Source organism: Prevotella sp. MGM1 (genome assembly GCF_002933775.1).
Classification (GTDB): domain Bacteria; phylum Bacteroidota; class Bacteroidia; order Bacteroidales; family Bacteroidaceae; genus Prevotella.
The window spans coordinates 1-183,593 of sequence record NZ_BEWV01000221.1 but is presented as its reverse complement, the minus strand read 5'-3'; the positions used below and the strand labels follow the sequence as shown (position 1 = coordinate 183,593).

The 183,593-nt window shown below is 48.6% G+C and carries 117 protein-coding genes, 2 pseudogenes and 1 riboswitch; of the genes and pseudogenes, 53 read left to right on the top strand and 66 right to left on the bottom strand.

What is annotated here, in order from left to right; all coding sequences use genetic code 11:
• Both MoGM_RS12610 and MoGM_RS12605 read left to right on the top strand, forming a co-directional pair.
• Positions 1–302 (top strand): helix-turn-helix domain-containing protein (locus tag MoGM_RS12610; RefSeq protein WP_275936845.1); only part of this gene is annotated, 302 nt, incomplete at its 5' end.
• Between the two features lie 284 nt (positions 303–586).
• Complete coding sequence (locus MoGM_RS12605; protein WP_104370407.1) at positions 587–3,523, top strand: TrlF family AAA-like ATPase; 2,937 nt, start codon at positions 587–589, stop codon at positions 3,521–3,523.
• Between the two features lie 336 nt (positions 3,524–3,859).
• Here MoGM_RS12605 and MoGM_RS12600 read toward each other — a convergent pair.
• From MoGM_RS12600 to pnuC, 5 genes and pseudogenes are all read right to left on the bottom strand, one after another.
• Positions 3,860–4,954, bottom strand: a pseudogene (locus MoGM_RS12600) (site-specific integrase); the annotation flags it as partial.
• Positions 4,951–5,511, bottom strand: a complete 561-nt coding sequence (locus tag MoGM_RS12595; protein WP_009038133.1) for an AlpA family transcriptional regulator — start codon at positions 5,509–5,511, stop codon at positions 4,951–4,953. The gene MoGM_RS12595 and the pseudogene MoGM_RS12600, both read right to left, overlap by 4 nt.
• Before the next feature lie 216 nt (positions 5,512–5,727).
• Positions 5,728–7,650, bottom strand: coding sequence for a molecular chaperone DnaK (dnaK, locus tag MoGM_RS12590; protein WP_104370393.1), 1,923 nt, complete (start codon positions 7,648–7,650; stop codon positions 5,728–5,730).
• Positions 7,651–7,946: 296 nt separating this feature from the next.
• A complete protein-coding gene (locus MoGM_RS12585) occupies positions 7,947–8,603 on the bottom strand; it encodes a thiamine diphosphokinase (RefSeq protein ID WP_104370392.1) in 657 nt (218 codons plus the stop codon).
• Positions 8,600–9,193, bottom strand: coding sequence for a nicotinamide riboside transporter PnuC (pnuC, locus tag MoGM_RS12580; protein WP_104370391.1), 594 nt, complete (start codon positions 9,191–9,193; stop codon positions 8,600–8,602). Before pnuC ends, MoGM_RS12585 begins: the two co-directional genes overlap by 4 nt.
• Positions 9,194–10,321: 1,128 nt before the next feature.
• Here pnuC and MoGM_RS13110 point away from each other — a divergent pair.
• The 4 genes from MoGM_RS13110 to MoGM_RS12565 all read left to right on the top strand — a co-directional run bounded on the left by MoGM_RS13110 (position 10,322) and on the right by MoGM_RS12565 (position 12,102).
• Positions 10,322–10,465: a hypothetical protein gene (locus MoGM_RS13110; protein WP_158249618.1), complete on the top strand. Its 144-nt coding sequence runs from the start codon at positions 10,322–10,324 to the stop codon at positions 10,463–10,465.
• A 55-nt stretch (positions 10,466–10,520) separates the two neighbouring features.
• Entirely contained in the window at positions 10,521–11,468 is a 948-nt protein-coding gene (locus tag MoGM_RS12575) for a manganese catalase family protein (protein WP_104370390.1), read from the top strand.
• Positions 11,469–11,503: 35 nt separating this feature from the next.
• Positions 11,504–11,839, top strand: coding sequence for a hypothetical protein (locus MoGM_RS12570; protein ID WP_146078744.1), 336 nt, complete (start codon positions 11,504–11,506; stop codon positions 11,837–11,839).
• A 74-nt stretch (positions 11,840–11,913) separates the two neighbouring features.
• Positions 11,914–12,102, top strand: a complete 189-nt coding sequence (locus tag MoGM_RS12565; protein ID WP_104370388.1) for a hypothetical protein — start codon at positions 11,914–11,916, stop codon at positions 12,100–12,102.
• A gap of 131 nt (positions 12,103–12,233) precedes the next feature.
• Here the strand turns inward: MoGM_RS12565 and queC are convergent, their stop codons facing one another.
• On the bottom strand, positions 12,234–12,890 hold the full coding sequence (queC, locus tag MoGM_RS12560; protein WP_104370387.1) for a 7-cyano-7-deazaguanine synthase QueC: 657 nt from the start codon (positions 12,888–12,890) through the stop codon (positions 12,234–12,236).
• A 231-nt stretch (positions 12,891–13,121) separates the two neighbouring features.
• Between queC and pgk the strand changes: the two genes are divergently transcribed.
• The 3 genes from pgk to MoGM_RS12545 all read left to right on the top strand — a co-directional run bounded on the left by pgk (position 13,122) and on the right by MoGM_RS12545 (position 17,296).
• Entirely contained in the window at positions 13,122–14,372 is a 1,251-nt protein-coding gene (gene pgk / locus MoGM_RS12555; RefSeq protein WP_104370406.1) for a phosphoglycerate kinase, read from the top strand.
• Positions 14,373–14,458: 86 nt separating this feature from the next.
• Positions 14,459–15,265 carry a DUF3298 and DUF4163 domain-containing protein gene (locus tag MoGM_RS12550; RefSeq protein ID WP_104370386.1) on the top strand — a complete coding sequence of 269 codons (807 nt, stop codon included), beginning with the start codon at positions 14,459–14,461 and terminating at the stop codon, positions 15,263–15,265.
• Between the two features lie 198 nt (positions 15,266–15,463).
• Complete coding sequence (locus tag MoGM_RS12545; protein WP_104370385.1) at positions 15,464–17,296, top strand: SLC13 family permease; 1,833 nt, start codon at positions 15,464–15,466, stop codon at positions 17,294–17,296.
• Positions 17,297–17,401: 105 nt separating this feature from the next.
• Here MoGM_RS12545 and MoGM_RS12540 read toward each other — a convergent pair whose 3' ends face one another.
• Positions 17,402–18,289, bottom strand: a complete 888-nt coding sequence (locus MoGM_RS12540) for a radical SAM protein (protein ID WP_104370384.1) — start codon at positions 18,287–18,289, stop codon at positions 17,402–17,404.
• Positions 18,290–19,131: 842 nt separating this feature from the next.
• Here MoGM_RS12540 and MoGM_RS12535 point away from each other — a divergent pair.
• Positions 19,132–19,509 carry a helix-turn-helix domain-containing protein gene (locus MoGM_RS12535; protein ID WP_104370383.1) on the top strand — a complete coding sequence of 126 codons (378 nt, stop codon included), beginning with the start codon at positions 19,132–19,134 and terminating at the stop codon, positions 19,507–19,509.
• Positions 19,510–19,608: 99 nt separating this feature from the next.
• The gene (locus tag MoGM_RS12530) at positions 19,609–20,844 is read left to right on the top strand and encodes an aminoacetone oxidase family FAD-binding enzyme (RefSeq protein WP_104370382.1); all 1,236 of its coding nucleotides are present in this window, start codon (positions 19,609–19,611) and stop codon (positions 20,842–20,844) included.
• Positions 20,845–21,012: 168 nt separating this feature from the next.
• Here the strand turns inward: MoGM_RS12530 and MoGM_RS12525 are convergent, their stop codons facing one another.
• From MoGM_RS12525 to hflX, 6 genes are all read right to left on the bottom strand, one after another.
• Complete coding sequence (locus MoGM_RS12525) at positions 21,013–21,597, bottom strand: HD domain-containing protein (protein ID WP_104370381.1); 585 nt, start codon at positions 21,595–21,597, stop codon at positions 21,013–21,015.
• A 115-nt stretch (positions 21,598–21,712) separates the two neighbouring features.
• Complete coding sequence (gene nagB / locus MoGM_RS12520) at positions 21,713–22,507, bottom strand: glucosamine-6-phosphate deaminase (RefSeq protein ID WP_104370380.1); 795 nt, start codon at positions 22,505–22,507, stop codon at positions 21,713–21,715.
• 222 nt (positions 22,508–22,729) lie between these two features.
• Positions 22,730–24,373 (bottom strand): fumarate hydratase, encoded by a 1,644-nt coding sequence (locus MoGM_RS12515; RefSeq protein ID WP_104370379.1) that lies wholly within the window; start codon positions 24,371–24,373, stop codon positions 22,730–22,732.
• Between the two features lie 136 nt (positions 24,374–24,509).
• Complete coding sequence (locus MoGM_RS12510; RefSeq protein WP_104370378.1) at positions 24,510–27,416, bottom strand: pitrilysin family protein; 2,907 nt, start codon at positions 27,414–27,416, stop codon at positions 24,510–24,512.
• Positions 27,417–27,558: 142 nt separating this feature from the next.
• A complete protein-coding gene (locus tag MoGM_RS12505) occupies positions 27,559–29,382 on the bottom strand; it encodes a DUF4954 family protein (RefSeq protein WP_104370377.1) in 1,824 nt (607 codons plus the stop codon).
• Positions 29,375–30,622 carry a GTPase HflX gene (hflX, locus tag MoGM_RS12500; RefSeq protein WP_104370376.1) on the bottom strand — a complete coding sequence of 416 codons (1,248 nt, stop codon included), beginning with the start codon at positions 30,620–30,622 and terminating at the stop codon, positions 29,375–29,377. Before hflX ends, MoGM_RS12505 begins: the two co-directional genes overlap by 8 nt.
• 1,293 nt (positions 30,623–31,915) lie before the next feature.
• On the opposite strand from hflX, the gene MoGM_RS13105 reads away from it, so the two are divergent.
• The 3 genes from MoGM_RS13105 (at position 31,916) to MoGM_RS12480 (ending at position 39,884) form a co-directional block, all read left to right on the top strand.
• Positions 31,916–34,021 carry a rhamnogalacturonan lyase gene (locus MoGM_RS13105; protein ID WP_158249617.1) on the top strand — a complete coding sequence of 702 codons (2,106 nt, stop codon included), beginning with the start codon at positions 31,916–31,918 and terminating at the stop codon, positions 34,019–34,021.
• 134 nt (positions 34,022–34,155) lie between these two features.
• Entirely contained in the window at positions 34,156–38,745 is a 4,590-nt protein-coding gene (locus MoGM_RS12485; protein WP_146078743.1) for a cellulosome protein, read from the top strand.
• 248 nt (positions 38,746–38,993) lie between these two features.
• A complete protein-coding gene (locus MoGM_RS12480; RefSeq protein WP_104370373.1) occupies positions 38,994–39,884 on the top strand; it encodes a sialate O-acetylesterase in 891 nt (296 codons plus the stop codon).
• Here the strand turns inward: MoGM_RS12480 and MoGM_RS12475 are convergent.
• On the bottom strand, positions 39,865–44,142 hold the full coding sequence (locus tag MoGM_RS12475) for a hybrid sensor histidine kinase/response regulator transcription factor (protein ID WP_158249616.1): 4,278 nt from the start codon (positions 44,140–44,142) through the stop codon (positions 39,865–39,867). The two genes, MoGM_RS12480 and MoGM_RS12475, sit on opposite strands and share 20 nt — an antisense overlap.
• A 149-nt stretch (positions 44,143–44,291) precedes the next feature.
• Between MoGM_RS12475 and MoGM_RS12470 the strand changes: the two genes are divergently transcribed.
• Entirely contained in the window at positions 44,292–45,761 is a 1,470-nt protein-coding gene (locus MoGM_RS12470) for a glycoside hydrolase family 28 protein (protein ID WP_104370371.1), read from the top strand.
• Positions 45,762–46,290: 529 nt separating this feature from the next.
• Here the strand turns inward: MoGM_RS12470 and axeA1 are convergent.
• Entirely contained in the window at positions 46,291–47,709 is a 1,419-nt protein-coding gene (gene axeA1, locus MoGM_RS12465) for an acetylxylan esterase AxeA1 (protein ID WP_104370370.1), read from the bottom strand.
• Between the two features lie 352 nt (positions 47,710–48,061).
• Between axeA1 and MoGM_RS12460 the strand changes: the two genes are divergently transcribed.
• Complete coding sequence (locus MoGM_RS12460) at positions 48,062–49,615, top strand: right-handed parallel beta-helix repeat-containing protein (RefSeq protein ID WP_146078742.1); 1,554 nt, start codon at positions 48,062–48,064, stop codon at positions 49,613–49,615.
• 58 nt (positions 49,616–49,673) lie between these two features.
• On the opposite strand, the gene MoGM_RS13455 is transcribed toward MoGM_RS12460, so the two are convergent.
• The 3 genes from MoGM_RS13455 to MoGM_RS12450 form a co-directional block, all read right to left on the bottom strand.
• Positions 49,674–49,799, bottom strand: coding sequence for a hypothetical protein (locus MoGM_RS13455; protein WP_255401985.1), 126 nt, complete (start codon positions 49,797–49,799; stop codon positions 49,674–49,676).
• The gene (locus MoGM_RS12455) at positions 49,796–52,309 is read right to left on the bottom strand and encodes a glycosyl hydrolase 115 family protein (RefSeq protein WP_104370368.1); all 2,514 of its coding nucleotides are present in this window, start codon (positions 52,307–52,309) and stop codon (positions 49,796–49,798) included. Before MoGM_RS12455 ends, MoGM_RS13455 begins: the two co-directional genes overlap by 4 nt.
• A gap of 132 nt (positions 52,310–52,441) precedes the next feature.
• Positions 52,442–53,131, bottom strand: a complete 690-nt coding sequence (locus MoGM_RS12450) for a SprT-like domain-containing protein (protein ID WP_158249615.1) — start codon at positions 53,129–53,131, stop codon at positions 52,442–52,444.
• Positions 53,132–53,761: 630 nt separating this feature from the next.
• On the opposite strand from MoGM_RS12450, the gene MoGM_RS12445 reads away from it, so the two are divergent.
• Positions 53,762–54,307, top strand: a complete 546-nt coding sequence (locus MoGM_RS12445) for a methylated-DNA--[protein]-cysteine S-methyltransferase (protein ID WP_371410534.1) — start codon at positions 53,762–53,764, stop codon at positions 54,305–54,307.
• 1 nt (position 54,308) lies between these two features.
• Here the strand turns inward: MoGM_RS12445 and MoGM_RS12440 are convergent, their stop codons facing one another.
• Complete coding sequence (locus MoGM_RS12440) at positions 54,309–54,797, bottom strand: DUF2269 family protein (RefSeq protein ID WP_104370366.1); 489 nt, start codon at positions 54,795–54,797, stop codon at positions 54,309–54,311.
• 287 nt (positions 54,798–55,084) lie between these two features.
• Here MoGM_RS12440 and MoGM_RS12435 point away from each other — a divergent pair, with 287 nt between their 5' ends.
• Complete coding sequence (locus MoGM_RS12435) at positions 55,085–56,839, top strand: 1-deoxy-D-xylulose-5-phosphate synthase (protein ID WP_104370365.1); 1,755 nt, start codon at positions 55,085–55,087, stop codon at positions 56,837–56,839.
• Positions 56,840–56,872: 33 nt separating this feature from the next.
• A complete protein-coding gene (locus MoGM_RS12430) occupies positions 56,873–57,676 on the top strand; it encodes an RNA methyltransferase (RefSeq protein ID WP_104370364.1) in 804 nt (267 codons plus the stop codon).
• An 84-nt stretch (positions 57,677–57,760) separates the two neighbouring features.
• Here MoGM_RS12430 and MoGM_RS12425 read toward each other — a convergent pair whose 3' ends face one another.
• Positions 57,761–58,135, bottom strand: a complete 375-nt coding sequence (locus MoGM_RS12425; RefSeq protein WP_104370363.1) for a RidA family protein — start codon at positions 58,133–58,135, stop codon at positions 57,761–57,763.
• Positions 58,136–58,505: 370 nt separating this feature from the next.
• On the bottom strand, positions 58,506–59,291 hold the full coding sequence (locus MoGM_RS12420) for an inositol monophosphatase family protein (protein ID WP_104370362.1): 786 nt from the start codon (positions 59,289–59,291) through the stop codon (positions 58,506–58,508).
• A gap of 350 nt (positions 59,292–59,641) precedes the next feature.
• Here MoGM_RS12420 and MoGM_RS12415 point away from each other — a divergent pair, with 350 nt between their 5' ends.
• Positions 59,642–60,601 carry a hypothetical protein gene (locus tag MoGM_RS12415; RefSeq protein WP_146078741.1) on the top strand — a complete coding sequence of 320 codons (960 nt, stop codon included), beginning with the start codon at positions 59,642–59,644 and terminating at the stop codon, positions 60,599–60,601.
• 212 nt (positions 60,602–60,813) lie between these two features.
• On the opposite strand, the gene MoGM_RS12410 is transcribed toward MoGM_RS12415, so the two are convergent.
• The 3 genes from MoGM_RS12410 to mutA form a co-directional block, all read right to left on the bottom strand.
• A complete protein-coding gene (locus MoGM_RS12410; RefSeq protein WP_158249614.1) occupies positions 60,814–64,083 on the bottom strand; it encodes a glycosyl hydrolase in 3,270 nt (1,089 codons plus the stop codon).
• A 174-nt stretch (positions 64,084–64,257) separates the two neighbouring features.
• The gene (scpA, locus tag MoGM_RS12405) at positions 64,258–66,405 is read right to left on the bottom strand and encodes a methylmalonyl-CoA mutase (RefSeq protein WP_104370359.1); all 2,148 of its coding nucleotides are present in this window, start codon (positions 66,403–66,405) and stop codon (positions 64,258–64,260) included.
• Between the two features lie 162 nt (positions 66,406–66,567).
• A complete protein-coding gene (gene mutA, locus MoGM_RS12400) occupies positions 66,568–68,421 on the bottom strand; it encodes a methylmalonyl-CoA mutase small subunit (protein WP_104370358.1) in 1,854 nt (617 codons plus the stop codon).
• A 701-nt stretch (positions 68,422–69,122) separates the two neighbouring features.
• Between mutA and MoGM_RS12395 the strand changes: the two genes are divergently transcribed.
• The 5 genes from MoGM_RS12395 (at position 69,123) to MoGM_RS12375 (ending at position 74,344) form a co-directional block, all read left to right on the top strand.
• Positions 69,123–70,811: a putative transporter gene (locus MoGM_RS12395; protein ID WP_104370357.1), complete on the top strand. Its 1,689-nt coding sequence runs from the start codon at positions 69,123–69,125 to the stop codon at positions 70,809–70,811.
• A gap of 103 nt (positions 70,812–70,914) precedes the next feature.
• Positions 70,915–71,889, top strand: a complete 975-nt coding sequence (locus MoGM_RS12390; protein WP_104370356.1) for an OadG family protein — start codon at positions 70,915–70,917, stop codon at positions 71,887–71,889.
• 26 nt (positions 71,890–71,915) lie between these two features.
• Positions 71,916–72,380, top strand: coding sequence for a biotin/lipoyl-containing protein (locus tag MoGM_RS12385; protein WP_104370355.1), 465 nt, complete (start codon positions 71,916–71,918; stop codon positions 72,378–72,380).
• A 7-nt stretch (positions 72,381–72,387) separates the two neighbouring features.
• Entirely contained in the window at positions 72,388–73,545 is a 1,158-nt protein-coding gene (locus tag MoGM_RS12380) for a sodium ion-translocating decarboxylase subunit beta (protein WP_104370354.1), read from the top strand.
• Positions 73,546–73,747: 202 nt separating this feature from the next.
• Positions 73,748–74,344 (top strand): response regulator transcription factor, encoded by a 597-nt coding sequence (locus MoGM_RS12375; protein ID WP_104370353.1) that lies wholly within the window; start codon positions 73,748–73,750, stop codon positions 74,342–74,344.
• Between the two features lie 858 nt (positions 74,345–75,202).
• Here the strand turns inward: MoGM_RS12375 and nrdG are convergent.
• The 9 genes from nrdG to MoGM_RS12330 form a co-directional block, all read right to left on the bottom strand.
• Positions 75,203–75,667, bottom strand: a complete 465-nt coding sequence (nrdG, locus tag MoGM_RS12370) for an anaerobic ribonucleoside-triphosphate reductase activating protein (RefSeq protein WP_104370352.1) — start codon at positions 75,665–75,667, stop codon at positions 75,203–75,205.
• Positions 75,668–75,774: 107 nt separating this feature from the next.
• Entirely contained in the window at positions 75,775–77,871 is a 2,097-nt protein-coding gene (nrdD, locus tag MoGM_RS12365; protein ID WP_104370351.1) for an anaerobic ribonucleoside-triphosphate reductase, read from the bottom strand.
• 195 nt (positions 77,872–78,066) lie between these two features.
• A complete protein-coding gene (locus tag MoGM_RS12360; RefSeq protein ID WP_172204551.1) occupies positions 78,067–79,026 on the bottom strand; it encodes a LuxR C-terminal-related transcriptional regulator in 960 nt (319 codons plus the stop codon).
• Between the two features lie 259 nt (positions 79,027–79,285).
• The gene (locus MoGM_RS12355) at positions 79,286–79,954 is read right to left on the bottom strand and encodes a B3/4 domain-containing protein (RefSeq protein ID WP_104370403.1); all 669 of its coding nucleotides are present in this window, start codon (positions 79,952–79,954) and stop codon (positions 79,286–79,288) included.
• A 100-nt stretch (positions 79,955–80,054) separates the two neighbouring features.
• Entirely contained in the window at positions 80,055–82,076 is a 2,022-nt protein-coding gene (gene ligA, locus MoGM_RS12350; protein ID WP_104370402.1) for an NAD-dependent DNA ligase LigA, read from the bottom strand.
• 1,013 nt (positions 82,077–83,089) lie between these two features.
• Positions 83,090–84,625 (bottom strand): ribonuclease Y, encoded by a 1,536-nt coding sequence (gene rny / locus MoGM_RS12345; protein WP_104370350.1) that lies wholly within the window; start codon positions 84,623–84,625, stop codon positions 83,090–83,092.
• A gap of 29 nt (positions 84,626–84,654) precedes the next feature.
• The gene (locus tag MoGM_RS12340; RefSeq protein WP_104370349.1) at positions 84,655–84,966 is read right to left on the bottom strand and encodes a cell division protein ZapA; all 312 of its coding nucleotides are present in this window, start codon (positions 84,964–84,966) and stop codon (positions 84,655–84,657) included.
• Positions 84,967–84,974: 8 nt separating this feature from the next.
• The gene (locus tag MoGM_RS12335; RefSeq protein ID WP_104370348.1) at positions 84,975–85,271 is read right to left on the bottom strand and encodes a hypothetical protein; all 297 of its coding nucleotides are present in this window, start codon (positions 85,269–85,271) and stop codon (positions 84,975–84,977) included.
• A 110-nt stretch (positions 85,272–85,381) separates the two neighbouring features.
• Positions 85,382–86,014 carry a hypothetical protein gene (locus tag MoGM_RS12330; RefSeq protein ID WP_104370347.1) on the bottom strand — a complete coding sequence of 211 codons (633 nt, stop codon included), beginning with the start codon at positions 86,012–86,014 and terminating at the stop codon, positions 85,382–85,384.
• A gap of 201 nt (positions 86,015–86,215) precedes the next feature.
• Between MoGM_RS12330 and rfbA the strand changes: the two genes are divergently transcribed.
• The 3 genes from rfbA to MoGM_RS12315 are packed head-to-tail and all read left to right on the top strand — an operon-like array spanning position 86,216 to position 90,084.
• Positions 86,216–87,082 (top strand): glucose-1-phosphate thymidylyltransferase RfbA, encoded by an 867-nt coding sequence (gene rfbA, locus MoGM_RS12325; RefSeq protein WP_104370401.1) that lies wholly within the window; start codon positions 86,216–86,218, stop codon positions 87,080–87,082.
• 15 nt (positions 87,083–87,097) lie between these two features.
• On the top strand, positions 87,098–89,644 hold the full coding sequence (locus MoGM_RS12320; RefSeq protein ID WP_104370346.1) for a tyrosine-protein kinase family protein: 2,547 nt from the start codon (positions 87,098–87,100) through the stop codon (positions 89,642–89,644).
• On the top strand, positions 89,641–90,084 hold the full coding sequence (locus MoGM_RS12315) for a BT0820 family HAD-type phosphatase (RefSeq protein ID WP_104370345.1): 444 nt from the start codon (positions 89,641–89,643) through the stop codon (positions 90,082–90,084). Before MoGM_RS12320 ends, MoGM_RS12315 begins: the two co-directional genes overlap by 4 nt.
• 241 nt (positions 90,085–90,325) lie before the next feature.
• On the opposite strand, the gene MoGM_RS12310 is transcribed toward MoGM_RS12315, so the two are convergent.
• On the bottom strand, positions 90,326–92,260 hold the full coding sequence (locus MoGM_RS12310) for a sugar phosphate nucleotidyltransferase (RefSeq protein ID WP_104370344.1): 1,935 nt from the start codon (positions 92,258–92,260) through the stop codon (positions 90,326–90,328).
• Positions 92,261–92,519: 259 nt separating this feature from the next.
• On the opposite strand from MoGM_RS12310, the gene MoGM_RS12305 reads away from it, so the two are divergent.
• The 4 genes from MoGM_RS12305 (at position 92,520) to MoGM_RS12285 (ending at position 98,929) form a co-directional block, all read left to right on the top strand.
• On the top strand, positions 92,520–93,119 hold the full coding sequence (locus MoGM_RS12305) for an RNA polymerase sigma factor (RefSeq protein WP_104370343.1): 600 nt from the start codon (positions 92,520–92,522) through the stop codon (positions 93,117–93,119).
• Between the two features lie 690 nt (positions 93,120–93,809).
• Positions 93,810–96,272 (top strand): TonB-dependent receptor, encoded by a 2,463-nt coding sequence (locus tag MoGM_RS12295; protein ID WP_104370341.1) that lies wholly within the window; start codon positions 93,810–93,812, stop codon positions 96,270–96,272.
• 29 nt (positions 96,273–96,301) lie between these two features.
• The gene (locus tag MoGM_RS12290) at positions 96,302–97,693 is read left to right on the top strand and encodes a DUF4374 domain-containing protein (protein ID WP_104370340.1); all 1,392 of its coding nucleotides are present in this window, start codon (positions 96,302–96,304) and stop codon (positions 97,691–97,693) included.
• Positions 97,694–97,765: 72 nt separating this feature from the next.
• Positions 97,766–98,929, top strand: a complete 1,164-nt coding sequence (locus MoGM_RS12285; RefSeq protein ID WP_104370339.1) for a PepSY domain-containing protein — start codon at positions 97,766–97,768, stop codon at positions 98,927–98,929.
• A 535-nt stretch (positions 98,930–99,464) separates the two neighbouring features.
• Here the strand turns inward: MoGM_RS12285 and rpe are convergent.
• The 9 genes from rpe to MoGM_RS12245 form a co-directional block, all read right to left on the bottom strand.
• The gene (gene rpe, locus MoGM_RS12280; RefSeq protein ID WP_104370338.1) at positions 99,465–100,112 is read right to left on the bottom strand and encodes a ribulose-phosphate 3-epimerase; all 648 of its coding nucleotides are present in this window, start codon (positions 100,110–100,112) and stop codon (positions 99,465–99,467) included.
• A gap of 10 nt (positions 100,113–100,122) precedes the next feature.
• Positions 100,123–100,251 (bottom strand): hypothetical protein, encoded by a 129-nt coding sequence (locus tag MoGM_RS13450; RefSeq protein ID WP_255401984.1) that lies wholly within the window; start codon positions 100,249–100,251, stop codon positions 100,123–100,125.
• A 100-nt stretch (positions 100,252–100,351) separates the two neighbouring features.
• A complete protein-coding gene (gene fmt, locus MoGM_RS12275; protein ID WP_104370337.1) occupies positions 100,352–101,329 on the bottom strand; it encodes a methionyl-tRNA formyltransferase in 978 nt (325 codons plus the stop codon).
• A gap of 42 nt (positions 101,330–101,371) precedes the next feature.
• Complete coding sequence (locus MoGM_RS12270; protein ID WP_104370336.1) at positions 101,372–103,180, bottom strand: chloride channel protein; 1,809 nt, start codon at positions 103,178–103,180, stop codon at positions 101,372–101,374.
• Positions 103,181–103,377: 197 nt separating this feature from the next.
• Positions 103,378–103,947, bottom strand: coding sequence for an L-threonylcarbamoyladenylate synthase (locus tag MoGM_RS12265; RefSeq protein WP_104370335.1), 570 nt, complete (start codon positions 103,945–103,947; stop codon positions 103,378–103,380).
• Positions 103,948–104,043: 96 nt separating this feature from the next.
• Positions 104,044–105,612 carry a peptide chain release factor 3 gene (locus tag MoGM_RS12260; protein ID WP_104370334.1) on the bottom strand — a complete coding sequence of 523 codons (1,569 nt, stop codon included), beginning with the start codon at positions 105,610–105,612 and terminating at the stop codon, positions 104,044–104,046.
• Entirely contained in the window at positions 105,609–106,472 is an 864-nt protein-coding gene (gene rfbD, locus MoGM_RS12255) for a dTDP-4-dehydrorhamnose reductase (RefSeq protein ID WP_104370333.1), read from the bottom strand. The genes MoGM_RS12260 and rfbD overlap by 4 nt, the downstream gene beginning before the upstream one ends.
• A 54-nt stretch (positions 106,473–106,526) precedes the next feature.
• Complete coding sequence (locus tag MoGM_RS12250) at positions 106,527–107,087, bottom strand: DUF4924 family protein (protein WP_104370332.1); 561 nt, start codon at positions 107,085–107,087, stop codon at positions 106,527–106,529.
• Between the two features lie 7 nt (positions 107,088–107,094).
• The gene (locus MoGM_RS12245; protein ID WP_199181793.1) at positions 107,095–107,760 is read right to left on the bottom strand and encodes a LysE family translocator; all 666 of its coding nucleotides are present in this window, start codon (positions 107,758–107,760) and stop codon (positions 107,095–107,097) included.
• Between the two features lie 137 nt (positions 107,761–107,897).
• Between MoGM_RS12245 and MoGM_RS12240 the strand changes: the two genes are divergently transcribed.
• Positions 107,898–108,881, top strand: a complete 984-nt coding sequence (locus MoGM_RS12240; protein ID WP_104370331.1) for an ROK family protein — start codon at positions 107,898–107,900, stop codon at positions 108,879–108,881.
• Positions 108,882–109,083: 202 nt separating this feature from the next.
• Positions 109,084–109,273: riboswitch (cobalamin riboswitch) on the top strand.
• Between the two features lie 249 nt (positions 109,274–109,522).
• On the opposite strand, the gene MoGM_RS12235 is transcribed toward MoGM_RS12240, so the two are convergent.
• Positions 109,523–109,933 (bottom strand): energy transducer TonB, encoded by a 411-nt coding sequence (locus tag MoGM_RS12235; RefSeq protein ID WP_104370330.1) that lies wholly within the window; start codon positions 109,931–109,933, stop codon positions 109,523–109,525.
• 1,101 nt (positions 109,934–111,034) lie between these two features.
• Here MoGM_RS12235 and MoGM_RS12230 point away from each other — a divergent pair.
• The 10 genes and pseudogenes from MoGM_RS12230 (at position 111,035) to xyl3A (ending at position 135,588) form a co-directional block, all read left to right on the top strand.
• Positions 111,035–111,541, top strand: a complete 507-nt coding sequence (locus MoGM_RS12230) for a DUF6359 domain-containing protein (protein WP_146078740.1) — start codon at positions 111,035–111,037, stop codon at positions 111,539–111,541.
• Positions 111,542–111,655: 114 nt separating this feature from the next.
• Positions 111,656–112,774 carry a pectate lyase gene (gene pelA, locus MoGM_RS12225; protein WP_104370328.1) on the top strand — a complete coding sequence of 373 codons (1,119 nt, stop codon included), beginning with the start codon at positions 111,656–111,658 and terminating at the stop codon, positions 112,772–112,774.
• A gap of 173 nt (positions 112,775–112,947) precedes the next feature.
• The gene (locus MoGM_RS13525) at positions 112,948–117,705 is read left to right on the top strand and encodes a glycoside hydrolase family 88 protein (RefSeq protein ID WP_104370327.1); all 4,758 of its coding nucleotides are present in this window, start codon (positions 112,948–112,950) and stop codon (positions 117,703–117,705) included.
• A gap of 149 nt (positions 117,706–117,854) precedes the next feature.
• Positions 117,855–119,642 carry a pectate lyase gene (locus MoGM_RS12215; RefSeq protein ID WP_104370399.1) on the top strand — a complete coding sequence of 596 codons (1,788 nt, stop codon included), beginning with the start codon at positions 117,855–117,857 and terminating at the stop codon, positions 119,640–119,642.
• Between the two features lie 540 nt (positions 119,643–120,182).
• A complete protein-coding gene (locus MoGM_RS12210; protein WP_233210297.1) occupies positions 120,183–123,344 on the top strand; it encodes a pectinesterase family protein in 3,162 nt (1,053 codons plus the stop codon).
• 365 nt (positions 123,345–123,709) lie between these two features.
• Positions 123,710–126,974 (top strand): annotated as a pseudogene (locus MoGM_RS12205) (SusC/RagA family TonB-linked outer membrane protein).
• 16 nt (positions 126,975–126,990) lie between these two features.
• Positions 126,991–128,937 carry a RagB/SusD family nutrient uptake outer membrane protein gene (locus MoGM_RS12200; RefSeq protein WP_104370326.1) on the top strand — a complete coding sequence of 649 codons (1,947 nt, stop codon included), beginning with the start codon at positions 126,991–126,993 and terminating at the stop codon, positions 128,935–128,937.
• 27 nt (positions 128,938–128,964) lie between these two features.
• On the top strand, positions 128,965–130,608 hold the full coding sequence (locus MoGM_RS12195) for a DUF5123 domain-containing protein (RefSeq protein ID WP_104370325.1): 1,644 nt from the start codon (positions 128,965–128,967) through the stop codon (positions 130,606–130,608).
• Positions 130,609–131,250: 642 nt separating this feature from the next.
• Positions 131,251–132,930 (top strand): pectate lyase, encoded by a 1,680-nt coding sequence (locus MoGM_RS12190; protein WP_371410533.1) that lies wholly within the window; start codon positions 131,251–131,253, stop codon positions 132,928–132,930.
• A gap of 15 nt (positions 132,931–132,945) precedes the next feature.
• Positions 132,946–135,588: a xylan 1,4-beta-xylosidase gene (xyl3A, locus tag MoGM_RS12185; protein WP_104370324.1), complete on the top strand. Its 2,643-nt coding sequence runs from the start codon at positions 132,946–132,948 to the stop codon at positions 135,586–135,588.
• Positions 135,589–135,957: 369 nt separating this feature from the next.
• Here xyl3A and MoGM_RS12180 read toward each other — a convergent pair whose 3' ends face one another.
• Genes MoGM_RS12180 through MoGM_RS12170 form a run of 3 tightly spaced genes read right to left on the bottom strand, consistent with a single transcriptional unit; the run spans position 135,958 to position 140,599 of the window.
• Positions 135,958–137,334, bottom strand: a complete 1,377-nt coding sequence (locus MoGM_RS12180) for a glycoside hydrolase family 57 protein (protein WP_104370396.1) — start codon at positions 137,332–137,334, stop codon at positions 135,958–135,960.
• Positions 137,335–137,365: 31 nt separating this feature from the next.
• The gene (locus tag MoGM_RS12175) at positions 137,366–138,637 is read right to left on the bottom strand and encodes a glycosyltransferase family 4 protein (protein ID WP_104370323.1); all 1,272 of its coding nucleotides are present in this window, start codon (positions 138,635–138,637) and stop codon (positions 137,366–137,368) included.
• Positions 138,638–138,652: 15 nt separating this feature from the next.
• Complete coding sequence (locus MoGM_RS12170) at positions 138,653–140,599, bottom strand: glycogen debranching enzyme N-terminal domain-containing protein (protein WP_199181792.1); 1,947 nt, start codon at positions 140,597–140,599, stop codon at positions 138,653–138,655.
• Positions 140,600–140,854: 255 nt separating this feature from the next.
• Between MoGM_RS12170 and MoGM_RS12165 the strand changes: the two genes are divergently transcribed.
• A complete protein-coding gene (locus MoGM_RS12165) occupies positions 140,855–141,556 on the top strand; it encodes a Crp/Fnr family transcriptional regulator (protein ID WP_104370321.1) in 702 nt (233 codons plus the stop codon).
• Between the two features lie 159 nt (positions 141,557–141,715).
• Here the strand turns inward: MoGM_RS12165 and MoGM_RS12160 are convergent, their stop codons facing one another.
• The 4 genes from MoGM_RS12160 to gap form a co-directional block, all read right to left on the bottom strand.
• A complete protein-coding gene (locus MoGM_RS12160) occupies positions 141,716–142,651 on the bottom strand; it encodes a diacylglycerol kinase family protein (protein ID WP_104370320.1) in 936 nt (311 codons plus the stop codon).
• 44 nt (positions 142,652–142,695) lie between these two features.
• A complete protein-coding gene (gene miaA, locus MoGM_RS12155; RefSeq protein WP_104370319.1) occupies positions 142,696–143,625 on the bottom strand; it encodes a tRNA (adenosine(37)-N6)-dimethylallyltransferase MiaA in 930 nt (309 codons plus the stop codon).
• 20 nt (positions 143,626–143,645) lie between these two features.
• Positions 143,646–144,521: an Rpn family recombination-promoting nuclease/putative transposase gene (locus MoGM_RS12150; RefSeq protein ID WP_104370318.1), complete on the bottom strand. Its 876-nt coding sequence runs from the start codon at positions 144,519–144,521 to the stop codon at positions 143,646–143,648.
• 214 nt (positions 144,522–144,735) lie between these two features.
• Entirely contained in the window at positions 144,736–145,746 is a 1,011-nt protein-coding gene (gene gap / locus MoGM_RS12145; protein WP_104370317.1) for a type I glyceraldehyde-3-phosphate dehydrogenase, read from the bottom strand.
• 202 nt (positions 145,747–145,948) lie between these two features.
• On the opposite strand from gap, the gene mscL reads away from it, so the two are divergent.
• The 5 genes from mscL (at position 145,949) to MoGM_RS12120 (ending at position 151,660) form a co-directional block, all read left to right on the top strand.
• On the top strand, positions 145,949–146,377 hold the full coding sequence (gene mscL / locus MoGM_RS12140) for a large-conductance mechanosensitive channel protein MscL (RefSeq protein WP_104370316.1): 429 nt from the start codon (positions 145,949–145,951) through the stop codon (positions 146,375–146,377).
• On the top strand, positions 146,377–147,216 hold the full coding sequence (locus tag MoGM_RS12135; RefSeq protein ID WP_104370315.1) for an alpha/beta hydrolase-fold protein: 840 nt from the start codon (positions 146,377–146,379) through the stop codon (positions 147,214–147,216). The genes mscL and MoGM_RS12135 overlap by 1 nt, the downstream gene beginning before the upstream one ends.
• A gap of 512 nt (positions 147,217–147,728) precedes the next feature.
• Positions 147,729–149,393: a sigma-70 family RNA polymerase sigma factor gene (locus MoGM_RS12130; protein WP_158249613.1), complete on the top strand. Its 1,665-nt coding sequence runs from the start codon at positions 147,729–147,731 to the stop codon at positions 149,391–149,393.
• 81 nt (positions 149,394–149,474) lie between these two features.
• The gene (locus tag MoGM_RS12125) at positions 149,475–150,551 is read left to right on the top strand and encodes a radical SAM/SPASM domain-containing protein (RefSeq protein WP_104370313.1); all 1,077 of its coding nucleotides are present in this window, start codon (positions 149,475–149,477) and stop codon (positions 150,549–150,551) included.
• A gap of 23 nt (positions 150,552–150,574) precedes the next feature.
• Positions 150,575–151,660: a Gfo/Idh/MocA family protein gene (locus tag MoGM_RS12120; RefSeq protein WP_104370312.1), complete on the top strand. Its 1,086-nt coding sequence runs from the start codon at positions 150,575–150,577 to the stop codon at positions 151,658–151,660.
• A gap of 149 nt (positions 151,661–151,809) precedes the next feature.
• Here the strand turns inward: MoGM_RS12120 and guaA are convergent, their stop codons facing one another.
• From guaA to MoGM_RS12845, 15 genes are all read right to left on the bottom strand, one after another.
• A complete protein-coding gene (gene guaA, locus MoGM_RS12115) occupies positions 151,810–153,354 on the bottom strand; it encodes a glutamine-hydrolyzing GMP synthase (protein ID WP_104370395.1) in 1,545 nt (514 codons plus the stop codon).
• 44 nt (positions 153,355–153,398) lie between these two features.
• The gene (locus MoGM_RS12110; protein WP_233210296.1) at positions 153,399–154,163 is read right to left on the bottom strand and encodes a nucleotidyltransferase family protein; all 765 of its coding nucleotides are present in this window, start codon (positions 154,161–154,163) and stop codon (positions 153,399–153,401) included.
• Between the two features lie 48 nt (positions 154,164–154,211).
• Entirely contained in the window at positions 154,212–155,741 is a 1,530-nt protein-coding gene (locus MoGM_RS12105) for a phosphotransferase (RefSeq protein WP_104370311.1), read from the bottom strand.
• A 256-nt stretch (positions 155,742–155,997) separates the two neighbouring features.
• Positions 155,998–160,284, bottom strand: a complete 4,287-nt coding sequence (locus tag MoGM_RS12100) for a CARDB domain-containing protein (RefSeq protein ID WP_104370310.1) — start codon at positions 160,282–160,284, stop codon at positions 155,998–156,000.
• A gap of 143 nt (positions 160,285–160,427) precedes the next feature.
• Positions 160,428–163,235 carry a M6 family metalloprotease domain-containing protein gene (locus tag MoGM_RS12095; RefSeq protein WP_104370309.1) on the bottom strand — a complete coding sequence of 936 codons (2,808 nt, stop codon included), beginning with the start codon at positions 163,233–163,235 and terminating at the stop codon, positions 160,428–160,430.
• Positions 163,236–164,038: 803 nt separating this feature from the next.
• Positions 164,039–167,020 carry a DUF4450 domain-containing protein gene (locus tag MoGM_RS12090; protein WP_104370308.1) on the bottom strand — a complete coding sequence of 994 codons (2,982 nt, stop codon included), beginning with the start codon at positions 167,018–167,020 and terminating at the stop codon, positions 164,039–164,041.
• Between the two features lie 769 nt (positions 167,021–167,789).
• A complete protein-coding gene (gene groL, locus MoGM_RS12085) occupies positions 167,790–169,421 on the bottom strand; it encodes a chaperonin GroEL (RefSeq protein WP_104370307.1) in 1,632 nt (543 codons plus the stop codon).
• A 187-nt stretch (positions 169,422–169,608) separates the two neighbouring features.
• Positions 169,609–169,878, bottom strand: coding sequence for a co-chaperone GroES (locus MoGM_RS12080; protein ID WP_104370306.1), 270 nt, complete (start codon positions 169,876–169,878; stop codon positions 169,609–169,611).
• Positions 169,879–169,972: 94 nt separating this feature from the next.
• Positions 169,973–170,977, bottom strand: a complete 1,005-nt coding sequence (locus MoGM_RS12075) for a glycosyltransferase (protein ID WP_158249612.1) — start codon at positions 170,975–170,977, stop codon at positions 169,973–169,975.
• 47 nt (positions 170,978–171,024) lie between these two features.
• Positions 171,025–172,878 (bottom strand): cobalamin-binding protein, encoded by a 1,854-nt coding sequence (locus tag MoGM_RS12070; protein WP_104370304.1) that lies wholly within the window; start codon positions 172,876–172,878, stop codon positions 171,025–171,027.
• Between the two features lie 4 nt (positions 172,879–172,882).
• Positions 172,883–173,941, bottom strand: a complete 1,059-nt coding sequence (locus MoGM_RS12065) for an NAD/NADP-dependent octopine/nopaline dehydrogenase family protein (protein ID WP_146078739.1) — start codon at positions 173,939–173,941, stop codon at positions 172,883–172,885.
• Positions 173,942–173,956: 15 nt separating this feature from the next.
• Complete coding sequence (locus tag MoGM_RS12060) at positions 173,957–175,165, bottom strand: ATP-grasp domain-containing protein (protein WP_104370302.1); 1,209 nt, start codon at positions 175,163–175,165, stop codon at positions 173,957–173,959.
• The gene (locus tag MoGM_RS12055; RefSeq protein WP_104370301.1) at positions 175,162–176,271 is read right to left on the bottom strand and encodes a DegT/DnrJ/EryC1/StrS aminotransferase family protein; all 1,110 of its coding nucleotides are present in this window, start codon (positions 176,269–176,271) and stop codon (positions 175,162–175,164) included. The genes MoGM_RS12060 and MoGM_RS12055 overlap by 4 nt, the downstream gene beginning before the upstream one ends.
• 19 nt (positions 176,272–176,290) lie before the next feature.
• On the bottom strand, positions 176,291–177,640 hold the full coding sequence (locus MoGM_RS12050) for a glycoside hydrolase family 28 protein (RefSeq protein WP_104370300.1): 1,350 nt from the start codon (positions 177,638–177,640) through the stop codon (positions 176,291–176,293).
• A 400-nt stretch (positions 177,641–178,040) separates the two neighbouring features.
• On the bottom strand, positions 178,041–178,256 hold the full coding sequence (locus MoGM_RS12845; RefSeq protein ID WP_146078738.1) for a hypothetical protein: 216 nt from the start codon (positions 178,254–178,256) through the stop codon (positions 178,041–178,043).
• Positions 178,257–178,523: 267 nt separating this feature from the next.
• Between MoGM_RS12845 and sppA the strand changes: the two genes are divergently transcribed.
• The 4 genes from sppA to thiL all read left to right on the top strand — a co-directional run bounded on the left by sppA (position 178,524) and on the right by thiL (position 183,505).
• Positions 178,524–180,296, top strand: a complete 1,773-nt coding sequence (sppA, locus tag MoGM_RS12045) for a signal peptide peptidase SppA (protein WP_104370299.1) — start codon at positions 178,524–178,526, stop codon at positions 180,294–180,296.
• 22 nt (positions 180,297–180,318) lie between these two features.
• Positions 180,319–181,488 carry a tetraacyldisaccharide 4'-kinase gene (gene lpxK / locus MoGM_RS12040; protein WP_104370298.1) on the top strand — a complete coding sequence of 390 codons (1,170 nt, stop codon included), beginning with the start codon at positions 180,319–180,321 and terminating at the stop codon, positions 181,486–181,488.
• Positions 181,373–182,182, top strand: a complete 810-nt coding sequence (locus tag MoGM_RS12035; protein WP_104370297.1) for a purine-nucleoside phosphorylase — start codon at positions 181,373–181,375, stop codon at positions 182,180–182,182. Before lpxK ends, MoGM_RS12035 begins: the two co-directional genes overlap by 116 nt.
• Before the next feature lie 252 nt (positions 182,183–182,434).
• Positions 182,435–183,505: a thiamine-phosphate kinase gene (gene thiL / locus MoGM_RS12030; protein ID WP_104370296.1), complete on the top strand. Its 1,071-nt coding sequence runs from the start codon at positions 182,435–182,437 to the stop codon at positions 183,503–183,505.
• The last annotated feature ends 88 nt before the right edge of the window (positions 183,506–183,593 follow it).

Here is a 183,593-nt window from a genome sequence, read left to right as displayed (position 1 = left end):
TGCTGACCCATGCGTGGCCGGGCAATGTCCGCGAGCTTCGTCAGAAAATCATGGGAGCGGTGTTGCAGGCACAGACGGGTCTTGTCACGAAAAAACATCTGGAACTTGCCGTGACGAGGGCGGCCTCACCCGTCAGCTTCGCCCTGCGCAATGATGCTGAAGACAAGGAGCGAGTCTTACGCGCATTGAAGCAGGCGAACGGGAACCGCAAGGTTGCCGCCGAACTGCTCGGAATAGGACGTACGACACTGTACAACAAACTGGAAGAATATGGATTGAAGTATAAATTCAGGCAATCATAGCCAGTAATTCATTTAATTTGGATTATTACGAATATCAATGTTGCAATTACATTCGCAATAAAGACAACGGTTTCAAAAATAATGTTACCTTTGCATACAGAAGAGTTGTTTGACAGTAATGAGCCGCAAAATATTGAAATTAGAACCGTCGTCAAGTCATTACCCTAAAAAACAGATAAGTTTATAACTCTCTCATCTTAAATTACCTGCAAACGATTATCGGATTTTCGGGAAAAAGTAGTACTTTTACAAATCCAAAGATAATGTAATAGAAAAATATGAATATGATGTACGAGGCTGGTGCTTTATGGAATAAATGGGATTTGCATATCCATACTGACGCATCAGATGGGAAAGGCTCTTGCCAAGACATATTAAAAGAAGCTGCTGCAAAGGAGCTCAAATGTATAGCAATTACAGATCATCACACAGTTGCTAATGTTGATCTTATGAAAGAATTAGCTGTGCCGATGAACATATCTGTTATTGCTGGCGTTGAATTTCGCACGGAATATGGAAAGGCTTCCGTTCATATGATTGGGCTTTTTCCTGATGAACATAACGGAGTAAAACTTGATGCTGAGTTTTTAAAAGAGAATGTGTTGAATCCGTTAGGTATAACTCGTACTAAGATGATACAAAAAGGTAAGGAATGCCTTAAGAAAGAGGGGTTGCCTGACGATTTATATTTTAAGGAAGGAATGTTTCAAGTTCAAGCAGATTTCAAACATGCCGCAAATCTTATTCATCAATATGGTGGTCTAGTGACTGTACATGCTGGTTCTAAATCTAATAGCATAGATGTGGAAATGAAACATGAGGGTAAGGCGGATAAGAATGTATCAATTGAAGATTCTCTAGGACCAGTAAAAGAAGAATTATTCAAAGGAGGATATATTGATATTTGTGATTTGACCAAACCGAAAGAGGCGACTTTTTATCAGAAAGTATTTAGAAAACCTTCTATTACGACATCAGATGCCCATGAAGTAAATGAAGTTGGTTCAAATGCTTGTTGGATAAAAGCAGACTTGACTTTTGAAGGATTAAGACAGATATTGGTAGAACCTGAACGCATATCATTCGATGAACCTAATATTTTAAATCGAATTAGAAAGAATCCTGATAAATTTATACAAAGTTTAGAGGTGCGTCGTACATCCAATGCTACGATGTCAGAAATTTGGTTTAATAATGTGCAAATACCACTTAATCCTGGTTTAGTAGCAATTATTGGTAATAAGGGAAGTGGTAAGAGTGCGCTTACTGATATTATTGCATTATGTGCTGATACCTCTAATCAAAACTGGGCATTTCTTACCCCTACAAAGTTCAGAATGACAAAACCTTATAATCGTTCTAAACAGACGGAAGCAGTAATTCAATGGATAGATGGTTCACATTCTGCTATCAAGACATTGGATATGTCTTCAGATGCGACACAACCAGAACGGGTAAAGTATATACCTCAAAATTTTCTTGAAACACTTTGTACCACAGAAGACGACCACGAATTCGAAAGTGAACTAAAGAAGATAATATTTCAATATTTAGACCCTGCGCAAAGGTTCGGCTTTAATGACTTAGATAGTATAATAAATTATTTGACAAGAGAGAATAGTGCTTCATGTCATGAAATACAATCTCGTATTAAAGCTATCAATGCTGACATTATCGAAAAAGAAGCTATGCTTATTCCTGCATATAAGAGTAAACTTGCGAATGAGCTAAAATATAAACAGGAGCAGTTGAGTAATGCACAGTCTGCAAAACCAAAAGAAGTGGCAAAACCTTCGTTAGAAGATAATCCTGATGCAAAAAAGGCAAAAGAAGACATTGAGCAGATTCAGGAAAATTGCAAACAAATTGCAGTTTCATTGCATAAGTTGTACGAAGAGCGAGAGATTATTGTCAAGGCAATACAAGATATTAATGCTAGTAAAGAACGTTTAGACCGCCTCAATTCTCAGATAGAGTCTGTAAAACTGGAACTACAAAGCCTATATGAGAGAAATAATTTGAAAATAGAATCCGTAATAAGCATTTTGTATCATCCTGAAATAATAGAATCAAAAGTTGAAGAATTATCAAAACGTTTGGCTTTCTTAGATGAACAATTAGACGAAGCTAATACTGAAAGTTTAAATTGTCAGTATAAAAATGCGTTACAACAATTAGAAGATGCTAAGAAGCTGTTAAGTGCCCCAGAGCTAGAATATCAAAAGTATCTAAAAGAGAAATTGGATTGGGAGAAAATGTTAGAAGATATAATTGGCACTTCAGAGAAGGATGGAACAATAAAAAATCTTCAAGCACGGATAGATTATATTGAACATCAGTTAGCAGGAGAGCTTTCTACAAGATTAGACCTCCGCAGACAGTATGTTAATGAATTGATGCAAAAGAAGCGTCAAGTTCTTGATACTTATAATAGTCTTTTCGCTCCCATAGTGAAATTCATTCAAGATTATCATGAGGAATTAAAAGACTACCCTATAGAATTTGATTCAACTTTTGCTATTAAGAATTTTGAAGAAAAATTGTTTGATTATGTCAGCCAGCAAGCTGCAGGCTCTTATTATGGGAAAGAACAAGGATTATCTAGAATAAAAGATAACATTGATAGTGTTGATGTATCTAGTGTTCAATCTATAGTGGATTTCGCTTGTCTTATTAATGATGATTTACTATTTGACAAGCGTGATGGTCAGAATATGGAGCGAATTGTTGAGGCTCAATTAAAAAAAGGTCATACCAAACAAGAACTATACGATTTTATATATGGAATGGATTATGTGATTCCTTTCTTCCAATTAAAGATGAATAGTAAACCCCTATCTTCGCTATCACCAGGTGAGAGAGGGGCTTTACTTCTCTTATTGTATCTCTTCATTGACATGGATGATAAACCATTAATTATAGATCAGCCAGAAGAGAACCTTGATAATGAAAGTGTTTTCAAGTATTTAGTACACTTCATTAAGACTGCTAAGAAAAAACGTCAAATTATTATGGTTACACATAACCCTAATCTTGCCGTAGTGTGCGATGCTGATCAAATTATTCAAATGAAGATAGATAAACTAAAGGGTAATGAGGTTACTTATGTATCCGGAGCAATAGAGAATCCAAAGATGAATAAAATAATTGTTGATATTCTTGAAGGTACATATCCTGCATTTCATAATAGGGATTGTAAATATTTTGATAAGACTGTGTGAATAAATCTATAAATTTGAATGTGCCTATACACAGACACATTCAAATTTATGTCCCTCCCTTAGGAATAATTTGTATTAGACTATTATTTCCGCTTTGTCCTTACGATTTCTTTGATGTGATATGTATCAGTGGTAATTGCTGAATATTAATATTCATGGAATTTCTTTTACGAAGGTGTGTTTCTCAAAAAATAATATTATCTTTGCAGCTAAAAAGGCGTTCTTTTGAATTATAGCAAAACGAAGTGAGATACAGAATTTCGCTGGTTTCTAAATCATTACCTATCAAGTTGAAATATTTTGTAAGCTATTGAATTTTAGCGAAAAAGGTAAACTGTTATGTCTTAAACAATGGAAGGTAATGTGTTTGGTGATTCCGGCAGCTTCAACCCACTTTTTGACAGGACGGTTTATCCAAGAAGGGTCAGGAAGTCCGGCAAAAACCAAAAGTTCACCCTCTTTTGGCTCTCCACAGAGATTATATGCTTGCTCTGATATAGGCATATATTCAACTCCTTTTGTCTTTTGCTGAGTAAAATTCAACCGATAGCCTCCATTGAACATTTCCACTTCCGACCACTTCAACTTCTGAATGTCGCAATGACGGATTCCTGTTAAAGCAGAGAACAAGGCAGCACGTTTCAGTAATGGGTCACAAGGTGTTTGAGCCAGTCGGTTCAATTCCTCTACCGTGAGATATTCTCTCCGGCTTTCCCTTTCTTGAATGCCTTTGACTTTTGCAGAAATATCAATAGTCAGATATCCGTCTATAAAAGCCTGTTTCAATCCGGCTTTGAAGATAGAGAAATAGGTTGCTGCTGTATTTTGAGAAATCGTACCTCGTTTAGTGCCTCCTTGTGGGGCATTCATTATGAATTGCCGGAACGATTCAACCATCTTTAAGTCTATTTGCGAAAAGAGAATGGTGTCACCTTTTGCGAAAATCTTCAATAATTCATGCACTCTCCTCCAGTTGACAATGATAGAATCAGAGCTATGGGCATGCCTTGTTCGCTGCACATGGTCGAAGTACTCAATGAAATTACTTCGGGAGCGTTCCAACTGCTCCGCCTGTTCTGCATCGGTATCGGCATATAAAGCTGCATTGTCGTATTCCTTTTGTCGTAGGCTTCTGACCTTGTCGGCATAGATACATGATTCCTGGTCTAATTGCGACTTACATTGAATGACACCGTTCAAATCTCGCTTCGGATTATAAGTGGTTTTGCCTTCGGCATTAGTCCTTGCATTGCGTGACTTATCCCAAATAGGTGTTGTAATGGTACGATTGAGATATTCACGCACTCTTTGTGGCGTATCTTTTCCGGATTGGAATACAGGATAAGATTCCACATAAAGATACCATTCATCACGATATTCAGATTTGCGGAGCTTTACCGACACTCGTGTATTGACTAATGCTTTCTTCATCGCTTCACACCTTTATATAAGTTATCAATTTCTTTCTTGGGTACATACACAAAGTTCCCAATCTGCCGGGTAGGGATAGAGTATTTGCGTATGTGGAGATAAACTGTACTTTCATTCACAAGAAACTTCTCTGTGATTTCTCCAATGGTATAACAATCTTTCGGCTCCAGACTATATAGTTTGGCAACAGGTTTCGGCTTTGTGAGAGCTTTCTTGCGTGGAGGATAGAGTTTCATCAGTTCTGCTTTTGATAGTAATGTCTGTCTTTCTCCTGCATTTACACTGGGGATTGTACCCTTACGAATCAAACGATAAAGAGTTTCCTTGCTTATGCCAAACAATGCGTATGCTTCAGGAACCGTGATGTACTCTTTGGACTTGGGTATCTTCTTAACCACTTCGTCCAACCTTTGCAATCTTTGTTCTTCATCCTTGCGTCGCTTCCATGCAATTTTGGAACATTTGGGAGAGCAATACCAAGATTCTATTGTTTTGGCTAAAAACTCTTCTCCACAAATCTGGCACTTCCGTTTTATTTCAAATTTTGCTGCTGGCATAATCTACTTTTTACTTATATTCCTCATTCTCAATACCGGCATTCTTGTAAGTGTCACATTATCTACTTTTAAGTGTCGGTACAATTATGGTACAAATATACGATAAAAATCCGAGAAATAAGCAAAGCCAAAGAAAAGTCTACAAAAAGAAATAGGGCGTAACTTATTGAGTTACACCCTATATTCCTATTTATTGTTATCGTTATTTATCGATACTTACTTCACTTCCTCAAAGTCGGCATCCTGAATATTTTCATCTGCCTTTGAGCCGTTATTCTGCGCCTGCTGGCCGGATGCCTGCTGAGCATTGAAGCCTTGATCGGCACCCGGTTGGCCTGCTCCCTGATACATCTGCTGGCTGGCCGCCTGCATGATGTTGTTTAGGTTGGCTGTCGCAGTGTCTATTGCGGCTATATCGGCTGCCTTGTGGGCATCTTTGAGCTGTTGCAGAGCAGTCTCGATAGGAGCCTTCTGGTCGGCCGGAATCTTGTCTCCGTTGTCTTTCAAGAAGTTCTCTGTGGTGAATATGAGCGAGTCTGCCTGATTCAACTTGTCGATGCGCTCACGCTCCTTCTTGTCATTCTCAGCGTTCTGCTCTGCTTCTGCCTTCATGCGGTCGATTTCCTCCTGACTCAGACCAGATGAAGCTTCGATACGTATTGCCTGCTCCTTGCCTGTCGCCTTGTCTTTGGCCGACACTTTGAGAATACCGTTGGCGTCGATGTCGAACGCAACCTCAATCTGCGGAACACCGCGGCGAGCCGGAGCAATGCCTTCGAGATTGAACTGACCGATGCTCTTGTTCTGAGCGGCCATCGGACGCTCACCCTGCAATACGTGGATTGTCACGGCCGTCTGGTTGTCCACCGCGGTAGAGAATGTCTCCTTCTTGTTGCAGGGTATGGTCGTATTAGCCTCGATGAGTTTAGTCATCACACCGCCCATAGTCTCGATACCGAGAGTAAGCGGAGTCACGTCGAGCAGCACGATGTCGCCCACGCCGCCTTCCTTGTTGAGGATCGCGCCTTGAATGGAAGCACCCACGGCCACAACCTCGTCGGGGTTCACACCCTTTGAAGGCTCTTTGCCAAAGTAGTTCTTCACCAGTGTCTGCACTGCCGGTATACGGCTTGAGCCGCCCACGAGAATAACCTCGTCTATATCCGATGTGGATAGTTTTGCGTCGCGCATTGCGTTCTGGCACGGTATGAGACAGTTCTGGATCAGTTCGTGAGCCAATTGCTCGAACTTAGCGCGTGTCAGGGTTTTCACCAAGTGCTTCGGCACACCGCCCACTGGCATGATATAAGGCAGGTTGATCTCTGTCGACGTAGAGCTTGACAACTCTATCTTCGCCTTTTCAGCAGCCTCTTTCAGTCGCTGCATAGCCATCGGGTCTTGCGTAAGGTCCGCTCCCTCCTCGTTCTTGAATTCCTGCACGAGCCAGTCGATGATAACCTGGTCGAAGTCGTCGCCGCCGAGGTGTGTGTCACCGTTTGTCGAGAGCACCTCGAACACGCCGCCGCCAAATTCAAGTATCGAGATATCGAACGTACCGCCACCAAGGTCGAACACAGCAATCTTCATATCCTTGTTTGCCTTGTCCACACCATAGGCCAGTGCGGCCGCAGTAGGCTCGTTGACGATGCGTCGAACGTTAAGACCAGCGATCTGTCCGGCTTCTTTCGTTGCCTGGCGCTGAGAGTCTGAGAAGTATGCCGGCACGGTTATCACAGCGTCTGTCACTTCCTGTCCGAGATAATCTTCGGCCGTCTTCTTCATCTTCTGAAGCACCATTGCCGATATTTCCTGCGGAGTGTATTTGCGGCCGTCGATGTCTACGCGCGGATATCCGCCCTCGTTTACCACAGTGAACGGCACGCGGCCGATTTCCTTGCTTGTCTGGTCCCAAGTCTCACCCATGAAACGCTTGATGCTGTACACGGTGTTCTTGGGGTTGGTGATGGCCTGACGCTTTGCCGGGTCGCCCACCTTGCGCTCGCCGCCCTCTACGAAGCCGACAACCGACGGTGTGGTGCGCTTGCCCTCGCTGTTTGCTATCACTACCGGCTCGTTGCCTTCAAACACGGCAACGCATGAGTTTGTAGTACCTAAGTCTATTCCAATAATCTTTCCCATAATCTTTATTTTTTATTTATTATTTCCGTTATTAATTTGTGTACTTGCTTTCGCTTTCCGCAGATATTATAGCAAAGCGCGTGCCAAACATAATCCAGGTATGACTTAATGTCTGTTTCTTGCGCCATTTTGTCACAAGCATTATCAGACATGCCTCAACCGTAATCATTTCCTACCCGTTCATCTATGACATAAAACGTTTTTGGGCCGCTTTTCCCGGAACAAACAATTATATTAATGGCAAAAGAACAGAACTTCACGCCCATTAATCCGTCGGCCATACATAGCCAACCGAATTACCGCACAGTTTCCTTATCCGGAACACTCAATGTGCGGTATACGAGCACACGTGCTTCCGGTGAGAGCGTCACGGTGAAGCTGTCGCCTGCGGCCTCGTTCAGAGTGCCTTGCCACCAAGCCGTCAACATCCTGTCGCTGATCGGCCAACGCAGACCCGACGCGGACAGCGTGCCGGAAGGAGAAAGGGAGAACAGGGACACCTGTATGCCGGGCCGGCTCATGAGTGTCGCCGTTTTCATAAGCGGAGTGAAAAGTCCGTAGTCTGAAAGCATCTCTATGCGCCTGAACAGATACGCATGCTCCATAAGCAGAGAAATATTCCCCAACGTATGGTCTTCACGCATTCCGGTGGCTCCCAATATCAAAACATCCCGGTAGCCCGACCGGTGGGCGAACAGTATCGATTTGGTAAGGTCGTTCACTTCCTGGTCTTCCACAAGATGGATGCGGTCGGCATACCGCTCCCGGAAACCGGGCGAAAGACTGTCGAGATCGCCGACGATGGCGGTCGGTACTATGCCGGCCTTGTCTAATGACGCAATGGCTCCGTCGCAGGCAATGACGACGGAAGCCCTACGCAGAAAGCCCAAAGGAAGGTCGGCTTGCGGAAAACTGCCGTTTGCCATTATTACGCAGTCATAAGGTTCAATCATCTTTGTCTTATTCCTTTCTTTTTCCATGTATACAATCCGATTGCCGCCAGTATGGCATAGCAAAAATAGAGAAACATCGTGGGGTAAAGCCCGCGCCCGCAATAAAGCCATACGGATACACAGTTGACAACAATCCAAAACACCCAATGCTCAATGAAGCGCCGGGCCAACATCCATGTGGCAACTATCCCGACGGCCGTGGTAAAAGCGTCGCCAACCGGTATCGGTGAGTCGGTAAACCGATGCAACAGGTTGTATAGCGATGCGAACAGCGCGGCAATGGCAAGCATGACTACACCGAGAAGACGGGGAGTCAGATTGCGGTAGATAATCTCATCCCGGGTGGCCGTTGCCGCGGCATCCTCTTTGCCCTCCTTGCCTTGCGTCCACTGCCAGAAACCATAGACACTGATGACCACATAATATATATTCAGACCCATGTCAGCATATATCTTTGAAAAGAAAAACACAAAGACATATACAAAAGAGGTCAGAAAACCGACTATCCACATGGCACGGTGTTGCCTGATTTCCAAAAACAGGTAAAGCAGACCGCTCAGCACTCCGAAATATTCCAATAGCCGTTCCATCTCTCAGACTTTATAATTTGACAACCTCAATAATGTGATAATCGAGAAAAACCGTTTACCTTTAAATATACCTTACGCTCACGATGGCATCATACGTACCGGCTCTGCAGGTTTGATATCCACCGGTAGCCCACGCTCCGACGTATCATTACGGATGTCTCTCCTCATATTCGACTGCAAAGGAACGAAAAATAGACGTAACAGCCAAAATATATGGGAATTGTTTCAAAGATTGAAATGTCTTTGGATGAATATCCTTTATCATCCAAAGCGTAAAAAAATACCAAGCCATAAGGCATCCGCACGTTTCTCTGCAACGGCCGGACTTTCGGCCAGCATCATCCACGGCATACCGCGACAGGAATTTCCACGTAAACGATTTCGTAATAATAAAATCAAGGATTTAACACTTTATTTTTCACCGAAATAGAAAAACAAATGCGATACTGATTGCGATACACAATACGATAGGGCCTTGATCTTACCACCGAAATTCGCCTGATTTCCTGCTACGGGTGTCTAAATGGAATCCGTTCGGCTGCCGATTGCTCTCCGCTTAGCGGCTAAACGAAGAGCAACGGGACGCTAAACGCAAACCAGAACTTTCAAAAAGCGGAATGCAAGGAGTGCGAGCAACAAACATTTCTCGTATAACATTGATATACAACATATTGCATAAAACGCTGAAATACGGCGATATTTGCGGCCTCCGCATCTTAATTTTCAAATAACCTAAATATGAATGACCTTTTGTAAATATTATTCTTTATTGTCATCCGGACATACTAAGTTTCCGCACCCATTTATAAATAAGATACAACAGCATTAAATCATCCTTACTGAGAGTGGAAAACGGAATCAAGAATGTATAAGGCAAAAATATGTCAAAAAAACTTTCATATTCACGTTAATTATAAATATACTCCCCGTATAAAACTTTTTTAATTTAATGGGGTTTAATAGTACTGAATAAATGGTATATTATTTTTTTCTTTGCGTACTGTCTTCATATATTTGCAAACAAATCAGGACAACGACCGGATTTATCAAACCTCAGGATAACGCGCCTCTTCCCCTGCGCATGAGAGAAAAAGGGGAGTTTTGTTTTACTTTTAAAAGACATGTATTATGGAAACAAAGAAAAAAAGTTGTACCAAGACCGCCAAGTGTGCGGAAGACAACAAAAAGAAAGAGTGTAAGACCGATAAGCAGAAAGAAACCTGCAAGTCTGAAAAGCCAAAGTGCCAAGCCAAAGCCAAAAAGGCTAAGTGACAGGCACAGAAAGAGACAGATTAACTTATTATCAACAACTTAAATTCATTAGCTTATGTTTTATCATGTAAAAGACTTGCAGTTCAACGCAAGAGTATCAAAACCAGATCCGCGGTTTGCAAGAGTGATGCTCGAAGCTTTCGGCGGAGCAAACGGAGAGTTAAAGTCAGCACTGCAATACTTCGTGCAGGCTTTCAGTTGTCACAATCCTTATCCCGACAAGTATGACATGCTCATGGATATAGCCACCGAAGAGTTCGGACATCTCGAAATCGTAGGCGCTACCATACAGATGCTACTCGGCCCGGTAAACGGAAAGATGAAGGACGCGGTGGAGACCATGCCGCTCAACTGCATGATGCGCGGAAAGGAGGGAAAAGAGGAACTCATACACCAGGCTTTCACCAATCCTCAGTTTCTGGTGGGTGCGCCGGGCAGTCCCGCCCTGACAGACTGTAACGGAAACCCGTGGAATGCCACATACGTATCGGCAAACGCCGATCTGTCGGTAGACCTGCGCTCAAACATGGCAGGAGAGGCACGTGCAAAAATAGGCTACGAAAATCTCATGCAACTGACAGACGACCCGATGGTAAGAGAGACGCTTATGTTCCTCATGACACGCGAGGTGACACACTACCAGCAGTTTGAGGCCGCATTGGAGACAATACAGCCTAACTTCCCGCCGGGAGCATTGCAAACATCTCCGAAATACAGCAACCTTCACTTCAAACTGTCGAAAGGCGACGAAGCCGTAGGGCCGTGGAACGAAGGCAAGAGCACCCAATTCGGCGAAGAATGGCTGTGGATAGACGACCCCATCGACGAGGTGAGAAAGACAAACGGTCTTGTAGACCGTAAGCCGGAAGGAACGTCGCGCACAGAGAAAGAGATGCGCAAGAAAGACGAGCAGCTCTCGGCAGAACACCGTGACGAAGTGTTGTCGGCCACTCCCGACAAGGATATGCAATGGTGTAAATATTGCAATGAGGAAGAGAAATAAAAACAGTAATGAACAATTAAAAACATAAAAAAACCATGAAAAAGATATTTTCAGCAGTCATGGCACTCGCCGCAACGGCGGCCATGACATCATGCGGCAACGACAATAAATGTTACGGAAACGATAACTGCCGTGAAAACTGTACCATAGAGAGAATGGAGAATTCTGCCGACAAGGCTTCCAACAAGATGAAGAAAGACTGGGAGAAAACAAAGCAGAATGCCAAAGAAGACTGGAAAGACACCAAAGAAAACGTCAAGGATGGTTGGGAAGACACGAAAGACAACGTGAAGAAAGGCTACGACAAGACGAAAGAAACCATAAAGAAAGGTTACAACGAAACCAAGAAAGAGGTCAAGGATGCCTTATAATAACGGAAGCCTTACGATTCAAAGTCTTCAAGAGTTTAATAACACAAATGTCAAACAATTAAAAAAACTGTATTATGATAGGATTTATTATTTGGGTCATCGGTATGATACTCACCATCAGAGCCGCTTTTGAGATTGCAAGATATGACGTTTCGCTATGGAAAAGAATCGTCGCCATCATCATTCTGGTCTCCACAAGCTGGGTAGGACTTCTGTTCTATTACCTGTTCGCAAGAGACCGCATGGAGTCATGGCTTGAATGAAAAGCAAGACCCCGGCCGTGAACAAGGCCGAAAATAAATAGAAAAGCGAAGCACCGGAAGTAAAATGTTTATCAGCTTACTTTAAACAATATCCGGCGGCTTCGCTTTTTCATGCCGTACCGCTACTACTTTCAGTCCTGCATGTATGGCGTGGTATCCTCAATACCGGCCTCGGCCAATGCCTCGCGCCGCTCAACACACGTGCCGCAACGCCCGCAATGCACATCACCGCCTTTATAGCACGACCATGTCTCAGAGTAGTCCAGCCCCATTTCTTTACCCCTACGCGCTATATCAGCCTTGGTTATGCCGGTATACGGAGCGAGAATGCCGGCTCCGACGTAAGTTCCGGCCTTTGCCGCGGCATCGAAAGCGCATACGAATTCCCGGCGGCAATCGGGATATATGGAATGGTCTCCACCATGATTTGCCATCATCACGTACCGCAGACCATTACTTTCGGCAATTCCGACGGCAATGGACAGCATTATTCCGTTTCTGAAAGGCACCACGGTAGACTTCATGTTCTCGTCTGCATAGTGCCCGTCAGGAACAGCATCGGCTCCTTCGAGCAGCGAGCTCTTGAAGTATCTGTTCATAAAATCAAGACTTATCACGATATGCTTTATCCCCAGCCTCTCACAGTGCATACGTGCAAAAGGTATCTCACGGGCGTTATGGTTGCTCCCGTAATCAAACGATATGCCTACCGCTATGCGGTCACGGTACTCATGCAGCATGGTGACACTGTCCATTCCGCCACTCACTATTATCACTGAATCTTTCATATATGGTTTATTGACTGTTTAAAGACGCAAAAATAGGAAAATAAAAACAACGCTCCAAACAAACAAAGTGTTTTTTATACAATATTGCAAAGTCCATATTACATTTCAATGACAAAGCCGCAAAAAATATATAAAATCGCAATCATCGGATATTCATTATTGATATAATTTACTAACTTTGTAGTTCGAAGTTAAATGTGGAAAATATTTAATTATTATAAACAAGCAATTATGAATATCGATCAATTCAACTTTGCCGGCAAAAAGGCAATCGTACGCGTGGATTTCAATGTGCCATTGGACGAGAATGGCAATGTAACTGACGACACCCGCATCCGCGGCGCACTCCCCACACTGAAAAAAGTAATATCAGACGGCGGGGCGCTAATTATGATGAGCCACATGGGCAAGCCCAAAGGCAAGGTAAAGAAAGAGCTTTCACTCTCCCAGATTGTAAAGAACGTATCCGAAGCGCTTGGTGTTGAGGTTAAGTTCGCAGACGATTGCGCAAAAGCTGCTGACGCTGCCGCAGCCCTGAAACCGGGCGAGGCGCTGCTGCTCGAAAACCTGCGCTACTATGCCGAGGAAGAAGGCAAGCCTGTAGGCGTGGAAAAAGGGACACCCGAATACGACGAGGCAAAGAAAGAAATGAAGACCCGCCAGAAGGATTTTGCGAAGACACTCGCAAGCTACGCCGACTGTTACGTGATGGACGCTTTCGGAACAGCTCACCGCAAGCACGCTTCCACAGCCGTAATCGCCGACTATTTCGACGCAGACCACAAGATGCTCGGCTACCTGATGGAAAAAGAGGTGAACGCCGTTGACAACGTGCTAAGCAATATCAAGCGTCCGTTCACAGCCATAATGGGCGGCTCTAAGGTATCCACGAAAATCGGAATCATAGAGAACCTGCTCGGAAAGGTAGACAACCTCATTCTCTGCGGCGGCATGACATATACTTTCGCAAAGGCTCAGGGCGGCAAGATAGGTAACTCGATATGCGAGAACGACAAGTTGGAACTGGCTCTCGACATCATGAAGAAAGCCAAGGAAAACGGCGTTAACCTCGTACTTGGTACAGACTGCATCGCCGGCGACAACTTCTCCAACGACGCCAACACCCAGATATGCCCTGTAGACGACATTCCCGAAGGATGGGAAGGCATGGACGCCGGTCCCGATACACGCAAGAAATTCGCCGAGGCCATAGAGGGCGCAAAGACAATACTATGGAACGGTCCGGCAGGAGTATTCGAGTTTGACAACTTCGCTGGCGGTTCAAAGGCCATCGCGGAAGCCATTGCAAAGGCTACGGCCGACGGAGCTTTCTCGCTCATCGGCGGCGGCGACTCGGTTGCATGCATCAACAAGTTCGGCATGGCCGATAAAGTAAGCTATATATCAACCGGTGGCGGTGCGTTGCTCGAAGCAATAGAGGGTAAAGTATTACCGGGTGTAGCAGCCATCAAAGGTGAATAATAACCCCACACAGAAAGAATAACCTGAAAAGAAGGCTGCCTGAAAGGTTTTTCAGGCAGCCTTCTTTCATTAAAACAATAACGCTTATGAAATCAAAATTCATTACTCTCACACTGGCAACAGCATTCCTGAGTGCGTGCGGAAGCAATAGCACAGGTAAAAACGAACTTACCACCGACTCCGTAGCATTCAGCGAAAAAAGCAAAACGGCGGAAGTTACCATAAAGGCAGACTTTCCTAAAGACGGAAACAAGACGTTGACAAACATCATTACCGAGTATATCAGCGAGGAAATGGGCGGCACGTATGACGGAAAGACAGACAATCCGGACTCCATGGTGGCATTCTACTGTAAACGGGAAATGGCCGAATTAGAGAAGTTGGCATCCGAATTCGAGACAGACAGCGAAGCTCCTTTATACTATTCAAAGTCGGTATCAAAGATATACGAGACTGATAAGTTTGTCACCTATGCAAGCAGTTTCGAGTCTTTCACCGGAGGTGCGCACGGGATGCACGGCTCGGCAAACACCACGTTCCGCAAGAGCGACGGTCGTCGCTTCGGCAGTGAAATGCTGACAAGAACCGGTACGGAAGAGTTCAGGACGCTTATAAAAGACGGTTTAAAACAATATTTCGCGGAGAACGAGGGCAAAGATATCAGCGATGAAGAACTTAAAGAGCAACTGATCACCGATTACAGCGTAGACTTCCTTCCGTTACCGCAATTCCCTCCATACCTGACAGAGAAAGGTGTAGGGTTCACATACCAGCCATACGAAATAGCACCATACGCCGCCGGCATGCCTTCCTTCACGATACCATACGAGAAGGTCAAGCCATACATGACCGTTACGGCCGTAAAACTCATAGAGAACAAAGACGGTAAATAACCGCACGCAATACTCCCGGCAAAGCATATAAAAAATAAAACAAGCCATATAGAGGGGTATTACAAACAGAACAGAAATGCCTACCGTATAAAAACAGAAACCAGAATATACAGTGAGGCATTTCTGTTTTTCAACAATCGAAAGCCCTACCGGATAAAAAACAAATAACAATATATTATATAAAAAACAGAGACACCAATGACAATAACACTCATCATCCTTATAACAACGATAATACTCTTCGTGACAGGCAGGATAAGGGCCGACATAGTAGCGCTATGTGCTCTCACCACGCTGATTATTGCCGGAATACTAACACCCGGAGAGGCTCTTTCGGGCTTTTCATCTACCGTGGTTATAATGATGGTCGGGCTTTTCGTGGTCGGAGGAGCAATATTACAGACCGGTCTGGCAAAGGCCGCGAGCCAACGGATAATGAAACTCGCCGCCGGCAGCGACACAAAACTGTTCATTCTCGTGGTCGTGGTGACTGCCGTGATAGGCGCCTTCATCAGCAACACAGGCACCGTGGCCCTTATGATGCCCATAGTGGTGAGCATGGCGGTGCAAGCCGGCATGAGACCGGGACGCCTTCTCATGCCTCTGGCATTCGCAAGCAGCCTCGGCGGTATGCTTACGCTTATCGGTACGCCGCCCAACCTCGTGATACAAGACGCTCTGACGGGTGCCGGATATGCTCCGCTGAAATTCTTTTCATTCCTGCCGGTAGGCCTTATATGCCTTGCTGTGGGCATAATGGTAATGCTGCCGCTCAGCAAACTGTTCCTATACAAAAAGAAAGGAGAGGCAGACAAGGCCGCAAACAACCACAAATCGCTTGAAGAACTCGTTAAGGAATACAGGCTGGAAAGCACTCTTCGCAGATACAAGATTAAATCCTCATCGGCCGTAAAGGGTAAAACGGTAGCCGAACTGAACCTCAGAAGAGTGTACGGACTGTCCATTCTTGAAATACGCAGCGAGAGCACGGACCGAAGCGGACTCATACGCAACGTGAGGCAGAGCCTTGCCGGCCCTGACAGCATACTCAACGAGGGAGATATCATATACCTCACGGGCGACACGGCTGTTATGGACAGGTTCGCGAAAGACAACAACCTGAAACGCCTCGACCGCAACAACATGGACTTCTACGACATCGGAATAGCCGAGATTGTGCTCATGCCGATGGCCAAACTGATTGGCAGCCGGTTGAAAAACTCTGGATTCCGCGAGAGATACGACATCAACGTGCTGGGAATAAAACGTGGAGACAGTTATATACAGTCGGAGCTTCCTGATGAAAAACTGCAATCGGGCGATGTGCTGCTTGTGCAAGGCAAGTGGAGCAACATATCGAAGCTCGATGACCAGGAGACAGACTGGGTGGTGCTCGGTCAGCCCGAGGAGCAGGCTTCGAAAGTAACACTGAACTACAAAGCGCCGCTCGCCGCTATAATAATGCTCGCGATGGTGGCCACGATGGTATTCGACTTCATCCCGATAGCTCCCGTGACGGCAGTGATGGCAGCCGGCCTGCTGATGGTTCTCACCGAATGTTTCCGCAATGTGGAGGCTGCTTACAAGACGATAAACTGGGAGAGCATCGTGCTCATCGCCGCTATGATGCCCATGTCGGTGGCACTCGAAAAGACAGGCACGTCGGCTCTCATCTCGCACTCGCTCGTGTCTTCCCTCGGCTCCATGAGCCCCACTGTTCTTCTGGCCGGGATTTACTTCACCACATCGCTGCTAACGATGTTCATAAGCAACACGGCCACCGCCGTACTCATGTCGCCCATAGCCATGACGGCGGCACAGGAAATAGGCATCAGCCCCTATCCCATGCTATTCGCCGTGACCCTCGGAGCAAGCATGTGTTTCGCCTCACCGTTCTCGACACCGCCTAACGCACTCGTGATGCACGCCGGCGAATACACGTTTACCGACTACGTAAAAGTGGGTCTGCCCCTGCAGCTCGTCATCGGAATAGCAATGACGTTCCTGCTGCCATTGCTTTTCCCGTTCTGAAACATTCCGTAACGGCATTACCCGACGGTAATACTCATTTGAGCCGGCTTCCATGAAGCCGGTCTTATTATGCCGTAGCACACAGGCCACACAGCCATACAAGCATCATAGCGACACTATCCCCTCCCTATACCTACGCATATCATCCTCGTCCCATTTCCCGATGGCCTCGTCTATCTCTCCCAGTAATCTTGCCTTATCGGCAGGAAGAAACCCGACGACCGGCAGAATGTTCGACACTGTGTTGCCGAGAACGGTGGCACTAACGGTGAGACGCTCTATCAGCGTGCGCAACTCTATGAGACGCTCACGCTCAGACGCTTCATGAAAAAGTCCGGCACGCAATTCGGCATAAAGCTCCGACTGCTCAAAAACTGTGAGCGACACAATGTTTATGATATACGGATGCAGACGGTTGAACACCTCGGCAGTGCGCATGGCACCTGCTACACAGCCGCCCATGCCCGCCAGCCCCGTCATGTAGACGAGGTTATACTTGATACCAGCCTCTTCGAGCTTGAGGCATTGCTCCACGATGTCGGACGACGTATAGCCTTTGTTCATCCTCGCCAAAACACTGTCATCACCCGTCTCCGTGCCGATACTGACATTGTCTATCCGCAGATGGCGCAGGTTTCTCAGTTCATCCACCGTCTTCGGACGTATATCGGTGATGCGGGCGAACATACCCACAGATTCGCACCACGGCAACCTGCGACGTATCAGTTCGGCAATTCTGAACAGTCGGCCATAGCTAAGCGCAAAAGGATTGGCACCGGTGAGAAACACCCGCCGCGCCTCGGGCTGATAGCGGCATATAACATCTAAGTCGGCCTCAATCTCGCTCATCGGAGACATACGGAAATCCGTGCCGTGATAAAGGCTGCAAAACTTACACTTACGCCACGTGCAGCCCGACGTGACCTGCAATAACTGACTGTTTGCCTCGTATGGCGGCCGCCATATCTGACCGTCGAAATGTAATAGTTCCATATTCTTGATAATAAAAAAACGATGGCAAAGTTAGCTGCTTTACCTCATTGCCACAAGAACGCACCAAGGCGTAAGCCGCTTACCGGGAAGTAAGCAATGCTGAGCGCCACACGATTATGAATGATGATACGGCCGATTATTAATTATTTTTATGATTGTCGGTATCGTGACACATGTACAAACGGATCGCGTCAAACTGCTATCGCTTACTCAAACACACGCCGCCAACGTAATATACTGTAATGATTATATCATAAAAAAACGTTCCTCTTTTTAATCGAAACAGCTTGCCGAAAGCGATACGAAACCATGATTGAATACGATACACGGCAAAAAATACCGCAATGAAAACAGGATTTTTCCGCAACGAGTATCCCGTTGGAACGCATTCGGCAACTAATTGCAATGCGTTTAGCGGCTAAACGGAAAGCAACGGGATACTAAACGCAATGCAATCAGTATACTAAACGCGACCTCACACTCGTCCGAGAGTGAATATTTATAATCCCATCAAGACATACCGCCTGTATCACACTGACACACAAATAGTTGTATAAAACACAAAATACGGTGACATTTTCGCCCACAGGATTTTCAATTTGAAAATAACCGGAATATAAACGGCCGTTTGTAATATAATTTCTTAATCACAAAACCGCATTCCACCGAAATATAATACTCATCCGATTATTTTTGCGGCAGACAATGTCCGTAACCAAAAAATCTTGCTATTTTTGCAATGTAAGGACATGTATTGTCGCGACATGACGAGCTGGGTAAACAATTGACGAAAAACGGTTTCAGTCACGGTTCGCATCATATAAATCGAAAAAAGGCAAAATATGAACAAACGAAACAAGCTCGACTACGGATTCTGTCCGGCATCACCGGTGCTCGAATGGTTTTCCGACAAGTGGAATTTTGCGGTTCTGATAAAAATAAGCCAAGGCGCTCCGATACGCTTCGGCGAACTATTCAGGCAGATACCGGATATTTCCGAAAAAATGCTCTCCTCCACACTACATACCCTCGAAACCGACGGCCTGATCGACAGGCACGTATTTCCGGAAGTTCCGCCACGTGTGGAATACTCGCTCACCGAGCTGGGGAAGGGATTTATCCCGCACATGGAAAACCTGATGGCATGGGGGCATGACAATATCGGAAAAATATTGAGAAACAGGGAAAAGAACACGCAACATCAGAAAAACAATCCGTAATATAAAAAACCTACACGATACCATAATATTACAGCCATGACCTTGCCAAATAGACCGAAGCGTTGTATCTTTGCACGCATATAAAAGAAAACATAAAGAATGCGCATAGCAATAATAGGAGCGGGAGCGGCGGGATGCTTCGCCGCAATAAACATAAAACGGAAAATGGCGGACGCCGAGATAACGGTGTACGAAAGCGGACGTAAACCGCTGGCGAAAGTGGCCGTAACAGGCGGCGGACGGTGCAACCTGACAAACTCGTTCGAACATGTGAAGAGCATGCCGGCCGTATATCCGAGAGGACACAGGCTGATGGAGAGGCTCTTCCATACATTCGACTACAAAGACGCTTACCGGTGGTTTGAAGATGAGGGAGTGAAGCTCGTCACACAAGACGATTGCTGCGTATTCCCGCAGTCGCAGGACGCCATGGAGATTGTCGGTACGCTTACACGGCTCATGAGAAGCCACGGTATAGAACTGAAAACAGGTTGCCGGGTAAGACGTATAGAACGGACTGAAAACCTTGACGCAAACAAGATACGGATATATGCAGGAAACGACGATACAATCCATGAGGCGGATACGGTTGTGGTGACGACCGGCGGCAGTCCGAAGGCCTGCGGACTTGACATGCTGGCTCCGATACGCCTGAAAACAGAGAGTCCGGTACCGTCATTGTTCAGTTTCTGCCTGCCGGGAGACGATATAACCGCACTGACAGGCACGGTGGTGGAAGACGTTTCCGTGGCAATCACCGGCACAAAGCACAGAGCCGGCGGCCCGCTGCTGATAACGCACTGGGGCATGAGCGGACCGGCGATACTCCGATTGTCATCGTACGCCGCACGGACACTGAACGCCACTGGATATAAAGCACGACTGACAATAAACTGGATGGGCGACATGAGCGAAGCCGAAGTGCACGAAGAGCTGTATGCCATGGCAGCCCAAAACTCTCAGAAACACCTCTCAAACGCATACCCCACCCGATTAAACGCCCGACTATGGACACATCTGCTGCTCCGCAGCGGCATAAAACCCGACCAACGGTGGGGCGAACTGGCACGCAAGAGCTATAATAAGCTGACGGACACCTTGATAAACAGCATATACGACATGGACGGAGAAAACAAGTTCAAGGAAGAGTTTGTCACATGCGGTGGCGTGGCTCTGAGCAATATCAACCCAAAAACACTTGAATGCAAGACATGCCCCGGACTATATTTTGCAGGAGAGGTGCTCGATATAGATGCCGTTACCGGCGGTTTCAACCTTCAAGCGGCATGGACAACGGGGTATGCGGTGGCCGAGGCTATAACAAACAAACATTGATTTTCGGTATCTTACAATAAAACACGGAAGCAACATGATTGAGAGCCTTCGACATTGATGGCGCCGCATCGCGCTGCTTTCGTGTTTAATGAAAAGTTTTGAAGCATTGAGCAAAAGATTCTGCCGTATTCAACAAATCAAACTGGTATTCGGCAAAAAAAGGAAGCGCTACCTCTCCAAGATATGGGAAGCCAACAGATCGGCCGACTGCAATATGACAGTGAGCGGATGTTCGTTGGCCTCGGAGATATTACACTTGTCCTCATAGCTCTGGAAAGGCAGGTTCCACGCTCCCATATGCCACCGGATGGCGAGAATTTCGTCGTTTGAAAGATCGAGACCGAGACGAAGCAACATTATCACCGACTTCTCTCCATGGCCTGCCGGGAAGCGGGAGTAATCGGCCTCATAGGTGTCATACTGCTCCCAACGGTTCTGCGCATCCTTGCGCCACTTCAGGGCTTTCTTGTATATATTCGACTTGCACACATCATGAAGCAAGGCTGCGATAACCACACTGTCCTCCTTCAGCGAGTCGGCAACCTCGGGACGCATTGCCACCGTCTGCTCACGGAGCATCATCGCCATACGGTATACGTTGAGAGAGTGTTCGGCCAGTCCGCCATCGCGACAGAGATGCCTGTTGATCGATGCCGGCGCCTCAAAGAAACCGCCTTTGTCAAGATAGTCGATGACTGTATCCATCCCCCTGCGCCCGGTCGCTTTCAATAGCGATATGAACTGCTGCTTCATATATTCAAATGCTCTTCGTTATATCTTCCAATTTCCATTTTTTGCCGTCCGGCCCATCATGCCATGCCAAACAGCGCCGTGTCCTGCCTCTTTACCTTTCCGCAACTCAGCCCTTTCACAATATATTGTTGCGCTCTTTCTCCTTGAAATAACGATAGGTGGCAACTTTCAACTCGTCACATGACGCATCGTCGCACACAATTATACCATGGCGGTGCATCTGCAAGGCACTTACTGTCCACATGTGGGTCACCGGCCCTTCAATGGCAGCCTGCAACGCGTGTGTCTTCGCATGACCGTTGCACAGTATCATAACCTCACGGGCATCCATCACCGTGCCCACCCCGACTGTAAGGGCATACTGCGGCACGTTTGCCGGGTCGCCGCCGAAGAAACGGCTGTTGGCGATGCGTGTATCGCTGGTAAGTGTTTTCATGCGCGTGCGGCTCGAAAGAGAAGACCCCGGCTCGTTAAACGCTATATGGCCATCGGGACCTATTCCGCCTACAAAGAGGTCTATGCCTCCGTATTTCAAAATGGTATCCTCATACATGCGGCACTCTTCTTCAAGATCCTCGGCGTTGCCGTTGAGTATATGAATGTTTTCTTCCGGACAGTCGACATGATCAAAAAAATTCTTCCGCATAAAAGAATGGTAGCTTTCCGGATGCGACTCGGGCAGGGCCACATACTCATCCATATTGAATGTGACCACGTTGCGGAACGATACTATTCCGTCCTGATAGGCACGGACAAGTGCCTGGTACATGCCAAGCGGTGAGGAGCCCGTGGGCAGGCCGAGCACGAAAGGCTTGTCCTCCGTCGGATTGGCGGCGTTTATAAGTCCTATGACATGGTTTGCCGCCCATTGCGACAGCAGTTGGTAGTTTGGTTCTATGATAACTCTCATGGCCTTGTTTGTTTTTTCAGATTATGTTACGCATTATAAAATAGGCAATAGGTACAGGATGACAAGCAAAAAGGGAGACTGAAAAAGTCTTGAAACAATATCATAGGCACATGAAAACATGCGACCGGAATTGTTATCCGACTTTTTCAGGCTCCCTCCGCTGCTTATATAATATCCACGAAAAACTGTATTCCGAAGATTATATCACCCAATTTCATATCATCAGCACTTCGGAGCCCAGGGCTTCAATTGCTTGAAGAAATCGTTACCCTTGTCGTCTACGAGTATGAATGCGGGGAAATCCTCTACATCTATCTTCCATACAGCCTCCATGCCAAGCTCGGGATACTCCACGCACTCTATGCTCTTAATGGAGTTCATAGACAGAACGGCCGCCGGACCACCGATGCTTCCAAGATAGAAACCGCCGTGCTTATGACATGCGTCGGTCACTTCCTGGGTGCGGTTGCCCTTTGCTATCATCACCATCGAACCGCCATTGGCCTGAAACTCATCCACATAAGGATCCATACGGTTGGCCGTTGTCGGACCCATCGAACCGCAAGGCATTCCATCCGGGGTCTTTGCCGGACCGGCATAGAGCACGGGATGGTCCTTAAAGTACTGCGGTAAACCTTCGCCTGCATCAAGACGGGCTTTAAGTTTGGCATGAGCGATGTCGCGGGCAACGATAATAGTACCGTTGAGGCTCACACGGGTAGATACCGGATATCGGCTGAGCAACTCGCAAATCTCACTCATAGGCTTGTTCAAATCAACCTTCACGGCATTGCCTTCCCCTGCATTGCGCAACTCCTCGGGAATCAGCTCGCCCGGATTATCGTCAAGTTTCTCTATCCATATACCGTCTTTATTTATCTTTGCCTTGATGTTCCGGTCGGCGGAGCAGCTTACTCCGAGGCCTATAGGACAGCTTGCTCCGTGGCGCGGCAGACGGATCACACGTATGTCATGGGCGAAATACTTACCTCCGAACTGCGCTCCGAGACCGATTTTATGAGCCTCTTCGAGCAATTGGTTTTCCAATTCGACATCACGGAACGCACGTCCGGTCTCATCGCCCGTAGTAGGCAGATTGTCGTAGTAGTGCGTCGAGGCAAGTTTTACTGTGAGAAGGTTTTTCTCTGCCGATGTGCCGCCTATGACAAAAGCGATGTGGTAAGGAGGACATGCGGCCGTGCCGAGCGTCTTCATCTTCTCGACGAGGAACGGAACAAGAGTGCCCGGATTTTGTATTCGTGCCTTGGTTTCCTGATAAAAATATGTCTTATTGGCCGAACCGCCGCCTTTCACCACACAAAGGAACTTGTACTCGTCACCCTCCGTGGCCTCAATATCTATCTGGGCCGGCAGGTTGCAGCGTGTGTTAACCTCGTCATACATATTCAACGGAGCATTCTGCGAATAGCGCAGATTCTCTTCAGTGTATGTCTTGTAAACGCCTTTCGACAGTGCCTCCTCATCACAGAAGCCCGTCCATACATGCTGTCCTTTCTCGCCGTGTATAATGGCAGTACCGGTATCCTGGCAGAAAGGCAACTTACCCTTGCATGCCACCTCGGCATTGCGCAGGAATGTGAGTGCCACATATTTGTCGTTATCACTCGCCTCGGGATCTGTCAGAATCTTGGCTACCTGCTCATTATGCGAGCGGCGCAGCAAGAAATTGACATCACGGAACGCAGCATTGGACATCATCGTCAACGCCTCGGGAGCTATTTTAAGAATTGTCTTGCCCTCAAACTCGCCAAGCGATATGCCTTCTTTCGATAACAGATAATACTCCGTGGTGTCTTTACCGGTCTGAAACATCGGAGCGTACTTAAATTCAGGTGTTGTTGCCATATTTAATTATATTGTTTAAGAATGCGGAGACGGTAAGACTTGGTGCCAAGCACATGTCAGTCCGCATTTGTTAATATTCTATTTCCTTAATCCTATTGTTTTTGAAACAATGCGCCAATATCAGATAGAAAGTCTGTCAATATCCGAAAATCTCGTCTGTGGTCACGCGACGGATAGGCGCTATCTTCTCCAAAGACTTGATATCAAGCTCTTTCTCATCGCCGAGTATCATGTAAAGATACGGCTTTGACGCCATGCGCTCACGCTCAAACTCAACCACATCGCTGAGTTTTACCGACGGAAGGGCATTGTATATCTTTTCATTTATATCATAGTCGATACCTAAGTTTTTCGCTTTTATATAAGCGTTGAGTATTCCGAACTTGGTGGTCCGTGCGGCGGCAAGACGCTTTGTCAGAGCCTGCTTTGCCAATTCAAACGCCTTTTCAGACTGAGGGATAGTATCAATGATGCCATTAAATGCGTTGATGCAATCAAGCAACTTGTCGTTTTGTGATATAATATGCGTCACCGTGAACTCCGGATGCCCCTTACGAGACGGGGTGAAATAATTTGCCCATGCGTTGTAAGCAAGCGCACGGCTCTCACGCAGTTCCTGAAAAACAACCGAATTCATGCCTCCACCGTAATACTCGTTGAACAACGACACCAGAACCTCCTTATCGGGAGACCACATCCGACCTTCATTATGACACTGGCGCATGTATATGTTCTTTGCCTCATACGGCGCGATGAGTATCTCGTTCCTGGGTGTCTGTTGCTCGGTATACTCTTTTCCTGTGGGCACAGGCATGAGTTTCTTCGTCGTTTTGTGATATTTGTCCACTGCCGAGATAACTTCTTCCATCTCTGCCGGACCACAATAATAAACTTCGTGCTCATAGTTCCGAATATCCTTGACCATATCTATAAGCTCCCGGGGATTTCTTTCAAGCAGCGCTTTGTTGCCCGGCACGTTGCGAAGCGCGTTATACGGACCGTAAAGGCCATACATATAAAGAGCAGAGAAATTTGCCTTCTGATCGAGTTTCTTATCCTTTCGTGTCTTTATCTCCACATCGACATACTTACGGTAAGCAGCCGTGTCAACCTTGGCATTTGCCAGAAAGTCTTCGGTGAGGGCGAGTGCCTCGGCCATATTGTCGGCAAGTCCCGACACTATGATATTCATAGAGCCTGCGCCTACGCTCACATTATACTTACAAGCAAGACTGTAAAACTTCTTTTTAAGCTGTTCTGCCGTCATCTTAGACGTGCCGAGATAATCAAGATAATCGGCCGCAAAAGGCAACCACATATCGCTTTCCTCTCCAAAACCATAGCGGAAACAGAGCGTGAAAGTACCGTTTGTCGTATTCTTGACATACATCACCGGCATGCCCTTCTTCGTTTTTCCATACGACAAGTCAGTCTTGAAATCAAGGAAACGCGGTTGTATCGGTTCAGGGATGCTGTTGAGCATGTCTCCTACAAACTTACTCTGCATATCCCTGTTCGCCGGAATGGCCGTAATCTGCGGCTTATCAATCTTTCGCAATGTGCCGTCCTCACCTGTACGTTTGTACACTGCCACGTAATTATCACCGAAATGGCGGTTGGCGAAGTCTATTATATCTTTCTTTGTAAACTTAGACATGCGGTCAAACTTGGTCACCACACGTTCCCATTCAATGTTATTTATGAATGCGTCGACATACATGTCAGCCCTTTTGCCATTGTCTTCGATATTACGATAGTAGTTCAATTTGAGATTGTTTATCACCGACCGTATCAAATCGTCATCAAAATCGCCTTTCCTCAACTTGCCAATCTCATTGAGCATCACGGTCTTTACTTCGTCAAGTGTCTGCCCCTCTTTAGGCCGTCCGTAAAGAACAAGCATCGAATACTCATTCAGAAACGAGTGGAAAGCGCCAGCCTCGGCACACAACATATTCTGGTTTATGTCAAGGTCGAACATTCCGGCTGTACCGTTTTGAAGCAGATAAGACAACACTTCTACCGTATCCGCTTGGGCGGAAGCGGCTTTGTCGAGTTGCCATGCAAGCATTAAAAGCTCTGCTTCATTGCCTATTACGGTCGTATCCACCGGCGCTGTCAGTTTCTTTACCGGCTCATATTCAGGAAACGAGAGATTGGGATCTGCCTTCCAACCGCCGAAATAACGGTCTATTACCTCTACCGTACGCTCCGGATCAAGATCACCCGAAAGACAGATGGCCACATTATTCGGAACATAATACTTCTTGAAATAGTTCTTTATGTTTACAATCGAAGGATTTTTAAGATGTTCCTGCGTTCCTATCGTAGTCTGGGTGCCGTAAGGATGATTGGGAAACAACTTGGCAAACATAGCCTTCCACACCTTCGACATGTCATTGGCTATACCTATATTATACTCCTCATATACCGCCTCAAGCTCAGTGTGGAAACCTCTTACAACCATGTTTTGAAACCTGTCGCTCTGTACTTTCGCCCAGTTCTCAACCTCGTTAGACGGTATATCCTCTATATAACAAGTCACGTCGTTGCCCGTATAGGCATTGGTGCCCTGCGCTCCGATTGCCGACATCAGTTTGTCATACTCATTGGGGATATTGTATTGTGCCGCGACCTGTGACAAACTGTCGATCGCACGATAGCAGCGGCGACGGTCTTCGGGATCGGTAAGAGTGCGATATACCTCATAACGGTTTTGAATGGAGTCGAGCAGAGGCGCCTCTTTGGCAGCGTCCGATGTACCGAAACTTGTCGTTCCCTTGAACATTATATGCTCGAGATAATGCGCCAAGCCTGTCGTTTCCGCCGGATCATTGCGGCTTCCGGTACGCACGGCGATATACGTCTGTATGCGCGGCTTCTCCTTGTTGACCGAAAGATATACTTTCAGTCCGTTATCGAGAGTATATATGCGGGTGTTCATCATGTCACCTCTCACGCTCTCATACTTGTAATCCTTTGCCTGAGCCGCCATCGACACTATAGCCATAAGACAGGCGGCCGCCATTGATTTCATGTTCATCTTAATATGTCATTTTATTGATTGTCAACACAATGCCAACTTAGAGTTGCAAAGTTAGTGTTTTTTGTCCATACCACAAAAAAACTTGACACGTAATATATTCTTTATCACCTCGACAACATGCCAAACGACACGCATCCGCCTACTTAATCTTAGACAGAAAGTCGTTCAGCACGTCTTCGTCCACATCTCCAAGGGCAGCTTCCTTCTCCGCATCGCGGGCTATGGCGGCAAGCCATGCGTCGCGGGCGCCCCCCCCGTCGGCGGCAATACGCTCCATATCATCGGCCGACAAAATATCAATACCGTAATAATCGAGCAACATCCCGTAAGTCATGTTCCACCTATAATCGGCATACCGCTCGTGCATCGCCTTGAAGCGGCTTTCGATTTTCTCTACGCTATCCGTCTCTCCTGTCTTTATATCGTCTGCCAGCCTATCCGTTTCCGACTTTGGCACCAACAGTCCGGCAAGGTCTGTCCATTCTCCCGTGCCCGTCATACCGCGCGGAAGATCACCCGGACAGTTCCTCACGACATCTGCGAAATACATTTTCAATGCCATGTCATACCATAAAATACCTTTCACCAACGAGCCGTGCCGTATCGTGCAACCGCCGTATCGGTACTCGGCCATGACATCCCCCTGCTCGGAACGCAGTTTTTCGAGCAGTTTCTTTCCAGCCATCACCTTGCGTATGGTATATGGACTGAGCCAGTCGAAATTCACTATGCTTTTTCTGTCGGCATGCGGCCGCATGTCACGCTTCGGCCATTTGGACGTGTCACGGTACGTGCCAACAGTGGCGAGATTGCACCCCGGCACAATGAATGTCTTGTCGCCTGACGCTATGATATATGAGAAAGGCAGGTCTGAAGTGTCAGGATGATTGGAGATCTTCCCCATGCACATGGTAAACGCCCCGATGGCAGCCGGCATAAGTATATGAGCCCCGCTCGCCGTCTTCGAGCCACGCTCCAACGTTCCATAATGTATTGGACCTATCTTATAGGCATGATTGCTGTAATTCGTTCCCGAACCGGCATTATAGAACGACAGTCGGCCGCCGATAAGAAGCGTAGATTTGTGATGGCTCACGGTGAAAGGCCCGCAGAACGCCGCGCAGGCCTCACCGTTATCCATATATGAGTTTGCAAAGAACACACTGTTTTCCGCCGAAAAACCTTTTCCTATATGACAGGCCTCACCCACGAAACAGTTGTCTGTTTTCGCACCATTGAGCACCGAAGCTCCGGCTGCCACTATCGTGTTCTCGCATATCACGTCATTTCCTATATATACTCCCGAGTCTCCACTGCCGGTCAGGGTGCAGTCAACAAGACGCGAAGCGCAGTTTATCTCGCAGTCATCGCTTGCGCACACGTTGACAATCTCACGCGAGTTCACTATCTTTACCCTGTATCCCACGGTGCTTTGCTCCGGCCGGCATCTTTCCGCTTGTCGCTTTATGATGTCCCTCAACGCAGCCCACAGTTGTTTGTCGCCGGCCGCTTCCACCATGAAAGCAGCCATCTGGCTCGTCAACCCGTCATACAGTATGACGTTTCCGTCACCTGCCTCGTTCATCACCGATATTGTGTTGCCGCACCCATAGGTAGCACCCTCCACGGTAGTCATCACTCCGACATTGGATATATAGCACTCCTCGCCTATCACATAGCTGCTGATGTGGTTGCCAATATTCTCTATAAGGCAGTTATCGCCTATGGTAACGTTGCGCAACGTGGCATTACTTATACCCGAATGACGCATGAAGCCCTCTTCAACCTCTATATGCTTGTCGAACACTCCCAGGTTGATCTCCCCGTAAAAAGCCACTCTCCTGACATAATCGGGAGTGAAATCATCGGCCACAAACACCGTGTTCCAGTCTTCGGCCGTACACCCGTTACTTTCGAGAACCGTTATCTCATCGAGAGTAAGGCTTCTGTAATTGTCATTCATAGTCTTGATACAGGAAATCATTGTACGGATATTTCTGTACGTGCAACTCGCGCACACGCTTGTAAAGCACATCACGCAACTCGTCTATATTCTGTTTCTCGCGAGCCGATATGAAAAGGCAACTGTCGTCCATCTTAGCCATCCACGTCTTGCGCAGCTCATCAAGCGTTACGTTCTCTTTCGTCGGTGGCGTGAGGTCGTCAGGTTCTTTCTCAACCCATGTATAGGCATCGATCTTGTTGAACACTATCATCGACGGTTTGTCGGCACACCCGAGTTCACCCAGTGTCTTTTCCACCACGCTTATCTGTTCCTCGAAGTCGGGATGCGATATGTCCACCACGTGAACGAGCAGGTCGGCCTCGCGCACCTCGTCGAGCGTCGACTTGAACGAGTCCACCAAGTCTGTCGGCAACTTACGGATAAATCCAACGGTGTCGGCCAAAAGGAAAGGCAGATTGTCTATCACCATCTTGCGCACCGTGGTGTCGAGAGTGGCGAACAACTTGTTCTCCGCAAACACCTCGCTCTTCGCCAGCAGGTTCATTATCGTCGACTTGCCGACGTTGGTATATCCCACGAGCGCCACACGGATCATGCGCCCTCGGTTTTTCCGCTGAGTGGTCTTCTGCCTGTCAATCTCCGTGAGACGTTGCTTCAGCAGCGTTATGCGTTGCAAGATTATGCGGCGGTCCATTTCGAGCTGTGTCTCTCCCGGACCGCGAAGCCCCACACTACCCTTTCCGCCACCGCCGCCGGAGCCGCCACCCTGTCTTTCGAGGTGTGTCCAGAGCCGTTGCAGTCGCGGCAGCATGTATCGGTGCTGTGCCAGTTCGACCTGTGTCTTGGCTTCAGCGGTCTGTGCCCGCATGGCAAATATATCGAGAATTAGCGATGTACGGTCGAGTATTTTCACTTTCAGTTCTTTCTCGATGTTGCGCATCTGCTTGGCGGTCAACTCATCATCAAATATAACCATACCAACCTCTCGCTCAGCTTCCTCCTCGTCTTCTATGTATTTCTTTATCTCTTCCAGTTTTCCCGAGCCCACGTATGTCACCGAACTCGGGCCGGCCACCTTCTGCGTGAACCGCTTTACAGTGACGGCGCCTGCCGTATCGGCGAGAAATTCAAGCTCGTCGAGATACTCTTTTGTCTTGGTTTCGTCCTGGTCTTTGGTCACAAGGCCAACAAGTACGGCTGTCTCAGCCTTTGCTTCCGATATAACAAATTCTTTCATTAATCTTCCTTTCTGTTTTTAATACAATCCGGACACATTGTCTTTTCCGTCCGGCATCACTTTCGTCTATCATCACATACACGTCTTATAGTACGGCTATCATACGGAAATGGACATTGTTCACATCATGAATCGCACCCGTCGAACAATCTATCCCTTGGGGGTGTCCGCTTCATGGCTTCATCGCCGTACTGTCAGGTTTCAGTTAAATCACATAAGCCTATAATCTTTATTTTATACAATAATGTCCATTGTCTCACCGCTTTGAATATCCCAACACGGCAAGCCTGCCAGATACACATCGGGCCTGCCATCGAAAAAACGCTCCATCACGACAAGAAAGAGACACTTGCCGAAACGTCGCCTTTACCTTTTGCAAAGATAACGCAAGTTGAGTGAAGCACAAAATTATTTATCGGCTTTTAAAGCATAAATTAACGAGAAACGGCAATCACAACGGCAAAAAACAGATGATAAAGACTAAAAGAACGGAAACGAAATCGCTTACGGCATGATGAAAAACCACCCATCCGACCGGGCACATGTAAAATAGTTTCACAATCGAACCTGTGATTTTTTATACAGTTCAAAAGTTAAAAACGACAAGTATTTACTTTGTTTTTTGACAAAACACTATTTACCGACAGTAAATTTCCGGAAATTTCAGCCAAAACGGAAGTTATTTTGCATTCAGATACCGGTTGGCATGCAACGGGATACCCGTTGCGATGCGTTTAGACACCCGTTGCATTGCGTTCAGATACCCGTTGCACGGCAACGGGTATCTGAACGCAGAGCGAATAACAGCCGGAAACAACAAAAAAAGGCTTCCGGCACAAAGTACCGGAAGCCTGACAAACAGGCGGCAAGGCAAACGATATGTGCCGACGGCCTGCAAAACCATGAGCAATCACGGTCTATGGGGACAAAAAGAGAATTGTGCCATCTTTCTGTTTTATCAAAAAACACGGTATGCCCGAATGTATCTCCATGCAAACCGATAACGCGTCAGCACTGCCACAAGAACCTGTTTTGTAATTTTTTATCATAAGATTATCTTTTAACACCATTTCTGTCGCTACAAATTTACAATAAAACATCATCAGATAAAAGCAATATCACGATACACTTCACTATACATCACATGAAATAAAGATATATGCCAACTCCATATCTCCGACGCATTACGGCATACGTAGGAGATTTGACCGCAAGACGTTAAACCTTTCGCCACGCCGGACATCACAATAAAATATAAAAGAATAAATACTAACCATACATTAAACAAATCGAATGAAACGAATTCTTATTTTCGCGCTTCTCGCCTTAGGTGGTCTTTATGCGTGGAGCCAACCGCGGTATGACATGAAGAATATCGTGAGGGAACAACTCAACAGAGGTGTTGTGGCAATAAAACAGGACAACGGTAACGTGATAGTAAGCTGGCGCACACTTACAAGCGACGGCAAAGGAGAGCCATTCGACATCTACCGTAACGGGGTTAAACTGAACGACCTGCCCATGACGGACGGCGGTACTTTCTTCACAGACAAAAAACCGTTGTCGGGCGATGTGACATACGAGGTGAGAGGCGGTGGAAAAGACGGTTCATATATATTGAAGGCCGACGCTCCGGCAGGCTACCTGCCCATAGCGCTGAAAAAGCCGGCAGACGGCATCACACCGGACGGACGCACATACACCTACTCGGCAAATGACGCGAGTGTTGGCGATGTGGACGGAGACGGACAGTATGAGATAATACTGAAATGGGATCCGTCCAACTCGCACGACAACGCGCATGACGGATTTACCGGCAACACGATCTTTGACTGCTACCGCCTGAACGGCGAACGCCTGTGGCGAATAGACATGGGCAAAAACATACGCAGCGGAGCACACTATACGCAGTTTATAGTATACGATCTCGACGGCGACGGACGGGCGGAAGTGATGATGAAGACTGCCGACGGCACTATAGACGGAAAAGGAAAAGTGATAGGCAATGCCGACGCCGATTGGCGTCACGGCGTCAATGAAGCTATGGCCCACTTCGACAAGAACCGTGAAAGAGCGGTGAAAGAGTCACGGGAAAGAGAGAGGATGCGCCGCGAACGGGAGGAGATGCGCAAACAGGATAAACGTCACGACACGGGCACTAAAGATAAGAAAGGAAAGAAGAACAGCAACCGCCAATGGCAGCGCACTCCGTGGCCGGGAGTTGGTTTCAGGTCGGGAAAGATACTCGAAGGTCCCGAGTATCTCACGGTGTTCAACGGACTGACCGGAGAAGCGATGGCCACAGTCGACTATATCCCGGAACGTGGCGACATGAGCGGTTGGGGCGATGAGAAAGCCAACCGCTCGGACAGATACCTCGCCGCCGTGGGCTATTTCGACGGACACAAGGCAAGCGCCGTTTTCTGCCGCGGATATTACACACGCACCGTAGTCGCGGCATGGGACTGGGACGGCAAGACACTGACAAACAGGTGGACATTCGACACCAACGACGAGCGTTGGCGTTCGTATGCAGGCCAGGGCAACCACAACATCCGTGTGGCTGACGTGGACGGAGACGGACGCGACGAGATAACATACGGCTCTATGGCCATAGACCATGACGGGACGGGACTGTACAACACGGGCATGGGACACGGCGACGCAATGCACCTTACGGTCTTCGACCCGACAAGCGACAAGCTGCAACTGTGGGACTGCCATGAGAACAGGCGAGACGGAAGCGAACTTCGAGATGCCGCCACTGGCAAGATCATATTTCAAATAAAAAGCGGATTCGACGTGGGGCGGTGCATGGCTGCCGACATCGATCCGACAAACCCGGGACTGGAAATGTGGAGTTCGGACAGCCACGGTATCAGAAACATAAAGGGCGAACAAGTGTTGCCGGCCAAGGCAAAAAAACAGATGAAAGCGAAACAGGCCGACAGCGACGCGGCAGCGGCCGCCAATGACAACACAGCCCTATACTACCGCGGCGCACGGGTATCGACAAACTTCGGAATATGGTGGGACGGAGACCTGTTGCGCGAATTGCTCGACCACGAGACCGTGACGAAATACGACTGGCAGACCGGACGCACGTATCCGCTTATAAAGTTCGAGGGTTGCAGGTTCAACAACGGCACGAAGTCAAACCCGTGCCTGAGCGGCGACATTATCGGTGACTGGCGGGAAGAGGTCATAACCCGCACGGAAGACAGCAACGAACTGCGCATATATGTATCTACCGTTCCCACAGGACACCGCATCAACTGCCTGATGGAAGACATGCCCTACCGCCTGAGCATGGCAACGCAAAACGTGGGATACAACCAACCGCCACACACGGGCTTCTACCTGGGCCCAGACAAATCGGCTGTAGAATTTCTGAAATAAAAGCATTAAAATGCATTCATAACGAACAAAATCACCGATATATGTACGATTGTCATATATCGGTGATTTTGTTTATTCCTATATTTGCCACCGTAAACAATAATTGATAACCCAAAACAAACTTAACCGATCGTATGAGAAAAACTATCATTGCCTTGATCATGGCAACAGTATTGCCATGTGCCACGCAAGCACAACGCATACAGCAGAAACTCGGACGCGCAGTAGTGGCTGTGACCGACAAGGGGCAGAATGTGCTCGTATCATGGCGAAAGCTGGCGCAAGAGCCGGAAAACATAACTTACAACATCTACAAAAGAAGCGGAGGAACGGGAGAATACACAAAAGTGAACGCTGAGCCTGTGAAGAAAACAAACTTCAAGACCACACGCAGCGCAATCCCATACGGTAGCGAACTGGCCGTGACTACGGTGAGCGGCGGTGTGGAGAGCGCCAAGAGCGCACCATTCATGTTCAAGGAACAGGCATATAAAGATGTATTTCTGGACATAGATTTCGAGACAACCATACTGAATCCTGACGACTATAAGGTAAAATACGCATGGCCGATGGATCTCGACGGTGACGGAGAGTTTGACGCTGTGTTGGTAGACCGCCTGTTCACCGGCGACATACTCACAGGAAGCCATAAGATACAAGCCTATACATTCGACGGCAGGTGCCTATGGACGATAGACATGGGACCGAACGTCGACATCTGCGCAGGACAGAACGACATGGTTGTGGCTTACGACATCAACTGCGACGGCAAGTGCGAGGTGATAATAAAAAGCTCGGACGGAACCCGTTTCTGGGACAGCCAAGCGAATACATGGGGAAAATACGCCAATGGCAGCGAAACGGCCGACACGGACGGTGACGGAATAACCGACTATCGGAAGCAGGGCAAGCGCAATCCGCCGTTCTACGTATCCGTGGTAGACGGGCGAACGGGAGCGGAAATCGCCTGCAACGAACTGAAATATGAGGAAGTAAAAGACGGTGCCGACAGCTACGGACGAGACAACAGAACCGACTATATGGACGACAACCACGGCACTGAGTATGCTTTCCTGTGCGGACATTTCGCCATCTGCTACTTCGACGGTGTACATCCGTCGCTCGTGATGGAATGCCTCAACAGGACAAAGAGCGACAAGAAACACCATAACTACGTATTCGCATGGGGATATGACTGGACTGGCGGCAAGCCGTCTGACTGGCACCACTACTATACATGGAGCCGAAACGACAAGACCCCGTGGCCGGCAGAGTTCCACCAACTGCGCGTGGCCGATACCGACGGTGACGGAATAGACGAGATGCTGCAGGGCGGTTTCGGAGTAAATCCGAGAAAAGGGATGGTGTTCAGTGCCGGAATAGGACATGGAGACCGCTTCGACGTGAGCGACATAGATCCCGACAGGCCAGGCATGGAGGTATTCGCCATACAGCAGTCGGAACTGATGGGACAGGTGCTCTACGATGCCGCGACGGGCGAACACATCAAGGAATGGTACCTGCCGAGCGTATTCGATGTGGGACGCGGGCGCTGCATGGACGTTGACGGCGGGCACAAAGGCTATGAAATATTCTCGCTGCTGCCCAATCTGTACGACTGCAAAGGCAACGTGATAAAAGAAGGTACGACCACATACCCCATGGAAGGCTCATGGTGGGACGGCGATCTGCAACGCGAACTGATAGGAACCCCTGGCGGAAGCGGCTACGGATCTAACGTAATGATAACGAAATACAACGGAACAAGACTCATAGAGTTCTCGAAAGAAAGTTCATGGGTGGTACATTCGGGCTGGGCAAACCGTCCGGCGTTTATGGGAGACATCATCGGCGACTGGCGCGAGGAAATAATACTGATGAAACAGAACGAAGAAACAAGTACAGGTATAATAGGATACTCTACCGACATAGAGTCAGATTACAGTTTCTACACTCTGCAAGAAGACCCGCACTACCGTCTTGACTGCACTACGAGAGGATACTACCAGATGCCGTGCACAGGCTTCTATCTCGGCGGAGACATGCCATATCCGCCACTGCCGCCGACAATGGTGACCGACCTGAGATGGGCATCTGGAAACGCCTGGGGCACGACTGCGTCAAGCGGAACTTTCAAATCTTTCGACATGACCGCCACGAAAGGATATGCCGACGGCAACAGCATAATATTCGATATCAGCGGAGACAACTCGTCGGCAATATCCATAAACGGCAATCTGAAACCCCAATCAGTGTATCTGATAAATCCAAAGGGCCATGACTATACGTTCAACGGCAACGGAACACTGTCCGGCGACATGAACCTATACAAATCACTGCTTGGAACAGTCACGTTCGACAACAACCTTGAATACACAGGTACGACAGTGATAAGCGAGGGTACACTATTCGTGAACGGAAAAATAACCGGCAACGTATCTCTCAGAGCAAAAGGAACACTGGGCGGAAACGCCATCATAGACGGTGATGTAAGTTTTGAAAAAGCACTCAACTACGAGGGATGCCGGCTCATGCCATCAGGTAAAGACGGCACAATGACATTCAACAGGAGTCTCACACTTCCGGGAGATGTATATATAGAGGTACAGGCGGGAGAAGGAAAAGCAGGCCGGCTGATAATAAACGGAGATCTTACACTTGACGGACAGAACACATTTACAGTCAATCATGACGGCATTGCCGAGGGCGAATATATCTTGGCCGAATGCACCGGCAGACTGACGGCAGACGCAACGAAAATCAAAACCCGCGGACTCGTGGGACAAAACTATGACATACGTGTTGAAGACAACCGCATAACACTCACCATCAACGGCACACGCACTCCGGCAGAAAATGTCACATGGACCGGAAACGAAAACAATATATGGGACTACAAGAGCGAGAATTTCAGTGTCGGAGGCTCAGCCACACCGTTTGTCAAGGACGACAAAGTGGTATTCGACGACCAATCTGGCAACAGAAACATCACTATAAATGAAATGATGGTGACAGACGGCGTGACATTCGACATAAACAACGGCACTTATTCGCTAAGCGGCAACGGAGGAATCAGCGGTAACGGAGGCGTGACAAAGAACGGAAAAGGCGAGGTACGCATGGATTTGAAAAACAGCGACTACACCGGACAAACCGTTGTGAACGACGGAACACTGACTATAACCAATATCTTTGACGGGGGACAAAAGAGCGCTCTCGGAGCTGCCACGGCAGAAGAAGGATACATCAGACTGAATGGCGGAACACTGAAAATGGATGCCGATAACATGGCAACCGACCGAATAATCACCGTAACGGATACGGCGACCATAAACGTAGCCAACAGCAAAGGCTCACTTTCGCTCAAAGGAACAGTAAAAGGCAGCGGCTATCTCGTAAAAGACGGTCCAGGGCAACTAAACTTCACATATCCAGGAGAAAACAGTTTCGCAGGAATGATATTGAAGCAGGGTATCATAGCACAGGGAGCATGGAACTCAACATTCGGAAAGACCGGTTCGCCAATGAGACTTGAAGGCGGAGAAGTGCAACTGATAAACATGAACAATTCAAGCACAAGGCCTGTATTCAACTATTCCGCGACTGTCGTAGAGGGGAAGAGCTGCACCATAAAAGGCACGACAAGAGGCGCCATCAACGGAAATTTCAAGGGCAAAGGCCGTCTCACGATAGTGTCAACAGGTGTACGCAATGACATAGGAGCTAATTTCTCCGCATTCGAAGGCACACTGACAGCACAGGGGGAGAACTTCCGTCTGATGGATAATGTGACAGACATGAGCAAAACAAGCGTTATAATGGATGCCGGTTGTAAAATCGGCCACTATGCCTCTAATGGCTCAGCGGCAAAGGCCATAACGACCAAAATTGGCTCACTGGCATCTGAAAGCGCAGACTGTACGATAGGAAACGGTTCCGACTCTTATGAAATAGGTTTCAAAGAAGAGGATGTCACCTACCACGGTACACTTAAAGCCAAGTCAATAGCAAAGAAAGGAAACGGCACATGGACGCTTACCGCCAACGGAAGCACGTCTAACGTTGATGTATACGCTGGCACACTGCAATTATACAACAGCCCGTATTCCGTCAATCCGGAAGGATTTACATCGGGAACCGTGACGGTAAGAGACGGCGGAACGATCACAGGTACCGGCTCGGCAAAGAATATTACCGTAAACAAAGGCGGCACTGTTACAGCCGGATACAACAACGGGTATGGCACTTTGAAAGCCGCCGGTAATGTAACGATGAACGCAGGAAGCACTATTGCGGTCAAAGCAGGTCTCAGTAGCTCCGGAAGCGCGGTCAACGACGCTTTCAAACTGATGGGAACCACAACCCACAACGGTGATACAATCATTGTGATATTATCTCCTCAAAGAACACTTACGGCCGGTGAAGAACTAAAAATATTTACCGGCAACGGCATTCAAACAGGTTCTTACATTCTGAAAACCGTATCGGAAAACCAAGTCATCGAATGGGATGACTCGCAACTGCTGACCGACGGCATCCTGAAAGTGGCTTCGGCAATCACAGACATAAAGGGCATCACCGGTTCTTTCGGCAATGAGACGGAAGTGGATGTATACTCAACGGACGGTGTGCTGCTGAGAAGTAAAGTCAAACAGTCTGCCGCTCTTGACGGACTCTGCCGCGGGGTGTATGTCATCAACGGACATAAGATAATGAAAAAATAATGTTGTAATAATAGTATCAAAGCAAAGCCGATGAATGTCGGGCTATCCGATGCCTGATATTTATCGGCTTTAAATAAATGTAACGGAGAGCACTCACAAATGGAAATAGCTTATACACAATGTCAAACAAGTCATAGTTACATGTAAAACGAGTCGCATAATTTCATAATGACATATATAAAGCAATTCGCAAACACCGGCAAAAACAATCGAATAACAAACATTCGAATAACAAATGAAAACATATTATGAACAAACTGAAACTATTCGCCATCGCTATTATCTTTTGTGACATAGGAGCATCAGCCAAAAAACAGGCAAGCGTGTTTATCACTGCCGGCCAATCAAACGCCGACGGACGGGTATACAACACCGAGGTACCGGACTATCTGAAAGCAGGATACGGATATTTGCATTTCAAAAACGTGACAAACGCAAGCAACGGGATATTTGAGAAAAGAACATTCGACAATCCGAAAGCACGCTGGGCATTCTGCGATGTTACAAACTACCATATCGAAAAAGCTCTCAAAAAAGATTTCTATGCTATAAAATGCACGTATGGAGGTACATCGATAGATACTTCAGCCACTGTGGCGAGCAAGCCTGTGTGGTGTGCCGACAAGGAATGGATAAACCGAACAGGTGCCTATCGCGGTGATATAAACACAGGAAAATCACTTACCAAATCACTTACCGACGGTTTTGCCGACTGTGCCGACATTACGTTGACCGAACTAAAAGACGGATTCGACGTTAAAGCCATCATGTGGCATCAAGGCGAAAGCGACAGAAAACAAGCCGCAAACTACTACAAGAACTTCAAGGACATGATAAACTACATGCGCAACGCCATATACATGAAGACAGGAAAAGAAAAGGACAAGACACTGCCTTTCATCTTCGGAACCGTTCCGCACAAGAGCAGACAATACAGCCGTGAGGTAGAAGAGGCTCAGAAGAGAGTGGCATCAGAACTCCCCAACGTTTATTGTATAGACCTGAGCGATGCCGGACTGCAAGCCGACGGACTGCATTTCGATGCCGCCTGGACCGAATACGTAGGCAAAATGATGTACAATAAACTTGTCGAGCTGAAACTCGTGAAAGGCAAAAAAGTCAAGATAGAGAAGCCGTAGTCTTCCCATACTTGCTCGGCACCACCCCATAGCGGGCCTTAAAGCACTTGTTGAAGTACGAAGCATCCTGTATTCCCACCTTGTAACTGACCTCAGACACCGTCATACGCCCCTCTGCAAGCAATTCGGCCGCAATACGCATGCGTTCGTTTTGCAGATATTTATTCGGAGACACTCCGGTGAGCTCCTTTATCTTGGTAAACATTTTGGTACGTCCCATGCCAAGTATTGCCGCCAGCTTATCTACGGTAAATTCCGGATTGCCGATGTGCTGAACCACAATGTGATCTATACGTTCCTTCAATGTCTTGTCGGCATGAGACATGAGCAACGGTGAATTTTCCTGTACTTCGGAATACTTGCCGCTCTTAACGGCAGGATCCACACCTTGACGCACTGCGGCCGGCTTTTTACGGGCATTGTTTATCAACTGCATGGCACGCCCCACGAGCAGTTTGAAATTGCAAGGCTTCACCATATAGTCATCTGCCCCGGCCACATAACTGCGCAAGCGGTGATTCTCGTCGTCGATAGCGGTAAGCATTATCACCGGTATGCGTGACGTGACATCATCGCCTTTCAACTTTTTCACAATGTCATAGCCGGTAGTATCCGGCAACATCACATCACAAACAATAAGCGCCGGAGATGTTGCGGAAATACCGTCGAGCGCAGCCTGCCCCGTCATATAACCCACAGCATTGAAATATACGCCTATCTCGGCACAAATCTGGGCCATCATGTCCGGGTCGTCCTCTACCACAGCCACCGTAATATCATTTATGGCATCAGGTCTCAACTCGCGTATTATCTCATTATCGGCCGATGTATTCTCCTCATTCTCCGTCTTCTTCACGGCAGATGATTTTTTATAGTCTTCTTTCGAGTACGCGCTTGCCACAGAGGGCAGCATGAACGTAAATACCGAACCTGTCCCATTATCCACAGGCCGATATTCGAGTGTACCTTTATGCAGCTCCGCCATCCGGTGAGATGTATACAAACCGATTCCCATTCCACCGCTCGAAGCATACCCGCGCATGAATGGTTGAAACAACTGTGCCATCTGCTCGCAGCTCATTCCCGGTCCGTCATCCTCTACCGAGAATGACAGCCACTCATCATTTTTACGCAAAGAGACTCTCACCTGCCCACGCTCAGGAGTATATTTGATAGCGTTGCTTATGATATTATACACTATTGTCTCCACCATCTGATGATCGAACGGCACACCATATTCCCTGGCAAACGGAGTGAATGTGAAGCTTATGTCTTTCTGCTTTGCCATAGGCCAAAAGTCATTGTATATATCCTTTACAAAAGCTATGATGTCTCCTTCTTCCACGTTGAGCCTCATGTTTCCGGTATTAACCTTCCTGAACTCCATCAGCATGTTCACAAGACGCAACAGCCGTTTAACTCCACGACGAGCTGTCTGCACGGCGGCTTTCGAAGTACCGGCCTCGCCCGCCTGCAGTTTATCCACAGCTCCTTGGATAATGGCAAGAGGAGTACGGAACTCATGTGTTATATTAGTGAAAAATCCGATACGGAACTCGGTCATTTCTTTCTCGATCCTCATTTGCTGATTCAGTCGCAGACGCTCACGGGCATTATGGTAAAGATATATCCCGAAAGCCGCGGCAATAACAATATAGACCATCCAAGCCCAGACCGTGCCATACCAAGGCCGGCGAATAACTATCGTCAGGGTGCTCTCCCCACTCCATTTGTTGTTACTCAGCGAGCGGATGTGAAATATATATGTGCCGGGGGCGAGGTTGCCATACTCCACATGATTGACGCTTGTCGCCTGACGCCACGTCTCGTCAAGACCTTCAAGATAATACTGATATAACGATGAGTTGATTTCCGCATACTCGAAATTAGAGAATGAAAGCGAGATCGTGTTCTCATTGTGACCCAATGTTATCTTGTCCGAGCGATGTACAGACACAGCCATATCCTCATTGTCACCGAGCGGTATGCCGTTCACTCTCATATCAGTTATCACCGCCTGTGCCGCGGCATTACCGTCACTATCGTAATTACGGCGCGGAGTAACAACGGTAAGTCCCTGACGTGTGCCGAATAGCAGCCTGCCGTCATCAAGCCTCAGCGCACAGCCCTCTGAATAGATATTCCGCTCGAGTCTGCTGTCAAACCGATAGGTTTTAACTTTCATGTCATCACCGTATATTCTCGACATCCCACTCTCCGTCGCGACCCACACACTGCCATAGTCATCGCGAATTATTGAGTTTATAGTGTTATCGGCCAGCCCCTCTTTGGTTGTCACCGTGCGGCACTCAATCATCCTCATGTCTTTCGAGAATCGGCATTTTACAAGTCCGCCGCCTTTTCCTCCCGCCCACAGACAACCGTCTATATACCTGATACAACGCATCTCGTCTATCGGGAAATCGCTGTTCATGGTATTGAAACACTTGAAATCGGCGTTCTTTATATTCTTTTTCTTGGTATCAACGGCATACAATCCGTTGCTCGTGGCTATCCACAACCAACCGTCCGGCGAAAGTTCAAGCTGATGTTGCCGTCCCTCGTTGATGTTACGGTACAGTAATCTGTCGAACAACAGACGCCCGTCAGCTGTCAACGCTTTGGTGACAATCAGTCCTTCCTCATAAGAAGCAAGCCATACACGCCCCATGCTGTCCTGCTTTATGTCGTAAAAATCGTTCGACGGCACATGGTACGTCTTCTCATATTTACTGTAATAATCCCCGTCCACATAAAGACCGTCGCCTCTTGTAGCCATCCATTTCCTCCCGTCTCTATCCACAAGATAAGCGAATACACATGCTTTTGTCTCTCCCTGAGGCTCTATGGATCGGACTTTCGAGTCCAACCGATACAGCTTATTGTCCTTTGTGCTTACCAATATGCTTCCATCCTCGTCACGTGCGGTCATACGCACATAATTGGACCAGTCGCCCACACGCCCCGGAACTGGCATCAGAAACGACGCCATGGCATTGTGAGACACCGATATGCACGACACTCCGGCCTGATCTTGAGTAACCCACAGATTTCCTCTGCGGTCTATCATTATGTTCATCAGATAGTTATTATCTATCACCGGATGAGGGTCATCGGCCGAGAAACGCCTCAACGCACCACTCTCATGATGATAAACAAAAAGGCCATTACCATAAGAAGCGATGTAAAAAAGACCGTCATCTCCACGCCTTACCTTGTATTTGCGCTTCCGTTCAGCCGTAAACCTCACATCGGGAAGAAGCGACAGTTCTTTCATACTGCCGTCGGGAGCGAATATCCACAGCCGTCCCGTACTGTTTGACTCAAAGAAATATCCGTCTACGGAGTCGAGCAGCAATCCGTTCGGCACTTGATATTCCTCCGGTTTATCTACCTCAAACGTGTTAAGATCAATACTATAAGTACCTATTCCGAATATCATCCACTTGTCGCCCCACACGAAATTACTCCTAACTGTCTTCACCGTGCCGAGCACTTTGGGTATAACCATACGGCGAAGGAGTCTACCCTTGGGTGAAAACATCTCCACGGTATTGTTCTCCGACAGACATAATATATTGCCCCGCCACGTATTGCCGATGATGTATTCCCTTCCGCCTACAACTGTATGCCATCTACCACCGGTCCCGTACTTCATAAGTCCGCGGGCTGTCAAAGCCCATATACCACGCTTTCCGTCTTCGAGCATTCTCGGCACGTTATCGCTCGGCAACGCACCTGATTTACTTGTATAGTCCGCGCATGTAAATGTTCCATTATCAAATGTAACCTTGCGTATTCCCGAACGTGTGTCATACATCCACATATCGTTGCCCGAACGCAGGAAACGACGGTACGGCCGTGTCTCGTCACCACGCCCTGTATAGTCGACAAAGCGTCCCGAATGCAAATCATAGCATGCAAAGGCAAATGTAGAGGAATGAATCCACAACATATTGTTCGGCTCGTCCATATACAGATTGCCCGTAGTGGCATCCATCTTCCTCTTTCTGTCGCTACTAAGCGAATAATAATTCACAAACGAATATCCGTCATATCGGCACAGGCCGTATACGGCTCCCATCCAGACAAACCCGTCTTTATCTTGCAACAAGTCGTAAACAGTGTTACCTGACAATCCGTCCACAGACGATATGCGTCTGCCCGAAAGTGCCATGCCATCTATATTATCGTCTATTTCCGCCGCAGGCATCACCACAGGCAGAAACGACAATACCATAATCAGTATCGTTTTCAAGTACATTTGTTATTAGTCTTATTTTGCAAAAATACCTTATTTATATGAGTGAAACAAAATAATAGCGTACTATTTTACCGGTTTACGAACAATTCTACCATTTAAATGTACGTAATTATTATTTAATTTGCAGTCAAAACATCATAGCAATGAGAAATATTCTTTTACTTATCGTTCTTTGGACCGGTATCCACGCAAATGCCGCAGGCGAATATGACGTAAGAGACTTCGGTGCGGCAGGCGACGGAAAGACGCTCGACCACGAGGCAATAAACCGGGCGATAGACTCGTGCGAGGCCCGTGGCGGAGGCCGTGTGGTATTGCCGGCCGGCACATATTTGTGCGGAAGCATACGGTTGAAAAACAACGTGGAACTGCACATCATGTCAGGAGCGACCATTCTGGCAGCGCCACCATCAATGAAAGCATACGACGAGGCCGAACATTTCGGCGGACCGGAGTACCAGGACGGCGGACACACATATTTTCACAACAGTCTTATATATGCGGTAGGCAAGCAGAACATATCTATTACCGGCCGGGGAATGATAGACGGCAAAGGACTAACAAGAAAAGATACCGAGCGGGCGGGTAACGTGCAGGGCGGAAGCATAGGCACGGGCGACAAGGCAATAGCACTGAAAAACTGTCGCAACACGCTCATCAGAGACGTGACAATATACCGTGGCGGACACTTCGGAATAATAATGACCGGCTGCGATGTCGGCACTGTGGATAACGTGACGATAGACACAAACCGTGATGGTTTCGACATCGACTGCTGCAAATATCTCACGGTTAGCAACTGCAAAATAAACACACCGAGCGACGACGCACTGGTACTTAAAAGCTCATACGCCCTGAAACGACCCGTGCTCTGCGAACACATCACTATCAGCAACTGTGTAATAACAGGATACAAGGTTGGCACACTACTCGACGGCACATATTTACCCGAAAAAGTAAACTGGGTGTGCGGCCGACTGAAATTAGGCACGGAGTCGAACGGAGGCTACCGCAACATAGCCGTGACCAACTGCACATTCATGTACAGCAGCGGTCTGGCTTTCGAAGAGGTTGACCAGGGCTTGATGGAAAACATCGTAGTGAGCAACATATCGATGAGCCATGTGCACCACTACCCCATATACATAACCACAGGATGCCGAAATCGAGGCCCGAAAGAGCGGACAGACGTATCGAGCGCAGCCGACATAATGATAAGCAATGTCATGGCAGACGATGTAGACTCGCTGGCCGGCATAATCATCACCGGAATGCCGGGGCATCCCGTGCGCAACATAGCGCTGAGCGACATAAGCATACGATACAGAGGAGGTGGCACCAAAGAACTTGCATACAAAAACTACCGTGAGCAAGGCACAAACTATCCCGAGCCGAAATTTGCGAAGGAAACACCTGCCTACGGACTATTTGCCCGCCATGTAGACGGTCTCGACATCAGTAACGTAACTTTCCATACGGCAAAGCCCGACTACCGTCCGGCAATTATGCTTGACAACGTGAACAGTGCCACTATCAGCAACCTGAAAGCTCCGGTGGAGAAAGGCGTTAAGAAGATTGTGACTGTACGCAGCAAGAACGTGACTGTGAAATAAACCAAACACAACTTCTTTGGTACGCCCTATAAACTCTTATACCACAACAAAACATACAGACGCTTTACGGCAATATTCATATAAAGGTAAAATCATAGTACAAAAACAATAATAAATACTAACTTCTAAACTATTCTGCCGTCCAAAGCCAGTTTTTTAGGTTTTTGGGCGGCTTTATTTATATATCTCATTTGGCAATTGTATATGCGACCTTAATTAAACGGGAAATAGGTACAAAACGCTTTTATCCCTAAAACAAAATCCATACTCAGACTAAAATCACACCAAAAGATACTCCTTACGACATGCTTAACAGCATTTCATTCCACAATGGGATTATTATACAAGACAGCGGAAAACAAAAATCGGCGCAACGGGATTTTCGTTGCACCGATTTCACAGCGTAATAGTTTTATGATAACCCAGTTTCAATCATCATGATAAATCCGTTTCAATTAAGAACAAAATACTATACATGACCGCAAGTTTGCTTCTTTAATGAGGCATTTACGGTTTTCAATCTTTTCGTTCACTTATGCTCTTTACGTATGCTCTCCGCTATGACTTCTGCCATACGCTTCGCTCCCTTTTCCGTAGGATGAACGCCATCACGTTGCATCATGTCGGAAGCGGGGTCGACGACCGGATTTAGGTCGATAATACGCAAGTTGTTTTTCTTTGCCACTTTGTTGATAACAGGAATGATATCCGTCGTGATTATGGAATCACGTATCTCGTTATCGTCTTTTTTCCTTTTTGTTCCATCCACCCGCACAGGAGTACAAAGATATATCACCGGCTTTGTGGGCAGAGCCTTCAACTCGTCTATCATCTGTTGCATGTCGCCACGAAACTCCTTGGCGTGCCTGTCCCAGTTTTTAGGTTTACTATCGTTCGTGCCAAGTTTTATCACCACAATATCAGGACTGAAAGCCTTGGCTTCGGTCCATGCCTTCTCTTTCATATAGGGTCGGTCACCGTTGTTAAGCATAGTGCGGCCGCTCACCCCGAAATTTTTCACGAAATAATCTTTGCCCAAAAAGCGTTGAAGCTGTGCCGGATAGCCTTGTACATCAGACATGTCGATACCATGACCGTCTGTAATGCTGTTTCCTATACAGGCCACACGCTTGGCATCTGTCTTCGGTGCGACAAGCGTTTTGAGCCACATGCCCAGTTCGTCGAGCATCTGGTTGTGGTAAGTAAAAGTGGAACGGAAGCCGAAACCATGACCTCCTGAGGGATAGATGTGCAATGATGCTGGCACACCGGCACGGCGCAGAGCTGTGTAGTAAGGCAGTCCGTTTGTCAACGGAGGTACGGCCCTGTCGTCACCGGCCATGATAAGTATCGCCGGCGGAGTGACATGACGGCGCACCTGCTTGTCATTAGAAAACTGGCGCACCAGTTTCTCATCACCGCGCCTGTCGCCGAGAAAGCCCACCACCGAGCCTTTATGCGTCTGTTTCTCATCCATCGAAATCACCGGATAGAACAATATCTGAAAATCCGGACGGCTCTCTATCGGGGCATGAGTGGCCGTTGTAGAAGCAAGATGCCCTCCGGCAGAAAATCCCATTATGCCCACATCATTGCGGTTGATACCCCACACTGCCGCGCTGTCTCGCATCATGCGCACCGCATCCTGTGCGTCGCTCATAGGAATTGTGCGGTCACCTTTAGGCATACGGTATGTCAGCACACCGTAAGCAATACCCTGCCCGTTAAAATATCCTACCCAGTCGGTACCCTCATTCTGCATCGACAGATGAGAATATCCGCCCCCCGGACAGCCCACAATAGCACGCCCCGTAGGGTTCTCGGGCAGGAATACCCGCATGTTTGCCTTGCCGTCGGGAGTGATATTGACGGTAAACGTTCTCGCAGTCTGCGCTTGCAACGACATGCTCAATGCCGCAAAAGCGAAAAGAATAAATGATTTCTTCATTATTTTCGATAATTAATAGGTATATACAAAGGTAGTAATAATTATTGAAAGGGAAAAGCGTTTTCAATGTATATTTAAGTTCATGAAAGACAATATATGCCATTGCCGAGACGCAGTATGAATAAACGGTCTCACAATCGGATGCAATATATTTTCATATCATCCGGCATTTTAAAGACCACGAATTGCCACTCATAGCCATCGCACGTTCCGTTATTAAGAAAAACATTCGGAAAAACTTCCAACTTCATATTCTTTTATGCGCTCATATCGGATAGTTTTCCTTATCTTTGTAGTTCATTACGAAAAAACAAACCGATAGGGAACAAACTGCAAAAAACATCAAAAGACAATGAACGGAAAAAGATTTTTAGGCATTATCTGCATCTTATGCTCCGTATTGAAGGCCGTAGCGACAGACTATTACATATCGCCCGAAGGCAACGACAATGCAAACGGGCTGACTGCCGAAAACGCAATGGCGACAATCGGAGCTGCCGGAAAGAAAGTAAAAGCCGGCGATGTGGTCTACATCATGCCAGGAACATATATCGTACGGGAGAGCGACATATCGAAAGAAGAAAGTTCCGGACCCTACAAGATTATCTTCGACATGAACCAAAAGGGTACGGCAGACAAGCCCATCCGCTTCATCGGACTTACAGATGCCGACGGCAAACGCCCAGTTTTTGACCTGTCGGCCGTAAAACCGGCCGGCTACCGTGTCACGGCCTTCCTCGTAAGCGGTCAGTATCTGGTGTTCAGGAACTTTGAAGTGACAGGCATACAAGTGACAATCACAGGTCATACCCAGTCCGAAAACTTCCGGATCACCAACGGGTCGCACAACACTTTTGACAACATTGCCTGCCATGACGGCATGGGCATAGGTTTCTATCTGACAAGAAACTCGTCGTACAACCTGTTCGTCAACTGTGACGGATACAACAACTACGACCCTATATCCGATGTAAGCAGCAAGACCGGAATGGGAAGCGGCGGCAATAACGACGCCTTCGGATGCCACGTGAACAAGAACAATCCGGGAAACATATTCATAGGATGCAGGGCCTGGAACAACTCGGACGATGGTTACGACCTGATAAATTGCCACTCGGCCACCGTTTTCGCATATAGTTTCGCATACAAGAACGGATACGATGCCGAAAACGTGAGCCGTGGCGACGGAAACGGATTTAAGGCGGGCGGCTACGGGATGTCAGGCGACAAGACACTGACGGAAGACGGCGCTCCGATGCATGTCGTACATAACTGCATAGCCGTAAGCAACAAGTCGAACGGCATATATTCTAACCATCATATAGGCGGCATTGACTTCCACGACAACACATCGTACAAAAACAACCGTTACAATTATTCATTCGTAAACCGCAGGGGAACGGCGGCGGAAGACGCCGTTGACGTGGACGGATACGGGCATATCATAGAGCGAAACCTATCCGTTGGCACAAAACATGTAACCTCACTAAACGGAGCCGACGGGCAGAACACGATAGAAGACAACTCGTTTACATGGGCAAACAACCTATGGATGAACAATAATATGACGGATACGGCATTTGAAAGCACAAACATCACTGACCTGAAAGCACCGCGCGAGCCAGACGGGACTCTGTCGGAAAAGACATTAATGTTTCTGAGGCCGAAAGAGTTTTCTGTCTACGGATGTGATATGGACGGATATAAGGAAGCTGTGGAAAAAGCAAAAAGGACATCGGGAGCCGAGATCAATACCATAACCGGAATAGAGAACATCGCAAACAGTAATACTGTCAGGACACGCCAAGGACAGAAATACTACCTAAACGGACTGAAAACCAACCGGAACACCGGGCACAGGGTTTTCAAAAACGGATATAACGGGCATGTTATCATCATCCGGTAAGGACTCTTGCCGATACCGGTATTTGGCATATAAATAAATCAGCGGAAACCATAAGTTTTCAAATTATGATAAACGGAGACACAGAGCCTATGTGATCCAAAGGATTTGTGATGTCGTAAGGCATCATGGGCAATGCCACTGCAAAGGCAGCCAACACCGACAGGCCTGTTTTCATTATCTTCATAAAGCCGGCCTCACAGGTAAAACATAGAACGGACGATTCGGTTTACTGTCTATCATCCACTGGTCTATCACCACATGGTTATCAAGAGCTTTGACAGTCAGAGTATGGCGGCCTTTGGTTAGTTTCACTTTTGTGGTGTTGAGAGCCTGTCCACGCATCACGTTCTTCTTCCATTTTTCAGACCTGAACGGTTCTTTGAGTGATATTACTACCGGTGTCCCTCCGTCGATGCTCACACTGTACCGCAGGTCTCCACGGTCATTTGGCTGCGTGGGGATAAGAGCCGTATATAAAGTGGCCTCGCTTTCGAACGGCCATTCAAACTCATACGTGAGCGAAGCCTCCTTCGGCAACTGCACGGCGTTCATGCTATGGCCGAGCATCTGCGTTGGAACGACACCCGATGACGCCGACCGATAGTCGCAAGCGTTGCGTACCACTACGCCATCCATATCGGAATAAGGCATCGAAACGTAAGAGGTGTAGTCGGGAGCGACGGCCGCTTCCGGCATAAACGGCAACAACGGAGGGAAGAACACGTACAAATCGCGCGGCGCACTGTTCATGCTTCCTTTCCACTTGCCGCCGGACATAGTGGCATTGTAATGCTCTGTCAGTCTCTGTATCTCTTGATAAGCGCCCATGCTTCTCGCCGCATGCACAGACGCCTTGGTCTCACGGTCGAGCATCGTGCGGTCTGTCTGCCCCAGATAAGGCGCGCGGGCACGCTGGGCCTCAATCATTTTCACTGCCATTGCCGATGCCGACAGTACCGGATACTTGACAGCGGCAAAATAAGCGTCGAGCAGTTCGGGACGTATTGTCTTCTCCACTTCATTGACCGTGCGGCATACAGCGGCATAATCGGCCAGGTAACGTTCCTGCTCGTCGCCGAAAGCCGTCGCGCCAAACTCTGTATCGGTCACCTGAGAGCGGCCGCGCGGATATGTCTTCTTGTCCAGTTCGACCTGCGTCCACCCCATGTGCTCGGGCTTTCGTATGCCGCACAGGCGGTAGAACTCTGTCATTGCCGGCAACAAAGCGGTGGCGGCATTGGCTCCGAACTGCTCGGCAAGCCAGTTTTTCAGATGTTCTTGCAGTGTAGACGGAGACACGCAATCAATGTCCCATGCCATGTCGAGAAAGAGGGAAAGGTCGTATGCCGCCACCTTCGGGTCATGGACGTTCACTATCCACAATTTGCGCGCATTGTGATCATACGCCTGCCGCATCTCGCAGTACACCAGTCCGGGCTGCGTGGTGGTGAGCCATAAATAATCGTGCGGACGCCCCCAATAGCTCAGATGATAGTAAACACCGGCTCCTCCTTTGCGCTTCTGTTGCTCCTCATCGCTCAGACGTGTAAGATATCCGTAGTTGTCGTCACACCACATAAGCGTCACATCGTCGGGAACGCGTAGTCCGTTCTCCATTATTTGGAGCACCTCTTTATACGGGACAAACACCTGAGGTATGCTCTCCACATCCTTATCGATATGTTTTCCGAGCATTTCGCGCTGGTCGTCTATCACCTGTTGAAGTGCCTCGGTCTTCTCTTTCATCGTCTTGACACCCTCCATGGAACCATCGTGGATGCCTCGCATACCGATGGTATACAGTTTCTCTGACCCTTTCACCTCGCGAAGACGTTCTATCCAATAATCCTGCACGGCCTTGCGGTTGGTGATATAGTTGTAGCGGCCGCGCTCGGCTGTGTTCCACTCAGCCACATTGTTACGCAACAGCGGTTCGCAGTGCGATGTGCCGACGGCAATATCGAAACTGTCGGCCATCTCCCTGTTACCGGGAATGGTGAAAAATCCCGGCGTACCGGTATGCATTGCCGGCCAAACGGCGTTGGCACGAAGGCGGAGCAACAGTTGGAACACACGCTTGTTGGTCTTCGGCCCTATATTCCATAAACGCCCGCCCGGTTCGTAATTATACGTGCTCCACGGCCTGAGGGTCCAGTCCTCATCATTGAGGAACACGCCGCGGTATTCCACCGAAGGGCTTTGAAGCGTATTGAAGCCGTCGGCTATGACAAGCCTGGATTTCTTTTCCGGCACCACATCGCCCCACCATATCCACGGCGACACTCCCGCCTTGCGTGAAAGTTCGAGCAACCCGTATGCCGTGCCTCGGCCGTTGTTTCCAACCACATAGACCTTACCGCCTGAAACGGAAAGCGAAAAACCGTCTTTACGACCCGCAAGCTCGTCAACGGGCACACCGGCAGACATAAGTGCCTTCTTCACCGATACCGTGGCCTTGTCAAGCTGTACGATGCTTATCGTAGCCTTGTCTGCCCGCACAGCCTCCGGCAGGCAACCGACAACCTGCCTTATATCGTCACGAAACATAGATATGGCCTGTTCCACCACCGGAGACACCTTACCTGACACTGAATAGCGGACACCACTGTCACTATCGCCCCACACAAAATCGGCGGCAAACGACGCAGCGGCATTCAAAAACAGGATAGCCGCAACATATAATTTTTTCTTCATTAAAATCAATAGATTGTTTGTTATTTAAGCAACGGTTATTTATTATAAGTGGTTATACACCGCAAAATTAAGGATTTAAGGCATCACGCTCTTGTATTTTAGTACAATAATCGGTAAAATCGTACAGATATTTCATCTCATTTTCCACATTATCTCTTCTCCCCTACACTCTATCTTCTTCGCGTCAGCCAGATGACCGGTTATATCGGCAGCATCAAGATAGTGCACACGCAAGGCCGACGAGCGAGGGAAACGACAGAAAAAAACATCGTCGCTCATGTACAGGTCTACCGACCGGACCTCTCTCACACCCGACACCCCTTTACAATACTTCAATATGCCGCGAGAGATATGAGGCAAGACCTTTATACCCGTCCTGCCGTCATGAAACGAAAGCACGGCGACGACATGCCAACAAATACGCCCCGAGGCGGCTCCATCATGCCGGACGGCTGTCGAACGGTGGGAAATCGAGATGTTCCGGCCGTATTTCTTGTTTATGTCGCCCATCATTTGCCTGAACAACCGACCGTGAACCGATGTGTCTTCAAGCCTGTTTATACATATATGATAATGTATCATCTCATGAATGATGATGTCTTCGAGTTCTCTTTCGGTAAGGTCGAAACAAGTACTTATGCGAAGCACAAAATCATAGCAAACGATTTTACCGAACATGGTCCTGCGCTTCTTGAACGTGCAGGCACCAAGAAAAGTCCTTGCCTTGCTCAAGCGGATAGGAAGCCTTGGCAGCCGATCATCAAAAATAAGCCTGTTGAACTCATCGAACTTACTCTCTATATACGGTATTGTCGCTATCATGTGGATTTTGCTATTGAACCATGCCGATAAGTATACCATACTTTCGACAACCACAAAATTACATCTTTATTTCTTTTCGCCAAACCGTTTTCCAGTATTATTTGACCTGACGGGTATTATTTGTTACACTATAAATCAATAATGACACTGCAACGCCATGATTTAACATTATGATAAATATATTTACAAAACACATTTCATATCTCGACTGTTTGAAATTTTAAAATCACAAGGCCGCAAATATCGTCGTATTTCGAAGATTACGCAACACCCTGTATATCAATACAATACAAAAAGTCGTCATTATTCCAGCCGCGGTCAGTGATCCGGCGTGTGCATTTAGTATACTGATTGCGCTGCGTTTAGCGTCCCGTTGCTCTCCAATCAGCGGATAAACGCATCGCAATTACCTGCCAACCGCATTACAACGGGATGCCCGTTGCAAAAAAAGAGGTGCAAAACTCTCCGTTCACTACTTCCGGAACATAATAATATAGCGTGCTGTATATCGTATAGCCGTTCTGGTTCATGATTTTAGAAAGTGTTAAATTCGTGACTTTTTCACTACAAATAGTTATCTTTGCATACGTTATCCGCAATTTAGCGGATATGCCAAAACCGGAAAATATGATAACAGAGAAAAAGAACATAACGGTCAAGCAACATAATACGCCGTGCGGCAGATTGATACTTGGAGACTTCGATGGACTGTTGTGTCTCTGCGACTGGCTGACGGGAAAACATCGCGAACGCACCGACATACAACTGAAAAAGACACTGAAAGCCGATTTTAAGGAAGGTACCACGCCCGTCATAGAGGAAGCAGCGAGGCAGATTGACGAATATTTCGCAGGAAAACGCACCGTGTTCGACATTCCGATGCTTCACATTGGCACCGATTTTCGGAAAAGAGTATGGGCAGAACTACTGAACATTCCATACGGCACCACCATCTCCTACGGACAACTGGCACAGCGCATAGACATGCCGGCGGCCGTGAGAGCGGTGGCAAACGCCAACGGCGCAAATCCTATTTCCATTATCGTGCCATGCCACCGTGTCATCGGCAGCGACGGGACGTTAACCGGATACGGCGGAGGACTGACGATAAAACAGGCTCTTCTTGCGCTTGAAAAAGGGAAAACGGCGGCAACACTGCCTTTCGACGATATTTAACCTATCGCTTCTTATTCTTCCACGGCTTGAAAACGGAGATGAAAACAACAATCAGCAGCAAGCATATCTGTATTAAGCCCCACAATGATGATACGGCGGCATTATCGTAATACTGCTGCGGATTGTCAACATATCCCGACAGTTCATGTACATTTCCTTTTACAGCCGGCCCAATGACGAACGTCCCAATCAGTATCATGACAAGCGCAAGCATCCACTTTGCGGCTATCCACTTATGCTTGAAGAACCCCCATTTCGTCCAAAGACCATATATCAGGCCCGTGAGTAAACAACCGAACACGCCGACATAAATCAATAAGTTGTCTGTCACGAGAATGGCAAGGGCAAGCATATACATCTGGTCGGCGCCATCGGGAGCGATAAACCACTTCATCACATTCATGCAAAAAGCGCACCCGATCCATACAACAGCGCACAAAACATGCAGCGTTTTCAGCCATTTAAGGCCTGTGGCATTGATTGTTTTCATATCCGTAGATTGTTTTTTATTTAATACTTACTGTATGTACATTCCATGATAGCGGTATGACTCCCGCCTTACAAATATACGGAAAATAATCGATCCGCACACTTTTACACCCAGTTTCTTCCAATCACGATAAATTTTATGCGATAAACGGACATCAGAAGTGGCACCATAAAGCCGAAAACGTAATATTGTTGTCTCTTTCCGTAAACGATATACACATCTAACGGAGGTTTATTATTACCTTTGCAACCGATAAAAAGACAATAACAGCATTCAATTTGACAAATATGTATTTAGAGAAAATCAACTCTCCGAAAGACATTAAATCGTTTTCGTTGGAACAACTGGAAATACTGGCCGACGAAATACGCGGCGGAATACTTAACAGAGTGAGCAACCGAGGCGGACACGTGGGTCCCAATCTCGGGATAACCGAGGCCACAATTGCGCTCAACTATGTGTTCGACGCACCGGAAGACAAGTTTGTTTTCGATGTATCGCACCAGATATATCCGCACAAGATGCTCACCGGACGCGCGTTCGGATATACCGACAAAGCACGGTTCGGTGAGGTCTCGGGATACAGCAGCCCGCTCGAATCGTCGGTATACGACTGTTTCGAGATCGGGCACACGTCAACTTCGGTGTCGCTCGCGACTGGTCTGCAGAAAGCACGGGACATACAAGGCGGCAAAGAGAACATCATCGCCATAATCGGCGATGGCAGCCTGAGCGGAGGAGAGGCGTTCGAGGGTCTTGACACGGCATCCGAACTGAACACCAACATCATCATCGTGGTGAACGACAACGAGATGAGCATAGCCGAGAACCACGGCGGTCTTTACTCCAATTTACGTCTGCTGCGAGAGACAAAAGGACTGGCAGAGCTTAATTTCTTCAAGACTTTCGGCTTTGAATACATGTATGTTGAAGAGGGAAACGATATCGGACATCTCATAGCGGCGTTCAAAAGCGTGAAAGACACACCACACCCGACAGTGGTACACATACATACCGAAAAAGGACACGGATACTTGCCGGCAACGGAGAATAAGGAGGCGTGGCACTGGCACATGCCGTTCGACATATCGACAGGAGAACTGAAAAACACAGGCGGCGGCGAGTACATGCCCGCCCTGCTGGGCGAATGGCTGCGGGAGGAAATCAAACGCGACCCGAAACTCGTGTGCATAGCGGCTGGCGTACCGGCATCCATAGGATTCGGGCCTAAAGAGCGCGAAGCGGCCGGACGGCAGTTCATAGACGTTGGAATTGCCGAAGAGCAGGCGGTGGCAATGGCTTCTGGAATGGCGAAAGGCGGAGTACGCCCCGTTTTCAGCACACACGCCACATTCATACAGCGTACTTACGACCAGCTGGCACAGGACCTGTGCGTAAACGGCAACCCTGCCGTGATCAATGTGATAGGCGCGTCTATCTTCGGCATGAGCGATTTTACACACATCTGTTTCTTCGACATACCGATGCTGAGCCACATTCCTAACCTGGTATACCTCGCACCAACCACATACGAGGAACTTATAGCGATGGAGAGCTGGGCCATCAGGCAGGAGAAATACTCCGTTGCGATACGTGTCCCGGAATGCGACGTGGCACACAGCGACGAGGATTACGACACTGATTACAGCGAACTGGACCGCTTCAAGATGACAAGACGCGGCAAAGACGTGGCTATAATAGCTGTAGGAGACTTCTACCAAAAAGGAGAGAACGTGGTAAACATGCTGGAAGAATACGGCATAGACGCCACGTTGATAAATCCACGCTATCTGACGGGAGTCGATTCGGAGATGCTCGACAGCCTGAAAGCCGACCACAGGCTTGTAGTCACGATAGAAGACGGATGCACAGACGGCGGATTTGGCGAGCGGATAGCCGGATTCTACGGCGCGACAGACATGAAGACGCTTCACTTCGGAGTAAAAAAGGCTCTCTACGACCGCTATGACGTGAACGAATTGATGAGAGACAACCACCTGACCGATGAGCAGATCGTGGCCGACATCAAGGAGATAATCTGACAACGGCCGGACAAAAAGCACATAACGGTACCAATGGAAATAATCGAAATAAAATCACTGGAACATCCGGGAGTTGAGGTTTTCAGCACACTAACCGAAGCACAACTGCGCAACCGCATCGAGTCGGACAAGGGTATATTCATCGCCGAGAGCCCTAAAGTGATAAAAGTGGCACTCGACGCCGGTTACGAACCGCTCGCCTTGCTATGCGAACGCAGGCATATCACAGGCGATGCGGCGGAGATAATAAAACGGTGCGGAGACATCCCGGTATATACCGGCGACCGGGAAATCCTGGCCGGTCTCACGGGGTACACCCTCACCCGAGGCGTACTGTGCGCCATGCGGCGGCCGAAAGACCGCAAGGTGGAGGACATCTGCCGCAAGGCAAGGCGCATAGTGGTGATAGACGGCGTGGTGGACACAACCAACATCGGAGCTATATTCCGCTCGGCGGCCGCATTGGGAATAGACGCCGTGCTGCTCACTCCAGACTCGTGCGACCCGCTCAACCGCCGTGCCGTGCGTGTTTCTATGGGCAGCGTATTTCTCGTTCCGTGGACATGGCTCGACGGTGGAATAGCATCGCTCGGCAGTCTTGGCTTCAGCACAGCCGCCATGGCACTGACTGACGACTCTATTCCGATAGACTCGCCAATACTGGCATCTGTCCAGAGGCTTGCCATAGTCATGGGAACTGAAGGCGACGGACTGCCGGAAGAGACAATCTCGCAAGCTGACTACGTGGTACGCATACCGATGTCGCACGGTGTCGACTCACTGAACGTAGCCGCCGCGGCGGCAGTGGCTTTCTGGGAGCTTAGAGCAAAAGGGTAATTCCCGGGGAGTTTAGAGGTTAAAAAAAGTTCAGGAGGCTGTCAGAGGATTTTAAGCTCCTCCAAAAATCCTCCTTAGCTCCTATTATTTAACGGCGATACACTCCACCTCCACGAGTACACCTTTTGGCAAGGCTTTCACCGCCACGGCAGAACGGGCAGGGAACGGCTCGCTGAAAAACGTGGAATAAACCTCGTTCATAGCGGCAAAATCATTCATGTCGGCCATGAATACTGTTGTCTTCACTACATTTGCAAGTGTCAGTCCGGCGGCTTCCATCACACCGGCAGCGTTTGTGAGCGCCTGTCGGGTCTGCTCTTTAATTCCGCCTTCAACAACTTCTCCGGTGGCCGGGTCGAGAGGTATCTGCCCAGAAGCGAATACCATGCCGTTGGCCTCTATCGCCTGACTGTAAGGGCCTATCGCCGCAGGCGCTTTTTCTGTGTGCAATACTTTCATTGTTCTTTCGTTTTGATTGTTCGTTTATTACTGTTCCGAATGCAAATATAATAAGAATATCATAAAAAGGCTTCGAATGAAGCCTTTTTTATTTTCTATATGTAAGCGATGAAACATCCTATGAAATACAGCCGGATACCGGTTGAAATGCAATCAGGCGCAAAATGCAAGCCAACGGAATACTAATAAAAATGCTATCGGATTGCCGTCGAGCTTCATTATACATACCATTTACGACCATACTTCCAGATAGAAACAGGACGTTTTATTTCATCAGGGGGAACAAGGGCATGCCACACCTTCGCCATTGGACTGCGACACATATCTGACGCTCGGTTTACAGCGATGAAGAAAAGTATGATACAATACGTTAACCAATATTACGCTTCACTATATCGGTCAGAGTGGCGTGGTTGGAAAGACTGTTACCTGCCACAACACCGCTTGGGCACGTAAAAGTAAGCGGTTCACCATACAGATTTGTGATAACGCCACCGGCCTCGGTGACTATCAGCGAGGCTGCGGCAAAATCCCACGGACTAAGCAGATACTCGAAATATAGCTCGCAACGGCCCATGGCTAAATAGCACAACTCCGGCGCACAGGCACCGAAACGGCGTATATCATTGCATTTGGAAAATGTCTCACGGATGATATCCGAACACAAACCGGCATATTCTTTATGGTATACGGGCAGGGCTGTACACATCACAGAGTCGGCAAACGGCCTTCCGGAAACAGAGATGCGACGTCCGTTGAGATAAGCCCCTCTACCCCGCTCTGCCGAGAAAAGCTCGCCTGTCATAGGAAGACAGACAACTCCAAGCTCTATGTCGGCATCATGTTTGAGTGCCACACAAACGGCACACTGGGCTATTCCGCGGCTATAATTGGCCGTACCGTCTATCGGGTCGATAATCCATGTATACTCATGCGACGTGTCCCACATGTCTTCCTCCTCGCATAGGAAGCCGCTGCCGGGAAGCAACGCGGCCAGTCTGGCACACAGAAAATTTTGTACTGCGACATCGGACGATGTCACAATGTTTGAGTATCCTTCCTTGCACGAGACCTCAAAAGTATCTGTCCGCATCAATCCGGCTGCCTCTCTGACCACATCAATAAGGATATCCAATGACGGTATGTTTCTTTCCATATCATTTATAGTTGCTGATAAAATATGACAGCTGCACTGCCACCGTTTAAGGAAATAACGTTCTGCCGCGCAAAATATTATCACGTCTGCCTCTTTTCATATCCAATATCATGCCAACAGGCCCACAATGCCATGCAATGAAGCCACGGATTGAAATATTTTGCTTAACTTTGCTACTGGAAAAGATAAAACCATTTGCTATCTTTTATGGAATTTCCACTTGAAAGTATTTTTTTAACTCAGATATCGTATACAGCATGCAACCAAATAAAAAGTATTTCTTTTTAATTACACTCATATTGCTATCCCGACTTAACTCATTCGGGGAGATATTTAATACATCCAAATGTTTGGACTTATTATGCGCTCCTCAATATATCGATCAAATCAAGGAAGACACTCGTTTTGAAAAACTATGTTCCGATTCTGTTTTTGCCTCCAATGTCGCATACGTTAATTCAAATTGCAACGCATCGAAACTCTGCAATCTATATACTGAACTTAATGGAGATAAAAATGATGTTTCACAATGTCTGTCCGTTATTCAGCACTTAGACAGTCTTGCCCACAATATTGAATGGGCTAACAGTATTTTATCCGTTCAGCCCCAACTATCCTATGTCTTACAACAATTAGTCGACAACGGATATTCGGAGTATTGGGATAACACTATCTATCCAAGACTGAAATCACATATTGACAATTATGATTTGAACCTGGACTTGCTAAATGCCGCAAACAATAGCCTGAATGATTTTTTTCTTCCAGATTCCCTACCTGACATCCAATCCAAAATATTCATTTTAGATATAAAAAATGCTTTCAACCTTTCAGATGAATCATTTTGCTGCACTCCTTTGATTCTTGACCATGAAATAGAAAAGCAGTTGAGATTAAGTTTTATGAATATCTATATTCATGAAAATTTGCATAACCTTTACCTTTCACCCGAACTAATGGCAAAATTACGCGAGCTTGACAACGATGCTTTTTATAGAGATAAAGAAGATATTGCCCAAAGACATGGTGAGGGCAGAAACGAAGCTTTTATTGTTGCGGCGGAAGTATATATTTCCAATAAATTAGGACTACGCGACAATCAAAGTGTATACGATGAATTTTCACAATACGTTGATGGCAGCCTTGTATTAGCACCTATCATTTATGTCTATCTATCAGACAGGAACCACAATGAATCTTATAATGATTTCCTTTTACGGTTATTTGATAAAGGAATTTTGAAAACAGGGATTATTGAAGCAAATTATAATAATGCCATGAACACAATCCTATCTCAAAGCAACAAATAAGCGTATTTTCGCTCTGCATAACCACACAAATCTCATCTGTTTTTTCTGTGATTTTGAATATTGAATCCATATAGTTCAAAAAGAACAGTAGGTTCTATCGTCAGGCATTCCGGACAGTTTCAACCATGGCATAAATAAAAACGGTTTGCACTTGAAATAAAAAACTATCTCCGTGCAAACCGTCATTACGCATGAAACTCAGACAAGCATATTTACCTGCCGCCATATTTCCTAATCACCACTTTCCCAACAATACCGCTCGGTTGAAGCCGGTCTGTCCGTTTCAGAAACTCAGGAAAAGAGAACGTCACCCGCTCGCTCTCGGGCAGCGACGCATCACCTATGACACGATTGACTATCGAATTGGCGCACACTATTTTTATATCATTCGTTCCCGGGCGCAACAATCCGGTTATATCCGTCTGCCACGGAGAGCACCACACCGTACCGGCATCCGTTCCATTCACAACCACACGAGCCACGGCATTCACCGATGGCAGGCATAGCACTGTACGTGAAAAAACGACCGCACGGGATGCAGGTCCGGTAGCCTGAGGCTCCACAAGAAAAGTACTGTCCATGTCAACTTCTGTCGAATATACAGCCTCGCCAGAGTAATAACGTATACTGTTGTCGGCACTCTCTGTCCAGTCGGTAAGTTCGTGGAACACGACTGGCTTTTCCGGCCCGCCGAGTTTGGGGTCGAACGTCACTGTCCAAGGCTTTGTCAGAACCTTTGTCATCGGCTGCTCATTATGAGCCGCCACGGTGTTAACCGTCTGTTGTGCATCGCCTGACGAAGCGACGATAAAGACTGTCTCTTCCGGTTGCAACTCCAACAGGACACGGTTTGATGCCTGCGATTTTCTATCGGCAACAAGCCACGTGCGAGTAAGGTCGACAGGATGCCACAGTTCGATGTTACGATGCGCCGTGCCGAGCGACACACTGTCACGGAACACGCCCGTGCCACGATTATATACGAAGTAAATATCGGCCTCCGGCGTGTTTCGCTGAGAGAAATAGACTTTCTCCGTCGGCGTGTTGGCACTACGTAAAGAAATCTGAGGAGAGATTTTTTCTGCGGCAAGAGCATTCCTTATGTCGGCTTCCTGCGATGCCGCCATCGTAGAAAGGGGGTACACGTTAGGCAGTGAGAAAAGGCGGTTCAGCACGTGCTCATAATCATCATCACATGCACCGAACATCTTTGCAACACGCACGAGGCTCTCCCTGTTCGCGCATACTGGCACTCCTTGCACAGCCATATCGGCTATCTTGGAAAGTGCCGCAGGCGAGACAAAAGTCTCATTCTCTATTATAATCATCCGGTATGCCGTGCCACTCTGCGTGAGCACCTTTTTATCATCGGCGCGCATGGCTGTCAAGAGGGCGTCGGTGGTGAACACGTCCCAGTCATATCCCTCGGGCATGGCAGGCAACTTATGAGACAACAGTTTTACGGGAGCATCGTCGCCGACATACAGACAGAAAGTGACTGCGGCATCGCCCTGCCTCAACATATCGGCACACCGTGCCTGATAGTCCCAGAACGGGCGGCTCATCGGCCACAGTGTATTGTTGCGGTTGAGGCTGTACTGACGGCCATTGGCTGTAGAGCCTGGAAAACGGTCGAGCCAGGGCTGATATGCCGATGCGCAAACGACAAACTCGTTGTTACCCATGGAATAAGCAAAATCTGCCAAAGATTTGAGCTGTGCGAAACTATGGCGATAGGTGGCGTCGGTGAATGCCTCGGCCGATGCGATACGACGGCCATACAGATGCGCGGCCGACGAGGCTTCCTTGATGTCGTATCCGCCTGTCGTCTGGTATGCCCAGAACTCTCCCTGCGGCTTGACGACACGCCCTTTCGACTGTATGTTATCTCCGGCAATGGTCAGCGCGGCTCCGATGGCCTGTGCGGTAAATGTCACTCCCGCAGAGGCGCAGAGGCTGTCTATCACAGAATAGAAATTATCCGAAATCAGATCTGCAATCGTGCGGCGGAAATCATACAGCACCTTATCACTCTTGGAACGCGAACCGACAAGGCGTCCGCTGACGACAGGAAGCCAAGGGATGATGTCATACCCCCTGCGACGACGGAACTCGGCGGCAAATCCGGCCGTCCAGTTCTGCGCTCCCGCCTCATGGCTGTCCATGACAAGACCGTCGGGCTTCACTCCGGCAAGACCCAACGTATCGCATACGCGCTTGAAAAAACTCTCCCATTGCAAGCGGGCGGCAGCGGCAGACATGCGGTCGCACTCCAATCCCGACATTCCCTTCCGGCCATGCTTTGTCTTCGCTCCCGTAGGTACATGACCGAAACGCATTATCCGCCAGCGACCGGACGGCACTTGCCAACGCAACGTGCCGTCGGCAGATGCATACGATGATATGTCTCTTATCTTTTTGAAAGAGATCCCTTTATCGCCCGAGATTTTTGACACTTGCCGGTAATCGGCAAACTCGGGTCTGAAAGCGGCTTTTACCTCCCAATTATCTACCGTTGGAGACGGTGAAAGACAGGCGTTTCCGAACATAAGCGATGACGGTGCGGTACCCGGAACATTCCAATCATGCAGGCTTATCCTGAAAAAACGGCCTCTCGCAGCGGGAAACGCCACTGTTATTTGGTCGAGCTTATACCCCATCGAACGGTAAAGGGGTGGTATTGCACAAACCTTTTCATAATGTATTCCGTCGTCGGAAACTTCCAAATCGCCTATCGGCGGCAACTCCACATATCCCGCTCCGGTGAAAGACGAACCGGGAATACACGGTGTGGGAATGGCACATGTGGCTGCCTTCCCGCGTCCTTTGGTGCGGTAAGAGAATGTACGGGCTGTGAAGACACGGCCGAAATCGAGAGTTATCACAGTCCCGTTCTCCGTTATCTTCTGCAACCCTCCTGTCTTGTCAAATAGCGAAATGGCATCTACCCCGGATTTATTTACACGTATTTCAGGCTTCAACAGGCGGGTGTCGGCAATCTCATCATCGGGAAAAGCAAGCACGGCTATACCCTCATAATGCGGCATCGCTACTGCCGGCAACACGATATCACGCTTCCCGTCAGATGTAATCAGCGTGTCGTCATACGTAATCCGACGCATGGCGTTCTCAGGGGTAATCCACGGACCGCCCGCCACATATCCGTTGCTGATGTTCAATTCGAAACCAAGCCCGAGACGACGGGCTTCCGAAGCCGCGAATTTAAGGTCGTCCCACCATTCGGGCGAGAACACGGCCGATGCCAAATCGCCCTTGCCATGCACCTGATCGTAGTATACCACACCGCCGACGCCTTTGTCACTGAACGCTTCGAGGTCGGCCGTTATTCCCTCACGGGTGGTTGCCGTCTCGCCATGGAACCACCAAACTTTCGTGCGTGCCTCATCGCCCGGCCGCACAAACCTGCTCCACAGTGAGTCAACGGAAAAGGCATCGGCATGCAACGGCATAATAAATGCCATACAAAAGAGAATCTGGCTTACAACAACAGTTTTATTCTTCATTATACTCTTATATATCAACAAGTGGCAAAACGGATCCTGCCACACACATCACAGAAACAGAAAAGGCGGAAAAGAAACGAACATGTTTCGTATCGTTTCATTCCCGCCTTACGGTTGTATAACACTAAATGATTATTCTTTGTCGAGCAATATCTTCATCATCTCTACCGCGGCCTTGGCAACCGAAGTGCCCGGGCCGAAGATTGCCGCTACTCCCGCCTTGTACAGGAAATCATAATCCTGAGCAGGTATTACACCGCCCGCAATCACCATGATATCCTCTCGGCCGGCTTTCTTCAACTCTTCAATGAGCTGCGGCACAAGCGTCTTATGGCCGGCGGCAAGTGACGACACGCCTACAACGTGCACGTCGTTCTCTACAGCCTCACGGGCTGCCTCCGCCGGGGTCTGGAACAGCGGACCCATGTCTACGTCAAAGCCGCAGTCGGCATAGCCTGTAGCCACCACTTTCGCACCGCGGTCGTGTCCGTCCTGACCCATCTTAGCCACGAAGATACGAGGACGGCGACCCTCTTGCTTGGCAAACTCCTCCGTGAGCCGGCATGCCAGCTCAAAGTCACTGTCGTTTTTACTTTCCGATGAATACACTCCTGATATTGTTCTGATTACTGCTTTATAACGACCCACGATCTCCTCGCAGGCATCACTTATCTCCCCGAGAGTACAACGCAACTTGGCACACTCGATGGCATGCGCCAACAGGTTGCCGTTTCCAGTACGGACACACTCGGTAAGGTCGGCAAGCGCCTTGCGGCATGCCTCCTCGTCGCGTGAAGAACGTACCTTTGCAAGGCTCTCTTCCTGCTGCTTGCGCACCGCCGTGTTGTCGACTTCAAGAATGTCGATGGGATCCTCATGCTCAAGACGGTACTTGTTTGTACCAACAATGGTCTGCACTCCGCTATCGATACGGGCCTGGGTGCGGGCTGCCGCCTCCTCGATACGCATCTTCGGCACTCCTGTCTCGATGGCTTTGGCCATACCTCCGAGTTTCTCTATCTCCTGAATATGCTCCCATGCCTTGTGGACAAGCTCGTTCGTGAGGCTCTCCACATAGTAAGAACCGGCCCACGGGTCTATCTGCTTGCACACCTTGGTCTCATTCTGGATATAAATCTGAGTGTTGCGGGCTATACGTGCCGAGAAGTCTGTAGGCAGGGCGATGGCCTCATCGAGCGCGTTCGTATGCAGAGACTGCGTATGTCCGAGCACGGCGGCCATGGCCTCTATACACGTACGGCCTACGTTGTTGAACGGGTCCTGCTCCGTAAGCGACCAACCCGAAGTCTGGGAGTGTGTGCGCAATGCGAGCGATTTCGGGTTCTTGGCTCCGAAACTTTTGACAATCTTTGCCCACAGCAGACGTCCGGCACGCATCTTGGCAATCTCCATGAAGTGATTTACACCGATGGCCCAGAAGAAAGAGAGACGCGGCGCAAACGCGTCGATATCGATACCTGCGTTCACTCCTGCACGGATATAGTCCATACCGTCCGCAAGAGTATATGCCAACTCGATATCCGCGGTGGCTCCCGCCTCCTGCATGTGGTATCCGGAGATTGATATTGAGTTGAACTTCGGCATGTTCTGTGACGTGTACTCGAATATATCGGCGATGATTTTCATTGAGAACGCAGGCGGATATATATATGTGTTGCGCACCATGAACTCTTTGAGTATGTCGTTCTGTATTGTTCCGGCCATCTCTTCGAGCTTTGCCCCCTGCTCCAATCCTGCCACGATATAGAACGCAAGGATAGGAAGCACCGCTCCGTTCATGGTCATCGACACTGACATCTTGTTGAGCGGAATACCGTCGAAAAGCACTTTCATGTTCTCCTCGTTGCAGATAGACACGCCGGCCTTACCCACATCGCCCACCACACGTTCGTTATCCGGGTCGTAACCACGGTGTGTCGGCAGGTCGAACGCCACGGAAAGCCCTTTCTGTCCCGACGCAAGGTTACGGCGATAGAAAGCGTTGCTCTCCTCTGCTGTCGAGAATCCGGCATACTGACGGATCGTCCACGGACGGAAAGGATACATCATTGAATACGGACCGCGCAAGAAAGGCGGTATTCCGGCCGTGTAGTCAAGGTGCTCCATGCCTTCCAAATCCTCTTTTGTATAAACAGGCTTAACCTCGATATGCTCCGGTGTTTTCCAGTTGGAGGCGATACCGTTGGCTTTCTGCCAATCGGCGCCGTCGGTCGCCTTTATTCCGGCGTAAATATCTATATCTTTAAAATTCTTTCTCATGATCTTTTATTTTTTAAACGCAAATACGACAATCGCAACTCAAATATGGGTCTGCCGACATGGCAACATCCGCCAATCCGGTGACAGGTACGTAGCTTCGGATAATAAATCCTTGCGTCATGAGTGGCTGTCCATCTCCGTTTTTTCTGCGTTTAATTAAAATTAAATTCCCAGTTTACCGTTATATTCTTTCAGCGTTTCGAGCACATTGCACTTAACATGAACAAAATTCTCTATGCCGGCAGCTTTCAGTTCGTCCATGCAGGCGGGAGCACCGGCCACAATGAACATGGCACGATTGGCGAGATAGTTGAATGCGGGAACGGAATATGTCGCGTATTCATCATCGCTCGAACAGAGAACGACTATGTCGGCACCTGCCTTCAACGCAGCGTCTACACCCTCCTCGACCGTATCGAAACCGAGATTGTCTATTATCTTATAGCCCGCACAAGCCAGGAAATTGGATGAGAACTGCGCGCGAGCCTGGCGCCAAGCCAGATTTCCGATGGTGAGCATGAATGCGACAGGAGTCTTTCCGCTCTTCTCGGTGGCGAGACGAAGCTGCTCGAAATCGGCTGCCATACGTGTCGAGTTTATCGACTTGAACGGAGCCTCCTCCTTATGGCCGCAGCAGCAAGAGCATGCCAGCGGCTCCTTGCCTTCGGCCGTCTCGGTGAAGTTGGGGAACTGGTTTGTGCCGAGAATGAACTCCTTGCGCTTTGCCGCGTCGGCATGGCGCTTGTCATTTGTGGCATTGATGTCGTCCTGTACCGTACCGGCTTTCACAGCGGCGAGGAATCCTCCCTCTTCCTCTATTTTGAGGAACTGTCTCCATGCCACATCGGCCAGTGAGTGCGTCAGCTCCTCTATGTAGTAAGAACCCGCCGACGGGTCTACGACCTTGTCGAAGTGGCTCTCTTCTTTCAAAAGCAACTGCTGGTTACGGGCTATACGCTCTGAGAACTCGGTCGGTTTCTCGTATACGGCGTTGAACGGAGTAACCACGATGGAGTGAACACCTCCCAAAGCGGCGCTCATCGCCTCCGTCTGTGTACGCAACAGGTTGACATAGCTGTCGAACATTGTCTTGTTATAGGATGTTGTGGCGGCATTGACAATCATCTTGCAAGAGCAGTCGCACTTAGGCTCATACTGCTTCACGATTTCGGCCCACAGCAGACGTGCCGCACGGAACTTGGCAATCTCCATGAAATAGTTTTCCGATATACCCATGTAGAATTTGATGCTCCTTGCCGCCAAATCCACGTCTACTCCCGCCTCTACGAGCTGATGCATGTATTCATTACCCCAGGCCAGTGCATATCCCAACTCCTGCACGATGTATGCACCAGAGTTGTTCAGAGCCTCCGAGTGCACCATGATACAACGCATGTGGGGATAATCTTTCAACTTCTCCACGAGTCTGGGAGCCGTGGCAAGCAGAGGTGTGGTGTCTTTGCCTCCGACCACCATCTTCTCGATCGGGTCGAAGCCTATGCCACCGACGATCTTCTCCTTGTCGTAGCCTTTTTTCTCGAAATATGCAGTGAGAATGTCGGCCAGTTCGAGTACATGACGCTGACAAGTGCGGAAGCTGACTTCCACGATGTCGCAACGGATTCCGTCGAGAAGGGTCTCTACAAACTCCGCGTTTACCTTGTCGCCGTGAAACCTGAAACCGAGCGAGTCGACACCTTTATCAAGGATGTCGAGAGCCTTGGCATTGGCTTCTGCCGCATTGTCGGCGATGATGTTCTGGCGCACATACCATGAATTGTCGTTTTTCTTGTTGCCGCGTACAAACGGGAACTCACCAGGCAGAGCATCGGGAGTCTTCAACTTCAATACATCTTCCCTGCGATAGAACGGTTGTACGTTAAAACCTTCGTTTGTTCTCCATACCAGTTTCTTATTGAAGTCGGCACCTTTCAAATCCACCTGGATTTTATCCAACCACTCTTGGGTGGTGGGAGCCGCAAACTCGGTAAAGAGTTTCTCTCTATTGTTTGACATAGTTCGTATTAATATATGTTTATTATATAAGTTACACAATATTTATTTAAAACGTGATACGACATGCAAAGATATATTAAAAATCCGACAACGTGACAAAATACAACAGTTTTTTTATTATTTACAAGGTGGATATAATGATAAAAATTTACAAACAGCCGCTTATATCCGGCTTATTTTGAAAAATACTTTTTCCCTCCGCCAAATACCCGAATTTCGAATTGTTTTTCTCAATACATTGAGTATCAATACATTAAATACAAACACAAGAATAAAAGCGACAAAACATAATATTCCAAGGATGACGCTTTTTGCAACGAGCGTCTAATCGCATCGCATTTAGACGCTCGTTGCGATCCAACGGGATACTAAACGCAAGCCGAAAGCATGCTCAATGGCTTCCAACGAGCGTCCCGTCGCAGACCGAAAGGCTCAAAAACGACTGCCGACGACCATTCATATGCCGTATCATAGCGTGACATATATCGTGTCGCCGTTCTATTTCGACATAAAAAGCATACAAAAAAACCGGAACTTTTTCTTTACAACGGCTAAACAACACGAAATTATCAATTTGACCTTTTATAACATTTTATCCGTAACGTTAACATGTATTTCGAAAAAATACTGCACAAAAATTATCTTTTGAGCAATATTTTAGCTAATTTTGCAGGCATAATAAAGATTATAAATATTAATCAATGGACTGGCTTATAAAATTATTCACCGCCACTGATTCGGTAGCGCACATAGCGATGCTCTACGCTCTTGTAATCGCAGTCGGCGTTCTTTTGGGTAAAATTAAGTTCGGAGGCATCGCCCTCGGAGTCACCTTTGTGCTTTTCGCCGGCATTATTGCTGGTCATTTCGGCCTTACAGCCCCCGCAAATATCCTTACGTTTGTTCAGGATTTCGGTCTGATATTGTTTGTGTTCATGATCGGCCTGCAAGTAGGTCCCGGCTTTTTCGAAAGTTTCCGAAAAGGCGGAATCACACTCAACATGCTCGCCATGAGCACCGTATTGCTCAACGTGGCGGTAATGTTCGCATGCTACTTTTTCTTTTTTGACACGAGCAACCCGATGAACCTGCCAATGATGGTGGGCACACTATACGGAGCGGTCACCAACACACCCGGTCTCGGAGCGGCCAACGAGGCGCTCGGCAGCGTATTCGAAGACGGCACAGCACCGCAAATAGCCGCCGGATATGCTTGCGCATACCCGTTGGGCGTGCTCGGAATAATAGGCGCCACGATAGCCATAAGATATATTTGCAGAATAAAACTTGAAAACGAGGAGAGACGGCTGAGAAACGACAATGCCGAGAATGCGCACGTAAAACCGCACATGATGCACCTCACGGTGACAAACTCATACCTCGCCGGCCGGACCCTGAAACAGATACACGACTTCCTCAACCGTGATTTCGTATGCTCACGCATATTGCACAACGGGCACGTAAGCATTCCCAACCGCGACACGGTATTTCATCTTGGCGACCAAGTCTTCATAGTATGCGCCAAGGCCGATGCCGAAGCCATAGTGGCTTTCATTGGCCCGGAAACCAATGTGGAATGGGAGAAACAAGACCGGCCGCTCGTATCGAAACGAATACTCGTCACAAGACCATCCATCAACGGCAAGACTCTCGGACAAATGCACTTCTCATCAGCCCACGGCGTGAACGTCACACGTGTCACCCGTCAGGGGATGGAGCTCTTTGCCAGTCCCGACCTTGCCCTTCAAGTGGGAGACCGTGTAATGGTGGTAGGCCCGGAAGATGCCGTCGACCACTCGGCCGAAGTGCTCGGCAACTCCATCAAACGACTTGAAGCGCCGAACATAGCCACGATTTTCCTCGGGATAATGACCGGTATAGTCTTCGGCAGCCTGCCGCTGGCAATCCCGGGAATGCCGGTACCCATGAAACTCGGTATCGCCGGAGGCCCGCTAATCATCGCCATACTCATCGGCCGATACGGATATAAGATGCACCTCGTGACATACACCACGACAAGCGCAAACATGATGCTGCGCGAAATCGGCCTCGTTCTGTTTCTCGCAAGCGTCGGAATAAAGGCGGGTGCCGGATTTTGGGACACGGTAGTAGCCGGCGACGGACTGAAATACGTCGGCACGGGCGTACTTATCACGGTCATCCCCATCCTCATTATCGGCACGATTGCGAGAAAGCGGTATAAATTCAACTATTTCACAATCATGGGTATGATAGCCGGAACATACACAGACCCGCCGGCACTGGCATACGCCAACCAGTCATGCTCGAAAGACGCTCCGGCAGTGGGATACTCCACGGTATATCCGCTGAGCATGTTCCTACGCATACTTGTCGCCCAACTCATCATCCTGCTGTGCTGCGGGGCATGACTTCGCCGTGCATATACATGGCGGCAAAATCAAAGACGGCATGAATACACACCTGGAAAGAAAATCTTACCAATAACTTATATAATAACAATTTAAAACAAACATGAATAAATTCGGATTACTGTTAGGTTTGTTGCTGACTGCCGGTCCGTCTGTGATGCTCGGACAAATAGAGAAGAGCATCAGACTGAACGAGGTCGTGACCGACAACACAGCCGGTTTGCAGGACGAATACGGACATTGCAGTCCATGGATAGAGATTGCCAACGTGTCGCACACTACGTATAACATACGCGGCATGTATCTCACCACAGACCGCTCCGTGCTCGACAAGAACATGAGCGTGCCTGAAAGGGTAAAGCGCATGTGCATAATCCCCAACGGGGAACCGCGCACAAACATCGGCGGGCAACAGCACCTGCTGTTCTTCTGCAACAGCAACCCGGCGCAAGGCTCATTCTACTTGCCGCTGCAAATAGAACCGGGAAAGCCAGTATGGATAGCCCTCTACAACGGAAACGCCACCGAACTGCTCGACTCGGTGACCGTGCCGGCTCTTGCCGAGAACAAGTCGTACGCACGACAGGATAAAGGCGTGAGGATGTGGCAGGTCAAACCTGAAGACGCGGTCACTCCGGGCATATCCAACTATATCAAGGTCAGTGAGTCGAAAATAGCCAAACTGAAAAGGGAGGATCCGCACGGATTCGGCATTTCGGTGCTCGCCATGAGCATTGTTTTTTCTTGTCTGGCATTGCTATTTATTGTATTCACTCTTTTCGGACTCTTCATGCGCCACAGGAACACGGCCAAGAAAGTGGCCAATATGCAACCGCTGAAAGTCGGGGTGAAAACGGTGGAGAAGACGACCGAGATAGGACACAAGACAAGCGTAATCCTTCAAGACGGCCTCAAGACAAAGGGTATAGACAAGGAGATATACATCGCCGTGATATCAATGGCTCTGCATGAGTATCAGAACAACATACATGATATGGAAAGCGGTGTGATCACCATCAAGCCCAAACACACAGACTGGAATGTCGAGTACATACAAATGACACAATTTCACGAATAAAAAACAAACATAACAGCATTATCATCATGAACCAGAATAAATATCAATATAAGGTACAAGGCGTAGACTACGACGTTGAGATAGAAGAATTGGTGGGAAACGTTGCCACCGTCAAAGTTAACGGGGTATCATTTGAGGTGGAACTGAAACACCCCATAAATCCGGCCCACGCCATTTCACACGCAAAGGTGGAAGCGCCCAAACCGGCTCCAGCCCAGTCCAAGACAACGACAACGGCTTCCGTAAGACCCACACAACCCGCGGCACAAGCCGGTGAAGGAACCCCCACGACGGCACCACTGCCAGGAACGATTGTGTCCGTATGCGTAAAAGTGGGAGACAAGGTCAATGCGGGAGACACTGTGGTAATCCTCGAAGCGATGAAGATGCAGAACAACATCGAAAGCGAGAACTCAGGTACCGTGACTTCAATATCCGTTAATCAGGGCGACTCGGTCATGGAAGGTGCCGTGCTGCTCACAATAGCATGATGACGATATGGGATTTACTGATTTTTTGATTGAGAACTTCAACGAGTTCCTTACCTACACAGGCTTCGTAAACGCCACTGCGGGTAATCTGATCATGATCGCTGTGGGTGCGGCACTCATCTATCTTGCCATCAAGAAAGACTTTGAGCCGCTGCTTCTCATACCCATCGGATTGGGAATAATACTCGGAAACATACCTTTCCGCACCGACGCCGGTCTCGAAATAGGCCTGTATGAAGACAATTCGGTGCTCAACATCTTCTACCAAGGTGTCCGCATGGGCTGGTATCCGCCTCTGGTATTCCTCGGGATAGGTGCCATGACAGACTTCTCGGCACTCATTGCCAACCCGAAACTGGTGCTTATAGGTGCGGCCGCACAGTTCGGTATATTCGGAGCATACATGGTTGCGCTCGCGCTCGGCTTCGAACCAAACCAAGCCGCGGGCATCGCAATCATCGGAGGTGCGGACGGACCTACGGCCATCTTCCTGTCGTCAAAACTTAGCCCGAACCTAATGGGAGCCATTGCGGTGTGCGCATATTCATACATGGCACTCGTTCCACTGATCCAACCGCCGCTCATGCGCCTGCTCACGACAAAGAAAGAGCGCGTGATACGCATGAAACCGGCTCGACAGGTGAGCCAGACAGAGCGTATCCTCTTCCCTATCATCGGACTCCTGCTCACCACATTCATCGTACCTTCGGGTCTGCCGTTGCTCGGCATGCTCTTCTTCGGCAATCTGCTGAAAGAATCCGGCAAGACGACACGCCTCGCAAAAACTGCCGGTTCGGCTCTGAACGACATCGTGGTGATGCTGCTCGGTCTGACAGTGGGATGCTCGACACAGGCCAGCGAGTTCCTTACCGTGAACACATTGTTCATCTTCCTCATCGGAGCATGCGCATTCATGGTTGCGACGGCAAGCGGAGTGCTGTTCGTCAAGTTCATGAACTTGTTCCTGCCGCAAGATAAAAAACTCAACCCGCTTATCGGAAACGCCGGTGTCTCGGCCGTACCTATGAGCGCACGAATAAGCAACAACCTCGGACTTGAATATGACCGGCACAACTTCCTGCTCATGCACGCCATGGGTCCGAATGTAGCCGGTGTAATCGGTTCGGCTGTGGCGGCAGGTACCCTGCTCGGTTTCTTATCATAATCCACCCGGTTTTACGTCAAAAAAAATAACGCCGGAATGTTCATGACTTATGATAATGTCACATTCATTTATATACAAACGGCCATTTCTCTGACATTGGATGACAGAATGTTAGTGTTGAATGGAAGCTCATTTTAACGATCGATAATGATTCGTCTAATGCAGGATGAGAATTGTTTAACAAGCAGCACATATACATTCCATGAACGGTAACAGACCGAAAATAGCTATAATTGACCCTAATACCCTTGCGGTATTAGGGTTAAAAAATATATTACAGGATGTGATACCCATTGCGGCTATCGACAATTACGGCTCGTTCACAGAACTTCAAGCCAATAACGCGGACAAGTATTTCCACTATTTCGTGTCAATGGATATTCTGTTGCGCAACCGCAGTTTCTTTGCCGAGCGACGAAACAAGACAATAGTGCTAACAATCGGCACGGATCCCGAGTCGCAGCCGAGCGGATTTCACAGCATTTGCGTAAACGTTCCGGAACAACAACTGATAAAATCCATACTGGCACTCGAACAGCGAGCACATGCCAACGGCCGCAACCTTCCTCCACTACCCCAACCCGCACAAACAAAAATACTATCCGACCGTGAAATAGAAGTCATGGCTCTTATCACGCAAGGGTTTATCAACAAAGAGATAGCCGACCGGCTGAACATCAGTATCACCACCGTCATGACCCATCGTAAGAATATAATGGAAAAGCTGAATATCAAAAGTGTCTCTGCCCTGACTGTTTTTGCAGTCACTCACGGTTATGTCGACATAAGCAAAATATGATATTTCACGCCGAAAAGCCTCAAAAACAGCCAAAAACGAATACGAAAATATCAAGCATAAAAGCCGGTTGCCTAACAAAAGAAATACAAATGCAACCAAAAACAGCACCGGTTGATCTATAAGAAAACTAACCTTACGGCAAACAACGGGAACGCCAGGATATCAAAAGAACCGATATTGCAACCGAAAAGAAAAACGTCCTGAACCATAAAAGAACCGATTACGGTCTAAAGCGGAAGTCTATAAAATTATAAAAACAACCTATATCACACCGTCGGAAGCGGAATTTATCCACTTATAAAAAACACTTGCCGACGCAGAAACTCTGTCAATCTTTATAACTTATTGATACTTACTTTCTTGTGGTGATGCTCGGGAGATTTTAGCAACAGAATAGCAACAAATGTCTGACAACTCCTGAAAAGTCGGATCTTGAGGCTTATTTTCCACGCAAAAAATAAGAGATTACGATAAGAAAAAATCCAATCATAATCTCGTATGTGCTTCTACCGCAAACACATCGAGCAAACATAATGCCCATTTATCACATGGCTAACAACCAATCCAATATCCGGCTCCTTCATAAACATGACTTATCAATGACCATTTCAGATATTACGTTATCCATAACGGACAAACAGCGCCATGATAGTTATAATCCGGAAGGATTAATTAAGACACCCGTTCCATAACAGACAAAAAAACATGTTAACGACAAATGAATATTCATCCCGCGGCATATATATATGTCATTCATTGCAAACATACTCCTAAACAGACCATAAATCAATGACATGTCAACAACAAACGCAAAGCGGTAATGCTCTCTATGCCATACTTTTATGAATATGAACCGCCCTATTTCCAGAACCGTGAGGTTATATCCGTGAAGTCATCGCCTGACGCACGTTTGTAAAGCCTCTGGTTCGTGGTGCGCTCTTTCAGGCACCCGAGATGCTTGATATATGGTCCGAGCTTTATATAATCAAAGTCAGTCTTGCGCACTGCGGACGGTACACGACTGCGACCGCTATACCACGCCACCTTCAACCCCGGATGCTCACGGTGCAGATAGCGGGCAAGTGTGTTCACATACGTCGGTTCTGCGTCTCCACCCATAAAACAGACACAGGTTATATCGCTTCCATATTCCTTTATAAACCCCTCCAAAACCATTGGCGTCAGCGGCTCACCGATATTCTGCCACAGGTATTGGCTGTGACAACCCGGACACCGGCACGGACAGTTAGACAGATTTATAGAGAGTGTGACCTCGTCGGGGATCTCCTGAAATACCACTCCCGTATTCACAAAGTTAAGCATACGCTCATCTGATTGACAATTGAATATTGATTATCCTTTATTAACCCAGACCGCAGACGGCATAAAATCAATCACTCCGCCCGCCAACCACACACAGCAGACCGTCATTATAAATCGGCATGCGCATAGTGTCTGCGGCTTGCCTCCCTCTGACGGGCCTCCGAGAAATTGCTCACACGCTTCAGATAACCGATGATACGCGTCATGTAGTCTATATTATTCGAGTGGCACTTAGGACACTCGTGCAAATAGCGCTTATCTATCGTACCGCAATCATTGCATATTGTATTCGGTATATTGAAAGTGAAATAATTGCATCCCTCTCTCGCCGCCACGTTGAGCAACTGACGATACTGTGCTTTCGAGAGGTGTTCTTCAAGATTCATGTGCAGTGCCGAACCACCTGTGAGGTGCTGAATGTAAGGAGCTCCATGCAACTTGAACTTGTCGATGATATTCAATGAGTCGTCTTCCACTATATAGAAATAACTGTTGTAGCAGTCGCGCGGCACGAAATAGCCGTCTTCCCTATCCCACTTGGAATGCTTCACACCAACATTCTCCGCAGGAATCATCTCGCAGTTGAACAGTACATCCTTCGTGCGATACTCCTTGTTCTTCCGCTCTACCAGTCCGAGCACTGTCTGCACAAAATTCAGATAATCGGGATTATCGGTGATAGCAAGCCCCATAAACTCGGCTGCCTCAACGAGTCCATTCACTCCTATTGTCAGATACTGCCGGCCAATATTGATATATCCCGCATCGAACAGAGGAAGCATGCCATGCTGCCACAACTCTTTCAGGTTTTCATTATAAGCGAGTTGCACTTTGTGGCAAAGATCTATCACATCTGTGAGATACTCCTTATAGTCCATGTTGTTGTTCACGGCATACTGTATGCAGCGGTTCAGGTTTATCGTCAGCACACTCTTGGAACCTGTCGACACACCGCCCGCACCGAGAGTATAGCTAAATCCGTTGTCCTGTATCTCGTTGCGCAACCTACAACAACTCGAAAGAGAATCGGCATTGTCACTCATATAAGTAAAGAACGAGTGACCTTCTGAATACATCTCGGAAGTGAAATCGGCCATGTCGGCGTCTATCATTTCACCGTCTTTGCTCAGCAGGGCCATTGTTTCCACCGGGAAAGTGAGCACTGCCTTTGTGCGTTCCCTGTTAAACCATTTCATGAAACGCTTTTGAAGCCAGCAAAGTCCGTTCCAATCGGGCTGACTGCCGTCGGGAAAATAAAACTCTCCGAAAAGGCTTTCGAAATACGGTTTGTCGTAGTATGCTATATTCCAGAATACCGCCTGATAATTACGGGCTCCTGTAGGCTGGTTTATCGAGTACACAATCTGCTCGAAACAGTCGGTTATCACTTTGTCGATCGTACGCCGCTTTGCCGACAGGTCTACCACATCACCCGCTTTCTTATAGTAATCACGGCCATATTCCAAACCGATAAAATAATTGAGATACATAAGAAATTCCGGTGTGGCACATGCCCCGCTGAGCATGCTTGACACCATGAACACCATGTTGACAAAACCGCCGCAGAACGATTTAAGATTTGTCGGAGCCGTCGAATTGCCACCGATAGACATTGTCCCACCGATAAGCCACGGGTACATCGTTATAGATGCGCAATAGTTTGCCAGGCTCGTCTCATCATTCTTATATATAAAATGATGCGTGAGCAGGTCGATGTATTTGTCTGACAGGTCCTTACCATACATTTTCTTTATACGGTCTGTCATCAGACGACGGTTAAGCCGGATAAAACTCGATTTGGGCAACTCTCCTATGAGTGTCGCTATGTTCTTATGCTCCACGTTAGCATTTGCGTCATATTTAGAGCCGGTGGCGGCATTGGCAGCCTCACAATAGTCGGCGAGAAATTTCAGTTTGTCCATCGTCTCCCGGTCCTCAGTGTGCCGCTGCCGATAAAGCATGAACGATTTGGCAACCCTATAGTAGCCTTCTTTCATCAACGACTCCTCCACTTGGTTCTGTATCTCCTCTACCGTGATACCCTCATGAATATCGAGATGGCTCAATATACTTGATATATGCCCCAGGTCGGCAGGCTCTTTTACAGACTCGAACGCCTTGATGATGGCATTCATTATTTTATCGAGTGAGAAACGATCTGTCGAACCGTCTCTTTTCGTAATGGTAAAGCTCTTTATTTCCATCGCAAGTTACTCTTTTTGGAAAACTTTTTTGAATTTAATTTTCAAAAAGTTTTCCGTTTTTGAAAATTTATTGTTAGATTTCTCTCTTTCCGGTTGAACACTTTGGATTACCAAAGCCGGATGCAAAGATACAATAAAATCCGATACCACGTACCGGATTTGCCATAATTTATATGTATAATCACAAACTTTTCTTCACAGCTTAACTGCCGAAATATCCACCAGCCCGTTCACTATCGCATATATCGTCAGGCCTGCCGGACTGTGTATCTGCAACTTACGGGCTATGTTCCGGCGGTGTGTAATAACCGTGTTCACACTGATGCACAGATGATCGGCAATCTCCTTGTTCGCCATCCCCTGTACGAGAGCCACGATTACGTCACGCTCACGCTCCGAGAGCATGTCACCGTTCTCCTGCCCTCCCTTGAATACCATCGACGATATGTTTTTCGTCACGTCGCTGCGACGCGACAACCGTTCAAGCCGCCTGATAGCAGGCACAAACACCTTGTCTTCCACCTGGGCGTGCAGGCTCAGCCACTCCTCATTGTTATATATGTCGTGCAGGGTTGCCATAAGCTGGTTATTCCTACGCACATCCGACGGCATATATTTGATAATCAGTATTTTCAGCTCTTTAAGTTTCTCAGATGCTTCCTCGTGTGTCTTTGAGAACGTCTCTATCGTGTAGTCGCCCGCGGCACGCCCTTCCAGAAGCGCATTCACGTATGGGAACAGTGTCTGCTCCTCATACATCATGTGCCTGCGTATCTCTCTGGAATACTCGTCGTAAAGTTTCATTATCAATATGCCGAGACTGTCGCTCTCGTCTATCGACTCGGCCAGCTCGCGCCGGATGAACGGCAGTTGGAAGTCGAGATAGTACACATGGCTCGCTTCGAGATAGTGCAGCAACGTGGGCACGGACAGCTGTTCATCGTTGTCGAAATCGGAATAGCCGTTGATCACGAGGTTCACCACAGCGAGAAACGTGTATGTGTCGACGCCATTGTCCTCGCAAATCTCCTTCACCGTCTTGTCTCCGAAACCGAGATTGATGCCGAAACTGCCGAGCGACTGCAACAGGTCGTAGTTGTCTTTGATGAGCGATATCATCTTGTCGCCCGCCTCATATATCTTCTGATGTTTCATTGTTTTTAGCCATTTACCTTTATTCCATGCAAAAATAAACAAATTAAAGCATTCCGACAATAATCATTTGTAAGTATTTAAGCCATCCGAATTATTCACGTCATGGCATTTTTTAGGTAATCATTAATACGCAAAAACACTGCCGGAGGGCATTATACACCGCTATTATTTCAATAACTACTTTCACAAATACATCAGAACAAAAGGAAAACAATGGCGGATTTAAGACATACTATGTATGGAAAGCGGCGCAAAGGTATCACGGCCTGTACGCCGTGATACCTATATCTCTGCCCGAGGCGTATCCGGCCAGCAGACCGCCGACATACCGGGCGTTAGCCATTACCTGCCCTTCATCACCGTCATAACCGTTTATCAGCACGAGCACATGGCGTGTTTCCATCGTCATCTTGGTACGCTCGTTGTCGCTTGTAGGCGTACCCACACCACCGGCGGCATCCCTGTATACAGGCAGACCGGCTATATTGAGCATCCCACGGCCTATCCCCTCATAAGGCTCGCCTTCACGGCCGATGCCGAGCGTGAGAGTGTCACCCTCAAACCGGCCGGCGTCGAAACCGCCGATACTGTATCCGTAAGCAATGCTCGCAAGGTTGACAAGGTCTACGAGCGTATCTATCCTGTACAAAGGCTTACCCTGTATGATGCGCCTCATGAGCGCCTCGGCCGCCGGACGGTAGCGGCTCGGATCCTTTCCGCACGCCTTGTACACACGTCTCGTGGCATCGATGCCCGATATTTGCTTTATCGTCTCCGTGGTATGTTCAGCCCTAAACCGCTCGGCAAGAGTGTCTATCTCGCTCCACAGAGCGGCGTTATGCTCCGTATTGACCACCCGTGCCTCCACCGCCGCACCCACAAAACCCGGACACACGGTCTCTATCTCGCTTGAAACAATTATCCTCATCTCGTCAAATAGCATTAAAACGTTCTTTCATCACAACCGATCCGCAAGCAAAAAGCAATGGCGACGCCCATCATCACCAAGCGGAATACCTGCCTATCGGCTACTCACCCAACATAGTAAGGAACTCATCCTCGTCCACTATGCGTACCCCGAGTTTTTCAGCCTTTTGCAACTTGGCCGGCCCCATGTTGTCGCCGGCGAGTATGAAAGAGGTTTTTGAACTTATCGAACCAACGCTCTTACCTCCGTTCCGCTCTATCATCTCTTTATACTCGTCGCGTCCGTGATGCCTGAACACACCGCTGATGACCACCGACTGCCCCGCCAGCTTGTCGCTGCCGCCCGCCATCTGCTCTTCCGAGAGTCGCATACAGACCCCATGCCCACGCAGACGTGATATTATTTCGAGATTTTTCCCGTCGCGGAAATATGTCATCACGCTGCGGGCTATCACCTCACCGATGCCTTCCACCTGAGTAAGTTCATCCATACCGGCCGCCGCCAATGCTTCCATTGTCTTGAAATGGCGTGCCAGCAACTTGGCGGACGTCTCACCGACAAAGCGTATGCCGAGGGCAAACACCACCCGCTCAAACGGCACTCCGACCGAGGCCGCTATACCCTGGACAATCTTTTGCGCCGATTTGGCGCGGCTGCCGTCACCGTTTATCTGCTGAATGTCGATATCGTATAAATCGGCTATATCATGTATCAGTCCCCTACGGAAATAATCGTCTATCGTCTCCGGACCGAGGCTCTCGATGTCCATTGCCTTACGGGATATGAAATGCTCTATACGCCCCTTTATCTGCGGAGGACATCCGGTATCGTTCGGGCAGTAATATGCCGCCTCTCCATCATAGCGCACAAGCTCGGCATCGCATTCGGGACATCGTTTTACAAACTCCACGGCCTTTGTTCCGGCCTCACGGCTGTCTGTGTCCACACCGACAATCTTAGGTATTATCTCCCCTCCCTTTTCCACATACACGTAGTCACCATCGTGCAGATCGAGACTGCGTATGAAATCGGCGTTGTTCAGCGTGGCGCGCCTGACAGTGGTACCGGCAAGCCGCACCGGTTCCATATTGGCAACTGGAGTCACCGCACCCGTGCGTCCCACCTGAAAAGTAACATCGACAAGCCGTGTACGCTCCCTCTCGGCCTTGAATTTATATGCTATGGCCCACCTCGGGCTTTTTGCCGTATACCCAAGAGCACGTTGCTGGCGATGCGAATTGACTTTCAGTACAATGCCGTCTGTAGCCACAGGCAGATTTTTACGCTCCTCGTCCCAGTACCTTATGAACTCGTATATCTCGTCGAGGTTCTTCACCTTGCGCATGCCGTCGCTTATCTTGAAACCCCACGAGCGGGCAGCTTCCAGGTTCTCATAATGCCCGTCGGCCGGAAGTCCATCGCCAAGCATGTAATAAAGATAGGCATCGAGACGCCGGCCTGCCACAAGAGCCGAGTTCTGACTCTTCAAAGTGCCGCTCGCCGCATTGCGCGGATTGGCAAACAGCGGCTCTCCGGCCGCCTCACGCTCTTTGTTTAGCCGCTCGAAAACGCTCCAAGGCATGAGGATCTCGCCACGTATTTCAAACTCTCCCGGAGGAATGACCTGTCCGGAAGAGTGTGGCGCGGTAAACAACTCCAACGGTATTGTCCTTATCGTCTTAACATTGGCCGTCACATCATCGCCACGCACACCGTCTCCTCTGGTGACGGCACGCACAAGTTTTCCGTCGATGTATGTGAGACTTATCGACAGACCGTCGTATTTCATCTCGCAGCAAATATCAAACTCCTCACCGCCAAGCCCTTTCTTCACCGAGTTGTAGAAGTCGGCCACTTCCTGTTCGCTGTACGTATTGGACAGTGACAGCATCGGATAGCGGTGCTCCACCTGCACAAACTCACGGTTTATATCGCTGCCTACACGTTGCGTCGGCGAATTTTCATCGGCCATGTCCGGATGGCGGCCTTCAAGGTTTTGAAGCTCACGCATCATCATGTCAAACTCAATGTCGCCGATTGTCGGCGCGTTCAAAACATAGTATCTGTAATTATGCTCGTGCAACTCCCTGCGCAGTTGCAATATTCTGTCTTTCTCGCTCATCGCTGTCATCATTTTAATATGCTTAGGATTATCCGAAATCGTACGATGCCACTTTTACCATACACGTCGGTCTTACGCATACCCCCGTGTCGAGGCACATCATTATATAGTGCAAACTTACAAAAAATATACCGAAAGACGAAACAGACAATTGTTTTATTTGGCCGTGACAGGATAAAACATAAATAAAGCAGGTATGAAATCCAAATGACATGCGGCATAAAAAGCGTAGGGCATATCGCGCTGTATATCGTGATAAAGCTTGCACCAACGCTTGTTTTTAATTACTTTTGCATACGACAAAAACATAATGAAACGACACGACCATGATAAATATTTACAAATACATGTATACCCCAACCACACTACCACAACCGTCTGTGAATATTTATTCGCTTTCTGGAACTGTAATATTTGACAAACGGAAGAAATAACCGCTCCCGCATACTCATATATTCCGCTTCAAACGGAACGCACGGCAATCCCACAGCCCGAACGGCAACGGATAAAGAAGTGCGAACAACGGCTAAAACAGACTGCGACGAGGTGCCCGATGCTCTGCATCGGGCACCTCGTCGCATTATAACGGGATACCCGTTGCATTGCATTTAGACGCTAAACGCGATCCAACGGGATACCGAATGCAATGCAACGGGTATCCGAATGAAAAAAAAACTGTTTCCGGACGATATATACCGAACAGAGCACCTTGACACAACAAATAATTTATCAATTTTCAAAGGAAAGCCCAAATCCACCACCCGGCATTGCATATATATGCACGAAACAGGCCATAGGAAAGCGTTAAAGAACCGACGCCCTTCAGATGACGTTTTATTTACATCCTCACCGGAGACGACATCTTCATGGCATTGCATGCCGCCACCGTCTTACAGTAAATCAGCATCATAGGATACCAATCCATACATCCGGCAAAAACGGTATAAAAAACAAATATGGGGCAAGACTTCGTTATGTCTTGCCCCATACTCATAATTCCGGACTATGCGTCCTTATTTCGCGTATGCCACGCTGCGAGTCTCCCGGATGACGGTTATTTTCACCTGTCCGGGATATGTCATCTCGTTCTGTATCTTGTTGGCAATCTCGCTCGAAAGAGCCTCTGTCTGCACATCGTCCATCTTGTCGGCGCCAACGATGACACGAAGCTCGCGTCCTGCCTGTATGGCATAGGTCTTGGTGACACCGGGATAGCTCATCGCAATGGCTTCGAGGTCGTTAAGGCGCTTGATATATGCCTCCACTATCTCACGGCGCGCGCCAGGACGGGCACCGCTGATTGCGTCGCACACCTGAACAATGGGAGCAAGCAGAGTGTTCATCTCGCACTCGTCGTGGTGTGCGGCAATCGCATTGCAGATATCGGGTTTCTCCCTGTATTTCTCAGCCAGCTTGGCACCATAGAGTGCGTGCGGCAGTTCGCTCTCCTCATCAGGCACCTTACCTATATCGTGAAGCAATCCGGCACGCTTGGCCTTCTTCGGATTGAGACCGAGCTCAGAAGCCATTACGGCACAGAGGTTGGCCGTCTCACGGGCATGTTGCAGAAGGTTCTGACCGTAAGAACTGCGGTACTTCATCTTACCGACGATACGTGTAAGCTCGGGGTGAAGCCCGTGTATACCAAGATCGATCGCAGTACGCTTACCGGTCTCTATCACCTCGTTCTCTATCTGCTTTCTCACTTTCTGCACAACCTCCTCTATGCGGGCGGGGTGTATGCGGCCGTCGGCAACAAGCTGATGCAACGCAAGGCGGCAAATCTCACGACGAATAGGGTCGAAAGCGCTGATAACAATCGCCTCGGGGGTGTCGTCGACCACGATTTCCACACCTGTAGCCGCTTCAAGCGCACGGATGTTACGGCCTTCACGACCGATGATACGACCCTTCACCTCGTCATTGTCGATGTGGAACACGCTCACGCTGTTCTCTATCGCCGTCTCGGTGGCCACACGCTGTATTGTCTGTATGACGATCTTGCGTGCCTGTGCGTTGGCGTTGAGTTTCGCCTCGTCCATAATCTCGTTGATATAGCTCTGCGCATCGGTCTTGGCCTCGTCTTTCATGGCCTCTACCAGACGGTATTTCGCCTCTTCCGCGCTAAGCCCTGACAACTCTTCGAGCTTGGCACGCTCTTGAAGCTGCATCTTTTCAAGCTCCTCGTTCTTTATCTGCAACAGTTTCTTCTCGTTGTCGATACGTACCTGCTGGTTGTCGAGATCGTTCTTCCGGCGGCCAAGCTCTTCCTGGCGCTGGTTGAGCGATATTTCACGCTGCTTCAACTTGTTCTCACTTTGCTGGATATGCTGATTGCGCACCTGCACTTCTTTTTCAAGCTCGCTCTTCTTGTTGAGGAACTTCTCCTTCACTTCGAGTAGCTTTTTCTCTTTCATCACCTCGGCGTCTTTCTCGGCCAAGGCTATCATCTCGTTATATTTCCCTTTTATTATATATCGGAAAACAAGATATCCGCAAAGCCCCCCTATGATGAGAGTGGCCGCGGCGATAATTATTGTTAGAACCATAAATTAATAATATGTTGTTGTTAATATTCTCATTTCTTTTTCTCTCCGAGCGCATCCTCTATCTCGGCAGTCAGTGTATTGAGAATATCGTTATATGGAGCGACATCGTTCTTCGCACGTTCTTTCTGGTGCTGAAGCGCGATGTCTATAAGCGTCATCAACGCTATGGTATGGTCACTCTTGCGTCCCTTAAATATCTGTGAGTAGACATTGTACCGGTCCGTGATATGCTTGGCGGCCGCACGGTAATATTCCTCTTCCGCACGGTCTATGACCACCTCTATCTCTTCATCATATACATGTAGGCGTATATGCAACTTATCTCTGTTCTGTTCTGCCATCTTCCTCACTACTTTTGTTCCGTAAGGACCGCGATGCACTTGTTTACATCTCTGATGAGCTTGGCCAGCCTGTTCTTGGCCGTCTCCAAGTCTCCATCCGTGATCTCCATCATCTTCGCCATCTTCAAAGAGTCATAGTCGCTGCTCCTGTTTTCCAAGTCTGCGCGAAGACGTCTTATGTCTTTCTCGTTCTGATCGACCATTGCATAAAGCTCTTCGTTTTCCTTTTTCAATTCCTGAAAGCGAAGTATCATCTGCCTGACACGGGTCTGAAAGGTTGTCAACGTCTGTTCGTTCGGAGCCATTGCTTTTCTCTTTATCTTACAAAGATATTATTTTTCTTCCAATTTTAAGTGCCGCTTGTATATCGTTTAATGTTTTTTAATTCTTTACATTATTGCCGATAACCCGAAATTCATTTCTTTATGTCCTCGTCTTTCGGCTTCGGCTCTTTCTTGGCAAGTGTCACCACCTTGTAAACAAAATCGGTGACCCACTTCTGACTGAATCCCAACCTGCGGTCATACTCGCGTATCGACACCACTGCCTTGAGCACACCGGGATCTTTATAGTCGTTCTTTGTGAAAATGTCATTCACGGTCTTCTCCGTCATCATATAAAGAGCCTTGTTGAAGAAACCTGGTATGCGCAACTTGAACTTCATCAAATTGCCCATGAGCATCATCAAATCCTGTGTAAAACCCTGAAACTGAAACATGTAAGCCTGTATATCCTGCATCTTACGGCAGTTACGGCGAAGGCTCTGGTCTATCTCCTTAAAGAAACTGTCGTCCATCGAGTAGATGTCTTTCAGCATCTTGCGGCAACGCGACTTCTCACCCACACCGAGCTTGTTATTTACCGTAGGCACATGAAGCGTTGTCTTGAAAACCCTCAAGTCGGGAAGCATCGCAAGATTGGTAATGCCAAGATCGGCCGCCATGGCAGCCTGAAAATAAACACGTATCAGGGTCATGAAATCTTCCATACCGCCTGTCTTATGTGTCTCTTCTTCCTTCCGTCCGAATAATTTAGATATTATATTCATAAAATTTATTTTCAATAAAAGCGGGAATATACGAAATCGAAGTCCAAACGATACGCAATAAGCCGCTGATCATACGTCTTTCAGCATGCAAAGTTAATTATTTTTCCTCATATTATAATTAAATTCCATGTAAAATATATGGTAATGCAGGAAAAAAGACTTACCTTTGCCGAAAATTTCAAACTATTACTCAGCTATAACGTGAAAGGAATTGTTTTGGCAGGTGGTAGCGGCACACGGCTCTACCCTATAACCAAGGGGGTCAGTAAACAACTGATACCTATTTTCGACAAGCCGATGATATACTATCCTATATCAGTACTGATGCTTGCCGGAATAAAAGACATATTGATTATCAGCACACCGGCAGACCTGCCCGGGTTCATACGGTTGCTGGGTGATGGAAGTTACTATGGCGTAAAATTCGAATATGCCGAGCAACCGTCGCCTGACGGACTTGCACAGGCATTCATCATCGGCGACAAGTTTATAGGCGATGACTCGGTATGCCTCGTATTGGGCGATAACATATTCTACGGAAGCGGCTTTTCGGGACTGCTCGAACAAAGCGTGAGAAACGCCGAAAAAGATAATCTCGCCACTGTATTCGGCTATTATGTAAACGACCCGGAACGATACGGGGTGGCGGAATTTGACGAAAAAGGCAACTGCTTGAGCATCGAGGAGAAACCGGAAAATCCGAAATCAAACTATGCCGTGGTAGGGTTATATTTCTATCCGAACAGCGTTGTAGAAATTGCGAGGCACATAAAGCCGAGCAAACGGGGAGAGCTTGAAATAACCACGGTGAACCAGGAGTATCTGGCACAAAAGAAGCTGAAAGTGCAGACTCTCCAACGGGGATTTGCATGGCTCGACACCGGAACACACGACAGTCTCAGCGAAGCCAGCACGTTCATTGAGGTAATCGAGAAACGGCAAGGCCTCAAGGTGGCGTGCCTCGAAGAGATCGCTTTCAGAAAAGGATGGATTACGAGGGAAAAGCTCCATGAACTGGCTCAGCCCATGATAAAAAACGACTACGGACAATATCTCATGAATATTTAAGAACCAAACACTATGATGGAAGAAAAGAATAAATTGGAAACGACAGAAACAATAGATGCCCTTGCGCAGAACGAGCAAGAGAGTTCGTTTGATTTCAGAACCATTTTCACCATTTTCATATTAAACTGGCAGTGGTTCGCCTTGTCTATATTTATATGTCTGTGCGGTGCTCTGATATACCTCAGATACAAGAGTCCCGTTTATCAGCTATCGGCAAAAATTCTAATCAAGGACGAAAACAAACAGAAAGGCGGTAGCAGCAACCAGATGCTTGCCAACATGCAGGAACTGGGTTTCATATCCAACAGTGCGGGTATAGACAATGAGGTCGAGATACTGAAAAGTCATATCCTTTCACGTGAAGCCATCAAGGATTTGAAACTGTATGTAGAGTATAAACTTGAAGGAAGGGTCAAAAACCGTCTCATATACAAGAACCAGCCTATCATCGTAGACATCGATCCCGCCAGTCTTGAACAAATGGACGAGACGCTTCAACCCGTCAAATTGAAGATAATAAAAAAAGGAGACACGTATAAAGTCACCGGTATGGCATACACAAAGGAAGGTACTGAAAGACCGTTCAAGACCTCATTCAGTTCTTTCCCTGCCACATTAAAGACGTATGCGGGCGTGCTCACGTTCAGAAAGAACCCGATAAAACCAGTGTTTGAAACTCAGGAGGACTATCAGAAATTCATAAACAAAGACCTCTACGTCACCATTTATCCGTTATCATACGTCGCAGCCTCATACGTTAAGGCCATGTCGGTAGAGCCTACATCAAAAACCACGTCCATCGCTCTAATGACATTGAAAGACAAAAACGTGGAAAGAGCGGAGGATTTCCTCAACCAGTTGGCTATATGCTACAACAGACAGGCCAATGCCGACAAGAACGAGATTGCGGTGAAGACGGAGGAGTTCATCAACGAGCGTCTTGAAAAGATCAATGCCGAGCTTGACGTGACGGAAAGTTCGTTGGAGAGCTACAAGAAGCGTAACAACCTTACGCAGATAAAACTTGACGCAACAGAGAACCTCGCACAGTCGAGCCAGTACTCAATAAAGCTCTCAGAAGCCAAGGCACAGATACAACTGCTCGATTATCTGCGCGAATACATAGACAATCAGGACAACAAATACCAGATAATCCCTTCCAATGTAGGGTTGGAAGACAACGCTTCCACAACTCTTATCAACAAGTACAACCAGAGTGTGATAGACCGTAACAGACTGTTACGCTCCGCATCAGAGATAGCTCCGCAGGTGCTCACGCTTACAGAGACACTCGACCAGCTTCAAAGCAGTATCAGGACAGCCCTGTCACAGGCTCGTCACAGTGCCGATATAAAGCGCATGAACATTGAGAACCAATACTCACAGTATCAAAGCAAGATATCAAGCACCCCCGAACAGGAACGTGTGCTTACTCAAATCGGTCGCCAGCAGGAAGTAAAATCAGGTCTTTATCTGATGCTTTTGCAGAAGCGTGAAGAGAACTCAATATCGTTGGCTGCCACTGCCGACAAGGGTAAACTCATCGATGAGCCTATATTTGAGGGCAAAGTAAGCCCTAAAGGCAGCATAATCATGCTTGTGGCATTAGTGGCGGGCTTCGGTATGCCGCTGCTCATCATATACTTACTGCAATTGCTCCGGTATAAGATCGAGGGCCATGCAGATGTAGCAAGACTCACCAACCTGCCTATAATAGCGGACGTGGCTGTGGCAAACGGAAGTGAAGACAGCCCAGGCGGTATTGTGGTGCACGAGAACCAGAACGATCAGATAGACGAGATATTCCGAGCCATGCGTACCAATATCCAGTTCATGCTGAAAGGAGACCAGCGTGTCATCATGTTCACATCGTCCACATCGGGTGAAGGTAAGACATTCAATGCAGCCAACCTTTCGGTTTCTTTCGCATTGCTTGGCAAGAAAGTCATCCTTATCGGTCTCGACATCCGCAAGCCCGCGCTTGGCAAACTGTTCAGAATGTCTGACCGCAACATGGGTGTTACCACGCTGTTGTCAAAAGACGAAGTCACAATGGAAAGCATAAAGAGCCAAATACGCCCGTCGGGAGTAAACAAGAACCTCGACCTCATGTTTGCCGGCCCTGTACCTCCAAACCCGACCGAGCTTCTTGCACGAGAAAATCTCAGCCAGATCATCGAGATGCTGAAAGCCGAGTACGACTATATCATACTCGACACGGCACCTGTCGGACTCGTTACCGACACTCTGCAAATCGGCAAGCTCACAGACGTCACCGTCATTGTGTGCCGTGCAGACTATACCCCGAAAGCGGCATTCGGCCTTTTCAACGGTCTTGCGGCCGAGAAAAAACTGCCTAACATGTGCATAGTACTTAACGGTGTAGACCTGTCAAAGAAGAAATACGGCTACTACTACGGCTATGGCAAGTATGGCAAATACGGACGCTACGGCGGTTACAGCTCATACGGAAGCTATGGTAACTATGGCTCATACGGAAGTTATGGCAATTATGCGAACAGCCACTACGGAAACGCAAACGATAATTCAGTAAAGAAATGACAATAGCAGTAGATTTCGACGGAACAATAGTCGAGCATAAATACCCGAAAATCGGTGAGGAGATTCCTTTTGCAATCGATACCCTCAAAATGCTTATCAAAGATCATCACAAGCTCATCCTATGGAGCGTGCGTGAGGGAGATTTGCTCGAAGAGGCGGTAGAATGGTGCAGAAGCAGGGGCGTTGAGTTTTACGCCGTGAACCGGGACTATCCGGAAGAGACATCCAGCAACAACCAGCACTTCAGCCGCAAGCTGAAAGTGGATATGTTCATAGACGACCGCAATGTGGGCGGATTGCCAGATTGGGGCACGATATACCGAATGATCAGCCACCGCAGAACATGGAATGACCTCATGATGGAAGCTGAAGGGAACAACACCGGCAACCCGTATGGTCCGCAAAACAAACAGATGAAAAAGAAATGGTGGCAATTCTGAACACCACATGATACGTAATGAAAAACCGGCTGCATGACTTCACGCAGCCGGTTTTTCATTGAATATACACAAGGATTGGCATGCCTTCACACTTGACGCACCGCTCATAACAATTAATAGCCATCGAATAACACCTAAAACACAATATCATTGCCAGGCACAAAGCCCATTACATGTCTCCACATGCAGCAACACACTCACCATATATAATGTGACACACAATATACCGGTTAATAACTCATTAACTACGAGCAAACTCCAAGACGGTATTTCTGAAAGCGGAAGGATTACCAATATCAAACATACGGCCGTCAACTCTCACTCCCAATATGCCCTTCTGCCGCCTCACTGCATCGAGAGCTGCCGTCAGCTCAATCTCCCGGCCGTCTCCGTCAGCATCGGCCGCCATAATATCCGCCGCCAGACGGTCAAACACATCTGGAGTGAGAATGTATTGCCCGAAAACCGACCAGTATTCTTTCCCTCCATCGGCACCTTCCACGTACATACAATCTTCCGCAAACGCGGCATCCGGTTTCTCGGTCATCATCGACACATTGAGAATACGCCTCTGAACATCATCCCACCGACCGCTCAATATCCCGTATTTGTCCACATCAGTCAAACAGATCCGATGAATGGCAACCACAGGCTTGGCATACTTCTCATACTCTTCTATCAGTTGCAGAGCGCATGTCTTGTTACCATCGCTCCTATACAACGTATCACCAAGCAACAGCAGTACCGGCTCATTGCCCGCGAATTCCGTTGCCTGAAAGACAGCATGCCCGAAACCACGCTTCTCATTCTGGTAAACATAATGCAGGTGCTTGCCTATATCAAGGATATGATTGGCATAGCCACGGTTTTGAGGAGACAACTTTCTCAAATACTCTTCAGGCAACGGTGTCTCAAAAAAATCTATATACTGGCGCCGTTCTTCCTCCGAGCCGAGTATTATACAAACCTCCTCTATGCCGCTGGCCATCAACTCTTCGAGCAATATAAGTATGACAGGACGCACCATGCCATCCGGACACGGCACAGGGAAGAAGTCTTTTTTCATGGCACATGTGGCCGGATAGAGCCGGGTGCCGAACCCTGCGACGGGAATAATAGCTTTCCTGACTGTATGCACCGGCTGCAACGTGAACGAATAAGCACGCAATCCGCAATCATTAAGGTACTCTTCAAGCCGATGCTGGCACTCAGAGTCGCGAGCGAGAAACTGCACCGAGCCGTCACCGTGCGACCCAACGCCTTTTCCTCCATATACGAGCGGCTTTATATTCTCATCATTCAGATAGCGGTGCAGTATCGGGGAATTGAGCGCAGGAGACATCGGAGTGACAAACCTGTCGAAAAGATCCTCCGTCTCGGTCATCAGTTTGCCGAGCCGCTCGGCATCGCCCGACGCAATATACCCCACCGCACGTTCGACAATATCCCTGTTTTTGCTTCCGAAAAAATCATGCAGCCGCCGGCTGTCATCGTCCATGGCAAAAGGATACGACTTGTTGAGATCTGCCAGTATCTGCACTGTATCCTTACACGAGCACAAGTCTGCTATCACCCAGTGCAACGGCCGTTTGACTGTCATAGCCCTTACCTCCACCTCGTCGCCGTCGAAAAGCATCAGGCTCGGCTTCACACCGAAAGCGCACGCCTGGTCGAGACGGCCGCAACGAGACGCGGTGCGAAGCTCGCCGAGATAGGCGATGTTCATCTCGCCGAGCGTATTAAGATTGAGGTGATACAGTTTGTTGAATGCCCTTGCCACAAGCACACAGATAGCAGCGCTGCTCGACAATCCGCTCTTCATCGGAAGCGTCATCGAAGTAATGTTTATACGCACGCCACCCACCTTATACCATTCGAGCATATATGACGCCACACCCGCACAATAGCAGAAGAACGAGCCCGACTTGGCTACCTTTTTCAGTTCAGCGTCGTTCATACGGCATGAGAAATTGCTCCAAAGCCCCTCTATCTCCGGGGCGCAACTCGTCACCTCAAAGACCGGCGACCGCTCAATCTCGGCATATATCCCCTGCTCTATTCCCGTCACGACAGCAGCTCCGGGCAATATATCTGCATTCATGGTACGGTAATGCCCCGCCCAATCGGTATGCTCGCCAAAGAGGCAAAGCCTTCCCGGCACAAAAAGCTTTATCATTTCAGATTATGTTATTTCTTTTTTCACAGTCTTTCCGCACTGCTCAATGCACTGCGACGCATCATCCGAAAGCCGGATGTGTCTTACCATGCAAAGATAACGAAAATATCTTTGAAAAAACAATTTAGTACCCGATTATTTGGTCATACAGATTATTTTATATACTTTTGCATCATAAACAACAGATGTTAATAACGAACCGACAAACCATTTGCCTATCGACAAAAACTTTACTTAATAATAAAAACAAAGATTAAGTATGACGAAATTTGACAGTATGACCGACGAAGAGTTGGCCTTACGATATGTTGGAGGAGACAACAAGGCATTTGACGAGTTATTGGCACGCAATCAATCAAAGTTGTTCACATATATAATGTTCGTGGTCAGGGACCAGGAACTGGCTAATGATTTGTTTCAAGACACATTCGTAAAAGTCATCACCAAGCTACAAGAGGGTAAATACACAGACTCGGGAAAGTTCTCTTATTGGGTAACAAGAATTGCCCATAACGTCATTATGGACTGGTACAGGATGCAGAAAAACGAACATATCGTGGAACCAACTGAAGACAACGACCTGTCCAACCTCAACGAGAACTCTGTGATAGATACCGGAATAGAGTCAGAAATAGTCAACAGCCAGATTATGACAGACGTAAAACGAATGATGGACAAACTGCCCACCGCACAACGTGAGGTGGTATACATGAGATTTTATCAGGATTTGTCGTTCAAAGAGATTGCCGAAGTGACGGGAGTCAGCATCAACACCGCTCTCGGCCGCATGCGATATGCAATTCTAAACCTCAGGCGCATGGCTCACGAACACGATATTCTGCTTAAAATGGAAGCTTGAAAAGCATAAAAAAATAGAACCATTCCTACATAGGATAGTTCTTTTAAAAAGCGGAAAAGTATTTTCCGTTTGCAATCATAAGACAAATTCATGTCATTAAAGCATTAAACGCCTTGCAACGGGTATTCGGTTGCAAGGCGTTTTGTATTAATCATTTAAAATAACGATCACATATTGTACCGCAACGGACTGGCAAATACAAAACAATTTATTGAGGCAGGCCGGAAGTCTGGGCTGGTTTCATTTTCTTTTTTTTGTGATTTGCGCAGTCTGCATTTCTGTCGGGAACTCACTATAACATACTCTTGTAACCCCTAAAAAGTGAGTTATGCGAAGTACATTCAAAGTAATTGCTCTATATGAAAAAAACAGCGAAAAACAGGGATGCAACCCGCATTTGAAGTGCTGTCTTACGGTAGACGGCGAGATTAAACAGCTCAATAGCAAGATGGATGTTTCGCGGCTGCATAAAAGCCCACTATCTCTGTATCTGTATAGAGCCGGAAACCATTATGAAACTCTTTTAACAGCACAATGCCAAGTCAGCCAAGAAAGTATGATACATCAGTCTAAGGGTACATTCCAGCGTCATGTAACCGTCCGCAAGAAGTATCAGCCATCAAAATACCTATTTTTTGCGATTGCATATTTTTTTCAGCAAGCTTATCTTTGCACTCGAAAACTAATTATATGTCAATAATAAAAAATATACACAGATTTAGAAAAATAGAGGCTTTTGTTGCCATACTGACTGTCTGCTTTCTGCCGATTTCCGCTCAGTCGCATAGTCCGCACCATGGCCATCATGATTCGCCCGTCTTCGCATGGCTCTCGGGGAGAGTAATGGAAAAAGACAGTACGGCAGCTTCTTTCGCTACCGTATATCTGAAAGATACAAATTACGGATGCTCCACAGACGACAAGGGGAGGTTTCGCTTCAAGGTTCCTGTAGGAACGCACGAGTTGGTCGTTTCACTTCTCGGCTACGAACCCGTCAAGAAAAATATAACAGTAAGTCAGGATTCGGAAAATCTTATGGTCATTCTACGACCGGCAACGACCGGGTTGGAAGAGGTTGTCGTTCATTCCAGCGGTGTAAGTCGGGTTCAACAATCACCGTTCAATGCAGTGGCAATAAATACCAAGACCTTGCAGAATACGACCAAAAGTCTAAGTGACGCACTTTCGCGACTACCCGGCATAAAACTCCGCGAATCGGGTGGTGTGGGTTCCGACATGCAGCTTATGCTTGATGGCTTCAGCGGCAAACACGTCAAAGTTTTCATCGATGGTGTGCCACATGAAGGAGCCGGACAGGCGTTTGACCTGAACAATATCCCTGTGGGCTTTGCCGAGCGTATAGAGGTATACAAAGGAGTCGTGCCTGTGGGCTTCGGTACCGACGCCATTGGCGGTGTAGTAAATATAGTCACAAATAAACGACGTAGCAGTTGGCATGCAGATGCCTCCTACTCCTACGGATCGTTTAATACCCATCGCTCGAGCATTCGCCTCGGACAAACGACCAAAGATGGCTTCTTGTATACAATCGAAGCATTCCAGAATTATTCGGACAACAATTATTACATCGACAACTGGGTGCGTGAGTTCGAGGTACAACCCGATGGTACGATCCACAAATTTCCCGTAGATAAAAATGACGTTAAACATGTCCGTCGTTTCAATAATGCGTTTCACAATGAGGTGGTGTCTGGTAAACTCGGTCTTATCGGGAAAAAATGGGCTGACCGGCTCGTGTTTGGCTTCTCTTGGTCAAATTTCTACAAGGAGATCCAGACGGGTGTCTATCAGGAGATTGTTTTCGGAGAGAAACACCGTAAAGGGCATTCGCTCTCCCCCTCACTCGAGTATGTCAAGCACAATATCTTCACTCCGGGGCTCAACCTGCTCGTCTCAGCAAATTATAACCACAATATTACACACAATATCGATACGACAGCCCGCTATTATAACTGGTACGGCCACTATTACGAAAAAGGCAGTCGCGGTGAGCAATCCTATCAGAACAGCGAATCGAAAAATACGAACTGGAATGCCACGCTGACGCTCAACTACCGCATCGGCGATATCCATACATTGACGTTCAATCATGTATATAGCGATTTTCGACGCACGAGCCGCTCTCACTTGGGAAAGTCATCGGTAGTGACAGATTTTTCCATTCCTAAAATTACGCGCAAGAACATCAGCGGACTTTCTTATCGGTTAATTCCGTCCAAGCGGTGGAATGCCTTAGCATTTGTCAAGTATTACCAACAATACAACCGTGGTCCCGTGTCACGCAGTACCGACGGTGTGGGTGATTACGTCTCGCTTGGCAAAAGTTTGTCTACATGGGGTTATGGGGCAGCAGGAACTTATTACGTACTAAAAGAGTTGCAAGCGAAACTCTCGTACGAGCGGGCTTTCCGTTTGCCCACCACCGACGAACTCTTCGGTGACGAGGATCTCGAAGCAGGCCGCACAGACCTGAAGTCTGAAAAGAGCGACAATATCAACCTGAATTTCAGCTACCACGGCCGTTTCGGCTACCACAGCCTATATGCAGATGTCAGCCTCATCTACCGCAACACAAAAGACTACATCAAGCGCGGCCTGGGAAAGCACGGCTCAACGCAATATGGCATCTACGAGAACCACGGACATGTCCGCACCAAAGGCTACAACGTGTCATTGCGCTACTCGTTTGCCCGCAGGTTCGACCTCGGTGGTACGTGGAATAGCATAGACACACGCGACTATGAGCGGAACTGGACAGGATCGTCTCAGCAGGAAAACATGCACTACAAGGTGCGGCTGCCGAACATTCCATACCGCTTTGCCAACTTCGACACCAATTTTTATTGGCGTAACCTCTTCGCCAGAGGACATACACTCACAGTAGGTTATGAAGGTTTCTGGCAGCACTCCTTTCCACTTAACTGGGAGAACATTGGCGACAAAGACTCCAAAGCCTACGTGCCTGAGCAACTTTCGCACAATCTCCAGCTGTCGTACAGCACCCAAAACGGACGTTATAATATTTCATTGGAGTGCCGTAACCTGACCGACGCACGACTCTACGATAATTTTAGCCTTCAGAAAGCAGGACGTTCGTTCTACGTCAAGGCACGTGTTCATTTCGGCGACTGATTTATAAATTACAAATAAAAAAAACAATTATGAAAAAGAATCTTCACACATTGGGGCTTCTCGCCCTATTATGCATCGGCACAACCGGCCTGCTGACCTCGTGCAGCGACAGCAATGACACACCCGAGACAACACCGGGTACCGATGCCGGAACCTCATACGTAATCGCGGCTATGGACGACGGCACGAGCTATCTTATTACCGCTCCGTCACTTGATGAAGGCACTGTTACCGTGCGTGGCATGGGCACTGAGGTGCTCGGTGGCTCCTACTGGGTATTCAAGAACCATAAATATGTATTCTCACTGGTTTATAACAAAGGTGGAGCCGGTACCGGCGCATCCTACTACCTCAACGCAACAGGTAAACCCACCGAGAAATACAGTTACGAATTCAACCGCATCACCTCCTACGGCACGTGGGGCGACAAGGTCGTGACCGTATCGACCGGCAACTCTAAAACAACGGATGCCCAAGGCAATATAGCACAAGCGCTTCTATTCAACTACCTTGATGAAAATACGGGTGGACAAACCGAAGGGTCGATTGATGCGGAGAACTTTCTCGGCAATGGCGAGAAGGTGACATTCGCAGGTCTGGAAGAGGCCAACGGCAAACTCTACACCTCGGTCGTACCGATGGGCATGAGCCTCTACGGCATAGCAAAGTGGCCGGATAAGGTAACTGACCATGAACTGATCGCCAAAGCCGACGGCGGTTCTGCCAGTGGCTCCTATACGGCTGGCGTGATTCCCTCTACGCAATATCCAGATCGTGCCTACATCGCCATCTACAGCGGAACATCATTCGCAGAGAAACCTGTAATCGCCTCGACCGACCGAATCGGTTTCGCATGCGGTCGCATGCGTTCACAGTACTACCAAACGATTTGGGCTGCCGACAATGGGGATCTCTACGTCTTCTCGCCAGGCTATGGTCGCACATTTACTTCGTCGGCTGATTTGAAAAAGGTAACAGGAACCAAACCATCGGGCGTAGTGCGTATACGTAAGGGAGAGACGGACTTCGACCCAGACTACTATGTGAATTTCGAAGAAATCGGCACGAAGCATCCTATCTTCCGTTGTTGGCACATTTCGGATTGCCACTTCCTGCTCCAGCTCTATTCCGAAGGCGTGGATGGAATGAAGAAAGGCAAGGATGCCATCGTCAATGAACTGGCCGTCTTCGACGCCGAAAAGAAAACGGTGGTTCCCGTTACGGGCTTGCCGTCCGATCTGGCGGGCTTCGGAGGAGAACCATACGGTGAGAACGGTGCCATGTACATAGCAGTGACCGTGACCGGTGGCGACAAACCGGCGTTCTATAAAATAGATACAGTGACAGGACGTGCCCACAAAGGTCTGGTGATAGATGCGGAATCCGTTGCCACCGCAGGAAAACTGACCATCCAAAAGTAAAAAATACAACGGACAAAATAACAGCCCGCTATCTGCCAAGCTGTTACTTTGTCCGTCCCAAATACTCTATTTATGAAACAGTTCATTTCCAAAATACACCTGTGGCTCTCCATCCCGTTCGGACTTATCGTCACCGTCATCTGTCTGTCCGGTGCTGCGCTCGTCTTCGAAGATGAAGCAACCCGTGCGCTTCACCCAAAACTCTACCATGTGGCTCACGCCAATGTACAGCCACTTGCACCATCGCAACTCGTGGCACGCGTCGACGAGCAGATGCCTGATTCGCTCCATCTGTCCTCACTGCAACTCTCCGGCCAGCACGACGAAACCTGTATGGTCACCTTTCACGAAACGGGCCGCAGACGGTTGAGCGTTGATCCCTATACGGGTCACGTGAACGGCTGGCTCGGAAGTTCCACCATGCGCAAGCTCCACCGCTGGCTGCTTGACCCACCTGCAGCTAAAGGAGAGAAATCTGTCGGAAAAATCATTGTCGGAGTCTCAACGCTATGTCTGGTAGTGATTTTGGTTAGCGGTTTTATTCTTTGGTTTCCCCGTAACCGCAAATCGTTACGCAACAGGTTGAAAATAACATTTTTCAACGGACGCCGCCGTTTCTACTACGACTGCCACATCGCATTGGGATTCTACACTACCCTATTATTGCTGGTAATGGCGCTGACAGGTCTTACCTGGTCATTCGGCTGGTACCGCACAGCTGCTTACGCACTTTTTGGCGGTGCACAGCAAAGCATTGCCGCATCAGAAAACACCTTGAAAAAGACCTATTTTATTGATCGCAATGGCCGCAAAACAACAGGCAAGGGAACCGCTGATCCGAAACTCGGAAAGTTGCGAAACGAGAAAGAAGAGTTTAAGTTCGATTATTCCGTGTGGGACAAGGCGCTCACGCAACTCACCGCACATTATCCTGTTTACAAAACAATCTTACTGACACAAACCGAAGCGCAGGTCGTACGGCAATCCAATATACGACGTACCGACCGCATTGCGTTCGACCCGCACAGTGCTCGTCTCGGTGACATTATGCGCTATGAGGACACGCCCCGACATCAACGTCTCCAAGCTTGGTTCTACGCGTTCCATACCGGTTCCTGGGGTGGTATTTGGACGAAACTGCTCTATTTCCTTGCCGCGCTCATCGGCGCCACATTGCCACTGACTGGTTATTATCTGTGGTGGAAGCGGTATTCAGACCGGAAGAGAACGAAATAGCTTTTACGTCGGTACAAGATAATCGAGAAGTGGGAACGGGAAATGGTTACGCATCCCCTTCTCGATTAAATATCCCAACATACCCTAAATATAGCAATGAGTACACAAACACTGTAATTGACGACCCCCAAAAGAATATTTTTCTCCGAAAAACATTTAGGAAAATCAACGGGATGAATGATATTCTTTTTCTGCAATCCGATTTTATAAAATTATTACGATCGCTCGTATTTTCGGAAAAAGATATTATATTGTCTATCAAATAGTTATTTGACAACATAGCAATGCAAAAGGCTGAATTTCGCATGTTTAAGAAATAGCAACCTCCATTCCTAAAATAATTCGCTAAAAGTTCATTACCCAATCGGTTAAGTCTAACCGATTAAAATCTGAAACAAGAACCAGCCAAACCTCATAAAACTCATAATCCAGACAAATACAATAACAACTCAAAACCCGCATTTATATATCCGACATCTCATGGTCTGTATCAGGCAAACGATTTTTGGGTGCCATGTAAAATCATTCGCTGAAATCAAAGACTGCGAAGATCGTGTATTGTCTGCTCCGGAGTATTGCTCTTAAACACATAACTGCCGCTCACAAGCACATCAGTGCCGGCTTCCACAAGTAACGGCGCCGTGACGGCATCCACACCTCCGTCAACCTCTATCAACGCTTTCGAACCGCTCTGTTTAATCATATCCCGCAGACGCCTGACCTTTTCTATTGTGTTCCCGATGAAAACCTGTCCGCCAAATCCCGGGTTTACACTCATCAGCAATACCATATCCACATCGCCGACAATGTCTTCAAGCATACTCACAGGGGTTGACGGATTGAGGGTCACACCTGCTTTCATGCCGGCCTCATGTATCTCATGTACCGTACGGTGCAGATGTGTACAAGCCTCGAGATGCACATTCATCATCATGGCACCTAGTCTGGCTGTCTCACCGATATATCGCTCAGGATGAACAATCATGAAATGCACGTCAAGCGGTTTTCTGCACACCTTGGCCACGGCCTCAATGACCGGAAAACCGAACGATATATTGGGTACGAAAACACCATCCATGACATCAATGTGAAGCCAATCGGCATCACTGCGGTTTATCATGTCTATATCACCGGCGAGATTAAGGAAATCGGCGGCGAGAAGCGACGGAGATACTATTGCCATTACTTTGCGGTTAATTCAGACAGCAGGCAGCCTGCGTGCCGTCGGTCAGTTTTATCACTCTGTAAGTATACGCTATCTGTTTTATCAGTTCAAGCGTTCTTTCACTCGGATGTAATGCTTCTTGCGTAAAATATTTCATAGGCACTCTTTGGTTTGTTACACTTTCTATCTATCAAACGACAGTTGCCTTGTTTTATTATACTCGCCAAAGCATTTTTTGCCTCATGCCACACAAGTTTCTACTCCATACGGTGACGGCCGGCATCATTCATGCCATTGATAAACTCCGTGGCTGTCATACGGCGACGGCCGGAAAGTTGAAGTTCACACATCCGCAAGAGGCTATCTCCGGTACATACATACATCTGCCTGTTTTCCACTACTATTGAGCCAGGTGCGGCCGATGCCCCGAAACTTGTTTTTTCCGTGGCGTAAATCTTAATCATCTTCTCGCATCCGTCGGGCGACACGATATTACACCACGCTCCTGGCACAGGGCTTAGACCACGGACGAAGTCATAAACTTCTTTTCCCGTCTTTCCCCAGTCTATCCTGCATGTATCCTTGAAAATCTTGGGAGCATGACGAAGTTCTCTCGCCGTGACAAGAAGCTCTTCCTGCGGTACAGACTCAGGATGACCGTCTGTCTCCACAATCCTCTCAAGCGTCTTGATACATATCTCAGCGCCGAGCCTCATAAGCCCGTCATATACGTCCTCCACATTATAGTCGTCGGCGATTTCGAAAGGCATCTGCATTATTATCCTGCCGGTATCTATGTCCTTATCGAGGAAGAAAGTCGTGACACCAGTCCGCTTCTCCCCATTGATGACGGCCCAGTTGATCGGAGCAGCTCCTCTATACTGCGGAAGGAGTGCCGCATGAACATTGAACGTGCCATACTCCGGCATGTCCCAAACCACCTCGGGAAGCATGCGGAAAGCCACCACAACCTGCAAATTCGCGTCATAAGAACGCAACGCCTCGACAAACTCCGGATCTTTCATCTTTACCGGTTGCAACACCGGAAGGCCATGCTCCAGCGCATATCTCTTCACGGCAGACGGCTGCATCACACTTCCGTGACGGCCTACCGGCTTGTCGGGCTGGGTCACCACTGCCACCACGTTATAACCGTTCTCGACAAGCGCCTTTAGCGTCTCTACGGCAAATTCAGGCGTGCCCATGAATATAATCCTTAAATCCTGCTTTCTCAAAATAATTTCTGTTTATTCGGTGAATACTGCTTATAAAAACGGTCATTCCTGACTCATGTCTGCCACCATCTTCCTATATGCGGCATAAAGTCGCTGGCGTGACACGTAACCTTTCAGCCGGTCGTCGCTGTCGAGCACGGGCAGACCGTCTGCCTGTGTGCGGTCGAACACCTTCATCACCTCGGTCATCGGCATTCCGTCGCTCAGTGTGACAGTAGGTGGCAACATCAACTGATGTGCGCGGAAATGATGATAAAGTTCGGTGCGGAACACCACGTGCCTCAACTTTCCTATGTTTATCTCGCCAAGCAGATTGCCAGCCGGGTCAAGTACCGGCAGTATGTCGCGGCGGCTCAGACTGATCTTATGCACAATCTCTCCCAATTCCATATCGGGCGACACAGCTGTGTAATCATTATCCACTATGCTGTCGAGAGTCATCAAAGTGAGCACCGCATTGTCCGTATGGTGAGTGATGAGCTTGCCCTGCCGAGCCAGTCGCATGCCATAGATGCTGTGCGGTTCGAATATGCTTATCGTGAGATATGAGCACACGCTCACGATCATCAGCGGCAGGAAAAGACTGTACCCGCCCGTAATCTCGGCTATAAGGAATATGCCGGTGAGCGGAGCGTGCATCACCCCTGACATAACTCCGGCCATGCCCAAAAGTGCGAAATTCTTCTCAGGCGTATAAATTCCGATATTATATATGTTCCACAGGCGGGCAAACAAAAAACCGCCGAAACACCCAATGAAAAGGCTGGGCGCGAAAGTTCCGCCGCATCCGCCTCCGCCGTTGGTGGCAGAGGTGGCAACTACCTTTGTAAGCATTACGAGGGTTATATAAAGTATCAGGAGATTACTCTGCCCGGAAAACAGCGAGTTCCGCAAGACACCGTCCCAATCTTCAGCCGTCTGTCCGTTGAGCAGAAGATTGATATCACGATACCCCTCACCATAGAGCGACGGAAAAAGGAATATCAACAGGCTCAACGTAGCTCCGCCGATAAGCAAGCGCACGTAAGGACGGCTCTTGAAACGGGCGAAAACATTCTCGCACATATTCATGGTACGTATAAAGTAAAGGCTTATCAGGCCGCATGTCACACCAAGCAGGATACAGGCCGGCACACGACCGATGACCCAGTCACTGTCTATATGAAACGAAAAAAGGGCCGTAGAGCCGCGAAATATATACGTAAAGCACGTGGCTGTGACACAAGAGATGAGCACAGGAAGCAGTGAGGCCATTGTAAGGTCTATCATCAGTACTTCGAGTGTAAAGACAAGACCGGCTATCGGTGCCTTGAATATTCCGGCAATGGCTCCGGCCGCACCGCAACCGACGAGCAGCAAGAGTGTCTTATTGTCCATCTTGAACAGTTGCCCCAGATTGGAACCGATTGCCGAACCGGTAAGAACGATAGGAGCCTCGGCTCCCACCGAGCCTCCGAAGCCGATGGTTATGGCCGAAGCTATCACCGACGACCAGCAGTTATGTCCTCGAAGACGGCTCCGCTTGCTGCTTATCGCATAAAGAATACGTGTTATTCCGTGGCTGATATTGTCTTTGACCACATATCTCACGAAGAGAGATGTGATGAAAATTCCCACCACCGGATATACAAGATAAAGCCAGTTAGCCGTCTGACGGTTGAAAGACCCTGTCAGCAAAGCCACTATATGGTTTATTATCTCATGAAGAATATATGCCGCCACGGCCGAGAAAAAGCCTACGAGAAAAGCGAGAAAAAGCACAAACGTACGATGACTGACATGTTCTTCCCGCCATGCCAGCAATCGTCCGAACGGTGTCGGAGCTTGTGCTTCAGTGTTATAGATGTTCATCGTGTATCAATTATCCGATAATCGATCCGGATAATCCGGCGGTTATTTCCGGACAAATAGTATTATCACCCTCAAGCGGGCGTAGTCCTTATTATCAGAGACAGGTTTCACGTCAAAAAAAGCGTGCCCGTCTCCCTACAGCAGTCACCTGTCGCGTTGAGATGAGATGCGGTTCACCTTGTAAAATACATCCCGCCCTATTTGCGTATGATCTGTATCTCTCCGCCCTGTCCGAGCTTAATGATGGCCGACGGCTTGTGCGGCTTGTGCTCCTGGCGTCTCGTCCAGCACACGTAGTCCACCGAGTCTATTATCTCTTGCGATATGTCACGGTAGTTCTGTGCCGCCGGCTCTCCCGATATATTGGCCGAAGTGGATACGACAGGTTTCTGAAAGCGATAGCACAACTCTTTCGAGAAAGCCTCGCCGGTTATCCGCAACGCCACACTTCCATCCTCAGCAATCAGGTTCGGAGCAAGGTTTACCGCACCATCGAGAATTACAGTCGTCGGTTTGTCTACACAATCGAGCAGGTCCCAAGCCACGTTGGGCACATTACGTACATACCGTTGCAGTCTTGCGTCGCTGTCCACAAGACATATCATGGCCTTGGAATCGCTACGCTTCTTTATCTCGTACACTCGTGCCACCGCTTCGGCATTGGTCGCGTCACATCCTATTCCCCACACGGTATCGGTCGGATAGAGTATCACGCCACCCTTACGCATCACCTCCACGGCCTGTTTTATATCGTCTTCTATTTTCATTTACAATCATTACTTATTGTTTCCGTCAACTTATAATAATCGCTCCCGCGCTCATTCCATAATCATCCGATTATACGGCGGCAGACGGTTGCCACATTAAAATTCGCTGGTAAAATGGAACCTAATGCCTTTAAAGTCTTCCTGAGCCATACTGAGAACATATCCGCTGTCGGCAAGGAAAACATCCCGGCCGTCTTTATCCTTGGCCATATACTGATACTTGCGCTTCTTGAAGTTTTCAAGCTCGGCTGCGTCATCACTCTCTATCCAGCATGCTTTATACAGATGAACCGGCTCCCAACGGCACTTGGCGTTATATTCGTTCTCAAGGCGATATTGAATTACCTCGAATTGGAGCTGTCCCACCGTTCCTATTATCTTCCGACCGTTAAACTGGTTGACAAACAACTGCGCCACACCTTCATCCATCAACTGGTCTATTCCCTTTTGAAGCTGCTTCGACTTCATTGGATCGGCATTCTCAATATATTTGAACATCTCGGGCGAGAAACTCGGCAAGCCGCGGAAATGTAGCATTTCGCCATCCGTCAGTGTATCACCGATTTTGAATATACCGTTATCGGGAAGTCCGACAATATCTCCCGGATACGCCTCTTCAATAGTGCTCTTACGCTGAGCCATGAACTGTGTTGGCGAAGAGAAGCGCACCGTCTTACCCATTCTCACATGAAGATAAGGCTGGTTGCGTACAAACTTACCGCTGCATATCTTGCAAAAGGCAATGCACGAACGGTGATTGGGATCTATATTTGCCGTTATTTTAAATATAAATCCTGTGAATTTGGACTCTTCCGGCTCCACAATTCGCTCCTCAGCCTTTGTAGGTCTTGGACTCGGGGCTATCTCGACAAAGCAGTTAAGCAATTCCTGCACACCGAAATTGTTCAACGCCGATCCGAAGAATACCGGAGCAACGGCAGCCGAACGATAGTCGTCCACATTGAATTCGGGATACACTCCGTCCACAAGTTCGAGGTCCTCACGCAGTTTTTCCGCATCACTCTCCCCTACCATACCATCGAGTTCGGCACTGTCCACATCTACCTCCACTTTCTCCGTCACACGCTGCTTATCCGGTGTGAACAAATCGAGCTTATTCTCATATATATTATATACACCCTTGAACTTAACTCCCTGGTTTATCGGCCAACTGAGCGGACGTACTTTTATTCCGAGCTCCTGCTCAAGCTCATCAAGAAGATCAAACGGATCGCGTCCCTCGCGGTCCATCTTGTTAATGAATATGATTACGGGTGTGTTGCGCATGCGGCACACCGACATAAGTTTTCGCGTCTGTGCCTCCACGCCTTTTGCCCCGTCAACCACTATTATGGCTGAGTCAACAGCCGTGAGGGTGCGGTATGTATCTTCGGCAAAGTCCTGGTGACCGGGCGTGTCGAGAATATTAACCTTGTATCCCTCATAGTCAAACTCCATGACCGAGGTCGAAACAGATATTCCGCGCTGCTTCTCAATGTCCATCCAGTCAGACGTTGCCGTCTTGCGTATCTTGTTGCTCTTCACCGCTCCCGCCACCTGTATCTGTCCTCCGAAAAGCAGGAACTTCTCGGTCAGCGTCGTCTTGCCGGCATCCGGGTGAGAGATAATCGCAAAGGTGCGTCTTCTTTGTATTTCGCTGTTCATCTTTCCTGTTCGCTTAAATCCTTTATACATCTTTCGAGCGACTCCTCCCAATATGGGATTTCCACTCCGAACGTCTCCTTAATCTTTGTCTTATCGAGCACGCTGTATGCCGGACGGTTCGCCTTTGCCGGATACTCATCGGTATGCAATGGTATTACATGACATGTGCCTATTCCGGCTATACGGTGTATTGCCTTGGTAAAATCATACCAACTGATTACCCCCTCGTTCGAGAAATGATATACTCCAGGCACCACTCCCTTGTTTATCGCCGTCATGATTACGGCGGCAAGGTCGGCGGCATTGGTCGGAGTGCCTATCTGGTCGGACACAACACCGAGAGTGTCACGCTCCCGTCCAAGTCTCATCATAGTCTTCACGAAGTTGTTTCCGAAGCGGCTGTACAGCCATGCCGTGCGTATTATCATCGAATCCGGACATGCTTTGAGCACATTCATCTCGCCTTCAAGCTTGGTATTGCCGTAAACACTGTCAGGCGACGTTGGGTCAGTCTCACGATAAGGCGTGTGTCCCGTTCCGTCGAACACGTAGTCGGTAGACACCTGTATCATCCATCCGCCGCGGGCAGCTATCGCCTCGGCCAGATATGCCGGAGCCGTGGCGTTCAACAATCCGCAAAGCTCTACATTATCCTCAGCCTTGTCTACCGCGGTATACGCCGCACAGTTCACCACTCCGTCAATCTCATTACGACGGATAAAATCGTTTACGGCCTCACGGTTGGTTATGTCCAGTTCGGCCACATCCGTATTGAAATAAACATGCTGAGCGTTTTCTTTTTCCAGCAACTGTATTTCATTGCCCAGTTGCCCGTTACAACCGGTAATCAATATATTCATGATATAATTCTTAAATTCTATGATTTCAATAAATAAAAAAACGGTAACGTAGCGCTACAAGCCCTCGTCTTCCTCCACAAAGAGCGGTGTCTCCCTGTCTTTATGATAATAGTCGACGAGCATTCCCACAAGCGTGGTTATCTCTTTCACGGCATGCGCCGTGTTCGGCGTTATCTCTTTTTTTCGAAGACGGAGCATCATCACGCCATAGAGTGAGTTGAAACATGTCTCAATCTCATTCTCGTCCTTTGCAGCTCCGCGGTTGCGCAGTTCGACTATAAACGGCAGGACCTTGTAATACTCGGCGTTATAAAAAGGGAACTTGCCGCTTTGCAGCAACATGGAGTGAAGTTCTTCAAGCTGGATCATCACCACCTTGTTTATTTGCAGATGCCCTGTTTCCCGGCATCCCTCCTGATTCATCATCCTTATCAGATTTCCGTACCAATCGGCCATTTCCTCTTTTTGCTCTTCAGTACAGTCAAACCTGTCTATATATTCCCTGCGAATTCTCGACAACGAGCATCCGAACGCCCTTATCGTGTCTTCTATCTGCCACATGTACAGCAGATATTCGGCAATGTTTTTCTTTCTTAATTCCTGTGATATATACATAGCAAAATCAGAAAAAACGATATAAATTGGTCACCGTCCCGAACAGCATCACGACCGAGCATACCATGACGATAAAACCTATCACCTGATTTATCAGCCTGATACCGTTATCATCGAACTTACCACGGATTTTGTCAACAAACCATGTAAGGCCGAACCACCACAACAAAGCTCCCGCCACGATACTCATCAGCCCCACAGCCATCTCAAACGGATGATCTGGCAGCACGAAAGCAAACTGGGCGTAGCACGCGAGAAAAAGGAATATTATCAGCGGATTGGAGAACGCTACGAGAAAAGCCGTTATCCCGTTGTGCACCAACGTACCTTTGTTGTGTCCCGAACGGTGCATGTTCTTCGTGGGGTCGGTGCGGTATGTATACACCCCGAACGCCAGCAACAGCATGCTTCCCACTATCTGCAAGTAAAACTTATTCTGCTGGTCGCTGATAAAATCCATCACGAGGCTCATTCCATATACCGTGACAACGGCATACAGGATATCGCTCACCACGGCACCTATACCGGTCACGAAACCATACCAGCGGCCTTTGTTCAGCGTGCGTTGCACGCATAGCACACCCACAGGCCCCATCGGGGCCGAGGCTATGACACCGATGAGCATTCCCTTGAATATGAAATCCAATATGTTAATATGTATCGGAAATGGCATAATGTCTGCAAAATTGCTAAAATTATACGAATTACACAAGTTTTTACCGCTAATTCTTTTGCCCGTGTTCTTTTTTTTCTAACTTTGTGTAAAGAACGACAACCATGTATTTTATTTAATAACATAATTATATCATCATGAATGAACTATCAATACCCAAACCTTACGTGATCGGTTTGGATCTCGGCGGCACAAATTCCGTATTCGGGATAGTGGACAGCCGTGGAGAAATAAAAGCCACGACAGCAATCAAGACACAAGGATTTGCCACGGCGGAAGAATATGTTGACGCCGCCATAGAAGCACTGCAAGTAATCATAGAGCAGGTTGGCGGCATCGAGAAAATCAAGGCTATGGGCATAGGCGCGCCGAACGCCAATTTCTATAAAGGCACCATCGAACATGCGGCAAACATAAACTGGGGCAAGGGTATAATACCGCTCGCCAAGATGTTCGGCGACAAGCTGGGAGTGCCTGTTGCCATGACAAACGATGCCAATGCCGCCGCCATAGGCGAAATGACTTACGGTGTGGCGCGAGGCATGAAAAACTTTATCATGATCACGCTCGGCACGGGAGTCGGATCGGGCATCGTAGTCAACGGGCAGCTCGTATACGGACACGACGGCTTTGCCGGAGAACTGGGACATATCATCATGCGGCGCGATGACGGACGCCCCTGCGGATGCGGACGCACCGGATGTCTCGAGACTTACTGCTCGGCAACGGGAGTGGCACGCTCCGCAAGGGAGCTGCTGGCCACAACCGGAAAACAATCATTGCTGAGAGACATGGACCCGGACAAAATCACGTCGCTCGACGTGAGCATAGCGGCAAGCAAGGGCGACGAGCTGGCAAACGACATCTTCCGATTCACGGGCAAGATGCTCGGTGAGGCTTGTGCCGACTTCACCGCTTTTTCAAGTCCGGAGGCATTCATCTTTTTCGGCGGTCTCGTGAAGGCCGGCTCTCTTATCATGAACCCTATACGTGAGGCATACGAGGAAAGTGTGATGCCGGTATTCCGAGGCAAGGCGCAGTTCCTCATAAGCGGACTCGACGGTGCCTCAGCCGCTGTGCTCGGAGCAAGCGCGATAGGTTGGGATATAAGTGCCACTTAAAGTCGGATCGAGACATTTCAGCGACCGCGATCAAATATTTTTTCCGGGAGTCAAATGAACCAAGAGACCCATCACCGTATGTGCCATACTATTCGCCTGACTCCCGGAAAGATTTTTCTTAGCTCCCTAAAAAACTTATTTAAATAATGTTAATCACCATCATTTTAATCGTAAGGTTGTCTTTACTTTGAAAGAGAATAGCTACATTTGCAAACGTTAAGGCTCGCATAACAGCGATTAAAAGGGAATGGAGTGAGAGTCTCCAACTGTCCCGCAGCAGTAAGTTTCATTATGGATTTCATGCAATAGTCCACTGTTTTCAAGAAAGGAAATGGGAAGGAACATGAGATTGGAACAAAGTCTGAAGACCTGCCTCGACCAGATAAGAAACAAAAGCCGTTGTTCCTCGGAGTAAGGACACATGCGGCATTCATTGTCTATGATTGTATAAACCCGGACACAGGCATTCTGTCCGGTATTTCGGCGGCTCTTGTTTCATGGCGCATGTGATAAAGACAACATCATACGCACCTCTAATTATTGTCCGCACACTATGAATTATTATTATATAAGTTGTTTTGCGGGTGTGGTCGGACCGGGAGGCCGGGCCACACCCTTTTGTTTTTTCCATGCCCGTACTGTCATCGCGGAAGCCTGAAGCTTATCGGCAACGTGTATTTAACTCTCACCGGCACTCCTTTATGCTTTCCGGGATTCCACTTCGCCATATTTTTCACCACACGCACGGCTTCTTTATCAAGCGAAGGGCATACACTCTTTAACACTGCCACATCATCGACCGAACCGTCTTTTTCCACAAAAAAAGTGACAATCACCCGCCCCTCAATCTTATTTTTCACCGCATCCGACGGATAGCGGATCTGGGTGGAGAGATATTTAAACAGCAACCCCGAACCACCGGGATAAGAAGGTTTTTCGTCTGGAACACAATGAATCTTGCCACTTACAGTGTCAGGGAGTACGGCTTTTTGGGCATTTGCGCCTATGCCTACAAGCAAAATAGCAAACAGCACTAACAATTTCTGCTTCATAACCTTAATTATTTATTTTGTCTTAAATATTTATATTATCTTAAATATTAAGTATTTACCATCGAACGGCACAAAGATACATAAAATAAAAATGCTTGCCACCCCCCCCATGTTAAAAACGGTTAAACATATAAAATAATGTTATTTGTAAACTTTATTCCCAACGACAATCAACAAAATAAATATGAATATTTATGCAAAAGCATACAACAAAGCCACTTACAGCCTTTGTTTTTTGATAAACTTCTCTTTCTCGAATATCCTTCCATAGGCATTGCCGCAACCGGTATGCCGTCATCTTGCATTTAGGCGCTCGTTACAATGCGTTTAGACGCTAAACGCATTGTAACGAGCGCCTAAATGCAAGGCAAAAAGTATCCCGTTGAAGCACAAAAAACAACCATATAAACAAAAGGCGAGCCGCCCACCGGATACAGTGGGCGGCTCGCCGCAAAGCCATACTAAAGCCATTCAACAAGAACGACGCTGCCCGCCGACAGCATCTGCTACGCAGTAAATACACACTCCTTGGACAACCGACTTGCATTTATCAAATATTCAAGCCATCCAAAGTGCATAAACATGCATTTACGGCGATCTTCCGCATAGTGTTTTGTATGTATTTTTCCTGTCACTCATCGTTATTCCTATTGTTTTTATTGACTTCACCCATGCAAATTTATACAAAAAAGCACGAGAAAACAAGCATTATCACGATACACATCGGTATACAATACCCTGAAATTGAGACGTGAACACACGGCAACGGCTCAAAAAAGAGGTTGGCGCAGGACGCATCCAACCTCAGGATAAACGATAAGGCCATCGGCAATGGCTGATGAAATCTTATCTTCCGCAAATATAGACAATTACATTATAAAAAGCAAATAATTTAGGTTAAATTTATCCTACTACATGGAAAATATGCGCCAACGCATAAAAAACACACGATTTGATTTGTCTGTATTGCTCCGTTTGAGTATATTTGCGGAGTATACCCGGCAACCGATAATCAAAATCTGCCAGACAACCGCACACGACACGCTACACGCCTGGCTACCAAGAAAACTCACCAATAACCAAAAAGCAGAAAACAAAACCATGAAAACAATCAAACCATTGCTTCTGGCATTAACGGCACTTATCGCCGCATGCGAGAAAATAAGCATACCAGATGACGGCCGACAGCCCCAAACGGAAAAAACAGACGACTACGACTGGAAAGAGACTTTCGACATTGACAGCACAGAACAAAGATGCCTCACAGTGTCCGAAGCCATAGAGACCGATATAGGAACAGTAATCACGGTCAGAGGATACATCGTAGGCTCCACACGCAGAAACATGAGAAACGCCAAATTCCGGCCGCCGTTCGACGGTAAAAGTGCCATAATACTGTCGGATTTAAAACTAACAGAATGCGAAGGATTTTACATGGACGAGCTTCTGCCTGTGTGCATCAACGACTTCACACAGCACCAAGACAGGCTTAACCTCGTGGACAACCCGCAACTTTTCGAGCGGCAGATCACAATAACCGGCATGAAAGCCATATACCTCGGACAGCCAGGCATCAAACCGCTGATATGGCATGACCTTACGGAATAGCCACCGGCACACCCACGCACCATCGCAGCAGACACGCATTTACGACATAACATTCTGTTTTGTCGACTGTTTTGCGTATCTTTGCACACAAAACAACTACAAACTGCCACTTATATGAAACAAAACAAATTACTGCCGGCAATGGCATGCGGGCTGATTGCCATCGCCCCGGCAATGGCACAACAAAAGAGCTACAAAGAGATAATGAACGAGACAAGCCGGGACTTCTTCACTACCGAAGAGGCCCGCCGTGCCGGCGACATGCTGCTCGAATACCAGAGGGTGACAGGCGGGTGGCCGAAAAACATGGACATGACACGTCACCATACCGACAGCGAGCTTGCACAGGTAAGGAAAGACAAGGCACGGCGAGACGACTCGACGACAGACAATGGCGCGACAAACACCCAGATGCGTTATCTGGCACACCTGTACAGCGCCACCGACGACACAAAATACCGAGACTCATTCCGCAAAGCCGTGGAATATCTGCTCAGCGGGCAATACGACAACGGCGGATGGCCACAGTTCTGGCCTGAGAAAAGCGGCTATCGGGTTCACATCACGTACAACGATAACGCCATGGCAAACACGCTCAACCTGTTCGACGAAATCATGGCGGGCAGATATCCATTCTCCGGCGACATCACGGACAGCGCCCTGCGCGAAAAGCTCGCAGTGTCATACCGGAAAGGAATAGACTGCATTCTCGCCACTCAGATCGTGATAGACGGAGAGCCTACGGTGTGGTGCCAGCAACACGACCGCAAGACGCTGCGACCGGCGAAAGCACGCGCTTACGAACTACCGTCGTTCTGCTCGAGCGAAAGCGCCGTGCTCGTGGACATACTGATGCGCCAGCCTAACCCCGACGAACGCATCAAACGCGCAGTACACGGAGCGATGAAATGGTTTGACGAGCACAAACTGACCGGAGTGCGCCTTGTGCGGACAGGCAAGAAAGGAAAACCGGGACACGACACGCGCCTGGTCAGCGACCCGAACGCACATCCTATATGGGCACGGTTCTATGACCTGGAAGAGGGCCGGCCATACGTATGCGACAGAGACGGGGTTCCGAAACGTAGACTTGAAGAGATAGGGCATGAGCGGCGCAACGGTTACAGTTGGTACAACAACCGCCCCGCAGCCCTGTATGCCCGATACGCCAAATGGGCGGCACGTCACGACCCTGAGCGCAAAGTGGCGGTAAGCCTTGACAAAAAGCTGTAAAATATATCGTTTTTTTTGTCTTTTACATTGATAATTAGTATCTTTGCAGAAGATATGCGACATTTTAATGACAATCGGCCGGCAACCATGCAAGTCGCCGGAGATGTCCGCTTGTTTCCGAAATACATTACGGACTAATTAAAAACTAATAACTATAAACAATTTTCAACGACATGAAATTATTAAGACTAATGTTTCTGTGTCTTTTGTTTCCGGCCATGGCCCACGCCGACGACTGGACAACACTGTACAAACAGATAGAGCAGAGCATCAAGCAACCGGAGTTTGCAAACCGTGATTTCAACATCACCAAGTATGGAGCCGGAACCAAGGCTACGGCGGCCGTAAACCAGAAGGCGATCAACAAGGCCATAGCCGCCTGCTCGAAAGCCGGCGGCGGCCGCGTCATAGTACCTGCCGGAACATTCAATACAGGAGCCATCACGCTGCTCAGCGGCGTAAATCTCGTGGTGGAGAAAAACGCGACACTGCTCTTCGTCTTCCAACCCGAGCTTTATCCTGTGGTAAGAACACGATGGGAAGGACTCGACTGCTGGAACCTCTCGCCGTGCATCTATGCTTACAAGCAGAAGAACATCGCCATCACCGGCGAGGGAACGATAGACGGCGGAGGAACCAATGAAACATGGTGGAAATGGTGCGGAGCGCCACGATACGGATGGAAAGAAGGCGTGATCAGCCAACGCAACGGCAGCCGCGCACGACTGCTGAAAATGGCAGAGGACGGAGTAGACAAAGACGAGCGCCGCTTCGGCCCGCAAGACGGCCTGCGCCCGCAGCTGATAAACACCAACCAGTGCGAGAACATACTCATTGAGAATGTCACCCTGCTGCGCTCACCGTTCTGGGTCATCCACCCGCTGCTGTCAAAGAACATAACAGTGAGAGGCGTGCACATCAACAACGACGGCCCCAACGGCGACGGTTGCGACCCGGAGTCATGCGACGGCGTGCTGATAGAAAACTGCTTCTTCAACACGGGCGATGACTGCATCGCCGTAAAGAGCGGACGCAACAACGACGGACGCCTGTGGAACAAGCCGAGCGAGAACATCATCATCCGCAACTGCGAGATGCAGAACGGACACGGAGGCGTGGTGATCGGAAGTGAGATATCGGGCGGTTGCCGCAACCTGTTCGCTGAGAACAACGTCATGGACAGCCCCAATCTCGACCGCGTGATACGCATAAAGACAAACACATGCCGCGGAGGAATCATCGAGAACATATATGCACGCAACATTAAAGTAGGCCAGTGCGGCGAGTCTGTACTGAAAATCAACCTCGACTACGAGCACAACGAGATATGCTGCAGAGGCTTCCTGCCCACAGTGCGCAACATCAACCTCGACAACGTGACCTGCGAGAAAAGCAAATACGGCGTGCAGATAATCGCACTCGACACTTGCACGAACGTTTATGACATCAACGTGAAAAACTGTAAGTTCAACGGTGTGGCCGAAGGCAACAGCATAAAGGGACAGACACGCAACATAAACTTCGACAACCTATACATCAACGGCGGCCTGAGCCTCATCAACAAGCCGTTTGCCAATTACAGCCAGTGGATGACCGCGTCGGAGATGAAACGCTATCCGAAGTCTTACCTGCTCGATTTCTCGAACCGTCCGAAATGGAGCTATGTGATGGGTATCGAACTGGAATCGATGCTCGACACATACCTCAAATACGGAGGAGAGGACATAAAGAAATATTGCCAGATGTATACCGACACGATGATAAACGCGAAAGGCGACATCAGAGGATACAGACTGGAAGACTACAATCTCGACCAGATACGCACAGGGCACTTCGTGGCACGCATGTATGAACTGTATCCCGAGAAAAAGAACCTCACAGCTCTGCAAACGCTCATGAAACAGCTCAAGAACCAGCCGCGCACGGAGGACGGAGTGTTCTGGCACAAGGCGATATACTCATATCAGGTGTGGCTCGACGGTATTTTCATGGGATTGCCCTACTACACCATGACGGCCAAAATGCTGCTCAAGGACAAGAAAGCACAGGCCATATACGATGACGCGGTAGACCAGATCAAGAAGACATACGAACGCACACTCGACACCAAAACAGGACTGAACCGCCACGCATGGGACGAGACACGCGAAATGTTCTGGGCAGACAAGACCACCGGTTTGTCTCAACACTGCTGGGGTCGCGCCCAGGGATGGTACACAATGGCACTCATCGAGCTGCTTGACGCACTACCGGAGAACTACAAGCGCAGAGACGAGGTGATCGAACTGCTGAAAAAAGATCTTGACGCCGTAATAAAATGGCAAGACAAAAAGAGCGGTGTGTGGTACCAGGTGATGGACAGCCCCAAACGCAAAGGCAACTATCTGGAATCAACATGCTCGGCCATGTTCACATACTCACTGCTCAAAGCATACCGCAAGGGATATGTGGGAGCGAAATACCGCGATGCCGGCATAAAGGCATACAAAGGCATTATCAATAATTTCATAAAGATAAATCCTGACAGCACAATCTCACTGACCAACTGCTGCTCGGTGGCCGGACTCGGCCCGGGTATGAGCGAGAAGGTAAAGGCGGCGACAGACAAGTATGGCATGAAGCTGAAAGAGAACAAACGCCGTGACGGATCGTATGACTACTACCTGAGCGAGAAGGTGCGCGACAACGACGCCAAGGGCGTAGGCCCGTTCATCTGGGCATCGCTCGAAATGGAAGCGCTAGGATACAATACAAGCAACACCACAACGGGCATCAACCGCCAGGCCGTGGTGACACGCAACAACCCGGTGGTGACAAAGGCAGACGCACTGGCCTCGCTTACCGTGGGCAACGGACACTTTGCCACTACGGTGGATGTCACCGGACTGCAAAGCTACCCTTTTGACTATGAGGCAGGCGTGCCTCTCAACGCCATGTCTGACTGGGGATGGCATTCATTCAAAAACACCGACGCACTGACTCCGGCCGAAACGGAGAAAGCGTATGACTTCGGACACGGACGCAAAGAGGTGTATGCGGTGGAATACAAGCAGGAAGGACGCAACAAAAAAGCCACTGAATATTTCAGAGTAAACCCGCACCGCCTGAACCTCGGAACAATAGGTCTTGAACTGACCGACGAGAACGGCAAAGCGATACCGCTGAGCGGACTGAAAAACATACGTCAGGAACAAGCTTTGTGGGACGGTACGATAGAATCGAAGTTCACGGTGAACGGAACACCTGTCGAAGTCACAACCGCCTGCATGGCGAACAAGGACTGTCTGTTTTCAAGAATAAAGACCGGACTGCTGTCAAAAGGCCGTGCGGCAGTGGCGTTCAAATTCTCTTACCCCTCAGGCAAGCATGCGGACGACGCCAACGACTGGACAAAACCGGAGCGCCACAAGTCTGTGATAATAGCATCGACAGACCGTTCCGCAACAATCGAGCGGACACTCGACGACACGAAGTATTATGTACTGTTGGAATGGGAAGGCAACGCCGTACTGAAAGAGACATCGCCGCACCATTTCACACTCACATCGGCAGACGACGTGCTGTCGTTCAGTGCCGAGTATCGTGAGAAAAACGACGCAAAGAAAGCTGATGTATCATACTCCTATGACCAAGCCCTGAAAGCCGTGATGAAACACTGGCCGAGATTTTGGAATGCAGGAGCCATCGTCGATTTCTCTGATTGCACCGACCCGAGAGCAGCGGAACTGGAGCGCCGGGTGGTACTCTCACAGTATCTGACCGCCATCAACTGCGCAAACACCACTCCACCGCAGGAAACCGGACTGACATACAACTCGTGGTTCGGCCGTCCTCACCTTGAAATGACATGGTGGCACGCTGTGGATTTCGCTCTGTGGAACAGACCGGAAGTTATGGAAACGATGCTGAAATGGTACAACAAAACAGCCCTGCCTATCGCTAAGAAAATTGCCGCGCGCCAAGGATTCAAGGGCGCACGCTGGATGAAGATGACAGACCCGCAAGCGGGTGAGGCGCCTTCGAATGTAGGTTCGTTCCTGACATGGCAGCAACCACATTATATATATATGGCGGAAGAGATGTACAGAGCTAACCCCACCGACGAAACTATAAAGAAATACGCAGAGGGCGTGGAGCAAACAGCACTATTCATGGCCGATTTCGCAAAGGCCTGCGCACCGAAAAGCGGCAAAATAAAACTCTTCGGACAGACAGCCATGCAGGAATCGATGTCGAAAGACTTCTCTTTCAACCATCCGTTTGAACAGGTTTACTGGCACTACGGACTGAGCGTGGCACAGAAATGGCGCGAGCGTCAAGGGCTGGAACGCGACAGCGAATGGGACGAAATAATCAGCCGCATGGCTCCTTTGGCCGAGAAAGACGGCATATATATGTCAGGCGAGCCTTCACAGGCATTCGACCCGAAAGCCCAATCAACGGGATTTGACCCGTTTACAAGTGCGGCCCAGAGCGGAAAGAAACAGATATCGGAGGAAGACTTCGCATTAAAATCACGCTCTGACCACCCCGCCGTACTTGGCGCATGCGGAATGCTGCCTGCCACGGACCAGTATAATAAAGAGACGATGAAGCGCACTCTTGACTGGGTCATGGCCAACTGGAACTGGGACACAACCTGGGGATGGGACTACGGCATGATCGCGATGTGTGCCGCACGTCTCGGAGAAGGTGACACTGCCGTAAAGGCACTGCTCATCGACAAAGGGAAGAACACTTATCTCGTAAGCGGGCACAACTTCCAAGAGCCAAAGCGTCTGCGCCTCTATCTGCCGGGCAACGGCAGTCTGCTGGACGCTGTAGCCATGATGTGCGCCGGTTGGGACGGTTGCGGCGATGTGCTCAACCCCGGTTTCCCGAAAGACGGACGATGGAACGTGCGCTGGGAAGGTCTGCAGAGAATGCAATAACATTAATATACCCGCAATGACCGGAAAGCGACAAGCATAAACAGACATGGACACGAAGAACATTTTCCATTATTAAGAAATGGACAACCGGTATTCTTCGTGTCTCTGTTTTTTTCATGTTCGAACATAACCAATATTACAAAAGCATAATGAAAAAACTATTACTCACAGCAGCCGTAACAGCACTGACAGGTGCGGCAACGGCACAAACACCGGCATTCCCCGGAGCGGAAGGCCACGGACGGTATGTAACAGGAGGTCGAGGCGGAAAGGTCATACACGTGACCAACCTCAACGACAGCGGTACCGGCTCGTTCAGGGAAGCCGTGAAAGGCAGCGGCAAAAAGATTGTGGTATTCGATGTGGCCGGTGTCATAGCGCTAAATTCCGACCTGTCAATAGGCGCCAACACGACAATAGAAGGACAAACGGCTCCATATCCCGGTATCACACTACGCTACCGCACGCTCAGATGCGCAAACAACATTATAGTAAGGTTTATCAGAAGCCGGCGCGGACAGGAAAGAGACGTTAACGACGGAGCTGATGCCATCTGGGACAGACAGAAGACCGGCATCATCCTCGACCACTGCTCGTTCAGTTGGAGCATTGACGAAGTGGCTTCTTTCTATGACAACAACAACTTCACCATGCAGTGGTGCACCATCGCGGAGAGCCTGAACAATCCCGGACACAGCAAGGGCGCACACGGATACGGCGGCATCTGGGGCGGCAAGCTCGCCAGTTTCCACCATAACCTCATCGCAAGCGTGAGCAACCGAGGCCCGCGCTTCAACGGCGCACGCTACGGATGGGAGGGATATACCAGCAACTACGACTACGACACGTATAAATGGGAAAATCCGGCACAAGCCGAGAACGTGGACTTCCGCAATTGCGTGATGTTCAACTGCCCCGGAGCCTGCTACGGAGGACCCGGCGGCGGACAGATTAACATCGTCAACAACTACTACAAAGCCGGCAACAGCGGTGTAGGCAATCAAGAGCGCATCACTCTGGTTACGGTTTCCACGTCGGGAAACTCAGACAGCAAGCATCCCGAATATTACGGAATGACAAGCCGCTACTACATCTCGGGCAATACCACGGAGACATCGTCAGGCTCTAAGAAGAAAAACCGCGACTGGGCCGGAGTGAGCTACGACAAGGGGGTACATACGGTGGGCGGAGTAACATACTCTGAAGATCCTAACAACATGTACGGCGACAAAGTTCCGCACATTACCATAAGCGGAAAACAATGCGTCAATGTAAAGATGAACGAGCCGGCACCCACTGGCAATGTAACAACGCACACGGCCGAGAACGCATTCAACAAGGTATTGGAATATGCCGGTTCATCACTGCACAGAGACGATGTTGACGCACGATACATGAGTGAGGCCAAGAACGGAAAGTCGCAATATAAAGGTTCGGTGACAAATAAATGGGGACTCATTGACCTCGTGTCTGACGTCAAAGGATACACGGAAGCCAACTTTCCGACGGCAGAGCGCCCTGAGGGTTTCGACACCGACGGTGACGGAATACCCGACGCATGGGAAATCGCCAACGGGCTGAACCCGAACGACCCTACTGACGGAAACAAGACCACTATCGACAGCAAAGGATACTACACCAATATAGAAGTATACTGCAACAGCCTTGTCCAAGACATAATGATTGGCGGAAACTCCGAAGCCCAAGAAGCGGTAAATGAGTATTTCCCGAGATATGTCAAGGAAGACGGCACGGTTGTGGAAGCAATAGAAGGAGGGGTGTCGGCAATCCAAAACATCAATGCGGACAAAGTTGTGGATACAGAGTATTACAACATGCAGGGAATGAGAATATCTCCCGATGCGAAAGGCTTGGTAATAAAAGTATCCGTGTTAAGCAGCGGAAAGAGAATTAGCCGTAAAACTGTTAACAAATAATACTCACCGGACGACAAACGAAAACACGAATAAAAACGGTAAATATTCTTTTGCCGTAGACAGCGACAATGCCGGGATGTCAAATACATTCCGGCATTGTCATTTCCCGGATTGAATTAAGATATCCATTACCATCGCATACCGCCGGCACAACGACATCACAGACATGTAATACCAAACAATAATTCAGTCGCCTAAGCCTTAAATACTTTATATATCACCGGAACTTATTCATACATGCCTTTAAAACGGATTATAGCATCCATAGGAACAGGTCATGTGTACCGGAAACGGATTATGGTATCCATAGGAACGGATTACACATATACCACAAAAATAAATTATGTATATTATCTCCCCATACCCCTATCTGCACCCAGTCAAAATACAACTGTAAAATAAAAGAAACACATATCATTATCAAGTGAAATAGAAAATAACAAAGATAAAATTATAAATTTACACATTTTTTAATTACTTTTGCCTCCAAATAATAAAATACCAACGTATTTACCTTATTAAAAACCTAATAATAATTAAATGAATAAACTATTTAAATTCGTGGGAATCATGTGCCTTGCACTTTTATTCCCTATTGCAGCAAACGCACAAGGTGATATAATCGCCGAGTGGAACTTTGAGAAAAACATTCCCGAAGGCATTTGTGACGCTACTAACTACGAAGGCAAAGTTGCCGACATTCCTTCCAACATCGACGGAATATCCATGCACGTTGACGCAACCAACGGCAAATTGAACTGTGTCGGCAGAAACAATGCCCAATTCAACAACGGAACAATCTTGCGTGTCCCGGTGAAAACAGCAAAAGACACGGTAACAGTAAAAGGTTATCCTGGATACATCAACTACACCATCGGCGGTGTGGCAGCAACGGAAGATATAACATCTCACAGAGCCACCTCTGCGGAAGCCGCGCAAGGATATGTGGAAATAATATCCACCGGCGGCAGTTATATCTACGGTGTGAAAGTGGTCCACGTGTCACTGATACAGGAAAAGATGCTTTACTCCACCAATTTCTCCGACTGGCAATCAGTAAAAGCATCAAAAAAGGAAACCACGGTCAACTTAAAGACAAAGTACAGCAAAGAGGATTTCGGAATATCTGTTTACAACACAGATGTCAATCCCAACGGGCAGAATGACAAATTCAATAACGGCCAGCCGCTCGGTTGGCTCATGGCGGCAAAAGCGGCTGATCCGTACATACGCACGTCGACATTCGCGTCGGTAAGCAGAGTACGTTATGTGCATGCTGCCACCGGCGGAAAGCGCGGGTGGAAACTTCTCGCCAAAGGTGACGGCGATGCCGATTGGGTCGTCGTTTCAGAATCCGTGGCCGAACCGGCCGCATGGTGCGAAGTGAATGCCAATGTGAACCGCACAAACGTGCAACTGAAATGGGAGAACCTCAACGCCAGCCAGAACGCTTATATGTTTGAACTGGACATCTTCGGCATGGTCGATTTGTCCAAAAGCCCTACTCTCGGCTCATTCAAAGTGAACGGTAATACATATCAGGCAGCGGACATATTCATGGAGCAGGCAGACGGAACAAACACCGCAACAATCGAGATTTCCAAAGCCGAGGCAATGATATCCGCCTCAAACCCCATCACAGAAATAGTCGCTGACAACGGAAATATCGAAAGCACGGAATACGCTCTTGCGGCAGACGGAAAGTCGTGTGTCGCCACAATCAGTATAAAGGCCGGCGAAGATGTGGCAATATACAAGGCAAATATCATCTTCAAGCCCGATTTCACTCTTACATATATTAACATCGACGGTAAGACAATCGGCACACAGACGATAGAAAAAGACGCCAAAATCACGGAATTCGCCTATGACGCAAAGGCAATCGAACCGTCAATGCAGGAAAACGACGTGTTCCGCGGATGGTTTGTAAGTGACAAAGGCGGTCGCAAATATACCACGGACGAGGTTATCACGGCAAACACAAAACTATATGCCGTAGTGACACAAAATGAAATAGTGAACAACGAGAATAGCCGCCTGTACTATAATCTCGGCGATCCGTTCTTCTATCCTGAAGACCACGAGGCATTCAACCTCATAGGTACAGGCAAATTCCATGACAACCAGCACGGATGGACGATAGACAAAGGCGATAAACTCGAACTGACCGTAGGCGGACACGCATACATCATAGTCGGCCTCTGCAGATATGGAAGCGAAAGCGACATTACCATCAGCGACAATACAGGCAAGGCACTGTGGTCGACAAAAGTTCCGGCAGGTAGCGACGGTGAGACGGCGGCATTCGAATACGACGGTGAGGCCGGCACACTCACGCTAACAGCCGACAACGGAATGTACATGCACAACCTTACCATCATCAATGACAAGAACCAAAGCATCACAAAGAACGAACAGGGATATTTCGTCGTAAAAGCCGGCGACGCGGATAATTTCCTTGCCACACTTGAAATAGCAAACGCGTCCGCAACCAACGACACACGTACATACGTATTCGTTCCAAATGGAACCTACGACCTCGGAGAGAAATGCCTGACCGCTATCAGCGGAAAGAATATCTCGCTCATCGGACAAGATATGGACAATACCATCATCGTAAACACGGCTCCGGTGGAGGGAATAGGCGTGTCCGCGACAATTCTCGTGACAGGCGAAAACACCTATCTGCAAGACATCACGCTTAAAAACGCTCTCGATTACTTTAACAGCAGCACTGCCGGACGTGCCGTTGCCCTGCAGGACAAGGGTAAACGCACAATCTGCAAGAACGTAAAACTGCTTTCATACCAGGATACGTATTACAGCAACGCCGTAAGCCAGTTCTATTGGGAAACAAGTGAGATACACGGCGTGGTAGACTATATCTGCGGTGGAGGTGACGTTTACTTCAACAAGTGTCTTCTCGTTAACGAGAGCCGCAGCAAAACACCGAAGAGCGGCGATGTCACGATAACGGCACCATATACAGACGCTGCCAACAAATTCGGATATGTGTTTGAGGGTTGTACCATAGAAAACCTCGCTGCCAAGTTCAACTTCGGACGTTCATGGGGAGGCGTTTCACGTCTTGCATTCCTCAACACCACACTCAACCAGCCAAGCGAGATTGCCAAGAGCCGTTTCACGACAGGCGGAATGAACGTTGCGGCAGACAAGTTTGTAGAGTATAACTCAACGGATAAGAACGGAAATGTTGTTTCTCCGGCAAGCAATGTACTCACATTCACCAAAGACAACAACAAGAAAACATACGAAACGATACTCACTGCCGCACAGGCTGCCGAGTATGCCATCGACAAAGTGTTCACAGACTGGACCCCGGCCGCTCTTGCCGGGCAAGTAACCATGAACCCCGTGACCATGGCCGCAACTACACTGACATGGGAAGCTGTTGACGGCGCAAAGGCATATGCCATATTTGCCGACGGTAAATTCGTCGCCATTGTCGACGGAACGGAGACTTCTTACAATCTGACAGAAAGCGCGACAATGGTTGAAGTACGCGCTGCCAATGAAATGGGAGGTTTCGGTAAAGCCGCAATTGCCGGCGACGGTAACGGCATCAACGAGATAAACGGCAATGCCAATGGTAAAGACGTGATATACAACATGCAGGGTATCCGCATTGACAAAGCCACAAAAGGCCTGTATATCATCAACGGAAAGAAAGTAATCAAATAAATATCAAACACGCCTTTTGCTCCGGTCATATTTCGAGAGCAAAGGGCGTGTTTGCTTTTTATCACATAAAATCTGTAATATCTATACCTATTCCCGTATTTATTGTAAAGCCCTTATAAAAAGAATTGATTAATTTTACGCGCAAAATAATATTCCAGTAATTTGAAAGCGGCCGTGAATAACAGCATACATGATTTGCGAAACAAAAGAAACCGTAAGGCAAAATCAAGACTAACGTAAAAATATAAGTATACCTATCGATAAAAGAAACCGCCAACCACCCACAAAAGAAAGACCTGTTAAACCAAAACCAAATATAATTTAATCGTAAATATCAAACAATGTATAATTTAAAACACTAATTTATGTCTGAACAACTGAAGAAAATTCGAACGACGCTGATCCTCGCCATGTTGCTGTTGGCAGGGGCCATATCGGCGCAGACAGTAAAAATCACCGTAAAAGACACCAACGGTGAGGCTGTCATCGGAGCCAGCGTACTTGAAAAAGGCACGCGCAACGGCGGTATTACCGATTTCAACGGTATCTGCAACATCAAAGTCTCCGGCAAAAATCCCGTTGTCATATCATACATCGGAATGAAGACAAAGACCGTAGACGTGAAGGGAAAGAGCTCTGTAAACGTCACTCTTGAAGACGATGCCACAACACTGAACGATGTGGTTGTCATCGGCTACGGTACCGTGAGAAAGAAAGACCTTACCGGCGCTGTATCATCTGTAAGCGCCAAGCAAATCGAGAACATACCCGTAAGCAATATCAGCGAGGCCATGACAGGTAAGATGGCCGGTGTGAACATCACAACAACCGAAGGCTCGCCAGATGCAGACGTAAAGATACGTGTGCGTGGGGGGGGGGTCGCTCTCGCAAGACAACTCACCGCTTTATATCGTTGACGGCTTCCCCGTATCAAGCATCGGAGATATTGCCCCGAGCGAGATACAGAGCATCGACATCTTGAAAGACGCTTCTTCAACAGCCATTTATGGTGCGCGTGGAGCGAACGGTGTAATCATCGTGACAACAAAAAGCGGCAAAGAAGGAAAAACCCAGGTCAGCTTCAACGGTTCTTTGGGCTGGAAAAAGATTACAAAGACAGTCCATACGCTCAATCCTTACGACTTCGCCATGTACCAGTGGGAAAACAACAACGGAGGCACTGCATACGGAAATTTCGAGGACTTGGAGATTTGGAAATCTGTTGAAGGCACCGACTATCAGGATATACTTTTCGGACGCACCGGTTTACAGAAACAATATAACGTAAGTGTGAACGGCGGTTCGAAAGACTTGAAGTTCAACATCGGTTTCTCCCACATTGACGAGGAGAGCATAATGCTTGGCTCCGGCTTCGCAAAAAACAATGTCAACGCCAAACTCAACGCCAAACTCAACAAGTGGATGACACTCGACTTCAACGCACGACTGGCTTTCACCAAGCTGGACGGACTGAGCGGAGGTGCCGATACCAATGAGACAAACGCGGCAAACAGCCTTGTTGCCAATTCCGTGAACTACGAACCCATCAGCCAGTTGAAAGCAAGTGATGACGATGACGAAGAGAACAGTACATCTACACGCCGTACTCCATTGCAACGTATCACATCCACATACAAATACCAGGAACGCCTGCAACAGAATTACAACGCCGGCTTGAACTGGAAACCATTCAAACACTTCACGTTCCGCAGCGAATTCGGATACAGCTGGAGACACAACAACACCGACCAGGCATGGGCCGCCGACGCCGTGACGAACAATAAGTTCAGCGGCCAGGGCGCGCAAGACGGAAGACCCCAGCTTATGTTCACACGCCTGGAGCAGAAAGAATGGCGCAACGCCAACACCGTGACATACGATCACAACAAACTTTTCAACGGCCATGTACATCTTAACGTGCTGTTGGGCCATGAAGTGAGCAGCGTGGAGAAAACAAGCACCACCAATTACTCTGTCAACTTCCCTGCTTCAATGACCATAAACGAAATCCTCGCCAACCCGTCAAACGGTACATCGCTGAAGAATGAGCGTGTAATCTCGGCCGATGAGAATCTCCTTTCATATTTCGGCCGTATCAACTTCACACTCGACGAGAAGTATCTTGCCACGTTCACACTCCGTGCCGACGGTTCAAGCAAATTCGGAAAAGACAACCGTTGGGGCGTATTCCCATCCCTGGCTTTGGCCTGGCGCGTATCTGACGAGAAGTTCCTGGAGAGTTCCTCATCATGGTTGTCAAACCTTAAACTCCGCCTCAGCTTCGGTACGGCAGGCAACAACCGCATCAACTCAGGCCTGCTCACACCGCTTTACTCATCGCCGAGCGGCAGCGGAACCAAATACCCGTACTTCGACGAGACTCTCGGAGACATGCTCGAGCACGGTTCCAACCTCTACAACCCCGACCTGAAATGGGAAACCACCATCACACGAAACATCGGTATCGACTACGGTTTCCTCAAAGGACGAATCAACGGTACCATCGATTTGTACTGGAACACTACCAAAGACCTGCTGATGCGCTCGGTAATACCTTCGAATACCGGTTACGAATACCAGTACCAGAACTTCGGCAAGACTTCAAACAAGGGCGTAGAGTTCACTATGAACGCCGTTCTTGTGGACAAAAAGAAGTTCGGCCTCAACTTCAACTTCAACATTGCATACAACAAGAACAAGATTGACGAGCTCGCGATGGACAACCCCTGGCAGAGTTCAAACTGGGGTGGAAGCACCATCGCCAAATACGAAGACTTCCGCCTTGAAGAGGGCGGACGCCTCGGAGAGGTCTGGGGCTACAAGACAAACGGCTTCTTCACTGTTTACGACCCTGTGAGCAACCCGAACGGACAGCTCGTCCTCAACGGAAACTCATGGGCACTGCGCGACGGTATCAAAGACAACAGCGCCTCTATAACCGGCGGAACCCTCAAACCCGGCGGTCTGAGACTTGAAGTCGACGAGAACGGTAATCCGATAAAGCAGCGCCTCGGAAACACAATCCCCACCACAACCGGCGGTTTCGGATTTGACGGTCGCTTCCATAACTTCGACTTCAACGTGTTCTTCAACTACTCACTCGGCAACAAGGTTATCAATGCCACGAAACTCGCGAACGCCGGTTTCTACAACACCCGCAGATACCAGAACATCGTCGACGATTTCAGCATGGGCAACCGCTATACCAACATCGACCCGGCCAACGGCGTAAACCTTGGCAACCCCACCAACGCCACACTGGCGATATATGGCGGTGCCGAAGGATTGATAGCCCGACTGAACGAGATAAACGCCGGAGCCACTATCTACAACCCGTCTACCGCAAGCCGGATGGAACTCACGGACTATGCTGTCGAAGACGCATCATTCCTCCGTCTGCAAAACGTTACGGTTGGCTACACCCTTCCCAAGAAGTGGGTTAAATCTATTTTCCTCACAAATGTACGCATCTATTTCACCGGTTACAACCTCCTCTGCATCACCGATTACAGCGGATACGACCCCGAAGTGGACACCAGCAGCAAGCGTAACCCGATGACTCCCGGTATCGACTATGCCGCCTATCCCAAGAGCCGTTCATTTGTTGGCGGTATAAACATCACATTTTAAATAAGAAGCAATAATTATGAAAAAGATATTTTCTATAATAGCATTGGCTGCCGGCATGGCGGGAATGTCTTCATGCTCCGACTTTCTCGATCAGAACTCCCCGTCTGAAATGACCGGTACGGCTGTATACAATAACACATACTACACAGGCCTCCGAGTGAACAAGCTCTACGGAGCGCTCGCGCAAGACCGCACTTACTCGCAGGACATCCCCATCAAATGGGGAACAAACAGTGACTGCGAGCTTGTAGACGGTCTCGGACAGAACGCCTACAACCAGACCCACTACCGCGGTGTTGGCAACTACAACGTGAACTCCGGTTTCAGTGCCCTCAACGGCTCATGGACCGCCTTGTACGGAATTATCGAAGACGCCAACCTCAATATCGAAGGCATCAGAAACAGCCCGCTCATGCGGAGCGAAGGCGAGAACAAGCGAGCCATGAGACGCTATCTCGGCGAGAGCCTCACGCTGCGCGCCATGGTTTATTTCGACATGCTGCGCTATTGGGGAGACATACCATTGAACCTCACCCCGGCAAAGCATGACCTGAGCAACGCTTATAAACCGAAGACCGACCGTGACATCATCATGGACACGCTTATGCTCAACCTCGAAGAAGCCATTGAGCTGTTACCGTGGGCGGGCGATGTCAGCGGCTACACGACAGAGCGCATGAACAAGGGATATGCCCACGCACTGCTCGCCCAGATAGCACTGACACGCGCCGGATACGCCATCCGCGAGAAGGCGAAAGACGGCTACGAGACCGCCGATTACACCGATGCCGTGTATCCCACGCAACGTCCCGGAGCAGCAGAGCGCAAGGCTCTGTATGAAAAAGCGCTGAAACATCTCACCGCCGTGATTACCGAAGGCCGCCACCAGCTCAACCCGTCGTTCGAAAACGAGTGGTATCTGCTCAACCAGCTGCAACTCGACCGGACCTATAAGGAGAATCTCTTTGAAATCCCTATGGGCGAGAACGCTACAGGAGAGCTAGGATATACCGTAGGCGTGCGCATGAACCAGCCCACCACCCTCTATGGCTACGGCAACTCATCGGGCGTGCTTAAAGTGACAGCTCCCCTGCTCTACTCTTACGACGAGAACGACACACGCCGCGACGTGACCGCTTCTTGCATGGAAATCCGCCAGAACAGCACAACCAACCTGACAGAAGAGCAGATGCTGAAAAACGCCCCCTTCGGTATGTATGTCGGCAAATGGGATCCGAGGAAAATGAGCCAGAAATGGCTTGAAAACAATAAGGCCGCGACAGGTAAGCACGCCACGGGCATCAACGTGGTGAAAATCCGCTACTCACAGGTGCTCCTTTACTATGCAGAGGTCATGAACGAACTGGCCGGCCCGGCCGGAAACTACACAGGAGATGCCGGTATCACCGCCCGCCAGGCTCTGGCGATGGTACACAACCGCGCCTTCAACAACGAGCATAAGGCCGACGCACAGCAATATATAGACAACATCCCGGCCAACAAGGACGCGCTCTTCAACGCCATCGTAGACGAGAACGCATGGGAATTTGCCGGCGAGGGTTACAGAAAGTTTGACCTCATCCGTTGGAATCTGCTCGTCGCCAAAATCCAGGAGTCCAAAGAAACGTACATGCGCCAACTCCAAGACGGCACATACCAGGAGACAGTATATTTCAACTACAAGGACGAGGCAAAGACACAGATAGACATGTCGAGCGTCACATGGCACGGACTGCCGGCCGACAAGACCCCAGCCGACTACGCCGGAAGTGCCGACTCATTCGGCAAGGCCGACCCGACATCAGGCAACGACACACAGGTAGACACCAACCTCCCGTCTATTTCGAGCGGACTCGTCGGTACAGACGTCACCGTCAAGAACCGTTACCTGATGCCTATCGGCGCTTCCACCATTTCCGCGTCAAACGGCATGTTGAGCAATTCTTACGGATATTCGAACTAAAAGGAAACATAACTTAAAGAATTTACGATGAAAAGAATAAACAATATATTAAGCATCGCTTTTGCCGGAGCATTGGGGCTCGGCATTACCGCCTGCACAGACGGAAACGACTGGGAGACTGACGGCTCGTTCAACCGACTGTTTGGAATAGACGGCAAGAACATCTCGGTGGAAGCCGAAGAGACACAGGCCACAGTCAGCTTCTCCACCATCCAAGGAGCCGAATACTATGTGATAGAGTTCAGCACCGACACTCTCTACGACGAGGTGGAGATGGGCGGCCCGAAAGCACTGGTCGTTGGAACGGACGGCAGCATCAAGAAGTCTCCCGTGACGGTGCAGGGACTTGCCGGCGACACCAAATACTACATGCGAATGAAAGCCATGGCTACCAACAAACCCGACTCCAAATGGGTATATTACAGAGAAGGCAAGACCTTCAGGACAAAGGCCGAGCAAATATTCAACGAGATTCCGGCCGAAGACCGCAGCGAAGACCGCATACGCCTGAGCTGGATGCCGAATGCCGACGTGACATCCATCACCGTGAGACAAGACGAAGAGCTGTTAGACTCCATCATACTCACAGACACGGACAAGGCTGCCGGCGAATACACCGTGACAAACCTCGCACCGTCGAGCACATACGTGTTCACTATCTTCAACGGCGAGGCTAAGCGCGGACAGCTCACCGCCAGCACGACGGCCGCCATGCCTGCCGCCGACTTCAAGTACATGCTCGAAGAGGGAGTAGACGTCATAACCACCACCCTGCTCCAAGAGATAGCCCGGATGGCACAGGAAGCAGCCGGCAGCACCGCCAGCTACAGTGCCACAATAGGTATTCCGGCCAACACCACGATAGACATCCACGGCGTGTCCGATACCGACGGCAGCGCGACAAGCATCAAGATTCCCGACGGAATGTCAGTGACATTCTTCGGACTTGCCGGAGGCGACGCTCCCGTCATCAACCTGTCCAAGTCTATCGGCCTGGACGGCAGCCACGCGTTCGTCCGCTTCGAGAACGTGAAGGTTACCAACGGAGGATGCGACTATCTCATCAACCAGTCTGCCGGGTGCACCGTGGGCACGCTCGAATTCAAGGATTTCATGATGACCGACATGCCCCGCTCTCTCGTGCGCCTGCAAGGCGATACACCGAAGACCATAGAGAACCTCGTGATAGACAACTCCATCATACACAACGAGGGAGACGGATATGCGCTGATGTACTTCAACAACGCCGCATATACGGTAAGAAACATCGCCATCAAGAACTCTACGCTCAGCACGATGAAGCACAACGTGATACAATGTCCCAACGCAACGGTAGAGAAGATAGACATTGCAGACTGCACATTCTACGACATCATCGGCAGCGGAAGGTATTTCATCGACGCACAAGGCTCAAGCGTGACGACAAATGTCACCAACACGATATTCGCGAAGACAAACAACGAGAAAGCGAAAGGCATCCGCACCGACGGAACTACCAATTTCTCTAACTCTTACATGACTTCCGACTTCGTGCTGGCAGGCAACAAGTTCACCACGGACATGACGTTCGAGGGCACGGCCGACGACCTGTTTACCGACCCCGCCAACGGCGACTTTACCCTCAAAGCATTCATCAGCGCAGGCGACCCGCGCTGGTATGCGGCCGAGTAAGCATAATTACAAACAATGACAATGAGGAGGGAACCGCCATGCAAGCCGGCTCCCTCCTCTTTTTTTATCCGAATGAAAAGTGCCTTGCCACTCTGTACCATGTTGGTTTCGTAATAAAAAAGTCACAAATTTAACACTTTCTTTTTTCGCGAAATAGAAAAACAACACGATACAGACGGCCATACACATCGCGATAGAATGTTCACGGATGTGCCATCATTTTCTATTTTTTTTGCAACGGGCATCCCGTTAGGTTGCATTTAGCGTCTCGTTGGAAGACAACGAGTATCCCGTTGTCTTCCAACGAGACGCTAAATGCAACCTAACGAGAGCCTTATTGCAAGAAACAGAAAAGCATATATCGCCAGTATCGTGCGCCAATAAGCATATAACATTGATACACAATATGTTACATAAAACGCATTAAAACTTGCGTATTTGCGACCGGCATATTTATATTTTAAAACGAGCGAGTTTTAAACAGCATTTTGTAAAAATTATTCCGAGCACCTGCTACGACTCTGACAATCATTGTATTAAAAATATTCAAATAATGGCCGCACGGCAACCGCCCTTCCAATATTTTTTATTACCTTTACAACAATTAATGATAATATCAATCTAACCTATTTACTTAAAATCATGAGAATAGATAAAAGCATCATCATGGGTGTAATGTCACTCATGCTCACAACGGCGGCAATGCCGGCCGGAGCGGCCGACACAAAGGAGAAACTGCCGGCTTTCCCCGGAGCAGAGGGTTTCGGACGCTACACCACGGGCGGCCGTGGAGGCACTGTGTATCACGTGACCACGCTCGAAGACACAGGCCAGGAAGGCTCGTTCCGTTGGGCATGCGGCAGAAGCGGAAAGCGCACGATTGTATTCGACGTGTCGGGAACGATATATCTCAAATCACAGCTCAAGCTGAACCGCGGCGATGTGACCATAGCCGGACAGACGGCACCGGGCGACGGCATCTGCATCGCCGACTATCCGTTTCAGATCAGTGCCGACAACGTCATCATCCGCTATCTCCGCTTCCGTGTAGGTAACCGCCACGTAGACCAGCACGAGGGTGACGGACTCGGCGGAATGGACAAGAAAAACATTATCGTAGACCACTGCTCGGTGAGTTGGAGCGTGGATGAGTGCCTGTCGCTCTACGGATGCCACAACACCACGGTGCAGTGGTGCATAGCGTCGCACAGCATGGTGAACTCCGGACACTCGAAAGGCGCCCACGGATACGGCGGCAACTGGGGAGGAAGCGGGGCTTCATATCACCACAACCTCATGATTCACCACACGTCACGCACTCCGCGCCTCGGACCGCGCCCCGGCACCCAGACAGACGAGCGCATGGACATGCGCAACAACGTGATATACAACTGGGCCGGCGAGGGATGCTACGGTGGCGAGGGTATGAACGTGAACATCGTAAACAACTACTACAAGCCTGGTCCCGGCACGGAGAGCCGCAACACCACCATACAACGACGGATAGCCAACATCGGCATACGCACATCATCGTATACCAAGCACGACACCGACAACCCCAACGAATGGGATATCATGTGGCGTGTGTGGGGAAAATTCTTTGTCGACGGCAACGTGAACCCCAAATACAGCGACGTGACGAAAGACAACTGGACATACGGCATATACAACCAGATCACGAACAGCAAGGTCGACAACACCTTCACACCGGTGACAAAGGACACGATGAGGATAAACACGCCCATAGACTTCGTCGCCGTTACGACACACACGGCCGAAGACGCTTACAGACGTGTTCTCGACTATGCGGGATGCAGCAAGAGCCGCGACTCATACGACAATACACTGGCCGCCGACGCCCGCAACGGCAAGGCGACATACACAGGCTCGGGACTTGGGAAAGGATTTGTCAACAGCCAGGACGACTGCGGAGGATGGCCAGTGCTCAACGGTACCGAAGCGCCTAAGGATAGCGACGGCGACGGAATACCTGATGAGTGGGAAACGGCAAACGGCCTGAACCCCAACGACAAGACCGACGGCGCAAAGACTGCAGACAACGGATATACAAACCTTGAGAACTATCTAAACAGTCTCGTGGCCGACATCACCGAAGCACAGAACGCCGGCGGAACAATCATGGGATATGTAATAAACGAAGACGGGTCTTTATCAACCGGAATAGACAGCGTGATAAAGGACGCGGACACCGTATACGACAACAGAGTATACACCCTCGACGGACGCATGGCGGGAACGGACATCGAGACGTTGCCAAAAGGTATATATATCATCAATAAAAGAAAAGTTGTCATCAAATAACATACCGGAGTACGAATGAAAATACGGAATATTGTCACCGCGCTGCTGACTACATGCGCCATGCACGCCGTAGCGCAGACACTACCCTACCGGGACACCAATCTGACTGCCGAACAACGGGCCGACGACCTTATAGGACGACTGACACTCACAGAGAAGGTCAAACTGATGAGAAACGGCTCGCCGGCAATACCGAGACTCGGCATCCCGCAGTTCGAATGGTGGAACGAGGCGCTGCACGGCGTGGGGCGCAACGGCTTCACAACCGTCTTCCCCATCACCATGGCCATGGCATCGTCATGGGACGACGAGCTGCTCGAAAAGGTGTTCACCGCGGTGAGCGACGAGGCACGCGCCAAGAACAACGAGGCTAGAAAACGCGGCAGAATAGACAGATATCAGGGATTGTCTTTCTGGACGCCCAATATCAACATATTCCGCGACCCGAGGTGGGGACGCGGGCAAGAGACATACGGCGAAGACCCGTATCTGACGGAAAAGATGGGCCTGGCCGTGGTACGCGGACTGCAAGGCCCGGAAGACGCGCGACACCTCAAACTGCTTGCGTGCGCGAAGCACTTCGCCGTGCACAGCGGTCCGGAATGGAACCGCCACTCGTTCAACATCGAGAACCTGCCGGCACGCGACCTGTGGGAGACGTACATGCCAGCCTTCAAGGCTCTCGTGCAGAAAGGAAAAGCGGCCGAAGTGATGTGCGCCTACCAGCGGATAGACGGTGAGCCGTGTTGCGGAAGCGCCAGATACGAGCAGCAGATACTGCGCGAAGAGTGGGGATTTGACGGGGTTATCACGAGCGACTGCGGAGCTATCGGCGACTTCTACAAGCCCGGACGCCACGGAGTGTCGAAAGACGCGGCATCGGCATCGGCAAAAGCCGTGCTTGCGGGCACCGACGTGGAGTGCGGAGCGGAATACAACAAACTGCCTGAGGCCGTGGAACGGGGAGACATCAGCGAGGCGGACATCGACCGCAGCCTGAAAAGGCTGCTCATGGCACGCATCGTGCTTGGAGACTTCGATCCGGAAGAAACCGTGGAATGGGCGAAAATCCCGTCGAGCGTGATAGCATGCAAGGAACACAAACAAATGGCACTCGACATGGCACGCAAAGGCACCGTGCTGCTGATGAACAAGAACGGAGCGCTGCCGTTGAACAAATACGGCTCCGGGATTGAGAACAGAGGCATGAAGAATAAAAAGGAGCGTGACGGCGCTTTCACATCGACAGACAGTTCTATCGTAGTCATGGGACCAAATGCCGCCGACTCGGTAATGATGTGGGGCAATTACAGCGGATTTCCCACACAGACGGTAACCGTGCTGCAAGGTATAAGAAACAAGGCCGGCAACGTAAAATATATAAGGGGATGCGGCCTGACACGAGGCGAGGTGCACGAAAGCCGTTTCGGCAACATCACATCACCCGACGGAAAACGGGGCATGAAAGCGACATACCGGAACAACACCGACCACAAGGGTGAGCCGGTGGCAACGGCATATCTCACAGAGCCAATAAACCTGAGCAACGGCGGAAACACGGTGTTTGCACCGGGAGTGAACCTGGAAAATTTCTCGGCCAGATATGAGGGCACATACACCGCCACGGAAAACGAGAAACTGCAAATCACCCTGCAATGCGACGACAGAGGCGTGCTGACGGTGAACGGAGACACTATCATAGACGTGGAGAAGCGAAGCGACAAACTCGGATACAAGACTACCGAGATTGACATCGTGGCAGGAAAACGCTATGACATCAAACTTGATTACACGCAGAGGTACGACATGGCTACACTGCAATTCGACATTGCGAGCAAGAGCAACCCCACACGTGAGAAACTACTTGCCGAGATAGGTGACGCAGGAACGGTGATTTTCGTAGGCGGAATATCTCCACGCCTCGAAGGGGAGGAAATGAGGGTTGACGAACCGGGCTTCAAAGGGGGCGACCGCACGAGCATCGAACTGCCACAGGTGCAGCGCGACATGCTCGCCATGCTTCACGAGGCAGGAAAGAAGGTTATATTCGTCAACTGCTCGGGCAGTGCCATGGCACTTGTACCTGAAAGCGAGCACTGCGACGCCATAATACAGGCCTGGTACGGAGGAGAGCGCGGCGGAGAGGCTGTGGCCGACATTATCTTCGGCGATTATAACCCGAGCGGCAAGCTGCCGGTGACCTTCTACAAGAGCACCGACCAACTGCCTGATTTCGAGGACTACCGAATGGCCGGACGCACATACAGGTACTTCAAAGGCGAGCCCCTGTTCCCGTTCGGACACGGACTGAGCTACACCACGTTCGAGGCAGGCAAACCGTCGTACAACGCCAGAAAAGGCAAACTGACGGTGGAAATCAAAAACACCGGAGACCGTGACGGCGAGGAGGTGGTGCAGGTATACATGCGCAACACGGCCGACACAGAAGGTCCTATAAAGACCCTGCGGGCATACAAGCGCATAGGACTGAAAGCCGGCGAGAAGCAAACGGCCGTCATCGACCTGCCGAGAGAGAGTTTCGAAGGCTGGGACGCCGCGACGAACACCATGCGGGTTGTACCGGGCAAGTACGAACTGATGGTAGGAAATTCAAGTGCCGATGACAAATTAAATACTATCATCGTGAAAATCAAATAAGGCGGCACCCATTATCAGGACATGTCAGCCGGAAATAAGCACGAATGTTTAAATCACCGATATGACTCTGTATGGAGCATATCGGTGATTTAAGTTTTATACACACCTACCCGGTACCACCTACATTAACAAACATCACTCGGCCGAAAGTGTAAAATCACGACAGGCATGCCGCTTTTATCCCTCTCTGTATTTCACAATTAAAATGTACGGCTATGGCTGGTGATATAAGAAGGAGTTTCAAATTAAAAAATTCAACTATGGCTATAAATAAAAAGGAGCGGCAATACCGCTCCTTTTTATTTATGTAATCAAATTAGAACATCCTACCGATGTTTTTCACTTCGTCGTATCTTCTGCCTTAATTGCTTACTTTTTTACCGCCGGTTTCTTGGCTGCGGCTTTCCTGACAGTTGCTTTCTTTTCTGACTTTACCTTTATCTCGGCCGCTTCCATCTTGGCTAACTTTGTCTTCAAACGGCTGATTTCCTTATCTTTCATCTCAATCTCATCGCCCTGGTTCTTGATTGTCGTGAGCAGACTGTTAAGTTCTTCATTATCTATCTCCTCCGGATAGAGACTGTTCACGCGGTTGATGAAGTCGCCAAGGATGTTCATATAGTTGGTGAAAGCATCGAAGGGATCGCTGTATATGCCACGGTCGAGCCCCACGTTAGACGGCTTTGTAGTCATGAAACGGAAGTTATTGCTTGCCTGCAAGTAGTCCCAATCCTGATTTACACGAGGATCCCGGGCGATGCGTACACGATCGGCGATGCTGTACAACTTGTTGAACGCCTCACGCTGCATGGCATTTCCCAGCCAGCAACTGACATCACGCTCCTCGTCTACCCATGACAATGTATCGGGAACATCCAAATTCCCTACACTCTTCGTCATCTTGCAAATTTCCGTAGGAGTGGAGAACGTGATGCCTTTCTCACGCGCACATCCAGGAATGGCACGCAGGAATTCAAGTATATTGGATGAAAGCGGCTGGGCGATACCGAGTGCCGAGAGTTCCATGAAGATGTTTATCACCTGCTCCTCCTGCGGCAAAGAGGCTATACGGTTAACGTATGTATCGGCAAACAACGGATAACCGGGCCAATCGGTATTGCTGAACCGCAAAGAAATATCATCGCTCAACTCTACATCGCGGAGCAAAAGTTTAAGGCTCGGGGCTATGTTGCAGTTATATACATAGTGCGATGACTTCCAACCGAGCACGTGCTTGGCACCCTCGGTGAGCATTCCCGTGAAACCCATGGCCGCCACCTGCCCGCCTATATCATCGCTATATATGAGCGATGAGTTGCGAAGTACGGTCGGTTTCTTCCCGAAATACTCTTCTATTTTCCCACATTGCTTTTTCACGTCGGCAACAAATGTCTCCTCATTCGCCAATGATGACAGTCCGTGGGAATACGGCTCGGCAAGAAACTCCACACATCCGGTATCGTTAAGCTCCTGCAACTTATCGAGAACCTGCGGCGCATGCATCTCCAACTGCTCTATACCGACACCCGAAAGAGAAAAGGCAACCTTGAAATACCGGTCGTTCTCCTTTATCATTTGAAGAAGAGTATTCAATGCCGGCATATAAGAACGCTCCGCAATATCACTTATGCTACGCTCGTTCTCATAATCGTCATAGTAGTAATGGTCCGTACCTATGTCAAAGAAACGGTACCTTTTGAGATGGATTATCTGATGTATCTCAAAGTATAGACATATTGTTTTCATAATTGTTTCTGTATTTCTGTTTATCGTTATTTCATTGTCTGGTTCCCAATGTGCGCTCATACAGCTCACGTATCCACAGGCCTACTTTCTCCCATGTTATCTGGTCAACCTCACGCTTACCCTCTTCTTTCAAGTATTTGAAGAGGCTGTCGTTGGCACAGATAGAGTAAATGGCATCGGCAAGGGCATGTATGTCCCAATAATCAACCTTTATGCAGTTGGTAAGAATCTCGGCACATCCGCTCTGTTTAGATATGATAGAGGGTGTACCGCACTGCATCGCTTCAAGGGGCGATATGCCGAAAGGCTCACTTACAGACGGCATCACATATACATCCGAGTCTTTCAGGCATTCGTATACCTGCTTGCCGCGCATAAATCCCGGGAAATGGAAACGGTCGGCGATACCGCGTTCGGCAGCAAGATGAATCATGGCGTTCATCATATCGCCCGAGCCGGCCATACAGAAACGAACGTTTCGTGTGCGGTGGAGCACCATATTGGCCGCCTCCACGAAGTACTCCGGACCTTTCTGCATGGTAATCCTACCAAGGAAAGTGACAACCTTGTCCTTATTGGTATGATCCGGACGCGGAATATCCGCATATTCCTGTTTCAACGGATAAACAGCATTATGAACCGTGAAGCATTTACGCGGATCCTGATGATACTGATTGATGACTGTCTGGCGTGTAAGCTCACTCACACACATTATGCAATCGGCCCAATCCATACCGTTCTTTTCTATCGAATAAACAGTGGGGTTAACCTGCCCGCGGCTTCTATCAAAGTCTGTTGCATGCACATGGATACAAAGGGGTTTCCCGCTAACCTGCTTAGCGTGTATACCGGCAGGATAAGTAAGCCAGTCATGGGCATGTATTATGTCAAAATCCTCGGCACGGGCAACCACACCTGCTATTATCGAGTAGTTGTTTATCTCTTCATGCAGATTTGACGGATATCCGCCGGCAAACTCCATGCAACCGAGATCGTTCACGTTCATATAGTTGAAATCGGCATAAATATTGTCACGCAACTTATAATAAAGTTCCGGAGACATTATATTCCCCACACGATTTCTTACATATTCATAGTCTACATCACGCCAGGCTATCGGCACTGCGTTCATCGCCAAAATATTGGCGGCACTTCTGTCTTCATCGCCCCAAGGCTTTGGCAGACACAAAGTGATATCCATATCACCCTGGGCATGCAGCCCTTCTGTTATTCCGTAATTGGCCGTGGCGAGTCCGCCGTATACATGAGGGGGATATTCCCAACCAAACATTAATACTTTCATAGTCTTATCCTCCCTTTATTTCTGGTATGTGTATTTCTCAAGAAGTTTCAATGTACGCAATATCTCGGCGACATTCATGGCAAAAGACATGCCTCCACGGCCATGAAACGGCGGATTACCGTCAAACAACTCAGATATGGTGCCAAGGGCATGATAGTTCATCTCATCTTCATATCCGACCATCTGACGCTCAATGAAACGCAAGCGCGTGCGCTTATAAAGTTTCAGACACGCTTCCATATAAAAGCCGCCAAGCCACGGCCATGCCGTACCCTGATGGTAAGCATAGTCACGTTGTGTCTGCGCACCTACATACATAGGGTTATACCCGCCACTCTTAGGAGACAAGGAGCGAAGACCTTTCGGAGTAAGCAACTCACGTGTGCAGACATCAAGCACGCTTTTCTTCTGGTCCTGGTTCAACGGCGAATAATCGAACGCCACGGCGAATATCATATTCGGACGCACGCTCCAATCCATCATATTGCCATCCACGTAGTCAAGAAGGTATCCGTATTCGTTAAGGAATGTATCGACAAATGATGTCTTACACAACTCCGCCCTTTCTTCGAGCGACTTTACGGCACCTTCCTTTCCTGCCTCAGCGGCTATTGCCGCACAGAACTTCAAAGCATTATACCATAAAGCGTTAAATTCGACGATATATCCTGTACGAGGAACAACCGGACGGCCGTTTGCCGTAGAGTTCATCCACGTCACAGCACGGTCACGGCCGTTGCTATACAGCAGGCCATTATCGTCAAGACGCAGATTAGGATGCTTTCCTTCTATTATATACCTGATAATGTCTTGAAGCAGTTTGCCATACATTGCGATGAATTTCTCAGCTCCGGCAGCTTTGCGATACTGCTGAATAGCCCATACAGCCCATAACAATACATCAGGTTGCTCCATCTCATAGATATTCACCGTCAACGGTTTATCTTCCATAAACTCACGCAGTGCCTTCTCCGCTGTCTTCATCACGAGTTCGAATTTATCCTGTTCGTCAATCGCAAGCGTCAGTCCAGGCAAAGAGACAAACGTATCTCTGGCCCGACTCTTAAACCAAGGGTATCCGGACAGGAAATAACGCTCGTTCCCTTTTTCATTATAGAACTGGTGAGCCGCATTCACCAGACAGTGAAAGAAATTATCACGCGGTGACCGTTTCTCAACTTCGTAATCAAACAACTTCTTCAATCCGCTCGTACGGATAGACGAAGTGGACGCGGCAAAAACAATAGTCTCGCCTTTCTTTATCGGCATCTCGAAGTATCCGGGCACATACAGGTCCTCATTTGAGGCATAACCGCGTTCCTGCTCTTTGGGATACTCCACTCCACGATACCAGTCTGGCTGGAAAACAAACTCATTCTTCTTGCTGAACTGCATATACAAATCAGGATATCCGCAATACATGCACGTCTTGATACCGTTGTCTATCAGATGATACTCGCGGCTGGCAGTAGAATTCTCATGTGTAAACTGCCTTACGCTCCGGAACGCAAGGAACGGCCTGAAACGCAATGTCGTTGCCGAGTGAGCGTCAACAAGGGTATAACGCAACAATATACGATCCTCATGATGTTGGAAGACAACCTCTTTCCTCAACAACACTCCACCGACACGATACAAGGTTGTAGGCACTTTGTCACAGTCAAACTCACGAATGTACTTGTGACCTTTCGGACTGTAATTATTTCCTTGATACTTATGAAGTCCGAGATTGAACTCCGCCCCATGCTGAATTACCGTGACATCAAGTGAAGACAGCAGCACATGGTTCTCATCGTCAAGCTCCGGTACGGGCACGACAAGCAGGCCATGATATTTGCGTGTATTACAATCCGCCAACGTCGAACACGAATAAGCGCCCGACTGATTGGTTCTCAGCAATTCACGACGTAGAGACTCTTCCAAGTTGGTCATTACAGCTTTCTCAAATCGTAAATAACTCATAGTTCCTATATTAAGGTTTTTAATTCATTAGTTAGCATCCGCTTTTATCTTATATTTATTGCTGAACAATCCGTACAAATTGTCTCACAAATCATTTCCAAAATTAAGAAATTTCATCGGCATTACAAAACAAAAACAGTAATATTTAATAAAAGCATACTTTTTTACATACCATGTAATACATTTCACATAAGATTATACTGTTTTATAGGTTTTTTTGCTATTTTTGCACTAAGGATATAAACCCCAATAGCCATGAACAGAAACATAAACACAGTAAAAACTGATATTGCAAAATCAATATCGGTTTTGTGGGATCCGCTTACCGACAAACAACGCAATTTTTTATTAGACAACATTGAAATAAGGATATTCCCGAAAAACGAACCTATATACAAGGAAAACGAACGTCCGGAATACATCATGTGCCTGCTGAAAGGCAAAGTCAAGGTTTTTATTGAGTGCAACAACCATAATCAGATCGTAAGAATAATCGGTGAAAAAGGCTTTTTCGGATACAGAGCGGCATTTGCCGATGAGAATTATATAACAGGAGCTTCCGCATTTGAAGACTCAACCGTGTGTATGATACCGATTAAAGTCATAAAAAAATTAATATCCGAGAATACCGTTCTGTCTCTTTATTTCATAAAAGAACTGTCAATGATGCTTGGCGCTGCCGACATGCGGACAATAAGCCTTACAAAAAAACATGTCCGTGCCAGACTTGCGGAGTCTCTGCTTTTTCTCAAAGAGAAATACGGCATAGAAGAAGACGGAAGCACACTGAGCATCAACCCGAGCAGAGAAGACCTCGCAAACATGTCAAACATGACTACAAGCAATGCTATCCGCACCCTGTCCGCTTTCGCGTCCGAGTGCCTTATTGCCACCGACGGCCGCAAAATAAAGATTATCAACGAGACCAAACTGCAAAACATATCGGAAAAGGGATGACTCCTGCCATACAATAGGCATAACCACCTGGCTGACAACAGACATTTTTCATCCTGAGACAAAAAAAACATACAAACTGCCGGTAAGAAACAGACAGGCCGGTGGAAACAGTACAGATGCCGATATAAAAGCATTTGTACCAATCATAATAATATCTTATCAGTCAGGAATAAGGAAGTTTATCAATTCCTGTTCCACACTTATCCTATACTCCCCGACCGGTGTTTTCATCAATCTTCCATCTATACCAACCATCGCATGCTTCGCCTCACGCACAATAACCTCACGAGTGCGATAAGGATGGACACAACGATGATTAAGGAAACGCCCTGTAACAAGAAGCCACAAACCACCAATCAATTGGACAACCTCCGGATGATAGACCACAGAAACATCAAGCAGACCGTTGTATGGCACGGCATTGGGTGTCTGTCCGTATCCCGGACCGCTTCCCACACATATCGTCATGACCCTTCTCTTTATTACATCCGAATTTATTTTCACATCCACCTTATAATCAAGACGATGGAAAACCATTAACACCAAAGAGACAAAAAACGACAGGGTACGCGATCCAAGTAGACTGCGGGTCTGACGCCGCAGATTCATTATATCGGCAATAAGACCTATGTTCACACAATTCAGGAAATAGCGGTGACATTTCTCTCCCCTCTTGTTCGTATAACGTATGCATCCAAGGTCTATTCTCCTCACCCTATGCTTGACGAGCCAGTCTATAGTCTGCACGATATTGCTTTCCTTGAAGTTCCAGAACCGTGCGAAATCATTCACCACACCGTTAGGGATAACACCGAGAACTATCCCGTCCCTTACATTCTTTTCCTCCATCATGAGACAGTTCACAGCATCATTAAGCGCAGAGTCTCCACCGACAATGATTATTGTCTTGTATCCGTTGTGTATCAGCATACGCATCAGCCGTTCCACGCTATCCGTATTCTCACTTTGAACAAAATCATAAAGCACACCGCGCTCATCAAGAGCACGACGCACTTTTTCCCATTGCCTGCGTCTGCGGTTTATTCCTTTCTTGGGACAATAAAGTATTCCCCATCTTGATGCTTCAACTGCCATTATCGTATTTTCTATTGAAATATTATCGTTTCATCCAAACGGATTTACCATCCGCCCATCAATTGTTTTATCTCTTCAAACTTCTTATCCAAAGACAATGTTGAGTTTATCCAATGAATATTTATCCCTCTGCGCTCCATCCCCCTGAACCATGTCATCTGCCGTTTGGCAAACTGATGGATGGCTATCTCCAACCGCCCGTACATCTCATCATAAGAAAGTTTTCCTATTATGTATTCCGTCACGAACTTATATTCGAGACCGTAATAAATAAGGTCATCCGCCGGTATTCCGCTATCGAGCAACGCCCTTATCTCATCCACCATCCCCTCTTCGAGCCGGCTTTTTAGCCGCGCGGAGATTTTCCTTCTCCGCTCCTCACGCTCTATGTCTATACCTATAACCAAAGAGTCTATCGACGGCATCATGGCCGCAGCTGTCGGGTTTTCTCCGTTGAATGTCTCTATCTCTATTGCCCTGATCGCCCTCTTTGCCGTATCCACATCCGTGGTATTGTGCATGTTCGAGCCGTTCCTTTGCTTCAACTCTATCAGTATTGCGGTCAGTTCTCCAAGCGTCTTGCCTTCAAGCGACATTCTGAGAGTCTTGTTTTCCGGTACCGAGGCCAGTCTGTATCCTTTGAGCACGGATTCTATATACAGCCCCGTGCCGCCGCAAAGTATCGGCAAAACACCCCGAGCCGTAATATCATCATAGGCTTTCAAGAAGTCGTGTTGATACTGAAACAGGTTATATTTTGTCCCAGGCTCGGCTATATCAATCAGATGATACGGCACTTTTCTTCCATCTACGACATAGTCGGCAATATCTTTTCCTGTCCCTATGTCCATCCGCCTGTAAACCTGACGACTGTCTCCACTTATGATCTCGGCTCCTGTATCCGCGGCAAGCGCGGCGGCAAGCGCAGTCTTTCCGCTGGCCGTGGGCCCGAGTATAGTTATGAGTTTATTCATTATTCCGTTTCCCAGAGATACTATAATGCGGATATATCACTTTCATTCAGTCCTGTCGCTCCGGCAATCGTCACCGTGTCTATACCCAAAACTTTCATCTTTCTGGCTATTTCCAACTTTTCCTTAATACGCCCCCGGGCTTCCCCTTCCGCTCTTCCCTCGGCTCTACCTTCCGCACGCTCTGTTGTTATATTGTCACGCAATATAACGATATTGTCAAGGTGTCTGTAATAAGCGGCAAGTTCGTCTTTTGTCATGCGATCAAGCAATAGCCGTTGCCTTGCCTCATCAAGTCCTGAAGCATTAGACTTTTCAGGAATATTTCCTGTATTCAGATAGTATATCCATTCTTCGAGCGGTGTCTTGGCCATCCTGTTAAAGTCGTTCACCTTTAATATATAGTATTCGGGGAAAAGTTTGCTCACCGTATCGACTTTAAACTTTTCCGCCTGAAACGGCGACAGTTGCAAGATATCATTGTCGTGCATTCCCCTAAACTCCGTAGTTCCGTGATAGGCATAGTCCGACCCGTGCCCGAGCGAGAAATAAACAATGTTCACACTATATATCTTTCTCACATTCTGATAGTCCTCTCCGCGCTTGATATATTCAGCCACAAGCTTAGACGTGCCGAAAAGCATGCGTTGAAAATACGCGAACCCATTATTGTTCTGCACTTCAACCAATATCAGTTCGCCCTTCGAATTTTCGGCCAACATATCCACACGATTATACTTATCGTATTCTTCCTCCTGATTGCTTTCGCTTTCAAGCATGTGCCGAATGGTTATCTTTTCTTCGAGCAGTGTTGTCAACAATCCTTCGAGAACTCCGAAATTGGCTTTGTTGCGGAGCATACGCTTCATAGCCCAGTCAAATCGTATATAGTCTGCCATAAATCTGTGGGTATTTTTACGTTGGCTAAGATATAAATTTTACATGAAACGACCAAATGCTTTTTGTGTTTTTTGCTACATAGCACAGATTAAAGCCATGCCGTCAGCAGACAGAAGAACACGACAGGACTTGCCCCTATCGGCATTTGCATGAAAAAGCCGCCCGACTATACGTCGGACGGCTCCATTATCGTATTAGAACGTGATAAATGAATTATCCGTTAACCTTCTTCATGTGTGCGATGAGTTCGAGAACCTTGTTAGAGTAACCGATCTCGTTATCATACCAAGACACAACCTTAACAAACGTATCTGTCAAAGCGATACCTGCCTTGGCGTCGAAGATAGAGGTACGTGTGTCACCGAGGAAGTCTGAAGAAACCACGGCATCTTCCGTGTAACCCAGTACACCTTTCAGTTCACCCTCTGAAGCCTCTTTCATAGCCTCGCAGATCTCAGCGTATGTAGCGGGCTTAGCCAGGTTTACAGTCAGGTCGACAACAGAAACGTCCAAAGTAGGAACGCGCATTGACATACCTGTCAGCTTACCGTTCAGTTCGGGAATAACCTTACCCACGGCCTTGGCAGCACCTGTTGAAGAGGGGATGATGTTGCCTGAAGCGGCACGGCCACCACGCCAGTCTTTCAAAGACGGGCCGTCAACGGTCTTCTGTGTAGCAGTTGTAGAGTGAACGGTTGTCATCAGACCGTCTGTGATACCGAACTTGTCGTTCAGAACCTTGGCGATCGGAGCCAAGCAGTTCGTTGTGCAAGATGCGTTTGAAACGAACTGTGTACCCTTCTCATACTTGTCGAAGTTCACACCGCATACGAACATCGGGGTAGCGTCCTTTGAGGGAGCAGACATAACAACGTACTTAGCGCCGGCCTCAATGTGAGCCTGTGCCTTCTCCTGTGTCAGGAAGAGACCTGTTGACTCAACTACATATTCAGCCTCAACCTCGTTCCACTTCAAGTCAGCCGGGTTGCGCTCTGCAGTAACACGGATTTCCTTACCGTTAACAATCAGTTTGCTGTTCTCCACGTCAGCCTCGATGGTGCCGTCGAACTGGCCGTGCATGGTGTCATACTTCAACATGTAAGCCAGGTAGTCTACCGGGCAGAGGTCATTGATACCTACAACCTGAATGTCATCGCGAGTCTGAGCTGCGCGGAAAACGAAACGACCGATACGGCCAAATCCGTTAATACCAATCTTAATCATAATTACTTTTTATTATTTTAATAAAGGGTTTAATATTTCGTATTCTATATGTAATGCCAGCAAAAGTACACATTACGGCCTGCCATCGCCGCAAGTGAAATATCTTTTATGCACATTTTCTCCTTAACGACCGCAAAGTTACAATTTTTTTTCTAATTTTGTGGCAGAAACCAGTATTAAATAATATAAAAATCAAAAAACAATGAGCAAATTTTTAAATGAATTCAAAGAGTTTGCCGTAAGGGGAAATGCTGTCGATATGGCTGTCGGTGTGATTATCGGCGGGGCGTTCGGCAAGATTGTCACATCCATCGTGAACGACATCATCATGCCACCGATAGGATGGCTGATCGGAGGTGTGAAGTTTACAGACCTCAAAATGGAACTGCCGGGAGTGGATCTCGGCATGGAAAAGCTCGAACCCGTGACCATCAACTACGGTAATTTCCTGCAAACAACGTTCGATTTCATCATCATAGCTTTCTGCGTTTTCATGCTCGTAAGGGGTATAAAGAAACTCACCGAGAAGAAAAACGAAGAGCCGGCAACGCCCGCCGCCACTCCGGCGCCGTCGGCGGAAGAGAAACTGCTGAGCGAAATTCGTGACCTGCTCAAAGAGAAACAAGGCTGATGAGAACTCCGGCTTTCATAAGACGGCTCACGGCCTGCATAGCGTTATGCGCCACATGCCTCACCACCGCTGCCCAGAGCGGGCAACTGGCTGCCATGCGCAACACCGTGGCAGACAGCTATAACTTCTGGTTATATGCCCCGAGAGAATATGTGGCCGAGCGCCGGCGCATCCCGTTGATAATATTCCTGCACGGAGCGAGCCTGTGCGGCAACAACATGCAGAAAGTCCGCCGCTACGGACTGCTGCATGCTATCGAGAAAGGCCGTTACTACCCGGCCATGGTTGTAGCTCCGCAAAATCCGGGAGGAGCATGGAACCCGAAGAAGATAGCCGGAATACTCGACTGGGTGACACAGCACCACGACGTAGACACCACACGGGTATACGTGATCGGAATGAGCCTCGGCGGCTACGGCACCCTCGACTTCGCTGGAACTTACCCCGACAGGGTGGCGGCGGCCATGGCTCTGTGCGGCGGCAGCACACTGAGGGATTTCGAAGGACTTGGACGCATTCCGCTGTGGATCCTGCACGGCACGGCCGACCGTGCCGTACCCGTAAGCCAGTCGAAGACAGTGGTTGAGTCGATAAAGAAATCCGGAAATGACCGACTTCTGCGCTACGATTGGCTGAAAGGAGCGTCGCACGGTGACCTGGCGCGCATCCTATACCTCAAACAGACATACGACTGGTTGTTCTCTCACTCGCTAAACGACAATCCGAGGGAGACAGACAAGGATATAACCATATCCCTGCCCGACTTGAAAACGGCATACGAAGATCTCTCACCCGAGGAAACCAGATTTGACATGGTGAAGGAAATAAAACCCAGATAAATATTTACAAAAGGTCGTTTATATTTCGATTTTTTTCGAGATACAAATCCCACGGCCGTAAATATCGCCGTATTCGGATTTTTACACAACAACCTGTGTTTCAGCCCCATACATCAGACTATTCACTTTTAGCGATTAAATCCGCACACATACTTTCCCGTTTTTTTCGCAACGAGACGCTAATTGGCTTGCGTTTAGCCGCCCGTTGTATCGCAACGGGCGGCTAAACGCAAGCCAATTAACGTCCCAATGCGCTCCAACGAGCGTCCCGTTGCAATAAACCACCCTTTTTCCCGTTTAAAAATCAAGCCACTATCGCATTCTATACAGTGTTGCGTATCGTGCCGCACGCTCTGGTTTGAAGAAAAACAAAGCGTTAAATCCGTGACTTTATTATTACATTTAAAAGTTTTACACCATATAAGGCTTGTCGTCGTTTAATGTATTTTAACCAATCGCAAAGCAGTCTTTTCCGCATTTATAAATCTTCATATCGTAAAAACAATTCAGATATGGATACGGAGAAACTCGTGAAACGCGCGAAAAACGGCGACACAGAGGCTTTCGGGTTACTGTACGTGGCATACGCCGAAAAGATGAAAGGCGTGTGCATCAATATTCTCAGACACGACACAGACATAGCGGACGACCTTGTGCACGACGCCTTTGTCGTTGCGTTAATGTCTGTAAACAGGCTGCGAGACCCGAAAAGATTCGGCGAGTGGCTTACTACCATCACGAGAAATATCACACTGAAATACATTAACGACAGAAAGCGCGAAAATATCGTGGCGCTTTCCGACGCACACGAGGAATACATGACTGATCCGGAAAGCGGCCGCGAAACATATACCGACATTACGACCGAAGAGCTTATATCACTGACAGACAGACTGCCAGAGGGTTACAGGCACGTATTCCGGATGTCTGTGCTCGAAGGTTTGTCCCATAAGGAAATCGCAGAGACCCTCGGTATCAGGCCGCACACGTCGTCATCGCAACTGTACCGTGCAAAAAACATGCTAAGAAAAATATTGGCCGACAGCATGACTCCGGTACTTATAATCATATCCATGATATTGCTCCCTGTATATAAATATTTCGAAACAAAGAAGGACACCGAGGTGGCGGGTAACGAAAGCACAGGCGGAAGGACAATAAAAGATATGGACGGGCGGAAGAAGGATACACAGCAAGACACAGGGACATACGGGAAAACATCAGCACACATATATACAAACGCAACCGACACGCATAAATACCCTGAAAAAGATACAGGGACAAAGGCAAAAGCCCATACTGACACAGGCACAAAAAGCACAGAAGGCGAGACGGATGAGCCCAAAGACAGCGCACAGAACGCTCCCGCCATACCACCCTCACATCCCGAACGCCGACAATACACCCACACGGCAGCCAACAAAGGAAAGAAAAGGCTACGCAAATGGGAAATGGTAGTGGCCGGATCTGTCGGCCCCGCTCTCGCACATAACATATACAAGATGATTTCCACTGGAGGCAACAGTCCGGACATAGACACTTCCATCCCTGCAAACATAAGCACATGGGAAGAACTTCACGAGTATCTGTTGGCCAAGCAACATCCCGGCACACCGGCCGACACCACCCTGCTTACAGATATCGCCAAGAGCAACAGCGGAAAGATCGTGGAACGGGAAAAACACGAGAAGCCAGTCACAATAGGTATCACACTGACCAAGAAAATAAACAGCCGTACAGCTTTCGAGTCGGGACTGCAATACTCGCTGTTGCGTTCTTCATCGTTCATGGGAGGCGAAAACCACATACGCAACGACAGAAAGATACATTATATCGGCATACCGCTGCGCATGTCATACCGCATTGCCGACTACAAGAAACTGTCGGCATACTGCACGGCAGGCATGGTAGTGAATATCCCGATAGGCGGGAGGAGCAAAGAATGGCTGGTGACGGACACCATGTCCATGTGCACCGGCAGCCGCAAACTAAATGTTCCGTTCCAATGGTCGGTCAACGCAGGCGCAGGCATAAAGTACGACATAACGCCAAATATCGGGGTCTACATCGAACCGACACTTAACTATCACATACCCACGGGCAGCGGAGTGCGCACCACATGGTCGGAACACCCGTTCTCATTCTCCGTTCCGTTCGGCATACGCCTCACGTGGTAGTAAAAAAACGATGACAGCAGGCAGTCTTTTGACGGTTGAGGTCTCTATACTCACAGAAACCAAAACATTATCAAAAGAAACATGTACAACCTCAACGACTATCTGCGCAGCGGATTTACATACGTCAACAACAGCATCCGCCCCGGCCACAAGCGTCTCGACACCCTGATGATATACGCTACCACACGATGTCAGTCTGCATGCAAGCACTGCAATATATGGAAAAAGCCGCAAGAGCATCTCACTCTTGCCGACATAAAGAGGCTGATGACGGCAAAGTGCGTCACAAAGAACACTAACATAGGTCTCGAAGGCGGCGAGTTTGTGCTGCACCCGCAAGCCGACGAGATCATGGAGTGGTTTATGGAGCACCATCCGAAATATACGCTGCTGTCGAATTGCCTTGCCACACGAAAAACCATAGAGGCCGTGAGAAAGTATCGTCCCGCGCGACTGTATGTTTCACTCGACGGAGACAGGAAGGCATATAAACGGATGAGAGGCTGCGACGGATACGACAAAGTCATCCGGGTAGTTGAGGAAGTGAAAGACGACATACCCGTATCGCTCATGTTCTGCCTCTCGCCATGGAACAGTTTCAAGGACATGGAGCACGTCATAGAAGTAAGCAACCGCTATGGCGTGGACATAAGGATAGGCGTATACGGCACCATGGCTTTCTTCGACACCGCCGTTGACATGCTCGACACCGGCACGGAGGGATATAAGGACAGCATACCCGAATGCGTCCACAACACAGAAGAGAACTTCGACTTCATCGCACTGTACGACGAATGGAAAAACGGACGCCTCAAGCTGCCGTGCCACAGCATCCGCAGCATGCTCGCGGTGCACTCCGACGGAAATGTGCCTATATGCCAGAACCTCGACATCTCGCTGGGCAATATTCACGAGAAAACACTCGACGAGATCTTCAATTCCGAGAAAGCACGCGAAATACAATGCCGGTATTCACGAAAATGCAACGGCTGCTGGATAAACTTCCACCGAAAGTACGACATAATCCTGCTACGCAATCTTGAAAGACTGATGCCACGTAAAATCATAGAGGCTTTCTTCGGAGAATATCATTGGAGCGAAAACGGTAAAGAGACATACAGGCAATACATCAAAAGGACGGCAAGGCGAAATACTTGAAAACAAACCACATACACGCAAACATGACATTTACGGAAAATATAATACAGAGATATAAGAGCATACGAACCCGCCGACAGTTGGGCGACGTATGCCGCAAGCGATACGCTTTCGTGGGAATAGGCAGTCACAGCATTGCCAACCTATACCCGGTACTGGCACACCTGCGCGTGCCGGTGAAGTACATCTGCTGCCGGTCGACAACCAAAGCCGCAGTGGCAGCGGAGAAGTTCTCCGGCATCAAAGTAACCACATCGCTCGACGAAATTCTGGAAGACAACGAGATTGCCGGTGTCTTCGTGTCGGCATCACCTGCGGCCCATTTCGACATCGCCGCAAAAATACTCGGAAGCGGCAAGTCGCTGTTCATCGAAAAACCTCCGTGCTCATCGGCTGAAGAACTTGGCCGACTCAAGGACATGATTATACTACACGGCACTCCGACGGCAATGGCCGGCATGCAGAAACGCTATGCTCCCGCGACACAGATACTGAAATCGAGGCTCAGACACCAAAGGCCGATAAGCTATAACATGAAATACCTCACAGGCTCTTATCCTGAGGGCGACATGCTGTCAGACCTATTCATACATCCGCTCGACTACGTGACATTCCTGTTCGGCAGAGCGGAGATAACAGGCATCGACAGTGTAAGCCACTCACACGGAGCAAAGACCATGATGCTCTTATTACGACACGGAGACACGGCCGGAACGCTCGAACTGTCGACAGCATATACATGGACGGAAGCATCGGAAACAATGACGATAAACACCCGCCAAGGTGTCTACCGGATACGGAACATGGAAGAACTGACATACACACGCAAGCCGGCAACACCTTTCGGCATCCCAGCGGACAAGGTCTTCGGCCATCATCCTACATCGACATGCCTGCTGTCGAGAAACAATTTCATTCCGACAACAATAAACAACCAGATATACACACAGGGATTTTACAACGAGTTGAAAGCATTTTGTGACTTAGTCGAAGGAAAACCATCGAAATGCCTGTCTTCATTTGAAACGCTGCAAGATACATACCGGCTCATGGAAGATATCCGGACAAGGACACACGGGAATGCAGACAAAATGAAACGAACCTTTTAAAACAGGCCGGTGACATTGTAAAAGCCGTGATGAAACAATAAAATCCGGATTTGACAGAATTATACATCCATGCCAAATCCGGATTTTATATTATTATTTAAACTTGCAGAACCTATTTGGTTCCGGAGCCGAATATACTCAAAACACAATCACTCCCACTCTATCGTTGATGGCGGTTTCGACGAAATATCATAGCAGACACGGTTCACACCGCGCACTTTGTTGATGATTTCGTTTGACACCTTCGCCATGAAATCGTATGGAAGATGTGCCCAGTCGGCAGTCATGGCATCCGTCGAAGTCACGGCACGCAAGGCAACGGGATGCTCGTATGTGCGCTCATCGCCCATCACGCCTACACTGCGAACGGTAGCCAGAAGCACCGTACCGGCCTGCCATACCTTGTCGTAAAGCCTTTCACCGTCTTCACAGATATAGTTTTGCATGTGGGTGATATATATGTCATCGGCATCTTGCAGTATGCGAACCCTCTCACGGGTAATGTCACCGAGTATGCGCACGGCCAATCCCGGCCCCGGGAACGGGTGACGCTTGATGAGCCGTTCGGGCATTTCAAGCTGATAGCCGGCACGACGCACCTCATCCTTGAACAGCCATTTCAACGGTTCGCACAATTGCAAGTGCATCTCCTCGGGCAGTCCGCCCACATTATGATGGCTCTTGATCACCTTTCCTGTAATGTTGAGACTCTCAATGCGGTCGGGATATATCGTACCCTGAGCCAGCCACTTGGCATCCGTTATCTTCTTGGCCTCCGCATTGAACACCTCAACGAAATCACGGCCTATTATCTTGCGCTTCTGCTCCGGGTCGGTCACTCCTTCGAGGTCTTTGAAGAACTTCTCGCTCGCGTCTACCCCAATCACGTTAAGGCCAAGACACTCGTAATCTTTCATCACCTGAGCAAACTCGTTCTTGCGCAACATTCCGTGATCGACGAATATACAAGTGAGGTTCTTGCCTATCGCCTTGTTCAGCAACACGGCGCAAACGGAAGAATCCACACCGCCGCTGAGACCGAGAATGACACGGTCGTCGCCGAGTTGGGCTTTGAGTTCCTGCACGGTTGTCTCCACAAAAGACGCCGGGCTCCACTCCTGCTTGCTGCCGCAGATGCCTACAACGAAATTCTCAAGCAACTGCTTGCCCTGCAACGAGTGGAAAACCTCAGGATGGAACTGGACGGCCCAAAGCGGGGTTTCATTGCCGGCGTAAGCGGCATACTTAACATTGGCGGTAGAAGCGATCACATGGCAGTCATCGGGAATGGCGGTAATGGTATCGCCATGGCTCATCCACACTTGCGAATTATCCTCAAATCCCTTGAACAACGGATCGCCGGCATCAAACATAGTGAGGTTGGCACGGCCATACTCACGGCTGTCGGCCTTCTCGACCTTTCCGCCGTTGCTGTGCGATATGAACTGCGCTCCGTAGCAAATACCAAGTACAGGCAGGCGACCGACAAACCGGCTGAGATCAACCTTGAACGCCTCAGGGTCGTGTACCGAGTATGGAGAGCCGCTGAGGATCACTCCAATCACCGAAGAGTCGTCTTCCGGATACTTGTTGTAAGGAAGAATCTCACAGAAAGTATCAAGCTCACGGACACGACGGCCAATGAGTTGCGTGGTCTGCGAACCGAAATCAAGAATGATTATCTTCTGTTGCATATTATTATTGGTTTTGGTTATTATTATTGTTTTATTTTCATCTGTCAATTATTTCCATCGGCATTACATTGCGATAAGAAAGCCTCCGCATCGGAAAGAATATCCGTTTTTCCGACATCCATCAGCCGAAGACCGTCTTTCACCATTCCCCTTATCCTAATCTTATCACATATTTTCAGATAGAAATCCATTATACCGAACTTATCAGGAAAAGTGTCCATAAGAGAAAAAAGACGCGGAGAAAAGACATGTATTCCGGAAAACGCATACATCCGGCACTTTGATACATCAAGGCCGGCATAAGGGCTGCGCACCTCTCCTGTCTCGACGTTCGTCCATCCTACAAGCGTCATATCATCATCGAAAAGCAGATAACGCGAGGTCGTGCGCCTACTGACAAGCAAGGTCGCGTCACTCGCCATGCCGGCACAGTACAGTTCTGTCAGATTTATGTCACTGAATATATCAACATTATGAATGAGTACCGGCATATCGCTGTCAAACAGCGAGGCCGCATGCTTTATACCACCGCCGGTATCGAGCAACGCCGGCGTCTCATCGGATACCCGTATGTCTATACCGAAATCATTATTCCGCCGCAGATAATCGACTATCATGCCGGAAAAATGATGCACATTGACGACGATATGTTCAAAACCGGCCCCTTTCAACCGCTCGACAACATGTTCGAGCAACGTTTTTCCACCTACACGTACAAGCGCTTTGGGCATCGTGTCGGTAAGCGGTTTCAGCCGTGTGCCAAGCCCTGCGGCAAAAATCATGGCCTGCTTGGACGTTTTGACATTCATTTCCATAATATATTTATCTCTTATAATCACATTGTTCAAGCCTCCGACTTATTTCAATGTCAAGCAGATGTCCTGTTCGCGATGACATATACGAACCTCGATACCGAACTTGCCATGTATATGCTCGGCAAGGTGCTGCGCACTGTACACGCTCCGATGCTGTCCGCCCGTACATCCGAAAGAGAACATCAAGTCGGTAAATCCTCTCTGCATGTATCTATCTACATGTGCGTCCGCCAACTCATATACACTGTCGAGGAATGCAAGAATCTCCCCGTCGTCTTCAAGAAAACGGATGACCGGCTCGTCAAGTCCCGTGAGCTTCTTGTAAGGCTCATACCGTCCCGGATTATGCGTGCCGCGGCAATCAAACACATATCCTCCGCCGTTGCCGCTCTCGTCTTCCGGTATGCCGTTACGGAACGAGAAACTGAATACCCGAACAACGAGCGGGCCTTTCCCGTCATACTTTGAAAACGTGGCCGGGCCATCCTGTGGATGCGCCTCATAGACATTGCTTCCCGCCGTCCGGTAACCGTCGGCACGACTCAAAGCCGGCTGTTCGATACGCGCGAACTGAGGAAGCTCCGTAAGCCTGCGCAACATGTCCACCATATAAGGATACGGAAAACAGTCAAGTTCAAGCAACTCTCTGAGATTTTGTATTGCGGGAGGTATCGAATCGATAAAATGTTTCTTGCGCTCGAAATATCCACGGAAACCGTAGGCGCCAAGCACCTGCAACGTACGGAAAAGCACAAAGAGACTCAGCCTGTTGACAAAATGACGTACAGACGGTACCTCTACATAGTTCTTAAGCGACTGGTAGTACTCCGCCACAAGCTCACGGCGCAGTTTATGCGAATATTTGGCTGATGCCTGCCACAGGAACGAGGCCAAATCATAGTAATAAGGTCCCTTGCGGCCGCCCTGATAGTCTATGAAATACGGATTGCCGGCATCGTCAAGCATCACGTTCCGTGCCTGAAAATCACGATAAAGGAAACTGTCGCACGGCTCGGAGGTAAGGTCCTTGGCAAACAACCGGAAGTTGGCTTCGAGCTTCAACTCATGGAAATCCAGATCAGCAGCTTTCAGAAAACAATACTTAAAGTAATTCAAATCAAAGAGCACACTGTCTTCATCAAACTCCGGTTGAGGATAACAATTACTGAAATCAAGGTCACGCGCGCCGCGAACCTGGAAGTTAGGAAGCTCACGTATAGTCCTTATGAGCAGTTCTTTCTCCTTAACGGTATATCTGCCTCCGGCCGCACGTCCTCCCGCAATGGCATCGAACAAAGACACCGAACCCAAATCCGTCTGCAAATAACGCAGTTCATCATCGCTCACGGCCAATACCGCCGGAACAGGAAGCCTGCGCTTGGCAAAATGATTGGTCAGATATATGAATGCGTGATTCTCGTCGCGGCTCGTTCCTACCACCCCGACCACCGTCGAGCCGTCGGTGGCCGCGAGCCTGTAATAGTCACGGTTACTTCCGGCGACCGGCAGCTTTTCCACTCTTGCCGGTTCCGCTCCCGCCCATTGCTTATATAATTCTAAAAGCTTCTGCATAAAAATGGTGCAAAGAATGCTGCAAAGTTAGACAAAAAAAACGAGGAAACGGGATTTTGCCATATCATAATTAACATATACGACAATAAAAAAATGTATCCTTGCATGGCCTCCCTGCTTTAATGGCAGACAGTCAATCAAACCTATATAATAAATCCGGCAATCAACCTGATATAATAAATAATGTGACCTCCCGTAAAGGAAGTCACATTATTTATTGTTGCTACCAGACCTTACATAAGGCCTTTGGCTCCGATTATCTTACCACTGTCTTCATGACCGTCTTGCCTACCTTGACAATATACACACCGCTCTCAACCCTGACACGGTCTGTCTCTGTCCCTGCGGCATTGTATACGGCCTTGCCGTCAACAGTGTATACGCTTACGTTCTCGCCATTTGCGTTTTCCACCACGATAGCCTTGCCGGCAGTGAATATGCGCATTGACTTGCCTGCGATGCCAGCGATGCCGTTAGTTACGTCTACAGTCACTACGTTAGACACCTTTGACTCGCCCTTATCGTAAACGACAGTAACTACATAAGAATGCTCTCCATCAGCTGCGTCCGCGTCAACATAAACTGTTTCGGCAACCGGCTCCGAATTGAGCTTGACACCGTCACGATATACGTTGTAACCTACAATGGCCAAGTCACCAAAGCCTTCTATTGTTTCGTATTTCGCATCGTCTATCATCAGCATGAAGCTGCCTTCAGCACATGAGCGAATTGCGAAATACTTAGCTCCCTCCGGCAGTTCTGCCGTATACTCTGTCCATTCTCCGGGCACAACAGATGCCGGCTTTACGGATATAAAGTCTTTAGTGTCTTTGCTACCGGTAGAGTACAGCACCTCTATCTTCTCGGGATATTCAGATGAATAGCTGCGTGCATAGAACGAGATTGTCTGTGCATTACCGCTGAGAACAGGTGAAATAGCCCAGTCGTCAACCTGTCCGTCGTCTGCACGGTACATTGAAGCAAGATACCGAATGCCCGAATGAGCGGCAAAAGTCTGGTTCCAAGTATCGCCATCCGATACATCGTGTACCCAGAACGAACGGAGAGACTGGCTCATAGGCGTACCGTCCACATTGAAGTCTTTACCTTGGAAACCTCCCACTTGTGCGCCATCTCCATCGACAAACGTCCACTCTCCCGCAGAACTTGTAAAGCCATCATAACTCTCAAAGTCGTCCGTTACAATCACAGGCGCGGATACACCCATGTCAGGTTCGCTCCATGTCAGTCTCAGCCCATTATCAGTCTGCATACCCGCAAGATCGGTAACGACAGGGTAATTATTTGTCTTGATGACAGTCTTCACCGTATTCGTGGTGTTGTTACTCTTATCATTATCGTCAGCAAACTCTACGATGGCTTTCCATACGAGTTCAGACGGTGTCATCACTGTTGTTTTTTCAGTGAATTCAAACGATGTCTGTGCATTGCTTGCGAGTTCGGTTCCGGGAAGCGACTGCACCTTGGTGTCGTTGCAATAGAGGTCTACCGTATATGCGCCGGCTGCCGCCGCTTTGGTTCCTTGGTTCTCAACCGTGACGGTTACTTTCACATCCTCACCGGCAGTAATCGACCCTTTCGCTGCGATACCTTTTGCAACAAGGTTGTTATCAACCATGTTGAACACACGTATATTGTCAAGGTATGCGTTGCACGCGGCAGTAAACGTGCCCTCGATTATCACACGTACCCAGTCTTCATTCGTATACTCGGCCAAAGAAATCTCTGCCTTAGCATAGCTTGTGCCAGCCGTAAGGTCTGCTATCTTCTTTTTGCCTTTGGGAGTAATCACAGTGACAGTCAGAGGAGTTGCCGCATCTGCCGCACAGTCGAATGTGAGTGTAGGATTGACTGTTCCCGCAAGCGCGATCTTACCTGACTGCAAATTAATCCATCCTGCCGTCTTGGCTGCCATCAAGAAGCAACCCCCGTCACCGTCGGAAGCGTTTTCTCCGAGGGTCATACCACCTTGAAGAGAATTGTTGTTGGCATCGCATGCTATTCCCCACCAGTAAGAAAGCTCACCACCGGCTACCGATTCGAATACCGGCATCTGATAAGGAGCACCTGTAACAACTGAGGCATACGCGTCATCCGACCGACCGGTTGTGTTCGATGTCGTAACCGCGAAGTATGTGAAACCATGCTCTCCACTGTTCGTATCGTAAGCTACATTGGCAGAAGTTTCCTTCAGACCTGTTACGTAAGGATTTGCATAGTCTGTCACCGGAATCTGCATACCAAAGAAATCCATAATATCAACCGGATAGACATCGTATGTGAAATCGGCCGGATTGATGACATAACCGTTGGCTCCCTTTGTCGGGGCATCCCATGAGAGGTCAACGGAGCCGCTCTTATCGGCAATTGTAATGTTGCTGACGATATCCGGCGTGTCATAACCTACGTAAACTTTCACAGAGGCGGACTCTCCGACCTTATCACCGCAATAAGCCGTCACGGTATAGGTATAGTCACCTGCGCTTGGAACATTGTCGTCCGCTATGACAACCTCCGCTCCGGCAGCTTTTGTCTCAGAGTAAATCTTCTCGGCGTTGCGCTCAACGACAACCTTCACGTCTTCTGTTATGTCATCGCCATTGACTTTCTTGGCCGGAACCGAGAATGTGACCGTGGCCTTATTGGCACCCTGTGCATCGGCAACGACATTAAGGCCGTCGACTGTGGCAGGCGCCAATTGGTCTATTTCCGATATAGAGAAGTTGTCAACAAAAAGATAGAACTTATTCGGATCCGATATTGCGTGGACGGCGATATAGTATGTACCGTCTTCCGATACCGTAAACTCCGCGTTTCTGAGAGTAGTGAATTCCTTGGCAGTCACTTCGGTTGCGGCTATCACCGGGATAGTAAGTTGGGATACCTGTGCCTTTTTACCGGCCAATACTTCCACACGTTCAACATACGATATACCATTGGAAGCGGCATCGACAGATACCTTATACTTCTTACCAGCCTCCAAAGCTACGCCCGGGAACACGAGATAATCGTCAGCTTTATTAGTGGTACTATAACGATAACGCGCCACCATGCTTTTTGTCGTTGAATGCTCTTCTATCGTGAATGTGCTCTTATCATTGTTGGCGTCATAGATAGCGGCCTGCGCCCGCTCTTCCTCCGTATCAAATGTGTTTTTGTAAGGTAAATCGGCGGTAAGCTCTGTGATGACAGGCTCAACTATTTCCTTTTCCTCCGCACTAAGTACCACGTCCGAATACCAGTTGAGATAATATACGCGATCCACGGACGCATTGAAGAGAACTTCATCCTTGAATGTAATGGTCTTGGCACCGGCATCGTATGTTGCCACCGCATCCTTTATCACGGCTGCCTCTCCTGTCGCGTCAACACCAATGAACCAGCAATCGTATGAGCCATACTGGCCCGCATACTGGAACTTGGCGAACGTGATGTTATTACCATCAATAGTACCCTTCACCCACGCTGAGGGGAAATCTTCCGATATACCTTGCACGTAAACGTCGTTGTCAACGAATGCGACGTTCACTTTTTGGTTATTAACAAGGGTCTCGTCACTATTTGAGACAGATACACAATTCATGTACCATTCGGCAGGTGCGGCACCGGCAGGCAGCGTGACGAGTTCCGTAGAAGGAGCCACATAAGCGGGATCGTATGTCAGAACGGTCTCCGCATCGCCATAACCTCCATTCGAGTTGTCATCATCCCATAACAAACCCATATAATAAGCATCGGCCTCTTCCGTGAAAGCAGCCGTGCCTTCAAGAGTAAGCACGTCACCGTCTACGGTGAACGTGAAAACCGGCGCATATTCATCAGCTGCCTGAATCTTGCCGGCAGTGGTGATAACAGCCCAACGAAGACTTGCTGTCGCGTTGTAATCAGCATCATAATCCAACGGTTGACGGGCAGCCACAGTAATGACATTTCCACTCTTCGCACCTTTCACCCATGCGCCTGTCGTATAGCGCGTGATAGGGTTCTTGATGTAAACATTGTCACCATCCTCAATGACAGTGACTGTACCCGACTGGCTTCCCATAGCCATCTGGTTGTTGGAAGGATAATATGCCGTTCCGGTAGCGGCACGCTGATAGTACTTCGGAGCAACACCCGCAACGTCGGTAATGATACCATGGGCATCGGTGGTTACGGTAACGTTGCCTTCCTGAGTTGTTGTCTTACGCGCCGTCGACTTGTAAGGCTTGCCTGAAGATGCCGAACGATAGCCGCCAAGCGTCCATGTGTTGATAACTTTCCCCTCTATGTTCCGGAAAAAACCGTGCTTTACACTGTTTTTACGTAACACAGAAGAAGACTCTTCCTTAGCGGCCGCGGCTTTTTCCGCCATTGCAGCCTTCATCTCTTTTACCTGTTTTGCTTCCTTTGCCAACGTCTTCATGTCGACAAGCTGCTCCAGCTTATTGGCAGAAGCTGTTTTCTTCTTTGCCAAAGGAAGCTGCGCGAATGTCAACGATGCAACCATCGCGACAACAGCAATAGTAAACATTTTTTTCATTATTGTCTACTTTGGGGATTATCTTGTTTTCTCACCTCACCGGAAGAAATCCCCTTTTATTCCGGCAAAGTGTGTCAGAAGCGTCCTGCCTCTTTATATTCTTATTTCATATTCTTTTCTCTTTCAAACGATATATAAGCCCGCTATCTCACCGATATTTTATGGTTTTCGTCGCCTAACCGCACTATATACAATCCGGCAGCGGGGAGATCCAGTACCGCCGGCCCGTTCACCTTCCCGGCATATATGACATGACCCGATATGCCGAATACCGTAATCGGCAGTTCCTTGTCATCGGTGTCAAGGATGAGTTTCCGGCCGTCTGCCCTGACACTCTTCCGCATGCATGCCACATCCCCGACACCCGTTTCTTCCGACGGGAGAGTCGTCACTTTAACCTTGGCAGAGGGCAACGAGCGCATGCCACCAGCACAGCCGGTCACCCGGTAATAATATGTAGAAGACGGTTCCAGCCCTTTAACATCAACCCTATCCGTAGCGTATGTGAGCTCCAAGGTATATCCGCCGGCCACATTCTCGTCTCCTCCCCATTCCACGATTATGTCGTCAAGCGCCAACGAGCCTTTTGTCTGTAAGTCATAGGTGATGCTCACCGCTCTCGTACCACTTGGGATCGAGTCTATTCGTGTGACCGAGCCACCCGCCGCATTGACTACCGGAAGCGAGGCCACGTCTTTCCACGCACCCTTTTCGTTGCAGGCGCTTACTATAATCCGGTTGTCTGCCGTAGCTTGCACGCCCCTGTGCCAGAAAGTCAGCGAGCGTACATCGGCCGAATATACCGGCGACTCAATATATCCGTCACGGGCAAAGCGCAGCGACGGCACCGCCTCGCCCGAATATGCCGTGTTGGCATAAGACAGCGTGGAGTTTGTCTTCCACCCCGCCGGCAGGTTTCTCACACCGTCCGCAAAGTCAACCGTGTCGCGGAAAGGCTCACCAAGCGTGATTTCAAATATGTCTATGAGATACCCCGTGGCGTCCGCCATCATTTCCCAACGTGCCTCAAACGATTTGTCTGTCACTTTCTCGGCCGGCAATGACTTTGGCGACAGGTATTCGAACGTGGCTTCCGACGTGGTTACAATTATCTCGTTCGAGGCTTCGCTCCTGCCTCCTTCGCCCACGGCATAGACCACATAGTAGTAGGTCGTTTCAGGACTTAGTCCTGTCACCGCGGTCGCTCGCGCTCCGTCCGCATCGCGCATGTTGTATCCGTCCACATAAACAGTCATCTCCCTGCCACCGGGTGTGGTCTGCTTTGTGTATACCGATATCTTATATGACGATGCCACAGGCGACGGTTCCCAGTTGGCCGTAAACGAAACGGCCGTAATATCAGTGGCGCCGAGTGCCTTGACGGGATCGGGCAATTCAACACCGCCGGCCACGGCAAACCTTATCACTCCGCCGGTCTCGGTGATGCCGGTTATCGGCAGATTTAGCCGTGTTCCGTTCCAAGCGCGCATCGACGGATTGGTGTCGTCGGTGAAAGACGCCACATTGCCGGTGCCTGGAAAGGCATCGCCCGCCCGCGTATATTCGGTCGGCCTGCCATCGGCCTCTTCGAGGTCCACATACTGATGGGAGGCGTTGTTGTTCACTGTGTTTTGAGCCCACACATATTCATCAAAATCCACGTGCCACACGAGCATTCCATGGCCGGGTATATATTTGTCCCACCCTTCCTGCTGACGGTTTTCGAGCAGGAAAAACTCGTTTTCGTCGGCCGTTGGGATGATGCAGGCTTTGTTACGGCTTATGGCTTCCATTGTCATATTGGCCGGACGGTCGATAACCTGCGGCGAAATCCACCCGAGAGCGTAACGCTCGTACACCGAATAGAGCGGCGGCGTGCGGCCGTCGTTATTGTATGGCCCGTAGTCGAGCACCGACCATGCTCCCGGGGTGAAAGCGCCCGTATAGCTCGTGGCATAAAGGTCGGGCAGCCCCATGACATGGGAGAACTCGTGAATGAACGTACCAACGCCGTCGGGGCGCGAGCCTTCCCACTCATTGCTGCATGCATACCGGTCGAGTCCCACACCGTCGAATATGCAAGGAGTGTTCGTGGCCGATGTGACATTCCACGAATGCGGCCACACGGAACTGGGGCTTCCGCCACTGGCCTCACCCCTGCCGGCATAGAATACGAACACATTATCTATATACCCGTCTCCGTCACGGTCGTATTCAGAGAAGTCTACCGTAGGGTCGAGTTGCCGGCATGCCTCTATTACCATCTGCTCCGGATTACTGTCGTTGCCGTTATAGTCGTTTCCGCCATAGTAGCTCATGTTCTGCGACAGCGTTACAGGACCGTAGACATCAAACTGCGGACGGAACTGATTGACGGAAGACTCCCGGAAGTACTCTGCCGCACAGCCTGTGCCGCCATAGTCAGAAAAGCCGTCTTCATTAAGCATGCGGTTGAAATAGTCGTAAGGATCAGACAGATTGAACTTCACATCCTTATACTCCACGAGCACCACAAGACCTTTCTGCTCTCCTTTCGACGGGAAGCCTGTCTCGAAAAGTCCCACATTACGACGAGGGGCGAGAGCCGCACGGCGACGCACGTCACGGTTTTCAAGAGCTGTCATGACTGCCGGAAGATCCACCTTGGCAAGATAATCACGAGCCTCGGCCGAACGCATGCCGACAGGACGTGCCTGTATGTCCGAACGCACGATATTGCCATGGTCATCAGCGGAGGCATAGTAAAAAATGTTTTCTTTATTTACAATCAGATAACCGTCTTCGGTGAGATAATGGTGCGAACGCTCGTCGCCGACGATGCGAACTTTCAACTCCGTTCCGTCGGCCTGACGCATGGTGACAAGCCCCGGCTTGGCCGGAATGGCAAACGCTCCGACACAAGCGGACAGAGCGACAGACGTTATCAATATGAATCGTTTCAAGCTTTTCATTTGTTCATTTTATCACAATCAGCAATACTTCAATTACTTTTTAACGGAATAACCGCTCAATTATCGACATTTTGGTATCACCATGTGCAAAGATATGTTTTTTATATAAATTTTTACTAATTACCTCCCCGATTTTAAGATTTTTTTACATAAAGATTAAATAAAGGCTTTATCACATGACATAAATCAATCCGAATACCATCTTTTCATGTCATTATGTCAAAACAGACAAAAACGACCAATGATGACCGTCATTATCGAAACAATGCTACATGAATGGCTGTCAGATGACATTTCGATGCGCAAAGATACCAACGGCAAGAGATCTCAGGCCGGTTTATCCGGCAAAACGGGTAGCTATCAATAATATTGACAAAAGCCCGTTTATATTTCGATTATTTAAAAATCAAAATCCCACGGCCGAAAATAAGCGAATTATGAGCCGTTTCACATAAGTACCTGTATCTCAACCCAATACGCTTACCGCACCCACTTCCACTATCAAACCTACGCCACATACCATGAATATTTTTTTCATTCAGCGTCCCGTTGCGTTGCGTTTAGCGTCTGAACGGAAGCCAACGGGACGCTAAACGCATCGCAACCGGCATCCAATCGCGCTCCAACGGGTGTCCCGTCGCAAAAAAAGCCGCTTTTCGCCAAACGGCGAAAAGCGGCATATCGCATTGCATATAGCAGTGTGTATCGTATTCGTTTTCTATTTCAACAGAAAACAAAGTGTTAATTCCATGACTTTTTCATTACAGTAATACATCGGTAACAAAGTCATTTACAACATATTTTCACTTTTTAAGTGTCACGCCCATCAGTCCTATCACGACATCGCACGATAGAGTACGCACGGTTATGGACTCCAGTTTCTTTTCGGGATTGAGAGGCATGTTGAGCATTTGGGCGGCTCCGCCGGGAATGGGACGGCCGTAGACGCCGGTTATTCCAAGCTCGCGGCCGAGGTCACGGCTCACCTTACCGTTGCCGAGGCACACACGGTAAGGACGGGAAGAGGCCAGACAGAATGCCTTTCCGTCTTCAAAATAGTCTTGCTCTATGGGGCACCAGTTGTCGGGATTGACAAGTCTGAGAGTGTCTGACGTACCGTCTTTGTATCTCACCACGACGATGCCATTGTCTATACGGCTCTGCATGTGGTTTGTAGAGCCGGCCATGAGAAGGCAGGCGGCAGACGCCTTTCCTGAAAGGGGCACGGTGACACTGTCTGGATAGTTATCCCACAAAGAGGTATAGACGATGTTGCGGCCTTCTTTCATCGTGCGGAAAGGTACTCCCGCCACGGTAAACATGTCGTTCTTGACAAGCGTGCGGAACACAGAGTCGTTTATCTCGGCGGTCAAAGTGGGGTGACACCACTCGCCGATACCCTGCACCGGTATCTGCAACGTGGTGTAAGGAGAGCGAGGAGAGAGGTATTCATTCTTGTAAATATCGGCCACATTGGCGTTCATGGCCTTGTCCATCTTCACCGGAACATAGCGGCCGGCGGTCGGTTCGTCGAGTCCGAGCGCACGCGCGGACGGCCTCACGACCGCAGCACGCACGGCCCTGCGTCCGGAGATGACCTCGGGACGCTCCACGGTTATCACCTGATGAGCCTCGGCCGAGCCTTCGATGTCACGATAACGGCCGTTTGCCAGATTTTGACGCACCACGATCTTGAGCGGTTGGGCAAAGTTCTGTGTAATATCATACACGTCTTTATTACCCACGCGCTTATACTTATATGTCATATAAGGAGTGGCCACAGAGGCGCTGTCCCACGATGACGGGAAACCTGGACGGACAACGCAACGGCCGTTCAGGGCATCGGGAACGATACCGAAAAGTCCCTGCAACAGCGTGCGCGACGATATTCCGATACAGTCTCCGAAGTCGCGGTAACACTCGCCGCGGGCGGCATCATAGAAACTGAGCTGTCCGAAATTACCGGGGCTGTCGCTCAGATACATCTGATCCATAATATTCGCTTTCATGAGGGCAAAACCGGCATCGGCACGTCCGGCCTCGAAATATGCAAGGGCGGTGTGCATCACCTCAGCGGCAGCCACATTGTTGATACTCCACGAATAGGGGTGCCAGTTGGATGTGGATATGGTTGAGCCATACTCGGCGTCTTTCGTGGCGACGGTGATGTGGGGTATCTCGTTATCCACATACTCTGTCGCCTGATAGAACTGCTCGGGCGAACCGGCGCCGCAGTCTATCGGTGTATAAACAGACCACAGGGCTGCGCTCTCATGCTTGCGCTTCAAACCGAGAGATTCCTCAAACTCGGCCCAGTGGCCGCGGTCGTTAAGCCACAGACGGGCATTCATGGCTTTCAATATGCGGTCGGCCTCGGCACGATATGGGGCGGCGTCCTCACCTATAATCTCGGCTATGCGGGCGGCGAGAAGATTGCTGCGGTAGTTATAAGCCGACGAGTGGGTCACTGCTCCGCCGCTGTAATATAGGGCGTCGCTCGCCCAGATACAGCAGTAGGCATCGTAAAGGCCGTCGCCGTCGGGGTCGTAATTGCGCTTCTCCCATGCCAGATGCGACTTGATGACAGGCCACATCTTGCGCATATATACAGTGTCGGCGTTGTAGCAGAAATGCCACATCAGCTCGTCCATGTAGTTGAGGTTCATGTCGTAGTGGTGCATCTGGTTGTCTCGCTCGGGATTACGGCAGATGTATCCGTTGCTGTACATCTGTGTACCCCACTTCTTCTCGGCACGGGCCATGTTCATCTTCGGATCCATAGACGGGTGAGGAATGGTTGGCTCAACCTTTGTCACCTGGCTCTTGGCGTATGCGTCGAAGTGAGAGCGGGCACGGTCGTTCCATCCGAGCACGTCGCCCAGATAACCGGCACGCCAGCCGGCCAGCGGCATGCGCCAGCCAATACAACCGTGCAGCCATGTCTGTCCGTCCCAATCGCCGTCGGCAGCCACCACGAGAGCACCTCCGAGAGTATTTATATAGGGATCGGGCGTGCTGAAAACAACACGGGCAGCAAGCGTCTTGAAATAGTCGCGGGTAGCATCGAAACGCTTTGCCGCCTGCCGGCTGTCGGTATTCTTTATGGCTGAACCGGACACGGCGAAGTAGCTCGTGGCACTCACCGCCTTGCCATCGGCGGCAGTCCATTCGGATGTAGTCAGCCCCGCGTCGCCGGCGGCCGGCTCGAAGCATCCGGGTTTGTCCGCTCCGATGTCTCCGTTACGGTGTAACTTCGGATTGGCGATATTGCACACAAGAGCCTTTACCGAAAGAGGCGACTTGAAGTTGTCGGCTCTGAATTTCCAGATAGCGCCTTCCTCGTCTGTCAAAGCCACCACTTCCACATACAGCCGGCCGTCACCCCATGACTTATCGGCAAGCACATAGCGGCGTGTGCCGTCCGAATAGCGTGCCTCACAATAGTTGGTGGAATCGAGTTGGAGCTCTCGGCCTTCATATACCGCACGGAAACGGATATTACGATAATCACGTTTCTTGTATATGGCAAATATAGGACGGTCGCTCGTCTCTATGCGATAGTCAGTATATCCGCCATAGAGCGCACGGCTGTAACGGTTTATTCCGTTCACGCAAACGAAGTCGTTGCCGTCCGGTTGATACCTGAGCACCCGCTCCGCTCCGCGCCTTGCCTCATTATACGAACGCGACTCGATAAAATCTCCCACGGTTTTCTGTGCCATAGAAGGGGCACAAAGCAATAGCGTCAAACCGACATTGATTTGTTTTAATACCGATAGTTTCATTGTTTTGTATTATAGTTTGTCGTTCAATAATTATAGTTTGTTTCGTTCAATAATTATAGCTTGCTCCGTTCAATAATTATAGTTTGTTTCATTTACGTACTGGACTTTCTTGATTTGATAATTAAACTTATCCTGCCCTACCGTTAAATATGTTTTATCCGACAGCCACCCCCTGCTTGTACATGAACCACAGTCTGCATATTATGCTCTCACAGTTCGTTTGTGTATATGGTATAAACGCCTGTTTATCATTTAAAGACAGCTTATTCTGTATTTACGGATAGCCTGTCAACACCTACTGATTATCCGTTCGGACCGTCACGGAATGCCTGCTTATAATTTGCGGATGACCCGTTGGTTTATCCGTTAACTCCAATCCGGCTTCCATTAACGAAAGCACACATTTACAATTGCCCGTATACCACCGGCAACCGCAATAAGACAGGCTGCAAGTCATAGATGCAAATTTAGCCATTATTTACGAGAAACACGAATTATTATAATAAAAAAACCTATTGTCATCCCGACAATAGGTTTCTAAAAACAAACTACTTAAAAACTAATCTACTAAAACAAATCAAAAATATCTTGTATATGTATCATCTTATCACATTGATATTTATAATCTTCTTACATTGCAAAGGTATGTACTTTATTATTCCTTACAAAACAAAATCGGTAAAATTTTATACTTATAAGTGTATAAAATACAAATAAAGGCCGATGATTTCATCGGCCTTTATCATTTTGCTATCTATGGTTTGCAATATTACATCATTCCGCCCATTCCTGGAGCGCCACCCATAGGCATTGCCGCCTTATCCTCCGGTTTGTCTACTATAAGGCATTCCGTGGTAAGGAAAAGGCCTGCGATAGAAGCTGCGTTCTCCAAAGCCACACGTGCTACCTTTGCAGGGTCTATGACACCGGCCTTGCGCATATCCTCATAGACATCCGTACGGGCGTTATATCCGTAATCACCCTCGCCTTCGCGGACTTTCTGCACAACCACGGCGCCTTCGCCGCCTGCGTTGGTTACTATCTGACGGAGAGGCTCCTCGATGGCACGCTCAACAATGTTGATACCGGTCTGCTCATCGGCATTGACACCTTTGACATCCTTCAATGTTGAAAGAGCACGGATATAAGTTGTGCCTCCACCGGCAACAACACCCTCTTCAATGGCCGCACGTGTTGCGCATAGAGCGTCATCGACACGGTCTTTCTTTTCTTTCATTTCCACTTCGCTGTTGGCTCCGACATAAAGAACAGCCACACCACCGGCCATCTTGGCCAAACGCTCCTGCAACTTCTCCTTATCATAAGAGCTTGTCGTGTTGCTTATCTCATTCTTTATCTGTGCCACACGGTCTGCGATAGCTTGTTTTTCGCCTGCACCATTCACGATAGTGGTATTGTCTTTCGTCACAACCACCTTGTCGCAAGTACCAAGCATCTCGAGAGTTGCCTGCTCAAGTTTCAGTCCTTTCTCCTCGCTTATCACAGTTCCGCCTGTCAACACTGCTATATCCTCAAGCATTGCCTTACGGCGATCGCCAAATCCGGGAGCCTTGACAGCGCATATTTTGAGACCGCCGCGCAAACGATTGACAACAAGAGTGGTAAGCGCCTCAGAGTCCACATCCTCTGCCACCACGAGAAGAGGACGTCCGCTCTCTGCCGCAGGCTGAAGAACAGGAAGAAAATCTTTGATATTGCTTATCTTCTTGTCATAGATGAGGATGTAAGGATTGTCCATCACGCACTCCATCTTATCGGCATCGGTCATGAAATAGCTGCTCAGATAACCTCGATCGAACTGCATTCCCTCCACCACATTAATATATGTGTCGCGGCTCTTGCTCTCTTCGATTGTGATAACACCGTCCTTGCTGACCTTACGCATAGCGTCGGCGATGAGTTTTCCTATCTCGGGATCGTTGTTTGCTGATATAGTAGCCACCTGCTCTATCTTATCATAGTTGTCGTCCACTTTCTCAGCATTGCCTCTGATGTATTCCACTACGGCGGCAACAGCCTTGTCTATACCGCGCTTGAGATCCATGGGGTTAGCTCCGGCCGTCACATTCTTCAAACCGACATTGATAATACTCTGTGCCAATATTGTGGCTGTGGTCGTTCCGTCGCCGGCATCATCGCCGGTCTTGCTTGCCACACTCTTGACAAGCTGCGCACCGGTATTCTCGAAATGGTCTTCAAGCTCCACTTCCTTTGCTACCGTCACACCGTCTTTTGTTATCTGTGGAGCACCGAACTTCTTTTCGATAATCACATTGCGGCCTTTCGGGCCGAGCGTAACTTTCACTGCATTAGCCAACTGATCTACACCCTGCTTCAATAAATCGCGGGCATCCATATTGAATTTTATATCTTTTGCCATGGTTATTGTTTATTATTTAAATAGTATTCTCTATTTATTTTCTGAAAATATGATGAATTATCGGATATCATGACAAGAACTATTTGTCATAAAGACAACATCTTTTCACCATCCGGACAATTCAATCTAAACATTATATATTATATTCCTTTTAATCCTGATTTATAGTCTACATGTCAGGAATATCTCACCCTATCACCGCGAGCACATCACTCTGGCGCATCATAAGGTACTTTTCGCCCTCAAATTCAAGTTCTGTACCTGAATATTTTCCATAAAGCACCTCGTCGCCCTCTTTGAGAACCATCTCTTCATCCTTTGTCCCCTTGCCTGTCGCAACGATTTTACCGTGCAACGGTTTCTCTTTTGCCGTGTCGGGAATAATAATACCGCCAACTTTCTCTTCTGCCGGCGCAGGAAGCACCAATACTCTGTCTGCTAATGGTTTAATGTTCATAATTCTAATGTATTTATTGTTTTATTTTAAACTATTAATTTCTATTCATTTATCCTATTTCATCGTGTATTATGCCAAAACCATGCCAAACGCATTATCTGCCAAAGTGGCAGACGTTTCTTATCCGATACAACAAATAATGGTATCGTTCTTTCAATTTCATCTTAAAATCGAAACAGGCATATACATCTTCGAAATTGTCTATTATCATTTTCCGTTTATTACGATGCCTGCTCATATTCTCATATAACAATCTTGCGGCACGCCAAGCGAACAATTCGTGGTACTTTCCACCGCTGTACTCATCAAGACCGGACAACATGTCAAACTCCGACCGCCAGCCTTTCATCAGATTTTCTACACTTGCCCGCTTAACCCTTGCCGTCCATGAGTTACCTGTAGTGAAATATCTGTACACAGCCGTACGGTCAATCAGATAATAAATACCTCCGTTTATCAGCGCAAATGTCTGCAACGGGAAATCACCCACATGGCAAGTAAGGCAACACTCCGGGTAATTATCTATAAGACTCTTGCGAAACATGAACGTGGCAGTACGGGCAAAACCACCGCCTATACGCATCACATCCTCCGTGGAAGCTATCCCGCTCTCACTATATCGGCCTTGTTCGTCACATAATCCGTTTTCTGATAGTTGACAGGCATTTGTAACACACATGGCTATTTCCGGATTACCTTCCAATACATCCACTTGCTTTTGAAGCTTCAAAGGGTCTGTCCAGTAGTCATCTCCCTCACAAAGAGCTATGTATTTGCCCCTTGCCGACATTCTGTTCCATATTCCGTTATAACGTGTGTCTTTCCCGTCTATAATAATATGTGAAACATTTCTGTCGCGTACATATAGCCTTATCTTGTCCTGATGCGCAAAAGCATATTCCTTACATATTTCCGCTGTCCCGTCCGTTGAGCCGTCATCACCTATCACTATCTCATAATCGAAATTCACATCCTGCATAAGTATTGCATCTATACATTGACGTATGAACTCCTTGTGCTGATAAGTAGTCACTACTACCGATACCAACGGATGCATACTGTTCACCGGTTTCTTGTCGCCAAGATACTCGACCTGCATTCGAAAACGATTATATAATTCCTTTATAAACATAAATTCCGTATGTCTTAATCTTTCATTTGATTTACAATGTACCTATAACGGCTTTCCGTTGATATTATACGGCCATCATCGTCAACGACACGAACACTACCATTCTTTACCGCCGTCTTCCACATCGTGGCCTTAGGATATTTCCGCTGATGGTCAAGCAGATAAGGAACAGGCAGGAAACCTTCTGTAAAAACCTTCTCAAAACCTTCCGGAGTATATAAGTTCGGTATATTGTCTTCCAGTATACAAATAGCGGTTTTGCACTCCTCATACAGTTCTTCTGCCCGTTCAAGTGTCTCCATATGGTGTTTCATGTCCGGTACGAGTCCCTTAATCCGGGCTTGCCTATACTCCCTCAGGGCAGACAACGTTATCTGTATACTTTCCTTTATAACAGGAGGTGTTGCCAGCCTGACTGCCTCGCAGTAATTCACCACATGCACAATTTGCGGACTGTCACTATTATCCGGTTCCAAATCATCCATCAGACAAGTGACGGCGGCAAGCTGTATTTTAGCATCTTCCAAATCAGGAGAGAAATAATCAAGCCCAGCACGCGACTGAAGACTGAAACGAAAGTTCCCGTCTTCCAACTCACGCACAAGCCGTATCAGCGTCCGCCCCTTTGCCAAATCCTGTATACCGATTGTATATTTCGGCGTATTCAACATATTCTGCAATATAAGATGACGCACCCCAAGCCTCTTACATGCTTTTGCCGCAAGATAACCTGATATAATGTAACTAACATCGTCGCATCCACGGAACGCGAAATGATGAGGGACATTAGGTTCGACAGGCTTACCTGTGGTTACGATATAACCAATAGCATCAAAATGCTCTCTCAAATTTTCAAGCAGAGTATTACTTCCGCGCCCATCCAATTCATTAAACCACCAAAAAGACAGAGCATGCCATGAAATATTAAGAGAACGCTCATGTATGCGTGCCAGTTCAGGAACATTCTTTGTCCCTGAATATGTCCGTGTAAGCATCGGACGTGCGTTTTCTCTTATCACCCGATATTCGATTTCCGAATTTACTGGTATTCCGCCGCCGTTTGACAGTCCTTCCCAATTTTCTCCAAAATGAGATTGTGTCAACTGCGAGCTGCCTATCGACAAAACATCAAGCAATCCGGATGCCGCAAGTTCCTCACACCATGAATTGTATTCTTTCAATGCCTCCTCACGATTTACATTATAAGGTCCGGAATGTGTTCTTATTATAGGTAATGTATGCTTGGCTGTCGCATAATCAAGGCGGGCGAGATATGAGTCATCATCTTTGCCACATTGCGCATAGCCGAAATGATCAGGAGAGACAATATGCCTATATCTCTCCGACTCAATCAATTCCTTGGCAAAATTCCATCGCATCCTATCATACTCGTCATCCTGAGAGACTGATACTGGTATACGTTCCTGTGGCACACCAAGCATAGTCAACGACCGTACAGGCGGTTCGTCTCCACGAAATACAAGAACAGAACCTCCTGTTTTCCCCGACACCATATCGCAAGTATCCGGTAATCCGGCGAAATGAATGCCTTTCAGCCTGCCTCCGTCTTTTGAGAACATCTTGTCACCCAACAGCCGCTCATATAAAGAAAGAAACAATTCACAACCTTTCTGCGGGTCAAGTCTGTAACTAAAGCCGAGACGTGTTATCCCGTTCTCCCCTATCCAACGCTTTACCAGACCATAATTGTTAAGACGGGTCAGGTTTTCCAACGCTCCATTCACGTCATCGCCGGCAATACATACCTTGTAACCACAATCTCTCAAAAGATTGGCTATTGTGAACAGTCCCATTGTGTGTACATCAACCAATGGCTTTATTAATCCATAAACCTCCGATGTGTCCATTCTGTTAACCTTGAAAAAGTTTTATTATTTCGTCTTTCGACATTCCGGAAAGGTTCAAATTGTCAAGCGTACGCCCTTTTTCACGAAAATCAATGTCAAGCAAAGAAGATGTCAATACTATCAGCGAGTCCATCAAAGGGGTGTCCACGCCTGCCAAACGGGCAAGCTCGCTCATCGGCAAAAGACCGGTAGGAATGTCTTCCGTCAATTGACGCGTAAATATAGTTCCCGGCCCGAGAATATCGTTATAAGCAGGATTGTTCCTGAACCGCTCTTTCAATGTACACCCTTCGGTTTCCGGATACGCATACCTTATCCATTCAAAAACAGGCATAAGCCTTATACCATACGCTCTGCCGATACGTAACCGCTCTTTATCAAGTTTCTCGATAAAAGCCGCAACTTCATCGGTCATATCACGATAGAAATAAAACTTATCGTTACGCTCGATGGTAGCCACATTAAAAATAACTATCGACGGATGAAATATAGCTCCTATATTCTCCAAACCTGTATGGATAAAGTTCACAGCAGGAATAAACCCAGGGAACAAATCACCGAACCGACTTATTATAGTTTCGGTTTCCAACGGAGTACGGCCGGTCAACGGCACATTGTCTTTTACTCCTATCACTTTCACCACCCCGTCCCTGACCTTACGACACGCATATAATAAAGTCTGCGCCTCGGCTATCATGACATTGAGTTCTTTCCGTTGTGCCAACACTCCGTTCAGTTCAACTATTCCCAGCGTTCTTCCCGGATTGAGGATAATTGCCTGCCCGTTACGGAGAAATGGCAACATCAGATTCGCTATTTCCCTATGTGCGGTAGAAGTTGTGACAATCATTATCAAATCGGCAAAACACACAGCCTTTTCAATACTGTCCGTTATAATTTCCACCACCCCTACGGCATTCAATGCCCCTTCGAGTCTTATTATGTTATCCGGTATATCAGGTTTCCTTCGTCCGTAAAGGCATACCGGCAATCCCATGGCAGCACAATATCCCGCTACCGCCTGTCCTCCGTTGCCTGTTCCGATAACAGTAATCTTCCGCATAGCACCGCTCTTCACTTAAAACAAACCATGTATCATCATATCTTCACCGATTGATGATATAACCTTAACGTGCGAATCCACAAAAAACTGTTTGTCATCAAGCTCTTTCGCCGTGTTAGCCGTTATGAGGTAACCCGCAGGGCGGTCACCGCTTGTCTTGACATGTTCTATCTTCATCCCTGCTGTCTTATATTGGAAATAATCATCTATCACACCAGTATCTTTCAACATGTCGAAACCTTCCAGATGATCAAACACTCCTGGGGTACAATATATATAAACCATCTTGGCATATTCGACTTGCTTTGAAGGATTCACGGAGGGTGTCTCTCCCAGTATCAGACTCACATATTCCGCCATTATGTCAACCCCTGTCAACCTGTGGATCAAACTGTACTTCGAGCCGCCTCCCATTCTTGCGCTGAACTCGATTACACTCATACCCTCTTCACCGTCTATCAATTGTACCAACAGCGGGGCGTTAACTATGCCGAAAGCAGCCGATATACAGTCTGCTATTCTTTCCAACTCACGTTGCTTTGCCAAATCAACCACCGGATATATGCTTGCGAGAATAGTGAAAGACGATCTCTTCGGTATTTTCACGGACTTGGTGGCAGACAGGAATATCGCTTTCCCGTCTTTAATATAAAAATCAGCGGAAATCTCATCTCCTTTTTTGTATTCTTCCACAACGGCTGTGCAAGTGCGGCTCGCCTTTATGGCATTCTCGATACATAAAGCCAGTTGCTCTTCTTCATCCACAAGACTGACACCTTTCGAAGAATTACAGTCAACCGGCTTTACAACCAGCGGAAAAGTGAAATTTTCCAATATACCAACATCCTGTTTGTCGATAATAGCATATCGGGCCGTCGGAATTCCATTGTCCGCCAGTATCTTCTTCATATACGACTTGTTGGTCACATTAAGTCCCAGACGATGAGACAGGTAACACGGCAGCCCCAACTGCTCTGAAACATTTGCCACGGTGAGCAGAGCCTGATCGGTGCAAGCCGTACAAACAAGCCCCACCCTTTCCGCGACAGCTATGGCTTTCACCCGCTCCACATCAAGAGTGCTCGCCACTATATGTTTATCCGCATAATCACGGGCTGGCGGATTTTCAAAATAGTCTATCAGTACGACCGTATGTCCGCGACGTTTCAATTCGCATATCAGAGCAATCTGATCGGCCCCTCCGGCCAACACAAGTATTTTCATCTTTCTATCAGTGATAATATTCTTTCCACATCCTCACCGCCCAGCTCATGGTGCATCGGCAGGCATATCACGCTGTCGGCCATGCGGTGGGCCTCGGGAAGATTCGACGGTGCAGCAGAAGGAAGGCCGCGATAGGTAGAGAACGTGCTTATGAGCGGATAGAAATACCGTCGGCCGAACACTCCGGCATCGCGCATTTTGAAATACAGCTCATCACGCGACATGCCGTATTCGCTCTCGTCCACAAATACGGGGAAGTACGAATAATTATGCCTTACGCCTGGCATGTCGTTGAAAAACCTTAGGCCGGCAACGTCTTTCAACCTCTCACGGTATTGCAAAGCCACATTCCGGCGTGCCGCTATCGCCCTGTCCACCTGTTTCAAGTTCAGCAATCCGTAGGCCGAGCGTATCTCGTCCATCTTGCTGTTTATCCCGGGAGCCACCACTTCCGTCTCACTGGCAAATCCGAAATTTTTAAGATAATCGATACGTTTTTTTGTCTCGGCGTCTCTCACCACCAGCGCTCCCCCCTCAATGGTATTGAAAACCTTGGTGGCATGAAAGCTGAGCGTCGACATGTCGCCGGCGTTCAGCACGCTCACCCCGTCTTTCTCCACACCGAAAGCATGAGCCGCATCGTATATGACACGAAGTCCATACTTATCGGCTATGCTCTGTATGGCATCGGTATCGCATGGCGTACCATACACATGTACCGGCATTATGGCCGTTGTCTTCGGTGAAATGGCGGCCTCTATCCGCTCCGGATCAATATTTCCCGTCGCCGGGTCTATGTCCACGAACACAGGCTTGATACCGTTCCACCAAAGAGAATGGCTCGTGGCCACGAAACTGTAAGGAGAGGTTATCACCTCGCCCGTGACCCGCATGGCCTGCAATGCCGTAATGAGCGGAAGCGTACCATTGGTGAAGAGACTTACATAGGGTACTTTGAGATACTCGCACAACGCGCTTTCAAGACGCTTGTGGAAAGCGCCGTTGTTGGTTATCCACTTACTTTCCCAAATCTCTTTCAATGACTCGCTGAAACTTTCCAACTCCGGCAGAAGCGGCGATGTCACGGTTATCTTCTTGTTGTCCATGGCCTGTTTTTTATTTCCGTTATTTGACGGCTGTGCCGTTTATCTTCAAGTTCTTCACCACGCAGTTTTCTATCACAGTCTTGTCAAAGGCATTCTTCTTGTCTTGCACGTCACAGTTCTCGAACGTGAAATCCGTAAGGCGGTATTTGTCCGACTTGCCCACGTCGAAGAAGTTCTTGCAGTCCATCTTTATATTGCGCAATGTTATGTTGTTGCATGTGGAGAGAGGCATGTCGTCACGCTGTTCGGGCTTGAAGAACTGTGTCCACGGACGCACCACGAGGAAGCTGTTGCAGTCTCCCGTGAGGTCTTCCACCGTCACGTACTCATAATGCTGAGGCGTGTCAGGACGCATTTTGAGCCACAGCACACGGTTTGCCTGAGTCACGGTACACCGGCGCAGGATTACATTACGGTCGTGCAGGCTCTCGCTGCCGAGAGTGAGGCATCCGTGCACCTTGCCGTATGTACAGTCCTGGATGATGATGTTCGAGCACGGACCGTTGTTCGGATCTTTGTCCGCCCAAGTTCCCTTGCCGCCTTTGAGCACCACCGCGTCATCGCACACGCTCATGTAGCATCCGTGTATGAGTACGTTCTTGCACACGTCGAGGTCTATCGCGTCGGAGCTGGGGGCACCGCGCTTCGGGTCTACCGGTGTCACTCCGCTGTTGGGCGCATAAATATAGCAGCCGAGATAGCGCACATACTCGCTCTTATATAAGTGGTTTGTCCAGAAAGGGCTGTTGATGAGGCGCACATCCTGCACGGTGACGTTCTTGCTGTTTGATATGTATACCAGCCTGGGGCGCATGGCTTCGAGGTTGGTACACTGACGGTTATACTGGCGGCGTATCCAGAACTCCTCCCAATAATTGCGGCCGTTACCGTTGACAGTTCCTTTTCCCGCTATCGTGAAACCGTCCACACCGTCGGCGTTCACCAACGCGGCGAAATACTTGAGTGTCTGGCCCTCCATGCGGGTGGTAAGCAGTTTGAAGTCGCGTATGCGGTCGCTGCCTTTCAGTGTGCCGCCCTCTTCGACATAGAGGTGCGTGCCCTGCTTGAAGAACACCGAACCGGAAAGGAATGTTCCTTTCGGTATCACCACCACGCCGCCACCGGCCGCTGCCGCCTTGTCTATCACGGCCTGTATCTGCTCCGTCTGCACTATCGTAGAGTCATTCTTCACTCCATAGTCGGTGATGACATACTTACGGCCGAGCGTCTCCACGTCAACTTTCGACGTGTCACTGAACCACTCGGGAACAGGTGTACCGTCAGGGAAAAGTTCGACTTTCTTTTTCTTCGCGAACGATGCCGTGCAAATCACTGCGAGCGACAACGTGACAATCATTCTGATATTCATTTTCCTTAATACTGTTTTGTTGATTAGTTTACTGACCGCAAAGATAATATTTTTTTCCTAATAAAGGACAACCGGCACACCGATAATTTCTTTTCAAAACGACAAAGCGCATGAAGCGTCAAAATAAAATGAAAATCACGCACATACGGAAAAGAACAAGTCTCCGGCAGAAACACATGGGAATACAACACACTGGACAAAGCTCTCCATCATAAAAAAGCCGTTCTTCCATGAATCCGCAAAACACCTTACGCACTATCATGAAAGATATCAAAAAATCCGACAAAAAGCCTTTCAAAACTCACCCGTTTTGAAAAAACTACCGCCCGACCCGATTTTCCCGAAATATCACACTCCCCTCACAACAGCCTGAATATCAATACAATACACCAAACCTCGCCTAAACCTGCACTCCTGGCATCGGTTGCCGGGCACTATTTTCTTGCAACGGGATACCCGTTGGAGTCCATTCAGCGGCATATCGCGAGGTAACGGGTATCCCGTTGCAAGACAACGAGCGGCCGAATGCAACCCAACGGGTGTCTAAACGTGACATCACCCCATACCACCGACCCTTGAACCACATCGCATATAGCGCATTGTATATCGCGTTCACGTTCTATTTCGTCCAAAAACAAAACGTTAAATTTATGACATTATTTTTACATTTGCCATACCTTTCAACACGGTCACAATTCCCATTGTCATAATAATTCAAAATAATTTCGTTTATTACGGTGATTATTCGTATCTTTGCAAGATAAAGCATGTGCCTGACACCGGCCGGCGACAGCGAACGAGACGGATTGACCGGAGACACGCTCCTTTCGCCATATCCGCGTTATATTTGCTAAAATCGTAATTTATCTATAAATATATCATTATGAAAGATTTCATCAAGTACACACTGGCCACCGTTACCGGTTTAGCCCTATCCGTCTCGCTGATGACCGCCATCTGCATTTTCTCACTGATAGGCATGGCTCTATCCGGAAGCGCTACAATGGCAGTGAAAGACAACTCCGTGTTTGTACTCTCCCTGTCGGGAATCCTACAAGAAAGAGCGAAAGACGACCCGATGAGCATTATCATGGGCAGCGCAGGAGAAAGCCTCGGGCTTGACAACATACTTGAAGCAATAGAAAAGGCCAAAGAAAACAATGACATTAAAGGAATATACATCGAGGCCGGCATGTTCGCCCCCGACGCTCCCGCTTCGGCACAGGCAATACGCAACAAGTTGAGCGACTTCCGAAAGAGCGGCAAGTGGATTGTGGCATATGGAGACAGCTATACCCAAAACGCATACTATATATGCTCTGTGGCAGACAAGGTATTTCTGAACCCGCAGGGAATGATAGACTGGCACGGCCTGGCGTCACAGCCTTACTTTCTGAAAGACATGCTCGCGAAGTTCGGAGTAAAGGTGCAGCTGTCTAAAGTAGGCAAATACAAAAGCGCCCCCGAAATACTCACGGCCGACGGCATGAGCGAGCCTAACAGAGAACAGGTGACCGCATACCTGCAAGGCACATGGAACTCAATGGTGAAAGACGTGAGCGCCAGCCGCAGGGTCTCAACGGAAAAACTCAACGAATATGCCGACAACCTCATCATGACGGCCGAGCCGGAGAGTTACATATCCATGAGACTCGTAGACAAACTTATGTACACGGACGAGGTCAAAGTCGAGATAAAAAAACTGCTCGGCATCGACAATGATGAGACTATAAACCAGCTGTCACTCGGCGACATGGCAAACGTGGAGCGCAAAAACAGCGACAAGGGAGACAATATTGCCGTTTACTACGCTTACGGAGACATCGTCGACATGGCACCCGGAGGGTTGTCGAGCGAGAATTGCATCAACGCCCAAGTCGTATGCAGGGATCTTGACAAGCTCGCCGACGATGACGACGTGAAAGCAGTAGTCATCCGAGTCAACTCAGGCGGCGGAAGCGCATACGCATCCGAGCAGATATGGCACTCGGTGGTTAACTTGAAAAAGAAAAAGCCCGTGGTGGTTTCCATGGGAGGATATGCCGCCTCCGGCGGTTACTACATGAGCTGCGCCGCAAACCATATCTATGCAGAGCCGACGACACTCACGGGAAGCATCGGCATATTCGGTATGTTCCCTGATTACAGCGGCCTGCTGACCGACAAGCTCGGAGTGAAATTCGATGAGGTAAAGACAAACCGGCACAGCGCTTTCGGCACACCGGCACGCCCGTTCAACGAGGAAGAGATAGCCTATCTCAACAAATATATAGACCGCGGATACAATCTGTTCCGCAAACGTGTGGCCGACGGCCGCAAGATGTCGGTAGACGCCGTGGAGAAAATAGCCCAGGGACGTGTATGGACAGGCAGCGACGCACTGAAAGTGAAACTCGTCGACGAGCTTGGCGGTCTTGACAAGGCTGTGAAGAAAGCCGCCCGACTGGCAAAACTCGACGAATACCATACGACCGGCTATCCGGCACCTCCGAGTTTCATGGATCAGTTCGTGTCAAGAATGTCGGGCAGAAACTATCTCAACGAGCAAATGAAGAGCGTGCTCGGAGAGTTCTACGCACCGTTTATGTTCATCAAAGACATAAACAACCAGAACGCCATACAGGCCAGAATGCCTTACAGGATAGTAATGAAATAACCCGGAAACGGCACAGGACAAAATGGAAGGAGACCTCATAAAGATAAACTACCGGCTGTTGCCGCTCAGTTGGATATACGGCGCTGCCGTAAGACTGCGCAATACACTGTTCGAAGTGGGAATATTGAAAAGCAGGGCTTTCGACATCCCGATGATATCGGTGGGCAACATCACAATCGGAGGCACTGGCAAAACACCGCACGTGGAGTATCTCGTAAGACTGCTGAAAGACAGATTTAACGTGGCGGTGCTCAGCCGGGGATACAAACGTAAAAGCCGCGGCTTCGTGCTCGCCGGCGCAGACTCTACAGTGAGGGACATCGGAGACGAGCCTTACCAGATGAAAACCAAGTTTCCCGACATAACCGTAGCTGTCGACAAAGACAGGTGCCACGGTGTGGATCGGCTTACAGACGACAACACAGCGGAAGACATCGACGTGATATTGCTCGACGACGCGTTTCAGCACCGGTATGTCAAACCCGGTATAAACATACTGCTTGTAGACTATCACAGACTGATAATATACGACAAACTGTTGCCGGCGGGACGCCTGCGGGAACCCCTGTCAGGCAAGAACAGGGCAGACATCGTTATCGTCACGAAGTGCCCGAAAGGACTGAAACCGATGGAGTTCAGAGTTATCACAAAGGCTATGAACCTTTACCCATACCAGCATCTGTACTTCACTACACTCGACTATGACTCGCCACGCCATATATTCGGCAACGGCGAGAGGCAGCTCGGCACGCTGAAAGACGAGAACATACTGCTGCTCACGGGTATAGCGTCGCCAGGACAGATGATGATAGACCTCAAAGAACATACCGGAAGCATCACACCGCTCACGTTCAGGGATCACCATGCGTTCACGAAGAAAGACGCGGAGAAGATCAACAGGGCATTCGAGCGGCTGCCGTCACCGAAGATTATCATCACCACCGAGAAAGACGCGACGCGACTTCAAGGTCTCGAAGGACTGGACGAAGAGGTTCGCAACAGCCTCTACGCACTGCCGGTGAAAGTGCGCTTCATGCTCGAACAGGAAGAACGGTTTAACGAAAATATAACAGGTTATGTACGAAAGAATTCAAGAAACAGCATCCTGGTTAAAGCAAAGGATGACAACAAGTCCAAAGACGGCCATCATTCTGGGAACAGGCCTCGGACAATTAGCTTCAGAAATAACTGACGCATACTACTTCCCGTATCAGGAAATACCCAACTTTCCGGTGTCGACGGTAGAGGGACACGCCGGAAGGCTTATCTTCGGAAAGCTCGGCGACAAGGACATCATGGCCATGGAAGGCCGCTTCCACTACTACGAGGGCTACTCGATGAAGGAAGTGACGTTCCCCATCCGCGTGATGTACGAGCTGGGCATCGAGACACTGTTTGTCTCCAACGCCTCGGGCGGCATGAATCCGGAGTTCAAGATAGGCGACCTGATGATTATAACAGACCACATCAACTTCTTCCCCGAGCACCCGTTGCGCGGCAAGAACTTCCCCACCGGTCCCCGTTTCCCCGACATGCACGAGACATACGACAACAAACTCATTGCCGAGGCCGACGCAATCGCGGCCGAAAAGGGCATCCGCGTGGTTCACGGCGTATACGTGGGAGTGCAAGGCCCGACATTTGAGACACCCGCGGAATACAAGATGTATCACCGGCTGGGCGGTGACGCCGTTGGCATGAGCACCGTGCCTGAAGTCATCGTGGCGCACCATTGCGGCATAAAGACCTTCGGAATAAGCATCATCACCGACCTCGGACTGGAGGACACACCCGTGGAAGTGAGCCACGAGGAAGTGCAGATAGCCGCCAACAAGGCTCAACCGCTCATGACGGAGATCATGCGCGAGATGATAAACAGGGCGTAATAATTACGCCGGCCGATTATGAATTTTGAATTATGGACGACATACACAACGGTCATCCATAGTTCAAAATTCATGGCTTTATGCAGAATATTTCATTTCACCCGCCATACATTCGCGGCAAACAGTGCCCATGATGCCATAGCAACCGGAATATCAAGACATCAGGCCGCATAAACGAACCCGCATATACAGGAATGCTATTAACAAGCAAACAGTCCAACATTAACAGTATAATTACAACCCAATTAAAGAATGAACATCTCAGAATTAGGTGAGTTCGGCCTCATCAGCAGACTGACAAAAGACATCAAACCGAAAAACGAATCTACAAAATACGGTGTGGGAGACGACTGCGCCGTTGTTCATTATCCCGACAAAGAAGTTCTCATCACCACCGACATGCTCATGGAAGGAGTACACTTCGATCTCACATACACCGACATGAGACATCTCGGATACAAGTCGGCGATGGTGAACATAAGCGACATATTCGCCATGAACGGTACCCCGAGGCAACTCACGGTGAGCCTCGCGCTGAGCAAACGGTTCACAGTGGAGGACGTGGAGATGTTCTACGAAGGACTCCGCATGGCGTGCGACAAGTGGAACGTGGACATTGTCGGAGGCGACACCACATCATCATACACAGGGCTTGCCATCAGTATAACATGCATCGGAGAAGCCGACAAAGATGAGATAATATACAGAAATGGAGCCAAGGAAACCGATCTCGTGTGCGTGTCGGGCGACCTTGGAGCGGCATACATGGGCCTGCAACTGCTCGAACGGGAGAAAAGCGTATACTACCAGCAGGTAAACGAGGCAAGAAAAAAAGGAGATCAAAAGGCATTAAAGGAGCTGGCACAGTTCCAACCGGAGTTTGCCGGCAAAGAATATCTGCTGCAACGGCAACTGCAAGCCGAGGCACGGGGCGACATCATCAGGCGACTGCACGAGGCCGGTATCCGCCCTACGGCCATGATGGATATCAGCGACGGCCTTTCGAGCGAGCTCATACACATCTGCAAGCAAAGCCACACCGGATGCCGCATCTTCGAGAAAAACCTGCCGATAGACTATCAGACAGCGGTAATGGCCGAGGAACTGAACATGAACGTGACCACATGCGCACTCAACGGCGGCGAAGACTACGAGCTGCTCTTCACCGTGCCGATAGGAGACTACGGAAAGATAGAAGCACTGGAAGATGTAAGACTGATAGGACATATCACCAAAGAAAGCCTTGGAACTGTCCTCGTGACCAGAGACGACAACGAGTTTGAGCTCAAAGCGCAGGGCTGGAACCCGCTAAGCAAGGAATAATACGGCAAATGACAAGACAGCACAGGCCGTATTGTTAAAACACCTTAAACAACAACTTTTTAGCATTCGTTTATGCTGTTTTGTTAAT

Coding starts and splice junctions, on each gene's coding strand:
- MoGM_RS12605 (WP_104370407.1), top strand. CDS start 587: ATGATGTACGAGGCTGGTGCTTTATGGAATAAATGGGATTTGCATATC.
- MoGM_RS12595 (WP_009038133.1), bottom strand. CDS start 5,511: ATGCCAGCAGCAAAATTTGAAATAAAACGGAAGTGCCAGATTTGTGGA.
- dnaK (WP_104370393.1), bottom strand. CDS start 7,650: ATGGGAAAGATTATTGGAATAGACTTAGGTACTACAAACTCATGCGTT.
- MoGM_RS12585 (WP_104370392.1), bottom strand. CDS start 8,603: ATGATTGAACCTTATGACTGCGTAATAATGGCAAACGGCAGTTTTCCG.
- pnuC (WP_104370391.1), bottom strand. CDS start 9,193: ATGGAACGGCTATTGGAATATTTCGGAGTGCTGAGCGGTCTGCTTTAC.
- MoGM_RS13110 (WP_158249618.1), top strand. CDS start 10,322: ATGGAAACAAAGAAAAAAAGTTGTACCAAGACCGCCAAGTGTGCGGAA.
- MoGM_RS12575 (WP_104370390.1), top strand. CDS start 10,521: ATGTTTTATCATGTAAAAGACTTGCAGTTCAACGCAAGAGTATCAAAA.
- MoGM_RS12570 (WP_146078744.1), top strand. CDS start 11,504: ATGAAAAAGATATTTTCAGCAGTCATGGCACTCGCCGCAACGGCGGCC.
- MoGM_RS12565 (WP_104370388.1), top strand. CDS start 11,914: ATGATAGGATTTATTATTTGGGTCATCGGTATGATACTCACCATCAGA.
- queC (WP_104370387.1), bottom strand. CDS start 12,890: ATGAAAGATTCAGTGATAATAGTGAGTGGCGGAATGGACAGTGTCACC.
- pgk (WP_104370406.1), top strand. CDS start 13,122: ATGAATATCGATCAATTCAACTTTGCCGGCAAAAAGGCAATCGTACGC.
- MoGM_RS12550 (WP_104370386.1), top strand. CDS start 14,459: ATGAAATCAAAATTCATTACTCTCACACTGGCAACAGCATTCCTGAGT.
- MoGM_RS12545 (WP_104370385.1), top strand. CDS start 15,464: ATGACAATAACACTCATCATCCTTATAACAACGATAATACTCTTCGTG.
- MoGM_RS12540 (WP_104370384.1), bottom strand. CDS start 18,289: ATGGAACTATTACATTTCGACGGTCAGATATGGCGGCCGCCATACGAG.
- MoGM_RS12535 (WP_104370383.1), top strand. CDS start 19,132: ATGAACAAACGAAACAAGCTCGACTACGGATTCTGTCCGGCATCACCG.
- MoGM_RS12530 (WP_104370382.1), top strand. CDS start 19,609: ATGCGCATAGCAATAATAGGAGCGGGAGCGGCGGGATGCTTCGCCGCA.
- MoGM_RS12525 (WP_104370381.1), bottom strand. CDS start 21,597: ATGAAGCAGCAGTTCATATCGCTATTGAAAGCGACCGGGCGCAGGGGG.
- nagB (WP_104370380.1), bottom strand. CDS start 22,507: ATGAGAGTTATCATAGAACCAAACTACCAACTGCTGTCGCAATGGGCG.
- MoGM_RS12515 (WP_104370379.1), bottom strand. CDS start 24,373: ATGGCAACAACACCTGAATTTAAGTACGCTCCGATGTTTCAGACCGGT.
- MoGM_RS12510 (WP_104370378.1), bottom strand. CDS start 27,416: ATGAACATGAAATCAATGGCGGCCGCCTGTCTTATGGCTATAGTGTCG.
- MoGM_RS12505 (WP_104370377.1), bottom strand. CDS start 29,382: ATGAATGACAATTACAGAAGCCTTACTCTCGATGAGATAACGGTTCTC.
- hflX (WP_104370376.1), bottom strand. CDS start 30,622: ATGAAAGAATTTGTTATATCGGAAGCAAAGGCTGAGACAGCCGTACTT.
- MoGM_RS13105 (WP_158249617.1), top strand. CDS start 31,916: ATGAAACGAATTCTTATTTTCGCGCTTCTCGCCTTAGGTGGTCTTTAT.
- MoGM_RS12485 (WP_146078743.1), top strand. CDS start 34,156: ATGAGAAAAACTATCATTGCCTTGATCATGGCAACAGTATTGCCATGT.
- MoGM_RS12480 (WP_104370373.1), top strand. CDS start 38,994: ATGAACAAACTGAAACTATTCGCCATCGCTATTATCTTTTGTGACATA.
- MoGM_RS12470 (WP_104370371.1), top strand. CDS start 44,292: ATGAGAAATATTCTTTTACTTATCGTTCTTTGGACCGGTATCCACGCA.
- axeA1 (WP_104370370.1), bottom strand. CDS start 47,709: ATGAAGAAATCATTTATTCTTTTCGCTTTTGCGGCATTGAGCATGTCG.
- MoGM_RS12460 (WP_146078742.1), top strand. CDS start 48,062: ATGAACGGAAAAAGATTTTTAGGCATTATCTGCATCTTATGCTCCGTA.
- MoGM_RS13455 (WP_255401985.1), bottom strand. CDS start 49,799: ATGAAGATAATGAAAACAGGCCTGTCGGTGTTGGCTGCCTTTGCAGTG.
- MoGM_RS12455 (WP_104370368.1), bottom strand. CDS start 52,309: ATGAAGAAAAAATTATATGTTGCGGCTATCCTGTTTTTGAATGCCGCT.
- MoGM_RS12450 (WP_158249615.1), bottom strand. CDS start 53,131: ATGATAGCGACAATACCGTATATAGAGAGTAAGTTCGATGAGTTCAAC.
- MoGM_RS12440 (WP_104370366.1), bottom strand. CDS start 54,797: ATGAAAACAATCAATGCCACAGGCCTTAAATGGCTGAAAACGCTGCAT.
- MoGM_RS12435 (WP_104370365.1), top strand. CDS start 55,085: ATGTATTTAGAGAAAATCAACTCTCCGAAAGACATTAAATCGTTTTCG.
- MoGM_RS12430 (WP_104370364.1), top strand. CDS start 56,873: ATGGAAATAATCGAAATAAAATCACTGGAACATCCGGGAGTTGAGGTT.
- MoGM_RS12425 (WP_104370363.1), bottom strand. CDS start 58,135: ATGAAAGTATTGCACACAGAAAAAGCGCCTGCGGCGATAGGCCCTTAC.
- MoGM_RS12420 (WP_104370362.1), bottom strand. CDS start 59,291: ATGGAAAGAAACATACCGTCATTGGATATCCTTATTGATGTGGTCAGA.
- MoGM_RS12410 (WP_158249614.1), bottom strand. CDS start 64,083: ATGGCATTTATTATGCCGTTGCATGCCGATGCCTTTTCCGTTGACTCA.
- scpA (WP_104370359.1), bottom strand. CDS start 66,405: ATGAGAAAGAATTTTAAAGATATAGATATTTACGCCGGAATAAAGGCG.
- mutA (WP_104370358.1), bottom strand. CDS start 68,421: ATGTCAAACAATAGAGAGAAACTCTTTACCGAGTTTGCGGCTCCCACC.
- MoGM_RS12395 (WP_104370357.1), top strand. CDS start 69,123: ATGGACTGGCTTATAAAATTATTCACCGCCACTGATTCGGTAGCGCAC.
- MoGM_RS12390 (WP_104370356.1), top strand. CDS start 70,915: ATGAATAAATTCGGATTACTGTTAGGTTTGTTGCTGACTGCCGGTCCG.
- MoGM_RS12385 (WP_104370355.1), top strand. CDS start 71,916: ATGAACCAGAATAAATATCAATATAAGGTACAAGGCGTAGACTACGAC.
- MoGM_RS12380 (WP_104370354.1), top strand. CDS start 72,388: ATGGGATTTACTGATTTTTTGATTGAGAACTTCAACGAGTTCCTTACC.
- MoGM_RS12375 (WP_104370353.1), top strand. CDS start 73,748: ATGAACGGTAACAGACCGAAAATAGCTATAATTGACCCTAATACCCTT.
- nrdG (WP_104370352.1), bottom strand. CDS start 75,667: ATGCTTAACTTTGTGAATACGGGAGTGGTATTTCAGGAGATCCCCGAC.
- nrdD (WP_104370351.1), bottom strand. CDS start 77,871: ATGGAAATAAAGAGCTTTACCATTACGAAAAGAGACGGTTCGACAGAT.
- MoGM_RS12360 (WP_172204551.1), bottom strand. CDS start 79,026: ATGAAACATCAGAAGATATATGAGGCGGGCGACAAGATGATATCGCTC.
- MoGM_RS12355 (WP_104370403.1), bottom strand. CDS start 79,954: ATGAGGATAATTGTTTCAAGCGAGATAGAGACCGTGTGTCCGGGTTTT.
- ligA (WP_104370402.1), bottom strand. CDS start 82,076: ATGAGCGAGAAAGACAGAATATTGCAACTGCGCAGGGAGTTGCACGAG.
- rny (WP_104370350.1), bottom strand. CDS start 84,625: ATGGTTCTAACAATAATTATCGCCGCGGCCACTCTCATCATAGGGGGG.
- MoGM_RS12340 (WP_104370349.1), bottom strand. CDS start 84,966: ATGGCAGAACAGAACAGAGATAAGTTGCATATACGCCTACATGTATAT.
- MoGM_RS12335 (WP_104370348.1), bottom strand. CDS start 85,271: ATGGCTCCGAACGAACAGACGTTGACAACCTTTCAGACCCGTGTCAGG.
- MoGM_RS12330 (WP_104370347.1), bottom strand. CDS start 86,014: ATGAATATAATATCTAAATTATTCGGACGGAAGGAAGAAGAGACACAT.
- MoGM_RS12320 (WP_104370346.1), top strand. CDS start 87,098: ATGGAAGAAAAGAATAAATTGGAAACGACAGAAACAATAGATGCCCTT.
- MoGM_RS12315 (WP_104370345.1), top strand. CDS start 89,641: ATGACAATAGCAGTAGATTTCGACGGAACAATAGTCGAGCATAAATAC.
- MoGM_RS12310 (WP_104370344.1), bottom strand. CDS start 92,260: ATGATAAAGCTTTTTGTGCCGGGAAGGCTTTGCCTCTTTGGCGAGCAT.
- MoGM_RS12305 (WP_104370343.1), top strand. CDS start 92,520: ATGACGAAATTTGACAGTATGACCGACGAAGAGTTGGCCTTACGATAT.
- MoGM_RS12295 (WP_104370341.1), top strand. CDS start 93,810: ATGTCAATAATAAAAAATATACACAGATTTAGAAAAATAGAGGCTTTT.
- MoGM_RS12290 (WP_104370340.1), top strand. CDS start 96,302: ATGAAAAAGAATCTTCACACATTGGGGCTTCTCGCCCTATTATGCATC.
- MoGM_RS12285 (WP_104370339.1), top strand. CDS start 97,766: ATGAAACAGTTCATTTCCAAAATACACCTGTGGCTCTCCATCCCGTTC.
- rpe (WP_104370338.1), bottom strand. CDS start 100,112: ATGGCAATAGTATCTCCGTCGCTTCTCGCCGCCGATTTCCTTAATCTC.
- MoGM_RS13450 (WP_255401984.1), bottom strand. CDS start 100,251: ATGAAATATTTTACGCAAGAAGCATTACATCCGAGTGAAAGAACGCTT.
- MoGM_RS12270 (WP_104370336.1), bottom strand. CDS start 103,180: ATGAACATCTATAACACTGAAGCACAAGCTCCGACACCGTTCGGACGA.
- MoGM_RS12265 (WP_104370335.1), bottom strand. CDS start 103,947: ATGAAAATAGAAGACGATATAAAACAGGCCGTGGAGGTGATGCGTAAG.
- MoGM_RS12260 (WP_104370334.1), bottom strand. CDS start 105,612: ATGAACAGCGAAATACAAAGAAGACGCACCTTTGCGATTATCTCTCAC.
- rfbD (WP_104370333.1), bottom strand. CDS start 106,472: ATGAATATATTGATTACCGGTTGTAACGGGCAACTGGGCAATGAAATA.
- MoGM_RS12250 (WP_104370332.1), bottom strand. CDS start 107,087: ATGTATATATCACAGGAATTAAGAAAGAAAAACATTGCCGAATATCTG.
- MoGM_RS12245 (WP_199181793.1), bottom strand. CDS start 107,760: ATGCCATTTCCGATACATATTAACATATTGGATTTCATATTCAAGGGA.
- MoGM_RS12240 (WP_104370331.1), top strand. CDS start 107,898: ATGAATGAACTATCAATACCCAAACCTTACGTGATCGGTTTGGATCTC.
- MoGM_RS12235 (WP_104370330.1), bottom strand. CDS start 109,933: ATGAAGCAGAAATTGTTAGTGCTGTTTGCTATTTTGCTTGTAGGCATA.
- MoGM_RS12230 (WP_146078740.1), top strand. CDS start 111,035: ATGAAAACAATCAAACCATTGCTTCTGGCATTAACGGCACTTATCGCC.
- pelA (WP_104370328.1), top strand. CDS start 111,656: ATGAAACAAAACAAATTACTGCCGGCAATGGCATGCGGGCTGATTGCC.
- MoGM_RS13525 (WP_104370327.1), top strand. CDS start 112,948: ATGAAATTATTAAGACTAATGTTTCTGTGTCTTTTGTTTCCGGCCATG.
- MoGM_RS12215 (WP_104370399.1), top strand. CDS start 117,855: ATGAAAAAACTATTACTCACAGCAGCCGTAACAGCACTGACAGGTGCG.
- MoGM_RS12210 (WP_233210297.1), top strand. CDS start 120,183: ATGAATAAACTATTTAAATTCGTGGGAATCATGTGCCTTGCACTTTTA.
- MoGM_RS12200 (WP_104370326.1), top strand. CDS start 126,991: ATGAAAAAGATATTTTCTATAATAGCATTGGCTGCCGGCATGGCGGGA.
- MoGM_RS12195 (WP_104370325.1), top strand. CDS start 128,965: ATGAAAAGAATAAACAATATATTAAGCATCGCTTTTGCCGGAGCATTG.
- MoGM_RS12190 (WP_371410533.1), top strand. CDS start 131,251: ATGAGAATAGATAAAAGCATCATCATGGGTGTAATGTCACTCATGCTC.
- xyl3A (WP_104370324.1), top strand. CDS start 132,946: ATGAAAATACGGAATATTGTCACCGCGCTGCTGACTACATGCGCCATG.
- MoGM_RS12180 (WP_104370396.1), bottom strand. CDS start 137,334: ATGAAAACAATATGTCTATACTTTGAGATACATCAGATAATCCATCTC.
- MoGM_RS12175 (WP_104370323.1), bottom strand. CDS start 138,637: ATGAAAGTATTAATGTTTGGTTGGGAATATCCCCCTCATGTATACGGC.
- MoGM_RS12170 (WP_199181792.1), bottom strand. CDS start 140,599: ATGAGTTATTTACGATTTGAGAAAGCTGTAATGACCAACTTGGAAGAG.
- MoGM_RS12165 (WP_104370321.1), top strand. CDS start 140,855: ATGAACAGAAACATAAACACAGTAAAAACTGATATTGCAAAATCAATA.
- MoGM_RS12160 (WP_104370320.1), bottom strand. CDS start 142,651: ATGGCAGTTGAAGCATCAAGATGGGGAATACTTTATTGTCCCAAGAAA.
- miaA (WP_104370319.1), bottom strand. CDS start 143,625: ATGAATAAACTCATAACTATACTCGGGCCCACGGCCAGCGGAAAGACT.
- MoGM_RS12150 (WP_104370318.1), bottom strand. CDS start 144,521: ATGGCAGACTATATACGATTTGACTGGGCTATGAAGCGTATGCTCCGC.
- gap (WP_104370317.1), bottom strand. CDS start 145,746: ATGATTAAGATTGGTATTAACGGATTTGGCCGTATCGGTCGTTTCGTT.
- mscL (WP_104370316.1), top strand. CDS start 145,949: ATGAGCAAATTTTTAAATGAATTCAAAGAGTTTGCCGTAAGGGGAAAT.
- MoGM_RS12135 (WP_104370315.1), top strand. CDS start 146,377: ATGAGAACTCCGGCTTTCATAAGACGGCTCACGGCCTGCATAGCGTTA.
- MoGM_RS12130 (WP_158249613.1), top strand. CDS start 147,729: ATGGATACGGAGAAACTCGTGAAACGCGCGAAAAACGGCGACACAGAG.
- MoGM_RS12125 (WP_104370313.1), top strand. CDS start 149,475: ATGTACAACCTCAACGACTATCTGCGCAGCGGATTTACATACGTCAAC.
- MoGM_RS12120 (WP_104370312.1), top strand. CDS start 150,575: ATGACATTTACGGAAAATATAATACAGAGATATAAGAGCATACGAACC.
- guaA (WP_104370395.1), bottom strand. CDS start 153,354: ATGCAACAGAAGATAATCATTCTTGATTTCGGTTCGCAGACCACGCAA.
- MoGM_RS12110 (WP_233210296.1), bottom strand. CDS start 154,163: ATGAATGTCAAAACGTCCAAGCAGGCCATGATTTTTGCCGCAGGGCTT.
- MoGM_RS12105 (WP_104370311.1), bottom strand. CDS start 155,741: ATGCAGAAGCTTTTAGAATTATATAAGCAATGGGCGGGAGCGGAACCG.
- MoGM_RS12100 (WP_104370310.1), bottom strand. CDS start 160,284: ATGAAAAAAATGTTTACTATTGCTGTTGTCGCGATGGTTGCATCGTTG.
- MoGM_RS12095 (WP_104370309.1), bottom strand. CDS start 163,235: ATGAAAAGCTTGAAACGATTCATATTGATAACGTCTGTCGCTCTGTCC.
- MoGM_RS12090 (WP_104370308.1), bottom strand. CDS start 167,020: ATGAAACTATCGGTATTAAAACAAATCAATGTCGGTTTGACGCTATTG.
- groL (WP_104370307.1), bottom strand. CDS start 169,421: ATGGCAAAAGATATAAAATTCAATATGGATGCCCGCGATTTATTGAAG.
- MoGM_RS12080 (WP_104370306.1), bottom strand. CDS start 169,878: ATGAACATTAAACCATTAGCAGACAGAGTATTGGTGCTTCCTGCGCCG.
- MoGM_RS12075 (WP_158249612.1), bottom strand. CDS start 170,977: ATGCAGGTCGAGTATCTTGGCGACAAGAAACCGGTGAACAGTATGCAT.
- MoGM_RS12070 (WP_104370304.1), bottom strand. CDS start 172,878: ATGGACACATCGGAGGTTTATGGATTAATAAAGCCATTGGTTGATGTA.
- MoGM_RS12065 (WP_146078739.1), bottom strand. CDS start 173,941: ATGCGGAAGATTACTGTTATCGGAACAGGCAACGGAGGACAGGCGGTA.
- MoGM_RS12060 (WP_104370302.1), bottom strand. CDS start 175,165: ATGAAAATACTTGTGTTGGCCGGAGGGGCCGATCAGATTGCTCTGATA.
- MoGM_RS12055 (WP_104370301.1), bottom strand. CDS start 176,271: ATGGACAACAAGAAGATAACCGTGACATCGCCGCTTCTGCCGGAGTTG.
- MoGM_RS12050 (WP_104370300.1), bottom strand. CDS start 177,640: ATGAATATCAGAATGATTGTCACGTTGTCGCTCGCAGTGATTTGCACG.
- sppA (WP_104370299.1), top strand. CDS start 178,524: ATGAAAGATTTCATCAAGTACACACTGGCCACCGTTACCGGTTTAGCC.
- lpxK (WP_104370298.1), top strand. CDS start 180,319: ATGGAAGGAGACCTCATAAAGATAAACTACCGGCTGTTGCCGCTCAGT.
- MoGM_RS12035 (WP_104370297.1), top strand. CDS start 181,373: ATGTACGAAAGAATTCAAGAAACAGCATCCTGGTTAAAGCAAAGGATG.
- thiL (WP_104370296.1), top strand. CDS start 182,435: ATGAACATCTCAGAATTAGGTGAGTTCGGCCTCATCAGCAGACTGACA.